This window comes from Ligilactobacillus saerimneri, from assembly GCF_036689625.1.
Classification (GTDB): domain Bacteria; phylum Bacillota; class Bacilli; order Lactobacillales; family Lactobacillaceae; genus Ligilactobacillus; species Ligilactobacillus saerimneri.
In genome coordinates this window covers 823,528-1,054,213 of record NZ_CP144759.1, presented here as the reverse complement: position 1 = coordinate 1,054,213, position 230,686 = coordinate 823,528, and the positions used below count along the sequence as shown (strand labels likewise).

The following is a 230,686-nucleotide window of genomic DNA, read 5'->3' as shown; positions in this document are numbered from 1 at the left end:
TCACTTTACTAGCCGGGACATTGAGCGCATGTTCAAGCGTATTCAGGATCCACACCATACAGACTTTATTGACAAGGAATTGAAATAAGGAAAGGATTGGAGTAAATGTACGAATACTTTATTGGAAAAATTACTGATGTTACCCCTTATTACATTGTGATCAACGTTGGTGGGGTGGGGTACCGCGTTTTAGTGGCCAATCCTTTTCGCTATATGGCAACTAATGACGACCAGAAAGTCTATATTTATCAAGCTGTGCGTGACAACGATATTAGCTTGTATGGATTTCAAACTTTTGATGAAAAACAGCTTTTTATTAAGCTATTGAGTGTTTCTGGAATAGGGCCTAAAAGTGCTTTGGCGATATTAGCCAATGAAGATCACAGTGGGTTGATCAATGCGATTAATACTAACAATGACAAATTCTTGACTAAGTTTCCAGGGATTGGTAAGAAGACAGCCCAGCAGATTATCTTGGATCTCAAGGGAAAAATGAAGGAAATTACCCCTGCCAACTTGGTGGGACAGCAGGCTTTAGATGTAACACCAACGGATGCTAGTCCGGCCTTACGGGAAAGCTTGGAGGCCCTAGCTTCTCTCGGTTATACTAAGACTGATATTAAAAAAGTTGGGAAACAATTACAGAATTTTGCAGGCAAGGATACAAACGAGTATCTGAGCCAGGCACTACACTTACTCAACAATAAATAAGTGAGGTGAGAAGATGACAGAGGATGAACGCTTAGTTTCTGGCACGAGCAGTGACCAGGCTGAACGGACGGACGAACTTTCCCTCCGCCCCCATTTACTGAGCGAATATATTGGACAGACTAAACTCAAAGATGAAATTGGGGTCTATGTTCAGGCTGCCAAACAACGGGAAGAAGCGCTCGACCACGTGCTCTTGTATGGACCACCGGGCTTGGGGAAGACCACTATGGCGAGTGTGATTGCAAATGAGATGGGGGTCAATATCAAAACCACTTCGGGGCCAGCGATTGAAAAGAACGGTGATTTGGTTGCCTTATTAAACGAGCTTAATCCGGGCGATGTCCTATTTATTGATGAAATTCACCGTTTACCCAAAGCAGTAGAAGAAGTATTATATTCTGCAATGGAAGATTTCTTTATTGATATTATCATTGGTCAAGGACCGACTGCCCATGCAGTCCACTTCCCCTTACCACCATTTACGTTGATTGGGGCGACTACCAAAGCTGGGATGCTGTCTGCACCGTTGCGGGAACGGTTTGGAATAGTGGGACACATGAAGTATTATTCGGTTACGGAGCTGACGGCCATTGTTGAGCGGTCAGCAGCCGTTTTTAATAGTCGGATTGCTAGCAGCGGGGCGGTCGAGATTGCCCGGCGGTCACGGGGGACCCCCCGGATTGCCAACCGGCTATTGAAGCGGGTGCGTGACTTTGCTGACGTGGCCCAAATGGATGAGATCAATGCAGAGATAGTTGACTATGCCCTGGCAATGTTGCGGGTCGACAAGAAAGGGTTGGATGAAACCGACCGCAAACTACTGACCACGATGATTGAACTTTATGATGGTGGTCCGGTCGGGGTTGCAACTTTAGCGGCCAATATTGGTGAAGAAACCGAGACAATCGCGGATATGGTTGAACCTTATCTCATGCAAATTGGTTTTATTAAGCGTACTCCACGGGGACGGGTAGCCACAGCAGCTGCTTATGCCCACCTGGGAATGAAGCAAACAAATAAATAAAAGAAGGTAAGAGAAATTGAGTACACCACATTACACAACTAGTGATTTTGATTATGATTTGCCAGAAGAATTGATTGCCCAAACACCACTAGAAAAAAGGGATCAATCACGGATGTTAGTGCTTGATGCACAAACTGGTGAATATCAAGACGATTATTTTTACAATGTTATTGACAAGTTAAACCCGGGTGATGCGTTGGTTATGAATGACTCGCGGGTGATGCCTGCCCGGATTTATGGGACTAAACCAGAAACGGGTGGCCACTTGGAAGTGCTGTTGTTGAACAACACCCATGGTGACGAGTGGGAAACTTTGGTCAAGCCAGCTAAAAGAGCAAAAGTGGGGACAACCATTAGTTTTGGTGATGGCGAATTGACCGCTACGGTTACCAAGGAATTGGAGCACGGTGGGCGGATGATCGAGTTCCATTATGATGGGATCTTCATGGAAATATTGGACCGCTTGGGGGAAATGCCGTTACCACCTTATATCAAAGAAAAGCTGGACAACCCAGAAATGTACCAAACAGTTTATTCACGGGAAGTCGGCTCAGCAGCAGCTCCTACGGCGGGGTTACACTTTACTAAAGAATTGCTACAAAAGATCGCTGATAAGGGTGTGAAGTTAGTTTATCTAACCCTCCATGTGGGGTTGGGAACTTTTAGACCAGTCTCAACTGATAATATTGAAGAACACAAGATGCACAGTGAGTTTTACCGGTTAACTCCTGAAGCAGCGGCTACGCTTAACGAAGTGCGGGCCAATGGGGGCAAGATCGTTGCAACCGGGACCACCTCAATTCGAACTTTGGAAACGATTGGTACTAAGTTCAATGGTGAAATCAAGGCTGACAGTGGTTGGACTGATATTTTCATCAAACCAGGCTATGAATGGAAGGTAGTCCAAGCTTTCATTACTAACTTCCACTTGCCAAAGTCAACGCTAGTAATGTTGGTAGCATCCTTTACGGGACGCGAAAACATCTTGAATGCATACAAGCATGCAGTTCAAGAAAAGTATCGCTTCTTTAGCTTTGGGGATGCAATGTTTATCAAATAACGGGGAGGAATATGAATGACGGAACCAGCTGTGAAGTATCACCTAAAAAAGAAGGAAAAGCATACTGGTGCCCGCCTGGGAACATTGGAAACCCCTCACGGGACATTCCCAACCCCAATGTTTATGCCAGTAGGAACTCAGGCCACAGTGAAAGCAATATCGCCGCGTGAGTTAAAGGAAATGGGCGCAGGAATTATTTTAAGTAATACCTACCACCTGTGGCTCCGGCCAGGAGAAGAGCTGGTAGCTGAAGCAGGAGGACTGCACCACTTTATGAACTGGGATCAGGGGATTTTGACTGATTCTGGGGGCTTCCAAGTTTTTTCACTGGCGCAAATGCGGGACATTACTGAAAAAGGAGTCCATTTCAAGAGCCATTTAGATGGGCGGAACTTATTCCTATCACCGGAAAAAGCGATCGCAGTGGAAAATGCTTTAGGAGCCGATATCATCATGAGTTTCGATGAATGCCCACCGTTCTTTGAATCATATGACTATATTAAAAAGTCAGTTGAACGGACATCACGTTGGGCAGAGCGGGGCCTTAAAGCACATAAACATCCTGATCGGCAAGCATTGTTTGGGATCGTCCAAGGGGGCGGTCACAAGGACCTCCGGGAACTAAGTGCTAAAGCGTTAGTATCACTGGACTTCCCGGGCTATTCTATCGGGGGCTTGTCTGTTGGGGAGTCAAAAGCTGAGATGAACCATGTGCTCGACTTTACAACCCCATTATTACCAGAAAATAAACCACGGTACTTGATGGGAGTAGGGTCACCTGATGCTTTAATTGACGGTGTGATTCGGGGCGTTGACATGTTTGATTGTGTTCTTCCCACTAGAATTGCCCGCAACGGAACTTGCATGACATCACACGGACGCGTGGTAATTAAGAATGCGGTCTATGCCCATGATTTCAATCCTTTAGATGATAATTGTGATTGCTATGTTTGCCAGAACTATACGCGGGCATATCTCCGCCACCTGTTCAAAGCGCAAGAAACATTGGGATTGCGTTTGGCATCGTATCATAATTTGTATTTCTTGTTACACCTGATGAAGCAAATCAGACAGGCGATTGCTGATGATAACTTGCTGGATTTCCGGGAACAGTTCTTTGAGGAATATGGCTACAATAAACAAAATAGCCGTAACTTCTAAAAATTTAACTATTAACTTGTGAAAAGTTTTGTTAAAGTATTTAATGAAATAGTTGAAGGAGTGAAAATAATGAACAGCGGTACAATGAGTTATGTATTACTATTTGCAGTTGTGATCATCATGTTATGGTTCACAATGCGGAGCCAATCCAAGCGGCAAAAGCAACACCAACAATTGGTGGATAGCTTGAAGCGGGGCGACGAAGTTGTGACAATCGGACGGTTGCACGGTGTGATTGATAGTATCAACACTGAAGATAAGACTGTTACTTTAGACTGTGACGGGGTATATTTGGTATTTGATAGCGTGGCAATTGCACGGGTAGTTAACCGGGCTAAGGACGCAACTCCAGTTGCATCTGCAGAAGCATCAACTGAAGAAAAAGCAGATAAGGACGCAGAATAATTATTCTGGAGTGGTTGAATAAAAGTCATCTGGTACTATTTGAGTGCACTGACTAATACCACAAATATTTAGGAGGAGAGGATGTTAAGTGATTAGCATTTTTTCCTCCTCTTTATTTCGCTCCATATTTTATAAATTCTAAATATTTGTGATTTATTGGGGATAAGTTTAAAATTGATTTAGTTAATCTTGAAAGTAGGAACGAACCATGAGAGAAGAAAAAGCGCTATTTATTATCTTTGGGGGGACAGGAGACCTGGCCCAAAGAAAGTTGTATCCGGCGTTATTTAATTTATACCGGCGGGGACATATTCAAAAGAGTTTCGCTGTTATTGGGACAGCCCGGCGGCCATGGACAGATGAGCACTATCGAGAAGTAGTCGCTGATTCTATTCGGGGAAGTGTCGACGCAGACTTTTATACCGAAGCGATGGTTGAAAATTTTGCCGACCATTTTTATTATCAATCACATAATGTAAATGATACGGAACACTACATGATCCTTAAAAAGTTGGCTCAACAGCTGGATGATGAGTATGAAATCGGGGGGAACCGGGTCTTTTATTTGGCAATGTCACCACGTTTCTTTGGGACAATTGCCGAACACTTAAAGACGCAAAAGTTAGTGACTGATCACGGCTATAACCGGGTCGTAGTGGAAAAGCCTTTTGGGCGGGATTTAGCCACTGCAGCTGAACTCAACCAATCAATTGAGAAGTATTTCCCGGCTGACTCGATTTTTCGGATTGACCATTATTTAGGTAAGGCGATGATTCAAAACATTACCGCCATTCGGTTTGGAAACAGTATTTTTCGGAATTTATGGAACAACCGCTACATCGACAATATTCAAATCACTTTGAGTGAGTCCTTGGGGGTTGAAGAACGGGCAGGTTATTATGAAACAGCGGGTGCTTTACGGGATATGGTTCAAAATCACATCCTGCAAATTGTGTCCCTGCTGACTATGAATGCCCCAGTTTCCTTCAATGATCAAGACCTGCGCCAAGAAAAGATCAGTGCGCTCAAGTCGCTGAAGGTATATACTCCGGACGAAGTGGCCCACAATTTTGTGCGGGGGCAGTATGGACCAGGCGAAGGAGTACATGCTTACCGGGATGAAGATAATATTGCTGATGATTCAGCAATCGAGACGTTTGTTGCGGGTAAGCTCGAAGTGGAAAATATGAATTTCGCGGGGGTACCGGTGTATATTCGCACAGGGAAGCGGTTGGCAACGAAGGCAACAAGAATTGATGTCATCTTCAAGAAAATGCCAACTAACATTTTCCCAGGTGTTGCTTTAACCAACAATGTTTTGTCAATTGATGTTGACCCTAATGAAGAAATTACGCTGTACATCAATGATAAAGATTATGATACAGGTTTCAAGATGAAGCAGTTGCCTTTGGCATACCGGAATCAAAATCGGGATTGCCCAGAAGCATATGAGAAGTTGTTACATGACTTGCTGCGGGGGGATGCAACAAACTTCACTCACTGGGAAGAAGTTAAGTATTCGTGGCAATTTGTGGACGCAATCCGCTCTGCTTGGGATATGGAAACACCAGCCTTCCCGAACTATGAATCAGGATCAATGGGCCCCCAAGCTGCAGATGAATTACTGGCCCGTGACGGCAAGCAATGGTTCTTTGATCCAACTAAAACAAATTAGGTGATGTTGCCCCCTAGGACTTATTTGGCCTAGGGGATTACTAAAATCAATAATCTTTTATCTAATCAACAATAGATAATAATTGTAGTAAGAAAAGATTATGTTTATTGTCAGTATATGGGTTTTCTAGTAGAATGAGTAAAGAAGATTGTGGAGGTGGATATTATGGGTTCGTTGGATAAAACTATGTATTTTAACTTTAATGACAAGCGACAAAAAGACGTTCATGACACCCTTTTGACGGTATATGCAGCTCTGGAGGAAAAGGGCTACAATCCAATTAATCAAATTGTGGGTTATCTATTGTCCGGGGATCCTGCTTACATCCCACGTTTGAACGATGCCCGCAATCTAATTAGAAAGTATGAACGCGATGAGATTATTGAAGAATTAGTACGGTCATACTTGGATAAAGATAGTGAGGCAAATTAAGTGGCACGATTAATGGGCTTAGATGTTGGTTCGCGGACAGTTGGGGTGGCGATCAGTGATGAGTTGGGCTGGACAGCCCAGGGGATTGAGATCGTCCCTATCAACGAAGATGAACAAGATTTTAACATTACACGAATTAAGGAATTAGTTGACCAGTATGGGGTTGTTGGCGTGGTTTTGGGCTTGCCCAAGAACATGAACAATACTTCAGGCCCCCGGGTTGATGCCAGCCGTGCTTATGGGGACTTGTTGGTGCAGCAATTAGGCTTGCCCATCGACTTCCAAGATGAACGGTTGACCACGGTTGAAGCCGAGCGGATGTTGGTTGAAGAAGCCGATACATCGCGCCGTAAGCGCAAGCAGGTGATTGACAAATTGGCAGCGGCATTAATCCTGCAAAATTATCTTGATCGGCATGGCGAATTAACTAAAGTATTTTAGAAAATGAGGGATATTAATGGCGGAAAAGCAAAATATGAATGATGATAGCTTGATCACCCTAGTAGATGATAAGGGGAATGAAACACTGTATCAGATCCTGTTTACTTTCCAACCAGATGAATCTGATAAGAGCTATGTCTTATTAGTTCCGGATGACGCACAACCGGGCGAACAAGTTGATGTAACGGCATTTGCTTACTATCCTGATGAAGATGGTTCAGCGACAGAAGCGGAATTTTTTGAAATTGAAGATGATGCTGAATGGGAAATGGTTGAAGGTGTGTTAGATACATTCCTTAACGATCCCAACATGCAATAACAAAAGCTAATAGGGCTGTCACACATGTGGGCAGTCCTATTCTTTTTCTATGGTTGCATCACGACCAGTGTGCAAGAAGAATTATGGTAAAATGGCGATAGAAAATTTTTGTGAGGGATTTTAGGTTTGGCAAATAAAAGACGATTTAAGATTGAAATTGATGGAAAAGATTATACAATCATTGGCGAGAGCTCGGCGGAACATATGCGGGCGGTAGTACATGTGATCCAGGAACAGTTGGCGGAGGTCAAGGAATTGATGCCAGGGATTTCAGATGAACGGGCCGCAATTTTACTGGCAATTAATGCAGTTTCAGATCAACTTAAACAACAAGAAAAGATTGACCAGTTGCAGCAACAATTGGGCAAGACCGACCAGGAGCAGCAATGATAGTTTCGGTAATAATCTTGGGGTTACTCGCGATCTCGTTTCGGATCGGAGTAAAAAAGGGGCTATTAGCGATGTTGATCAACCTTATCGGGTACGGTGTAGTTTTGGGCTTGGCCTTTTTCTTAGCGCGGTATCTGGGAGATGGTCTCGCCAACATCTTTGATTTAGCCCATTTAACGGCGGGCAGTCGCTTGTTTTGTCGCTTACTAGCTTTTTGGACGGTGATTTTAGTCGGGGGAATCATCTGGCGGATGATCGCTCATACCTTACGCACCGTGACGAAAATGCGTGGTTTGCGGCAACTGAATGCGCTAGCCGGTGGGTTATTGGGCATGATGGTTGCGTATATCATGATCTTCTTTGCGTTAGTTTTCTTGGTCAGTTGGCCAACAGCAACTTGGCAAAATCGGATTGAACAGTCCCAGGTTGCGCAGTTTATCCTTAATAACACACCAGATTTGACACAATATTTACAATAGGGGTGATAAATGTGAATGAAAAAGCCCTCCAGGTGCTTGAATATGATAAAATTCGGAAAAAACTTGTAGAGTATACGACAACGGAAATGGGGCAACGCCTAGCATTGCGGATGCACCCACTAGTAAAGCAAGTTCAGATCCAACATCATCTAGATCAGACAAAGGATGGGGCAGATATTTTACGCCTTAAGGGCGGAATTCCTCTCCCCCGCTTAGGCAATATTCGCCCATTTTTAAAACGTTTGGATATTGGGGCAAGTTTGAACGGGCAAGAACTAGCTGCGATTGGACTGGTTTTGCGGACAACCAATCAGCTTAAGGTCTTTTTCCGGGACTTGCTTGATGAAGAAGTCCAACTCCTTTCATTAGATCAATTGGTCGATGAGTTGGTGTCATTGCCCCAGGTCGGGCGGCGTTTGTTGACAGCTATTGATAATGATGGTTTTGTGACTGACGAGGCTTCGTCATTGTTACGCAGTTTACGGCGCCAAATTGCGACTACGGAAACACAAATTCGTGAGCAGTTGGGCCAGTTTACTCGGGGCAACAATGCTAAATATTTGAGTAATGCTATCGTAACTATTCGGAATGACCGGTATGTGGTCCCGGTTCGCCAGGAGTATCGGAACAAATTCGGGGGCGTTGTCCACGATCAAAGTGCTTCCGGGCAAACCGTATTTGTCGAGCCGAAAGCAATTGTTGAGTTAAACAACCGCCTAAAGCGACAACAAAGCGCCGAACGGGAAGAAGTCAAACGGATTCTGGCAGAGTTGTCAGCCTTGATTGCACCGTATACAGAAGAACTGCAAGCCAATGCGCGGATCATCGGGCAACTAGACTTTGTTAATGCTAAAGCCCGGTATGCCCATGCTATCAAAGCAACCGAACCAATAGTTGACACGGATAATAACGTCTACTTGCGGCAAGTGTGGCACCCATTGCTGGTCCCCCAAAAAGCCGTACGCAATGATATCATGCTGGGGAAAGATTACCAGGCGATTATCATTACCGGGCCGAACACAGGTGGGAAAACAATCACCCTCAAGACTTTAGGTTTAGTACAAATGATGGGACAGTCGGGCTTATTCATTCCGGCCTATGAGGAAAGCCGCATTGGGATCTTTACTGATATTTTCGCTGATATCGGGGATGAACAGTCAATTGAACAAAACCTCAGTACCTTTTCTTCCCATATGGTGAATATCGTTAATATCTTGCAGCATATCGATGCCCATTCCCTCGTCTTGTTTGATGAATTGGGAGCAGGGACTGACCCGCAAGAAGGGGCTTCTTTGGCGATTGCAATTTTAGATGCGGTCGGGGCGACGGGGGCCTACGTAGTGGCAACTACGCACTATCCAGAGTTGAAGGCCTATGGGTTTGAACGGCCAGGAACAATCAATGCCAGCATGGAGTTTGACGTTGAAACCCTGCAACCAACGTACCGGTTGTTGATCGGGATTCCCGGGCGGAGTAATGCCTTTAACATCTCCCGGCGCTTAGGTTTGGATGAGACAATTATTGCAGCTGCTCAGGAATTAACGACCCAAGACAGTCAAGACCTTAACGCTATGATTACCGATTTGGTAGCTAAGCGCCACCAAGCGGAAGAAGAAGCCATTGCTTTGCAAAAGCATTTGGAAGAAGCAGAGAAGTTGCACCATGATTTGGCACAAGCCTACGAAAAGTTGGTTGCAGAGCGAAGTCATCTCACTGAGCAAGCTAAGATGAAGGCCAATGATATTGTCCAAGAAGCCCAGAAGAAAGCCGATGCAATTATTAACGACTTGCGGGCCATGCGGCTTAACGGGGCAGCAACGGTCAAGGAAAATCAGCTGATCGATGCCCAAACCCAACTTAACTCCCTGCACCAAGATATTCGCTTGCAACATAATAAGGTGCTTCGGAAAGCAAAAGCAAAGCAAGCCCTGCACCCAAACGATGATGTGTTGGTCCGCTCATACGGTCAACAAGGTGTCTTGATCCAAAAATTGGGTGATAAACAATGGGAAGTCCAGTTGGGAATTCTCAAGATGAAGATTGATGAGGATGACCTGGAGAAGATCCATGTTCAAGAAAAGAAGCAACCGCGGGCAGGGGTTGTCTTGCGGTCAGCCCAAGCGAGCCATGTCAGTTCCAGTTTAGACTTGCGGGGCCAGCGCTATGAAGAAGCGCTGACCAATATTGATCGCTATATTGATGCGGCGCTTTTAGCAGGCTATAAACAGGTGACGATTGTTCACGGGAAAGGAACTGGGGCGCTGCGTTCCGGAATTACCAAGTATTTGGAAAATAACCGGTCAGTCAAGAAGTTCCAGTTTGCTCCGCCAAACGCCGGGGGTAATGGGGCAACGATTGTTTATTTCAAGTAGGATGGCAAGTGAGCAATTAAATTGCTTTCGGGATGGTTAATTGATATGATTACTTACGAAAAGAAAGTAGGAGGTTCACTATGGTTAAAGAACTAACTGATAAGACATTTAAGGAAGAAACAGCACACGGAGTTACATTTACAGACTTTTGGGCAACATGGTGTGGCCCTTGCCGGATGCAAGGTCCTGTGGTAGAAAAGTTGGCTGAAGAGATGGGCGATAAGGTTTCCTTTGGGAAAGTGGACGTTGATGCCAACCAACAAACGGCTGCTGAATTGGGGATCATGAGTATTCCAACGATGATCATCAAGAAGGATGGCGCAATCGTTGATACTATTATTGGTTACCACAGCAAGGAACAATTGGAAGCTAAGTTGAACCAATACGTCTAATAAATTGCTCTTGAATGCAGCATGAAAAAGCGGTGATAGCATGAGGCCTGGTGGCGTCATGTTATCACCGCTTTGTTGCATTATTTATTATTTATCTTCAGGATGAAGTAAGGCCGTGAAAGCAAGTGGGGTTGTATCAGGGGATAATTCATCACTGGTAGGAGTTTTAGGATCAGTTTGGATGAGAATGCTAATTTTGTTGTTCTTTTTAGTATCATTCTCGAGCACACCTTCAGTTACCAAGCCGGTTTGCTGCTCAATGGTTTGGGCTAAAAATCCGGTTTCTAATAGAAATTGAGGGGTGTGGCTGTTGTTTTGGTGGCGGAGGGCAATGATTGGACCAGTTAGAGTGAATTTTTGCTGGTGGGCATTGCTCTTTACCCGGGTTAGCTCACCCCAGTTAGCGGCAGCAAAAAAGCTGAAAATATCTTCGTCTGTTGCCAGGGCGATTTCGCGGGCTAGTTTCTTGCCGGCCCAATACATGAAATTGCTGTCTTCGCCCACGATACTAGGGAGAAGCATGTCCCGAATGAGTTCGTAGCCCAGAGTAGAACCCAGCTCTGGGTGTGCGAGTGCTTGTTCAATTAGTTCCTTGTGCATTAGAGGTACTCCTTCGTTTAATATCAGTGCTTATTATACAGGTTTTTTAACTGAATTGTTAAATTCTATCCCATAGTGTAGTATAAACTTAAAAATATGCTGGAGGTAGCTGCGATGGATAAGATTTTGATTGCAACAAAGAATGCCGGCAAAGCACGCGAGTTTGCCCGGCTCTTTGCGCCCAAACAGATAGAGGTAATGACGCTTTTGGATTTGGAAGATGTTCCGCCAATCGAAGAAAACGGACAAACATTTACAGAAAATGCCTTGATCAAGGCACAAACTATCAGTAACTACTTGCACATTCCAGTGTTAGCGGATGATTCGGGATTGGTCGTGGATGCGTTGGATGGGGAACCAGGTATTTACTCAGCCCGGTATGCTGGTGATCATGATGATGCGGCCAACAACCGTAAGTTGCTTAATAAACTGGCGGACGTAGCTCCAGCGGACCGGACGGCCCACTTCCATTGTTCAATCGTGGTGGTCCAAGAAGGCAAAGAACCATTAATTGCAACGGGGGACGCATATGGTCAAATTTTGACGGCACCACGGGGGAAGGATGGCTTCGGTTACGATCCGCTGTTCTACTATCCGGCAAAAGATAAGACCTTTGCTGAAATGACTGCTAGTGAAAAGAATGCGGTTAGTCACCGGGGTTTGGCATTGCAAAAACTGCTCCAGGACTTTGACCAATGGTGGCAATAAAAAGCTTGACAACTAGGCTTTTTGGTCTATACTTAGGAGAGTAATTGCCCGTTGGTCAAATTGGTTAAGACGTCGCCCTCTCAAGGCGGAGTTGCGGGTTCGATCCCCGTACGGGTGATTTGACTAAGTAAATTAGGAATGTCCTATTTGTTAGGACATTCTTCTTTTTTTATTATTAAAATATATGATAGTGTTTTATTCAATTAACTTTTTCTGTTAGAATATGGATAGTTATGGTTAATTGTAGCTGCTGAGGAAACTATCAAAGGGAGGTAAAACATGCTTAGAAAGACAAAGAACTTTTTAAAGTCACAAAATATAGCATATAGTAAAGAGCACGTTAATCCGTTGATGGTGCCTGAAAGAGTATATGTTCTAAAATTTGGGGAGGATCCCAATAATCTTAATAATCGGTTCATTGTAGAACATACCTACACATGGACGGGCCGGATCAAGATCACCAAGATTACTGTGCGTTTACACGGGCAAAAGAAGCCCCACGAGTTTGCTAATGAAACAGAGTTGTTACGGTACCTGAAGAAGAAGGCCTACCGTTACTCAGGAAAAGCAATGCGCGAACGGGAAGAACGCAAAAAGCTCAAGAAGATGCGACGGATGGAAAAGAAGCGTCTGAAAGAAGCTAAAGCAGCACAAAAATAATTAATATCCAGAGAAAGAGCACGCGGAGATGATCTGCGTGCTTTTTTGAGTGGTGGTCAAGACTGATCGCTTATGTAAAGTTTTAGATAAAGGGAAAATTGCTAATATGAAGTTAGTGAAAGTTAGAAAAATAGTGGAGATATTTTTTATATACTTGATAGCTTAGAGAATGGGGCGCAAATGTCAGTAAGAATTAATATTAGACGGTATGATTTGCTTGCTGTGGGTGAGATTATTAACGATAGAAGTTTAAAGGGAATAACAGAATAGGTGCTGAGATAACAACGCGTCCTCATCCCTCCGGATGGGGATTTTTTTACAGCTTTCAAACTTATCCGTCCAGAGATTTCATTTTAAAACTGATCGAAAAAGAATTAGGGCTTTTTCCAGAGTTACACGATAAATAGTAAAATATGTGCAGTCAATTTTTTAAAAAGCTTGATTTGGCAAGCTTTCTTACTAGCACATATATTTTTATATATCGTGTGAGGTTAGAAAAAGAGCACGGTGGCAAAATTTTGCTTTAAAAAAATTTTTTATTTTGAGTGTGCCATTACTGCCAAAGGCCACCACAAAAATTCTATAAAAATTGGTTGACAATAAAATACAAAAAGACTATCATGAAATAGTTGAATTTTTGGGTGTTAGCCAAACTGGTAAGGCAGTGGACTCTGAATCCATAATGTACTGGTTCGAATCCAGTACACCCAATAGTTATTAGACACTGGTGCTGATGAGGTGCCAGTGTTTTTTATTTATGAGAAACTACCCATTTGCTAGTCACTCTGTTATCATAAAAGTATGTTGACTCACAAGGGGGCTTTAGTATGATAAAAGTGGTCTTAGTAATGCACGACCGCCAACATGAAGATTATTACCGGATTAACAAAGCAGAATTTGCTGTTATGCCACAAAAAGGGCAATACATATATAATTCTGACGGTAAAACTTATGAAGTGGAGCAAATCGTCTCTTTTGCGGGATACGAAGCTCACAATGGCGCAGTAGCGATCATTATTGTTCATCCACTTAGTCAAGATGATCCTGCTAGTGGGATCTACGGCCTCAGTGAAGATGACCTATTAGATACGAAAAAATAAATTAACAAGAGCGGGTAACAACTCAACTTCTTAAAAAGGGACGGACGTAACAACGGGTCCCTCATAGGGGAGAGATGAGCCCGCTTTTTACTTACCAAGGGGTGATGGGTTTGTTCAATCCACAAACAACGCAATACCTACATGATTTTGTCACAGCCGGAGTAGTGCCCGGGATGTCATATGCGATGATTCAGGATGGAAAAATTCAAACAGCAGTCTGGGGCCAAGCCCAGCTCGTACCGCACACTGAACCATTACGGCCGGGTATGCTATATGATGTTGCCTCATTAACTAAAGTGATTGGCACAACTACCGTCATTTTAGAACTGATGGCTGCCGGCCAGGTTGACATTGATGCGCCGGTGCAAAAATATTTACCCCGGTTCCGTGACCGCCGGGTTACCCTCCGCCACCTGCTAACCCATACGTCCAACTTACAGGGCTATATTCCCCACCGCGACGAACTGACAGCCGACCAACTGATCACTGCTTTATATGATGAACTAAAAGTCGGGGATGGGTTTGGCCACCGAATGGTCTATGCTGATGTGGGCTTGATTCTGGCCGGCCAGGTGATCGAGCGGATATACTACATGCCAGTCCAGGAAGTGATCACCCAACGGGTACTAACCCCTTTGCAAATGACGCATAGTACGTTCACTCCCAACCCTGACCAATGTGTCCCGACCGAACTGAGCAAGAAACGGGGGCGCCTACTCCGGGGGGAAGTCCATGATCCTAAGGCCTACACCCTCAAGGAACATTGTGGGTCAGCGGGGTTGTTTGCCAACCTGGACGACATGATTACCTTTGCCCAATGGATGATGGATGATAGGGTCCCGCATCCTGTCTTGGCCCCGACTTTAATTGACAGCCTGTACCAGGACTGGACCCCCAACCATCGGCTGCACCGGTCGTTGGGCTGGGATTTGCGCTATACCCCAACGGGGCGGCCCGTTCTCTACCACACCGGGTATACGGGCACCGTGTTACTAGTGGACAAACCCAACCGTTCAGCCCTGATCGTGCTCACTAACCGGGTCCACCCGACGGCAGATAACCATGAATTTATCCGGCGGCGCGAGATCCTTGTCGGTAAGTATTTAAAAGAAGAAACCAGCAACTAAAAAGGCAGTTACCTAACAATGTAGCTTCATCAACTACGTGTTAGGCAACTGCCTTTATAATTATTAATAGGTAGGTTTGATAACTAATGCTTCTTGAGCACTGAGATCTGCCTGCGGATACTTGCGTTTTAATGCAGTCAGCAAAATCCGCTTAGCTAACTCACCATTCCGAGCCAAGATCGGACCATGGAAGTATGAGCAGTAAACGTTCTTGTAGATCGCTCCTTCAGTCTGATCGCTCCCATTGTTCCCATTTCCAGAGATAACCTTACCCAAAGGTCGTTCGCCATGACCGAGGTAAGTTATCCCGTTATGGTTTTCAAAACCGTGGTATTCTTGCCCAGTTTCTTCATTTTTAATGACAATATCGCCGATAAAACGGTGGTTGTCTTGGGATTCTGTCCGGTGGTCAAGGGCGTGGATCCCTTTGATCTTTTCACCGTGGGCCCCAATATAATAGGAACCTAACAACTGGTACCCGCCACAGATCGCCAGCATCGGACCGCCGTCTTCAATATAGGTAATCAGGTCATCCTTTTTATTTTGAATATCTTTTGAAACAATCACCTGTTCAAAATCTTGCCCCCCGCCAAAAAAGGCGATGTCATATTTTTTAGGGTCAAAGGGTTGATCAAGGCTGACCACTTCATCAGTTAGTTCAACCCCCATTTGTTGGGCATAATACTTCAAAACGAGGATATTCCCAATATCGCCATAGGTGTTCAACAGATCACCATACAGGTGGGCCAAATGTAATTGGTATTGCATTGTTAGTCCATGCCTCCTTCGATATAGCCTTCATTAGCTAGTTTTTCCCGTAATTGCAAGACCGCAGTATATGTAGCCAGGACATACACGTGGTCTGTTGGCATGTGCTTGATATATGCTAAGACATCGTCGAGGTCAGGTCGTTCGGCAAAGTGGTCCTCACTGACTCCCGCCACCCGGAGGCGGAAGGCGATGTCCTTGTAACGTTCACCACCAGCCAAGACCGCTGGGATCCGGGTAAAGGGAAGGTCTTCAAACCGGCCGTCCCAGATCCAACTAGTATCGATCCCATCAGCATAGTTAGCATTCAGTAAAACGGCCAATGAGAACGGCTCCTGATCGGTTTTAATCATCTGCAAGACTTGGTCGAGGCCGACAGGATTCTTAACTAGGATTAAGGTTACTTCTTTTTCACCGAGGCGAATGACTTCTTGCCGCCCAAAGACTTTCTCATCCTTATCGCTGAGCATCTGGGCACTAGCTTGTGGTTCAACCCCGAAGAAGGAAGCAACAGAAAAAGCGGCTAAAGCATTGTAGATGTTATAGGTTCCGCCAATATGCAAGGTAACTTCTTGGCCGTTGATCACAAATGTTGATGAAGCTGGTGTTTGATCCACGATCTGGGTCATTTGATAAGTCAATTCTGGCCGGGCAAAAGAGCAGTTCGGGCAGTAATATTTCCCTAAGTTGCTGTAACTCCGCTGTTTGTAATGCAAGATGTGTTGGCACTTAGGACACAGTAGTCCGTCGGTATTGGCCGGTGCCATTTGTTCCTGGTCGGGTTGATTATTAAACCCATAATAAATAGTAGGATTAGGTAGTTTCTTACTATTAAAGATCGGGGCATCCCCGTTAGCAATAATAGTCGCTTCAGGTGCCATCTTGATCCCGGCAATGATTTTATCGTATGTCGTATAAATTTCCCCGTAACGATCCATTTGGTCCCGGAAAATATTGGTTAAAACAAATGCTTTAGGGGTGACATACTGGCAAATGATCGGCACGTTGGCTTCATCAGTTTCCAAAACAGCTAATTTCTTGCCGTTAGCTCCCTTTTGGGCCGTTAGGAAAGCCCCAGTAATCCCTTGGATCATGTTGGAACCACTAGGATTAGTCAAAATCTGGGTGTACTTGGCTTTAAGTGCCTTAACCGTCAGGGCGGTGGTCAATGTTTTACCGTTAGTCCCCGTGATAACGACGATGTCGTAATCCTTGGCCAGGGTCCGTAAAACTTTAGGATCAAGCGCTAAAGCGAGCTTGCCTGGAAAGGACGTCCCACCATGACGAAATTTATGCAGGAACCAATAAGATGATTTTCCTGCTGTGATTGCAATTGAACTTCTTAATGACATAAAACTTATTCTCCTCTGCTTTTCAGCTGCTAAATAAGATCATCATGTATCATATCACAAAATGTGATTACCTACTATCTAGAAGTATGCGCGGGAATTTGTCAGAGAATAATGCAATTTATTTAGAAATCAGCTATACTAAAAACCGAGTGTAATTTGAAGAGTGGAGTGGTGAAGAGTGGCACAGCTCTTTTTTCGATATGGTGCAATGAATAGTGGGAAAACAATCGAGATTCTCAAGGTTGCCCATAATTACGAAGAACAGAATAAGCATGTTATCATTATGACGAGTGGTCTGGATAATCGGGAACAAGTAGGGATGGTTGCTAGCCGGATCGGGATGAAGCGGACAGCCCACCCGATTTTTGCGGAAACCAATATTGCCGATTTGGTGGCACAAATCAACCCCCAAGCGGCATGTGTGCTGATTGACGAAGCCCAGTTTTTATTAAAGCACCATGTCTTGGAATTAGCCCAGATTGTCGATGATATGAACATCCCGGTAATGGCATTTGGACTGAAGAACGATTTTCAAAATAACTTATTTGAAGGTTCCAAATACCTCTTGCTGTATGCTGACAAGATTGAAGAAATGAAAACGATTTGCTGGTTCTGCGCCAAAAAGGCCATCATGAACTTGCGGGTGCATAACGATCAGCCGGTATATGCGGGCGAGCAGATACTGATCGGGGGAAATGAGTCGTACTACCCAGTTTGTCGGCGGCATTACTTTACACCACCAATGACAGATGGAAAAATTAACCTGAGAAAGGAAGAATAAGATGGACGAGTTGTTCGATAGACTACAAGCGCTTGAAGATCGGTATGAAGAACTAGGCGGATTGCTTTCTGATCCGGATGTGATTTCTGATACCAAGCGTTTTACTAAACTCTCGAAGGAAATGGCTGACTTGCGGGAGACAGTAGAAAAATACAATGAATATAAAAAAGTTACTTCATTAGTAGATGAAGATTTAGAGATGTTAGATTCGGGCCTTGACGATGATATGTACGAGATGGTCAAAGAAGAACTGGCTGAGAGCAAGGAAAGAAAAGCCGAACTAGAAAAAGAAATCGAAATCCTCTTGCTACCTAAGGACCCTAACGATGACAAAAACATCATTATGGAAATCCGGGGTGCAGCTGGTGGGGATGAAGCTAGCTTGTTTGCTGCTGATCTTTTCGGGATGTACAGCAAGTATGCTGAACGTCAAGGTTGGAAGGTCGAAGTGCTGGACAAGAGCCTGACTGAAGTTGGGGGCTTCAAAGAAATTGCACTATTGATCAACGGTGACAAAGTATGGTCTAAACTGAAGTACGAGAGTGGAGCTCACCGGGTACAACGGGTCCCAGTTACTGAATCTGCTGGCCGAATCCATACTTCAACCGCGACCGTTGTTGTGATGCCGGAAGAAGAAGACGTTGAAATCGAAATTGACCCTAAGGACATCCGGGTTGATGTCTATCGTTCTTCTGGGGCCGGCGGACAGCACATTAACAAAACTTCTTCAGCGGTTCGGATGACGCACTTGCCAACCGGGATTGTCGTAGCAATGCAAGATGAGCGTTCGCAACAACAAAACCGGGCCAAGGCGATACAAATCTTAAAGGCGCGGGTATATGATTACTACGCATCCAAGGAACAAAAAGAGTACGCTGCCAATCGTAAGTCAGCTGTCGGAACCGGGGATCGTTCGGAACGAATTCGGACATACAATTATCCACAAAACCGCGTGACTGACCACCGCATTGGGTTGAGTTTAAACAAATTAGATCGCATTATGAATGGTGAGCTCGAAGATGTCATTGATGCTTTAGTTCTCTACGAACAAACTAAGGCAATGGAGAAATTAAAGAATAATGGATAAAATGACGTTCTTTAAAGCCCGACAATGGGCTTTTTCTTTTGCAAACACGCATAATAAGGAAACTAGTGGGGTAGAGCTCCTGTTATTGGGGCAGATGCACTGGTCTGCTACGCAACTATTAGTTCATTTCCATGATGTAATGCCCGACCAGGAGTGGCAAACCTTTCAAACCAACGTTCAACGGTATTGTTTGGAGGACTATCCACCACAATATTTGTTAGGGAAAGCTGATTTTTTTGGTTTGAAGTTGGCGGTGAGCCCAGCCACTTTAATTCCCCGTCTGGAGACAGAGGAATTGGTAGAGTGGATTTTAGCAGAGCATTCTAATAAACCCCATAAAGTGCTCGACTTGGGGACGGGAACCGGGGCGATTGGTTTAGCCCTGAAGCAGAATCGCCCCCAATGGGGGGTCACCCTGGCAGATATTTCATCTGCAGCCCTGACGGTGGCCCAAAAAAATGCTGCGGCCTTAGCATTACCAGTCACTTTGATCAACAGTGACTTGTTTGCTGATATTAGAGATGATGACTATGATATCATCGTTTCCAACCCGCCCTATATAAGTCCCGCTGAACGACCGTTGATGGACCAGAGTGTATTGCAATACGAACCGGCAGTGGCTTTATTTGCAGCCGATGATGGTTTGGCAGTCTACAAAAAGATTGCGCACCAAGTTCAGGCCCATCTGCAGCCTGCGGGTATGCTCTATTTGGAGATTGGGTTTAAACAAGGCCCAGCAGTGAAAGCACTGTTTGAGCAAGAAATCCCCACTAGTCAAGTAGTTGTGCGACAAGATATCAGTCAAAATGACCGGATGGTCCGAGTAAAAATGAGGTGAGAGAATGTTGATGACAAAAATTTATCAGCCTGATGAAGTAGACCAGGCTGCTCAGGAACTCCGGCTGGGAGAGTTGATTGCCTTTCCCACGGAAACAGTCTATGGGTTAGGGGCAGATGCCACTAATGAGCAAGCAGTTAAGCGGGTATATTTGGCTAAGGGACGGCCATCAGATAATCCGCTGATCGTGACTATCAGTTCTGTAGCCATGGCTGAACAGTATATAGCAGAAATACCACCTGCTGCCCGTAAGTTAATGGCCAAGTTTTGGCCGGGTTCATTGACAATGGTCTTTAAGATCAAACCAGGATCACTGTCCAAGACTGTGACGGGAGGTTTGAAGACAGCTGCCTTCAGAATGCCCCAAGAGCCGACAACGTTGCGCTTGATTGAAGCAGCTGGTGTACCATTAGTAGGTCCTTCTGCTAATACATCGGGCAAGCCTAGTCCAACAACTGCCCAACACGTATTCAACGACTTAGAAGGGCGGATCGCAGGGATCGTTGATGATGGTCCAACTAAAGTTGGGGTTGAATCAACGATTTTGGACATGAGCGTTCCCGTGCCAACTATTTTGCGGCCGGGAGCAGTGACTGTTGAAGAAATTGAAGCAGTATTGGGAATGGAAGTGGTAGCGGACCGCCACCACGTCGGACAAAAAGAAGTTCCCAAGGCACCGGGGATGAAATATAAGCATTACGCTCCAGCAGGTCAAGTAGTGATCGTGGCTCCTGACCAATGGGAGGCAGCCCTAAAGTGGGCCCAAGCTAAGGCTGAAAAGGTTGGAGTGATGGTTGACCAGAGCCTACTCGACCAGCAGACTATTCCAGCTAACGTGGAAGTCTTTGACTACGGTTCAGGGATAACCAACGCTACGCACAAATTATTTGCAGGGTTGCGGTATTTTGATGGACAAGCAAAAAAAGTTAACTGGATCTTAGTTGCAGGCTATCCTGAGGAAGGCCTTGGTGCAGCTTATATGAACCGCTTACGCAAGTCAGCGGGAAACGTTTTCTTTTCTGATTTAGAGGACTAGAAAAAAAATATTAAGTCTGCTAGAGTATTATGAGAAGAATTGAGAAAAATTCATTTTTATAAAGAAGGAGCGCATTTCACAATGGGAAAATTTGCAGTTTTAGATCATCCACTGATCCAACATAAATTAACACTTATTCGGGACAAAAAGGTTGGTACCAAAGCTTTCCGGGAAACCGTTAACGAAATCTCTGCTTTGATGGCATATGAAGTTTCACGCGATATGCCTTTGGAAGATGTTGAAGTAGAAACACCAATCACAACAACCACCCAAAAGCAGTTGAGTGGTAAGAAAGTTGCAATTGTGCCAATTTTACGGGCTGGCCTGGGCATGGTTGATGGGATGACTAGTTTAATTCCAGCTGCTAAAGTTGGTTTCATTGGGATGTACCGTGATGAAGAAACTTTGAAGCCACATGAATACTTTGTTAAGTTACCTGGTGATATTGCTGAACGGCAATTATTCGTTGTTGACCCAATGTTAGCCACTGGTGGTTCTGCAATCATGGCAATTGATGCTTTGAAGAAGCGCGGTTGCAGTGGTGAAAACATCAAGTTTGCATGCCTGGTAGCTGCTCCAGAAGGGGTTAAAGCATTACAAGAAGCACACCCAGATGTCGACATCTTCACGGCTGCTTTAGATGATCATTTGAACGAAAATGGTTACATTGTGCCAGGTCTCGGGGATGCTGGTGACCGTTTATTCGGTACAAAGTAACAATTTAAAAAACAAAGAGTGATCGATGAGGAATAATTCATAATGTTCTCATATTGACTAGCGCAATAGATCACAATGTTAAGCGTTTTCCATACTGTCAATTGTATAGTGTGAGAAACGCTTTTTTATTTATGTGAATTTAATAATATGGCTTTATCTTTCTTTTGGTTTGGTGGTATCATTTAATTTGTATCCAAGGAATCCTGGCCCTTGGGTCGCAGCTTATGGTTCAACCATGTTTGTTAGACCGTATCGACAAATTTTGAAAAGAGGTGAGACTTGGTGAATGAAGAAGCTCTAGTTGTGAAGCTTTTTGGCATTCCTTTTAACGTTGGAAATGTTCTTTCCGGATTAATTGCAGCTATTATTGTTTTTGCAGTGGTTTACTGGTTCTCGCGTGATGTGCAACTGAAACCAACGGGCAAACAGAATGCTCTAGAGTACCTGATCGACTTTACGAATGGCATTGTTAAGAATGCTCTTCCTGACAGCGAAGGGCGACAGTTTCGGCTGTTAGCCTTTACACTGTTTATGTTCATTTTCGTGTCCAACCAATTAGGGTTGATGATCGAATTTATCGTTGGTGACGTAACATACATTAAGAGTCCAACTTCATCTGTTATGACAACTTTGTCATTAGCATTTATGGTGCTGGTACTATCACACGCAATGGGGGTTAAAAGATTTGGTTTCTTTGGCTATCTGAAGAATTCATACATAAATCCTAACCCAATCATGTTACCAATCAATATTCTTGAACAGTTTACTAACTTCTTAACAGTAGCTCTTCGTTTGTACGGTAACATTTTCTCTGGGGAAGTTCTATTGACAACAATTGGAGCATTCGCCAAATCAAAAGGAATAATGACCGTTATTCCAGCCATACCATTAGAAATGATCTGGCAAGGGTTCTCTGTCTTTATTGGGGCAATCCAAGCCTACGTGTTCGTTACATTAATTATGGTTTATGTTTCTCAAAAGGTCGAAAAAGAATAATTTATTACGTTTAGGATAATTCTAAGGAGGAATTATATTATGACTACAAGTATCGTCGCTTTATTAGGTGCAGCAATTATCGCAGCCGCTGCTGCCATCGCAACTGCTATGGGTAACTCTCGTGTTATTTCAAAGACTATGGAAAGTATGGCTCGTCAACCAGAAATCCAAAACAGTTTACGGACTACAATGTTCATCGGTGTTGGTCTTATCGAAGCTGTTCCTATCATTGCCATCGTTATTGCATTCATGCTTTTGAACAAATAATTCCTTTAACGGTCAATATGCATATCAATATTGAAAATTAGAGGAGGTGTCAATTGGTGAATTCAACATTTTTATTAAGTGTAGCTGGCGGTCAAGTTGAATGGGGGGACTTTCTGTTCTACCTATTAACATTCGTTATCCTGGTAGCACTGGTTAAGCACTTTGCGTGGGACTCCATTGCTGGTATGATGGACAAACGTGCCGAAAAGATCGCTGATGACATTGATTCTGCGGCTAAGGACAGGAAAAAAGCTGCTGAGTTAGCTAAAAAACGCGAAGCTGCGCTTAAGGATTCCCGTGCTGAAGCTTCCGAAATCATCAATAATGCTAAGAAATCTGGGGAAGAGCAGAAATCTAACATTATTAATGGTGCTAATGAAGAAGCAACAGCAATGCGTGAACGCGCTGAAAAAGACATCGCTCAACAAAAAGAGGATGCACTTAAAGGCGTTAAAGCTCAGGTAGCCGAGTTATCTGTTGAAATTGCTTCAAAGGTCATTCAAAAAGAACTTGATCCAAGCGGACACAAAGCTTTGGTAGATTCTTATATCGAAGGGTTGGGGAAGCAAAATGAAACTAGATAACAAAATGGTAGCACATCGCTACGGAAAAGCCTTATTTGAAGTTGCTCAGGAACGTAACGAAACCCCAACAGTTCAAGCAGAACTGAGTGAGATCAAAAAGGTAGTCTTGGAAGAACCAGAATTGATGGTTTTCCTGAAGAGTGCACAGATTAGTAGACAGGCTAAGAGAGATGCACTTGCAACTTTAACCAATAACACAACTGAATTAACCCATAATCTGGTAACAATGTTATTTGACTATGGACGAATTACTAACTTAGTTGGTGTTGTTGATGAATTTAACAGATTAATAGATGAGTTCAACAAGACTGTTCGGGCTGAAGTTCGGACAGCTGTCGAATTAGATGAAGATCAGAAGCAAAAGCTCGCATCTTCATTTGCTAATGTTGTTGGTGCTGAAAGGGTTGTTTTTGAAACAGCTGTTGATCCCGAAATTATCGGTGGTGTTGTTATTACAGCCAACAACACTGTCTATGACGGCTCACTGAGAACAAAGCTAAACAGCATCAAACGTCTGTTACTTAAATAAATTTAAAGAGGTGAGACTTTTATGAGCATTAAAGCTGAGGAAATCAGTGCTCTGATTAAACAACAATTAGCAAATTATAAAGATGAGCTCTCAGTTGATGAAGTTGGTACTATCACCTACGTTGGTGACGGTGTTGCTCGTGCAAACGGGTTAGACAATGCTGTTGCAGGCGAATTACTAGAATTCGAAAATGGTACCTTTGGTCTTGCACAAAACTTGGAAACCGATGACGTTGGTATTGTTATTCTTGGTGACTACAAAGGCATTCGTGAAGGTGACAAAGTTAAGCGTACAGGACGGATCATGGAAGTCCCTGTTGGTGAAGGACTCATTGGACGGGTTGTTAACCCATTAGGTCAACCAATCGATGGCATGGGCGAAGTTAAGACTACTTCTACTCGGCCAATCGAACGGAAGGCTCCTGGGGTTATGGCACGGCAATCAGTTTCCCAACCATTACAAACAGGGATCAAGGCGATCGATGCCCTTGTTCCAATCGGACGGGGTCAGCGTGAGTTGATCATTGGGGACCGTAAGACTGGTAAGTCATCCTTGGCGATTGACACGATCATCAACCAAAAAGATCAAAACATGATTTGTATCTACGTTGCGATCGGGCAGAAAGACTCAACTGTGAGATCTCAGGTAGAAACTTTGCGTAAGTTTGGCGCAATGGACTACACAATTGTTGTTTCTGCTGGACCATCTTCACCAGCACCATTATTGTGGATTGCACCATATGCCGGGGCAGCAATGGGTGAAGAATTTATGTTCAATGGTAAAGACGTCTTGATCATTTATGATGATCTTTCCAAGCAAGCTGACGCTTACCGTGAACTTTCATTGATTTTGAGACGGCCTCCAGGACGTGAAGCTTACCCTGGTGACGTCTTCTACCTGCACTCTCGTTTATTGGAACGGGCTGCACGGTTAAACGAAGAATTAGGTGGCGGTTCAATGACTGCCATGCCAGTTATTGAAACTAAGGCCGGGGACGTTTCAGCATACATCCCAACTAACGTAATTTCAATCACTGACGGCCAGATCTTCTTGGATAGTAATCGTTTCTACTCTGGTGTCCGCCCAGCGATCGACGCCGGGACATCTGTTTCCCGTGTTGGTGGGGCTGCCCAAGTTAAAGCGATGAAGAAAGTTTCTGGTTCCTTACGTACTGACTTAGCTTCTTATGCAGAATTGGCAGCATTTGCCCAATTCGGTTCTGACCTGGATAAGGCCACTAAGGCTAAGTTAGACCGTGGTGAACGGACAGTTGAAGTCTTGAAGCAAGGCTTACACGAAACATTGTCTGTTCCAAAGCAAGTATTGATTCTCTTTGCTTTGCAACAAAAGTTCTTAGATTCTGTTGCAGTTGAAGAAATCGGTCGCTGGGAACATGAACTGTTTGATTACTTCGATGCAAACCACAAGGATATTCTTGATGGAATTGCAGAAACAGGACAGTTACCAGATAAGGATAAGTTTATTGCAGCAATTAAGGAATTTGCTGAAACATTCCAACCTGCAGATAAATAGAAAGGGGGGTGAATACAGATGGCTACTTCTTTGAAAGAAGTTAAAGAAAAAATCAATTCTACTAAAAAGACAGGCCAAATCACCGGTGCAATGCAGATGATTTCCACCGCAAAGTTAGGGCAAATTCAGAGCCATACGGTTAGCTATCAAAAGTATTCCACTAAAATTAAAAGTGTTATCACCCACCTTGCACAAGCACATTTTCTTTCTGCAGTAGCTCAAAAGAATGTAGTGGCAGAAGAGACTGAAGAGCAACCATTCATCGATCCTCAGGGAAAGCGCAATTATCTTGGTTTATTAGAACAAAGACCTGTTGAAAATGTCGGTATTATCGTGGTTACATCAGACCGTGGTTTAGTTGGCGGTTACAACAGTAACGTTCTTAAGCAAACAATGGAGCTGATTAACCAGCTTGATTTTTCCAAGGAAAACATTAAGATCATCGCGGTTGGGCGAACAGGTTTGAAATTCTTCAAGAAACAGGGCTACAACGTTATTCATGAATATACTGGGGTTAAGGATATTCCTGATTATAAGGAAACCAAGTCCTTGGCACGTAAGGTCATGGCAATGTATGAAAATCAAGAATTTGATCATTTATATGTTTGCTATAACCACTTCGTTAACATGTTAACGTCAGAATACCGCTCCGAATTACTCTTGCCGGTAACGGAAGAGAGTTTGGGCGTTAAGCAACCAAATGAATTTGAAGATAATGAAGTTCAAATCGAAATGGAATACGATATTGAACCTTCTGAAACAGAAATTTTAAATGTTGTTCTTCCTCAGTATGCTGAAGGTTTGGTCTATGGTGCGATTTTAGATGCCAAGACAGCCGAACATGCTTCGAGTGCCACTGCTATGAAATCTGCTACGGATAACGCTCAAGATATTATCTCAACTTTGCAGTTGCAGTATAACCGTGCTCGGCAAGCTGCTATCACAACAGAAATTACAGAAATTACTGGTGCCCAAGCAGCTATTGAATAGAAATAAACTTAGGAGGAATTAATTACATGAGTTCTGGTAAAGTTGTACAAATTATCGGACCTGTTGTCGACGTAGAATTTCCTCTGGATCAACCTCTTCCAAAGATTAACAACGCTTTGAAAGTAAAGCGTTCTGACGGCAGTGAACTTGTTGTGGAAGTTACTGTTGAACTTGGTGATGGTGTTATGCGGACTATCGCCATGGACTCAACTGATGGCTTACAACGTGGTGCAGTTGTAGAAGATACTGGTGCATCAATCAGTGTTCCTGTTGGTAAGGAAACTCTAGGACGGGTGTTCAATGTCTTAGGTGATCCAATCGACAATGGTCCTGAATTTGGCGAAGACGCACGCCGTGATCCAATTCACCGTGCAGCTCCTGCCTATGATGAATTAAGTAATGGTACTGAAATCCTTGAAACAGGGATTAAGGTTATCGACTTGTTGGAACCTTACGTTAAAGGTGGTAAGGTCGGGCTTTTCGGTGGTGCCGGAGTTGGTAAGACTGTTTTGATTCAGGAATTGATTCATAACATCGCCGAAGAACATAACGGGATTTCTGTGTTCACTGGTGTAGGTGAACGGACTCGTGAAGGTAACGACCTTTATTCTGAAATGAAAGAATCAGGTGTTTTATCCAAGACTGCCATGGTATATGGTCAGATGAACGAACCACCTGGAGCCCGGATGCGGGTTGCTTTGACTGGTTTGACAATTGCGGAACACTTCCGTGATGTTGAAGGCCAAGATGTGCTTCTTTTCATCGATAACATCTTCCGGTTTACTCAAGCTGGTTCAGAAGTTTCTGCCCTGTTAGGACGGATTCCTTCTGCCGTAGGTTACCAACCAACGTTAGCTACAGAAATGGGTCAGTTACAAGAACGGATCACTTCAACTAAGAAGGGTTCAGTTACATCAATTCAGGCCGTTTATGTGCCTGCCGATGACTATACCGACCCTGCTCCAGCTACTACTTTCGCCCACTTGGACGCAAGTACAAACTTGGAACGTGCCTTGACACAGATTGGGATTTATCCTGCCGTTGACCCATTGGAATCAACTTCCAGTGCGTTAACACCAGAAATTGTTGGTAAGGAACACTACGAAGTAGCAACCGAAGTCCAACACATCTTGCAACGTTATCGTGAATTGCAAGATATCATCTCAATCTTAGGGATGGATGAATTATCTGATGAAGAAAAATTAGTTGTTGCACGTGCACGGCGGGTACAATTCTTCCTGTCACAAAACTTACACGTTGCGGAACAATTTACTGGTCAACCAGGTTCTTATGTTCCAGTTAAGGAAACGGTCAAGGGCTTCAAGGCTATTCTTGAAGGTAAGTATGATGACATGCCTGAAGAAGCATTCCGGAGTGTTGGTACAATCGAAGAAGCAGTTGAAAAGGCCAAGACATTAACTGATTAGGGAGGGAGCGTCACATGAGTAAAAATGACGAACTGACGGTTAGCGTCGTTACTCCCGCAGGTAGTGTTTATGAAGGCACAACATCGCTTGCTATCTGTTCAACACCAGAAGGTAAGATCGGTATTATGCCTAACCGTTTACCATTATTGACTACCTTAGTAATTGATGAAGTTAAAATTCAACAACCTGATGGTAGTTTTGAAAATATTGCTATTAGTGGGGGATTTTTAGAATTCTCCAACAATGAGCTTTCAATCGTTGCTCCGGCTGCTGAACGGGCAGAAGACATTGATGTCGAACGGGCAATGAGTGCACGGGACCGTGCCCAAAAGCGGATTGCAGAAGCTAAGAGCAATAAGAAGAGCGTAAATGATTTGGAACGTGCCGAAATTGCTTTAAAGCGTGCTATCAATAGATTAAATATCTCCAAAGGCTAAAATTTGGAGAACTTCGCGGAGGAAGCTGACGTAGAGTCAGGCTAATTCCAGGAGCAACAAAACGAGGTTGGAAAAATTTCCAGCCTCGTTTTTTATATGTTAAGAATTTTCCTGGGCAATGACGTGGGTGCTAAAATATGCTATTATTACGATTAGAATACAATTACTAGAGAGGGTTAACGAGTATGAAAGCAGTAGGAGTTATGGCTCTACTGGGAATTATTAGCCACTTTGGCTTTATTATTCTTGCTTTTATGGGATTACAAACCTTGCGCCTAGATCGTTATTTTATGAAGGAGCAACAAGCAATGTTTAAACTTGTCCTAATCATGTTAGCGGTCGCAATTGGCTTTGGGTGTAGTTCCTTTTTCTTGAGTTTTATTGATAACGTACGCAATCTATCATTTTTATTCTAAAATTTTCGAATAGTCATTAGTGGAGGATATAAAAGTGGAAAAAATTATTGTCCGCGGGGGAAATCGTCTTGTTGGCACAGTGGAAATCGAAGGCGCTAAAAACGCCGTTTTGCCAATTTTGGCAGCGTGTATCATGCCAGATGAGGGACGAACTACTCTGTATAATGTACCGGTTTTATCAGATGTATATACGATGAATAACGTTATCCGTTTCTTAAACGTTGAAGTAGGGATGGATGAAGTAAATAAGACAATTATTTTGGATGCAACCAAACAGCTTTCGTATGAAGCACCTTTCAAATATGTGTCTAAGATGCGGGCTTCAATTGTTGTTTTGGGACCATTACTGGCACGTTTAGGCCGGGCTAAAGTAGCTATGCCTGGTGGATGTGCAATTGGTTCACGTCCAATTGATCTCCACCTCAAGGGAATGGAAGCCATGGGAGCAGTCATTGAACGTCACGACGGTTATATCGAAGCGTATGTTGATGGTCGGTTGCACGGAGCCAACATTTATCTTGATTTTCCTAGTGTGGGCGCTACGCAAAATATCATGATGGCAGCAACATTAGCTGAAGGGCAAACCGTCTTGGAAAATGTTGCCCGTGAGCCTGAAATTGTTGATCTGGCTAACATCTTGAATAAGATGGGGGCAGACATCAAGGGTGCTGGGACTGAGACCATCCGGATCAACGGGGTTGAACACTTGCACGGGGTAGAACATACTATCATCCAGGACCGGATTGAAGCCGGGACTTTTATGGTAGCAGCTGCCTTAACCCAGGGGAATGTCTTGGTAAAAAATGCTATTGCTGAACACAATAAGCCCCTGATTTCAAAGATGCGGCAAATGGGGGTTGAGGTCATTGAAGAAGACCAAGGCATTCGGGTCATTGGTCCAGAAAAGCTAAAACCGTGCACGGTAAAGACATTGCCTCACCCAGGTTTCCCCACGGATATGCAGCCCCAGATGACTATTTTACAATTGATGGCTGACGGGCCTAGCGTTCTTACCGAAACTGTTTTTGAAAATCGTTTCATGCACTTAGAAGAACTTCGGCGGATGAATGCTGATTATCGGATTGAAGGCAATTCGGTAGTCCTTTATGGACCAACTAAGTTTAATGGCGCCGAGGTAGCTGCAACTGACTTGCGGGCAGCTGCAGCGCTGATTTTAGCTGGTTTAGTAGCGGAAAATATCACGCAAGTAACGCACTTAGAATATTTGGACCGGGGTTACTATCATTTCCACCAGAAGTTGGCTAGTTTAGGAGCTGAAATTAAGCGGGTTAATGATATTACAGCTGATGAAACCTACGCATTCAATCCGCAAAGAGCATAACCATTAAAAAGTTAGGGCGATCATAGTAACGATCACGCTAACTTTTTTATGTAGTTTTATAAAAGCGCCAATTCGTGCTATAATAATATGCTGGATTAGTTACCTCTGTAATCGGGGTAGATATTTAAACTTAGAGGAGAAAAAATGGCTAAAGATATTGGGATCGATTTAGGGACAGCAAACGTATTGATTAATGTCCAAGATAAAGGAATCGTTTTGAATGAACCTTCAGTTGTCGCAATTGACACTAAAAGTGGCCGTGTTTTAGCGGTTGGTTCTGAAGCTTATAAGATGGTAGGGAGAACTCCAAGTAATATTCGGGCAATTCGTCCGCTTAAAGATGGGGTGATTGCAGATTTTGACATGACAGAACAAATGCTTTCTTATTTTATTAAAAAGCTAAATGTTAAGGGTTTTATGTCCAAGCCTAATATTTTGATCTGCTGCCCAACCAATACTACTGATATTGAACGCAAAGCTATCCGTCAAGCGGCTGAAAAATCAGGTGGCGGTCAGGTTTATCTTGAAGAAGAACCAAAAGTGGCAGCAATTGGGGCTGGTTTAGATATCTTCCATCCTCATGGTAGCATGGTTATTGATATTGGTGGGGGTACTAGCGATATTGCTGTTCTTTCACTGGGTGATATTGTGGCTAGCCGTTCTTTACGGGTTGCTGGTGACAAGTTAAATGCGGATATTGCTAACTATGTCAGAAAGAAACATGGTCTGCAGATCGGGGAACGGACAGCAGAGAAGGTTAAAATCGAAATCGGGACTGTGATTAAAGATGGCCGTGATCAAGAGATGGATGTTCGTGGACGCGACGTGGTTGATGGCTTGCCAAAAACAATTGTCTTGTCATCAGCAGAAGTCGAAGAAGCATTGCGCGACACCATGATGGCTATTATCACAGCAGCTAAGGACGTTTTGAGTGTTACACCACCAGAATTAGCATCTGATATTATCGACCGGGGCGTTGTGCTTACTGGTGGGGGTGCCCTCCTAGATGGTATTGCTCGGTTATTTGCTTCTGAACTGCAAGTGCCAGTGGAAATTTCAGAAACACCACTGGATGATGTTGCAGTTGGGGCAGGCAAACTACTCGGTCATCTGGAAAAAGGCGCAAAGAAGAGATAAGAATTGTTAACGCTAATTAATAATTTGATAAAGCAATGCTTGATCTTGCCGATCAGGTTTTATCAACGGTGGATTTCGCCACTTTTCCCACCGACTTGTCGGTATACCCCAACGTGCTCTAACTACATGTTACAAGCACTGCAAAAACATGGACCATTCAAGGGATTATTGATGGGGATAGCCCGCATTTTGCGGTGTCATCCCTTTGTCAGAGGTGGGATCGATCCTGTTCCGGACAAGTTCACTCTTTTGCGCAATGAGCAACCTTACAATAAAACTAATGATAGACATTAGCGGGAGGTCAATTTAGTGTCAAAAAAAGAAAAAAACATTGCAATTATTGAAAATGAACGCATGATTAAGGGGCAAGTTGTTCTTGATTTGTCAATTGATCATCGTTCCCTGGGGACAGTGACCCAGAGTGGTGACGAATTTGTAGCCAAGTTACCAAACGGTGAAGTTTTTCGGGCTAAGCAACAAGACGAAGCTGTTAGTTTCTTGATTAGAGAATATCATCTACACCAAGGGCGTTAAAAAAGGGTTAAGCGGTTTTTAACACCCTTTTTTTGTATGTCTTTTTGTGTATACTAAACTTATCAATAAAAAAGGAGACAAAAAATCGTGGTTAAAAAGACTTTACGTCAAATTAATCGTGAGGAAGAAGATGCCCGGATTGACTGGGGGATCATCTTTTGTGTTTTGGTGCTTGCAGTCATCGGACTGGCTTCGATCTATGTTGCTTTGCGCCATGATACTAGTACTGTCAGCATTGTCCGAACCATGTTATCACAGTTTGTGTGGTACGTGATCGGGACGGTGGCAGTAATATTCTTGATGCAATTTGATGCAGAACAGTTGTGGAAGATTGCACCAATCGCATATGGCTTGGGGATCTTCCTCCTCATTGCGGTCCTGATCTTTTATAGTCGGTCGTACTTCGTACAAACTGGGGCCAAGAGTTGGTTTGCAATCGGACCGTTCACTTTCCAGCCTTCTGAAGTTATGAAGCCCGCATATATCTTGATGATGGGGCGGATTATTTCGCAACACAATGCGGAATACTATGAACATACAACGCGTTCGGACTGGCACCTTTTAGGGAAGATGTTTTTATGGACATTACCGGTAGCAGTTTTGCTGAAGTTGCAAAATGACTTTGGGACAATGCTGGTGTTCTTCGCTATTTTAGCCGGGATGATCTTGGTTTCAGGGATCACTTGGAAGATTATTGTTCCTGTTGGGACAATCGGAGTTGTCCTAGGGAGCACGGCTATTTTTCTGGCCGTTTACGCGCGGGGAATCTTGGAAAAAATTGGTTTCCATACTTACCAGTTTGAACGGATTGATGCCTGGTTAAACCCTTCTGGTAGTACCGATAACAAGAGTTACCAACTTTACCGGAGTATCCAAGCGATTGGGTCCGGTAAGCTGTTTGGTAAAGGGTTCAATGTATCGAACGTTTATGTGCCCGTTCGGGAGTCAGATATGATTTTCTCTGTTATTGGGGAAAACTTTGGCTTCATTGGTTGCTGTGTCCTGATCTTTATTTACTTGTTATTGATCTTCCAGATGATTCAGGTAACTTTCGATACCAAAAACGAATTTTATGCTTATATTTCAACGGGAGTAATCATGATGATCCTGTTCCACGTATTTGAAAATATTGGGATGGGAATCGGCTTGCTACCACTGACAGGGATTCCATTGCCATTTGTCAGTCAGGGGGGATCTGCGCTGATCGGAAATATGATTGGGATCGGACTCCTAATGTCGATGCGCTATCATAATAAGAGCGACATGTTTAGTACCAACGAAAACTTCAGATAATAACAAAAGTGGACAATATGGCTTAATTGAGATTTGAAGTAAGCAAATAGTTAAATAGTTAAATTTTTAAGGCATGATTCTGGTAGTTATTCTACCGGGAACATGCCTTTTGCTTTTAAAGCGGGTAAATTGTACCAGAAAAAAACAGTTCTTCACCGAATAATTGAAGAACTGTTTTCTCAGTAGATGATTAATAATTGGAACGGTTTAGTTCGTTTAAAAACTCTTTGTATTTCTCGAGATAGACAGATACAGAGTATTCCTCACGAAATTCATTGTTGTGCCAGGATTTAGCAATATATGCAACAGCTAAGTCGTGAGCAATTTGTTCATTGGAAATTTTTTCGGCCATAATTTTGCCTTCTTTCATCAAGTAATAAGCTAAGTATAGCAAAGAATTTTTCAGAAAAGCAGAGTTACGTGATTAAAAAGCAAATTCACCGAATGGATAAAAGAACGTTTCGGGTGAATACCAGAACGGTAAGTAGCACCTTATATGAGCAAATAATGTTAAAATAAGTATAGCGAAGATGATCAAGCAGAACGGTAAGATCGACTTGAAAGGGAAATATCATGGAGCATGACGAAATTAGCTATTATGATGGCGTTACCTTTGAACAAGCAGAAAAGATTGCTAAAGAGTATGCTAAAAAAGAAGGATTGGTTATGGGAACCTATGAAGGCTCGGGGGTGAAAGCCCCTTGGGTGCTCGGAAGCAATTATTCCTGGGCAGCATGGTATCCCGAATACGAAGGGAAAATCATCGGCTTGCCGGGACACGTTGTTGTTGATGACAGTACAGGTTTACCGACATATGCAATGTTTATGTGATACAAAGAGTCGTAATTGCAAGATGGGGCTGCTTGAAGCTTTATTGGCGTTGTATGCCAGAGGTAATATACAGGAAAGGTGATACTATGGAACGAAAATTAAAAGATGAAGAAGTAGAACTAGATATCTTTCAAGATCCCGCTATTACCGCCGAAGAAGAGAGAAAAATCATTAGAGATTTTAGAAAAAAAAGAGAAAAATGGATAAAAGAAGATCCTGAGTATCGAGCTCTTTTGGAGGAACTTGATTTACTCTAAGCTTAAAGGATTGGTTAATGTTTATTTGCTTGATAAACGTGCCAATCTTTTTTTGCTGTGATTTTTAGCAGCAAATATCTGACCATAGCATGGCTTTGAAGATTAAAATGCCAGAGGATATCTCATAGTGCGTCATTTTCTTGTTTAGCCAGGATGTTTTTTTAATTTTAAGATTAAGCTATAATGAACAATAATATTAGTTGTTAATTAGGAGGAGTAAGAATGGCGGTACTCGAGATCAAGGATTTACATGTGGCAGTCGCAGGAAAAGAGATTTTACAGGGGGTCAATTTAACCCTTCGGACCGGGGAAATTCATGCAATCATGGGGCCTAACGGGACAGGGAAATCAACCCTTTCAGAGGCGATCATGGGCAATCCCAAATATGAAGTGACCCAGGGGGAAATTCTCCTTGACGGTCAGGACCTGTTACAAATGGCTGTTGACGAGCGGGCCCGGGCCGGTCTCTTCTTAGCCATGCAGTATCCGGCTGAGATCCCAGGAGTAACAAACGTTAACTTTATTCGGGATGCAGTCAATGCGCGGCGAGAAAAGCCGATGCCAATCAGAGAGTTCCTCCAAGAGTTTGACCAGGCCTTGGCAACACTGGATATGACAGAGAAAATGGCGGATCGCTATCTAAACCAAGGTTTTTCTGGCGGTGAAAAAAAGCGTAACGAAATTTTGCAAATGATGATGATTAAGCCTAAGTTTGCTATTTTGGATGAAATTGATTCGGGATTAGATATTGACGCCCTGAAGGTAGTCGCACGTGGAGTTAACCAGATGCGGACGCCAGCATTTGGAGCTTTGATTATTACCCACTACCAACGGTTATTAAACTATATTGTCCCTGATTATGTGCACGTAATGATGGGAGGCCGCATTGTTCAGCATGGTGGTCCCGAATTAGCCCAGAAGCTAGAGGCTGAAGGCTATGCAGGTTTGCGGGATGAATTAGGCTTGGACATCAAACTGGTCGATGAAAACTAGGGAGGGGGAAGTGTGATGAAAAAGCAAGCTAACGACTGCCTGCCTAACTCAACCACGGAGCCAACTTGGTTTAAATCTTACCGGCAACAAGCCCTCCAAGCGAGCGCCACGCTAGCGCAGCCTGTCTTTGAACGGATCGACTATCATCGCTGGCCAATAGCTTTACAGCAGTTTGACCAAGCAGCAAGTTCCCTTGAGCACACGGCAATTAGTTCTGATTTATACCAGGATAATACCTTTGTCTGGACGAACAAGCATACGCAATGGTGCCAGTTAGCCTCCAAGTGGCAGGCACAAGGGGTCATCATGTGCGATTGGCATACTGCGCTGACTAAGCATGCCGACCTCATTCAGAAATACTACGGAAAAACCGTTAAGTGGGATGAAAACCAACTTACGGCCCAACATGCAGCCTGGATGCAGGGGGGATTATTTATTTATGTACCCCGTAACGTCCAAGTGACTGAACCATTAGTAAGTTATTTGATCCAAGATGCCCGAACAACCGCTGATTTTGTCCCTCACGTATTGATTGTTGCCGCTGAAAATAGTTCACTGACTTACCTTGAGAATCTGCAAACTATTGGCTCAAAAGAAGCGACTGCAAACATCATCGTTGAAGTTGTTGCCCGTCCGGGAAGTCATGTCAATTTTGCCAGCAGCGATCGTTTGGGCTCAAATACCACAGCATATCTGAACCGCCGGGCTACGGTAGAACGGGATGCCCGGATTGACTGGAGTATGGGGATGATGAATGATGGCAATACCGTAGGCGACTTTGACTCCGATCTAGTTGGTAACGGAGCCCATGCTGAGGTAAAAATTGTAGCGATGACTAGCGCTAAGCAGGTACAAGGAATAGACTCTCGAGTAACCAATAAAGCCCCTAATACCATTGGTCATATCCTCCAACATGGGGTGATTTTAGGAAAATCACAACTAATCTTTAATGGAATTGGCCATATCTTGCACGGGGCCAAGGGAGCAGATGCCCAACAAGAAAGCCGGGTTTTGATGCTTTCTAAACAGGGGCGGGGCGATGCTAACCCGATATTATTGATTGATGATAATGATGTTACTGCGGGCCATGCCGCTAGTGTCGGGCGGATTGATGAGGAGCAGATGTATTATTTGATGAGCCGTGGCCTCTCCAAAGAACTGGCGGAAAGATTAGTAATTCGTGGTTTCTTAGGGCCAGTTTTAAATAAAATTCCTAATAAGCATACGTTGGTAACACTGGAGAAAGTATGCGAACAAAAACTGATTGAAGGGCAAAAAAATGCGTGATAATTTTGCAACGGATTTTCCGTTATTAAAGCAGATGGTTAACCATGAGCACCTCGTTTATCTGGATAGTGCCGCAACTAGTCAGATGCCTGAGCAAGTAATGGCAGCAATCACTGACTTTAAAAAGACCGATAATGCCAATGTTCACCGCGGGGTGTATACCTTGGCGCAACGGGCCACAGAGCGCTATGAAGGAGTACGCAAGCAAGTAGCAGCGTGGATTGGAGCGAGCGATGCCCGCGAAATTGTCTTTACCAAGGGGACGACTGAGGGATTAAATTGGCTGGCACGTTCTCTAAAAATTCACCAGGGTGACAAAATCGTCCTAACCATGATGGAGCACCATAGCAACATTGTTCCCTGGCAACAAGTTGCCCACCGGCTTGGAGCAAAACTTGAATACATTGGAATGACCCCTGATTTTCAATTAGATATGGCGGATGCCCAGCACAAGATTGATGGGCGGACAGCCGTTGTTGCCACAACGTTGGTTTCTAATGTTTTAGGAACGGTCACTCCAGTGCGTGAACTAGCGCGCTTAGCCCATCTCAATGGGGCGGTCATCGTGGGGGACGGCGCTCAGGCTGTTCCCCATATGCCCATTGATGTTAAGCAGTTGGAATTAGACTACCTAACTTTTTCTGGGCATAAGATGCTGGGTCCCAATGGGATTGGCGTCCTGTGGGGCAAAAAGGCCTTGCTAGACGACTTAGATCCGGTAGAATTTGGCGGGGAAATGATTAGTGAAGTTGGTTTGAATGAAACAACCTTCAAACCGACCCCGTGGAAGTTTGAAGCGGGCACCCAGAATATTACCGGGGTGATTGGTCTAGGAGCAGCTATTGATTACTTGCAGATGGTTGGTTGGGAGCAAATCCAACAAAATAATCAGCAATTGGTACAGCAAGCGTTGACCGCGCTGACTAAGATCCCGGGCTTAGAAATTTACGGCGAGCCAACTGATATGGTCCAGACGGGCATTATTTCTTTTAATTTAGCAGGAATCCATCCCCATGATGTAGCGACAGCACTAGATATGCAGGGAATTGCTGTCCGCGCGGGTCACCACTGTGCGCAACCGTTAATGAAAGCCTTAGGGGTTCCAGCCACATGTCGCGCTAGTTTTTACTTATACAATACGACCACTGATGTAACCCGGTTTGTGGATGCATTGGTTGCGACAAAGGAGTTTTTCACGAATGGGATTAGCTAGTTTGAACAATTTGTATCGCGAAATAGTTTTGGAACATGCACAGTATCCACAAAATAAGGGGAGTTTGCCTAAAGCAACTCATGAGCAAACCCTCCATAATCCTACTTGTGGGGATACAATCACTGTGCAGTTACAAATTCAGGACAATAAAGTTATTCAAGCATGTTTTTCTGGACAAGGATGTTCAATCTCGCAAGCTTCTGCCAGCATTTTGACAGAGGTGGTGCAAGGTCATAGTGTTGACGACTGTCGCCGCATGGTTACTGCTTTTTCAGACCTGGTGATTGGACAGGAGATTGAGCCTGCTGACGAACAGTTACTGGGGGACGCGGCTATTTTGGGAAGTGTGGCCCAGTTTCCAACGCGGATAAAATGTGCAACTTTAGCGTGGAAAGCTTTATACCAAGCCATCGGTGCTACTGAGGAGGAACGATAGATGATTGAACCAGATATTAAGGATATTGGTAAAGAATATAAGTACGGATTCAAAGATAATATTGAGCCGATATTAACCACTGGCGAAGGGCTAACAGCTGATATTGTACGGCAAATTTCAGCTGCCAAAAATGAGCCTGAGTGGATGTTGGACTTCCGCTTGCGGGCATATGAAATCTACCGTAAGTTACCTATGCCGTCTTTTGGGCCAGATCTAAGCAAGTTAGATTATGAACATATTAATTATTTCCGACGGAGTACGGATAAAGTAGCCCGTAGTTGGGATGATGTGCCCCAAGAAATGAAAGAAACCTTTGAACGGTTGGGGGTACCACAAGCGGAGCGTAAATACTTGGCGGGGTCATCTGCCCAGTATGAATCTGAAGTTGTGTACCACAACATGAAAAAGGAATTTGATAAATTAGGCATTATTTTCATGGATACAGATAGCGCGGTTCAGCAGTATCCAGAACTTGTGCGCAAGTATTTTGGCAAATTGATTCCCCCGGCAGATAATAAGTTTGCTGCCCTTAATTCCGCTGTTTGGTCAGGCGGGACGTTCATCTATGTTCCCAAGGGAGTCCGGGTCCCAATGCCAATTCAGAGTTATTTCCGGATCAATGCGGGGAACTCGGGCCAGTTTGAGCGGACGTTAATCATTGTTGACGAAGGGGCAAGCCTGAATTATGTGGAAGGGTGTACGGCGCCTAATTACTCGGCCGATAGTCTCCACGCAGCCGTTGTAGAGGTCAATGTTTTGCCGAATGCTTATTGTCGGTATACAACGATTCAAAATTGGTCCAATAATGTTTACAGTCTGGAAACCAAACGGGCCCGGGCTTTTGAGAATGCAACGATGGAATGGGTCGACGGCAACTTAGGTTCAAAAGTTACGATGAAGTATCCTAGTGTTTACCTTGACGGTCAAGGAGCAAAAGGGACGATGCTGTCAATTGCTTTTGCCGGTAAAAACATTGATTCCGATACGGGGGCGCGGATGATTCACAATGCGCCTAAAACAACTTCATCAATTATTTCCAAGTCACTCTGTAAAGATGGGGGGATCGCGGATTATCGCGGTTATGTCCGGTTTGGGCGCAAGAGTGACGGGTCCTTTGCCCACGTGGAATGCGATACAATCATTATGGACGAGCAGTCCAGTAGTGATACTATTCCATACAATGAAGTATTGAACGGCAATGTTTCTATGGAACATGAAGCTAAAGTTTCAAAGATATCAGAAGAACAGCTGTATTATTTGCAAAGTCGCGGAATTTCCGAGCAAAAAGCAACAGAGATGATTGTCATGGGCTTTGTTGAACCTTTTACCAAGGAACTACCGATGGAATATGCAGTGGAATTGAACCGTTTGATCGAATATCAAATGGATGGATCAGTTGGTTAAACAAAATAGGGAGGAAGCATACTGGTAAAACAGCATGTTTCCTCCCCTTTTTAGTAGTTAATTTTATTGCGGTAAAGTAAGGTTTTCGAGGTGGGCAAAAACGACCCCTTCCCGGAGCCCCGCATTGGAAAATGTCACCTCAGTAATGTGCAACGTCCGCAACAAGAGGTTGATCGGAATCAAACCACCGATGATAATATCTGCTCGGTTCTTGGCCAGGCCGGGGATATTGGCCCGTTCCTTTTTATCCATGGCTAAGAGCTTGCTAGTGAGGGCGAAGATAGCCTGGGCCGACATCTGGTAACCATGAACTGGAGGAAGCAAGTCTTTAGGGGTATTATGCTTACGCCGGTCAATTTTAGCAATGGATCGGTTGCTCCCACCTAAAACAATTAACGGGAGATTATGCGCCTTACGGAGCCATTTGATGCCAGTTAACTGCATTTCAGCAAAAGTTAACGCTTCAAAGAGGTTTGCAGCGGAGATAACATCTTCAAGCTGGAAGCGCTGGGTAAGGTTAACCGAGCCAAACGGCAAGCTAATAAGCCGTTGGGCCTGGCGGTCATGCACGAGAATAATTTCGGTGCTGGCTCCACCGGTATCTAAGATCAGGCAATCCTGGCGGGCAAAGGTCCGGGTTACTCCCAAATAATCCAAGAAAGCTTCTTGTTCACCGGTAACAACTTGAAAGTCAAAGCCATAGGTCTGTTTGACTTGGTGTAAGAATTCCTGTTGATTTTGTGCCTGGCGCACAGCCGCTGTGGCAATCCCAATCACCTGGTCACAGTTATGGGTTGCAATCAGGTGTTGAAACTTTTCTAAGGCAACCATAGTCCGCCGAATAGGTTCGGGTTGGAGTATTTTAGCTGTTCCCATGTTTTCCGAGAGGCGGACGTATTCTTTTTCGCGGACTAAGATTTGTGGAGCTTGTCCGGGGTCCACCACACTTATTTGCAGCCGAACTGAGTTTGAACCGAGGTCAATTACAGCAATTTTGGTCATGATACTCCTCCTTAATTTTGGTCGTTTAATAACGGAATGAAATGTGACGCTTTTTTGTTACGTCGTTTACTTTCTTTACGAATTTGCCGCTTCTTTCGTTTTGCTTCGCTGATAAAGAACTCCTGGGCATTAAACGATGTTATCCCGCGGCGATCGATCCGCTTGAATTGCGTGCCAACTAAGTTCCGTGCTTTGACATTATCCCGCCACAAGGTATCAAAAATAGCGATCCCCCGTTGCTGCAAGTCGTCTTCTAGTACAGGATACAGAATTTCGACCCGGCGGTCCAAGTTCCGCTTCATCATATCAGCACTGGCAAAGTATATTTCTTCTTTACCCCCGTTAGAGAAGTAGTAGATTCGACTATGTTCGAGTAAGCGACCGACGATAGAGTGTACGGTGATATTATTTTTGCATTCTGGAATATCATTGCGGAGGCAACAAATTCCCCGGACTATCAATTCGATTTTGACCCCGGCCGCTGCCGCTTCATAAAGTTTGGCAATAATATGCGGATCAGAAAGGGAATTCATCTTCATCCGAATCAATGCGGGATCGCCTGCTTGCGCATGGGCAATTTCATTGTCGATCTTGTGACCAATAAACTTGCGAATGTTTTTGGGTGAAAGATGGAGGCGGTGATAGTATGGCGGTTGTGAAAAGCCTGAGAGTGTATTAAATAAGTTAGTCGAATCAATCCCCATTTCGTTGTTGCAAGTAAAAAGACCAATATCAGTGTAGAAGTGAGCCGTGACGTCATTGTAGTTCCCTGTGCCAAAGTGCATATATCGCCGAATACCATCATGCTCTTTACGGATAATAAGGATGGTCTTGGAGTGGGTCTTTAACCCGACAAGACCATATATTACGTGACAGCCCATCTCTTCTAGCTTTTTGGCCCAACGAACATTATTCTTTTCATCGAACCGGGCTTTGACTTCCACCAAGACGGTTACTTGCTTACCTTGCTGTGCAGCTTGGCCTAGGTATTTGATAATTGGTGAATTTCCCGATACCCGGTAAAGAGTCATTTTGATGGCTAAAACTTGCGGGTCAAAGGCGGCTTGCTTGATAAAATTGATGACACTATTAAAGGAGTCATAAGGGTGCTGAACCAAGAAGTCGCGTCGTCTGATTTCAGCAAAAATATCATGGTGTTCATCTAGTTCTGGAACCTGATAAGGGGTAAACGGTGTGAAGCGCAAATCAGCGTGGCCGTTGACTTCCCGCCCTAACTTTTTCAAGAAAGTCAGGTCAATTGGACCATTGATGTAATAAATGGCCTGAGAACTAACTTTAAGATTAGTGATTAGGCGCCGCGCCAATGCGGAACTAGTTTGCTTTTCAATTTCCAGCCGGACCACACTGCCGTGTTCCCGCTCTTTGAGCTGTTCTTGCACCGCCAGCAACAAGTCCGAAGTATCCCGTTCGGCTACATCAAGGTCCATGTCCCGAATTACCCGGAAAGTTGTGGTTTCATCGATCGTATAGCCAGCAAAGAGGAGGGGGATAAATTCCTTAATGATATCCTCAATTAGAACAAAAGTATTAGGTTCATTGACTACCCGAATCAAGCGCTTGAACAGCTGGGGAATCCGAATGATCGCATATTTAGCCTCAGTACTGGTAGGGAGGTGGAGGCGGACCGCAATATTGAGCGAATTATTAGCGATGAAAGGGAAAGGCCGGGAAGAATCATCAGCCATTGGGGTTAATACTGGATAAACCTCATCGTTAAAATAACGCCGTAAGGCTTCATATTGACCGTCGTTTAAATCCCGAACAGAAACGATTTTAATTCCTTGTTTAGCTAGTAAGGGGATAAGCGAGCGGTTATAAGTGGTATAACGCCGCGCCACCATGTGGTGCTCCTTTTGGTTAATCGCTTCAATTTGCTCGGTAACAGTTAGGCCAGCAGCATCCTTTTTTTCGACATGGGCGGTTTTTAACTTGTTAAGGGAGGCAACCCGGACCATGAAAAATTCATCGACGTTGCTTTGGGTAATGCCAAGAAAGTTTGCCCGTTCGAGTAAGGGGTTTTCGGGGTCACGGGCTTCTTCGAGCACCCGGCCGTTGAAGTCGATCCAACTTAATTCGCGGTTAATAAAAAAATCAGGGTTTAAAAATTTATTTTTCACTTTCATTTGTTAACAATCATCCTTTGTTTGAGCTGGGGGCGTATCCCGAATACAGTAGTAAATAAATTAGCACTTCGGTTAAACGTCCATTTTTCTAGGGTCAAGTCATCAGTGGAATAAGCAGTAACAATGAGGGTGTTGGCTTTTAAAGAGATGCTAGTTTTAGTCACCTTTTGTTCAAAAGCTGCATCAAGTGCACCTGCTAAGCGTAAAATTGCCACTAATTTGGCAATGATTAAGCCGGTAGTTGGTGGGATCTGGGTTAACCGTTCATTGATCTGCTGGCGTGAGGTCTGGAGATTATACAGCCGGGCTACTTCAGCAATAATTTGGATTTGCGTTTGTGACAGGCCTAATAACTTGCTGGCCGTGATGATATAGGCTGAGTGATTAAAATGGTCAGTATGCCCAATAAAGTTGCCAATGTCACTCAAATAACCAGCTAACTCCAACAACAAGCGCTCATTGTGTCCGAGATGGTGAATCTTTTGCGTCTGATCAAAAAGGTGGAGAGCATTGTGGATAACATTATGACAATGATTAAGATCGACATCATAGCGGGCGGCTAAGTATTGGGCAGCACTAACAATCATCGAATCGTAGTTACGTTTGAGCAGGTGGGACTGAATTCCTTCGGCTAATGCCAAGCCCGTCATGGCTGAGATTGAAGTTAGATAAATCTTTTTGACTTTAGTCAGGGCAATGATGCGCTTGAGCAAAATAAGTCGTGCTACCAAGTTAGTTTGTTCGGACAAAGGGATGTGGTATTTTTCCTCTAAGTACTGGTTAGGGGAGTACAGAACCTTCTCATAAATATTGAGGAACTTTTTGCTGGAAAGCTTAGTAAATTTAACGCCTTTTTTGTCTAAGAAAATACGGTTAAGAAAGTTCGCATCTTGAACAATAAGAGTATGACCAGCATCCAGAAAAGGAAATTGATTACGGAAAGAAATCAAATCACTGCCAATGATGTCGTCCAGAATTTCAATCGCATTGGCGGTGGTGTTGGTCGATGAAGATATAACCTCATGGTTTAGTTGTTCGTCGAGCGTGAAGTTCCAATTGGTGTGGAAAGTTTGCTCAGCAAATTTTGAAATAGTAATCGAAGATGATCCGAAATTTAGTAAATAAAAGGACGGATCAGAAATGATTTGTTCATCAAGGCTTTCTAAAACACCAATTGCCTTGAGGTAGATCAGCTGGTTCTCATTGAGCCAGTGAATAGTAAAGCCGGCTTGGGTAAAAATCTGTTCCCCAAGGTAAGCTGCTGTCATGGGTTCAAGTAGTTGCCCGTTGGCCCACATTTTAAAAGATGTGACCCCGGTTTCCTTTAAAATCTGTTTGAAGCCATGTAAGCCCCGAATGATAGTATCTATTTCCTGGGTAAATACATGGTTTTTGGCGACAGTAGGGGGAATATCGGCCACGACGGTTTCCAGCGTAGTCATTTTTTTGAGGTCAATGATCTTTAATTTAAGCGAGCGGTATGATAAGTAAATTATTCCATAGTAGTTTGCCATAATATACTCCTATCCTTGTACATTCACTTTTTATTTTAGTGGATTGGAAACGGTTTTTAAAGGAGCATTAAGTTAATAACTTGCAAGCTAAGTGTGTTTTTTTTAAATGCAAAATAGCGGTGGGTAAATAATAGTTTTTCTTGAATAAAAATTATAGTTCCATAATTTTTATGATATATTAATTAGGATGAATTTGCTTGTAATGCCGCATATTGAGCGGGTCATGGGGGCATTTGTGGGATCTGGGTGTTACTTTAAGATGAGAGAGGACCCTGAAAATCTAACTGACAAATTTAGACTTCCATAGTATAATTGCGGTAGCACAAGTTGCCAACCGTATAATAAATAACCAATAAGAACGGAGAAAATGATGACAGATAAGAAATTACACATTGCATTGCTTTTTGGTGGTAATTCCTCTGAGCACGACGTTTCCAAACGTTCAGCTCATAATGTCTATGATGCCCTTGATAAGGAGAAATATCAGGTATCAGTATTTATGTTTACTAAGGATGGATTACTCTTAGGAAACAAAGATTCACTACGGATCTTTGATGGTGAAGATGAAGACCAAGTCGTAGCTGAAGCAACAGCTGATTTGGATTACTCAAACCCATTGGTCAATGTGCAAAATCTTTCCGAGGTTAAGGATATTGACCTCTTTATTCCAGTTATTCACGGTAACATGGGTGAAGACGGAACGGTTCAAGGTTTGTTCCGCCTCCTCAACAAGCCATGGATTGGTAGTGGGATTACTTCTTCGGCTATTTCCTACGACAAAGATTTGACAAAGCAACTATTAACATACCATGGGATTCGCAATACCCGGTATGTAACAGTTACTCCCGAAACTAGAGCTGAGTACCCATATGCAAAATGCGTAGCTGAATTAGGTGACGTTTTGTTTGTTAAGCCAGCGCGACAAGGTTCATCCGTAGGGATCCACAAAGTAACTTCTGCAGACGAGTTTGAAGCAGCTTTGGATGATGCTTTCTTATATGACTACAAGGTCTTGATTGAAGAAGGCATTAAGAACCCACGGGAAGTAGAATGCTCTGTGATCGGTAACCGGGAACCAGAGGCATCCAAGATTGGGGCGATCGTTGTCCCTAAGGGTGATGCATTCTATGATTACAACAACAAGTTCGTTGATGCATCCGGAGTGGTATTCGAATTACCTGCTAACATTACGGATGAATTGAGTAAGGAAGTTCAACAAATGTCACTGGATGCTTACAAGGTATTAGGCAACCGGGGTTTGGCACGGATGGACTTCTTGGTTGATGAAAATGACGTACCATACTTTAGTGAAGTAAATACATTACCAGGTTTCACTAATATTTCTCTTTACCCACAATTATGGGAAATTGATGGTATTACTTACAAGCAAACTTTGAACCGTTTGATCGACTTAGCATTTGAAGAATTCGAACACAATGCTAAACTCCACTACGACTTTGTTAAGTTGGGAACTGAAAAAGTGGGAACAAAGATTATGCGGCAAACTGAAAAAGATTAATAATTTGCTTAAGCATTAGCATGGGAGCTAGGATTTGCGTTGAATCCTGGCTCTTTTTTGCACTGCTTAATCTAAAGGTTAACAGCGTAGTTGATTATAGGAAGAAAAGGAGGGGGCGCTATGAAATGTGCATGGGCATATGATACAACACCTGCGATGCGCGCATATCATGATGATGAATGGGGGAATCCCCAGCATGATGACCAGCGCTTGTTTGAATTGTTGAGTTTGGAGATTTTTCAAGCAGGCTTGAGCTGGCAAACAATATTGCAAAAAAGACCGGCATTGCGGCAGGCTTTTGCTGCATTTAATATTGACCGAGTGGCGGCCTTTGGTCCGCTGGACGTGGACCGTTTGGTGGCCGATTCGGCTATTATTCGGAACCGGCGCAAGATTTTAGCGGTGATTAATAACGCCCAGGTCTGTCAGCAAATTCAACGGGAACAAAGCTTAGATGAGTATTTTTGGCGTATGGTAGGTGGTGAACCGATTATTAATCATTGGCACAGTCCGACGGAAGTCCCTGCCCAAACGGCCTTGGCCCAGACAATTAGCCAAGTAATGAAAAAACGGGGATTTAAATTTGTCGGTCCTAAAATTATTTATTCCTTTATGCAGGCGAGTGGGATGGTCAATGATCATTTAGACGGGTGTTCCCGCAAATTTCACCATGATTAGAGTTAAAAGTGAGTAAGAGGAAGATTTAGGATAAGCGCCTGGAGTGCAAGCTAAGACAAGGCATACAAAAAAGCCGGATGGTGAATTTTTGTTCATTATCCGGCTTATATTACTTAAGTGGTTAATTTGTGGGAAGTACTGCCCCGAAGACATGTAACTTACCATCAGTGTCTTGGTGATAATGCACTCCTTGAATCTCTGGCGTAAAGCCTGGGAAGCGTTCAATTGCGCCCAGGAGGGTCAAAAAGTATTGTTGACTTGTTGCTGCCCACCGTTCACCAGGTGCAACCACAAAGACACCAGGAGGATAAGGCAGGGCTCCTTCTAGGGCAATGCGACCTTGGATCTCTTCCAAAGGACACATCTCGCTGTCATTGCGCATGAAACGCTTGTCTGCTTGGTAAGGAGTTAACGGATAGTCATCAAGATGGGGGTTAGCAAACAATTCTTTTTGGAGTGTAAAAGTATCGTTAACGCGGTAGTAGTTGTGCATCTCATTACAAAGCTGTTGGATGGTATAGCCGTGGTAGCGGTGCTGATGAGTGCGATAGACTTGACCTAAGACTTGTTCCAAAGGTGCGTCGGCCAAATAGAGGCGTTCAAAGGTCATCAGGGCATCAAATAAAGCAGCGAACTCTTCTGGACCATCACCTGGTGATGGGAGGAACAGGAGTGAGTTAAGGTCTGCTTTTCCCGGAATGATGTCATGCTCTAGCAGGTAAGCTCGAACGATTGCACCAGGGATACCAGTAGATTCATACTGGTGGTGACGAAGGTCTACCCCAGGGAGAGCAAGCGTAATTTTAACGGGATCAACGATGGCTTCGTCGGTTGCGTTATTGGCAAACCCGTGCCAGTTATCTTGCGGGGCAATCTGCCAGTACTGGTCATTTGTACAGAGCTCGCTCGTGGGAATATCTACCCATTTTTTACCAGCGACAGTAGGGGGTACAAATGGGCGGAAGAGCTTAGATTCTTTGAGCAGCCGTTTCCTAAAGTTAATTGTATGGACTAATAATTCTTGCCACCATTTATAGTTAGCTTTTGCTTGAGCCAAAGCAGCATTGGTGACTAGCGAAGCATACAGAGGGTATGAATAACTAGAGGTAACAAACTTCAAGTAAGCGTTATTAAAATGAATATGATCGACGTACCGCTTTTGTCCCCGTAAGTGATGGTCCTTTTTCAGGATTTGCGAAACCTGGGTCATGCCTCCTTGCTGCTTGTGGATTGATTGGGTCACTAAGATCCCGGGGTCATCTGGCCCATATTCATGTTGTAAAGGTGAGAACCGTTGCAACAAGGGAAGGTACTGTTCATAGCCAGCCCAAGCACAATCAAAGAGGATATAGTCGCAGAGATGGCCGATCTTTTCAAGAATCCATTCAGGGTTAGTTAAGATACCATCGTATGTCTCTGCTTGAATAATCGCCATTCTGAAGGGACGCTTAGCATGGGCTTTTTCAGGATCAACCTGCGCGATACGGCGACGGAGGGCTTGTTCATCGAGTTCGTTACCGTCCATTGCGCCAATCAATCCTAGGGGATTACGGGCAGTATTGACGTAGATAGGACGTGCTCCCTGGATCATTAGGGCACTATTGTATAGCGATTTATGGTTATTTCGGTCAAACAAGACCAAATCGCCAGGATTGAGGACGGCACTAGCACAGACTGAATTAGAAGTTGTTGTCCCATTGGTAACGAAGTAGACTTTATCTGCCTGGTAAGCCTTAGCAGCGGCTTGCTCCGCAACGAGGGGGGACCCCGCATGGGTCATCATATCCCCAAGTTCAGGTACAGTATCTGAGGTATCAGCATAGAGCATGTTTTCGCCAAAGAAGCGATTAAATAAACTGCCAGCAGGATGTTTACTGTAATACAAGCCATTGTGATGGCCAGGCGTGGTAAAACTTAATGGACGACGATCAGCAAAGTTAACCAAGTCACGTAAAAAAGGTGGGATAACTTGCTCATAGTATGTCTGCGCCTGGCCTGCGATTTGCTGGCGGACGGTAGTCGGGTTTTCGGTTCCCAAAAGGCGGATAATAGGAAAATCTAAGCCAGACTGGTCACGAAGGGCGTAGGCTAGTTCATATTCATGGTCGCTATCAGCAGTGATGACAACTGCTAACAGCTCTGCTGGATCTAGGTGGTTAGACAAAGGTACGTGCTCCCATTTAGCGGGTAAAAAAGAAAAAAGGTGCTGGGGAGCGGCTATTTTGAAATATGTATTCATAGTATGACAACAGCGCAATGCTGTAACTCCTTTCGTAGATAAATCTTGACAAAATAAACCCCTGGAACTCACTGGAGTGCCAGGGGATAACTTTATTTATTCAAGTTTTGTTCTTTGCGTTTTTGAGCTGCTTTCTTTTGATTCTTGCTTAAAGCAAGCTTGTTATCTAAGTCTGTTCTTACAACTAAAACATCACAAGCAGCTGTCCGGGTAACATATTCAGTTACCGAACCAATTAAAAGACGTTCAACCGCATTGAGACCAGTGGCACCAATTAAAATCAGGTCAATGTGTTCTTTAGCCGGAATATCCTTGGCAATGAGAACCTTTGGTGCCCCATATTCAATTGCATAGCTGATGTTTTCAACACCATTTTGCTTGCCTTCAGCAACGTAGCCTTCCATTGTTTTGCGTGCAGTTTCGGTAACTTGTTCAACCATTTCTGTGTCAAAACTAGAGATGTTTTGGAAAGCCCGAGTATCAACTACATGAACGAGGTGGAGCTTTGTATCTGAGCCGTTTCTTTTTGCTACGGCTACCGCTTTTTTGAAAGCTAGTTCAGATTCATAAGAACCATCAACGGGTACGAGAATGTTTTTGTATTTTTGTAACATATGAATCATCCTTTCTTTACTCCTTACCTTTATTTTACTTGATAAAGTGAACGATTTCAATGGAATTAAAATGCATATAAAAAATGCGCCAATAGTGGTATTATAGCTATTTTTTGACTACTTGATTTTTAAATGTATTGAATGAGTTTACTAAAAAAGTATGCACACTTTTTTAGTTTAGAAGTCCACGTACTTGGCAAAGATTGTCGGAGCCTGTTTGCGCTGTCATAATATTTTCATCATTTAAATTGATCATGGTTTTATGCTTAAAAGCATGGGTAAGTTAAATACTATTGACTTACATAGATCACAGCATTTAGTGTTGCATGTAGCTTTTTCATTGCAATTATTCTTATATGTTTTATGATATAGGAAAGAGGGAGTTTATAACTTCCTACATTCCATATTTAGTTCCTAGGGCTTGATTCCTAACCAACTTAGAATTGATGTAATAGCTGCGGCTGCGGTGAGAATTGCCTCAACTATTTCCAAGTGGTTTTCCAAGTTTCTTTGGAACTTTTTTTGTTAGGAGATTTATTTGGCATCTTTATCACCTCCCCCAGCAACACGATAGAGAGTTGAAATCAGCAAATATTAGTAAGTTTTTTAGAAAGTTGAAATATATTTTGCTGGCTTAAACATTGATATAGCAGTGTTTTTACTGGCTGATAATTATAGAGTAGGGTGAATAGCTGAATGTCGGTGACTATTGCGATTTAGCAATAGTCATAAAAAAGAACAACTAAATGTTAGTTACTCTAAAATTCTAATTTCATTTGTTTAGATTGGAAAATTTTACCAACTAAAATATTATTATTTTTTTCATCGATTCTATAAAAAATAGCGTAACTTTTACCAATTACAATACGATAGGTTTTAACATCAAACCCATATTTAGCTGATACTTCTTCATACATTTCTGGGAATATAGCGGCAAGTTCTAAAGCTCTTTGAATGTTACTAACAAATTTATTGATAGTTTCTTGTGACAAAAATAGTTCATTTTCCCATGTATCAATTAAAGCACTTAAACTATCAGCAAAGCTTTTAGCATAGACTAAGTTATATTCTGTCATTATTGCCACCCATATTTTTTGAAGGTATCTTTCATCTGTGTTTCTGATACAACTAACTCTTTTTCAAAGTCAGCAAAGCTGTCCTCTATTAATTTTTTGTCATGCTCTTTAGCAGCATTAGAAATATCAAGAACAAACAAGTTGCCTTTTTTCTCAGCTTGAATAATGTCACCATTAACTAAACCTAGTTCTTTAGGTAGGATAATCCCAATACTGTTACCAATGTTTCTAACTTTAATTTGTCTCATAAGATCACCTCAAATTAATTATAACGAGTTATAATAAAGGGAACAATAAATTAACTAATAAAGTATATGATTATGAAACATTTATAAAAATCTGAAAGAAGGTGACAAATAGTGGTAGTAATGAAATTGATTAATGAGACAGATAAATACGTTGAATATGCACTGTATAATGGCAACAACGAATTTATTGAAAAAATACGTTTTTATAAAGATAGTAAATTCCTTGTAATTGAAGGAAAAAAGAAGATGACCAACCACTATGAAACAACCTCGTACAGATTACTGTTAGAATGTGTGGAAGACAACGTATATCCTAAAGAAATGTCAAAAGGATGGGGATAGCATGGACAACAAGGTTCCAGTACATGTAAAAGGTGTAGAATACGCTGCGAATGCAGAAGATTCTAAAATGCATGTAACACTCAATGTAGATATTTTTGCGAAGCCAGCATTTTATAACATGCACTTAGTAGAGAAGCTGGGACGTAAAGTGAATGAGATTAAATTATAATATTTCGACCTGAGCATGTCGTTAAACCGCTTATTTTTTATGCAGTCAAACCCGTGGCACGGACCACGAAAAATAAATGCGATAGGAGCGATTTTGCATGAAACGAGAGTTTTTGAAGGAACAGGGACTAAGCGACGAACAGATTAAAGCAGTTATGACGGAGCCACGCAATAGCAAGGCTGTAAGCGCCTTGTTGGACTTGGACAAGGTATCTTTAAGTGACAACGGGTTAGAAGGCTTAGATGACCAGTTAACGGCGCTTAAAGAGAGCGATAGTTACCTGTTTAACGTCAAGAACGAGCCACAACCAACTAAAAGCCCGGTAAATGTTGTTTCTGGCCAACCAAAGGCGAAGGAACACCAACGATTAACCTCGCAACCGCAACGTATCAAGAGATTAAGCAGTTCAAGGATAATCATCCGGACGAATACCGAGTACTAACTAAAGATTAGGAGGAAGTTTTTATGGCAAATTTACAAATACAATTAGCACAAATGATTGATCCGGAAGTTATGGCAACCATGTTGAATGCCCAACTCTCTAAACAAATTCGTTTTAGTTCCATTGCCCCTGTTGATCCTACTTTGCCAGGGCAAGCGACTATGGTTTAGCAGTTTTACCAGGTGCAATGCGGCGACTTTCGTCTAGACTTGTAGTTATTTTCCACGTTATCAGGTGTCATAGTGAATAAAAAAGAGGCTGATGAGAAAACAGAGTTTTCTCTCAGCCTCGCGGCTCCGATTGTGCCGTTAATCATCTTTGTAGTTGAACCCGCTCTCAAAGCAGGAAGGCCCACGTAGCCTGGTTTGTAGTTTCCTAACGATAATAATGGTTAGGCATACTAGCTGCCAGTCATTGTGAACAAAAAGTAAAAAGTGTTCGGTCAACCATACATTTATAAGATAACGCGTACACTTCAGATACCATCGTTATCCTAGCATAAATAGTATTAATTAGCAATTCAGTTGCTAGTATCTGATTGCTCTTGCGCGTGTTTAATTTTGGTATAGCGCTCTTTGAGGGCTGTTTCATACCGCCCAATTCCTTTAGGGCGGAAATAACTCTTGTGGACAAGGTTATCCGGGAGGTATTGTTGCTTGACCCAATCATTAGGATAATCATGCGGATATAGGTAGTTAACCCCGCGTCCTAGTTTGTGGGCACCTGTGTAGTGGGCGTCACGTAAATGGTCAGGAATAGGACCCGCAGCCCCATTATTAACGTCAGTCAAAGCTGCATCGATGGCACGAATAGCTGAATTTGACTTAGAAGAAAGACACAAGTCAATTACTGCAGTAGCCAGGGGAATCCGGGCTTCGGGAAAGCCAATTCTTTCGGCGGCTTGAACCGCTTGAACAGTGCGTGCCGCTGCTTGGGGATTAGCAAGTCCAATATCTTCATAGGCAATTGTGATTAGACGCCGAGCAATTGCTGGAAGGTCACCGGCAGCGATCAAGCGGGCTAAATAGTGAAGAGCGGCGTCAGTATCCGACCCCCGAATAGACTTTTGAAAAGCAGAGATCACATCATAATGCGCATCGCCGTCACTATCTGCCGTTAGGACCCTCTTTTGGAGGCATTCTTGGGCTACAGTTTGATCCACGTTAATCACGCCTGATTCGTCTGCGGGTGTGGATGTAACAGCCAACTCTAAAGCATTGAGGGCGCTGCGCAGGTCCCCGTTAGTAGCTTGCGCAAAGAAGTCCTTGGCAGATGCGGAGAGATTGACTTGATAATTGCCTAATCCGCGCTCTTTATCAGTCAGGGCCCGCTCAAGGCCAGTGACAATATCGTTAGGCGAAAGGGGCTTTACTTCAAAGATTTGGGTTCGGCTCCTAATGGCCGGATTGATTGCAATATAGGGATTTTCAGTGGTAGCACCAACGAGAATGATTTTTCCGTCTTCCAAGTGGGGGAGCAAGTAGTCCTGCTTGGGTTTGGTTAAGCGGTGGATTTCATCCAAAAGTAGTACAACTTTTCCCGTTAATTGGGCCTCTGCCACCACTTGCTCTAGTTTTTTCTTAGCATCAGTAGCGGCATTGACTTTGCGAAGGGCATAATTAGCCGACCCGGCAATAGCAGCTGCAATACTTGTTTTACCGGTCCCAGGTGGGCCATATAGAATCATTGACGATAGACGTTGAGCTTGTACCATGCGCCAAATAATCTTTCCCGGGGCAATCAAATGTTGCTGACCGATCACTTCAGAAAGATCCTTGGGACGCATGCGAAAGGCAAGGGGATAACTCATAGCAACTCCTCCTTAAAAAACTAAAAAAACAACCTCCACCTGGAGGTTGTTAAGATTAACAAACGGTAAATTATTACAGCTTGTTGTAGTATTCAACGATAAGAGCTTCTTCGATGTTTGCATCGAGTTCGTCACGTTCAGGTAAACGAACGAGAGAACCTTCCATCTTGTTATCGTCAAATGTTACGTATGCTGGACGACCAACAACTGCTTCTAAAGCATCCTTAACGATTTGTAAGTTCTTTGAACGTTCACGTAAAGAAATAACTTGACCAGGTTGTACTTCGTATGAAGGAATATCAACCCGCTTGCCGTCAACAGTAATGTGACCGTGGTTAACTAATTGCCGTGCTTGACGACGAGTAGTAGCTAAACCTAAACGGTAAACCACGTTGTCAAGACGTTGTTCAAGTAAGATCATGAAGTTATCACCGTGCTTACCAGTACGGATCTTGCCGGCCTTAACGAATAAGTTAGCGAATTGACGTTCAGTTAAACCGTAAATCATACGTAACTTTTGCTTTTCACGTAATTGCAAACCATATTCAGATAACTTACGACGAGCATTGCCGTGTTGACCTGGAGCATATGGGCGACGAGCTAATTCCTTACCTGTACCGGAAAGGGAGATACCCAAACGACGAGAAACTTTCCAACTTGGACCTGTATAACGAGACATAAAAAAATCCTCCAATAATTTATTTGGAGTAAAATAACGTTGTAACCTTAGTATTCGTGCAGTTTTTTTTGGATTTTCGCTCTTGCAGCCGAAGAGTTACTCACAGAACCGTTTATGGCAAAAAACTGTTGACGTTCTTACCGGTTACTGCTGCATTATTTTACACAAAGAGTAACATACCAGATTTAAGGGCAAAAGGCAAGGAAAATGGCACAGAAAGATAGGAGATATAATGGAAGTGCTTCCGTATTAGTGCTGTTTCTATGAGTTCGGTATGATATAATTGTTAATGTTTATATGTTATGTGTAAAGGACGGGATCAAGTTATGGTTGCTTTTTTCGTGGTAGTGGTGCTCGCTGCGGTGGGGATCTACTTAGGAATATTATATTTACAAAAAAAATATACGAAATTGGTGGCAGAAAAGCACGCTGCAGTGCTAGAGCTGACAGATACTGAATTGAGTGATGATTTTAATAATTTAAAGCGGCTCAATTTGACAGGGGACAGTCTGACACAATTCAACAAGATTGACAAATCATATCGGTACTTGATGAACCGCCAATTGCCGGAAATATCTGAAAATTTAAATACGGCTAGTCAACACATTGCAGCTTATCAATTAATCGCTGCGAAAAAGAATCTTGGTCAAGTTGACCAGAGTTTGGCTGATGCGGATGAACAGTTTGCTGCTATTAAAAAAGAACTTGTAGATATTCAAAAGAATACGGAAGATCAGCAACGTTTGATTTTAACCCTCAAGAAGAAGTATCAAGCAATCCGCAAACAGTTATTGGCGAAGAATTTCTCTTATGGTCCTGCAATTGATAAATTAGAAGAAAACTTGGCCAATCTAGAAGATGAATTCGAACAGTATTCCAAGCTAACGGCGAGTGGTGATTTCGTTAAATCGGAAAAACCAATGAAGCAATTGGAAAAGAATACCAGTGAAATGGAAGCTTGTTTGGAGAGCATTCCGCCTTTATATAACGATCTTAAGACTGTATTTCCACAGCAGTTGGATGAGTTAGCTGCTGGTTACCAAAAGATGACAGCTGAGCATTACGGTTTTACTTCTAATGTGGAACAGATGTTGGCTGATATCCAAAAAGATTGTAAAGAAAACATGACCAACTTGACCCAATTGCAGATTAAAGAAGCAGAGGCGACTGACAAGCGGATCGCAGACATGATTGACCGGCTGTATGAGCTGATGTCTAAAGAATACACTGCTCAAATTAAAGTTCAAAATCGGGCTGAGGAATTGCAACGGTTTATTACCCATGCAGAACAACATCAAAAAGATTTATTGGCTGATTTGGAACGGTTGCAACAAAATTACGAATTGAACAATAACGAATTAGAAAATGCCCACCGGTTGGGACGAGAAATTCGGCAAATTCAGCAGCAGTTTAGTGCATATCGGGATCGGGATGAAGAAGAAAACGTGGTCTATACTGAGGTTTTAGCCCAACATGAACAAATGTTTTCATCGCTAGAACGGATTGAGAGTGAACAAAAGAAAATTCAAACTAGCGTGGCAGGATTGTGGAAAGAAGAAAAAGAAGCCCAAGATGCAGTGGCCGAATTTGATGTTGAAATTCACAAGTTACGTCGTGCCATTGAACGCTTGAACCTGCCCGGAGTCTCAGCTGAGTATACGGACTATTTCCTGTATGTTAGTGACGAAATCGTTGCCCTGGATAACAGTCTCAACGAGCAGCGAATTAACATGGAAGAAATTACCAAAGCAATGCTAAATACCCAGTCAGATCTGGATGTTTTAAAGAGTAAAACAGAAGACATTATTGACAGTTCAGTTTTGGTCGAACGGTTAATGCAATACTCTAACCGGTATAAAAATAGGTATCCTGAAGTCGATGCGGCCTACCAAGAAGCATTGCGATTGTTCAATCAAGAATATGACTATGTTGGGGCCTTAGATGCAATTTCACATGCCGTTGATAAAGTAGAGCCAGGGGTATTCAAGCGCTTATCGGACGAATACCAACGTCAAGTTGCTGATCGGCGCTAGACAAAAATAGTAGGTTTATTAGTGGGGCTGGGAATTAACTATTAATTCTTGGTTCTCTAACAGTAAAATCCGGACTACTATTTTTGATCGATTCAAAAATCGTAGTCCGGATTTTAAATTATTTATAAAATTAGTCGCCAATCGACTAATTGATTGACCAAATTTCGTTAGATTTAATGCCATCAAGGCTAGCCCAATGTCATTTTCCACAGCCCGTTGTCCGCGTAGATGAGTTCGGCGTATGCCAAAATCCCTCTTCATGTGACCAAAGACTGGCTCAACGTCGAACTTTCGTCGACGATAAATTGCCTTGCCTTCGTCACTTGAGAGGGTTGCTTTTACTTTAGCCTTGTAATAATTCCACGTTAGGTTAACCTGCATATAGCGTTGCCGACCACTTGGTGTTTTTGCCAACTCATCCAATTGTTCTGACAGTTGGTGCTTATCCGCTCGATAGAGTTTGAAATCACGTTCGAAACCATATTTATCGGTTCGCCTACTATACCGATAAAAGCTAAAGCGAACTCCTAAATGATCGATGTAGTAATCATCTTCGGCATTATACTGCCAATTTTGTGATTTAGTTGGATCGTTTTTAAATTTATGTTTCTGTTCCTTTTGATAAGTTGTGTATGGAATAACAGGCTGCTTTTCAAACTGATCAAGAATCATTGTGTAATTGTACTCACTACCATAACCGGCATCGGCAACGATATGCTTAAAGAAATCTAAAGCATGAAACTGTGTAAGGAATGGCACTAAGGTCCTGGTGTCAGTTGGATTTGAAAAGAGCCCGTAATCAAGGACAAATTGCTTATGTGTAGCGATTTGCAGGTTATAGCCGGGCTTTAACTCCCGATTCATCATCGGATCTTCCTTCATACACATAAAAGTCGCATCATGATCAGTCTTGGAATAGCTATTACGACCTTGGAAGATATCTTCGGCACGTTCATACTTTTTGGCACGCGGAATTAGGTCGTTGCTTAATTGATGGCGAAGTTTTTTTAGAAAACGACGGCGCCGTTTTCTAACTGAACCACCTTTGATGATTTTTGGTTCTTGCTTAATCTCTTCATCTAACTTAGTGATTTTCTCCGCAAGTTCTTGTTCCATTACTTCCATGCCTTCGGCAGAAGTAACCAGCTCGGGTGCCATTTCTTGCACCACTTGTTTTTCTACTAGTTCCTCATAAAGCTTACTCGTCTTTTCTCTTAACTTAGCGTGATACTTTTCAACCGTCCGCCGCCAAGTAAATGAATATTTATTGGCATCGGCTTCCACCTTGGTCCCATCGATAAAAACTGCATCATTTTGAATTAGTCCGTGATCTTTCAAAGCCATGGTAAAGTAGACAAAGGCATGTTTAATTAGCTTACTAGCGTGCTGACTGCGTCGAAAGTTATTGATGGTATGGTAGCTATAAGTATAATCATGGGCTAACCAACGCATTGGCAAGTTCTCATCCAACATCATTTCAATCTTTCTTCCAGAATAAGTTTGACGTGAGTAGGCAAACAAGAGAATCTTAAGCATAATTGCTGGATGTGATGAAGGGCGACCAGTAGCCGCTCCCGAATCTTCTAATAGCACATCTTGTGGAATCGAGTCGACAAAATCACTAATTAATCGTGCAACATGATTCCGTGGTAAATCATAGTTATAGTTTAGTACGAATTCGGTTTGCCCTATGGTATAATTTTGATACATGAAAATCGCTCCCTTTGGTTGTTTTTAGGGGTAATTACATCATATCAGGAACGATTTCCTGTGTACATAAAAACCGGATGATGAATTGTTCAAAAAATTCATCATCCGGTTTTTATTTTGGACTAGGAGTTTTTTCCCAGCCTCTTTTTGGTACCTATTTATGAATAAGTAAAAATCCTTTCGTTAGCAAACCTTTAGACAAACTGAATTTGCTTGTTTCAGGGGGGTAAATAGTTGAGAATGGCTTAATAATGTAGTAAAGTGATGAAATGACTAATAACTAGATAAGAAGGATAAGATAATGATTTACTTTGACAACAGTGCTACAACCAAAGTCGCACCAGAAGTCTTAACGACATATACGAAGGTGAGTCAACAGATTTGGGGGAATCCTTCTTCCCTGCATAAGTTAGGGGAAGTAGCCTATGGCTTACTAGAACAATCACGTAAGCAGATTGCAACTTTACTGGGCGTTGCACCCCATGAGATTTTCTTCACGAGTGGTGGGACTGAAGGCGATAATTGGATTATTAAAGGAACTGCCCTAGAAAAACAATACTATGGCAAGCATATTATTACGACTAGTATTGAGCACCCAGCAGTGTTGAATTCGATGGCGCAGCTGGAAAAATTAGGCTTTGAAGTAACCTACCTTCCGGTTGATAAGAACGGGCGGATTGATCCGCAGGATGTTGCACGGGCAATCCGGCCGGATACGATTCTTGTATCAATGATGGCAGTCAACAACGAAGTAGGAACAGTTGAACCGATCAATGAAGTGGCGCGGATCTTACGGGATTATCCCCGGATTCATTTCCATTTGGATGCCGTCCAAGCAATCGGTAAGGGGATTGAAAACCTATTAACTAATGACCGCGTTGACATGTTGACTTTTTCAGGCCATAAGTTCCATGCTCCTCGGGGTATTGGTTTTATCTACAAAAAAACGGGGCGGACGTTAGCACCATTGATGAGTGGTGGCGGCCAAGAAAAAGGCATGCGGAGTGGGACGGAAAACTTACCTGCTATTGCAGGCATGGCGAAAGCTTTGCGCTTGCTTTTGACTGATGAGGAAGCTAAAGTTACCCAACAACGCGCTATCCGACAACGAATTTACGACCATGTTGTCCAAAAAGAAAAGGTGACGGTCTTCTCCCCAATGGATGAGAAGATTTCGGCGCCCCATATTCTTTGCTTTGCCATTAAAGGGGTCCGGGGCGAGACCATCGTTCATGCCTTTGAAGACCAGGATATTTTCATCTCTACGACGAGTGCATGTTCCTCCAAGAAGCACATGGTTTCAGGGACCTTGCACAACATGGGGATCGATGAAAAAATTGCTACTTCAGCTGTGCGTATTTCACTAGATGAACACAATACTATGGCCGAAGCAGAAGAGTTTATTAAAGTTTTTGATACACTGTACGAAAAATTTAAAGCAATTAACTCATAAAATTGTCCGAAAGGGGATCAGGAATGCAATATACTGAGATTATGGTTCGCTATGGCGAATTATCGACAAAAGGAAAGAACCGCCGTAGTTTTATCGACCGGTTGGGGACCAATGTACGCCATACTTTGCACGACTTTAAAAAATTAGATATCAAAGCTAACCGGGACCGGATGCACATCCAGTTAAACGGCGAAGATTCAGATAAAGTTATCAGTCGTTTGCGGGATGTCTTTGGTATTCAAAACTTCTCACCTTCAATCAAAGTAGAACGGGAACTAGATAAGGTTCAAGCTACCGCAGTGGCACTCATTAAAGAAATGTTCCATCCAGGAATGACTTTCAAGGTTAATACACGGCGGTCAGATCATGATTTTAAGTATGATACCAACGAGTTAAATGATTTGATCGGAAGTTATGTTTTGGAAAACATTCCTGGGATCAAGGTAAAGATGAAGGACCCGGATGTTACTTTGCGAGTTGAAGTTCGGACCAACGGGATTTTCTTGAGCCACGAAAAAATCAAGGGTGCTGGTGGTATGCCAGTTGGAACCGCTGGAAAAGGGATGATGATGCTTTCAGGGGGGATTGATTCACCGGTTGCTAGTTATTTAGCATTGAAGCGTGGGGTCGATATTGAAATGGTCCACTTCTTCAGTCCTCCATATACAAGTGAGCAGGCTTTGAATAAGGCCAAGGAATTGACAGCACGGCTAGCCAAGTATTCTGGTCGAATCAAATTTATCCAAGTGCCATTCACTGAAATCCAAGAAACAGTCAAACATGATGTACCATCCGGATACCTAATGACTGTACAACGCCGGTTCATGTTACGGTTGACGGCCGCTTTGGCGCAAAAGCGGGACGGACTGGCTATTTTCAACGGTGAAGCCTTGGGACAAGTAGCATCACAGACAATGGAGAGTATGGCTGCTATCAATGAAGTAACCACGATGCCAGTAATTCGACCAGTTGTTTCGATGGACAAAACAGAAATCATTGACATCGCGCAAAAGATTGATACTTTCGACCTTTCAATTATGCCATTTGAAGATTGCTGTACAATTTTTGCGCCGCCATCGCCAAAGACGAAGCCTCGGATTGATAAGGCTAAGGAATATGAGGAACGGCTTGACGTAGATGGACTCATGGAGCGGGCTTTAGCTGGAATTAAGATTACTGAAATCAAGGTAGGGGATGAATTCCTCAACCAAAACGAACAGGCTTTTGCAGAATTGCTATAAACACCTTGACGCTCTATGGGTAAAACGCTAAAATACCTCTATAAGCGCTGAGCAAGAGGACTAATAGTGGTGCTTTTTAGAGAGAAGCTGGTTGGTGTAAAGCTTCAAGAACGCTGTTAGTTGTAGCTTGTGAGCTGTCTACCTGAATGACGAGAGTAAGGCAGACCGGTTTACGTCCGTTAACTAGTATTTGAGAGGGGTTAAAAGCCCAAATTAGGTGGTACCACGGCACTGTCGTCCTATGCTTGGACGATGGTGCTTTTTTAGTGCCCGCTATTAAAGAAAGGAAGGATGCAGATGACACGAGAAATCGCAATGTCAACTAAATATGATCCCAAACAGGTTGAACCTGGTCGTTATGAAACGTGGGTAAAAAAGGGATTTTTCAAACCAAATAACAACAAGAAAGCTAAGCCATATTCAATTGTTATTCCACCACCAAATGTTACGGGGAAGTTACACTTAGGTCATGCATGGGACACAACCTTGCAAGATATGCTGATCCGGCAAAAGCGGATGCAAGGATACGATACTTTATGGTTACCAGGGATGGACCATGCTGGGATCGCCACACAAGCTAAAGTGGAAGCACGGTTAGCTGAACAAGGAATTTCCCGTTATGACTTAGGACGGGAGAAGTTTGTTGACAAGGTATGGGAATGGAAGGATGAATACGCTGATATTATCCACCAACAATGGGCCAAGCTTGGTTTGTCTTTGGACTATGACCGGGAACGCTTCACTTTGGACGAGGGTTTGAACAAAGCGGTACGGAAAGTCTTTGTTAGTTTATATGAAAAAGGCCTGATCTACCGGGGCGAATACATTATTAACTGGGATCCTAAAGCCCGTACAGCTTTATCCGACATTGAAGTTATTCACAAGGATGACAAAGGTGCATTCTACCACGTCAAATATCCATTTGCTGATGGGACAACCTTTGATGGCAAGGACTATATCGAAATTGCAACTACTCGTCCTGAAACAATGATGGGGGATGTGGCCGTTGCGGTTAATCCGAGTGATGAACGCTACAAGGATTTAGTTGGTAAAGAAGTAATCCTGCCTCTGCAAGGACGCCACATTCCAATCATCGCTGACCAATATGTTGATCCTGAATTTGGGACTGGGATGGTGAAGATTACTCCTGCCCACGACCCTAACGACTTCCAAGTTGGAAACCGCCACAACCTGGAACGGATCAACACGATGAATGAAGATGCAACTATGAATGCCAACGCGGGTAAGTATGAAGGCATGGACCGGTTTGAAGCCCGGAAGGCAATCGTTGCTGACTTAGAGGACCAAGGGTACATGTTGCGGGTAGAACCAATCGTGCACTCAGTGGGGCACTCCGAACGGACCGGGGTTCAAGTGGAAGCGCGACTATCAACGCAATGGTTTGTTAAGATGAAACCATTGGCAGAAATGGCATTAAAGAACCAAGAAACTGAAGATAAGGTCCACTTCCAACCAAGTCGCTTTGAGCACACATTTACCCAATGGATGGAAAATGTTCATGATTGGGTTATTTCACGGCAATTATGGTGGGGTCACCAAATTCCAGCCTGGTACCACAAGAAAACTGGGGAAGTCTATGTAGGTATGGAAGCCCCAGCTGACAGTGAAAATTGGGAACAAGAAACAGATGTCCTCGATACATGGTTCTCCAGTGCTTTATGGCCATTCTCCACGATGGGCTGGCCTGATACTGACGCAGAAGATTTTAAGCGTTACTTCCCAACCAATACGCTGGTAACAGGCTATGATATTATCTTCTTCTGGGTTTCCCGGATGATTTTCCAAAGTCTGGAATTTACTGGTAAGCGTCCGTTCAAAGATGTTCTGTTGCACGGTTTGATTCGGGACGAACAAGGACGTAAAATGAGTAAATCCTTGGGGAACGGGATTGACCCAATGGATGTTATCGACAAGTATGGAGCCGATGCATTGCGGTGGTTCTTGACTAACGGTTCAACTCCAGGCCAAGACATTCGCTTCTCATATACTAAGATGGATGCAGCTTGGAACTTCATCAACAAGATCTGGAATGCTAGTCGGTTTGTTATCATGAATCTTGATGACGATACTCAGCCTGTTTTACCACCACAAGCAGAATGGAAACTGGCTGATAAGTGGATCATTTCTCGTTTGAATGACACGATCAAGGATGTTAACTACTTCTTTGACAAGTTCGAATTTGGGGAAACTGACCGAGCACTGTACAACTTCATTTGGAATGACTTCTGTGATTGGTACATTGAAATGGCCAAGGAAGACTTAAACGGTGATGATGCCCAGGCTAAGAAGAACACCCAACAAATTTTGTGCTATGTCTTGGACAAGATCTTACGCCTGCTTCACCCAATCATGCCATTTGTAACCGAAAAGATTTGGTTAACAATGCCTCACGAAGGGGAAACCCTTGTGACAGCAACTTATCCAACTGTTGACGAAGCAGTAATCGACCGCGATGCTGAAGAACAAATGGAAAACTTGATCGAATTAATCAAAGCGGTCCGGAACAACCGGGCAGAAGTTAATGCGCCAATGTCATCAGCTATTGATATTTTAATTAAGACGACTGCACCAGCCACTAAGGAAATTTTGGAAAGTAACCAAGAATACATCCAACGTTTCTGCCATCCAAAGAAGCTGGTCATCAGTCCAGAAGTGACAGCACCAACTTTGGCTATGACATCAGTGATTACCGGGGCAGAATTATATCTGCCATTAGCTGACCTAATTGACTTAGACGAAGAAATTGCCCGGTTGCAAAAGGAAGTTACTAAGTTAGAGAGCGAAGTCGCCCGGGGCACTAAGAAGTTAGGCAATGAAAAATTTGTTGCTAACGCGCCTGAAGCAATTGTAGCTAAAGAAAAAGAAAAATTAGCCGGCTACCAAGAAAAATTAGCTGTTACTACCAAGCGGATTGCAGAATTACAAGCAGCCAAGTAGTGAGATAGCGTTTAAAATTTATTAACTAAGGCTTAATAAGAGCAGGAAGTGTTGCAACATTTCCTGCTCTTTTTTTTACAATGAATGGTAATTAGGTATATAAGGTGATTTATATGGGGAATTATATTTTGGGGATGCTTTCGACGTTACTGATCGAAGTACTTGTTTTGGCTTATGTTAGCAAGATCAGGTTTGACCTCGTACATATAATGGGTTTTATCCTCTTGATGATAATCTGTATCCCGCTTAAATTAAGCAACTTGGTGATGATTATCGGGGGCGTGTTAATTACCCACCACCAGGATAGGGGGAGGAAAAACTGGCTGACGTATATACTTTTTGTGATGTACGCATTTACTACAACTTGGATCTTACAGGATAGTCAAGCTAATATCAAAATGGTTCACTGAATGAAGCCTTTATTGCGATTACAGGAAAGGAGTTGTGCTAATGCGATTTTTATGGTGGCGGAATATTAAACTATACTTTGCAAATGCCGTTAGTGTGATTATGTCATGCCTCGGGGCGTTGATCGCCTTTTTTATCTTTATTGGTTTCTTGCAGCGTAATTTAGCGGCCACTTGGTCTGGTACACCTAGTATTATGACAATCCTGGACCTGTGGATGATGGCGGGCATCATCACTGTTGCGGGGATTACGACTTCATTTCAGGTTCTAGGACAATTGGTCCGTGATCGGGCCAGCCAAGCGACAATTGATCTTTGGTTAACAGATATTACTAGGATTAGGATGTACGGAGCTTATATTTTAGCCGCAACTGCGATAAGTTTTGTCATGCAGGTGGTTACCGGGCTTGCGATGGGGATTTATTTTACCATCGTTGATAAAGTCACCATTCCTAGCAGTGCCTACCTGCCAGCAGTAGGCTACCTGTTACTCGGGGCGGTGGTGGCTACTTTGGTTAATGCCCTGATTATCTTGCCGATCCGGTCAGAAGTAACTTACAGTCGAGTTGAGGCTATCATTGGGGCCGGAGCTGGTTTTATTGTTGCAACCTATATGCCTTTAGGAGCCTTGTCGTCACATATTCAGGCTTTAGTCAAAATCTTTCCTAGCAGCTATGAGGCCGCAGCTTTGCGGGAATTATTTTTGCAAGCAACTTTTGATGATCATTTGCGTTCCGCAGCTCGCAACCACTTGCAAACTTATCTGGGAATGCATTTTGTTATTCATGGGCATACCCTAAGCGGGATAGGACTGGTAATTACCATGGTAGGGATGATCAGTGTGGCTGTAATACTAGTTGTGGTATCATCTTATATAGTCGGTAAAAGAGACCTAAGACGTTAAGGGCTCTTTTAACCAAAAGATGGCGGAAGGTGAAATCATGAATTATCAGGAAGCGCTGGCTTTTATCCATGGCCGTCCCCGGCTCAAAAAGACACCCATTTTGGCCCGGATGAGAGAATTGATGGCGCGTTTGGGCGATCCCCAGAAGACATTGAAAATTATCCATATTACTGGGACCAATGGTAAGGGGTCGACAAGTGCTTATGTTGCGCGGATGCTTCAAGCCTGTGGGTATAAGGTTGGTTTGTTTACCTCACCGTACATTGTGCGGTACAATGATCGTTTTACAATTAATCAAGCACCGATTTTGGATGTTGATTTAGCGGCTATTACAGGGAAAGTTGCTGCGCAAGTAAAAGTGATGGACCAACTGGGAAAGAGTCCAACTGAATTTGAAATTACCACTGCCATCATGTTTATTTATTTTGCGCAACAAAATGTAGACTATGCTGTTGTTGAAGTGGGAATCGGGGGGACCTATGATTCAACTAATATTATTGACCAGCCTGTAATGGCGGTGATTACAACGGTTGCCCTGGATCACATGCGGATCCTCGGTAACACATTAGAAGCAATCGCTGAGCAAAAAGCGGGAATTATTAAGGCCCAATGTCCCGTAGTGGTTGGGCACCTGCCAGCTACAGCTTTGGCAGTGGTGACCAAGCGAGCCCAGCAACTAGAAGCACCATTGTCCATTTATGGGCGTGATTTTAGTGCCCAGGTAACCACACCACTGCATACTTGGGGAGAGCGATTTACCCTTAACCCAAACTTAGGGGATGTCGCTACTTGGAATATCCAGTTGGCAGGAGCATACCAGGTGACTAATGCGGCTATTGCCTTACAGGTAATGCGTATTTTGAGGCAAAGCGAGGTGGCCTGGAGTGGGCAGGATTTATATACTGGTTTGCAAGCAACAACCTGGCCGGGACGGTTTGAAAAAGTTCACGACCAGCCCGTAGTTGTTTTGGATGGGGCTCACAACCAAGCGGCAATGCACGAAATAAAAAAGCTTCTGGTGACCAAATTTCCTGGGCGAAAGGTGCATGTCTTGGTAGCGATTTTAGCTGATAAGCAACCACTTAAAGTGCTGGAAGAATTGTTAGCCATTCCTGATATTGAGATCACAGTTACGAGTTTTGCTGGGCCACGTCCTTTGGCCAACTTGCAGGTAATCAAAGACCACATTCCGCAAGTTCATGTTGAACCTGTTTGGCAGACGGCGTTACAGTCTTTGCTTGCACGGTTAAGGGGAAATGATATCCTGTTAGTGACGGGATCTTTGTATTTTATTGCGGATGTACGGAAAAAATTCATACATGGAGAGAGTAATGGAGACTAAGTTAGTAATTTTTGATATGGATGGAGTCGTGATTGATTCCGAAAACTTGTATTATACAGCCCTAGTTGAGCAGGCCCAAGCAATGGGTGTGCCTGGGATTACGCGGGAATACTACCGGCAGTTCATCGGTGGCGGAAACGAACGGATGGTAAAAATCATCGCCCATGACTACCACAGCGACCAGTTGGCCCATGACCTTGTCTGGGGGTCGATTGATCGGGTAGGTGATTTAGTTGACCAAGGGCACCTGGAACTCAAGCCGGGTTTTTTGACTTTGACTGACTACCTAATGGAACATAACATCCCCTTTGTATTGGGATCAAGTAGTGAACTGAGTAACGTCAAACGCATGCTGGGTAAGCTGGGAGTTTATGAGCGGTTTGATGCCTTTATTACGGCTGATGATGTCCAGCAAGCCAAACCAGCGCCCGATATCTTTTTGAAAGCCTGGGAAATTGGCGGGCAGCCAGACCGGCAACAGACACTGATTATTGAAGACTCTGTGAATGGCATCAAGGCAGCTAATGCAGCGCAAATTCCTGTCATCATGGTGCCAGACGTTCTGCCCCCAACGCCAGCAACGCAGAAAGCAACTGTCGCAGTCCTGGATGACTTAGTTGCTGTGCGTGATTTTATCGCTAATTAGATCAAAAATCCTTCCTTTAACGTAGATAGTTAGGGGAGGGATTTTTTTGGCAATTACAGATCAGATTAATCGGGGCTATCTTCAAAGAAAAGTAAAAACACTGGGAATTGAATCATTGTCAGATCAAGAATTGTTAGTGCTGTTGCTTTTGCCTAAGCAAGATGTTAAACGGGCTAATCAAAGCGCCACAGCAATTATGACGGATGTTTGTTCCTTACGTGGGTTGGAAACATGTACACTGCACGAGTTACGCAACTGGTTACAGGAAGATTACTTACAGCTTGCTGCACCATTAGAGTTAAAGCGACGCTTATTAACAACACGAAAACTAACGTTAGGGCAAATGTGTTCTAGTAAGACGGCCGGACAATACCTGCTACCAAAGATGCAGAGCTTACAGCAGGAAGTTTTATTAGGATTGTATCTCAATACTAAAAACGAAATTATCGCAGAAAAAGAGATTTCACGCGGCACTATCAATTCTGCCAACGGGCATCCGCGCGAGATCATGCATTTGGCAGTAAAGTATGCAGCGGCCGGCTTCATTATCGCCCACAATCATCCCAGTGGAGATCCCACCCCATCACAAAGCGATATTCAGATGTCACAACGTTTGGCACAGTGTGGGCAACTGTTAGGGATCAACCTGATTGATCACCTGATTATTGGGGATGGAAAGTATCTTAGTTTACGGGAATATAATGTTCTGCCAGCTTTGAAGTATGCTGACTAGCAGGAGAGTATCGATTTGGCATAGGAGCAAATGATGACACCTAGCATTGATTTTGGTACTAGCTGATAAACTTGGTACCCAACGTCTTTTCCAAGCAAGTAAAAACACAGGATAAGTGGGTTTAAAAGATAGATTATATGAATGTTCGGGATCAACGGTAAAAACAACTGCAAATTAGATAAAACGCTACCAAAAAGTTGATATACCAACGTAAAAAAGGGTGTGTTATAATTTGTTAGTAAAACATTATTTAAGGAGACGGCTATGTTAACAGGAACAGTTCACTTTTTTGATAGCGCTAAGGGCTATGGTTATATCACACCTGATTTACGGGGAGATGATATTTTTGTGCACTTTACTGGGATTAAAACCCCGGGCTTGCGGACGCTACAAGTGGGCGCTAAGGTCTCCTACGTGACAGTTGAGGGACGCCGTGGCAAACCGCAAGCTGTCAACGTTGTGGTCGAAGAATACTCCTAAATTATTTGTTAAGATTTACACTAAATTTGTTTTTATAAGCCAAAAACGCGTATTCTAATACCTAATTATGACTTTAGGTAATAATATTCGTAAAAAAGCAATTGCTAATATGAAGGGATGAAAGATAGTGTTTGGAATTAGAAGTAATAACATCGGGATTGACTTAGGAACAGCCAATACGATTGTTTATGCTGAAGGTAAGGGTATTGTTTTACGGGAACCATCAGTTGTTGCCAAAAATACTAAGACAGGTGAAATCGTATCAGTTGGGTCTGAAGCCCGTGATATGATCGGTCGGACACCAGCTAGCATCGTAGCTATCCGTCCTATGAAGGACGGGGTTATTGCCGACTACGATACAACAGTGGCAATGATGAAGTACTACATTGAAAAAGCAATGGGTAAGCGGTCTAACAAGCCATATGTGATGGTTTGTGTCCCAAGTGGGGTTACCGAAGTTGAAAAGCGGGCCGTTATCGATGCGACTCGAGTGGCAGGAGCTCGTGATGCATATGTTATCGAAGAACCATTTGCAGCTGCTATCGGGGCTGGTTTGCCAGTTATGGATCCAACTGGGAGCATGGTTGTTGATATTGGTGGTGGGACCACTGATGTTGCTACTATTTCCTTAGGGGGGATTGTATCAAGCCGTTCCATTCGTTTGGCAGGGGACAAGCTGGATGATGCAATCATCTATTATGTACGTCAAAAGTACAACCTCTTGATTGGGGAAAGAACAGCAGAACAGCTCAAGATGGATATTGCTTCTGCATCTGTTGAAGCTGCTAAAGACCTGGATGATCAAACAATTCGGGGTCGGGACTTAGTTACTGGCTTGCCAAAGACGATCGAAATTCCAGCCGTTGATGTAGCGGAAGCTATCCAAGAAGTTATCCAGGAAATCATCACTGCTATCAAGGAAACACTTGAAGAAACATCTCCTGAAATTGCGGCCGATGTTATCGATCACGGGATTGTCTTGACTGGTGGGGGTGCACAGTTACGCCACTTACCAGAAGTTATTTCTGACGCTACTAAAGTGCCGGTGTTTGTTGCATCTGAACCACTGGACTGTGTAGCTATCGGGACTGGTGAATCACTCAAGAGCATTGACGTTATGAAAAAGAAATAAATTTTGACTAACAAAGTCGTATCAGATGGGGTGGAGGATGGTCAGACTGCCCAATAAGCAACTGGTACGGCTTTGTTATTTATTGGAGGATAAAAATGCAAAAGTATTTCTTGAATAAGAAGCTCGTGATCACCCTGGTGGGGTTAATCGTTAGTTTTTTACTGATTGCCTTCTCAATTATGGTGCGGAATAACCGCAATACCCCGACTTTCATTCAGAATTTTGGCAATGATGCTGCTGGATTGGTCGATCGGGTGGTAGGCTATCCGGTCAAGGCAGTTAGGAGCGCCGGAGCAAGTACTGCGGACTTGTTGAACACATATCATGAGAATCAACAGCTCAAAAAGCAAGTGGATAGTGTGGCGGCAGAAAAGGCAACCAATGCAACTTTGCGTCAGGAAAATGCCGACCTCAAGAAACAACTGAAGTTAAATAAGAGTTTGACAGAATTTAGTAAGATTAATGCTTATACAATTTCACGGGCACCTTCAACTTGGCAAAACCAAATTGTCATCAGTAAGGGGTCTTTGGCTGGCGTGGTCAAAGGTTCTGCTGTACTCTCTGATCGAGGCTTAATTGGACGGGTGACTGAGGTCAATAAGTCCAACAGTAAGGTAGAGTTGCTTTCCACTAAGAACGACTCATCCAACCGTTTCCCAGTCCAGGTAGCTGCTAAGTCGGGAACTATTATCAATGGGTTGATCACAGATTTTGATGATGATACCAACCAATTAATCATGGGGCAAATCACTTCCAAAGATAAAGTGAAGAAAGGTACTAAAGTAGTAACTTCTGGACTAGGTGGAACAACACCTAAGGGCTTATTAGTTGGTACAGTAGCTAAGGTGAAAAATGGGGATGCCGGTTTACCAACAAAAATTTATATTGATCCAGCGGCAGATTTCTCTGATTTAAGTATGGTTACTGTGACATTGAGAAAGGATTGATCGGGGATATGCATAGTTCACGGATAAAGTACCTCTTTCCGCTCGGCTTGTTCATCGCCCTTTTTCTTGATGGAACAATCACCCAAGCATTTGCACCAGAGATGTTTACGCCAGCAGTTGCGATTGAAAGTCGCTTACTGCTTTTGTGGCTCATCATGGCAGTATGTTACAGTCAAGCAGAACACATTCTCTTGTGGGCAGGGATCGCCGGCTTTTTCTTTGACCTCTATTACACAGGGATCTTAGGAATCTTTGTAATCCTGTTGCCCTTGGTGGTTTATTTGACCCAAAAGACATATCAATTTTTCACAGGCTCTTTTATTGTGGTACTATTAATTTATCTAATTGATGTAACGTTATTGACTTTGCTTTTCTACCTTGTTAATTCTTTGATTGGATTTACAGATGCTGGTCTAACAACGTTCATTGCACGAACATTGGGGCCAACCTTGGCATATAACCTAGCAATGTTTGTTATCTTATTTATTCCACTTAAAAGTCTTTTCGAAAAAATGTGATAAGGAAGTGCCAGGATGCAAGCCGTAACATTAAAAGGTCATAAAGAAGGATTCGAAATTATTTTAGATTCACGGGTAAGTTTTGCTGAAATTACCAGTGAATTGGAGAAGTTATTAAAAGAACTCCGGATGAATAATGCTAATCAAAAACAGACTGCGTTTGACATTACGACAGGGATGCGTCTTTTAACGGCAGAAGAAAAGAAAGAGATTGAGAAAATTGTTAGTCGGTTCGAAGGATTTTCCATTCACCGGATTACTGCGGATGTAATTCGGACCGATGTTGCTTTAGACTTGATGAACCAGCGTAGTACCCACCGTGTTGGGCGGGTGGTTCGCAATGGTCAGGTGGTCACGATCAAAGGCGATGTCTTGTTCTTTGGGAGTGTTCACCAGGGGGGCATCTTACAGGCGACAGGTAATATTTATGTTCTAGGTGAAGTACAAGGAATTGTTCATGCTGGTTATGAAGATAACACACGAGCAGTAATCGTCGGTGATTTGAATACTGCCCAACAAGTCCGGATCGGGGATGTAGTCACGATCGTGGCTGACCGCCCGGCGGACGAACCACTGGATAAAGTTGTTTATGTCAGTGATTTGCACAATCTTGAGTCAACCGATGTCCATACCTTGATGACTTTACGTCCTAAATTATTTGTGAAAGCAGGAGGTTTCTAAAGATGGGAAAAGCGATTGTTATTACTTCTGGGAAAGGTGGCGTTGGTAAAACAACGACCACAGCAAATCTTGGGACGGCCCTAGCCCTGTTAGGGAAAAAAGTTTGTTTAGTTGACTTAGATATTGGTTTGCGTAACCTAGATGTGATTTTGGGGTTAGATAACCGTATTATTTACAATATTGTTGACGTTGCTGAAGGGCGGGCCCGGTTACAACAGGCCTTGATCAAGGATAAACGGTTCAACGATAAGTTGTTTTTAATTGCGGCAGCTCAAAATACAGACAAGAGTTCTCTCCGTCCTGATCAGGCTAAAGCGATCGTTGACCAACTCAAAGAGGAATTTGACTACGTCTTATTAGATTGCCCAGCAGGGATTGAACAGGGCTTTATGAATGCAGTAGCTGGGGCCGATGAGGCGATTGTGGTTACTAACCCAGAAATTGCTTCGGTCCGGGATGCCGATCGGGTAGTTGGTCTTTTGGAACAACAAGATCTTGACCGGGCTCCGATGTTAGTGATCAACCGTATTAGAAGACATATGGTTAACGATGGACAAATGATGGATGTTGACGAAGTGACACGGCAATTATCTATTCAACTGATCGGAATTATTTTTGACGATGATCAGGTCATTTCCTCATCAAATGAAGGGCAACCAATTGTTTTAGATGAAAACAATATTGCTGGTAAAGGCTATCGGAACATTGCACGCCGTTTAGAAGGTGAAACGGTTCCGCTTTTGAACATAAAAGTTGAAGAAAACCAGGGATTCTTTAGTAAAATGTTCTCATGGTTTAAACGTTCTTAAAGGAGTAAAGAGGCTGGGAGAAAACAATATTGTTTTCTCACCAGCCTCAGTCTTTATTTACTAATGTTTCTCAGATAACGTGGAAAAATAACTACAAGTCTAGTAGTTGCGGACGGATGATTGTGCTAATCATCGTCCTAGTTTAGCTTAATGGCTTGCTATAAAGGCTATTTTCCACTCGCTTTTTGTTGAGAAGGTAGGGAAAAACGATGCATAGTATGATAGGCTATATTCTCCTAGCGTTGCTTGTTATCAACACGGGCGGGGCAGTCGTAACTGTTTTTTGGGAGAAAAAAGATATTGCAGTAATCTGGGCGTGGTTGCTGGTCTTAATTTTGCTACCTGGTGTAGGGTTCATCTTGTATTTGCTTGTTGGTAAAGGAATCAACAGTAGTAAAATTTTTGATTTAAAAGAACAAGAACGCTTAGGGATTAACCAGCTAGCAGAGATCCAAAAGGAACAATGGGAAAAAAACCGGCTGATCTTTGCTGGAGAAAAAATATCTGCGGGTAATATGGAATTACCCCGCCTTTTTTTAGATATTGACCAAGCGATCCTGACAGAACACAACTATGTCGAAATCTTAACGGATGGGACAGAAAAATTTAAGGTCCTCTTAGACGATATTCGCCATGCGCAAAACCATGTCCACATTGAGTATTACACATTTTATAATGATCAAATTGGCAATCAGGTCCGCGCTGCCCTAGAAGAAGTGGCACGGCGCGGAGTAGAAGTCCGGGTGATATATGACAGTTTTGGATCACGGGGGACTACGCACCAATTTTTTAAGCGCCTGGAAGCACTAGGCGGACGGGCTGAACCGTTTTTTGGAACTAAGAAAGCCCCAATACATAGTCCCCGGCTCAACTACCGGGACCACAGAAAAATTGTGGTAATTGACGGGCGGATTGGTTATATCGGTGGGTTTAACATTGGTGATCAATATCTAGGGCGCAAGCCTAAATTTGGTTATTGGCGGGATACACACCTGCGGGTACAGGGAAATGCAGTCATTGCGTTACAGTCACGGTTTTTGATGGACTGGAATGCAACGGTAAAAAATACCCGCCATAACCAGCAAGTTAGTTATCAGGACCAATATTTCCCTCTGATCAGCAACGTTGGACACACCAGCATGCAGATTGTTTCTTCAGGTCCAGATAGTGAGAAAGAAGCGATTAAGCTTGGTTATTTCAAGATGATTAACAATGCCCGTAAATATATTTACATTCAAACGCCATATTTGATTCCCGATGATGCGATTATTGAAGCGTTGATGGTGGCTCAAATGTCAGGCGTTGAGGTGCGAATTATGATTCCGGCTTTTCCGGATCATCCGTTTGTTTACCGAGCAACTGAATATTATGCTAAGCACCTAACAGATTTAGGGATCAAAGTGTACAAGTATCACCACGGTTTTTTGCATGCAAAAACAGTGGTAGTAGACGACCAGGTGGCATCAGTGGGGTCGGCAAACTTGGACTTCCGGAGTTTTAAGCTGAACTTCGAAGCTAACGCCTTTTTATATGGGGAACAGTTTGCCCACCAATTGAAAACAATCTTTGAAAAAGATCAGGAACAAGCGGTGCTTTTAACCCCCGAATATTTTGCTAAACAGTCGCGGTGGCGCAAATTTAAGCAGGAATTCTCGCGGTTGCTATCACCGATCTTATAAACGCAGGATGTGAAAGAGATTATGATGAAAAACAAGCACAAACATAAACTAGTTTGGATAGGAACGTTCATTTTAGTTGTTGGGGGCCTAGCAGGGGCGGCTAATTACCTTGTGGACTATGGGTTTGGGCGTGGCGAACCAGCGACTACGATGGCCAAGAAGAAAGTGCGACGCTTAACAGCTGACCAGCGCTGGCTCCGCCGGGTGCACAAGGAAACTTGGCACCAACAAGCAGTGGGAAAGGCGGTGCCTTTGGTAGCGACTTACGTTCCCGCGGTACATAAAACTAATAAGACAGTCATCGTTGCCCATGGTTACCACGAAAATGCAAGTAGGATGGCAAGCTACATCCGGATGTTTCACGAAGCAGGCTACAACGTTTTAGCTCCAGATGATCGGGGATCCGGACGCAGTGGTGGTCATTATGTTACTTTCGGTTGGTTAGATCGCTTGGATTATGTTAAGTGGTGTCACCGGATTGTTCGGCACCAGGGGACTAAAGCAAGGATTGCGCTTTTTGGTGTCAGCATGGGGGCGGCCACGGTAATGATGACGAGTGGGGAAAAACTTCCCGCCCAAGTCAAGGCAGTGGTTGCTGACTGTGGCTATGCCAGTGTCCACGATGAATTGGCAACCCAACTTAAAGATCAATTCCACGTGCCCCAGGAGCCATTATTGACGCTTGCTCGGGGTGTTGCGCGGATTAAGGCTGGGTTTGACTTTAATGATGCCAGTGTTACCAAGCAACTGCACAAGAATCATTTGCCAATTTTTATTATCCATGGGGAAAACGACCATTTTGTTCCCACTAAAATGGGGTATGAAAATTATGCTGCAGCCAATGCACCTAAGCAACTTTGGATTGTCAAAAATGCAGGGCATGCAATGGCATACTATGAACAGCCCCGGGAATACCGTAAACGGGTTTTAACTTTCCTTGAAAAATGGGTATAATAATATTTGTTCATGATAAAAGTGAATATCAAGCAAACACAGGGGGAGCGTTATGCTGAGAGTGAAGAAATTCTGACCCTTTGAACCTGATTCGTTAAGACGAGCGTAGGGATGTGGTGATGGACATTGCGGAATGTCTTTCTTTGTGTTGCTTAGGATTCATAAGCAAATAGCAAAGGAGGCATTATCATGACAGAAAAAACGAAAATTTTAGTTGAAGGCGCCCTATTTGCCGCGTTGGCAACCTTATTGTCGGTTGTTATTCCCAACGTGGAATGGGGCGACTTGTCTTTAGGCCTAATTCCTTTGGTCTTATATAGTGTGCGGCGGGGAGTGCGCATGGGACTCTTAGCTGGTTTGTTATGGGGACTACTGATAATTGTTAGTGGGCATGCCTATATTCTCAATATCTGGCAAGGATTATTAGAATATCCGGTAGCCAACTTACTAGTTGGGTTGGCTGGACTCTATACGCCTGCCGTGCAACGCGCAATCCAGGCAGGCGAACGGAAAAAAGAACGAATATTGTTGCTAGCCGCAGTAGTAACAGCAGTTTTTCTTAAATACTTTGTCCACTTTATTGCTGGAATTATTTTCTGGGGTTCGTACGTTCAATGGGGCTTAGGACCAATTCTTTATTCGCTGGTTGTTAACGGCGGAAGTTTCATTTTGAATATTGTTGTGACTGGTGGCCTTCTCTTGGCAATGACTGCTAGAGATACAAGGTTGCTTCTGCCACAGAATAAATAACAAATAAAGAGCGGGGATAGTAGTGTTATTAGAAAACACGATCATCTCCGCTCTTTTTATAATTATAAGAATGGCTGGATTGCTACAACGACGACGCCCAAGATAGTAAAAATCAGCATCATCCAGACAGCAAACAGCGTGATTTTTTGGAATTTAGTTCTTTTCTTCTTTTTTGCCACTAGTTTCACCTTAAATTAGTTATTTACAATAACTATAGCTCAAAGCAGGGGGATTTTCAATTTTTCCCAGTGGCTACCATTTAATCGCGCGATTTTATTTTTAAATTTCACCGTCAATTCCCTTTTTGCAAGTTAGACCCGACATATTGGAATATATGGTGCAAAAGTGTGATTTTGCAACTTAAAATGCGCATATTTTACGATAGGTCGGGTGGTAGCTTACAAAAGCGAGTGGTGCCGAGAAAATTATTTTGATTGTGTGCCAGTAAAAAAGATGATCGTGGTCAAAAAATTGCCCTATGGGATGAAGAAGTAGTCATTGTTATTGCGGAGCTTTGACTGCTTCAAGTATGATGAAAATAAAAAGAGTTGATATCCATGTATGATGGGAGGGACGAGTTATGAACCTAGAGAAATATTGGGGTAAGACTGTGAGAATAGTTGATATTGATGGTGAGGTATGGGAAGGAAGGGTCACCGGAATTGATTACGCTTTTAATTATGATGATATTGAATATGATGAACTCGAATTAAGAATCAATGGTACATTATTTGTTTTTCCAGAAAATCATATCAAGTCAATCGAGCTTATTAATCAGGGAGCAAAAAAGAACCAGGGTCCCCAAAAGAACCATTATTACATGTTGCATGATCTTCCTCACCGCGCCATGATTATCAAGGTAAATGAGTGGGGAAAAGAATTTTATTTCGATATTCTCAGCAAAAAGTGGCAACCCATCAAGATCATGATTAACTACCTTTGGCCATACTCGGACACTTTCAACATGTACGATGAGATGGAAGAAGCTGAAGCTCTGAAAATAGTGCAGTCGTTTATCAATGTGCTTTGAAGTTTTGAAGAAACAGATAAAGGACAAAAGAGTCAAGGATACTCGCAAGTGATCTTAAAAATGCTTGCAGATGGCGTTAATGGAAATGTTGAAAGTTACTATAATTATTTCTTGGATCTAACGGCCAAGCTAGGTGAAGAAGAATTTGCAGAAGGCTGGTTGCAAGAAAACGAAGAGTTATACGATTTGATAAATGACGAAGATATGTATTATTTCTATGTCGAAGAAGATACCAGAGATAGAAAAAAATGTCAGGATTTCTTGAAACCATATTATGAGGAAGCAAAGAAAATTATGGAAAAACATAATTAATCGGCGGTCACTAACAATGACCGCTATTTTTATACCCTAATTTAAGGAGGTGATGTGATTGATTCACTAATCTTTTAAAAGATTGAAAGGAGCAAAGTATGGCTAATCAAAAAATACCAGGAAAACGCCACCAAAAATAAAGGAAGTACAGGTGATAAATGTTACTTGTAAAATTGTTTAAACCAGTTTAATATCCTCCTAGAGAGTTTGAATTTTAGCAAACAAACTCGTATACTTTAACAAGTATCATAAAATTAATATTTAATTAGGGAGCGTTATTATTATGTGTGGAATTGCCGGTTTTGTAACTGACATCGAAATGGGTGCAGGCGATCAATACAAACAGCAAGTAATGCAAATGGAAAAATGCTATGTGCACCGTGGACCAGATGATAACGGTGAATTTATCGACACCAATGTTGCGATGGGCTTTAGACGCTTGAGCATCATTGACTTGGAAGGTGGTCACCAACCACTATCATATGATAACCAACGGTATTGGATTACTTTTAACGGAGAAATTTATAACTATATCGAATTACGGGAAATGTTAGCCAAGCAAGGCTATGAATTCCAGACAGACTCGGACACAGAAGTCCTCTTGGCAATGTATGTCCGGTATGGTGAAGAAGCAGTTAAGCATTTGCGCGGGATGTTTGACTTTGTGATCTGGGATACCCAAGAAAAAGTTCTGTTCGGGGCGCGGGATCACTTTGGGATCAAACCACTGTACTATGCGCAGGTAGGTGATAAGTTCTACTATGCTTCAGAAAACAAGGCCATTTATAGCCAATTACAAAAGGACCAACGGACCTTTGACAAAGACGCATTGCAGGATTATATGACATTTCAGTTTGTGCCTGAGCCAGAAACTTTGACCAAAGAAATTCGGATGTTGCAACCAGGACACTACTTTATCAAGCGGCCGGGAGAAGACATCCAGATTAAACGGTATTTTTATGCGCAATTTAAGCCAGTCGATCGCCCAGAAGACGAATACGTCAAGAAAGTGCGTGATGTGCTGATTGACTCTGTTAAAGCACACATGCGGGCAGACGTTCCAGTTGGGTCTTTCCTTTCCGGAGGGATCGATTCGTCGATCGTAGTGGCGATTGCTAAGGACTTAAACCCTAACTTGGAAACTATCTCTGTTGGATTTGAACGCGAAGGTTACAGTGAGTTAGATGTGGCCCAAGAAACAGCTGATAAGTTGGGAGTTAAGAACTTCAGTAGCGTGATCACTCCAGAAGAGTTTATGAAGACCTTCCCTCACTTTGTGTGGAGCATGGATGATCCATTGGCTGATCCAGCCGCTGTGCCACAGTACTTCTTGGCTAAAGAAGCTCGGAAGCGGGTAAAAGTAGCGTTGACTGGTGAAGGGGCCGACGAACTTTTCGGTGGCTACAAGATTTACCACGAACCAGAATCCTTGAAGTGCTTCAACTACACCAAGCCAATCAATGGTTTGTTGCATAAGATTGCTGAAATTGCTCCGGAAGGAATGAAGGGGAAGAGCTTCTTGATGCGGGGCACTACACCACTGGAAAAGCGGTATGTTGGGAATGCCTTCATCTTTGATGAAGAGGAAAAGAAACAATTCATCAAGGACTACAATGCAGATCATTCTTTCGACAAGATTACCGCGCCACTGTACCGTGATTCAAAGGATTACGATCCAATTACCCGGATGCAGTTTATCGATATGCACCAGTGGCTAAACGGGGACCTCTTGCGGAATGCTGACCGGACCACTATGGCGCACTCGTTAGAATTACGGACACCGTTCCTCGATGTCAATGTATTCAAAGTTGCGAGTGAGATTCCAGCTAAATACCGGATCGCGCATGGCACTACTAAGTATATCTTGCGGCAAGCAGCCGAAGGCATTGTTCCTGCCCACGTCTTACACCGGCCAAAACTGGGCTTCCCGGTTCCAATTCGCTTCTGGTTGAAAAACGAAATGTATGACTGGGCCCGTCAGATTATCAATGACTCCCAGACAGACTACTTATTCAACAAACAATACTTCTTACAATTATTAGAAGATCATCGGCAGGATAAACGTGATAACTCACGGAAACTATGGACTGTTTTGACATTCATGATGTGGCACAAGCTCTATGTGGAAGAACCTCATTTGATGACGTCAAAAGAGGCAGCTGCAACCTTATAAAAATTAAAGGGGAGATTTGATTATGAAGATTATCGTGCAAAAGTTTGGTGGAACTTCCGTTAAGGATGAAGAAGCGCGTAGTCAAGCAATGAAGCACATTCGCTACGCCGTCGACCAAGGATTTAAAGTGGCAGTAGTTGTTTCTGCGATCGGGCGTAAAGGGGCACCTTATGCTACTGATTCCTTGCTTGATCTTGTGGGTGGTGAAGATACTAAACTTTCCGCACGGGAACTTGATATGATTGTCTCTGTGGGTGAAGTGATCTCTACTGCTGTCATGACTGAGCTTTTACGGACTAACGGTTTTGCAGCCACCGGGATGACTGGACCAGATGCGGGCTTTAGAACAAACAATGACTTCCAAAATGCCAAGGTGCTGGATGTTGATACAGACAATATCATGGAAGCCTTCCAAACTAATGATGTAGTTGTGGTTGCCGGCTTCCAAGGTTTATCACGGTCCCATCATGTAACCACGCTGGGGCGTGGGGGCTCTGATACGAGTGCTGCTTTGTTAGGGGCGGCTTTAGGTGCAGAATGGGTTGACATCTTCACGGATGTATCAGGGATGATGACGGGGGACCCACGCATTGTCAAGCAGGCCCAGTTCTTAGAAGCAGTGAGTTACGAAGAAGTAGCCAATATGGCCAACGAAGGGGCCAAGGTTATTCATCCGCGGGCCGTGGAAGTAGCCCAGCAAGCACATCTGCCAATGCACATTCGGTCCACTTGGGATGATGTCGATCAATCAGGAACCCTAGTTACTGATCGCAACTTACAAATTGAACATTATCGGACCGTTGTGGGTGTTACCCAACAAACAGATTTGACCCAGTTTGTGGTTAAGACCAAGGCGATGGCAACAGCTGACGTGTTGAACTTGTTAGCTAACAACGGTATCAGTGTTGACTTTATCAATATTTCACCTGAAAAGATTATCTTTAATCTCAACCGGAGTGAAGCTAAGCAGGCCTGCAACTTACTAACCCAAGCTAATGCTGATTTTGAAACTATTGCAGGTTGTGTCAAGATCGCAGTAATTGGGTCAGGGATGGCTGGTACTCCCGGGATTACTGCCAAGATTGTTTCCACTTTGGCTGCTAAAAATATTACTATTTTACAGACGACTGATAGTCATACAACGATTTGGGTATTAGTCAATGGCAAAGATATGGAAGTAGCAGTTAACGCATTGCACGATGCTTTCTTACTCAACCAGGATTAAGAGAAAGGCTTGACTTATGCTGGAATGGTGGGAGCAATTAATAATATTAGCCGTAGTCTGGTTGATATTGTCGTTGATCCGCAAAAAATGGCCTGGCTTTTGGCGTCGGCTACATGTTAAACGGTTAGATATAGTGGTGATCCCCTTATTTATTGGCGTCTGTGATCTCTCAACGCAGGTGTTCAAATTGTCACTGTTTCCGTATATTGTTTTTTTACTGGCTGTGATGGGGATCTTGATCATCGTGGGAATAGTGAGCCAAAACGGAGATTTGATTTATCGAACCTTCTTTCTGTATTTTTGGCGGTTAACCGATATCTTGATACTGGTGATCTACATCGTTTTATTGGGGTTACGACTCTTCAAATATTTATAAAAGTTAATGTTAATTTAGAAAGATTGAAATCGGTTGTGGTTTCAATCTTTTTTTATTTGTCAGAAAAGTGGGGAGAGTGGGATATTATGTGGTTGAAAGTGGGGAATTGTGGTAATATTTATTTTGTATAGGAAGGTGGTGTGACCAAATGTTCATGGGCGAGTTCCAACATACGATTGATAGTAAGGGGCGGCTAATTGTTCCGGCAAAGTTTCGTAAGCAATTAGTCCCCAATTTTGTTGTGACGCGCGGCATGGATGGATGTTTATTTGGTTACCCCATGGACCAATGGAAAATCCTCGAAGAAAAAATTCAAAAATTACCAGTGACGAAGCATAGTGCGCGGACATTCACGCGGTTCTTTTATTCAGCAGCGACGGAATGCGAGTTTGATAAACAAGGCAGAATCAATCTTCCAGCATCACTGCGCAAGCATGCAGCATTGGAAAAACAATGCGTGGTCGTTGGTGTTTCGAACCGGATTGAAATTTGGTCAGCAGAACGTTGGGAAGCATTCTCCACTGAAGCGGAGGAGAACTTCGATGATATTGCTGAAGACATGATTGACTTTGACTTATAGGAGTAGGGCGATGGCGGATTTTAATCACATAACAGTACTGCTCAATGAAGCAGTAGATGCGCTGATCACCACCCCTGATGGAACCTATGTGGACTGCACGTTAGGTGGGGGTGGTCACACTAAAAATATTTTGAACCACTTGAGTGCGACAGGACATTTGTATAGTTTTGACCAGGATGACACTGCGATTACCTATAACCGAAAACAATTAGCACCGGCGATTGCAGCGGGCCATTTGACCCTAGTTGAAAGTAACTTTCGTAACCTAAAAGAAGCATTAACTCACCATGGTGTGCAGCGGGTAACAGGGGTTTTATATGACCTGGGCGTTTCTTCCCCCCAGTTTGATGATGCAGAGCGGGGGTTCAGTTATCGTTATGACGCGCCATTAGACATGCGGATGGATCAGCGACAAGCCCTAACCGCCCAAACAGTGGTTAATGAATGGGAATATGGGCAACTAGTGAAGATTTTTCACCGTTATGGGGATGAAAAGTTTGCTAAACAAATTGCCCGGCGGATTGAAAAAGTACGCCAGGATCACCCGATCGTGACAACCGGGGAGTTGGTAGATATTATCAAGACCGCAATTCCTGCGCGGGCCCGCCGTACTGGTGGTCATCCCGCTAAAAAAGTTTTTCAGGCAATTCGCATTGCTGTTAACGATGAAATGGGGGCGTTGGAAGCTTCCCTCCACCAAGCATTAGATCTGCTTGCAGTTGGTGGTCGGGTTGCTGTTATTACGTTCCAACCCTTAGAAGATCGGATTGTTAAGGATATTTTTCGGGAGCATTCTCAGGTGCGAGATGTACCCCAAGGCTTACCAGTAATTCCGCCTGAATTACAACCTGATTTTAAGTTAGTCACGCGGAAACCGATCGTCCCATCAGCAACAGAGTTAGCAAACAACCGGCGCGCTCATTCAGCGCGGTTACGGGTAATCGAGAGAATTAAATAGGCAGGTGCATTCAAATGCAAAGTACAGCGCGAAACATTAGCCCGGCCAGACAACCTCAAAGCTTACACCACAGCAGTACATATGTCCGGCCTCAAACAAACCTTAATACATATCATAAAGTTGAAGTTGTAGCAGTTTTCATTGCTATCGCTTGGTGTTTATTGTTGGCAACCTTTGTCGTTGCATCAAGCGTTAGTGCGTCAGTTGCCCAGAACCAATTACAGGCTGCCACTGAAAAGGTGACCAAGTTAAAGACAAAAAATAGCAATGCCAAACAAGAAATCAGTGAATTATCTTCCCGTTCACGCTTGGAAAGCATCGCTAAAGATTCTGGTTTGACTATGAACTCCAAAAACGTAAGGAATGTTACTAAGTAAATGAGAATCAATAAGAAGCGACAGGTAGAAGCTCGCATTAGACAGTACAGTAGGAATCATTTTGGAAGGTATCTCTTTTTTATTGTGCTCGGTCTTTTTGTGATCTTTATCGGGCGCTTTTTTTATGTAAGCGTTTTTCATCGCGCTAATGGGAAGAACCTGACCGCAATGGTCCAGAAATTATACGCTAAAGAAACTATGATTCCAGCTAAGCGGGGGACGATCTATGACGCGGAGGATCAACCGATTGCCGAAGATACCACCACATATTCTGTGTACATCGTTTTATCTAAAGAAGCGGTTAATTATGGTAAGAAAGAATATTTACCAAGCTCGCAAAAAGAGAAGGCTGCTCAGGTTTTAAGCAAGAACTTATCCATGAGTTATACCAAGGTTTTACGGGCGATCAATATGGGGTTGAACCAACACCTGTACCAAGTAGAACTAGGGACGGCAGGGAAAAATATTTCCCTGGAAACCAAGAAACGTATTCAAGCGGCCAAAGTACCAGGGATTAAGTTTACAGCCCAACAAAACCGTCTTTATCCTAATGGAATCTTTGCGTCACACTTAATCGGGATTACCAAGAGTAAGGATGGTGATTTAACCGGGATTACAGGACTAGAAAAGCAGTATAATCGCTTGTTAAAGGGTGAGAACGGAGTGAAAAAATCTTCGGCTGCCGGACAAGGCTTGCAGGGATTAAAAACTGCCCAAAAAGAAAAGCCGGCTAAAAACGGTGATAATATCTATACGACAATCAATCCCCAGTTACAGACATATTTGGAAACGTTGATGTCTAAGGCTGATGAGACATACCATCCTGAAAACATCAATGCTGTTTTGATGGATGCTAAAACCGGTGCAATCAAAGCTGCCTCACAGCGACCGACGTATAATGCACAGACGCGTGAAGGAATGGACAAGATGTGGCGGAATACATTGCTGGAAGACGCATATGAACCTGGGTCTACCATGAAGGCCTTTACGGTAGCAGCTGCGATTGATTCAGGCCATTTTAACCCTAACGAGTACTATCGTTCAGGGACGTACAGCATTGACGGGTCCAAGATAACCGACTGGAACCCAAGTGGTTGGGGCTATATTTCGTATGCTGAAGCCTTCTTCCGGTCCTCGAACGTGGTGATGGCTCATTTAGAAGAGAAGATGGGCTCGAAGACATGGCTCCAATATATTAAGAAGTTTGGCTTCTTGAAATCGACAAATTCTGGGTTGGGTGATGAAGCTCAGGGCTCGATTCAATACCAATACCCAATTGACAGTGCTAATACTTCCTATGGTCAGGGGATCAACGTGACTGTTTTACAGATGCTTCAAGCCTATACGGCAATTGCTAACAATGGTAAGATGATAAAGCCACGTTTGATTGATAAAATCGTTGATCCTAATACAGGGAAAACGGTCTATCAGTCGCATACGACAACCGTCGGTAAGCCAATTAAGGCAAGCACGGCCGCTAAGGTGCGTGAACTGATGGAAGGCGTAGTTTACGAAAAGAACGGGACGGGGAAGTCTTATCAAATTGATGGTTACAAAGTTGCCGTTAAAACAGGGACTGCGCAGATTGCCAGCACTGATGGTGGTTACCAACGTGGGGAAACTAATAATATTTTCTCAGTAGCAGGGATAGCCCCAGCTGACAATCCGCGGTATATTCTATATGTAACTGTTAAGAAGCCAAAGACCTTTGCTGGTCAAAACGAAGGACAAATGGTAGCTTCGATTTTCAATCCACTGATGAAGCAAGCACTGGACGAAGATACAAGTGGTTATCAAGCTACAAGTATTGCAATGCCTGATGTCAAAGGCAAAAAAGTTGCCCAAGCACAAAAGCAATTACTCGAAAAAGGCCTGCAGGTGACAGTGGTGGGCAACGGCACGAAAATCAAAGCCCAGTCGGTTCCAGCAAAAAGTAGCTTGATCAGTGGCGCACGAGTTGTATTATTAACTGCGGGCACCAAACAAATGCCGAATATTACGGGCTGGTCGCGGAGTGACGTGGTTGCACTCCAGGATATTTTAGGAATCACGATCAAGACCTCCGGTTCAGGCTATGTTGCCAAGCAAAGTGTCAAGGCGGGGACTAACCTCGCAAAGGTAAAACAAATTGAAGTAAAATTAAAATAAATTGGTGAGGAAAATGTTAGCAAGTCAACTGATTAATACATTACGATTTAAAACACGGCCGGTGCCGGATTTTGCAGACTTTACGGTTAATCTGGTTACCCAAGATACCCGGGAGATTGAGCCGGGAAGTATTTTTGTGGCTATCAAGGGGTTTAGCGTCGATGGACATAAATTTGTGCCAGCGGCTGTTGCCAACGGGGCTCAGCTGATTGTGGCCCAAGAGCCAGTAACAACGACGGTACCAGTGATTTATGTCAACGATACCCGGCGGGCCCTAGCCGAGTTAGGGGATGCCTTTTATGGACGCCCAAGTCACCAAATGCAGATTGTTGGGGTCACTGGGACAAATGGGAAAACAACGGTAACTCATATGATTGATGCAATTTTCAGGCACCATGGCGAGCAAACCGGGTTAATCGGAACCATGTATCGGCGTATTGGTCAGAAAAAATTTCCGACTGCCAATACCACTCCGGATGTTTTGACCCTCCAAAAAACACTCAAGCAGATGGTTGATAGCCAGGTAACGACAGTTGCAATGGAAGTATCTTCGATTGCCCTGATTCAGGGACGTGTCTGGGGGGTTGATTTTGATACCGCAGTGTTCACTAACTTTACCCAGGACCACCTAGACTATCACAAAACCATGGCAGAGTATGCCCATGCTAAGAGTTTGCTGTTTGCGCAGTTAGGTAATACCTATGGAAGCAACGGGCGGCCTAAAGTGGCGGTGATGAATATTGATGATCCTATGGGAGAAAAATTCCAAGCTGATACCGCTGCTGAAGTTTTGACTTATGGGATTAAAAACCACCGCGCAATGGTGCGGGCCCAGAATGTTAAAATCCATGAACGGGGAACCGACTTTGACCTCATTGTTTTTGGTGAAAAGCATCATTTAACGGTTAAAACTGTCGGTTTATTCAATGTTTATAACTTGCTAGCTGCCTTTGGTGCAGGCTATGTCGCTGGGATCAGCACGGCAGAATTAATTGCTACCTTAGAGGCATTTCCAGGTGTGAAGGGGCGGTTGCAATTAATCACTTCAGCTTCTGGGGTGAGTGCAATTGTTGATTATTCCCATACGCCGGATGGACTATTAAACGCCCTTACTACTATCAATGATTTCGCACCCCGGGATGTTTACTGTGTCATTGGCTGTGGTGGTGATCGTGATCGGAGCAAGCGTCCGAAGATGGCTAAGATTGCCGTTGAAAATAGTGATCACGTGTTCTTTACTTCGGATAACCCACGAACAGAAGATCCAGAGGCAATCTTAGATGAAGTAGTTGCTGGTGTACCAGCCGGGTATCATTATGATCGTATCACTGACCGCCGGGCAGCAATTCAGACAGCAATTCACCAAGCTCAAGCCGGAGATATTGTTTTGATTGCCGGCAAAGGGCATGAAGATTATCAAATAATTGGTACAACAAAGCATCATTTTGACGATGTTGAAGAAGCCACCAAGGCATTAGAGATAAAGGAGAAGAAGTAAGAAAATGACTAATCTTGAATTGGTAATACCGTTATTATCAAGTTTTATTTTGACCTTGATTTTCACACCGGTATTAATTAAGTATGCACATCAAAAACACATGGGACAGATGATCCGCGAAGAAGGGCCACAATGGCACCAGAAAAAAGCCGGCACGCCAACTATGGGGGGCTTTGTTTTCAACTTTGCAATTTTGATCACATGTTTATGGACACCATTGGTATTGCACCAAATGACACCACAGATTCTGGTTTTAGACTTCATTTTGATGCTCTATGGCTTTTTAGGTTTCTGGGATGATTCCATCAAGTTGCTCAAGAAGCAAAATGAAGGGTTGACGGCCCGGCAAAAATTATTCGGACAAATTATCGGTGCAGTAGTTTTCTTGGTTGTTTACTGGTACTGCGGATTACCATTTTCATTGAACTTTTTCGGATATGAACTTAACTTAGGGATTATTTATGTTTTATTTGTAGCTTTTTGGTTAGTTGGTTTTTCCAATGCGGTCAACTTAACAGACGGGATTGATGGCTTGGTTACAGGCCAGGCTATCATCGCCTTTGGCGCTTATGGAGTCATCGCGTATGTCGAAAACCATACAGATATTTTGTTGTTCTGTATTGCTGTTATTGGTGCCTTGTTAGCATTCATGTTTTACAATCACAAACCAGCTAAGATCTTCATGGGGGACATGGGGTCACTTGCTTTGGGTGGGGCTTTAGCAGCCACTTCCATCTTGTTACACCATGAATTGTCATTGCTGGCAATTGGGATTATCTTTGTGGCAGAAACCTTGAGTGTAATCCTTCAGGTGGCATCATTTAAGTTAACTGGCAAGCGCATCTTCCTCATGAGTCCAATTCACCACCATTTTGAAAAGTTAGGGTGGAGCGAATGGCGGATCGACATCACTTTTTGGCTAGTGGGGTTAGTCTTTGCGATCGTCACGGTAATGATCATTATTAACTAAGGTAAGGAAGTATCAACGATGAAGAACGTAACTAAATATCAAAATAAGCACGTTTTGGTGCTAGGTCTCGGTACAAGTGGGGTTAATGCTGCCAACTTATTACTTAAATTAGGGGCTAAAGTGACTGTCAACGATAAGCAAACACCGGCTGATTTAACTGTGGTTACAAAACTACAAGCAGCTGGAATTACAGTGGTAACTGGGAGTCACCCCTTGGAACTGTTGGACGGGGTTGACTTGATGGTTAAAAATCCCGGTATCCCGTACACTAACGTTTTAGTGGCAGCCGCGGTTGACCGGGGAATTCCGGTCATTACTGAACCTGAGCTGGCATACGAAGTCAGTGAAGCACCGATGTACTGTGTAACGGGTTCAAATGGTAAAACCACTACCACAACTATGATTACATTGATGTTAAATCAAGGACGAAAGAACGGGCGTGCTGTTGCTGTCGGTAACATTGGAGTTTCTGCCAGCAAGGTTGCTCAGGAAGTCACACCAGCTGATACTTTAGTTACTGAAATATCGAGTTTTCAATTGATGGGAATTACCGACCTCCATCCGCACATTGCAGTCCTAACTAACATCTACCAGGCTCATACTGATTGGCATCAAACACACGCTAACTACATTAAGGCTAAGATGCGGGTCACGATGAACCAGACAGCGGATGATTACTTTGTGGTCAACTGGGATGTTCCTGAAGCCAGAGAAGTGGCTAACCATACCCAAGCACAAGTGATACCTTTCTCCCGCCAAGCACTGACAACTAATGGTGCTTATGAAGAAGATGGGGTTTTGTATTATCAAGACGAAGCAATTATGCCAGCTGCAGAAATCAAAGTTCCGGGGACCCACAATGTTGAGAATGCCTTAGCTGCGATTGCAGTTGCTAAGCTTTGTGGAAAGAGTAATCACGATATTATCGAGGTGCTCAAAACTTTCTCCGGGGTGCGGCACCGGACGCAGTTCGTAACAACGGTCAACGAACGTAAAGTTTACAATGATTCTAAAGCAACTGATATTGAAGCTACGCAGAAGGCACTGGACGGGTTCACTGCGCCAGTTGTTCTTCTAGCTGGTGGTTTGGACCGTGGTTTTACCTTTGACCGGTTAGTGCCTGATTTGCAAAAGCACGTGCGGGCGATGGTTGTCTTTGGTGAAACAGCTGATTTGATGGCCGATGCTGGGCAAAAGGCTGGTATCAAAGAGATTATTCATTCGCAAAATGCGGTAACCGCAGTTCCCGAAGCATATCGTTTGAGCCAGCCGGGCGATATTATTTTGCTCTCACCAGCATGTGCTAGTTGGGATCAATGGCCAACGTTTGAAGTACGGGGGGACCGGTTCATCGAAGCAGTTGAACAGTTGAAAGCACAAGTGGAGGTAGCAAAATGAGAATTATTGTATCTGGTGGTGGAACTGGGGGCCACATCTACCCAGCATTAGCACTGATTGAAGCGATCAAGCAAAAAGATCCCCAGGCGGAAGTCCTGTACGTCGGAACGCACCGTGGTTTAGAGAGTAGAATTGTTCCTGACGCCGGCATTCCTTTCAAGACAATTGAAATTCAGGGATTTAAGCGGTCGTTATCGTTAGATAATTTCAAGACCATCTACCTCTTTTTAAAGAGTGTTCATGATTCTAAACGGATCATCAAAGACTTTAAACCCGATGTGGTGATTGGAACCGGGGGCTATGTCTGTGGTGCCGTGGTTTATGCAGCTGCAAGATTAAAGATTCCAACGATGATTCATGAGCAAAACAGTGTGGCGGGAGTTACTAATAAATTCTTAGCCCGGTTTGTTGACAAGATCGGTATTTGCTTTGAAGATGCCCGAAATGATTTTCCAGCGCGGAAGGTAGTCTTTACTGGGAATCCACGGGCCCAACAAGTCGCTAATATGCAACCGACAGGACGGTTAACTGAGTATGGACTTGACCCTAAAAAGCCAACCGTGATGATCTTTGGTGGGTCACGGGGAGCACGGCCTATCAACGAAGCAAGTATCGCTACTTTGCCCATGTTTAAGGGGGCTGCCTACCAAGTCCTATTTGTAACAGGACAAGCCCACTATGAAAAAACCAAAATCGCCTTGCGGGATGTTGCTGTTCCTGACAATGTTAAGGTAGTACCATACATTCCGGATATGCCCCAGATTTTGCCAGAAATTGATTGCATTGTGGGGCGGGCTGGGGCTACTAGTTTAGCTGAAATTACTGCTTTGGGGATTCCAACTATTCTAATTCCTAGTCCTTATGTAACTAATGACCACCAAACAAAGAATGCACTGAGTCTGGTAAAACAAGACGCAGCTTTGATGATCAAGGAAGAAGATCTTAATCAAAAAACGTTATTTGCTAACGTTCAACAAGTTATGCAAGATGAACAAGAACGGCAGCAAATGGGGCAAAATGCCCGGCAGGCAGGTGTACCTGATGCTGCTAACAAAGTAATCGCTGTCCTACAAGAAATTATGCACTAATTACAGGGTGTACTTGAGCTGAAGGGAGGGAGCATATGAAACTAGGGCGTTATCCAAAAACTTTTCGTGCCCAGGGACCATTAACACCTTGGGAAAAAGCGCAAAAGCAGCGGGCCAAAAAGGTGCGCAAACAAAGAGAGATACCACTATTCAAAAAATTGCGACGGAAAATGCCCAAGACAAACAATGTGCGCAAACGACGCCTCCACAAAAACGCCACTATTTTAGTGACGTTTTTTATGGTAATTGCGTTGCTGGCATTTTATTTTTGTCTTCCAATCAGCCGGGCCAACAAGATTCAAGTTCGGCATGCTAACTCATATGTTCAAGCTAAAATTATTCGGGCTAGTGGAATCACTTCTGGGGAGTCTTTCTTTTTGGTTCGCCTCCACCAGCGTGCTATTGAGCAAAAAATCAAGACTGATGTCCGGGCTGTGCAGCATGTATCTTTGAACTACCAGGCTGGCAAGGTGGTGTTGGATGTTAAAAATCATCCACCAGTGGGCTATCAAAGTGATGGGAATACATACCGAGTGATTGCCGATAACGGGAGTATCCTGTCGCAACCATTAACTGATACTAAGGATAATATCCCAGTGTTCTTTAATTTTAAGCAAGCAACACAATTGCAAGCGACAGCACAGCAGATAGCCAAGTTACCACCACGGATCCGCAATGCTATTTCTGAGATTCATTATGCACCAACTAAAACCAGTACAACGCGGCTTCATTTGTATATGAACGATGGAAATCAAGTTTTGATTTTGATCCCTGATGTTAGTCAGAAAATGAAATACTATCCAGGAATAGCAAGTAAACTTAAAGGAAAAAGTATGATTGATCTGCAAGTAGGGGCGTATTCGTATGCGTTAAAATAAAAAAATTTAAAACGAAGTTACAATCCCTTGATATACCTAGTACAACAGGTATTTCTTGTGGTAATATTAAGTTATTAAAATATGCATAAATTGTTTTTAATCTGAATAATTAAAAAGGAGGTCTGTAAGGTGGATAGTTCTGGAATATACGTAGGATTGGACATCGGTACGACTTCGATAAAAATAATCATCGCAGAATATGTAAAAAAGCAACTAAATATTATTGGTTATGGGAATACGCGTTCAGCAGGTTTGAACCGGGGTGTGATCGTTGATATTGACCAAACAGTCGGCGCCATTCGGGATGCTATTAAGCAGGCTGAACAGCGGGCTAACTTTGAAATTCGTGACGTAGTAGTAGGGATCCCTGCTAACTTGTTAGAAATCGAAAAGTGTCATGGTATGATCGCGGTTTCACAAGCTGATGGCAAGTCCAAAGAGATCACTGATGAGGATGTTTACGAAGTCACACAAGCAGCTTTAGTACAAAGTCTTCCTCCTGAAAGGGACGTAATTGATATCATTCCAGATGAATTTGTTGTAAATGGTCTTGATGGTATCAAAGATCCACGCGGAATGGAAGGAGTCCGTTTAGAGATGCGGGCTGTCATGTACACTGGACCAAAGACTATCTTACACAATATCAAAAAGTGTATCGAAAAAGCGGGACTCCATATTAGAGAAACGGTAGTTGCACCATTAGCAAGCGCTCATTTGGCCTTAAATGAAGGTGAACAGGACTTTGGATCAATCGTGATTGATATGGGTGGCGGTCAGACCACAGCTGCGGTTATTCACGACCACAAACTAAAATATACATATGTTGATCAAGAAGGTGGCGATTTCGTCACTCGGGATATTTCGGTTGTTTTGAATACATCAGTTGAAAATGCAGAACAATTAAAGGTTACGTATGGTTACGCTTTGAGTAGTTTAGCTGACAAGGACAATAAATTCCCTGTTCAAGTTGTTGGACAGCAGGATCCGGAAGAAGTCAGTGAAAATTATTTAGCCCAAATCATCGAAGCACGGTTGCAACAAATTTTCACTAAACTAGCTACTGCTTTAGATAAAGTTAATGCCTTGAGTCTTCCTGGTGGAATTATCCTAACAGGCGGTATGACCGCTATTCCTGGGATCGAGGAATTAGCCGAAGACATCTTTGGGGTGCACGTCAAGAAGTTTGTTCCTCAAGAAATGAATCTCCGTAGCCCGGCATTTACTCAAGTGATTGGCTTGGTTGACTACGTGACAAGCGAAAATGAAATCGAACGGGTAGTTAAGAGTTCATTAGGGACAGCTGATTTTGAACAAGCTACTACTTATGACGAAGATGATAGCTATGAGGATGAACCTGATATGGTTCAACTCCCACCACAACCTAAGAAACCTAAGAAAAAGAAGAATAAAAACAAGCGTCCTGGGGGTCTTCGGAGCTTGTTTAGCAATTTCTTTGATTAAATCGTAATGGAGGAACGACTATGAGCAATGTAGATTTTCAAATTGACGACCAACAATTAGGAACCAAAATCAAAGTTATCGGTGTCGGGGGCGGTGGCGGAAATGCCATCAACCGGATGATCCAAGATAACGTTAAGGGGGTTGAATTCATTGCAGCCAATACTGATATTCAAGCCCTTAAGAAATCAGCAGCTGAAACCAAAATCCAATTAGGACCTAAATTGACTCGTGGTTTAGGGGCAGGAGCTAACCCTGATATTGGGGCTAAAGCAGCACAAGAAAGTGAAGAAGCTATCAGCCAAGCACTTGAAGGGGCAGACATGATCTTCGTTACTGCAGGTATGGGCGGTGGTACCGGGACCGGTGCTGCACCTGAAATTGCCAAGATTGCTAAGTCCCAAAATGCTTTGACAGTTGGGGTGGTTACTCGTCCGTTTAGTTTTGAAGGACCAAAACGTTCCCGTTCAGCAGCTGATGGGATGGACAAGTTGCGTGAAAATGTTGATACACTGGTTATTATCTCTAACAACCGCTTACTAGAAATTGTTGACAAGAAGACTTCTATCATGGATGCTTTCCAAGAAGCCGACAATGTTTTACGCCAAGGGGTTCAAGGAATTTCTGATTTGATTACTTCACCAGGTTACATTAACTTGGACTTCTCTGATGTGAAGACCATCATGCAAAACCAAGGTGCTGCTTTGATGGGAATCGGGACTGCAAACGGCGAAAACCGGGTTGCTGAAGCAACGAAACAAGCAATTTCATCCCCACTATTAGAAGTATCTATCGAAGGGGCAGAACAAGTTCTGTTGAACATTACTGGTGCTAACGACTTGGCCTTACAAGAAGCTCAAGAAGCAGCTAACATTGTTGCGCAAGCAGCTTCAAGTGATGTGGATATTATCTTTGGTACTTCCGTCAATGAAGATCTAGAAGGTTCAGTGGTTATCACTGTAATCGCCACTGGCATTGACAAAAATAAGAAAAAAAAAGCTCCCGCTCGGCGAGTAGCCAGCGCTACTGATTCTACAAGCAGTAACAGTGATCAACGCAATGATGACGATCGTTTTAACAACTGGAATCTGAACCGAGAAATTAACAACGATCGGCAGGTTAACCGGCGCAACGATGTAGAAGAATTTGCTAATGTTGAAAAGAAAGATTTCGATGTTTTTCAAGCTGACTCTGATACTGATGATCATAACGATGATCTGAACATGCCACCTTTCTTACGGCATCGGCGCTAGTTTGAGATATAAAGGAGGTTCTTAGATGTCATTTAGTGATCGGATTAACAATTGGTTTGGCAGTAATGAAACGTATGAAGATTATGACGTCCCTCCTGAAAGTGAAAATGATACTAAAGTAATGTCTTTAGTATCAGCCCGTAAAGAAATGGAAGCACAAAAAGAACATAAAATTATCTTGTTTGAACCGCGTGTCTTTTCAGACGTAAAGGTGATTGGAAACCATTTGTTAAACGGTGAACCAGCGATCATCAATTTTCAAAGAATGGAAGAGGACCAGGCTTTACGTATTGTTGATTTTCTTTCAGGAATTGTTTTCGCCCAAAATGGAGATATTAAGCGGATTGGGGAACAAATTTTCTTGTGCACACCGGAACAGTACCGGGTCGAAGGTGACCTGACTGATTCGTTAGCACGTAAATATAGGAGAGAATAACGTACATGTTGTTTGTATTAATCAATTATTTGTTCTACGGATACTCATTAGCGATAATAGTCTACGTCTTAATGTCGTGGTTTCCGGGTGCATATCAGAGTACTCTGGGGCGGTGGTTGCGGCAGATATGTGAGCCGTACTTGCAGCTATTTAATTTTATTCCGCCGATTATGGGATTAAGTTTTGCGCCATGGGTGGCGCTGATTGCGCTTCGATTTATCCATTTAGGATTACTATTTGTGCTGGAAATGCTTTTGCGGATAGTGATGTAGTGAAGTTTTATTGGGATAGTATAGGTGACTTAAGTGAAGGACGACGTTTATCAACATTTCAAACGGGAAGAAGTACCGGTAATTGATGCTTTTTTCGACCGCATTAATCAGGTGCAAAATGAGTACCGACCGATCCTAACGGAGTTTCTTGATCCACGGATGCAATATATTGCCCAATCTTTAGTGGGCCAACGAGATGATGTCCGAGTAAGATTTTTTGGTGGTTATGCAAATGCTGAACGAAAGCGCGCCTTGTTTTATCCTGAATATTTCACGCCTACTGAAGCTGACTTCAAGGTTGTACCGTTGGAGATAGGTTATCCGCAAAAGTTTAGCCAATTGGCTCATGGACAAATTTTGGGAACTTTTGCTAATGCGGGCTTAGACCGTAATGTTCTAGGTGATATTATTACCGATGGACAACGTTGGCAGATTTTGGTTAACCAAGATTTAGCCGCATACCTGGTTGGGCAAATTGACCGGGTTGGGAAAATAAAAGTGCGTTTACAGCAATTATCCTTGGCAGATTTACTTATTCCGCAAGCGGATGAAGCTGAAGTAATGGTCTTAAATTTAAATTCTTCCCGACTTGATAGTGTTATTGCTGGTGCATACAACATTTCACGTAAGAGTGCTAAGGATCTAATCAAAGAAAAACGGGTCCACCTGAATTGGATGATGGTTGAAAAACCTGACCTAGAAATTGGCGAGCACGATATCCTTTCAGTGCGACGCTATGGTCGCATCAAGGTAGGGCCAGTATTAGGGATAACGAGAAAAGACAAGATTCGACTAGAAGTTAGTGTGGTTAGGAAAAAGAAACGATAACTTGGAGGTGGAAGGGATGGCATTAACCCCTTTAGATATTCATAATAAAGAATTTCATGTTAGATTACGTGGTTACGACCAAGACGAAGTAAACGACTTTTTAGATCAAATCATTAAGGACTATGAAATTGCACTTAAGCAAAATGAAAAGTTGCAAAGTGAACTTGATCAAAGTTTAGAAAAGTTGAAATACTTCAATGATTTGAAAGACTCCCTGAATCAATCAATTATTGTTGCGCAGGAAGCCGCTGACAAGGTTAAGGCAAACTCTCAAAAAGAAGCAGAAATCATCAACAAGGAAGCACAAAAACAAGGGCAAGATATCATTGAACAAGCTAATGATAAGGCCAAAAATATTGTTGAAGAAGCTTCTGCTAAAGCTAAACGCCTGGCAGTTGAGACGGACGACTTGCGGAAACAAGCTCGAATTTTCCGCCAAAAGCTCCAAGTGATGATGGAATCACAACTTGAAGTGGTTAAGGGCTCGGAATGGGATGACATCTTAAAGCGGGGCGATACTAGCAATTATAGCGCCATTCAAGATGCAATTCGTCGCGATGAGACCCTTGACAATGATTCCGCAAAAGAAGTAAAATCTATTGCAAACGAAGAAAGTGTTGCTCCAGAAACTAAGGCAGACGAAGAACAAGCTGATCCACAATCAGTGGAAACAGTTGTTGTCTTTCCAAGTAATGATGGCGAACACTTTGCTAAATAAATAAGCGAAGAATACGATCATGGTTGATACCATAAGCGAGTTAACGGTTGGTGAGAGGTTAGCAGGTCCCTTAGTCATGGTTATCATCTTCATATTTGAACCTCTGAACAGTGTGAGTAAGAGGTTTCGGTTCATGACCGTTATTGAATGACTAAGTGAGGTTGGATTAGTTATAATCTCAACCTAATTTGGGTGGTACCACGAAGTCTCGTCCCATTGCGGATGGGACTTTTTTATTTTAAAAAAGGAGATGGAGAGATGAAGATCAAAGATACCCTTAACATTGGGCGCACCAAATTTCCAATGCGTGGTAACCTGCCAGTAAAAGAAGCTGAGCGGGAAAATATTTGGGAAGAAAATAAGGTTTACGAACAACGGCAAAAGTTAAACGAAGGTAAACCAACATTTATTTTGCATGATGGCCCTCCATATGCTAATGGGAACATTCACATGGGACACGCCATGAATAAGATTTCTAAGGACTTTATCGTGCGTTCCAAGTCAATGAGTGGGTTTAGCTCCCCATATGTACCGGGATGGGATACTCACGGGTTACCAATTGAACAACAATTGAAAAAAGCAGGTGTTGATCGCAAGACCCTGTCTGTGGCAGAATTCCGGGAAAAATGTCGTGAATATGCCTTGAAGCAAGTTAGCATGCAAAGAAAAGATTTCAAGCGGTTGGGTGTTTCAGCTGATTGGGATCATCCATATGTAACTTTGGATCCACAATATGAAGCCCAACAAATTCGGGTTTTCGGTAAGATGGCAGAAAAGGGCTTGATCTACAAAGGGAAGAAGCCTGTTTTCTGGTCATGGTCATCAGAATCAGCCCTGGCCGAAGCAGAAGTAGAATATCATGATGTAACTTCTCCATCCGCATTCTTTGCTGAAAAGGTAATTGATGGCAAAGGCGTTTTGGACAATGATACATACTTAGTAGTATGGACTACGACACCATGGACTATTCCTGGTTCAGAAGGGGTAACTATCGATGCCAAGTTCAACTACTCAGTTGTTAAGCCAGCTAATGATGACCGCAAGTTTGTGATTGCAACGGAACTGGTTGCTAAAGACGCAGAATTGTTTGGCTGGGAAGATTATGAAACCGTTAAGGTTGTTAAGGGTGAAGAATTAGAATTAGTTAAGACTCAGCACCCATTCTATCCTGAAAAAGAACTCATCGTAATGCTTGGCGACTTCGTTACGCTTGAAGCCGGGACCGGTTTGGTTCACACCGCACCTGGTTTTGGTGAAGACGACTTTAATGTTGGTAAGCAATACGGGTTGCCAATCTTTGTGCCAGTCAATGACCAAGGATATTTGACTGATGAAGCTGGGGCTGACTTTGCCGGGGTCTTTTATGAAGATGCCAACGATATCGCCTTAGATAAGTTAAGTAAGGCCGGCTTATTAATTAAGCAAATGGAATACAACCACAGCTATCCATTTGACTGGCGGACTAAAAAGCCAATCATTTTCCGGGCTACACCACAATGGTTTGCTTCGGTCGACAAGATTAGACAAGACATCCTTGATGCTATCTCTGAAGTTAAGTTCCACCCAGAATGGGGTCAAAAACGTTTGTACAATATGATCCGCGACCGGGGTGACTGGGTAATTTCCCGGCAACGGGTTTGGGGTGTTCCATTGCCAATCTTCTATGCTGAAGATGGGACTCCAATCATGACCAAGGAAACAATTGACCATGTAGCTGACTTGGTAGAACAATACGGATCTAACGTTTGGTTCGAACGGGAAGCAAAAGATCTCTTGCCAGAAGGCTTTACCAGTGAACACTCACCAAATGGTGTCTTTACCAAGGAAACTGACATCATGGACGTTTGGTTTGACTCTGGTTCTTCACACCAAGGTGTTTTGGCCACTCGTGATGGTTTGACATATCCTTCTGATTTGTACTTAGAAGGTTCTGACCAATACCGGGGCTGGTTCAACTCCAGTTTGATTACCAGTGTTGCTTATTCTGGTCAAGCTCCTTACCGGGAAATCTTATCCCAAGGCTTCACACTGGATAAGCAAGGGCGGAAGATGAGTAAGTCTTTGGGCAACACTATTGTGCCCGAAAAAGTTATTAAGCAAATGGGGGCAGAAATCATCCGCCTCTGGGTATTAAGTGTTGATACTTCCGCTGACGTACGGGTATCAATGGGAAGCTTCCAACAAATTTCCGAATCATACCGAAAGGTACGGAATACGTTGCGGTTCTTGCTGGCTAACACAGCTGACTTTGACCCTCAAGCTGACCGGGTAGCGTTTGCTGACTTGGAAAGTATCGATAAGTATATGTTGGTTAAGGCTAACCATTTCACTAAAGAAATCTTAGATGATTATGCAAATTATGCCTTCATGGATATTTACAAGAAGACGATGAACTTCATCATTTCAGACTTGTCTGCTTTCTACATGAATGTGGCTAAGGACGTAGTCTACATTGAAGCAGCTGACAGTGCTAAGCGGCGTTCTATGCAAACTGTTTTATATGACATTGCTGTGCGGCTGACTAAGCTGTTGACTCCAGTGTTGCCACATACAACGGAAGAAGTATGGGAATATTTGAAGGAAGCTGAAGAATATGCCTACCTTTCCGAAATGCCAGCGGTAGAACATTATGATGGGGAACAGGCCATTTTGGAAAACTGGGCCCGCTTCATGAATGTTCGTTCCGATGTATACAAGGCCTTAGAAGATGCGCGGAACGACAAAGTGATCGGAAAGTCCTTCGAAGCTGCAGTTAAGTTGTATGTTGCTCCTGGTGTCCAAAAGGACTTAGAAAGTCTTGATGCTGATGTGCGGCAAGCATTGATTGTATCTCAGTTGAAAGTCTTACCACTAGATCAAGCTGACGATACTGCAACTCGGTTTGGCGATGACGTGGCAGTAACTGTCGCTCATGCTGCTGGTGAAGTTTGCGACCGGTGCCGGCGGATTACCCAGGATGTTGGATCTGATGAAGTATATCCAACTCTGTGTGCTAACTGTGCCCACATTGTTCGGGAAAACTTCCCTGAAACAGTGACAACTGGTTTAGAATAAACAATTCATTAAAAAGCATGTACAGAAATGTGCATGCTTTTTTCTTTTTGTTGAAATATCAAGATAATGAAGATATTATTATAGGAATTGGGTTAGGTTATGGTGATCAAGAAGCGGTAGTCAATATAATTAAATCAACGCGTATGCCTTTGGAAGATATTTTGACGATTAATTAAAATATTTGTAGGTCAATGTGCTTCACAACTGTTAGACAAAGTTCTAACGATTGTGGAGCACGCTTTTTATGCATAACCTTAGAGTAATAATTATTGCTCGTTGCAGTTACTTCAGTGATCCAAGGCTTAAACTGTATCTTTTAGTGAATTTTTGCTAAGATGGTAACACGAATGTTACTTTTAACAAAAGGTGAGGCGGCAAAAGATGCAATTACTCAAAGTTCATGGGTCTGAAAATGACTTTTTTATTTTAGATGAAGAAAGCTTAGAACAAACAATTACGGACCAAGAGTTACGGGAATTGGCGCGTAAGTTGTGTGATCGTAGGAACGGTCTTCATGGTGGGGCTGATGGTGTGCTCTATGTCACCCGTGGGCACGAAGGAACCAACGGTCGGATGCGGGTGATTAATGCTGATGGTAGTGAAGCCAGCATGTGTGGGAACGGTATCCGGACAGTGGCGCGGTACCTCAGTGAAAAGACTGGTCGGGATGATTTCAAGATTCAGACAATGTATGCTGATTTAGAGGTTAAGCGGACAGAACCATTTGCAGCCGGAGTGCCAGCGTTTGCAGCTGAAATCTCCCCGGTTTCGTTTGTAGCTCCAGATTTGGGGATGCACATTGGTAAAGAACAATTATTGAATGACTACATTCCTGAACTATCAACGACAATTAAATTTTCAGCAGTTGCGGTTCCTAATCCGCATTTGATTGCTTTTGTTGACCATGAAACTATCAGTGGTGACAAGCTCGGGGAGATTGGGCGTTACTTAAATGATGGTCAGAACCCGCTTTTCCCGGATGGGGTCAACGTTAGTTTCATTGAGATCCTGGGACCAAACAAATTATTTGTGCGTACCTTTGAACGTGGTGTAGGTTATACCAATGCCTGTGGGACAGGAATGTCGGCTTCCAGCCTGATTTACTACCTTGTGCATGGGGAACAGACGGGACTTGAACAGACGATCCAAGTTATCAACCCTGGGGGCATGGTTAAGACAATTATCCACCAAAAGCCTGACCAATCTTACTGGATCTCCTTAATTGGGAATGCAACAGAAACTGCTACGGTAGAACTTCCGGTAACAGAAGCTTTAGCTGGAAACTTTACCCACGTTGTATGGGCGGATACCGGTGAACAAACTGCTTATAAGCAATTTGTGACTGCTTTGAAAGAGGGCAAGTAGATGGATTTACAAGAAAAAAAGCTCAGTAGTGAAGAAATCTATAACGGAAAAATCATCCGGGTAGAACGGGAAACAGTCCTAACCCCAGATGGACAGCAGGCTTTTCGTGAGATTGTTCGCCACCAGGGGGCAGTTTGTGTTTTGGTAGTAGATGATCAAAACCGAATGTTATTAGTTCGTCAGTGGCGGGAACCGTTACGACAAGTGACGGCTGAGGTTCCGGCTGGAAAAATCGAACGGGGTGAAGATCCCCAAAAAACTGCGGTGCGGGAATTGAATGAAGAAGTCCGCTTACAAGCCCAAAAAATTGAGTTAGTGAACACGTATTACACATCTCCCGGTTTTGCGGATGAAAAGATGTATTTTTATGTTGCACATCAACTCAGTCCGGTTGCTGACGCCCGTCCCCAAGATCCCGGGGAATTTTTGCGGTTGCAGTGGGTGACTTTGCCAGAAGCAGAGCAGTTGATTGTCCAGGGCGAGGTTTGTGATGCAAAAACCATCAACGCCATCTGGTATTGGAAATTACAGCAGCACGAGGAAAATAAGTAATGAAGTTTAAATGGAAAAAGCGTGGGGGACGCCACTTTGACGAAGATACGCCAGACCAGGCGGATCCAGCCCCAACTACGTTCGATTCAACGGATGACGCCGGTCCACTGGATACTGAGTGGAGTCGGTCGTCCCAGATCGAACAAGAAAAACAGCTGAGCACAGAAGAAAAGACCCTGCGGTTAAAAAGAAAACTAAATAAGGCGATCATCATTTTGATCGTTTTAATAATTTTAGTCTTTTTGTTTATGCGATTTATTAATTTTTAAGGTGGAATATTGAGAATGAAGTACGGAATTATCTGTGCAATGGAAGAAGAAATTCGCATGTTACGTGATAACTTGCAAAATCTTCAAGAGCAAGAGTACGGAAAAATTGTTTTTTATAGTGGACAAATTAATGACAATGAGGTCGTTTTGGTTAGGTCAGGAATTGGGAAAGTTCAGGCCGGTGTTGTGACAGCCTTACTAGCAGTTAATTACCATGTTGACTGTGTAATTAATAGTGGTTCTGCTGGAGGAATCGGGGCTGGCTTGCACGTCGGGGACTTGGTCTTGTCAACGATGGCCGCCTACCATGATGCTGATGCCACAGCATTTGGCTATGAACCAGGCCAACTACCACAACAGCCCCAACGGTTTGCAGCGGATCCGGCTTTGCGGGCCACAATTAGCCAGGCAGCTCAAGCAACCGGTTGGCATGTCCAAGAAGGCTTGATTGTATCCGGAGATCAGTTTGTATCATCACAGGCTCAGATCCAAGCGATCAAAGCCATCTATCCAGAAGCTTTGTGCTGTGAGATGGAAGGAGCAGCTATTGCCCAGGTGGCTCATCAATTCCAGTTACCGTTCGTCATTGTTCGCGCAATGTCAGATGTCGGAGATGAAGACGCCGGGCAAAGCTTTGATGAATTTATCCTTGAAGCTGGCAAGCGGTCAGCACAAATGATTCTGCAAATGTTAGCAGTAAAGAAAGGTGAGTAAAGTGGAGCATATTTATTTAGACAATGCGGGGACCACTCCTATGGCTCCTGAGGTTATCGCCCGCATGACCGATGTCATGACCAATGTTTTTGGTAATGCATCGAGTATTAATTATCATGGGCGGGCAGCGCGCAATATTTTAGATCAAAGTCGCCATGTTATTGCACAATCAATCAATGCGCGGTTGGATGATGAAATTCAGTTCACCAGCGGGGGGACAGAGAGTGACAATACCGCGATCATTCAGACGGCAATGGCGCGGAAAAGCGTAGGACGTCACATTATTACAACCGCAATTGAGCACGAAGCCGTGTTGAAATCAATGGCTTATTTGGAAGAACAAGGCTTTGAAGTCACATATCTACCGGTTGATGAAACGGGGCACCTTGACTTAGTTGATCTCAAGGCAGCTTTGCGTCCCGATACAATTTTAGTTTCAATTATGATGGGGAACAATGAGGTTGGGAGTCAGATGCCAATTCATGAGATCGGTGAGTTGGTTGCCCCAACTAACGCTTGGTTCCATACTGACGCCGTGCAAGCTTATGGGCTAGTCGATATTGATGTTCAGGCTGATCATATTGATCTTTTGTCAACTTCAGCGCACAAGTTAAATGGCCCTAAGTTTCTCGGTTTCTTGTACCGTCGTGATGGTTTGTTGTTCCCATCATTGATTAAAGGTGGGGACCAGGAATTGAAACGTCGGGCCGGAACAGAGAATATCCCAGCGATTGCTGGGTTCGCCAAGGCAGTTGAATTAGCTACTTCTGAGCAGAAACATGCCCGGCGAGAACAGTTCAACAAGTTTAAAGAGCAGCTATTACAAGGCCTACAAGCTAACGATATTGATTTTGAGGTCAACGGGGGCTATGGTGCAGGCTACCTGCCTCACGTTTTAAATATTTGGTTTAAAGGACACCAAAGTGATGCTCTATTGGTCAACCTTGATTTAGGTGGGGTATCTGCCTCTGCCGGTTCAGCATGTACGGCGGGTAGTTTGGAACCATCCCATGTCCTGACTGCAATGTATGGGAGTACTTCTCCCCGGGTCAGTGAATCCGTGCGGTTTAGTTTTGGCACGTACAATACTGAAGCAGATATTGCCCAGACGGTTGCAACGTTGGTTAAGATCTTAAAGAGGTAAGAAAATGGCATATACAACAGAAGCACAAATCAAAGGAGATAGTCAGGTTTACGGGCTTTCTCCGCAAATTAAACGGTATTCTTTATTAGATGTTGGTTTTTTAGAACTGAAGAATGGCAAGTTTCAATTAGAACGGCCCCTTAACCCAGATGCGGGCAAGGCAGCTTTTTATTTGAAAATGACAGTTAATAAAGATCTCAAGAAGTTCAAATTAATGACAACCACGGCTAGCGGTTTGCAACAAGTCGATATTTTTAAGCGGGACGATCCAGCCATGTTGGAACAGTTACAATACATTCTGGCTGAATTATTAGAGCGCGATATCCTCATCAAGAAGTAAAGATGGTTGGTTTAGCTGGTAGTTAATGATATAATGACAAATACTGAATTTACGACCTTCAAATCGTGAAGATTCAGAATCTTAATGAAATGATGGTGAGTTTTTGTGAAAGACAACAGTAATATTCGGGTTGTTGTCGGCATGAGTGGGGGAGTTGACTCCTCTGTTGCTGCCTATCTCTTAAAACAACAAGGTTATGATGTTGTTGGCGTCTTTATGAAGAACTGGGATGATACCAAGGATAGTGGTGTTTGTACAGTTACTGAAGATTATGAAGATGTTGCCAAAGTTGCTAATAAAATCGGGATCCCTTATTACTCGGTAAACTTTGAAAAAGAGTATTGGGACCGTGTTTTTACGTACTTCTTGGACGAATATCGGCGCGGGCGGACGCCTAATCCTGATATCATGTGCAACAAAGAAGTAAAGTTCAAAGCATTTTTAGACTATGCAATGAAGCTGGATGCGGATTATATTGCCATGGGTCACTATGCGCAGGTGCGGCGCGATGCTGATGGAACAGTGCATATGTTACGGGGTGGTGATCCTAACAAAGATCAGACTTACTTCCTGAGCCAGTTAAGTCAAGACCAATTGCAACGGGTGATGTTCCCAATTGGTGGCATGCATAAGGATGAAGTGCGCCGGATCGCTGAAGAAGCTGGCTTAGCTACGGCTAAAAAGAAGGATTCAACTGGAATTTGCTTTATCGGTGAGCGGAATTTCAACAAGTTCTTGGGGGAATTTTTACCAGCTCAGCCCGGAAAAATGAAAACCCTGGATGGAGAAATCAAGGGTGATCACTTCGGTTTGATGAACTATACAATTGGTCAACGCCGGGGCTTAGGCATCGGAGGCAATGGTCAGAGCAACGAACCATGGTTTGTAGTTGGTAAGGACCTAAAGACTAATACTTTACTGGTTGGACAAGGTTATGAAAATGATTACCTCTATGCCAACTATTTGGAAGCCTCGAATCTGAGTTTTGTAGCGCCAATTGCAGACCGGGGCCAAGAGTTCCACTGTACTGCTAAATTCCGTTACCGGCAAAAAGACGTGGGGGTTACTGTGCGTTTCAACGATGATCGGACCCAGATGACAGTTTACTTTGATGAACCAGCTCGGGCTATTACTCCAGGACAGGAAGTTGTTCTTTATGATGGCGATGAATGTCTAGGCAGTGGGACTATTGACCACGCTTATAAGTTGGTGGATGATCAAGCACAGTTATTACAATATGTATAAATGATACGCGGTCTAGCTTTACTCAGGTAAGGCTAGGCTTTTTTAATTCCTGGGAAAGTTTTAGCGTTGATGTTAGTTGAGGTTTTTCTAATCAATCAGTGAAGATCTCCTCCATAATGATATAATGGAAAGCGACATTAATTAACGAAGCGAAGGGGACTAAGATGACAAAATTTTACTTTGTCCGTCATGGCAAGACGGAATGGAATCTTGAAGGGCGTTACCAAGGGGCAAAGGGTGATTCTCCCTTACTACCCCAAAGCTACCAGGAAATTGCGCAATTAGGAAAGTATTTGGCCCAGATCAAATTTGATGGTATTTATTGCAGTCCCATTAAACGGGCGCGGACTACAGCCAAGGAGATTGCACGTAACATCCAGTATCAGGGGCAGGTGATTCCTGTGGATGCCTTCCGTGAATTTAACCTAGGCAAGATGGAAGGAATGAAGTTCACTGCTGTCGCTGAGAAATACCCAGCTGAATTAGATGGTTTTCGTCATCATCCAGACAAGTATGATCCCGCAACCATTGGCGGAGAAACCTTCCAAGAAGTTTTTGCGCGGTTTGTGCCGGAAGTAAAGAAAATAGCCCAGGAATATCCTGATGGTAATATTTTGATTGTCAGTCATGGGGCAGTTTTGTGTGCGGCGATCCGTAACATGCTCGGAGTGCCATTGGCAGAAATTCGGGCGCGGGGTGGTTTAGCCAATACCAGTACGACTATTTTGGAAACCAAGGACCAGGGGGCAAGTTTTAAGTGTCTTGCTTGGAACAAAACCAGTTACCTACGCCGCAAGATTGATCCGACCGATATTGTCTAAGATAAAAGGAGTTTTTGTATTTTATGAAAGAACGCGAGTTACAAAAGCAACAAGCCCAGGAAAATATCAAACGTTTGATTGCTGAGGTGGATGCTAATCCATATGATGAACATGCTTATTACAATTTGGGGGCATATTTAACCAAGTTAAAGAGTTATCCGCAGGCTGAGGAGCTGTTCAAGCGGGCATTGAATGTTTTTGAAAAGCAGCCACAACGCCAGGATATTTTGCATTATGGGTTAGGCAACGTTTATTATGCCAGTGAGTTGTATGCTGAAGCAATTCAGGAGTTCCAGATGGTCAAAGATGACCAGCTCAAGGGGGATGCGTTCTTGATGATGGCCCAGGCATATTATGCACAAAGTGATTATCAAAAGGCACTAGCTTTTGCCATGACCGCCTCTGACCAACTCACTGATCAAACGCCAGCTGCTACATTAATGGGCAATATTTTCGTTGCTTTGGGTGATTTTACCCATGCCCAGGAATACTTCTTACAGGTTGTTAACCAACATGAAGACGATCTCGAAGCTTTATTTGGATTAGGCTTAGTGGACTTGGCTCAAGGCAAGGATGATAACCAGTACTTTATCAAGGTTAAACAGCTCGACCCAGCTTTCTATCAGAAAAAAGAAGCTAAATTAGCAGACATTGAACGTTTCCTGCAGATGCAAGCTCAAAAAGATCAGACAAAGTAAACATGATTAAGAAAAAGTAGCTAGGGGGAGGAGTTATGGCAGATACAGAACTTACTTTATTTGGCGAACAGGGGGATACCCCAACGCATGGATCAGTCACAGGTGAAGTAGATAGTATCTTCTTTCGGGCCCCAGACAGTTTTTTCAAGATTATTCGGGTCCACATCAAAGAAACTGATTTGACTTGGGATGATGATTATATAACGATAACTGGTGATTTTGGGGACTTAAAAGAAGGTAACACCTATTGCTTTAAAGGAATGTTAGTCAAGCATGCCAAGTACGGGATGCAATTTAAAGCTGTCAGTTATCAAAACGTAGCCACTTCAAGCCGCGAAGGGTTGATTACATATCTCTCTAGTGATGAATTCCCGGGAATCGGTAAGAAGACAGCGACGCAAATTGTTACGGTACTGGGAGACAATACTATTGAAAAACTTTTGGAAAATCCTCCGTCCAGGGATGAATTAGGCATTAGCAAAAAGCAATACACAGTTTTATTGGATCAAGTTCGAGCTAATAACGGGGTGGAGCAAGCTATTGTCCGCCTCAATAGCTATGGCTTCTCTAGTAGTATGGCTGCTAAGATCTATAATCAATATAAAGAACGTGTTTTTGAAGTTTTGGAAGACAACCCGTACCAATTAGCAATTGATATTCCGGGCTTAGGCTTTGGGCGGGCCGACCAACTGGCAGCACAATTGGGGATTGCGGCGGATGCCCCCAAGCGGATCCAAGCAGCAGTAGTCCATGCGTTACAACTTTTGTGCTTTGAAGATGGAAGTACATATACGACGGCTGAGCCCCTGATAGCATTAACGCTCGATCTTTTGGAAAAAGGACGCAACATTGCAATTGATCCCGAACAGGTGGCAGATGAGATGGTTGCGTTAGCTCACGACAAGAAACTAGTTCCTGACGCAGACCGGATTTACCCTCCAATTCTGTATTACAACGAAAAAGATATAGCGACGGAAGTTTACCGACTGATCAACGATGAACCTGCCACGCCGTATGATCAGGCTCAGTTAGACAAACAGCTGACAAAGTTAGAAGCCCAACTAGGAATAACCTTCGGCAACGAACAGCGGCAGGCAATCATGGCAGCAGTCCAAAATAAGTTCCTCCTGTTAACCGGCGGGCCAGGAACAGGGAAAACTACCATCATCAACGGAATTGTGGCCTTATTTGCGGCAATCAATGATTTTTCGTTGGATATTGGTGAGTATGAGCGAAAGGACCAACCCTTCCCAATTATTTTGGCAGCACCAACTGGACGGGCAGCTAAGCGGATCACTGAAACTACCGGCTTGCCAGCGTCAACGATTCACCATTTACTGGGGATCAACAAGCTAGACGACCAGCCTTTAGAAGAAAAGACATTGGACGGGCAGGTCTTGATTATTGATGAAACATCGATGGTAGACACAACGCTAATGAAATATTTGCTCCAAAGTGTACCGGCAACCATGCACGTTATTTTGGTGGGTGATAAAGACCAGCTGCCATCAGTAGGACCGGGTCAGGTCTTTTCGGATCTTATTGCTAGTCAAGTCCTACCAACAGTTAAGTTAAAGCACATTTACCGCCAAGATGAGCAGTCAACTATTTCAATTTTGGCGCAAAATATTAAGAATGGTCAGCTCCCAGCTGACTTTGCCCAGCCTAAGGCTGACCGCTCATTTATTGAATGTAATGCTAATCAGATTGCCAACGCTGTAACGCGGATCATTGAGATAGCGCACCGAAAGGGCAATAATTATGATGATATTCAGGTATTAGCACCAATGTACCGTGGGGTAGCGGGAATAGATAACTTGAACCGGTTGCTTCAGGACCTCATGAATCCAGCTACACCCCAAACTAAACAGGTCTTGCTCAATAACCAGCACCTGCGAATTGGGGACCGGGTATTACATCTTGTTAACACACCGGAGAAAAACATTTTCAATGGCGACTTAGGAAAAGTGGTTGGAATAACACCAACCAACAAGGACAAAGCAGAGCAGGTGGCGGGGAAAGTTATTGTTGACTTTGATGGCAACGAAGTGGAATTTGTCGGTCCCGAACTCAAAAACCTAACTTTGGCATATTGCATGTCGATCCATAAGAGTCAAGGGAGTGAGTTCCCGATTGTGATTATTCCGATGGTTATGCAGTATGCACGGATGTTTGCTCGTAACTTGCTATATACGGGGATAACCCGGGCTCAGCAAAAGCTGATCCTCTTGGGAGAAAAACAAGCTTACTTGCAAAGTTTAGCGCGAAACACATCGAGCCGGCAGACGACGCTCACACAATGGGTTTTAGCACTGTTTAAGCCAGATGAAGTTTCTATCACTGCACAACAGGCGAGTTCTAATACAGATGATCTAAATACGGAGATGGTTCAAGAGCCGGATGGTCAAGAATATCTCCTTACCGCAGATGTGGTTACTAAAGAAGAGGTTGACCCCATGATTGGGATGGACGGAATTACCCCGTATGATTTGCTAGATAAATAAAATTAAAAAAGCACTAGAAACTACGTTACTGAAAACGTTGATTTCTGGTGCTTTTTGTTGCTATTGCTATCGTTTCATCTAAAAAATTGGTTTTCCCAGCCTTGGTCTTTATTCACTAACACGCGCAATTTAGATGCATTATTTTTCTTCTCGTTCTTTAACCGGAATACTGCTAGGGTTGATCCAGAAAGGATAACGGACAGATTTGAAGAGAACGTCAAAATATTTATTTCCTTTTTCTTCACCATCAACCTGGTTAAACTCAAGCGAATTGACGCTGACATGAATAGCATCTTTTTTATAGTAGTGAACAGAAGGCAGTTTCAACTGTTTGCGGAAATAGATCATGATTCCTAATAAGATGAAATTGAAAATGTTCATGTTCTCGAAAATAATCAGGTCTAACTGGTGGTCACTGGCATTTGCTTGGGGAGTTAACTGGAGATTGCGCCCATTATAAAATGGGTGATTAGCAATGTTTACCAAGTAGGCGTGCTTATAAAAATCATATTGGTTATCTACTCGAACCCGAACGTTGAAAGGCTCCTGGTTGGTATGCGCTTCAAAAATATTGATGAGGTAGGGAATAAATCCCAAATGGAGTTTTTGAAGTAACCGGTGTTTCTTCATTTGGTTTTGGAGACTGACGATGTAAGCGTCGATTCCAATCCCAAAGTCATTCAAGAAATAGCCCGTTTCCCCGTGAAGGGTATCACTGTATGAACCGATATCATAATAAGTTGGTTCGGTAGCATTGAGGACTTGCTCCAGCGCCTTTTGTGGTGAAGCAGCGATCCCGATCCCAGCAGCAAAGCTGTTGTTATTGCCGGAAGGAATGAAAGCAACAGGGACATCTTGTTTACCACTGGCTTTGATACCATTGATAGTATCGTTCAAGGTGCCATCACCGCCAACTACGAGGATGACATAGTTCTCCAAGGCTAGGGACGGAGTAGTAGCGACAAAATCGTGCGCTAATTGATAGGCATCACCAGGCTGCGTTGTAAAATTTTTGTCATACTGAATGTTTTTGTGCTGCAGCACTTCTTCAGTCATGCTCCAATTCTGGGCGGCGATCCCATTATTAGCATGTTTATTAATAATAACAAAGAATTTGCGCATGAAAAGTGAAACCTCCTAAAACTCACCGTAAATTAAATACTGTTCAATTATACTCAGGAAAAATCAGTTAGTCCATATCGTCCCGGGTATTTTCCCTAAAGAATTTCGATAATTATCCTTTTATATTTAATAGTAGCTTGCAAAGCAGAAGGACGTCAAGGAAGGGAAGGAATGGTTTTGACTATAAAATAGGAATAGTGACTAAGATTGAAGAAATTTACCAGTACCTAACTAAATAAATCTGGTTACGTATTTGAGCCAATAAAAAACGCCCCATTCACTCCCCGTAAGGAGAGAAGATGGAGCGCCTTTACATATATTGAAATTATACAGTAATCAGCATTGGCAAAATCATTGGGTGGCGTTCTGTTTGGTCAAACAGGAACGATTGTAAGTCAGCAATGATATTTTCTCTGATCTTAGCTTCAGTTACCTTGTCACCTTTGAGTGACCGGGTAATCGACCGGAAGAGTTGCTTCCGGGCTTGGTTGATCAGTTCACCAGATTCACGCATATAGATGAAGCCTCGTGACAATAAGTCTGGACCAGCTAAAATGCGGCGTTTCTTCATGTCGATGGTTGCAACAACTACCACCAAACCTTCTTCGGATAAGATCCGCCGGTCCTTGAGGACGATGTTACCGATATCACCAACACCTGAGCCATCAACATAGACATCATCGGCATTGAAATGACCAGCATAGCGGGCACTATCCTTAGTGAGGGCGAGGACATCACCGTTTTTCAGGATGAAGGAGTTTTCCTCAGGGACCCCACATTGTTCAGCCAATTCGGTATGGATCTTGAGCATCCGGTATTCACCGTGGATTGGCATGAAGTATTTAGGTTTGATCAACCGTAACATTAACCGTTGTTCTTCTTGACCACCGTGACCAGAAGCGTGGATGTTGTTGATCCGCCCATGGATAACATTAGCCCCGGCTTCTTCTAGTTCATTGATTACCTTGTTAACACTTAAAGTATTACCAGGAATAGGAAGACTAGAGAAGACGACCGTATCTCCGGGGTGAATGGAAACTTGCCGGTGAGTACCGTTGGCAATCCGACTAAGGGCGGCCATTGGTTCACCTTGGGACCCCGTACATAAAATCATCACCTTATTGGCAGGGAGGCTATTGAGTTCCTTGGCAGAAATCAAAGCTTTATCAGGAATGTCCAAGTAACCTAAACGGCGCCCGTTTTCGATGGCGGCTTCCATGCTCCGACCAAAGACGGCAATCTTGCGTCCCTTGCCTAGGGCAGCAGAAACAGCTTGTTGGACCCGGGAGATATTAGAAGCGAATGTTGCAAAAATAATTCTTCCGTCAACTTTTTCAAAAATTCGGTGGATTGACTTACCCACCCATTGTTCTGACTTAGTGAAGTTAGGTACTTCAGCATTGGTACTGTCAGAGAGGAGACACAAAACACCTTCTTCACCTAAGCGCGCCATCTTTTGGAAGTTTGGTGCTTGGTGGGTGATCGGTGTCAGGTCGAACTTGAAGTCCCCTGTTTCAACAATCGTCCCAGAAGGAGTCTTAACAGCTACCCCTAAGGTATCGGGGATTGAGTGTGTTGTTCTGAAGAAAGAAACACTCGTTTTGCGGAACTTCAAAACAGTATCTTCATCAATTTCGTGTAATTTAGTTGATCTGAGCAATCCATGTTCTTCTAATTTGCTCTTGATAAGAGCTAATGCAAGCGGACCAGCATAAATAGGAACGTTAACTTGTTGAAGGAGGTAGGGAATACCACCAATGTGGTCTTCGTGCCCGTGGGTGATAACCAGCGCCTTGATCTTGTCACGGTTAGCCACTAAATATTGGTAATCAGGAATGACATAGTCGATCCCAAGCAGGTCATCTTCAGGGAACTTGATCCCAGCATCAATCAGGATGATTTCATCTTGGAACTGAACACCATAGGTATTCTTCCCGATTTCACCTAACCCCCCAACAGCAAACACGGCGGTTTCGTTATTCTTAACCTTTAACTTCTTCATTCCGCATTAAACTCCGTAACTTTGAAGTCAGGACTTTCTTGTTCATAAGCAAGTGCCTTTTCATCGAGCTGTTCGATGTATTCAATATTGTAGGTTGTGTTTTCTTCCACTAAACGCCGTGCACTAACTTCAGAATCGGCATCCAAATATAACGACCGGGTGTTTTCCCGCCGTGGGTTAATTTTCATGGATGGTTGATAATAAACTTTAAAAATCATAGTTGTTTAAATCTCCTTTTTTATTTAAGATTGCGATAAATCGCGCATATCCGAACATAGATTGCTTTCGCATTAGTTAATGCAATTCTATCATAGTAGTGCTGATAGTGCTAGTACCACCCCGTGCAACAATGCTCATGTACGGTAAAGAAGCAAGCAACCGAAAACAATAGATAGACCGCCAGCACTACACTATTCCGAACCAAAGACCAAAAGATAAGCATTTTGAGAAAATCTAAACTTTTGGATTTTCCTACAATGCCGACTACGGCGGAATCCCTCCCACTCCTTATATATTTCTTTCTGTATACATTGAATTTGTATTTAGTAAAATGCAGACAACACCACGGATCGGCTTTTGGCTGGACAATTCCAACCAAACACCGCAGCAGACAGTAGAAACCATTCTGAACGTTAGGAAGCCGGTATGATTGTTACATATAAGGGGAAGAAAAATTTCTTTTAGATACTTGTTTTCCTAAAACTGATGTGATATAATAATTCAATTCCAGAAAAGGAGTAAAAAATATGCGGCAAGGTATTATTAAATAAAACTATAATCAAATAGTGGGAACAAAGGATTATGATAGTCCCTTTTGTAGGGGCTTAGTTTTTTGTACCCAATTTAAGAATACTTTTGCCTTATCAATTTTGACATATCCCCATATACAGCACTCACAAACAGGTGTATGCTGTATATGTGTATGTCCGCAAATTATCATCCCCAGTGGTAAAAGTATTTTACTGCTGGGGATTTTTATGCCCTTCGGGGCAGTAAAGGGAGGACAATCACATGAAAATAATCAATATTGGAATTCTTGCCCATGTAGACGCTGGAAAGACGACCTTGACGGAGAGCCTGCTATATGCCAGCGGAGCCATTTCAGAACCGGGGAGCATCGAAAAAGGGACAACGAGGACGGACACCATGTTTTTGGAGCGGCAGCGTGGGATTACCATTCAAGCGGCAGTCACTTCCTTCCAGTGGCACAGATGTAAAGTCAACATTGTGGATACGCCCGGCCACATGGATTTTTTGGCGGAGGTGTACCGCTCTTTGGCTGTTTTAGATGGGGCCATCTTGGTGATCTCCGCTAAAGATGGCGTGCAGGCCCAGACCCGTATTCTGTTCCATGCCCTGCGGAAAATGAACATTCCCACCGTTATCTTTATCAACAAGATCGACCAGGCTGGCGTTGATTTGCAGAGCGTGGTTCAGTCTGTTCAGGATAAGCTCTCCGCCGATATTATCATCAAGCAGACGGTGTCGCTGTCCCCGGAAATAGTCCTGGAGGAAAATACCGACATAGAAGCATGGGATGCGGTCATCGAAAATAACGATAAATTATTGGAAAAGTATATCGCAGGAGAACCAATCAGCCGGGAAAAACTTGTGCGGGAGGAACAGCGGCGGGTTCAAGACGCCTCCCTGTTCCCGGTCTATTATGGCAGCGCCAAAAAGGGCCTTGGCATTCAACCGTTGATGGATGCGGTGACAGGGCTGTTCCAACCGATTGGGGAACAGGGGAGCGCCGCCCTATGCGGCAGCGTTTTCAAGGTGGAGTATACAGATTGCGGCCAGCGGCGTGTCTATCTACGGCTATACAGCGGAACGCTGCGCCTGCGGGATACGGTGGCCCTGGCCGGGAGAGAAAAGCTGAAAATCACAGAGATGCGTATTCCATCCAAAGGGGAAATTGTTCGGACAGACACCGCTTATCCGGGTGAAATTGTTATCCTTCCCAGCGACAGCGTGAGGTTAAACGATGTATTAGGGGACCCAACCCGGCTCCCTCGTAAAAGGTGGCGTGAGGACCCCCTCCCCATGCTGCGGACGTCGATTGCGCCGAAAACGGCAGCGCAAAGAGAACGGCTGCTGGACGCTCTTACGCAACTTGCGGATACTGACCCGCTTTTGCGCTACGAGGTGGATTCCATCACCCATGAGATCATTCTTTCTTTTTTGGGCCGGGTGCAGTTGGAGGTTGTTTCCGCTTTGCTGTCGGAAAAATACAAGCTTGAAACAGTGGTAAAGGAACCCACCGTCATTTATATGGAGCGGCCGCTCAAAGCAGCCAGCCACACCATCCATATCGAGGTGCCGCCCAACCCGTTTTGGGCATCCATCGGACTGTCTGTTACACCACTCCCGCTTGGCTCCGGTGTACAATACGAGAGCCGGGTTTCGCTGGGATACTTGAACCAGAGTTTTCAAAACGCTGTCAGGGATGGTATCCGTTACGGGCTGGAGCAGGGCTTGTTCGGCTGGAACGTAACGGACTGTAAGATTTGCTTTGAATACGGGCTTTATTACAGTCCGGTCAGCACGCCGGCGGACTTCCGCTCATTGGCCCCGATTGTATTGGAACAGGCATTGAAGGAATCAGGGACGCAACTGCTGGAACCTTATCTCTCCTTCACCCTCTATGCGCCCCGGGAATATCTTTCCAGGGCTTATCATGATGCACCGAAATACTGTGCCACCATCGAAACGGTCCAGGTAAAAAAGGATGAAGTTGTCTTTACTGGCGAGATTCCCGCCCGCTGTATACAGGCATACCGTACTGATCTGGCCTTTTACACCAACGGGCAGAGCGTATGCCTTACAGAACTGAAAGGGTATCAGGCCGCTGTCGGCAAGCCAGTCATCCAGCCCCGCCGTCCAAACAGCCGCCTGGACAAGGTGCGCTATATGTTTCAGAAGATAATGTAACGTCTTGCGCAATGCAAGCGTTCATTTTTGTCGGCAAGATAGACTTGCCGGAAGCCTAACGCCTGACCTATCCGACACAGCCCTAAGTGCCGGATAGGAACGGCAAAATTTTTTACACTTCTATTACTTCTTTATCGCACATTAGCAAAGTTGCCAGGGATGAAGTAGCCAGGTGAAGATACCTAGTCTATAATTAAATTGAAAGGGTGAAAGCAATGAAAGTAATATTGGTAGTTGCAGTGCTTATGCTGGTCGTTTTGCTGATTCTTTTGCAAAAACGCCGGCGGGTTAAGGCGCTAAAAGTCTTACAGAGTGCGAGTCTTAAACAAGTCAATCAAGCCCTAAGTACGTGTTTGCCCCAGGTGCAAACGGAAAATTTTGATGGCAAAAAGTACCATATAGATAATAATGCGGAACTTTTGGCCGATGTTTGGGGCAAGGGGGTCATGGCCTTTGAGTATTCTTTGCCCGGAGTTCAACTCAGTGTGCAGGATTTACCAGCTATCCGCCAGGCATTGGGAGCGTTGTTGACCCAGTACGCCCACGACCAACGAATAGTTGGCTACCAGGAGGAACCGCCCTTTGTAGTTTCTGATATTTGGGTGTTAGCTGATGTTTTACATCTGGATATCTCATACGTAGTTAACCGTGCAACCAGTGAATATCTACATGATATTGCCGCTCCGGAGCATGAAAATAATTAAAGATCACGCACAGATACTAAAAGTCCGCAACGATCATTGGGTCGTTACGGACTTTTTTGGTGCAATATTAGCCGAGAATAACAGCATCATCGGGAGCAGCAAATGGATCTTTCTTGTTAATGTGGTCATAGAAGAGAATGCCGTTCAAGTGATCAATCTCGTGTTGGCATACGATGGCTGGATAGTCACGGAGACGTTCAACGTGTTCATTACCCTCTAAGTCGAACCAGCGTAATTTGATTCTTTGGTGCCGCAAAACATAGCCAGGAATATCCCGGTCAACTGACAGGCAACCTTCACCTTCAGCCAAACCCGCTAAGCGAACGGATTCAGAGATGATAGTCGGGTTGACCAAAACATGTTTGAAGATGATTTCATCGTCTGGTCCGGGAATGAGGACTGCTGTCATCCGCTTGGAAACATTAACCTGCGGAGCGGCGAGACCAACCCCAGCGCGTAAACGGTATTTCTTAGCAATTTCAGGATCTTGGCTATTTTCAAGGAATTCCATCATTTGGTGGGCTAATTCCTTTTCTTCATCACTTAACGGGAAAGTAAGTTCTTGAGCCCGTGCCCGTAAAGTGGGATTACCATCACGAATAATATCATGCATTGTAATCAAGGTTATCTTCCTCCTTAATTGGTATCTAACTTATCATATCACATTTAATGATGGCTGACGTGTGTTTTGCGTGTTCACTTGTGGCTGGAATGCAGAAAAAGACCCCAGTTAAAAAGTTTCATGCCAAACACGGGATAATTATACTGGGGTGGTAACCGCGAGGGGAGGTAAACTATTTCGAATAATTCTTTCCTATTATCTATGGCAAGTAATAATGCTGTTAAAACGATGACCCAAGTAGCAGGCTAATGCTTGTTAAAAAATATGAAATAGTCCATAATTTGAGTAAGAACTTTAGCAGTATCAGAGGAGAAACGGCAATGAAAGAGAATTACGCATACCCGTTATTCGATGATTGGACTACGGACGAAATTATCATCATGGTTGATTTTTTTGCGACAGTGGAAAAAGTTTACACAACTGGAATTAAACCGTCAGAATTTGCCCGCCATTTAGACGCATACCGCCAGGTGGAACCATCCAAGATGCGACAAAAACAACTCGATCGTCAATTCCAAGCTGCCAGTGGGTTAAGCATTTATCAGGCAGTCAAAGCCTACGAAGAACAGCAAAATAATAAACTCGTAAGAATCGCTTCGGGGAGGATGTAATTATGGTAGAAGCGTTACAGATCAAACAACAGGTGCGGCAGTGGATGGACACAGCTCGGCAAATGATGCTGGACGGCTTAAATGAAGGAATCGATGTCACCACCAAGACAGGTCCCCATGACTTAGTAACCAACATTGACCGCCAGGTTGAGCAGTATTATATTACCCAAATCAAGCAAGCTTATCCTGAGGCTCACTTTTTTGGTGAAGAAAGCATCCATAATTATACCCAAGAAGGAATGATGTGGATCATTGATCCGGTAGATGGAACGATGAATTTTGTTAAGCAACAGGATAACTTTGCCAGTATGGTAGCTGTCTATCAGGATGGCAATCCAGTGGTCGGATTTATTTTGGATGTAGTCAATAATGACCTTTATTGGGGTGGGCCAGAAGTGGGTGCTTATCGCAATGAGCAGCCATTATTGCCCCCGGCGGATCTGAGCCTTGAGCAGGGACTGTTGGGAGTTGGTAGTCGGATGATCCTATCGAACAATTATCATTCCCAAGAACTCGGTCAAAGAGCATTCGGCATTCGGGTTAACGGTAGTGCCGGAATGGAATTTATCAGTGTTTTAACAGGCAAAACCACGGGTTACTTGTCCTACCTCCATCCGTGGGATTTCGCCGCGGGGAGAATTATTGCTGAAAGTCTGGGATTAACTGTGAAAAAAATTGACGGTAGCGCGCTAGATATGCTATCATCAACAACTGTATTAGTAGCAACTAAGCGCACTGCAGCTGAAGTAATTCGTGTTGCTAATTCATAGGTAGCCAAACGGCTGTGACGGATGTCACAGTTTTTTTATAGCAGTGAGTTATTGAAAAATGCTTTCCAGCGCTTACATTATTTAATATGAAAATTTACACCGAAGGGAAGAGAAAAAGTTGAAATTACGGGAAGACATTCGTAATGTTGCAATCATCGCTCACGTTGACCACGGTAAAACTACTTTGGTTAACGAAATGTTGAAGCAATCAGATACTTTGGATGAACATACTGAAATCGCTGATCGGGCGATGGACTCCAACGCAATTGAAAAGGAACGGGGTATCACTATCCTGTCCAAGAATACAGCCGTTAAGTATAAAGGTAAGCAAATTAACATCCTTGATACACCAGGGCACGCTGACTTCGGGGGCGAAGTAGAACGGATCATGAAGATGGTTGATGGCGTTCTCTTGATTGTCGACGCTTTTGAAGGAACGATGCCACAAACACGTTTCGTGTTGATGAAGGCGTTAGAACAACACTTGACACCAATCGTAGTTATCAACAAGGTTGACCGTGAAGGTGCTCGTCCAGAAGAAGTGGTAGACGAAGTGTTAGACCTCTTTATCGAATTAGGGGCTGATGAAGATCAATTAGACTTCCCAGTGATTTATGCATCTGCTGTTAACGGGACTAGTTCTTTAGATTCTGACTTAGCTACCCAAGAACATACTATGGATCCAATCTTTGATACCATTCTGGATACAATCCCGGCACCAGTGGACAACTCAGATGAACCATTACAATTCCAAGTTGCAATGCTGGACTACAATGACTTCGTTGGTCGGATTGGGATCGGACGTGTTTTCCGGGGTAAGATCAAGGTCGGAGACCAAGTTACTGTTATGAAGTTAGATGGTTCCCAAAAGAACTTCCGGGTTACTAAGTTGTTTGGTTTCTTTGGTTTGAAGCGGTTAGAAATCAAAGAAGCTAAAGCAGGTGACTTGATTGCTGTTTCTGGTATGGAAGATATCAACGTTGGGGAAACTATCACACCAGTTGATCACCCAGAAGCTTTGCCTATTTTGCGGATCGACCCACCTACTTTGCAAATGACTTTCATGCAAAGTGACTCACCATTTGTTGGTCAAGACGGTGAACACGTAACTGCACGGAAGTTGGAAGACCGTTTGAAACGGCAATTGCACACTGACGTTTCATTGCGGGTTGAAGATACTGATTCTCCAGATGCATGGATTGTATCCGGTCGTGGGGAACTTCACTTGTCAATCTTGATTGAAACATTACGGCGTGAAGGCTTTGAATTATCTGTTTCTCGGCCAAAAGTTATTTACCGTGATATTGATGGTCAATTATCTGAACCATTTGAAAATGTTGTGATTGATACACCAGATGAATATTCTGGTTCAATCATTGACTCCTTGGCTCAACGTAAGGGTGAAATGACCAACATGGAACCAAACGGTAACGGGACTACCCGGTTAACCTTCTCAGTTCCAACTCGTGGTTTGATTGGTTACGATTCACACTTCCTTTCCATGACACGGGGTTACGGTATTTTGAACCACACTTTCTCAGAATACAAGCCAGTTATCAAGAACTGGAACCCAGGACGGCGGAACGGTGCTTTGGTTTCAATCAACCAAGGCAAGGCCACTACTTATGCAATCATGGGGATTGAAGGCCGGGGAACAATCTTTACTGATCCCGGAACTGATGTTTACGAAGGAATGATCGTTGGTCAATCTTCTCGTGAACGTGATATTTCCGTTAACATTACTAAAGGTAAGAACTTGACTAACGTTCGGGCAGCTGCCAAGGACGAAACAGCCAAGATCAAGAAGCCAACTCATCTGACTTTAGAAGAATCAATGGAATTCTTGAACGAAGATGAATTGTTGGAAGTAACACCAAATCACTTGCGGCTACGGAAGCGGATCCTCAACACGAGTGAACGTGAAAAGGCTGCTAAGCGGGCAATGAAGGCTGCTAACAACGACTAATTGAAATACAATTGCAAATATTCCTCATCCATTTTGGATGGGGATTTTTTTATTGTCGTGAATTTTTAAAAAAGAAACGTTATTTTAAAAAGTAATCGCACCAAGAATTCATTTTGGTCATGGGACACAGGGGATATAGTAAAATATGTGCCTAATTAAGCAAAAGCCTGATTTTAAAGCTGGGGAAACCAATGCGCCAATTTTTCTATATGTCGTGGGGAGGAGGAAAACTAAAGCGAGGAGAGAATTTTAATTTTATTTGAGAGTTTTTTATTATAACTAGCAGTTCTTGTCTTGCCAAACCGTAAACGATATAATTTATTCAAGCATATTTTAAATAGAAGTAAGAAAAATGATAAAAAACATACGACAAAAAATTAAGTATCTAGATTTATATTTATTTATTCCCTACGTTATTCTCTGTATGATCGGGGTAGTAATGGTTTATTCGGCCAGTTCAATTAATTTATCCTATACCGATATGGCAGCGAACAGTTACTTGAACAAGCAACTGGTATTTGCATTTTTAGGAATTTTTTGCACTTTAGTAGCAACGCATATTAATCCCTCGATGTTAGTTAGCAATAAATTGATGGGGATTGGTTATGGTGTGGTCCTTCTTGGACTGGTTTGGGCACGGATGTCTGGCGCAGTTAACGGGGCTGCTGGTTGGATTAATATGGGGCCGATTAGCATTCAGCCTTCGGAATTTTGCAAACTTTTTCTAAGCTTGTATTGTGCTCGCTTGCTAGCCCAAAGGGAACAACGAATTTATCTCCGACTACCGGACCCGGCTCCTGTTTGGGGAAAATTGACTGCCGAGCATATCAGATATATTGCGATAGCAGGGTTGTTATTGTTGATCTTGATCGAACCGGACTTAGGAGGGTTCATGATCAACAGTTGCATTGTTTTAATTCTATGGTTGGCGAGCCGGCGTGATTACCGGTGGTCAGTTAAAGTGTTAGGGGGCTTAGCCCTGGGAGTGATTTTACTCTCACAGTTAATGCGCTTTTTCAATCCATTTTCTGGTAGACTAGAGTATATGTATCGGCGATTTACAGCATATTTCAATCCGTTCCAGTATTCAAATGCTGAAGGGAAGCAGTTGGTTAACTCATACTATGCGATTAGCAACGGTGGGTTTATCGGTCGCGGGTTGGGTAATAGTATTCAAAAACGTGGTTACCTACCTGAACCATATACTGATTTTATTCTCTCAGTAATAGCCGAAGAAATCGGTTTTATTGGGACCTTAGTTGTACTGAGCCTGTTAGCATGGATCATTTGCCGGATTATTTTGATCGGGATTCGCTCCAAAAATACATATAATAGCTTGGTTTGTTACGGAATTGGAACATTTATGATGGCCGAAGCGTTGTTTAATATTGGTGGTGTAAGTGGTTTGATTCCAATCACGGGGGTTACCTTGCCGTTTGTTTCCTACGGGGGGTCAAGTATGATTGTTTTATCGCTATCTTTAGGGATAGTGATGAATATCTCTGCTAACCAGCGGCGCAACCGTGAAATTGATTTGATTTCTGCTACTAAAGACATTTAGGGAGATGAAACGATTACTATGGAAATTAAGAAGGTTTTAATTGCTAACCGTGGCGAAATTGCCATTCGGATTATTCGTGCATGTCATGAATTGGGAATTGCAACCGTTGCAGTGTATGCACACGAAGATGAATATGGGGTTCACCGTTTTAAAGCGGATGAAGCCTATGAGATCGGTCAGGGTAAGAAACCAATTGAGGCTTATCTGGATATGGACGCTATCATTGAAGTGGCTAAAAAAACACATGTTGATGCGATCCACCCCGGCTATGGTTTCTTATCTGAAAATGAAGAATTTGCCCAAAAATGTCACGACAACGGAATTATCTTTATTGGGCCTAAAGTTGAACATTTGGAAATCTTTGGGGATAAGATCAAGGCTAAGCAAGTAGCCGAACAAGCTGGTCTGAAAACCATCCCTGGGACGAAAGATCCGATCGCAACGGTGGCCGAAGCCAAGGAATTTGGGGCTACCCATGGCTATCCGATCATGCTTAAAGCTGCGATGGGTGGCGGTGGCCGTGGGATGCGGATCGTCCACAATGAAGCTGAGCTCCAAGAAGCCTATGATCGCTCACAAAGTGAAGCCCAACAATCATTTGGGGAAAGTGACATGTATGTTGAAAAATACTTGGAACACCCTAAGCATATTGAAGTGCAGATTCTAGCTGACCAACATGGTCATGTCTTGCACCTCTTTGAACGTGATTGTTCTATTCAACGACGGAACCAAAAAGTAATCGAATTTGCTCCTAGTTTGTCACTGACCCCAGAACGGCGGGCAGAAATCTGCCAGGCGGCCGTGCATTTGATGGAATCAGTCCACTATCAAAATGCGGGGACGGTTGAATTCTTAGTAACCAATGATGATTTTTACTTCATCGAAGTTAACCCCCGGGTACAGGTAGAACACACTGTCAGTGAAATGATTACTGAAATTGATATTGTGCAAGCCCAAATCAAGATTGCGGCCGGGCAAGACTTATTTGCTGATATTGGTTTACCTAGCCAAGCTGATCTCCAGTATCGGGGTTATGCTATTCAATGCCGGGTAACCACTGAAGACCCAGAAAATAACTTTATGCCTGATACTGGTAAGCTTGAAACTTATCGGTCTCCTGGTGGTAATGGCGTCCGCTTAGATGGGGGAAATGTCTATGCAGGAGCTGTGATCTCACCATTCTTTGATTCCCTGCTGGTTAAGGCATGTGTGCAGGGACGGACATTTGCTGAAACAGCGGCGAAGATGCTCCGGGTATTGGATGAATTTAACATCACGGGGGTCAAGACTAATATTGATTTCATGAAACGGGTTATTGCCCACCCAGTCTTTTTAGCTGGTCAAGGCTACACCACTTTTATTGACGAAACACCCGAATTATTTGAAAATAATCACCGGCCTAACCATGACATCCAATTATTACGTTACATCGGGGATGTTACTGTCAATGGTTTCCCCGGTGTTACCCGGCATGAAAAAGTCTTTGTTCCAGACGTTCACTTGGAAGATGGGCCTGCTGCTCAACCAGCCCACTTGGTTACTCCTAAGGACTTATTAACTCAGTCAGGGGCGACAGCAGTGATGGACTGGGTCAAGCAACAATCACGGGTATTATTGACAGATACAACGATGCGAGATGCGCACCAAAGTTTGTTTGCGACCCGGATGCGGACTAAAGACATGTTGCCGGTAATTGAACAGTACGAAAAGCTGATGCCGAATGTCTTTTCAGCTGAAGTTTGGGGCGGAGCAACCTTCGATGTGGCGTACCGCTTCTTAAATGAAGATCCATGGGAACGGCTCAAGAAGATGAGAAAAGCGATGCCTCATACATTGCTCCAAATGTTAACACGGGGGTCCAATGCCGTTGGCTATCAAAACTATCCTGACAATGCCATCAAAGAATTCTTACATAAGAGTGCTGCTAATGGTATTGACGTCTTTAGAATTTTTGACAGTTTAAACTGGGTTGCCCAAATGGAAAAGAGTATTCAATTTGTGCGTGATACCGGGAAAATTGCCGAAGGGACCATGTGTTACACAGGGGATATTTTGAATCCAGATGAAAATAAGTACACCCTTGACTACTACCTGCACTTAGCGCAACAGTTAGTTGACGCTGGGGCTAACATGATCGGGATCAAAGATATGGCCGGACTCCTAAAGCCTAAGGCTGCTTACGAATTGATCGGTGAGCTCAAGAGTCGGTTGGATGTACCAGTTCACCTCCACACCCATGATACGACAGGTAATGGTGTGGCAACTTATGTTCAAGCTACTCGGGCTGGGGTTGACATCGTTGATGTGGCAGCTAGTGCTTTAGCGGGGACTACTAGTCAGCCAAGTATGACGAGTTTCTATTACTCCCTTGCAGATGATGACCGGCAACCACAGTTAGATATCGAGCAAGCAGAACGGATGAACCGCTACTGGGCTGGGGTCAAGCCATTCTATAAGGACTTTATGAATGGGATCACTGCACCACAGACGGACATTTATCAAACTGAAATGCCTGGTGGACAGTATTCCAACTTGCAACAACAGGCTAAAGCCTTGGGGATCAAAGACTTTGAACAGGTCAAGGAAGCATATCGAACAGTTAACCAAATGTTAGGTGATATTGTTAAAGTTACGCCAAGTTCTAAAGTTGTTGGTGACTTTGCCATCTTCATGATCCAAAACAACCTGACTCCTGAGATGATTCTCAGTGGCGAACGCAACTTGGACTTCCCTGACTCAGTGGTTGCCTTCTTTGAAGGTGACTTAGGGCAACCAGTTGGAGGCTTCCCAAAGAAGTTGCAAGAAATCGTCCTGCAGGGTCGGCCTGCGATCACGGTGCGGCCAGGGAGTTTGGCTAAACCAGTTGATTTTGCGGAAGTAAATGCCGAGTTGAAAACTAAGTTAGGGCGCACACCGAGTGAAGAAGAAGTTATCAGCTACATCCTATATCCAAAAGTATTTATGGATTACCGTAACAATATTGAACGCTTTGGGGAAATGGCAGCTTTGGATACGACTACCTTCTATCAAGGGATGCGTCCCGGCGAAACTGTGCACATTAACTATGGTCCAGGGAAGACTTCGATTGTTAAATTAAATTCCATTTCTAAACCAGATGAAAAGGGCGATCGGACATTATTCTATTCCTTGAACGGGCAAACCATCCAAATTACAATTCATGATAAGGATAGCCATAGCGCAGTAGTCACAATTCCTAAGGCTGAACCAACTAATCCTAACCATATCGGGGCAACTTTGAGTGGGTCAGTATTACAAGTGTTAGTTGAAACAGGACAGACGGTCGCTAAGGGTGAATCACTTATTGTAACTGAAGCAATGAAGATGGAAACAACAATTAAAGCACCGTTTACCGGAATTATTAAGCACATTTACGTGAAAAACGGTGATGTGTTACAGCCACAAGATCTCTTGATTGAGATGGAACCAAGCAAGTAAAAAAATTGATTAACAGAGCTACGTCAATGTTGCTCTGTTTTTTGGATATAAGTAGAGAGAGGGGGAGTAGTGTGGCCGACTTTGAGATGAAAAAGCGCCAAAGTGTGAGTGTCTTTATTAGCCATCTTCGTCAGAGTAAACAACTGCGTCGCTTTGGAGATATCATATATGTTTCGCGGCGGATGAAGTATGTGGTGATTTACATGGATCAGGATCAAGTTACTAGCAATGTACAACGGCTCAAGCAACTTGGCTTTGTGAAAAAAGTAGTCGTTTCACCGCGGAATCAAATTAATATGAATTTTGATGAAACGCTGAGTAAATATCGACTGACAGAAGAAGACCAAGAAAAAATTAAGGATCAGAGTGAAGAGAAATGAGAATTATTTCAGGTGAATACCGTGGTCGCCGGCTCAAGGCGGTGCCGGGGATGAAGACGCGTCCCACAACTGACAAAGTGAAAGAAGCAATGTTCAATATTATTGGCCCATATTTTGCGGGTGGTGTGGCATTGGACTTGTTTGCAGGTAGTGGTGGGCTGAGTATTGAAGGAGTTTCTCGGGGGATGACTGCCGCCTACCAAGTCGACCGGCAATATCAGGCAATAAAAGTAATCAAGGATAACAACGCGGTCACAAAGAATCCCGATAAATTTAAAGTCCTGAAAATGGATGCGTGGCGGGCACTAGAATATTTTGTAAAAAAAGGGATTACGTTTGATTATGTATTCCTAGATCCGCCGTATAAAAAACAGCAGATTATTGCGATGCTAGACGAAATGGTAACTAAAAAACTATTAAATCCAGGTGCGGTTATCGTGTGTGAAACAGATCTTGAGGCTGATTTGCCCCAAGATTTGCCACAATTTGCGGGCTTACGGCAAGCAAAGTATGGTATTACTTTAGTGACCGTTTATCAGTACAAAGGGGCTGAATAGTATGACCAATGTAGCAATTCCTGGAAGTTTCGATCCCATTACTCAAGGACATTTGAATATTATTCAACGTTGTGCCAACTTGTTTGACCAGGTGCATGTTTTGGTAATGACCAACACTAGTAAAAAAAGTCTGTTTACCCTGGACGAACGGGTAGACTTGGTTGCTGGTGAAGTGGCGCCACTAAAGAATGTCACGGTTCATGGTTTTGCTGACCAGTTGACAGTTAATGCTTTGCACCAGTTGGATATCCAGCTGATGGTTCGGGGGATCCGCAGTGCTAGCGATGCAGAATTTGAGCGTCAAATTGCGGGGTTGAACCACCAACTTGATCCGCAGATTGAAACTTTGTTTATGCCTGCTGAGCCAGAGTTCAGTGTTATTGCGTCAAGTATGGTAAAAGAAATCGTTCACTTCGGGGGCGATGCTTCGGGGATGCTTTCTTCCCGAGTATTACAGGCGGTGAGAGCAAAATATGCGCAAAAATAATAAGAAGAAAATATTTGGTGGCATTTTAGCTGCAATAGTCATATTGCTATTTATGTTATTGCCGTTGCCATATTATATTGAATCACCTGGTGGTGCTGAAAACATCAGTCACTTCATCAAAGTGGATGGGCATCGTTTGAAAAAGCGGGGGCAATACCAATTAGTGTATGTCCAAATGCAACGGGCAACCCCATTTACGTATGTAATACACTTTTTTAAGCCCCATACGGATGTTTTGTCTGCTAGTGAAGTTATGGGAACAGACACCAATTACCAAGAATATTCCCGAATTCAAAAGTACTATATGGATAGTGCCGTTGCCAACGCCAAGTATGTTGCACTGCAAAAGAGTCACTATCCAGCGCGTTTGGTATATCAAGGAATTTATGTTATGCAAGTACAAAAGAATTCTTCGTTTAAAGGGCGCCTAGCTGTGGGTGACGTGGTTGAGAAGGTTGACGGGAAGCAATATACCACAGCGGCTGGTTACCAAAAAGCTGTCAACCGGGGCCGCCATGGACGAAAGTTAACACTAACGGTGTTGCACCAAGGAAAAGAAAAACAACTGACCGGACACACGGTTAAATTAGGCGACAGTAAACGGTACGGAATCGGGATCATTATGAGTGACCGTCTAAAAGTTAAGACGCCGGTCAAAATTACCGCTAATATGGAAGCGATTGGTGGACCTTCTGCGGGTTTGATGATGACCCTGCAGATGTACGAACAGCTAGGTAAACACAATCTGTTGCAGGGAAGAAAGGTTGGCGGAACCGGAACCATTGCGCCGGATGGTAGCGTGGGTGAAATCGGTGGCGTTGACAAAAAGGTTGTTTCCTGTGCTCGTTCTGGTTGTCAAATTTTCTTTGCACCCCAAGAGCATTATCCTGGCGAAGAATCCAACTATGAGGTGGCCCAAAAAACAGCTAAAGAGATTCATACTAAGATGAAAATAGTGCCAGTTAAATCAGTAGATGATGCGATTGCTTACTTGAAAAAAACTGCATAATTTTCCTGAAAGTCTGCTAGTATTAGCAGGCTTTTTTCGTATTTAGTTTATTAGGAAGGAGGAAAAATATGCAGTGGCAATATGTAACAGAATGGATTAAGGAGCACAAGCAGCAGTTCTTGCTTTATGGAGGGATTGTTTTTTTATTAGTTACTATCGGTATCATTTTTAGTTGGCGGTGGGGGACATTTAGCCACAAAGCACCAGTTACGCCCCGGGTGGCCTCTTTGTCGACTAGAGTTGCTACATCAACATTGCCAGAAGCCAAGCGTTCTTCCCCAACTAAAGAAGTAGCGCTTTATGTTGACATCAAAGGTGCAATTAAACATCCCGGTGTATATAAGATAGCTAGCAATGAACGGGTTAGCACGGTTATTCAACGAGCGGGAGGATTATTGGAACAAGCGGATATTCAGCGAGTTAACTTAGCCCAGAAATTAGCTGATCAGGCAGTGATTTATATTCCCCGGGTTGGTGAGGAAACAGTGGGCGAGTGCGTAACTTTTATTGAACAACCATCCGCGACAACAACGACAGCACCGACGTCAGGCGCTACTAGTACATCCACTGCGGAAGGAAAAGTTAATTTGAATACAGCCAGCAAGGATGACCTAACTAAATTAACGGGAATTGGTCCGAAAAAAGCTGAACAAATTCTGGCATACCGGCAAGAGCACGGAGCATTCAAAAGCATTGATGAGATCAAACAGGTCTCAGGCATAGGAGAAAAAACCTTTACAAGTATTAAGGATCAACTGACGATATAAGAATGACAATGTTATACTTTATACAAATGAATCTGAGGTGAAGTTAGCGATGAAAAAGGATAAGCGGATTCCATGGAATCAATATTTTATGTTACAAGCAATTCTATTATCGATGCGGAGCACCTGCGAACGCTTGTCAGTCGGGGCGATCATTGTACGGGACAACCGAATTATTGCTGGTGGGTATAACGGGGCTGTTTCAGGTGACGACCACTGTATCGATGTTGGTTGCTACATTCGGGATGGTCACTGTATGCGGACAATTCATGCTGAAATGAATGCGGTCCTCCAATGTGCAAAGTTTGGTATTCCCACAGCAGATGCCGAGATCTATGTGACTGATTTTCCATGCTTGCAGTGTACCAAGTCCTTACTGCAGGCAGGAATCAAGAAGATCCATTATTTGCGCAACTACAACAACGATGAGTATGCAATCCGACTGCTGGAACGGAAACACGTTGCCGTTGAACAAGTGTCAGTTGATCCAAGCTACTTGAATAGCGTTATTAAGGATAAGTTTTAGATATTGCGTCAACAGCTAGTATTTTATCTAGCTCTTGCTACGGTTTGTCTTAGCCTACTGGTAACTAGTAGCCACAAGCTATTATTTGCCTTAGTATGGGTGCTATTAACACTACGGATCATTTGGGCCCAACAAAAGTCCTGGCTAATAGTGTGGCTCATCTGGAATATAACTGCTACTGCATGGTTAAATTGGCGGAGCCACGACCTGAACTTGCCCCCAGGTAATGTCACTCAGGCTCAGCTTCAAGTTTATGCTGATGATGTCGAAGTTGACGGTGATCGGGTCGCATTGGTCGGGACTTTAGTGGGGCAAAAAAAGCTACCTAAGGTTCGGGTCCAAGCTTACTACTATTGTCACGATCAGCGTGAGCAAGCCTTTTATTGTCAAAATAAGCACAACCTGGTATTGACTATTGCTGGGCAAGTGCGCCCAGTTAGCGGGCCTACCAATGAAAACCAGTTTGATTACCGCCATTATCTAGCTAGCAAAAGACTGGCGGGGGTTTTGACTATTAAGCAAATTCGGCGAGTTGCTGTTGCCCGTGGGACGCCAGTAGGGATGGTGCATCATTGGCGCCAGCAATGGCGGTTATATCTGGAAAAACTACCGTATTACTTGAAATGGTACAGTAAGGCGTTGCTTTTGGGAATAAACGAGACAGCTGAGCCCCTCTATACAGATATTCAGCGTTTGGGTTTGATATATCTTTTTTGCTTGTCAGGCATGCACGTTTTTTACTTGGTTACCCTCGTTCAAAAGTGTGGTCAGTATCTTCATATTAGTCGGGAAACGAGCAACTGGATATTACTAGGGATCTTGCCAGTTTTTTTAATTATAGCAGGCCAGAGTCCTAGTTTGATACGGGCTGTTTTAATGGTCGAATTAACGATCTTTTTGCGAGATATTTTACATTATCCTGTGCATAGCTTGACCATATGGGCAGTAGTGCTATCAGGTAACCTATTGTGGAGTCCGTTTCAGGTGCAGATGCTGGGATTTGAGTTAAGTTATTTGTTGACGATGGTCTTGTTATTGAGTCAAGAAATATCAAGTTTACGGCTAGGTGTCCGGCTAAATCTGGTTAGTTTTCCGCTCTTGGTGTGGCATACTTTTCAGTGGAATTGGCTCACCATTCCCTTATCACTAGTGGTCATGCCCGTGTTTCAGGTACTTATTTTACCTAGTACAATTGCTGGTAGCATTTGGCCTGGCGAATTTAACGGGTGTGAGGAGATTTTGAAAGGCATATCTGCCGTATGGGAAAGCATGGCTAAGTGGCCAACTACGATTACATATGGGAAACCTGCCTTAATTACTGTTATTGGTATGATAAGTATGCTCCTCTATCATCAGGTAGCAGTCCGCAAAAAGATAGTAAAGATACTGTTAATGAGCATGCTGTTGCTTAATTATGGGATCATTCATTTTCCTTTAAGTGATGAAGTAGTATATTTTGATATTGGACAAGGAGATGCGACTCTGTTGCGTCAGCGTTTTAATCGGCAAGTAGTTCTGATCGATACTGGTGGACAGGTGTCGTTTAACCGTGAACAGTGGCGCCAACGTGCGTCAGGAAGGACGAATGGGGAAACGATAATTGTAAACTATCTGTTGAGTCAGGGAATTGACCATCTGGATGGATTATTATTGACACACCAAGATACAGACCATACAGGGAATATGCCAAGTATAATGCGGCGTATTACTGTTCGAGAAATTTATGTCCCATGGGGGATGGAACATAATCAACACTTTTGTAATAAGATCCAAGAACCTACTACTATTCACCCAGTGGTTGCAGGGAGCAAACTTCCATTTCGGGGCATGACGGTGTTACATCCGGCTCAAGAAGGAATGGGGAAAAACGAAGATTCAATGGTTCTAGTATATAATTGGCAACAACGTTGGTTCTTTTTCTCTGGTGATTTAGACCAGGTAGGAGAAAAAGTGATCCTGCATCAGAATCCTGATCTTAAAGTCGACTACCTTAAACTGGGTCACCATGGGAGTAAAACGGCGACTAGTGATGAGTTATTATGCCAAGTTGAGCCACAATTAGCAATAATATCAGCCGGAAGGAATAATCGTTACCATCATCCCAGTGAAGAAACAGTTACCAAACTCAACGAAAGAAAAATCCCATTTATGAATACTGCAGAGGTCGGGATGATCAAAATTAAAAAAGGCTGGCATGAGGAGATTATGACGTTTTCCCCCAATGAGCAGGCTGAATGCAAGTAAAGAATAGGTGATGAGATGGCAATTAACAAAGGAACTATTACGATTAACAAGTTATTTGAACAACTAAAACATGGAGAAGTAGCACCTGTTTACGTGGTGTTGGGGGAGGAAAGTTATTTTCTCAACCCGATTAAAGAGGCGTTCATGGGATTAATCGCTAGTGAGCAAGCTAGTTTTAATATTGGCCAATACGATATGAAAACTACCCCCTTGGCCCAAGCAACTGACGATGCTATGTCAATTCCATTTTTTGGTGAGCGCCGGTTGGTAATAATCAAGAATCCGGTATTTTTAACAGGCGAAAAGACTAAAGGTAAGATTGAACATGATACAGCTAGTTTTGCTGATTATCTCCAAAAACCACTTTCTTCAACCGTTTTGGTGATCTTTGCGCCATACAAAAAGCTCGATGAACGCAAGAAAATTGTTAAGCAACTCAAGAAGAGTGCAGTCATTGTTGACAACAGTGTAATGAACGAATTTGCAGTGCGCAATTACTTTGCTAACAAAGTGACTGAGGCAGGATTAACGATTGATCGGGCAGCATTAGACCTAATTTTAGAGCGAACAGATGCGAGTTTGCAGTTAATGATGAATGAGTTGCCCAAGCTCAAAGTAGCAGTTGGCGAACAAAAAAAGATAACAGAAAAAATCATTGATGCAGTAGTGACCCAGACATTGGAGCAGAATATTTTTCGCTTAGTTGATATTGTTCTCGCTAAAAATGTTCCAGCTGCCCTCCGCGTATATCATGATTTATTGACGCAAAAGATTGAACCCCTGAGTATCAATTCGATCTTGATTAGTCAGTTCCGCTTATTGTTGCAGACGCAAATTTTACGGAAGCATGGGTATGCGCAGGGAAATATTGCCGCCGTCCTCAAAACCCACCCATACCGGGTAAAGCTAGCTATGCAAAAGGCTAACCACTTTTCACGGCAAGATTTGAAAGAAGCATACTTGGGGTTGGCTGAAATTGAAGAGAAACTAAAATCCAGCCGTCAGGATCCTGAATTAATGTTCCAATTGTTCATGTTAGAATTTAGCAGACGAAAAAATGTCAGCTAAAAAAAGCGAGTAGGAATTATCCTACTCGCTTTTCTTAAAAGGTAATTATTCAATTACTTGTTAGCATTTAAACGTGCAGCTAAACGTGCTTTATCACGGGAAGCCTTGTTAGCCTTGATTAAGCCCTTAGCTTGTGCCTTATCGATGGCAGCAACTGCTTTGTTAAACAAAGCTTCAACGTTATCAGAACCAGCTGTCACAGCCTTTTCAAAAGTCTTAACAGCAGTCCGCATTGCGCTCATTTGGCTTGCGTTCTTAGAACGAGCTTGTTCGTTAGTCTTAACGCGCTTGATTGCAGATTTGATGATTGGCATGAAATTCACCTCCGCCTACTTATATGATTCCGTATCGGTCATCATTAATTTTTAACATTAACCATTATACAAGAGCACTATCAACAATGCAATAAAAAAATCATTAACTGTCAAGATTATTTCCTTGACAGAACTCTTCAAAGAGGTAGTTGCATTTTGTGGTGACTTCTAGTATATTAAGTGATGTTGTAAAACGACCTCTTACTTAGTACACCCGCTTCACCGGCGGTCAACTCGGTTTGAGGTGACTTTAAAATGAAAGGTGGAAATAGACAATGGCTATTTCAAAAGAAGAAAAGAACAGAATTATTGCTGAATACGCAACTCACGAAGGCGACACTGGTTCCGCCCAAGTACAAATCGCAGTTTTAACTGCTGATATTAACGAATTAAACGAACACATCAAGCAACACAAGAAGGACTTCGCTTCTCAACGTGGTTTGATGAAGAAGATTGGTCACCGTCGTAACCTTTTGGCTTACTTACGGAACAATGACTTGCAAGCATATCGTGAATTGATCAAGCGTTTAGGCTTACGTCGTTAATATTTTTTTCCAGCAAGGTGTTATCGCCTTGCTGTTTTTTTATGCAATAAACTTTTACCAAGTGAATGTGTGCTATAATATATACTCAAGATAGGATTTACGGTTTGACAGCAAAGGAAGCTTGATTTGCTGTTTCTTTTAATGAAGAGAGGTAACAGAAATGAATTTTGATAACGCAAGAATTATTACTGCGATGGTTACTCCATTCAATCAAGCAGGCCACATTGATCGTGACTTGCTAGCTAACTTGATTAACCATTTATTAGACCATGGTTCTGAAGCTTTATTATTGTTGGGGACGACTGGTGAAGCACCAACATTGACCCATGATGAAAAGATTCAGCTGGTTCAGTGGGCCACAGAAATCATTGCTGGGCGAGTACCATTGATTGTGGGAACAGGTTCTAACAATACGGCACAGACAATTGCCTTTACCAACGAAGTGGGGCAGATTGCTGGGGTTGACGCAGCCTTAGTGGTGGTTCCGTACTACAATAAGCCTGACCAAGCAGGAATGATTGCTCACTTTACTACTGTGGCAGACAACGTTAATTTGCCGATCTTTATGTACAACATTCCTGGGAGAACTGGGGTTCAAATGAATTTAGCAACGGCAGTCCAGTTAGCTCAACATGAAAACATCATTGGGATCAAGGATTGCCTAGGGAACGAAAACTTGGCCCAATTGGCTGAATTAACACCAGATGACTTCTATGTTTACAGTGGTGAAGATGCTGATGCTTTAGATGCACGGATGTTTGGAGCACAAGGGATCATCTCCGTTGCCAGTCATATTTATGGTGATCAAATGAAAGAAATGTATGATGCGTTTGATGCTCATGATACAGCTAAAGCAGCTGCTATTATGCGGCGGTTAATGCCAGCAATGGGAGCATTGTTCTCCCACCCATCACCAAGCCCAGCCAAGGCCGCTTTGAATCATCTCGACGTTGCCGTAGGTGGTTGCCGGCTTCCTATCCTGACGCTTAATGCGGAACAAGAACAAGAATTATTTAAGAAATTAAAAATCTAACTATAAAGTGAGGTAAGATAATGAGTTCAGTTAAGATTATTCCTTTCGGCGGGGTACGTGAAAATGCGAAAAACATGTACGCTGTTGAAATTAATGATGAAATCTTCATCTTAGACTGTGGACTCAAGTATCCAGAAAACGAATTACTTGGTATTGATATTGTGATTCCAGATTTTGAATATCTGCGGACACGCAAAAAAGATATTGCGGGGGTCTTTTTAACCCACGGCCATGCTGATGCAATTGGGGCTTTGCCATATTTTGTCAGCGAATTTGATGTGCCGGTTTTTGGATCGGAACTAACCATCGAATTAGCCAAGATTGCTTGTGAAAGTGAAAGCAAGGCTAAGAAATTCAACGATTTCCATGTGGTGACGGAGAAGACAGAGATCGATTTTAAGCATGCAACGGTGTCATTCTTCAAGACGACCCACTCAATTCCTGAATCATTAGGGATTGTCTTGGGCACGGATGAAGGAAGCATTGTATATACTGGTGATTTTAAGTTTGATCAAACGGCAGCTGCCGGATATCAAACAGATTTCGCTCGCTTGGCCCAAATTGGGCAAAGTGGGGTGTTGGCTTTGATGTCAGATTCAGCCAACGCAGAAAATACTGACAACCGGCAACAAGTTGCTGATGAATATGAAATTGCTGACCTGATCAGTTCTAACTTCGAATACCAGGCTGGACGGATTATTGTAGCATGCAAAGCTTCTAATATCTTGCGGGTTCAGCAGGTTTTGAATGCGGCAGCGGAAAATGAACGGAAGGTCTTTTTGACCGGACGAGACCTCGAAAAGATTGTTCAAACAGCCATCAGATTGGACAAACTCCACTTGCCAGAAGATGATTTGCTAGTACCAATTTCCGAAATTGGTAACTACAAAGATGACCAAATTGTGGTTCTCGAAGCGGGACGGTCAGGCGAACCATTAAAGTCACTACAAAAAATGGCATTGCGGCGGCACAAAAATATCGAATTGCACAAGGGTGACTTGGTATACATCACGACGACCCCATCACATGCAATGGAAACAATGGTGGCTAAAACTCGGGATATGATCTATCGCGCTGGCGCAGAAGTCAAGGCAATTTCGGACGAAATCAACTCATCCGGGCATGCTAGTCGTAACGACTTGCAATTGTTAATGAACTTATTGCAACCACGGTATGTAGTCCCAGTTCAAGGTGAATACCGGCTATTGGCTGCTAATGCCGAATGGGCCAAAGAATTAGGAATTGCGCCGAAGGATATTTTCATTCTTAGCAAGGGTGATGTCTTAGAATATCAAAAGGGTAAGATGCTTGTGGCCGAAAAGATCACGGTTGGCAATACGATGATTGATGGTATTGGTGTGGGTGATATTGGTAATATCGTTCTACATGATCGGAAACTGTTGTCTGAGGATGGTATTTTCATCGCAGTGGTGACGATTGACCAGCGAAAGCGAAAAATTATTGATTCACCAAAGATCACTTCGCGCGGTTTCGTATACGTTAAGAACAGTCGTGACTTGATGAATGAAAGTGCTGAGATTGTCCGTAAGTCAGTCCAACAAAATCTTGATAATAAAGAATTTGACTGGAGCCAGTTGAAGCAAGATGTTAGAGATAAATTGAATCACTTCTTGTATGAGCAAACTGGACGCCATCCTGTTATCTTGCCGGTAATTATGGAAGTTAACCAATACAACCACCGGCGGAATAAAGGTCAGTCCAATAAGAAAGACAATGCTAATTCAGGCTCTACAAAAGGCAAGGGGACCAAGAAACGGCCTAAAAAGCGTGAAAACAACAATAAGGCTGATGGACCTAAGAAAAAACAAGCACATCGCGCTCGGCGGACACAACGGAAGAAGCCGGCTTCAGCAGGAGAAAATAAAAAGAACTAAGTAGTCAAAACGAAGGTCGGAGTTACCTTCGTTTTTTGGCTTATGGGGAGGAAAATATGGATGTTAACGTAACTGCAGGTGAGCAGTTTTTAGAGCAAAAAAATTATGCCGCTGCTTATGAAAAATTCTTGCAAGCATATGTCAGCAAAAAATCAATGCGGACGAACCATTTGCTGTTTACGGCTGCCTTTGCTGGCAAGCAGTATGCCGATGCCTACGCAATTGCTGCAGATTACTTAGCCGAGTACATTGCTGATGATGCACTATTTTCAAAGTATCTGAAAGCAGGTGTTATGGCAGGTAAAAATATTAACGTTGTCCAGCTATTAATCCTGCTAACACCGTACATGACATCTGCTGAAAAAGAAGCATGCCAACAGGTAGTTGCGACAACTCTTACTCGCTATCAGCAGGAACATCCTGAAATAAAGAAGAAGTGGCAATACTTAGGAGCGTATTCTGTGTTTGAACAGCGGGATTTGTTTGCTATGGTCCATGCTTTGCCGACTGCTGATTTTATTGCTTATAGTCGCCAATGGCTGGTTGATAGCAATGTGCACCCCATACTACGAGCAAGTATTGTCGATGACCTCCGGCAGTTGGGTGTGACAGAAGAAGTGGCATTAATCAATCTCAACCAGGAGCAAGTAACGGTTATTCCGGCCCAATTACCTGCGGTAAAACAGACTGAAATCGGGGAAAAAGTTTTAACCTCATTACAGACAACAGCTAATGAAGCCTTAGTAGGTGAGGTCAGACTACGCTTACAAATTATGTACCCCTTTGTCTTTAAAAAGCTCACGTCTGAACAAATCCAAATGATTGCTATGGCACCATTAAATACTACCGTTCCTAGTGAGAACAAGTTGCTACAACGCCTAGAAGCAGCGTTGCAAGAATGGGTAGTTTAACGGTATTCATGCTAAAATAAAGATGAGGTTTACTCAGTAAAGCAGGGGGTGATTTAGCTGACAAACATGGAGGAGCGCAAGATAATTCATGTTGATATGGATGCTTTTTATGCAGCCGTGGAAATGCGGGATCATCCCGAGTGGCGTAACCTCCCCTTGGTAGTGGGAAGAAATCCGCGCCAAACAGGGGGACGGGGTGTAGTGGCGACTGCTAACTACCATGCGCGGCGCTATGGAATTCATTCTGCGATGAGTACGCAAAAAGCATGGGAATTGTGTCCCCACGCGGTTTTTAAGCAACCTGACTTTGCTAAATACAAACAAGTTTCCCAGCAGATTCATACTATTTTTCATGAGTATACTGATATTGTAGAATATGTTGCTTTTGATGAGGCATATTTGGACGTCACACAAAACAAAAAGCAGCTTGAATCAGCAGTGGCGGTAGCGGCGGCCATTAGGAATGATATCAAGCAAGTAACGGGGTTAAATTGTTCGCTGGGAATATCCTATAATAAGTTCATGGCTAAATTAGCTTCAGATTACTGCAAGCCAGCGGGAAATACGGTGATTGACGCAACGGATGCGCTAGCCTTCTTGTTTCCCTTGCCAATTGCTGCCTTTCGGGGCGTGGGGAAAAAGACTTTGCCTAAAATGCTGGCACTTAATATTCAAAATGGTGCCGACTTGTACCAGTGGAAACAAGCAGATTTGATCAAAGAATTTGGCAAGTTCGGTTATGTCCTCTATGAACGCGCACGGGGAATAGATCGTCGTCCAGTTGCTGCAACGGCACAACGAAAGTCAGTTAGTAGCGAACGGACCTTTGACCAACCGCTAACGACGCGGATTGAAGTTACGACGGAATTAACCAAGTTGGCACAACGGGTAACCCGCGAGTTAGCTCGTCATCATCTACATGGCAAGACAATTGTTTTAAAAGTTAGGAATAGCGATTATGAGACATTTACGAAACGGATCACATTAGCAGATTACGGAGCAACAGAAGTTGGAGAATTGGTCGAAGAAGGCCAGAAGCTGTTTGATGCGATTCAAGCTACGGTGATTGATGTCCGTTTGCTGGGAATAGGGGTAACTACCCTAGAGTCAATTGATTATAAAGATATTAATCTTGATTTGAAACTTTAAGAATTATATTTAGGTATTGTATACTTAATTATTAATAGTGATGTGAGGAGAAAAATGACAGTAGAACAACAAATTATTGAAAAAATTAAGGAGTTTGACACGATTATTATTCATCGTCACCAGCGCCCTGATCCGGATGCTTTTGGCTCGCAGTGTGGCTTGGCGACAATTTTGCGGGCTTCGTTCCCCCAAAAGCAGATCTACCAGGTGGGTAAGAATGAACCTGGTTTGGCTTGGATTGGAAAAGAGCAAGAAATAGCAGACTCCGTTTATGCTAATGCTTTGGTAATTGTTACTGATACAGCTAATCGGCCCCGGGTCGATGATGACCGTTATCTTACGGGTAAGTTCTTGATTAAGATTGATCATCATCCGAATGACGACCCGTACGGGGACTTGATGTTGGTGCGGCCTGAGGCTTCCAGTTGTTCAGAGCTCATTGTAGATTTGGTCAACGCTGCTGCGGGAACTTTAGTATTGAATCAAGACGCGGCTGCTAAGTTATATGCCGGGATTGTTGGTGATACGGGACGTTTTATGTACGCTGGTACCACCGCGCATACGATGGAAGTAACGGCTCAACTGATGCACACAGGGATTGCGGCTGCGACGATTAACCGGAAATTGGATGAAATCAGCAAGCCTGAGGCCCGTTTGGCAGCCTATGTTTTGCAAAACATGCAATTTACCGCACATGATGCTGCATATATTGTCCTGACCAAGGATGTCTTAGCAGAACTAGATTTAGGCGATGCCGGTACATCTTCTGCGGTTCCATTGCTGGGCAAGATTGCACAAATTATTTGCTGGACTGTATTTGTTGAACAGCGTGACGGGTCATACCGGTTACGAATTCGGTCCAAGCGTCCTCATATCAATGAGTTGGCTAAGGAATACGGTGGTGGCGGCCACCCATTGGCAAGTGGCGCGATGATTAGCGATGCTACCCAGATTCCTGAGTTTGTTGCTAAGTTAGATCAGATCGCCGCTAAGGATACAGGAGATACAGAATAATTTATGAAATTTACAGATTTTGAATTTAAACCATTTATTAACGACGCACTAGCAGAGATTGGCTTTACAGAACCAACGGAAGTGCAGGAACGTTTGATTCCGATGATTCTAGATGGACGCAGTGTGGTTGGTCAGTCTCAGACTGGTAGTGGAAAAACCCATGCCTTCTTGCTACCTATCATGCAGAATGTGACCGCTGATGACTATGTGCAAGCTGTAATTACAACCCCTAGTCGGGAATTAGCTTATCAGATTTATAAAGCTGCTAAACAGATTGTTCAGCATGCGGATCAGACGATTCAGGTAGTTAACTATGTTGGGGGAACAGACAAGCACCGCCAAGTAGAAAAATTACAGCACCACCAACCACAAATTGTTATCGGAACGCCAGGGCGGATTCTTGATTTGATCAGGACTAATGCCCTTGATATTCATAAAGCACATTATTTTGTAGTTGATGAAGCTGATATGACGCTTGATATGGGCTTTTTAGCCCCCGTAGATGCGATTGCGTCCACAATGCCACAGGACTTACAGATGTTGGTCTTTTCAGCTACCATTCCGGTTAAATTACAGCCGTTTTTGCGTAAGTATATGAATAATCCAGTAGTGGAAGTAGTAGAAACCAAGACAGTAATTAGTCCTACTATTGAAAATATTTTGATTTCGACCCAGGGGAAAGATCGTAACCGGTTGATTTATCAACTGTTAACGATGGGAGAACCATTCTTGGCGTTGGTTTTTGCCAACACGATTAAGCGGGTTGATGAATTAACCGCGTATTTACGGGCACAAGGATTGAAAGTGGCTAAAATCCATGGGGACATTCAACCCCGGCAACGGAAACGAATCATGCGTGAAGTGCAGCAATTAGACTATCAGTTTGTCGTTGCAACGGACCTGGCAGCCCGGGGAATCGATATCGAAGGTGTTTCGCTGGTAATCAATGATGACATCCCAGAAGATTTGGAATTCTTTATCCACCGGGTTGGTCGGACAGGGCGCAATGGAATGGCCGGGACGGCAATTACTTTATATGGTCCGGGTGAAGACCAGATGATTGTTGAACTAGAAAAGATGGGGATCCACTTCAAGCCGCAGATGTTGCGGAACCATGAGTTGGTGGATTCATATGATCGTAACCGGCGGGATAAGCGTCGTGTAAGACAACAAAAACTAGATCCACGGCTGGTTGGAATGGTTAAAAAAGAAAAGAAAAAGCGCAAACCAGGCTATAAGCGCAAGATTAAACAAGCTATCCAAAAAGACCGCCAACAAAAGAAAAAGTTAGAAAAGCGGCAGGTACGGCGCCAACAACGGTGGCGGGGTTAATAATATTATTCAGAGAGAAGCTGAGAGAAATGCTATATTCTCACCAGCTTCTTTTTTGTTAATCTGACTCACAGATAGTATAGAAAACAAGCGCCAATCTAGTCGCTGAGGACAAACGAAGATCGTTACATCTGCGTTATTCCTCGTCTTGGTTTAGCCAAATGACTTGCTGTGTAGGTTATGTTCTGCTTTTTGTTATGAAAACATAATTTATTGATATTGATTTTTGTTGCTTTTATAATTAATGGGGCACATGCTGAGTTAGTTTAGGTGATAGGGGGATATTTGATGAAGAAATTATTCTTAAAAATTATGGTAGGATGCCTTGGTTTGTTTTTGGTTAGTGGGTCTGTCCAGGCTAAGAAGGTATCCAATAAGAAAATCAATAAAATTGTAAAGAAAATGACGTTGGATGAAAAAATAGGCCAAATGTATGTGAGCCCCAGTTCAGGCAATATTGATGCCATGATTTCCGATAGTAAAACCTATCATTTGGGGGGGATCGTTTTATTTGGAAGTGACTTTGCCAAGCAGGATGCACAAGCAATGAAAGCTAAAGACCAGGCACTGCAAAAAGCAAGTCGATACGGTGCCTTCATTGCGACGGATCAAGAAGGAGGGACTGTTTCGCGATTAAGTACATATCCAGGACTGACTAACAATAGGAAATTTCCTGCACCCCAGACGGTGTATAAGCAAAAAGGTATGGCGGGAGTGGTTACTGAGTATAGTGCTGTAGCCAAAATCATGCATGGCTTGGGGATTAACTGGAACTTTGCTCCGGTTGCTGATGTTACTACTGACCAGGGGAGCTTTATTTATCCGCGAACTTTAGGTGAAAATTATCAGATAACGGCTAACTACGTTAAACAGGTGGTGCCAGCGATTCAGAAGCAAAAGGTCGGCGCAACACTGAAGCATTTCCCTGGCTATGGGGCAGCAGCTGACACCCACGTCGGTTTTGCGAGTGATAATCGTAGTTTGGATGTCTTTCGTCAGAATGATTTTTTACCCTTTGTGGCCGGGATCAAGGCGGGAGCTGATTCGCTATTAGTAGGTCATGTGGTAATGAAAAGTGTTGATGGCAGCAAGCCAGCCTCTTTGTCCAGGCCGGTTCATGATTTGGTCCGTAAGGAACTCAAGTTTAAAGGAGTTATTGTCACTGACGATATGAACATGGGGGCAGTCACTAAGTTTGCCCAGGAAAAGAAGATTAATGCGGATGTTTTAGCTGTTATGGCGGGCAATGACATGCTTTTAAGCTCAGATTATAAGACTGGAATTCCGGCGATTAAAGCTGAGATTAAGCGGGGAAATATTTCTACTAAACAAATTAATCGGTCGGTAACGCGGATCTTAAAAATGAAGGCTAAATTAGGCATCCTTAAATATTAAATTTTTATGAAGATAAAATGGTATAATAAGTCTACTAATAAATACAAAAAGGGATGATTGAGATGAAATATTGTGCTAATTGTGGTGCAAAGCTAAAAGATGGGGCAAAGTTTTGTACAAGTTGTGGTCAAGCAATTGTTCAGAAAACTGAACCACAGCCCAAGGCGGTAGAGCAGGCTGAAGCAACGGCTCAACCACAACCTGCTCCAGCTGTCAAAACAGCTGTGGTAAATAATGAGAAAATGAAGCAGGTTGCTGGCAATTATTGGAGCTGGTTAGCTAGTGCCTGCAAGAAGCCTTTTACACCCCAAGAGGGACCGAAGTATGCGGGAGTAATAACTTTACTGATTGAAGGAATCCTCTTTGGGTTATCAATTATGCTCTTGATTAGAAAGATTGCTAGGGCAGTAATGAGCATTGCCGAAGCATTGATCGCTTTACTTTCTTCACCTATCCCAACGATTGAAAACCGGGTTGGATTTTACGTGGCCTTTGGTTTCTTTTTAATAACAGTGATCGTAGCATTTGTAATGATTGGGGTTAACTACTTGGTTGAGAAAAGTTTTTCAGAAGCTAAACACCCAAATTTTGTGACAATGATCAATAATATTGCACATAAATCAGTTTATCTATTGCCATTGAACTTGTTGTTCCTATTAAGTGTAATGATGATTTCTGACCAAAACTTGAGTGGGCTGAAATTCTCCCTGGTAGTTATTGGTTTGATGTTAGCTGTATGGACAATTGCTATTCTTGCCACAGGTTATGAAATCGTTAAGCCAAAGTTTGATAGATTTTATGCAACATTTGCGATCTATCTGGTTGATGCAATTATTTATTATATTGCATATTCCGTATTACACGATTCCTTTTACGTAGTATTTAAAGAAGTTATTGACCGTCTGTTGAATATCTAAAGACCAGCAAGGAGGAGTAAGCAATGGCAGCTAGCAAATTTTGTCCTAACTGTGGACATCCAGTCAGTGAAGATGAAAAGTTCTGCGCAAACTGTGGGCAGGTACTCCAGGAAGCTGAGCCTAGTCAACCTGCGGAATCTCAGGAAGTCCAAGCAGGACCAGTAACCCCTGAGCCACAGCCAGTGGCGGAACAACCGCAAGAACAAGAGATACAACAATATAGTCGGCAAAGTCCTGCTAACCAGTCCAAGAAAACGAATAAAGGAATCGTAGCGGCTGTAATTGTTTTAGTAGTGCTGCTGGGAGGCTACCTCTTTGGGCGCAACTACTATACTAGCGCTAAACAGATGGACCGCTTTTTGACAGAACTAGCCGACAGTAAAGGGGACGTATCACCATACCTGACTAGTAGTGATTCTTCGTTAGAGATTTCAAAGGATGAAGCCAATGCATTTCGGAAGATGTTTACTGGTGATCAAAAAACAATTGATAGCTTGAAGAGTGCCTTAACCGCGAATATGACCTATGGCAGGTGGACTTGGGTCAAGTCTGGTCACCGGTTACTAGTGTTCCCAGCTTATAAGCTCCAAGTTGAACCGGTATATGTGAGATTGTATACCAACCATAGTGGGGTTAAGGTATACCGGGATGATAAGAAATTAACAACGACAACCGCTGCTTCCCAGGTAGTTAAAGTTGGTCCAATCTTACCAGGGCGGTATACTTTCAAAGCTGCAGGTACTGTAAAGGGCAAGAAACTGAGTTCAGTCAAAACGGAATACATTACATACGGTAAGGATAACCAGGTAAAGTTGAACTTGAAGACAGCTACGTTTACTGTTCAAGGGCCAGAAAATAGTACGATTTATATCAATGGCGAAAAAGTTGGTAGCTTAGGTGATGATGGCAAGAAGAAATTCACTGATTATCCATTAACTGATGGGGGTAAATTGTACTTGCAAACTAAGTTCGATGGCAAGACGGTCAAATCTAAGACGGTTTCTATCGAAAAGGAACTTGATAAAGGTAACAATACGATCACCCCTGACTATGACGGGTTGGTTGATAAAGAAGCCGCTGAAGAACTGCTGGCGGATGCCTTTTCAGGCTTGAAATATGGCGAAGATAGCTCTGTGGCTGATGATGACTTTATTGATGGCGAAAATAATGATGGTTACAATGAGCTGGTTGCTTTCTTTAACAGTATTGAGGACAATCTGCAGGACGTTAAAGTTGTTAAGGTCAACAGTATTGCACCTTTGGAAAAGAACAAAGCACGGATCTCATACTCCGTTAAGTATCGTTTCAACAATGAAGATTCAGTGAAGATCCAACAGTTTACTTATAACAATGCTGAGATTGAAAAAGAGGATGGCTCATACAAGATCAAAGCAATTGGTAAAACCGGGACGGAACCTGATTGGGAACGGACACTGGAAGAATAATGGTGTTAAATCCACCACAATTTATTTATTAAATAGCAGACGGGATTTTTATTAGAATTCCGTCTTTTTTATTGGAAAAATTAGCATTTTACAAGCAAAATCTCACCTTATTTTAAATAAACTACCAAGTATAGTCCTACGGAAGGTGCACATTGGGAAAAAAGAAAAGGAGGCAGTAATGACCTGAAAAATAGCTAAAAAATAAGTACAAATGGTGGGACAAACACAGGAGAAAAGGCATTCTCTGGATTGATGAGTTTAATTTATTTAAGTATAATATACTTAAAGGATTATTAATTATTAAAATGGTATTAAATAGATGGAAGGGATATAGATGTTAGGGAAGAGATCTAGAAGAAATCTCAACTTTCCCCCACTATGGGAAAAACAAAACCGTTACGGAATCCGTAAGAAAACAATCGGGACAGTCTCAGTTTTACTGGGATCATTTTTCTTAGTGAATAGTGGCAGCTTCGTTAAGGCTGATAATATCAGCGATGCCACGAGCAATCAGGTAGTTAATAAGGAGACTAGTTCACCTGATGTGACTAGTAGACAAGATACTACTGTTGTTTTAGCTAATAAAGCGAACACAGCGAACACAGCAAATACTGATGCTACAAGTAGTAATTCACAGGCAACTGCTGGTAATGCAAATACTACTAATGAAACCACTACGACTACTAATAATCCTGGTCAAAGTGATACTACATCAGTTAATAATAAGACTGCTCAACCAACTACTACCCAAGTTGAACAGCCAACATCTACTAATACACCTGCTTCATCTACAGTTCGCGCTAAGCAGGCTGTAGCAAATCAAGCGGAAATTATCGATGAAAATGAAGCAAGTAGCAATGTGACCTTGAACCACGGGGATAGTGGGAACCGGGCCATTTCAGTTATTGTAGCAGCTAACCGGGACGATGAATTTACCGTTGAAGTTCCATATATCTTTACTGGTACAACTGACCGGAGTTTAGATGGGAAGTATGACGTTACATCATCAGTCACAAAGGTTACTGACCCTGGATTTGCAACAAATAAGAATTTCCAGGATACAACTTTTACATACCACATCAAGCAAAAGTCATCAACCACTTTCAATGTGACTTTGAATCCAACAATTAGTGATTGGGGCTTCTTTGCAGAGGGGACCAAGTTCTATGTTATCCTCAAAAAGAATGGGGTTGAAGTTGGACGCTTAACTTATACTATCGGGGAAAAAGCACAATTTACTAATGCAACACCACTTTTTGATGACAATCAAAAGAGTCCTTTATCAGTCAATGAAAAGTACCCAATTGCCATTGCTCTTAACAATAATGGTGTTAAGGACGGGAACCAGTTCTCAGGGACAATCAATCTTGATGTTCCGGCTGGTTTTGTGGTTGACGCAAATAACTTTGGCTTGGTTGCCGGACAAAACATTGGTGATGATAATAAGACCTTCTATACTTTGGTCAACAATCCAGAATATTTGAAGGTAGAACAAGCCGGTGCAGGCAGTCCAGTTACAATCACATTTAACAATCTTGATCAGTCCCTCTTGAATGGGAATGAAATTGTCTTATTTGGAAGTTATCAGAATAATTTAGCTGCTGAGAATAATAACTTCCAAGCAACTGTGACTTATCATGTGACTAACAAGAATAACGATCATAACGCAACCGATAAGGACCTAGTTTTCACTGGTGACGTTAAACATGTTGGACTAGCAGTTACTGGACAAAAAGCACCAGACCTTGAAGCTTCATATACCGTTGATGAAAAGAATAATATCTTTGTTGATAAGGTAAATAATGGCAAGCATGACACCGACAATCCTTACTTAGATTATCAGCAAGAACGGGCTATTCAAGTCTTCAATAAAGGTAATGAAGAGCAAACCAACGTCAAGGTTCATTTTATTGTTGAAGAAGGAACGGTCTTTGTTAAGCGCAATGGTCAATACGGGATTAATATCCAAACAAACCAAAAGAACCGGATTGCCAGCGTTATGGTAACTTTGGCTAATGGCCAGAAGGTGCAACTAGGTGTTAACCAGGGCGATACTAGTACCTTTGTTACTTTCCCAGCAGGATCAGGGATTAATGAAGATGGTAGCAATATCACGGCTATTGACTTCGTGTTTGATAACATCATTGCTGGGACCAAGGTGCTCGCAACTTATAACAGCAATGGTATTTTAAACAAAAAAGATGGCGACCACGCCGACTACCAATTGATGTTTAACTCAGACCAAGTTAGCGATACCGTTGATGTTAAGCAGGAATTAACTGTTAAGAATCCAGCTTCTAAGTCAATCTTCTTTACTGGTGGGGTCTTTGGCTTTAAAGATGGTGCTTACCAACCAACAGACACTGTTAATAATGGGAACAAAGCTGAAATTCGCTACGTTCTGCAAAATGCAACTGCACCAACTAATGATTCTAGTTCATATATAATTGTCATTCCTAAGGGCTTTGATATCGATAAAAATGATATTCATATTACGCAAGTTTCACAATGGGTTGGTGGCGCCCCTGATGACTTATTGAAGAATAAGTTAGCTACGTTAACTGACTTGGGTTATATCGGAAAGAATGGCGAACATGTCTTCCGCATTGATTTAACCTTTACCCCAAGTTATGGTCGTCCTGTTTGGGTTGGTGGTGCAACTCCACAATCGACAATGACGATTACAGCTAACAAGAACCAATTACCAGGTAGATATCAATATAAGAATCCTGGCGAAGTCAAGGGTAACGATGTAGTTGGCTATTGGGCAGACAGAAGCGAAGCCATCAAGAATAACCCTAAACTTAAGGACGAAAAGGGACAAGAACTCCTTTATAAGGTGGACGATGTAAACCATGCCAGTGACCAGGCAAAGGACTTCACTTTCAAGAATGGTGACCAGTACAAGCTTATCTCGATGATTTATGGTTTACCGGGCGCTAATAATGGGCTTAACTACATCCTAACTTCACCATCCACTTATGGTAAGGATAATCGGATTAAGGGTGACCTCAATGTTGATTACTCTAGTGAAGACCCAGAGGATACCCCGGCAACCAACAATTATGACACTGCTCATAAGAAGGATGGCTATACTGGTGACCTGGTATTAATCAATTACCTAAACGATAAGGGTACTTCCAAGTATTCATACAATGTGATTGACTTGCCTGATTTAGATAGTGGCGACTTAATTACGATGCACTTAACTGGTAAGGGTACCGATAAGGTTGAGATTGATAACAGTGGTAACGGGACTTTGAAGTTCTCAACTAAGCACTTCACAGGTAAGGTTGTTACTGTTGATGACCTGAAGGACTTCGTTACCGCTGATCAAGTAAAGGATTGGTCCCAGATCAAGGCGGTTATGTTGCAGTCAGATGTGATGAAGCCTTATGCTTTGGCTAAAGCAGAACTAGGCTACATCATCACTGGGATGCAAGATGGTGTATCACTGGCAAATCTTAAGATTCGGGAAGTATTTTCAGGTAATCTCACATCCTCAACAGGTATTTCCGAAATGCCATATAACGACAACGAAAGTAGCTTGAAGCTCTCTGTACAAAGATACGTTGATGTTACTACCAAGTGGGTTGATGATGACAATAACAGTAACCCATTAAAACAAGATAACGTTGACTTTATAAAATCTGGCGACCCATACCTCACTAATGCCTTAGATGCTAATGATGTTCCAGCACATATTCTCTTCAAGAATGTGGAAGGGGAACCAACAGGGATAACAGCAGGAAAAGACGTAACTGTTGTTTACCACTATGTACATGAGAAAAAAGAAATTGAAAGTCAAGATAAGCTCCATGTTACAAGAACAATTCATGTAACTTATCCAGGTACCCGGTTACAAGGTGGACAGAGTGAAGCAACAATCCAGCAAGATGTTCCATTTACTGTTTACTGGTTAACGGACTTATATACTGGGCAACAGTTGTCAGCTAGAATTGTGGCAGATGCACCAGTTGATACTGATCATCCAGGTACAGGATCCTGGGCTGAATACACACCCGTTCATATTCCAGGCTACACTATCAAGGTTGACGACAATGCTGGGACCAAGGTTCCTGGCGTCCAGGTCGGTCCTAATGACAAGGATGTAACTGTTGAAGTGACATATGTTCCTGTGCCACAACAGATTAAGTTCAATGTCTATGACGATACTACCAAGACCCAGCTTCTAACCGATGACGAAATCAAGGAACTGGAAAAGCAAGGAATACTTGTTACTATCCCGGGTGTCAGTGACCAAGTAGTCATCAAAGGCCAGGTAAGTGATAAGTTAGCTGCCTTGAAGAGTTACTACTTAGCTAAGGGGTACAAGTTCGTTAGTGATGATCTCGACCAACTGGCTGACAGATACGATAATACAGATAACGCTACAAACAATGTAGCCATTACTGATCCTAATGATGATCAAGTGCCACAAGTTGTAACGCTCCACATTGCTCATGATATAGCGTTAGACAAGCAGGTTAAGAGTGTCACTAGAACGATTAATTATTACGATGAAAATGAACACCAATTAATCAGTGATGTTCACCACCCAGGTATTACCATTACAGAACCAGGTACTAAGACTCAGACCGTTAACTTTAATCGGTATGCAGTCTATGACAAGGTAACTCATGAACTCTTGGGTTATGCTAGTTCGGACCAAGTTAATGGCAATGCATTAATCACTACCGACGGATACATCCATGATACTGATCCTAATTCAGTGGCTGGGTATGTAGCAGATGGTAACTTTGCAGAAGTAGATAACTATGACCTTTCTAAGTACGGGTATACCGGACCAACTGATGAACAGCACCAAAAGATGGCCCAAGTTGCTTCAGCAGCTGCCGATGTCAATAAGGCACAAACAATAGTTAATGTTTACTATCAACATGCAACTACAAATACTGAAAATGACAAGACCATCACAAGAACAATTAATGTTCATAAGCCAACAGGTCAAACTGAACAAGTTCTCCAAAATGCTGATTTCCATGTTGTATCTGTAATTGACAAGGTGACGGGGGCAACTGTAAGTACTACAGTCACAACTCCAGATGGCAAGACGGATACATGGGCTCAATACTCACCAATGACAATTCCAGGATACGGGATACAGGTTGAGGATACTACTGATCAAAACAATAAGTTCGCTTTGGACTCAATTAACCAAAAGACTGTTGCTATTACTGACCATAACGTAGTAATCGATGTCAATTACTTAGCCCAAGCGCAGAATGTAACTGTTAAGTATGTTGATGATGACGAAGGTGGCAAACAAGTGGGTACTACTACAACCCTCAATGGAGCTACTGATACCACAGATACTATCAGTGTCAAAGTGCCAGAAAACTATGTTTACAATAATCGAATCGATTTAGACGGTAAGCAAGTAGCTTCCAACATGGCATACACATATACATTCCAGCCAGGAACGCACGAGGTTGTCATTCACTTAGGCCACAAGATTGAAACTAGCCAAGAAACACAATCTATCAAGGCTAGTCAAACTGTAACTTACCAAGGTGCTGGTCAGCAAACACCAAAGCCCAATGTCACTAGCAAAGACATTGACTTTACACGCACGGTTAAAACGGACATGGTCACGAATGAAAAGACCTACTCTGCATGGACCGGTAATGATTACACCTTTAATAAGATAATCTCTCCAAATGTTCGGGGTTATCAACCTGATATGGGAGTAGTTGGTGGTGCTCAAGTTACATTAAGTGAATTGAACAGTGCTAGTCCAGAGCAGATGGCGGAATACCTGAAGAACGGGATTAACTTTGACTATGTAGTAACATATCATGCTAACCAACAGACGGTTAAGGTTGTTTACCTTGACGAAGATAACAATAATGAAATTGTGCGTTATGGCAACGATATCAATAGTAGTTTCGGCGAAAATGTAACGGTTGTTCCAAGCTTGATCGCTAATGAAGAAGGTAAATATTACCTGAAGTCAACTGATCCGATTAATCACGTGGTTAGTGATAAGGATGAGGATAATGTGATTACAATTTACCTCAAGCATAAGCATGTTCAGAATACAGAAACTTCTGCGCCAACAAGAACGATTAACGTTCACATGCCAGACGGAAAAGTTGAAACCACAGTACAACAGTTGAACTTTAGTAGATCAGTTGACACTGATTTGGTAACCAATGCTAAGACTTACAGCAATTGGACAATCACTGATGAGGAAACAAATGCCGACCAGGCTAATAGTAGTTGGAATGCCTTTACTGCACCAGAACTTACTGGTTATCAGGCCGATACAAAGGCAGTTCAAAGCAAGGTTATCGCTCATGATACACCAAATGAAATCGTAGATATTCATTACCAGGCTGAAGATCGGACGGTTAATGTCAAGTATGTTGATGATGACAAGTTAGATGCAGATGGTAACCCAACTGAATTACCAGAATTAACTGGAACATTGACGGGTAAGTATGATGAATACACTACAATTACGCCAACTATTCCAGAAAACTACCAATTCAAGAAGGTCGACAACAACCCTAACTTGACCCAAGCTGATCAAGGGTATAGTTATCACTTCCTGGTTGATGGAGACACAGTTGTTATCCACTTGGGACACGAGCACATGGATGTTGAACGGAGTCAAACCGCAACGCAGACCATTCACTATGTTGACCAAGATGGAAATACAATTCATCCAGATCAAAGTCAAACCCTTACGTTCAAGCAAAAGGGTGACAAAGACCTAGTTACGGGTGAAATTGTTTGGGATCCTGCATATCAAGAAACATTGAACTTTGATAAGGTAGCTAGCCCAGCTATTTCTGGTTACCAAAATCCAAACCCAGCACTGGTTCCAGGTTCAGGATTAACTTTGAATAATGATAACTTTACTGCAGATCATAATTCAGAAGTAACAGTTGTTTATGAAAAGGTTACTGAACCAGCAACTCAAACCCCTGGCGATAATCAGCCGGCAGAACCTAATAAGGACGGTAACTTAACTCCAGATGCACCAGCTGCTACGGGCAAGAATACTAATAATACTGCTCGTGAAACTGAAAACAAAGATCGTAAGTTACCGCAGACTGGTGACAATGAGGATGATTTTGCTTATGCTGGATTCTTCTCAATGATCTTAGGTTTGCTAGGATTAGGTTTCCTCAAAAAGCGCGACTAACTAAGCGGTATTAACTAGTAATTCTAAAGAGTAGATGAGTAGTTAGTTTAAATACTATCGTTTATTAACCTCGCGGTAGAATATTCAAATTGACAGATTGCTCAATGATTTATATACTAAATGTATTCAAGATATGCTGTAAGATAATTAACTATTTTCAGAGAAGACGGTTGTTGTGAAAGTCGATAGGATTACTTACAGTGCTCCTTGAGGGATTAATAATAACTGGATACAAGCTCATCTTGATTGGTGAGAATTTAAGAGGTTAACGATCAACATCGTTGCAAGTAAGGTGGTACCGCGTGTCATGCGTCCTTATTAGCAGCGGTGTTTTTTGTTTACTGATGAAAGGGTGGCAATGATGAAAAAACTAAGTAGTGCTGAAATTCGGCAGATGTATTTAGACTTTTTCAAGAGTAAAGGGCACGATGTTTTAAAAAGTGCGCCATTAGTTCCGCACGATGACCCAACATTGTTGTGGATTAACTCTGGGGTCGCAACGATGGAGAAGTATTTTGATGGGTCAGTTGTACCCAAGAACCGGCGTTTAACTAGTTCGCAAAAGTCAATTCGGACTAATGACATTGAAAACGTGGGACGGACAGCACGGCACCATACGATGTTTGAAATGTTGGGGAACTTCTCAGTGGGGGATTATTTCAAGAAGGAAGCGATCACTTGGGCCTGGGAATTATTGACGAGCCCAGAATGGTTTGCCTTTGAACCAGAAAAGCTCTACATCACCGTTTATCCTAAGGATACGGACGCCAAAAAGTTCTGGCAAGAAGTCGGGGTAGCCTCAGACCACATCTATGAAGCAGAAGATAATTTCTGGGATATTGGTGAAGGTCCTTCCGGTCCTGACTCTGAAATTTTCTATGATCGTGGTCAAGAAATGAATAACCTTCCTGCAGATGACCCAGAAAGTTATCCTGGCGGCGAAAACGAACGTTATTTAGAAATCTGGAACATTGTGTTCTCCCAGTTCAACCACAAGCCAGATGGTACGTATGAACCATTACCACATAAAAACATTGATACGGGGATGGGGTTGGAACGGATTACATCAATCTTCCAAAACGCACCAACAAACTTCGAAACAGACTTATTCTTGCCAATCATCCAAGCAACGGAAAAGATGGATAACAATAAAAAGTACGGCGAGGATCCAGAATTAGATGTTTCCTATAAGGTAATTGCGGACCACGCGCGGGCTGTAACCTTTGCCATTGGTGACGGCGCTCTTCCATCCAATGACGGACGGGGCTACGTTATTCGGCGGTTGATCCGGCGGGCAGTAATGCACGGGCAAAAGCTAGGCATTCAAGGGGCCTTTATGTACAAACTAGTTCCAGTTGTGGGTCAAATTATGCAAGCTGCTTACCCAGAAGTATTGGAACAAGCTGATTTCATTGCCAAGGTAATTCGTATGGAAGAAGATCGTTTCAATGAAACATTGAAGGACGGCTTGGACTTATTGAACAGTTTGATTGCGGAAGTTAAGCAACAAAACGGGACTGAACTACCTGGAGCCCCAGTCTTTAAACTGTATGACACTTACGGATTCCCACTGGAATTGACCAAGGAATATGCTGATGACGAAGGTCTGGGTGTTGATGAAAAAGGCTTCGCTGCTAAGATGAAAGAACAGCAAGAACGAGCACGGGCTGCCCGGTCCAATGCCAAGTCCATGGGCGTACAAAATGGTCTTTTAACGGAAATCAAGACCCCAAGTGAATATGTTGGTTACTCTGAATTAGAAACAACTGGTGTCTTGAAAGACATCATTGTTGACAATAAATTGGTAGCCGAAGTTACAGCTGGAACAGCCGATATGATCTTTGATCGGACCCCATTCTACGCTGAAATGGGTGGTCAGGTTGCTGACCAAGGACTGATCCAGGATGCAGCTGGTAATGTAGTTGCAAAAGTAACGGATGTCCAACATGCACCAAATGGTCAGAACATGCACACGGTTGAAGTAGTGGCTCCGATGAAGCAAGGCGCAGAATATACGCTGGTTGTTGACCGGATGTTCCATGAAAAAGTGCGGAAGAACCACACAGCTACCCACTTGTTAGACCAAGCATTACGGGATGTCTTGGGTGAGCATACCCACCAAGCAGGGTCGTTGGTTGAACCAACATACCTGCGGTTTGACTTCACTAACTTAGGTTCAGTGAGTCAAGAACAACTTCACCAAGTCGAAAACATTGTCAACGAAAAGATTTGGGCAAGTTTGCCGGTTGAAACAGTCGTAACAGATATTGAATCTGCCAAGAAGATGGGCGCCATCGCTTTATTCTCCGAAAAGTATGGGGATACTGTTCGGGTAGTTAAAGCTGGCGATTACTCAATGGAATTCTGTGGGGGGAACCACGTTGACAATACCATTGAGATTGGCTTGTTCAAGATTGTTTCTGAATCAGGTGTTGGTGCTGGGGTAAGAAGAATTGAAGCCGTAACTTCTAAGGAAGCCTTTGAATTCTTAGAGAAGCGGAACCAAGTATTGAACCAAGTTGCTGCTGATCTTAAGACAACTAAGATCGAAGATACACCGCGGAAAGTGGAACAATTACAAGAACAAATCAAGAAGCTGGAACAAGAAAAGCAGGCTCTAGAAGATAAGTTTGCTAGCCAACAGGCTTCTGATGTGTTCAAGAATGTTCAAACAGTTAATGGCAAGAAATTGATTGCAGCCCAGGTTAGCGTTTCAGGCATGGGTCAACTGCGTCAATTGGCCGACCAATGGAAGACACAAGAGCTTTCTGATGTTTTAGTTTTGGCCACTAAAGCTGATGGTGGTAAGGTAAACTTGATTGTTGCTGCTTCGCCAGCAGCGGTTAAGTCCGGAATCAAGGCCGGTGCTTTGATTAAGGATATTGCCCCACTTGTTGGTGGTGGCGGTGGCGGTCGTCCGGACCTGGCCCAAGCCGGTGGTAAGAAACCAGAAGGAATTGCTGCAGCATTGAAGGCAGCTGCCACATGGTTGGAAAATAATTAAATTTAAGAACAAAAAACCTCCAAGATTTTCTTGGAGGCTTTTTTGTAGTTTATTATTGTAAAGCTTGTGCCAAAGCAGTTTGAACAGCTGGTGCTTGGTCAGCAATCAGAGCTACCCGACCGGCAATCAGGTTGGTATCCATCTGGATTTCACGGGTCAAGATAGCTTCTTTTAACTTCGGTGTGAAGAATTCCTTGAATTCCTCAAGGCGTTCTTTGGTCTTGAAATACCGTGCAATTACTGTGACAAAAGTTGGGTATTCCATGTCACCGCCAACGGTATCTTCTAACCATTGCCAATTATTCCGAATCCAATCCCAGGCAAGTTGTTCACCATTTGGATTACCTAAAACTTGACCAAACCAAGCGCGAAGATCTTGGGGCTTAACCACGTCAGCATTTTGGAATTGAGCTACGATATGGTTCAATTCTGCGTCACCTTTAACTTGGGTAACGGCAGCATAGATGTCCTGCTTATAACTACTGTCAGCAGTCGTAACGTATTCGTTCAGTAAGTGCTTAACTAGGTTCATATTACCAAAGTGTTGGGCTTCATTGCGTAAGATGAGCATCCGAGTGGCAGCCGGAAGTTGGCTCAGGGTCTGACTATTTGCAGTATAAATCTGGTGCGCAGCGGCAATAGCTGCATCATTTTCGGCATAAAGAGCAGCGTTTAGAACGATTGGCCGCGTTAATTCATCATCAGCACTTTCCCCTGGAACAGGTTGCCAACCCAGGCGGGCTACCTGGTTAACACTCAAGTTATTAACGAATTCCTTCAGGTGTTTTTCAGCAGGTGAATCTGGCAGGACAAACCGCTTTAATTCAGCGATCACGGCAGATAGCGCAGTCATAACGATGTAAGAATGACTGTCAGCAAAGAGGTGTAAAGCAGGAATCAAGTCTGCAAAACTGATTACTTGTCCCTTGGCTAGTAACAACAAGTCTTGCAACAGTTGCATCTGGGCGATGTTATCAAGAGATGAAACGTTGTCCAAGATGTCTTGGAAGAGTTGTTGATCGTAGTGCACGATATAGTGGGCAGTGTTATCGAGATTTAAGCGGAATGGTTCGCCATTTTCAGCACGTAAGCTTGCATAATCACCTAAAACAAGTTCACGGTCTTTCATGATTTGTGGTACAGATTTGTAGTTGCTGTTAAGTGGCACTTGCCATACCCGTCCCTGGTCTTGACCTGCTCCGATGAAGAATTGTTTTTGGGTTAAGACGAGTTGTCCAGCAGCATTAACCTGAGCAGTAACGACTGGGTAGCCTGGTTGTTTGAGCCAGGAATTCATGATTACGCCAACATCAATCCCAGCTGCTTCACCGAGAGCTGTCCACAAGTCGTCACCAGTAGCGTTACCATACTTATGCTGGGCAAAGTAATTCTTTAAACCAGTCCGCAGGGCTTCATCACCAATTAAGGCGCGAACCATGACGAGCATTCGGGAGCCTTTGGCGTAGACAATTGCCGCGTCAAAGACAGTGTCAATTTCGGCAGGATCATTGATTGCGACATGAATTGGCTGTACGCCGTCGGTAGCATCCCGTTGAAGCGCCAGTGTTGGTTCACTGGTTTGGAATAATTCCCAGATGTTCCATTCTGGTCGAATAGCATCGACAGCGACGTACTCCATCATATTGGCGAAGCTTTCGTTTAACCAGAGTTCATCCCACCATTTCATGGTGACTAGATCCCCAAACCATTGGTGAGCAAGTTCGTGGGTGATGACTGTTGCTACTACTTGTTTAGTATCGAGAGCAGTGTTGTCGGGATCCAAGAGAAGATAGGCTTCCCGGTAGGTTACTAAGCCCCAGTTTTCCATAGCCCCGGCACTAAAATCAGGTAAGGCAAGCTGCCAGGAGTGTGGGAGTGGATATGGAGTATGATAGAACTCTTCGAAGAATTCAATGGCATTTTTGGCAATATCTAAAGCAAAGTCGAGTTCGTTTGCCTGGTGAGCCTTAGTGGCAAAAACACCAATTTGAACCCCGCTCTTAGTTTGGGTCAGCTTGCTTTGGAGCTCCCCAAAGGCGAAAGCTACTAAGTAAGTTGACATGCGAACTGTGGTTTCAAAGTAGTGAACACCGTTGATGACTTCTTTTTCAGGCATATTGCTGAGAATGGTTTCACCAGCGTGTTCATCAAATTTGATGGCTAAAGAGAAAGTGGCTTTAGCTTCAGGCTCATCGACGCATGGAAAAGCTTGACGGGCCGCGGTGGTTTCAAACTGGGTCCCGATGATCTCTTTTTTGACACCATCGACGGTATAGTATGATGGATAAATCCCCATCATCTTATCAGTTAATTTAGCAGAATATGTAACTGTCAATGTCACTGTTCCGGCATGAGGGAGATCAATATACAGTGCGGTATTGGCATCATCAGTAGTGAATGGTAGTGGACTATCATTCATTGTGACTGCTTCGATCGTCATATCTTCTTGATGGATGGCAATTTGTGGTGTAAGTGCCGTTCCAGTAATAGTGGTTTTACCGGAAAAGACCTTGTGACTGCGATCGATATCAAGATAGATATCGTAATGATCAGGTTGGAATTTAGTATAAAAACGACTAACTTCTGGCATATAATTCACCCTTTACTAATTTATTAATTAGATTATACACCAATTAAGAGAGATTAACGAATGATGAGAAAAAATCAATGATTAAGGGATAAAAAAAGCCCCCTAAACTAAGAAAGTATTTGTATACTTGCGGTAGTTAAGCGGAGGAAGGGAAAGGGGGAAATGACACATGTTAGGCGATTTTTATAAAGAAAAAGAAACAGATACAGTTTGGTGGGTGGATGACTTTAACTCAGTGGGAAAACATTTGTTTTCTTTTGATAAGAAGAAAATTTATAATCTCTTTGCTGATTATCCATACAATATGACTACCGAAGAAGTGGCAATTTTCAACAAAGAAAACCCATACTGGCGGGAATTTTTCCAGGATCGATTTACAGATAAAAATGGTGGTGACAAATAATGAAGGATGAAAGAAGTGAAGAGAAAATAGCGCGGTATCAGCGAAGTACAAGAATTGCACTTGTTTTAGGAGTTATTTTGATGTTAGTTAACAAACTGCTAGAAGCATGGGAGAAGAAAGAGGAAAGTAAAGATGAAAGAAAATGTTCTTAAAGAAATCAAGTTTAAGCACGGAAAAATATCTATTTTACGCAGTAGTAAAAAGGATAAGATCCGGGGAATTATTGGTTGGATATTATTTATAATGATAATGATTCTCATTCAGAAGGCGAGAAAGTGACAATTTTTGCTCAACCTACCTGGAAAAGGAGGGGGAGGGATGGAGCATATAAAGAATAAGTGGTTAGATTGGCTTGAGTTTGAATTGTTGGTAAAGGATGAACTAGAAATTGTTATTGACGGCAAAATATGCTATTTAGGTCCAGCCTTTAATAATAAGAGTTACAGAGATAAAGAAGGCTGGGTTCTTTATCCATATGACTTGAGTTATGAGATGTACATTCCGTATACGGATCCGAAAAAGATTTTATCTTTTAAAATTGGCAGTAAAACAATAGGGGAACATTTTATGTCTGAAAAGCATGATATGTGAAGAGGTAAAATTCATAAATTGAATTGATTTGATAACAAAAAAGCCCGCAGGTGCGAGCATAAAATCATTTCATTTTATCAGCAACATTATAATTTTTGACGCCAATAACATTGAATTCAGGATCTTCAAATGTTACGCGGACAGGTTTGTCATTATTAAGAGTGAATACCATTACAGCTTTAACGGTTTTCCCAGGCAAAAGCATATTATGTAATCCATCATCGTATTTTTGGATCGGATTATTACCATCGTTATCTAAAGAGACAGTACCTGGATCCAGCTGTACATCAGAAGTTTTTTAGATAAGGAGTAGTAATGTCATGATTAGACCACTTATTTTTAGAGAGAAAGATTTTAATTGGATCAAAGTCAAATATCCTGATTTTTTTGAATTGCTGAAGAAAAAGGCAATTTATAGAAACGATGAAATATACATTAATTTGGAAGATCAATCTGAGTACGATATTATTTTCGATGCAGTGGGTGATGTCTTGATGTGCGAAGTTTCTCAAGAAGGTGAGCTAACAAAGGATGGTTTTTGCTTTGAAGAAGCATGGGATTATGCAGATGCTGTACCGAACAAGGAGATTAGTAATGAGTGAAACAGGCTATATCTATTTTACAGTAGAAGAAATGGACTTTATAAAGAACACTTATCCTAAGTTATTTCGATATCTTAAGCAATTCATTTCTGATGAAAATGATACAGAGATCGAGTTAGAACTGACAGAAGAACAACTTCAGGACATTCATGTAAAAATGTTTGACATTGTTTCGGAAGATGCAGACGCGCATAAAGATGGCAATCCAAGCATGAATGCAATCAAATTGGAGAGAATATGGTGTGGTTAATATTGATATGACAAAAAGATTAGTAGTGTAAATGATGGAATTTTGGCATTCATAAAAGGCATTGAATACATCTGGAAAACTTGGGAGAGATGTGTTGAAAGTTGCCGTCATATTAGCTGATGTTAACTGCCGGGAAGACATCTCTTCTGATAAAGGTTAGTTGCTTGCTGTTTATAGTCAATGGTGCACTGGGACAGTTTCAGCCTGGCAGAAACAGTTAGTGCGATAGGTGTCTTATTGGGCGTAGGTTTAGAAGCAGGAAAAGCTTTGGTAAAACTGGTTAATTAGTGAGTAATAGCTTTAAACAAGTATTTTGTTAATTTGAGGAAGGACAAACTCCTTGAAAGTGATTTAAAGAAATGGAAAAAGCCAATGGAGGTGAGAGGATGAAGCTGTATAAGCCGAAAAAAGGTGATAGCAAGGAACTTATGCTTATTTTTATTTTTGCTATATTATTTGCCATTGTAATAGTATGGCCTCTTTCAAATATGGGGATCACTTCCATTGATGATTTGCTTATTCCTGCTTTTGTAATTGTTGGATTTATTTCATTTATCGGTGGAATATTTAGTAAATTATTGTGAACTCAATAGCTGAAAAAGCTAACGGAGGTGAAAGGATGAAATTGTATAAATGGAAAAAAGAAGACACACTCACATCAATTATTGCATTTGTAGTGATTATAATTAGCGGTACTATTGGAGTTGTGTGTGCTATGTATGATATAACGGTGTTCGATTTAATTATTAAATTATTTACTGTATTTAAAACCATTATATATATGTATATATTCGGGGGTATACTTCTCCTCTTTCTTCCTTTCATAATCATTGGTAAGTTTTTCTAGTGTTAAAATATTGAGTCCGCAAGGGCTCCTTTTTTATACCAACTTTCAAGGATGAAAAGATAGTCTGAACAATATGGAAACATATTGGGTACAGGTTCACTGGCTCCCAAAGGTGGCGGAAAGGGCTATAAAGTATTGGGCAGTAATGCGGGCTGAGCGGTAATAATATTGGAGTGTCTGGTTGCTGGGGGTTATTGTTTTGGTTACCGTGAACGATTGTTCGTTACTTAGAATATAATATCTCTTTTTAGCAGTTTCATATCCTTAGGGACGTTTTTGTGTTACTTTTTTTACCGAGAAGACACTTTAAAATAAGAAAACCGCCCTTAAAAAGGCGGTCTTTTAACACTAATCAACACCGGCGGAACGCTTAAAAAGGAGATGGCTTTTCTTCTAATTCGTAAGCCAAATATTCGTAAGCAAATTGATAACCTAATTTTTGTGCTAATCGTAAAGAAATTTTGGTGTGAGCATCCCAACTCGGATACCGTTTCTGGGCAAGACAAGTTGTGATTAATTGGGAACAGGCACTTGTTGCTAAGCCTTGTCCGCGAAAATCAGCATGAGTAATGACCTCAATCTCAATGCCTCCTTGATAAGCTGAAAACGAGCTCGCTCCTGCCACGATTTGTTGGTCTTTAACCACTACATAACCGAGGGCTAAGCGGTTGAACTCGTCATAAGTGTGGAAGTTACCTACCAAGTGGTTTGACCATTCCATTTGTAAGCATTGCGAATACAGGTTGGCATCAATGGGGCGGATTTGAAATTCTGGCGGCAATTGGCTAATCAATGTTTGAAGTTTGGCCTGGTCAAACTGTGTATCCTTACGGGTCGCATACCGGGTAAATTTTCTTACTCGATCGCCGCAATATTTCTCAATTAGCTGCGCCCATGCTGGAGTTTGGGGCACCATAATTAGATCAGGACAGGAATCAACAGCAGTAGCCACAAGCTGCATGTTAGGCCGTCCAGCAAAAAAGGCAAACGCCGAACTAATGCCTATTAAAGCTAGTGCTGCTTGGGGATCACGATCATCATCAACAATAATCTGCCCCATGGTTCCATCTAAACATGACCAAATCATTGTTTGATCCCATCCAGTAAATAGTGCGCTTGCTTTATGTCTAGCTTGTGCTTCCATCATTTTGCTATCCTTTCTATACTATGGAGATTTCGTAAAACGACTATGTTCTATGCCCGTAATTGGAACATTAAGATACCAGCGGCAATAGCCACATTCAGCGATTCAGCATAACCCTTGATGGGGATATAGAGATTATCGCTTGTTAAAGCCAAAAGATCTGCTTGCATGCCGTTGCCTTCATTTCCCATTACTAAAGCAAAGTCTTGATACTTGCCAACTTGGTCGTATTGCTTTGCTTCTTCGTTGAGCTCACTTCCGAAAACAGGTAATGCCCGCTTGCGGAAACTAGTGATCCAGTCCGTTAAATCGGCGTCAACTAGTTGTAAATGAAATTGACTCCCTTGCATTGCACGTAAGACTTTGGGTTGATGATAATCAGCTGTTCCGTTACCAAAGACTACTCCCGCGAACCCGGCCGCATCTGCAGTACGAACAAGGGTTCCAATATTTCCCGGATCTTGGACCTGGTCTAAAAACAACCATGCTCCCTGGACTTCATCAGGGTTGATAGCATTCGGTTCAGGTAATGCTACTGTGGCAAAAATTCCCTGAGGGCTGGGTGTAGTACTGAGCTTTTTGGCGATACTATCTGTTATTTGAAAATATGGAACATCTAAATTATCTGGTAAGTCAGTGTGGTGCTTGGATTCTGCTGTAAAAATGATTTCCAGTAGCGGTGCTTGCGCTGCTATGGCTTCTTTTACTAGGTGCCAACCATCCAATAAGTATTTGCCTTGTTTGCGCCGGCCACGTTTTGTTTGGAGTTTTGCCCAATCTTTAACGCGCTGGTTGGTTGCTGATGTGATCTCTTGTATCATGAAATTCTCCCATAATTAATATATTATGTTCTAAATTATAGCATATTTCTAATTCTTGTTTGTGGTTAAGAACAGCCTTAGAATTACTCAAAAAAGTCCTAGTTATTCGCGAAATATGATATTCTTATCATGATGAATAAACTATGTGCTGAGGTGTAATAATGCAATCTCTTATTAACTTTATTTTAGGCTTTGCAATCGTATCTTTCCCTATGTATTTCATTATCAGAAATATGAACAAAGATCACGAGGATTAATTTGCAATGGGGAATATTTGCTGGTACAATTATTCCTGTTATGGAGAGTTGGCAGAGTGGTAATGCACCGGACTCGAAATCCGGCGAACCGGTAATACCGGCGCGCAGGTTCAAATCCTGTACTCTCCTTTTTATATAGTTTTGCCGGTGTTGGTGAGTGCTAGAAAGCCCGTCATACCGGCGTTCTTATTTTTGGCTTAACACTAAAAAACACTGGTTTTTTGATAAACTGTTGCAAAAAATACAACCGGCTATCAATACGAATGTTTAAAAGTACCGTCTTAATAGGCGGTTTTTGTTATTTACGATATAGGCGTCACATCCCGATAAAGCAGTCAACGCCCTGGCATATTCGGCTGATGTGACTTCAACTTCATTCCAATCCTTAGGGGTGGGGATGTCCTATGTGTCATCAACAGCACACCAGGCTAAGTTTAGCTTGGCAGAAACAGCTAGTGCAATGGGTGTCCTATCAAACGCAGGTTTAGAAGCAGACAAGGCTTTGGTAAAACTGGCCGCTTAGCGAGTAATCGCTTTGAACAAGCATTTTGTTAATTCGGGGAAGGCTAAACCAGCAATGGCAAGTTGATCCCGAGCCAAGCCTCAAGGGAAACCTGAGGAAGGTGTAACGACTAGAAAGAGTAGGCTAAAAACATTGTTCATGCCGAAATTTCCACAAAGGCAAAACTCCTTGAAAGTGATATAATTAAATATAGAAAGAAACGGATAACACCAATGGAGGTGGAAGTAATGAAACTGTATAAGCCGAAAAAGGGTGATGGTAAGCAAGCAGTGCTTATTGTTTTTACTATGTTGCTTTTTTTAGTACTAGGTATGTATTTAGCGGCTGAGGGATTACCTTCACCAAGTGCTCTGATTATTACTTTCTTTTTGATAAGTGGCTTAATATCAATTATTGGTGGGGTATTTGGATGGATATTCAAATTTTAAGCAACGATGAGTCCGTGAGGACTCTTTTTTTATGTCAACTTTCAAGGATGAAGAGATAGTCTGAACACTATGGAAACACGGTGAAGTGCGGGATAAAGAGCCCGTACGGTAACATATTGGGTACAGGTCTGCGAAAAGTTATTAATTCGTTAGTTTCTGCGGTAAAAAATATTGATAGTAAGAACTCAGTCCTTGGCAAATTAGGGATTAAGAAGAATGAAATCGTAGATGCTAATGGGAATCTGAAGTCTTTAACGGATATCATGGGTGTGCTGAATAAGCATACACAAGATATGAACGGGGCAGAGAAAAACACCGTCTTTAATGCTCTGTTTGGGACAACTGGGCAACAAGCCGGGATGATCCTAGCCGAAAACTCGAAACGCTTAGGCGAGTTGACGGAAAAGACCCAGGCGGCCGCTGATAAGGGAAAGTACGTTCAAACATTAGCACAAAAGAACTCTGAAACAGCCCAAGCTAACACCCAAAAGTTCAAAAAAGCCTGGGAAGACCTAGAAATCAAGTTTGGGGCAGAATTACTACCTTACATGACGGAAGCCACGAAATCACTGAGTGATTTATTTAGCCAGAAAGATTTCCAAGAAGACGTGGAAGCGATGGCTTCAGGTGTGGGGAAATTTGCCGGCAGAGTGGCCAAACTAGCTGAAATTCTTCTTAAATATAATTATGTTGCGCTTGATGTCATTAAGCTAGGAGCAAGGCTATGGGTAATTGACAAAGTGGTTAATTTTACCTTGAAGATGCAAAAACTTGCGGAAATTTTTGGGGGTTTTAAGTCAAAAATAGTAACAGAGCAAACCGAAGTGGCTTCGTTAACTGCTGAATATCAAAAACTAGCGGAGGCTAAGATGGCCGCAAGTAATGCTTATACTGAAACGCCTGTGAAGAGTGCAAGTAAGACTGGCGAGGCTGTTGAAGAAGTAGCTACTAATATTCCTACGGCAGGTGGTAAGGCTAAGGGCGTTGGAACTAAGGTTGCCAAAGAAGTAGAGACGGAGATCGCGACATCTGGGTTAAGTATAAACCATTTTTGATGACAGTCATAAAATCACAGTAAGGGCAACGATCACATGGGCAAGTGAGGCGCGCTACGATAATCTTCTTTTACCACGAACAATTCAATATTTGGGTTTGTAATTCCGAGGAGTTTTAGCATTGAATAATTATCAAGGGATAAAAGCAGAACCGTCTTTCTGATATGTTGTGGTGATTTAATTGTATGACAAGGACCAGCTTTTGGTCCTTATTTTGTGCCCAAAAATCTGGCATTGACGTTCGCCAATACCAGAGTGTAGACCCGTTTTTATGAGGGGAATCAATGACGGTCATCTAAAGTCCTTAAATGATGGCACAGCAACCTACAAAGACGCCCACGCCTACGCTGTGGAGGTCGGAGAGATACTGTCTAAAGTGCTTAACGTCCACATCACAGCGGAAACTTTGCCTGATGGTAAGATGTACTTCAATATTGCTGACGGGGTGCTTAACGAAACACTGAAAAATAACTACTCTCTCGTCTCTGATTACACGGAGGGTGTGCAGACTAGGCTTAATCAGCAAGCGGGATTGAAACTGCGAGCCCAGCGTCCTGACTTTGACCAGGATCGAGTAAAGGGGTTTGTCAATAAACTGAGCAGTGCCGATGATTTTACGGACGTGCAATGGGTCCTAGGTGATCCGATGGTTAATTTCACACAATCAGTCGTGGATGAGGCCATTAAGAAAAATGCGAAGTTTCACAGTGACGCCGGCATGAAGGCGGTCATCAAGCGCCAGGTTAAAGGCAAAGCATGTAAGTGGTGCCGTGGCCTGGAAGGAACTTACGACTATCCAAAGGGAACGCCAAATGAAGTCTTTCATCGGCATGAAAACTGTCGGTGTGTGACCGATTATTTGCCAGGAGATGGTAAAAAGCAGAATGTTTGGAGTAAGAGCTGGAAAAAAGAGGCGATTACTCAACGCGAACGTGAAAAGCAAGCTTTGGAAGACATAAAGTCAAACAACGGCAGGACCAATGCACAAGAGTACCGCAAAATGGCCAAAGTTTTAGGGCCAGATAAGATGCCGCCGTCATTGCCTAAGTTTCAGGAATTGAAGTATAATAAAGGTAGTAAGTATGACGACTTGAGAAAAGAATATGATTTTTATTCTGAGTTGAAAGAAAAAAATTGGAATGAAGGATACAAAAACAAGGTGGCTGGCTACCATAACATTTTTAGAGATGAGGGGCAATCGTTGTCCGTGCATGCAGCGTCTCGATTGGATCGTATTGAGAAGAAGGGCTTTAAGATTATCACTATAAATGATGTGCTGGACTTATCAAAACGTGAACCTGATTTCAGACAAAATGATGTCAAAGTAGTTCATTTCGACGAAAGACTGCAACTTGCAATTATTCGTAATACTAACACGAATGATATCGTGTCTATTGTGCGGAGAAAGCATAAAAAGGATGGTTGGTATGAAATTTAATGAGATGATGAAAAAAATAGAAGCCTTTTTGCAGGAGACGCCAAAAGATATTTTTGATTTTTCTGGTGAAATTGAAGACGCTCTGGTTGATGATTATGATGAGATGTTTAGCGAACAACCAGACGCTGTCCGTTGCTTATCTGAAGAAGTGCCAGATATTTGTGCTAGTGCAGAACCTGGTATGTCACAATCTGAAATAGAAATTTTTAAGCGGAAATTGTCAGTTGAATATGAGAAAGCAAAAAAATTAGTTATCTAATATAGCGGTCACTAACAATGACCGCTATTTTTATACCCTAATTTAAGGAGGTGATGCGATTGATTCACTAATCTTTTAAAAGATTGAAAGGAGCAAAGTATGGCTAATCAAAAAAGAATTGGCAGACAAACTCCGACTCAATCGGTAATAATTCCATATCAGAAAACGCTGAGCGATGAAGCGGTGGCGTACTATGAACGGTCCGGGCTTTCCTGTTACGAATGGCAGAAAAACTTACTGGATCCGATCATGGCTGTGGATGATGACGGTTTGTGGGTACACCAAAAATTTGGCTACGCTATACCACGGCGGAACGGAAAAACCGAAGTTATCTACATGAAAGAGATTTGGGCGTTAGAGCAGGGCTTAAATGTCCTCCACACAGCGCACCTGATCTCGACGTCACACTCGTCCTTTGAAAAAGTGAAGCGCTACTTAGAAAAATCAGGCTACAAAAACGGCGATGATTTTAATTCGATCAAGGCGAAGGGTCAAGAACGGATTGAACTTTTTAAATCGGGTGGCGTTATCCAGTTTCGTACCCGGACATCATCTGGCGGGCTAGGGGAAGGCTTTGACCTGATGATTATCGACGAAGCGCAAGAGTACACCACCGACCAGGAAGCGGCCTTAAAGTATACCGTCACGGACTCAGACAATCCGCAAACCATCATGTGTGGGACACCACCCACACCAACCTCAAGCGGGACGGTCTTTACTGACTACCGTGATGATGTGCTGACTGAATTGCGCCTATTTTACGATATGTCCGGTGGTTATTTTCAAAAGGGCTTAGTACAAAAAATTACCGCTGAAAATAGCGAATAAAAAAACAGTTTTTTAGATGAAATTATGGCAGATAACAACAAAAAACACTAGAAATCAACGTTTCAGTAACGTGGTTTCTAGTGCTTTTTAAATTGCTAGACTTTTTACCGGCCGCAATCAGATGCTATACATTAAAAATATTATTTTAACGCAAAAGTAATATTCTTGGAGTTGTCGAGATAGCTAACACTCATCTTTAACTTCGGATTAGGGGCGCCAATTTTAATTTCACCAGCTAAGTTTCCGGTAACTGAACCACCTTTATCAAGGGTTCCAGCTTCAAGTAAGTTGTCAACAGCATCAGGGTAAGCATCTAAATCCGTATTATTGCCGTTAACATTTAACTTAAAATCGTAAGGATTATAGTCGTAACTCTTACGACTCTTATTTTTGATAGTGACATTAGCAACAATAAAGTGCTTGCCTTCGTCCACAGAATCATATTCTCCCGGTTCTACATATTGGAAGCTGTTAACTTTTAGAGATACTCCCTTATAAGTTGCGGTTTTGCCGACTTTAAAAGTCTTTTTTAAAACAGACTTAGCTTCGACGGGAGCAGGCTGAGTATGGTTGCTGATGACAGTAACGCCCCCAAAACTTAATGTTGCAAGTAATAAACTAGTATAAATGCCTTTTTTCATGATAGATATCCTCCTAGTAATAAATCTGTCTAGCTTTTTATGACCTCAAGACAATTGGTCGTAAGAAAAGAAATGCAGATCAACGATAAATCAGGGAATCTAGCAGCTTGCCCTGCTTGTTTTGTCCTTTGAAATTGCTCCAGCCTGGTTTTTTCAAGCTAGTTCGTGTTCCCCAAATTCCATCACGAGGATTGACTTCAGCTAAATGGAGATTGTTTTCTTGAGCAAAGAGTAGGGCCTGCTTGAAGAAAGGATCGCTAATGAACTTAGCTTGCATACCTACAAGCATGGCTGTTTCTGCCGCCGAACGCTTTGTTTTTGGATCGGGTTGTACCCATAGTTCATCACTATATCCTTGAACTTTGCGTCCAAGTTTTTTAAAAACGACGGGGTTAATGCTGGTTGTGGCTAAAATCTTTGTTGCACTACGATGATCACCGCATACAATTGCTTTATACCAAGCAAATAGTTGTTCAACACAATTGAAATGAAGCTCCTGGACAGTGGCACCATTGGTTTGTGTAGCTGTCAGTTCATGCGTGTTAGAATCATGGTACACCGTGAAATTTGTTTGGTAGAAATTACTAAACGGGCTATCCGGACAATTGCTGTGGAAGTAGCCTAGGTAATGACCTTCAATGCAACCGATTAGTTTATGGTTAATTATTGCTTTACGCATCAAATCTCCTCACTTTCAGTATCCTTATATAGAGTTAACGACTTTGATAAGTTAGATTGATATTCTTGATGTTATAAATATAAACGATTACAAGTAAATCAAGGGGTGTTTTTTGGGACTTAGAACTTCAACAAGTTGAAATACGATTATAGTATGGAAAAAACTAGTTATAAAATAGGAAGATTTGATGAAATTCTACTGGGTTAAAGACCAGTGTTTCGCCGGAATTAGAATATTAAGTAAAGAGAAAATGGAAATGACGTGAAATACTTGTAATAAAGGCAATAAAGACTAAAAAAAGTATTTACAAAACAAGAACAGGTCTATATAATAATTAAAGAATTCTTTCCCAGGGAGAGAAAGCGTAATTTGCTTTGCTTTCTTTGGAGGAAGTTGTATAATATTAAGCAAGAGATAATCGGCAAACCATTGGTATTGCGGGTTCTCTTTGCAAAATCACAGGAGGTTCGTATTAATGGCTAAAGAACATTACGAAAGAACAAAACCCCACGTTAACATTGGTACTATCGGCCACGTTGACCACGGTAAAACTACTTTGACTGCAGCTATCACTAAGGTTTTAGCTGAAAAAGGCTTGGCACAAGCTGAAGACTACGCATCAATCGATGCTGCTCCAGAAGAACGTGAACGTGGTATCACTATCAACACTGCTCACGTTGAATATGAAACTGAAAAGCGTCACTACGCACACATCGATGCGCCAGGGCACGCTGACTACGTTAAGAACATGATCACTGGTGCCGCACAAATGGATGGTGCTATCCTTGTTGTTGCTGCAACTGATGGTCCTATGCCACAAACTCGTGAACACATTCTTTTGGCACGTCAGGTTGGTGTTCAATACATCGTTGTCTTCTTGAACAAGACTGACCTTGTTGACGATGAAGAATTGCTTGACTTAGTTGAAATGGAAGTTCGTGACTTATTAAGCGAATACGACTTCCCTGGAGATGACATTCCTGTTGTTCGTGGTTCAGCTCTTAAGGCCCTTGAAGGCGATGCTGAAGCACAAAAGGCTATCCAAGAATTATTGGATGTTGTTGATGAATACATCCCAACTCCAGAACGTCCTACTGACAAGCCATTCTTGATGCCTGTCGAAGACGTATTCACTATCACTGGTCGTGGTACTGTTGCTTCTGGCCGTATCGACCGTGGTGTTGTTAAGGTCGGTGATGAAGTTGAAATCGTTGGTTTAACTGACGACGTTCTTAAGACTACTATCACTGGTGTGGAAATGTTCCACAAGACTCTTGATGAAGGTGAAGCTGGTGACAACATCGGTGCATTGCTCCGTGGTGTTGACCGTGACCAAGTTCAACGTGGTCAAGTGCTTGCTGCACCAGGCTCCATCCAAACTCACAAGAAGTTCAAGGGTGAAGTTTATGTCTTGACTAAGGAAGAAGGGGGCCGTCACACTCCATTCTTCTCAGACTACCGTCCACAATTCTACTTCCACACAACTGACGTTACTGGTATCATCGAATTACCAGAAGGTGTAGAAATGGTTATGCCTGGCGACAACGTTACATTCGACGTTGAATTAATCAAGCCAGTTGCTTTGGAAAAGGGTCTTAAGTTCACTATCCGTGAAGGTGGCCGTACTGTTGGTGCCGGTGTCGTTTCCGAAATCGAAGACTAATAGTTATTCCATTAGCTATATAATTATTGAAAGACCAGGGTTTCCTGGTCTTTTATTTTTACCATGATATTTACATTTAAAGGTATCTACGGTAAACTTATAAAGTATGCAATTTGTATTAAATAATTGCGCAAATTTTTCACGCGGAGGGAAAAATATGTCTGTAAAATGGGAAAAACAAGATGGTAACAAGGGTCAATTGACTTTCACCATCACTCCTGACAAAGTTAAGGAAGGTTTAGACGTTGCCTTCAACCGAGTAAAAAAATCTTTGAACGTCCCTGGATTCCGTAAGGGGAAAGTTCCTCGTCAAATCTTCAACAAGATGTACGGCGAAGAATCCTTATACCAAGATGCGTTGAACGCTATTTTACCAGAAGCTTATTCTGCAGCTGTTACTGAAGCAGCTATTAAGCCTGTTGGCCAACCAGAAGTTTCTGTTGAATCAATGGAAAAGGGTCAAGAATGGACTCTGACTGCAGTAGTTACTGTTGAACCAGAAGTTGAACTTGGTCAATACAAGGATCTTGAAGTAACTCCACACCCAACACGCGTTTTAAAAGCTGATATCGAAGGCGAATTAGAAAACATGCGTGAACAACAAGCTGAATTGGTTCTTAAAGAAGACCAACCAGCTGCCGAAGGCGATACTACAGTTATCGACTTTGTTGGTAAAGTTGATGGTGAAGAATTTGACGGTGGCAAGGGTACTAACTACTCCTTAGTTCTTGGTTCCCACACATTCATCCCTGGCTTTGAAGACCAATTAGTTGGTCACAAGAGTGGCGATGAAGTAGAAGTTAAGGTTACTTTCCCAGAAGACTACCAAGCAGAAGACTTACAAGGTAAGGATGCTGTCTTCGAAGTAACTATTCACGAAGTTAAGACCAAGGAATTACCTGAATTAGATGACGACTTTGCTAAAGATGTTGATGAAGAAGTTGATTCTTTAGAAGAATTAAAGGCAAAGGTTAAGGATCGTTTGAAGGAACAAAAGGTTGCTGCTGCTCGTGAAGCTATCCAAAACGAAGCATTAGACTTGGCAGTGGAAAATGCTAAGATCGGTGACATTCCTCAAGCAATGATCGATGATGATGTTCAACGTCAAATCGACCAATACATGGCTGGTATGCAACAACAAGGCATTTCCCCAGATATGTACTTCAAGTTGACTGGCACAAGTGAAGATGATTTACGTAAGCAATTCGCTGAAGGTTCTGAACGTCGTGTTAAGACTAACTTAGTACTTGAAGCTATCGTGGCTAAGGAAGAAATCGATCCTTCTGAAGAAGAAATTCAAGCAGAAATTAAGAAGCTTGCTGATCAATACAAAATGGATGAAAAGCAGGTTCGGGCTGCATTGACTGATACCATGTTGAAGCATGATATTGCAATCAGAAAAGTAGTTGATGAAATTACTGATTCTGCTAAGCAAACTCGGAAGTCAAACAAGGAAGACGAAAAGTAATCCTGATTGATGATGAAAAACCCCCTGGAAAGGGGGTTTTCTTTTTTCATCTGAACTGACATATAAGCGTGGAAAAAGTTTCTTATTAGTATTTGAATATAATCTCTGTTAGAATTATAACTAATAAAAAAACATAGGGTGATTAACTAATGTTCCAAGATCCAAATAAGCAAGGGCCGATCTCTTGTTCTTTCTGTGGTAAATCAGAAGATCAAGTCGAGAGCATGATCTCAGGCCCAGGCGTATATATTTGTAATGAATGTGTTGATTTAGCACAGTCAATTTTTGATCAACAGAAAAAAGCAGCCGCTGTTGAAGAAGTTAAGGATGTTCCAACGCCAAAAGAAATTGTGAATATTCTTGACCAGTATGTTATTGGGCAAGATGCTGCTAAGAAAACCTTGGCAGTAGCTGTTTATAACCACTATAAACGAATTAATTCTGCATTAAATGATGATGACGATGATGATACTGAACTGCAAAAGTCAAATATTTGTATCGTTGGGCCAACTGGGTCGGGGAAGACTTATTTAGCTCAGAGCTTGGCACGAATTCTCAATGTGCCATTTGCAATCGCAGATGCTACAACTTTGACAGAAGCGGGATATGTTGGTGAAGACGTCGAAAACATCCTCTTGAAATTAATTCAAAATGCTGACTATGATGTTGAGCGGGCCCAACGGGGGATCATTTATATCGATGAAATCGACAAGATTGCCAAGAAGTCCGAAAATGTTTCCATTACCCGGGATGTGTCAGGTGAAGGGGTGCAACAAGCCCTCCTTAAGATTTTAGAAGGAACAATTGCTAATGTTCCGCCTCAAGGAGGACGGAAACATCCGCAACAAGAGTTCATTCAAATCGACACTACCAACATTTTATTCATTGTTGGGGGTGCATTTGATGGGATCGAAGGCATCGTTAAGGAGCGTTTAGGTGAAAAGGTAATTGGCTTTGGAACCAACTCAACTAATAAGTTGCAAGATGATGTTTCTTTGATGCAGCAGATTATCCCAGAAGACTTACTCAAATTTGGTTTGATTCCTGAATTTATCGGACGTTTACCAATTTTAACAGCCTTGGAAAAATTAAAAGAGCAGGACTTAGTGCGGATTTTAACGGAACCGAAGAATGCATTAGTTAAGCAATACAAGAAGTTGCTTGCTTTGGATGGGGTAGAGCTGGACTTTACACCAGCAGCACTAGGAGCCATTGCTAAGATGGCGATTGCCCGTAATACTGGGGCGCGTGGTTTACGTTCAATTATTGAAGGCACAATCAACGATATTATGTTTGAAATTCCTGGCAACGATGACATTGCCAAGGTAATCGTTACTGAGGAAACTGTTAACGGGACAGCTGAACCAGAATTGGTTTATAAGGATAAAGAATAAGCCTTATCGATATCGATCACAATAATAATTGTGATAATATATAACTGAATTTTTTTAAAGGAGATATCAGGAATGGAAAAAGCACAAATCGGTGTTATCGGAATGGCCGTAATGGGCAAGAACCTGGCTTTGAACATTGAAAGCCGTGGTTACCGAGTAGCAATTTTTAACCGGACGGCGGCTAAGACTGAAAAAGTGATGGCTGACCATGCCGAAAAGAACTTAGTACCAAGTTATACCTTAGAAGACTTTGTTGCTTCTTTAGAAAAACCGCGCCGAATCATTATGATGGTTAAGGCTGGGAAGCCAACTGATATGTTTATTGAACGGCTGTTACCTCTGTTGGACAAGGGTGATGTTTTGATTGACGGGGGGAATACCTTCTTTGGCGATACTATGCGACGGAATGCCAAATTGGATGAATCCGGAATTAACTTCATCGGTATGGGGGTTTCCGGCGGTGAAAAAGGTGCCTTAGAAGGTCCATCCTTGATGCCTGGTGGTCAAAAAGAGGCCTATCAATTGGTAGAACCAATTCTCAAGCAGATTGCTGCTAAGGCGAAGGATGGCGAACCATGTGTAACTTATATCGGGCCTAATGGTGCCGGTCACTATGTTAAGATGGTGCACAACGGGATCGAGTATGGGGATATGGAATTGATTTCCGAAAGTTACTTCTTGATGCGGAATCTTTTAGGGATGTCCGTTGATGAAATTGCAGCGGTATTCGAAGAATGGCGCCACGGCGAATTGGATAGTTACTTAATTGATATCACGGCAGATATTTTGACGCGTAAGGATGACTTAGGCTCAGATAAGCCGATTGTGGATATGATTCTTGACCGGGCTGGTAACAAGGGGACTGGTAAATGGAGTTCACAAAGTGCCTTAGAACTTGGGGTTCCCCAATCACTGATTACTGAATCTGTCTATGCTCGCTATATTTCGGCAATGAAGGACGAACGGGTGGCAGCAAGCAAGGTTCTACCAGAAAAAGTCAATGCAGTGCAAATTTCAGCTGATCAAAAGCAAGAAATGATTGAAAAGATTCGGCAAGCACTGTACTTCAGTAAGGTTATGTCATATGCTCAAGGCTTTGAACAAATGCGGGTCGCTTCTGAAAAGTATGATTGGAATTTGAATTATGGTGAATTAGCTAAGATTTGGCGTGAAGGTTGCATTATTCGGGCCCAATTCTTACAAAAGATCACAGATGCTTTTGAAAGAGATCCTGAATTAAATAACTTATTGTTAGATCCATACTTCACTGATATTGTTGCTAAGTATCAAACTGCTGTACGGGAGATTGCTGCTTTGGCAATTCAAGCAGGGGTACCAAGTCCGGCATTCAATGCTGCGATCACATACTACGATCAATATCGGTCTGCTGTATTACCGGCAAACATGATTCAAGCACAACGTGATTACTTTGGGGCACATACGTACGAACGGACTGACCGTGACGGTATCTTCCATTATTCCTGGTATCACGAAGAATAATTTTTAAGATCATCAATTTATCGCTAAGTTTCGCAAGAAATTTAGCGATTTTTACTTAACTAAAAGTACTAAACAAGGGTTTTTTAGTATCAAGTAAATATGTTAAAATTAACTATGTAGGTCAAATATTCTCATTAACATAAAAAATTAATTCCAGGGGTGTTAAGAGTGAGTAAGATATTAATTGTTGAAGACGAAAAAAACCTTTCGCGCTTCGTTGAACTTGAATTACGTCACGAAGGGTATGAAGCACAGATTGCTAAGAATGGGCGTGAAGGCCTCGATTTGGCACTAGCAGAGGATTGGGATGCTATCCTCTTGGATTTAATGCTCCCTGAATTAAACGGGCTAGAAGTTTGCCGGCGGATTCGCCAAGTTAAGAATACACCAATTATCATGATGACAGCCCGTGACTCAGTTATTGATCGCGTTTCTGGTTTGGATCACGGTGCAGACGATTACATTGTCAAACCGTTTGCTATTGAAGAATTGCTAGCACGGTTGCGGGCTTTACTGCGGCGGGTAGATTTAGAAAGTAAGCAAAATTCTGCTAAACAAACCACAGTCACATATCGTGACCTGACGATCGAAAAAGAAAATCGGGTTGTACGTAGAGGTGACGAAATTATTGAGTTAACTAAGCGGGAATACGAACTGTTGTTGGCTTTGATGGAAAATGTTAACGTTGTTTTGGCCCGTGATGTTCTCTTGAAGAAAGTTTGGGGATACGAGTCACAGATTGAGACAAATGTCGTGGATGTCTACATCAGATATTTGCGGAACAAGATTGATCGTCCCGGCGAAGACAGTTATATTCAAACAGTTCGCGGAACGGGTTATGTAATGCGTTCCTAGCCCAAAATGCAAGAACAAGAAATTTTGACAGGAAGCAATAAACCACGTAAACCTGCGAAGCGATTTGTCTCAATCAGGTTTAAATGGTCAATCGGAACAGCAATTGGGGTACTAATCCTTTTTGCTGTTTTTGCCTTGCTCTTATATAACAGTTTTACTGGTTTATTACTCCAACAGGAACAACAGTATACCCAAGAAGCCCTAACCACGGCGGTTAGTCGTTTGACTAATGAAAATAAGGAATTAAACGCTAAGCAAGTTAACCGGATTTTTGATCAGGAATTGGTTAATGATGCGATTCAGCAATCCCGACCCTTGTATCATGACAATGTGTTGATTTCTTTATCGCGTAAGAATTTAGGGATATCTGTCTATGATCCGCAGGGTAAGATGGTATATTCGTCCCGTAATGTTCCTGTTTCTTTTAAAAAATCATATCTAAAGTCGAACAATAACAATAATCTGGACAATGTGCGCAAGTTTGATGGTGTGCCGGTTCTGATCATGAACAAACCAGTGCGATCCAAGAAAAGCCACCAAATTATTGGGTATGTGCAGGTGACTAACAGCCTGGTTGAATACTCGCAAACAGCCAAAAGCTTACTGACCATTTTCATTTTGTTTGGTATTATCGCAATTGTTGCTAGTATTCTTTTGGGATACATCCTTTCTGACTGGTTGTTGAGTCCTATTAGCGAGATCAATGAAACGATTGATAAGATAAGTTCAACCGAGCGCGACGATCCGTTTGCCAATGTGCGGGTGCCTGAGTTTGTACAAAACGATGAGCTTAGTCATTTAGCCGACTTGTTCAATGAGATGTTGGATCAAATGGAAGGCTATATTGAGCAACAACAACAGTTCGTAGAAGATGTTTCACATGAATTGCGGACTCCAGTTGCAATCATCCAAGGGCATCTTGGATTGCTCAATCGGTGGGGGAAAGATGATCCCGAAGTATTGGATGAGTCGATTCAAGCTTCGTTGCAAGAAATCAAGCGGATGAAATCGCTGGTACAAGAAATGTTGGACCTGTCCCGAGCTGAACAAGTTGAAATTAAATTCAAAAATGAAATTACCGACGCACATGAAGTAGGGCTCCAAGTATTTGATAACATTAAAATGATTCATCCTGATTTTACATTAGTCTTAGATGATAACTTACGGGGAAAGACCCCGGTTAAAATTTACCGTAATCATCTGGAACAGTTGTTGATCATTTTATTAGATAATGCCATCAAGTATTCTACTGACCGTAAAGAAGTCCATTTGACTTTGGATCATAGTAGTCGTGACGTAGAATTTGTGGTTCAAGACTTTGGGGAAGGAATATCCGAAGCAGATATTAAAAAGATCTTTAACCGTTTTTACCGGGTTGACAAGGCGCGGAGCAGGGATAAAGGTGGTAATGGACTGGGTTTAGCCATTGCCAAGCGTTTGATCGAAGGGTACAAAGGCTCGTTAAAGGTTGAAAGTGCCGTCGGTCAAGGTTCACTCTTCCGAGTTTCGCTCCCCTTGGCGTTGAATGACAGTTCAACTGCTAAACCGACTTTAACGGACGAAAAAGGACATGATCAAAATAAATAAGATGGGGCATGATAACCTAATAATGGTTGTTATGTGCGCAGATGATTGAGGCTGGGAGAAAACTGTTTTTCACCAGCCTCAGTCTTTATGTACTAATATTTTACAGATAACGTGGGAATAATTACAAGTCTAGTAGTTAAGCCCGAACGAAGGTTGACACTCTTTGCGCCAATTATCCGAGCTTAGCCCAACGACTTTATAAAGTTTTTACATAGTAGTTACCAGAATTAGGGGAGGAGTCTGCTTATGCTACGTGCAGTTAGAATAAATGTGAGTGGTCTTGTTCAAGGAGTAGGTTTTCGTTACTGTACGGTCCTTAGTGCCCAAAAATATCACATCAAAGGGTACGTCAAGAATGAACCAGATGGGTCCGTGACAGCAGTTGCCCAAGGTGAAGAAGACATGCTAGCTAAGTTTATTACGGAAGTCAAGCGTTCCCCTTCGCCAGTTGGACGGGTGAACCAGTATCACATTACGGATATTTCCCCAGATGAGTATACACGCTTTTCTGTGCGGTATTGATATTGAAATTGATGGGGCTTTCAAGTATAGTAAAGTGCGTATACTAGGAATTTTAGAAGGATGATTGAAAGGCATGAAGAGAAAAAACTTAATCAAGTTAACACCTGCTATGTTATTAGCAATTACAGTATTGAGCGGGTGTGTGCGCCGGACTAAGACAGGGCACCCCTACGGGTTTGTCTACGAAAAGATGGCTGTTCCAACGCAGCATCTGTTACATTGGATGGCGAATGTATTGGGAGGCTATGGCTGGGCTATCATTGTGATCACAATTGTTGTGCGGCTAATTTTGATGCCCCTGATGATCGAGCAGTCAAAGAAAATGACGATTCAACAAGAAAAGTTATCGTTTATTCGTCCCGAGCTCAATGCGATTCAAGAACGGCAGAAAAAGGCAACTACTCAGGAAGAACGAGCTGCAGTTAGTGCAGATATGATGAAGCTTTACCGTGAGAATGGTATTTCTATGGCTGGTGGGATTGGTTGTTTGCCATTGCTAATTCAGCTGCCAATCTTCTCTGCTTTGTATGCTGCTATCCAATATTCACCAGAGATTTCTAAGGCTTATTTCTTCGGGGTAAACTTGGGTCACAGAAGTTACTTGTACATTCTGCTGACTTTCGGGATCTATGTTTTACAGGGATGGCTATCTACTTTAGGCTTACCTGCTGATCAGCGGACCCAAATGAAGCAGATGATGCTAATGAGTCCAATTATGACAGCCTTCTTTACTTACATTGCTCCTGCTGGATTAGGGTTGTATTTCTTTGCTGGTGGGATTGTTGCTTGTCTACAAACATTAATTGTTAATGCTATGCGGCCACAAATTCGGGAACGAGTGCGAAAGCAGATTAAAGAACGGCGAGCTCAAAGAGCAACCGCAGTTTCGACTGAAAAAACGGCTACAACTGCTAAAAAGGTAGCAACTCCTGAAACTAATAAGGTTTCTCATACTAATGTGCATGCACACAACCGTAAGCGGAATGCTGGTAAGCAACGGCACCGTAAGTGATTGATAAACAAAGAAGTTCATTCTTTCCAACATGGAAGATGAACTTCTTTTTTATATAGTTCAGCAAGACCGGCAAACAATACGCACAGATCGGGATGGACGGCTGGGTAAAAGTATTGATTCACTGGGTATGATCATCCATAATAATAGGCAGAAAGATACTCTAAGCACATTGCAACATGAAACTTGAAATAGACGTTGTTTTTTGTGTGACAAATAATATACATTTCTTTTGAATTGTCAATTGGATATTTGAAAAAGATGAAGCTGGAAATATTAGTAACATCTTAGTAGCTTATCCGGATAAGTTTTTAAGGTATGAGGAAGTTAATGATTTGGTATTAATAAGCTAGTGGCAAAAGGCGTGAAGGTACGCTAAAGACCTAGCCAAATGGGACGGATAAGCAAAACATAGTGGAATGATAATTATCGAGTTGACGGTTGTAGTTTTTTAAAACTAATAACAACAGAAATGATTTTCAGAAATTAAATGTATGAGGAGATCGATGATGAAAATAGGTATTGATAAGTTGGGATTTTATACTTCCGAATTTTATATTGATATGGCGAAATTGGCGCAGGCGCGGGGGGAAGATCCTAATAAGTATTTGATTGGTTTAGGGCAAGAAAAAATGGCGGCTATTCCCCCAACACAGGATGCGGTGACTTTAGCTGCTAATGCTGCGGCAGCGGTGCTTGATGACAGCGACCGGGAACAAATTTCCTTTGTGATTTTAGCAACTGAATCAGGAATTGATAATTCTAAAGCTGGAGCTATCTATGTTGCAGACCTATTAGGCCTAAGAAAGAACATTCGTACTTTAGAGGTTAAGCAAGCATGTTACAGTGCGACAGCTGCGTTGCAATTAGCCCGGGGCTACATCAGTCTCCACCCAACAGAAAAAGTATTGGTTATCGCTTCAGACATTGCGCGTTATGGCCTCCAAACGAAAGGTGAGCCGACACAGGGTGGAGGAGCGGTAGCAATTCTAATGAGTGCTGAACCGCGGTTAGTGGCTTTTGACGCTGATAGTGCTTTTTATAGCGAAAACGTGATGGACTTTTGGCGTCCTTTGGGCAATGATACAGCTCTCGTTGATGGACACTATTCGACCAATATCTACCTCGATCTGCTGAATAAGACATTGCAGGATTATCAAGCTCAAAATGGATATCAGTTAGATGATTTTGCTGGTTTTGCCTTCCACCTTCCCTTTACCAAACAAGGAAAGAAGGGAATGCAAGCTTTACTAGCAGCACATGCCTCACCAAAGGCTGAATACTTTATGGAAATGTTTGAAGTGTCGCGGCAATATAACAAACAAGTGGGGAATTTATATACTGGTTCCCTGTATTTAAGCCTACTATCACTTCTGGAAAATAGTTCTCAGTTGCAGGCCGGCGATCGTTTAGGATTGTATAGTTATGGCTCAGGGGCCGTGGGAGAGTTTTATTCCGTGACAGTTCAACCTGGTTTTCGCAAGTGGTTACAGAAACAAGAGCACCAGCAATTATTAAACCACCGCCAAGAAGTGACCATCACAACTTATGAAAAAATGTTTACAGAAGCTGTAGTTGATGGAACAGATCGGAAACTGGATACCACTGCAGATCATGCCCGCTTTGTATTGGCAGGGGTTAAGGACCATAAACGTGTCTATCTTTCCCGCTAAAACAGTAACTAACGTTGAAAAGACACAGGATAACTAGTACCATAGAAGTGATAGATTGATGATTTTAGATAGAGAACAGAGGGGATCCACAATGGTTAATGCGAATCCAGAAAAAATAATGAGAACAGGTAACCATGAAGCAGCAACCAATGACCTATTGAGCTCATTAGCAGATAAGATGAGTTATTTGCAGACTTTGAGTGAAGCAATTCAACGGGGCGATGACCGCTTAGTTTTTCAGTTGATCGATAATGAGCGTTATGCCCAAAAGGTTTTGAAGGCAAAGCATAGTGAAAGCGACGACAGTAATGAAGCTTTAGTTACTGACGTTCATAATTGGATTGCAGAATTCTTGAGTAAACGTTTGATCGCTTATCTCAATCAAGTCTACCCATTCTTCTATTTTGAACAGACAGGTTTAGGCCAGTTTGATTTTTACTTTGGAAATTGGTGGGGAAGAAGACGTTTTGGAAGTTTAGACGTAATCAATGTTGTCTTCAACTTTGATGCCAGTGAGTATTCCAAATTAGAGCGAGCATTTGAACTAGAGAAACAGAATAAACGCTTGAATAGTGATGAGATTGATGCGCTCTCCCAAACCAATGATCATCTCCAAGATCTAATTGATGGTCAAGCTGAACGCGACCAGCGTAAAGCTGCTATTCGTCAGGAAATAAAGCAGTTAGCTGAAGAACGGGTTATGCCATGGGAAGTTGCTAAGCAAAAAGAGCACAAAGAAGAGCTGATGGCTGAACTTGCTCATTTGACTGATTTAGACGAACAGGCCAACCATTCTTATCAAACTATTAAGGATAATGAAAAGAAGATCCTCGCTTTGTCTAAAGAAGATACTTTGATTAGTTATGAAATGCAGAGTATTGTTGCTAAATTCGGAACTTTTGATGGTTTTGAAGAAAAGAACGATGCTTTGTATCGGGATTATATCACCAGTTTGATCGCCACAGGACAGGTAGGTGACTAATATGACTGAGAAATACGAAACACAGACTTTCTATCCTCATGCCCAAACAGAGGATGAGCAGCCGGCAGATGCTAAAAAAGCAGCTAGTTCATTGAGTACCACGGGTCGCTTGATGGCTTACAGTAAGCAGTTGAAGAACAGTCTCAACAAGGGGCTCGATTTTACCGCTGTTTTAGATACTTTGATTGCTACTAACGATAGTGAAGAATTATTGATGGCTACTTTGCGTTTGGCAGAGTTTGAATTAGATGATGCGTACTTGGTTTTCCCCCAACAGTATAGTCGGGCTGACTACTACTTACTCTTTTTAGAGCGTTTGCTAGAGTTACACCAAGAAAGTAGCATTATCTTGAATTCGAGCGACCATAATAAGGAACTTTACCATGAATATCCTGGCGTTAATACAGCGGGGTATTTCGTCTTTAAGGTGACCGAAGAAAATAAATACGGGGCATATTATACAGAAGTAAACACTGGTAATGTGTTGTTCTATTTGGACCTACGCCAACGAATCCTGCGTTTCAACAGTCATGATTTAACTAACTTGCTTGTCTTGGATTATGGGGAACGTTTCGATCGGAACGTTATTCAAATGTTCCAGGAACAGTTCTTAAATATTGGTTGGTACTTAAAGAAGGATTATGGGTTTGACGTTGACTTTAACCTGTTGGACCCAGTCAACAATGCTTTATATCCGATCAGTGACTCCGGTGTCCCCCAACAAGCCCTGGATCGCTTGTTTATCAAAGCTGCTACTGTTAACTATATGCTGGTATCCGGTCCCCATGGAGAAGCAATTTTGGACCTAGCAGATGATGTGCAGTTGTCGTTGTTTGCTCGTGATGGTCGGTGGGTAATCGCCGTAGCTGATCCCAACAACGAAGTTTCCTTTTTCGATGTTTTATTCAAGTACGATTTCTTACATGACTGGTATTTAGAGAACCGTAACAGTTTAGAAATTCGGGCTGATAATTTGTACTTTTAGGTGAGATAGATGAATTTTGTAAAAATGGCAAGTCACGCACGGCATAACCGCTTCCCGAGCTTCTTACCCGTACAACGGATGACTGAGAAAGAAAAAGCGGGGATTCTTTACGTAGGCATAACCGCTGCTCTAGGTGATTTAGCCAAGGCTTATCGGGGAACGCAAGCTGAAAAGCTCGATGCTTACTGTGCGGTCTTGCGCTACTTTTTAGAAATTGGGAGTGACCGGCAGTGGCTCTATAAGATGCTTTTGTCGGATAAAGAGTTACAGGCTATGCAAGAAAAGTGGCAAGCACCATCGATCAATACAGTTTTTTTGATTTTAGAACAGCAATTGCTAAATTGCTATTTTAAGCACCAAGAAGCAGCTTTTCTCCATGCTTGGCATATCCTAATTAAGTTTGGTTTAGTTGAATTAGGATTTACCCCAGCTGCGATTGAAGAGCGTTTCAAGGAGTTATATCCTCTGTAATGAGCTGGTCTATACTGGTTATGACTGCGGTATGATTAAATAATTTAAATGATTAAGGGAGGCGGAGCGCGAACAAATGAGTGAGTTCGTGGATCCGCTTTCTTTTGTGGTATAATTAAAATTATTGATTGAAGTGTTGAGCGTTGGGAGGTTATGTAATGGGTAAGGCGCGTAAAGGAGAACATCAGAAGCTAAAGATGCTGTATTTAATGCAGATTTTTATGCAAGATACTGATGACAGTCACGGACTAACGGTTGCTGAGATAATTACTAAACTGAGTGCAAAGGGAGTCAATGCTGATCGTAAGACTTTGTACCGCGATTTTGAAGAATTACGGGAATTTGGCTTAGATATTATCAAAGATAAACAAGGACGGAACTTTTACTACCACTTGGGGGAACGGGACTTTGAATTACCTGAATTAAAATTGTTGGTAGACTCGGTTCAAGCTGCCAAGTTTATCACTGACAAAAAGTCACAACGATTGATCAAAAAGCTGGAGAGTCTAGTTAGCAAGTATGAAGGTAAAAAACTGCAACGACAAGTGGTAATCGCTGGACGGGTAAAAACGATCAATGAAACAATTTATTATAATGTCGACAAAATTCATGAAGCGATTGGTGCTAATGAACAAATAAAATTTCACTATTTCCAATGGAATATCCAAAAAGAGATGGAATTGCGTCATGGTGGGGAATATTACTACGTTAGTCCTTGGGCGTTGGTATGGGATGATGAAAACTATTATTTAGTTGCATATGATGATATCGACCAAAAGATCAAACATTTCCGCGTGGATAAGATGTTGGACGTGGTTACTACTGGACAGGCACGGTCCGGTCGGAAGGCCTTTAACCAGTTTGACATGGCACAGTACACTAAGAGTTTATTTGGAATGTTTGGTGGGGAAACGACAACGGTGGGCCTGGTAGCTAGAAATGAATTTGCTGGGATTATCATTGATCGTTTTGGTAAAGATATTGTTATCACACCAGTTGACGAAGATCATTTCAAGACAACTGTTAAAGTTGTTATCAGTAATCAGTTTTTAGGCTGGATTATGGCCCTTGGTGATGGAGTTAAAATTGTCAGTCCTAAAAAGGTTGTTGCCCGCATGCAAACGGAAGTTATGCGGTTGGCAGCCCAATATAAATGTTAAGCTAACGGGCTCGGGTTTCCGAGTCCGTTTTTTAGTACAAGTGCTTCGCTATAATTTAGATGGAAAGTAAATGAAGGAGGAACAAACAATGAAAAAAGTTTATTTTACCGTCACTGGTACGCGGCACTATTATGGTCAAAGTTTTATTGAAGCAGGAATGACAGTTAGCTTAGTTAAAGACAAGGAAAATGAACACGACCGTGAGGCCATTCAGGTTGAGTTACCTGGTTTGGGAAAGATCGGTTATGTTGCTAACAGTCCGTATACTGTTCGGGGCGAGAGTTATAGTGCTGGGCGCTTGTATGATAAATTTAAAAAGAAGGCCCAGGGAACAGTTCGTTACGTTTTGGATGATGCGCTTTTATGCACGATCTGGATCAAAGGCTAATACTAGTTTTAAAATAGCGTCACTATTAGATGCCTTTTAGATAAGCTTGTAATACCTCGGTTTGTGAAATTCTTTAAAAAACATTAAATTGGTTTGGAAGCGGTAAAATTTCCAGCAAAACAATTGTTTTTTGCCAATAATAAAGTATGATTAGGTTAGCAAATTAAAGCGAGGTAAAAATATAAATGGGTTTAAAAGATTGGCGTAATGATACTGAGTATATGGGGTATGTGGCCGATTTGTTAGCAGCACCTGCAGTACAGAAGTTGGCAAATTATACCCAACATCATTTTTCAACGCGCTTAGAACACTGTATTACCGTTTCGTATGTTAGTTACAAACTCGCTAAAAAGATGAATCTTGATGCACGGGCGACAGCGCGAGCAGGTTTGTTGCATGATTTGTTTTATTATGATTGGCGAACAACCAAGTTTGACCGGGGCACACATGCCTGGATCCATCCTCGCATTGCAGTACGCAATGCCGAAAAGTTAACGCAGTTAACTCCTAAAGAAAAAGACATTATTATGAAGCACATGTTTGGGGCTACTTTGTGTCCACCAAAGTATAGTGAAGGCTACATTGTTTCATTGGTAGACAAGTATTCGGCTACCAGTGAATACTTAATGCATCTCAAGCAAAAAACTAGCAGCAAATTACATTACGCTTTTAACTTTGCAAAAGTAAGTAAATAGTGTAATATCTAATTAGGCTAGTTAATGGAAATCACAGACTTAACTGGTCTGTGATTTTTTTTATTTAAGTAATATAGATACGAAGGTGACGAGGTATGGAAACTACAACTAAGAAGCCATTCACATTGTGTCCTAAATTTGAAAAAACATTTAGCATTTTGGGCAAGAAATGGAATGGATTAATCATTGAAGATTTATTAGCTGAAGGACCACAACGTTTCAAGGATATTGCTGCAACAGTTGATCGTTGTAGTGACCGCGTATTGGTTGAACGGCTCAAAGAATTAGAAAATGAAGGTTTGGTTGAGCGAGTAGCTGAAGAAAATAGTTGTCGGCTCTTATATAAACTCACTGAACAAGGTGAAGACTTGAGTACCATTATGAAGGAAGTTCATAATTGGTCCAATAAGTGGTACACAGCGGAAGATTGCCAATAAAAGCTTGACTAAGGTAACGGTCACAGTTTAGACTTTAACTATAATAGTTGATGCTTAGACGGAAAAAAGTAGGTTAGCAGGTTGTACTCAGGGAGGGATCGGGACTGTAAAGATCCTTGCAACTGATAACTGAAGTTCATTTCTTGAGCACATGGCTGGGAGGGCATACCGAAAAGTCATGCGGCCGAATGGTCGTTATCACTTACTAAGAGTCGCCATGTTTATTTATGGTGAAATTAGGGTGGTACCGCGAAGTCTCGTCCCTTTATGGGGGATGAGGCTTTTTTGTTTAAGCAGGTAATAGTAGCAATGAAAGGATGAGGCAGATGGATTTGCAGGCTAAATTAGCAGAATTAAAACATAATGGTCTCAAAGAAATCAAAGCAGCGGAAGGAATGGACGCTGTCAAAAAGATCAAAGTTAGTTTATTGGGGAAAAAGGGTCCGATTACTAATGTTTTGCGGGGGATGAAGGACTTAGCTCCAGAAGAAAGACCCCAAGTCGGGAAAATGGCGAACATCCTTCGGGATGAGTTGACCAAGGCAATCGATGCCAAAACCAAGGAATTAGAAGCAGCTTTACTCCAGCAAAAACTGGCTAACGAAGCCATTGATGTGACTTTACCGGGGACCCAGGTAACAGAGGGCAATCCGCATATCATTACGCAAGTGATTACCCAGATTGAGGAATTATTCTTAGGGATGGGCTTCCAAGTAGTTGATGGTCCTGAAATCGAAGAAGACCATTATAACTTCGAAATGTTGAACTTACCTAAGGATCACCCTGCGCGGGATATGCAAGATACTTTCTACATCACACCTAACATCCTAATGCGGACCCAAACTTCACCTGTTCAAGCGCGGACGATGGAAAAGCATGACTTTACTAAAGGTCCATTAAAGATGATCTCTCCAGGGAAGGTATACCGGCGTGATAACGATGATGCAACCCACTCCCATCAATTCCACCAAGTGGAAGGGTTAGTGATTGACAAGCACATTACAATGGCTGACCTCAAGGGGACCCTCGCCCTTGTGGCCCAAACGGTCTTTGGGGCTGAACGCAAGATTCGTTTACGGCCTAGCTACTTCCCATTTACTGAACCTTCATGTGAAGTGGATGTTTCCTGCTTCAAGTGTGGGGGCGCAGGCTGCGCTGTTTGCAAGCAAACTGGGTGGATCGAAGTTCTAGGAGCTGGGATGGTCCATCCTAATGTTTTGAAGATGGCTGGTGTTGATCCTGAAGTCTATGGTGGCTTTGCCTTTGGCTTGGGGCCAGATCGGTTTGCTATGCTCAAGTACGGTGTTGACGATATTCGCCAATTCTATTTGAACGATGTTCGTTTCTTGAAACAATTTGCACAGAAAGGATAGGGAGAAAGAATGAAAGTATCTACCAAATGGCTCAACGAATATGTGCCAACAATTGCTGAAATTGAACCAACAGCACTGAGTAATAAGATCGAATTAACTGCGGTTGAGGTTGATAGTGTTGTGCGGCTCCAAGATGGCTTAAAGAAAATTGTAGTTGGCCATGTCTTAGCAATGGAAATGCACCCTGATTCAGACCACCTCCACGTCTGCAAAGTTGATGTTGGTGAATCTGAACCATTACAAATCGTTTGTGGGGCCCCTAATATTGCTGTGGGTCAAAAAGTTATTGTTGCGTTGAAGAACTCACGTATCGCAGGCAATATTAAGATTAAAAAAGGCAAGATGCGGGGAGTTGTTTCTGAAGGGATGATTTGCTCTCTCCAAGAAATTGGCTTTGCTGATAGTGTTGTTCCGCAAAAGTATGCTGATGGGATCTATGTTCTCCCAACTGATGCCGTACCAGGTGAACCTGTCTATGAATACTTAGGTATGGATGACACAGTGCTTGATTTGGATTTAACGCCGAACCGGGCTGACCTGATGAGTATGCGGGGCGTAGCACACGAAGTGGCTGCAATCTATGGCAAGGAAGTTAGTTTCCCAGCCGTTGATCTGCATGAAGACAAGGAAAAGGCAGCAGATATGATCACAGTTGCCAGTGAGGATGATTTAGCCCCTGCATATATGATGCGGATCATCAAGGATGTCAAAGTGCAAGAGAGTCCAATGTGGTTACAAAAACGCCTCTGGAACATGGGGATCAGACCGATCAATAATGTTGTTGACGTGACCAACTATATTCTAATGGACTATGGGCAACCGCTGCACGCCTTTGACTATGAACAATTAGGAAGTCAGCAAATACTGGTCCGGCGGGCCAACGAAGCAGAGAAGTTTACAACCCTGGATGGCAAGGAACGGACCCTGCATACTAATGATATTGTTGTGACTAACGGTACTAAGCCAATTGCCTTAGCTGGGGTAATGGGTGGCTTGGATAGTGAAGTGACAGCAACAACTGCAACGGTTGCTCTGGAAGCTGCTGTGTTCAATCCGCATATGATTCGCAAAACTTCGCGGCGAGAAGATTTGCACACGGATGCAGCCGTTCGGTTTGAACGGGGGATCAACGTTGAAGTAGTTGCCGCTGCCTTAGATGCAGCAGCAGCCATGATTGCTCAGTTAGGTCAAGGCCGTGTGCTGGCAGGAACTGTGGGTCAGGATCATACTGACAAACAACCAACAGATGTTGAAATTTCGCGGCAGCATATTAACGATGTTTTGGGAACAGAATTAAGTGATAGCGAAGTAGGAGCGATTTTTGAACGTTTAGGTTTCACATATCAGGTGACAGACGGAAACTTCACTGTTGCTGTGCCAAAACGGCGCTGGGACATCAGTATCGCTGCTGATCTAGTTGAAGAAGTAGCCCGCCTCTATGGCTATGACCAACTCCCTACAACCCTTCCGGTAAGTGAAGCAACTCCTGGGCACTACACTTACGAACAACGGATGATTCGTAATGCTAACGCTGTTTTAGAAGCTGCAGGTTTGACACAGGCTGTTTCGTACAGTTTAACTAGTGCAGAAAAGGCCCAACGCTTTACTTTTGACACTGGATTGACTACCCAAGTTCAATTGCCTCTGAATTCGGAACGGACAACGGCCCGGATGAACTTAGTGAGTGGTTTGTTAGATGACTTGGCATACAATGTGGCGCGGAAGAATAATGATGTTGCCTTGTATGAACAAGGCCGTGTTTTCTTTAGGGATGAAGGCCAGGACCGTCCGCGGGAAATTGAACACATTGCAGGAGCTATGACAGGACTCTTCCGGGCCAACAGCTGGCATGCTGCTAAACAACCAGTGGACTTCTATTTAGCTAAAGGCATTGTTGAACACCTGTTAGCTAAACTAGGAATTAAAGAAGATGTTGTTTACCAAGCTAGCCAAGCTTATCCAGAGATGCATCCCGGACGGACCGCTACGATCTCAGTCGCAGGTGAATTAGTTGGTTTCGTAGGTGAAGTTCATCCTAACATCACGAAAGAATACCGATTGAAGAAGACTTATGTCTTTGAACTGGATCTCGACAAGATCATTGCTGCACCAAAGAGTGCAGAAGTTTACCAACCAGTGCCTAAGTATCCAGCAGTTACGCGGGATATTGCACTGTTAGTGAGTGAAGAGGTAACTAATGCCATGATCATTGATACGATTAAACGTAATGGTGGTGCATATCTCGAAAGTGTCAACCTGTTTGATGTTTACCAAGGTGAAAATATTAAATTAGGCTTTAAGTCGATGGCATACCAATTGACTTACCGCAGTCAGACAAGTACCCTGGTTGAAGATGAAGTTAACCAAGCATTTGACAAGGTTGTCAACAGTCTGCAGACTGAGCTGAATGCGACAATTCGGTAGGTACGGTTAAATTAATAATATTTAGGAGGGATACCTTGCAAGGATTAGATCAAGGCCCTAAACCCAAGCGTTCGCGTCGCCTTTTAGGCGGTGTAATTGTGGTTGTTGTAGTTGTTGCTTTAGCAGTGGTAGGGAGTTTTCAGTATCTCAAGACAGCGATGAAACCTGTTAATACAAGTTCTCATACGCGGATTGAAGTCAAGATCCCTAACGGGAGTACCAGTAAGCAAATCGGTAAAATTTTGGCTTCCAAGAAAGTCATCCGTAGTGGTATGGCCTTCAATTACTATCTCCGGCGGAATAACAAGAGCAACCTGAAAGCGGGTTACTATGAATTTACTCCAGCAATGACACTTGACCAAATTACCCGAAAATTACAACAGGGTGGTGCTAACCACCCCCTGAATGGGAATAAAGTGTTGGTACGCGAAGGGGCTAACATTGATAGTATTGCGGAAGTTGTTGCTGCTAATACTAAGTTCACTCAAAAAGAGTTTATAGCCGCGGTAACCAATAAAGGGTTGATTGACCAGTTAGCCCAACAATACCCTGATTTGTTGGGATCAGCAGTCAAAGCCAAAGACGTACGGTATGTGTTAGAGGGGTATTTATATCCAGCAACCTATGCTGTTACTAAAAAAACAACGCTCAATGATTTGATTGCCCAAATGGTTGCTAAAACTAATGAAGTTTTAGCACCATACTATCAGCAAATCAAAGATAAGAAGCTCACGGTTCAAGAGTTACTATCATTAGCAGCCCTCGTTGAACGGGAAGGTGGAGCTGGTAAGCAAGATAATGAACGGGTTGCAGGGGTCTTTTTGAACCGGATTGACGCCGGTATGCCCCTCCAGTCAGACGTAGCAATCCAATATGCGCTAAAGACAACCAAAAAGAATATTACTTATAAGGATTTGAAGGTCAACTCACCATATAACTTATATACTAATAAGGGCTATGGTCCGGGACCAATTGACAATCCAAGTTTGCGGGCTGTCAAAGCTGTCCTTAACCCGGTTGATCGGGATAAGAAATATTTGTACTTTGTTGCTAATATGAAAACGGGAAAGGTTTATTTCTCCAAGACATATGCTGAGCATCAAAAGATCACAGAGAAACTAGCAGCAGCTAACAAGTAACGCTACGCTAAATCGTTTTGGGTATGCTACAATATAACAATGGATCCAGTGCTCGTTTTGAGCGGGGATAATTAAGTGATGAGGTGGAAAAATGGCAGACCAAAAAGAATTCCAAATGACAGCTGATGGGAAAAAGAAACTCGAAGCTGAATTAGAAGAATACAAAACAACCAAACGGGAAGAAGTTATCGAACGGATCAAGATTGCTCGGTCCTTCGGGGACTTATCCGAAAACTCTGAGTATGAATCAGCTAAGGATGAACAAGCCTTTGTTGAAGGCCATATCAAAGAGCTTGAAAATATGATTCGGCATGCGATCGTAATCGATAGTGAAAAGGTAGCCGCTGATGAAATTTCCTTAGGTAAGACGGTTACTTTCCAAGAATTGCCGGACGAAGAACCAGAAACATATACAATTGTTGGTGAAGCAGAAGCTGATCCATTTGAAGGTAAGATTTCAAATGAATCACCAATTGCTAAGGGCTTATTAGGCCGCAAACTAGGGGAAGAAGTTACTATTAGTACTCCTGGTGGCGACATGACGGTTAAGATTTTGGAAGTTAAATAAGTTGTTGAACTAGGCAACAGCAAAAAAGGGCGGGGAGAAAAAACTCCCGGCCCTTTTTTGCTAGTGAAATATTTATAGTTTGGAATAAATATAAAACAAAAGGAAGCTTCCGAAGACATTACCGCCTAAGAACAAGCTATTCTCCCATAGATAACCCCGCTTTTTAAAGATATTTGATAACGCCAGTAAGCTGATGAAAATAGTCGTGCCTATTCCAATTCGATAGAGCCACACAATGGGGGTTGTGAAGCACATCAAACTGACAGCTGTCAACAAGATCAAGTTCCGGACATTGCGATACCATAAAAGGTTACCGAACAATATTCGGCCAAAGGAGTATTGTTCATCTTGGTGCGCACAATATTTCAAGAGCAAAAGGATGAGCCATAAGGCGTACAATCCTAAACCAATATAGTTGAGCACGTTACTCCCCGCTTTCTTGTAGCAACTCATTCATATGCGCCATAAAAGTAGTAGTAAACCGGTCAACATCCACATTCACGCAGACAGCAGTGGTAGTTGGTTCTTTGAGCCGTTCTTCATTGCCGATGGTACGGCCCCGGAAGGCATCAGTGAGGTCAACCTTCATATCAAGAGCTATTGTTTGGGCTAGACTTGGGTCAGCGGCAATTCCAACTGCCAAAGGATCGTGAAGGGCACAACCGTGCAGGTGTGGACTGGTTTCGCCATATACATCGATATAGTAATCGACAATATCAGCATAAAGTCGGCCAGCGGTTGTTCCCAGGCTCCGCCAATGAGCGGTTTCTTTTTTGGTCAGGACAGTCCGTAAAGTGACATCCAAGCCGACCATGGTAATGTTAAAGCCACCACGTAGTACAATATTAGCAGCTTCAGGGTCCTGGGCAATGTTGGCTTCAGCAGCTGGGGAGACATTTCCTGGAACGGTCAGGGCGCCCCCCATGAAGACGACTTTTCCGATCAGGTGGCTGATTTGGGGGTCTTTTTGGAAAGCCTGGGCAAGGTTAGTAAGCGGACCGGTCGGGATCACGATTAAATGGTCTTGGTATTGGTGAGCGGCCGCAATGATAAAGTCGACGGCACTGGTAGCTGCTACCGTACGATCAGTTTCAGGAAGGGTAACTTCCCCAACTCCGTTAGTCCCATGAATGTGGGCACTAACAGGGAGAACGGTAAAGTTCGGCTGGTTAAGAGCATGTTCTGCTCCCTTATAGACGGGAACTTCAGGATGGTGGAGTAAGTCCAACAGTTTCAAACTGTTATTGGCACTTAAATCACTAACTACGTTACCATATGAACTTAGAACCCCGATCAGGTCACAGTTCGGTAAGGTTAATGAATATGCTAATGCCATTGCATCGTCAATTCCAGTATCTAGGTCAAGAATTACTTTGTATTTTGTCACCAAAACCACTCCTTAGATGTTTGATATATTAATTTTACCATGCTTTGCCTGCGCTAGCAGGCAGAGATATTATATAATAAATCTACTTGAGAAATTATCAGATTGGCGGGATAGATATGGATTGGAACGAATTAGTAATCGTAACTAGCAATGAAGCAATTGAAGCGGTTAGCAATATTCTAATGGAAGAAGGTGCTGGTGGGGTACAAATTGATGATCAAGATCCACAGGCGGTTCGCGTTATTACGTACTTTACGGCTGATTCACCACTAAATGAATTGCTTCCCAAGCTTAAAGAAAAAGTGCACGGCTTAAAAGAATATGGGATCAACCCCGAACCAGGGCAGGTGTTCTTGACTAACATTGGGACCGATACGTGGCGGGATAAATGGAAGGAATACTATCAGCCGATTCGGGTAACGCGCTATTTGACCATTGTGCCCCAGTGGATTGAATACGAACCCCAACATCCTGATGAACAGTTGATTGTTTTAGATCCGGGTCGTTCCTTTGGGACAGGTGATCACCCAACAACACGCCTGACATTGCATGCTTTGGAAGCAACAATGCTTGGAGGGGAAACAGTTATTGACGTCGGGACTGGGTCTGGAATTTTGAGTATCGCTGCGCGGTATTTAGGAGCACAACAAATTGTTGCCAGCGATGTGGCTGATGAAGCATTGGCAGCGGCTGCGACCAACTTTGCTTTGAATGATATGACGGATGATATTGTTTTAGAAAAACGTGACCTGGTGCATGGTCTAGATCTTCAGGCTGATATCGTTGTGGCAAATATCTTGCCTGAGTTCTTGTTGCCTTTGATTCCCCAAGTACACAAAAATCTACGTCCGACAGGTAAGTTAATTCTTTCAGGGATTATAATGGAAAAAGAGAATGAAATAGTGACGGCCCTAAACGCAGCTGGCTTTCAAGTTGAAGAAAAAATAACTGATGGCAAGTGGTTAGCACTGGTTGCTCATAACACACTTAATTAGTTAAGGCTAGTTACTTATAGAATGCCCCAAAGGACACATCAGGAGGAGAAGAATGCAACACTACTTTATTGATCAAGAATTAAATTTGGGAATGGAATTGACTTTGCCGGCTGAGCTTTACCAGCATGCGATTGTTGTTTTACGAAAACAAGTAGGGGATCAATTTGAGCTTGTTGATATCCACCAAACGGTGAGTATCGTAACAGTGACACAAATTGAGAAAAAGACAGCGCAGGTTAAGGTGGTTGAGCAATTAGACCAGAATGCTGAATTACCAGTAGCAATAACAATCGCCTGCGGTCTACCTAAAAACGACAAAAAGACGGAGCTTATCGTGGAAAAGGGAACGGAGATGGGGGCAACGAGCTTCATCTTTTTCCCTAGTCAGTATGCGATCGGCAAATGGAACAAACAAAAAGTTGCTAAAAAACTGGAACGCTTGCAAAAAAAGGCAACCAGTGCTGCTGAACAATCACATCGGAATGTGGTTCCAACAGTTGAGTACCGGGAAAATTTAGCAGCAGTGGCCGATGGTAATTATGATTACCGTTTGGTAGCGTATGAAGAAGCAGGAAAGACTGGTGAAAAAAGTGTTCTCGCACAAGCGCTAACGAGCCTAGTCACCAGTAATTCTGCGGCCCGTTTAATTGCCGTCTTTGGTCCTGAAGGGGGAATTGCGCCAGCAGAAATTGACCTTTTAAAAGCCCATGGTTTTGCGATTTGCGGGCTGGGGCCGCGGATCTTGCGGGCAGAAACTGCTCCCCTATATTTTCTGGGCGCATGTTCTTACCAACTTGAGTTGGCAAGCGTTGACTAAGCAAAAGTGACTACGGTAAAATTAGATTAATTAACTAGATTAAAGAGGCTTATTTTATGCAAATTAGACAGTTATTTTCATTAAAAACGGTATGGTATCTAGCATTTGCCCTATTTTTCTCAATGGTGTTGCCAATCATTGCAGTTACGCTTGATTGTGATGAAGTTACCAAGATTGGGTGGCTCTTGTTTGGGATTAATTCGGTATATGCAGTCCTATCAGGATTGATCGCCGGAAAAGCAGAGCACACGGTGTTCTTCTTGATCTTCTTTCCGGTTGTTTACATGCTGAGTTTCCGTTTGTTCTTTGAATCCTATGCTGTTTATTTTGTGATTCCCTATATTATCTTTTCATTATTAGCTTATGGGGTAACAAAGGATTAGTGCAACTTTTAAGGGGTGATTGATTATGGAGAAAGAGACAGTTTGGACCGCTGATGATGTTATCAATATGGTTGCAAAGTACATGAATCAAGAGCATGTTGCTCTAGTCAAGAAGGCCTATGATTTTGCCGCGTATGTCCATAAAGAACAGGTGCGTCAGTCCGGGGAGCCATATATCGTTCACCCGATTCAAGTTGCCGGAATCTTGGCAGAATTGAAAATGGACCCTGCAACGGTTTGTGCCGGTTTTTTGCACGATGTGGTTGAAGATACACCGATTGTATTGGGCGACGTTGAAGAACTATTTGGTCATGATGTTATGGTGATTGTTGACGGTGTTACCAAGATGGGGAAGATTCGCTACAAGTCACACCAAGAACAATTAGCTGAGAATCACCGGAAGTTACTATTGGCTATGGCCAAAGACTTGCGGGTCATCATTGTTAAGTTAGCCGACCGGGTGCATAATATGCGGACTTTATCCCATTTACGCCCTGACAAGCAGCGACGGATTGCTAATGAAACACTGGAAATTTATGCACCGTTAGCTGACCGGTTAGGGATTAGTACGATTAAGTGGGAGCTAGAGGATACTTCTTTGCGCTATCTTAATCCGCAACAATATTATCGAACCGCCCACTTGATGAATTCGAAGCGGGAAGAACGGGTGCAGTATATTAACGAAGCCATCGGCGAAATTGAAGCTGCGATCACAAGTTTGAAACTAAACTGTGAGATCTATGGGCGGCCAAAGCACATTTATTCTATTTACCGTAAGATGCGTGACCAGCACAAGCAGTTCAGTCAGATTTATGATCTCCTTGCTGTCCGGGTGATTGTGAAATCAATTAAGGACTGTTATGCAGTTTTGGGGGCTATCCATACGCGTTGGAAGCCGATGCCTGGCCGCTTTAAAGATTACATCGCAATGCCTAAGGCTAACATGTATCAATCATTGCATACAACGGTAATTGGTCCTAAAGGCAAGCCACTTGAAGTGCAAATTCGGACGGAAGAAATGCACCGGGTAGCGGAATACGGGATTGCTGCCCACTGGGCATACAAAGAAGGGCGCAAAGATGCGGTACCTCAAACGACCAGTGGCGACAAATTGAACTTATTCAAAGAAATCATCGAACTTCAAAAAGAATCAACCGATGCAGCTGACTTTATGGAAAGTGTTAAGGGGGACCTCTTTAGCGACCGTGTCTATGTCTTCACGCCTAAGGGGGATGTCTTTGAATTACCTAAAAACTCAGTTCCCCTTGACATGGCCTATGCCGTCCACACTGAAGTTGGGAACCATACGGTCGGCGCAAAAGTCAACGGGAAGATCGTGCCCCTTAATTATCAGATTAAGAATGGGGATATTGTTGAAATTTTGACGTCTGCTAACTCGACTGGTCCTAGTCGTGACTGGCCTAAGATTGTACGGACGACCCGGGCACGAAATAAGATTAAACAGTTCTTCCGGCACCGTGACCGGGTAGAAAACATTGAAAAAGGGAAAGAAGCCTTGAACAAAGAATTGTTAGAAAAAGGTTTTGCTCCTAAAAAGATCTTAAACAGTGAAAATATCGGGCGGGTGCTCAAGCGTTACCGCCTCAAAGATGTCGATGATCTCTATGCAGCAATTGGTTTTGGAGAGCATACTCCGATTACCATTGCCCACCTACTAACTGAAAATATTCGGCGGCAAGCAGAAAAAGAGCGGCAGTTGCAAGCAGAAAAGGATCTCTTGGCCAGTGACGAAGGAATTAGTCGTGAACCAAACAAGAACGACAAGGCCTCTAAACCAAACGATAATGTCTTAATTCAAGGGATCGACAATATGCTGGTCCGTTTAAGCCATTGTTGCAACCCTATTCCTGGCGATGAAATTGTCGGCTATATTACAAAGGGGCGGGGTGTTTCTGTCCACCGGGTTGATTGTCCTAATGTTAAGCGGGCTGCTGAAGAAGGAACACGGTTGATTGATGTTTCATGGAATATTGTCAAGGATACCAAGACATTTTATGATGCCGAAATCCAGGTTGAAGGTTATAACCGGCCGGGATTATTGAATGATGTTTTGCAGGCAATTAATAATGCCACTAAATACCTAAATTTTGTTAATGGTAAAATTGGGCAGTCAAAAGTAGCTATCATTGATGCTAAAATTGGGGTTAAGAACCATACGCAACTAGAACGAGTAATTGACAGTATCAAACGGGTACCTGATGTTTACGTAGTTCGGCGAACTATTAACTAAAGGAGGCAACACTATGCGGGTAGTAGTACAAAAAGTTAAGCGAGCACAAGTAACAGTCGATAATGAAGTAGTAGGTAAGATTGATCGGGGGTTTATGTTGCTAGTTGGTTTCACTGAAGGCGATGGCAGCCGTGAGATTGATTACCTAGTGCATAAAATTAGTAAAGTACGGATCTTTGAAGATGAAGCCGGGAAGATGAACCTTGATTTGGCCCAAGTTAACGGGCAAATATTATCTGTTTCACAGTTTACTTTGTATGCTGATATGAAGAAAGGAAATCGGCCGAGCTTTACCCAAGCCCAGGCTCCAGCTCAGGCGGAAGCTAACTACCAGGAGTTTAATCGTAAACTAGCTGACCAGGGCTTTACCGTTGCTACGGGAGTGTTTGGAGCTGAAATGGATGTTGAATTGGTGAATGATGGACCAACAACAATCATTTACGACACAGCGACGTTAATGTAAAAATTAAAAAGTAGTACTCCACTGGCCCCCAAAAAGGTGCTAGTGGAGTTTTTTAGTTGGAAAAATCGATTATTTATAAGAAATTGATTGTTACTTTAACTTGTATGCAAAAACCACAAGAATCAGGGTGGAAATTACTCCTATGCTATACTAAAAGAAGAATAGGAGGGAATATCATGCCAACTTTTTATTGTTATAACAGGTGTTCAACTTGCCGTAAGGCTGAAAAATGGCTCCGGGACCATGAGGTTACGTTTGAAAAAATTGATTTGGTAGCAACGCCTCCAGCGGCTGCAGACTTACAACGCTGGATACAAGCCAACCAAGAGCGGGGATTACGTTATTTCTTCAATACTTCAGGACAACGTTACCGTGAACTGCACCTCAAAGATCGGATCGCTGCGTTAACTATTCCTGAAGCTGCTCAACTATTAGCAAGTGATGGCAAACTCATCAAACGGCCGTTGATGGTTGAAGGAGACCATGTTACTTGTGGGTTTAAAGAAGATATTTATACCGAAAACTGGCTATAAGAAGGGCTGAGTATGCATCATATTGAAATTTACGTTGGCAACCTTGCACAGAGTCAGCGTTTCTATTCTTGGCTCTTACCTCAGCTGGGATTTGTCCTTTATCAAGCATGGACAAGGGGTTTTTCGTATCGCAAAGATTCGTTTTATATCGTGTTTGTACAGACAGATGATAGTAAGTTGCAATACGGTTTTAACCGGATTCATGTGGGAATCAACCATCTAGCATTTACTGCTAGTTATGCGCAGCAAGTTGATGAGATCCGGGAACAGTTGCGAGCCCGGCATATTCCTTTATTATATGATGATCGCTTTCCTTTTGCTGGAGGGCCCAACCATTATGCGGTGTTTGCCGAAGATCCTGACCGGATAAAGATTGAGGTGGTTGCTGCGCATAGTGCAAAGATGCAAGATTAAAAGTAGGACTTTTTTATTACACCGGCCACTGTTAATAGCAGTGGTATTTTTTTATTAAATAAAAATTGCAATTTTTTGCACTTTTAATTTAATTTTAATCAAATGGTATGGTATTATGGGAACATAACTTAATTAATGGGAAATAGAAAGAGGTGAGAAATGATGATGTTGATGATGAAAAAGCAATTAGATGTTGGTTCTTTATTGATAAATCATGTTCTTACCTCGACCCTCGTGATGAAACAGGCGCTTCAGGGTTATTTTGCTAGCAAACGATACTATCCCATCTTTATGGATGGGAAATAATTAGTATGCTCTGAATTGTTAAGCAGTTTAGGGTAAAAATAACGCAGAACAAAATAATTAAAAGTTTCACGGGGAGTGACAAATATGACAAAAGTTCGATTCAGTGAAGCAGTCACTATTTTATTGGTAATGATTGCTATTTTGGGGACCGCAGTTATTAAGTTTGGAGTTAGTCCAGAGATGCCGGTACTACTAGTGATCGCATTGGTAATCCTATGGGCCAAGTTACGGCGGGCAAGTTGGGACGATATTCATGCGGGCATTATTGATGGGATCAACACAGCAATTATTCCTATCTTTATTTTTATCTTGATTGGGATTTTGATTGCTGTTTGGATTCAGGCGGGAATTATTCCTGCCTTGATGGTAGTAGGCTTTAAGATGATTAGCATTAAGTTCTTTGTTCCATCGGTGTTTATTGTGTGTGCTTTAGTTGGGGTTTCAATTGGGAGTGCCTTTACGACTATTTCGACAGTAGGGATCGCCTTGTTTGGAATGGGATTGACAATGCAGATTAATCCTGCTCTCGTTGCCGGGGCAGTTGTATCGGGGGCAATCTTTGGGGATAAGACTTCTCCGCTATCTGATTCAACTAACTTGGCATCTGCAATCGCTGGGGCCGATTTATTTGAGCACATCAAGAATTTAATGTGGACGACTATCCCCGCCTTTGTCATTTCATTGGTATTATTTTTCCTATTAGGCCAGGCACATCATCGTCCTGATTTTTCACGGATTCAAACGACGACCGCAATATTATCCCACCATTTCAGTATTACCTGGTGGGCAGCTTTACCGGTAGTGTTAATGTTCTTGTGTGCTTGGATTAAGATGCCTGCAATTCCAACTTTATTTACGAATATCTTTGTGACAATCGTGATGATTTTTGTTCAAAAGCCAACAACGTCATTGTCTGACCTGGCAGCTTTAATCCAGGATGGTTTTGTTGCTCATACCCACAATGCAGCTGTGGATGCACTGCTGACCCGTGGAGGAATTGCTAGCATGATGGGAACTGTATCCTTAATCATCACAACCTTAGCCTTGGGCGGACTGTTGATGCAGTTTGATGTCATTCAAATTGCCATGGAGCCCTTAATTGCGCGTTTAAAGACACCGGGAAGTCTTATCACTTGTACCATTTTAGCTGGTATCGGGGTAAACCTCTTTGTAGGGGAACAATACTTATCCGTAATTTTACCCGGGAAAGCTTTCAAATTAGCCTTTGACCGGATCGGGTTGTCACCATTGGCATTGGGACGTGCGCTCGAAGACGGAGGTAGTGTAATCAACTACTTAGTACCTTGGGGAGTAGCTGCTTCCTTTGCGGCTTCAACCCTCAATGTTTCGGTATTACATTTCTTGCCGTTTACCTTCTTTAGCCTTTTGTCACCAGTCTTTTCAATCCTATCAGGCTGGACTAAGATCGGACTGAAGTGGCAAGACACTAAAAAAACTGTATAATGATCGCGCCTCATGTTGGGACATCATGTTCTAACATGGGGTTTTATTTTGAAAATAAGATTCTTGCTGGCATTGGTAAACGACTATGCCAGTTTTTTAATGCTCAAAATAAGACGTGTAAATTATTAATTTTAAGCCTACACACGAAATTTACACAAAATTTACATAAGCACCGCATTTTAACCACAATCACTTTTTATACTTTAGTTGTTGAATAAAGATGGAATCAGGTGAGAAAATGCGGGGAAAATTAAAATTTATTATCGGTATCCTCTTAGCTATTACTGTGCTGACAGGGTGTGGCCGAAAAACCGATAAAGTGACGATTGTTGGTTCGTCTGCAATGCAGTTGTTGGCGGAACAGGCAGGAAATGATTATCGTTTGCAGCACAAAGAGGTCAATATTACCGTTCAAGGTGGGGGCTCCGGGACGGGGTTAAGCCAGGTGCAAGAACGGGCCGTAGCCATTGGCACTTCCGATATTTTTGCAGAGCAAAAGAAAGGGATCAACGCAGCGCAACTCCAGGATCATAAGATTGCGGTGATTGGAATTACCCCTATCGCCAACAAGGAGGTAGGCGTGAAAAACATTACCCGAACTAATTTACAAAAGATCTTTACGGGGAAAATCACGAATTGGAAGCAAGTCGGCGGGCATAATCTTCCGATTACGGTAATCAACCGGAGTAAAGGAAGCGGAACTCGGACAAGCTTTGAAAATGTGATTTTACCAGGTTTAGTGCCCATCAAGGCACAAGAACAAGATTCTAACGGTGCGGTGAAAAAGATTGTTGCTTCAACACCTGGGGCAATCAGCTACATTGCTTTTCCGTATGCGGAAGGTAATGCGGTCCAAGAATTAGCCATTGACGGAATCGCACCAACGAATACCAATGTTAAACAAAACAAATGGAAGTTATGGTCTTATGAACATATGTACACCCAAAAACATCCACAAGCGCGGACCCAAGCTTTCATCAATTATATGCAAGGAACCCATGTTCAACGCGATTTGATTCCTAAATTAGGCTATATCAGTGTGCATGATATGGAATACGAACGCGATGCCCAGGGAAACGACAAGCTAGTACGGAAGGGAGGAAAGCAAGATGTCGGATAAGAAGCATACGCACACACACCAACTGCAACAAGCATCGCGAGAAACACGGCACGAATGGTATGGCAAGACCATCACTTTAGCTAGCGTAGTTGGTATCATCATTTTAGTGGTAGCAATTATTTATTTTATCGGGCAACGGGGCTTAGCTGCCTTTACGACTGACCATGTTAAAGTGACAGATTTTTTATTTTCGGCTGACTGGAATCCCTTAGATGGGAAGCAATACGTTGGGGCAGCGGCGATGATTGTGACTTCTTTTTTGGTAATGATCTTAGCCACCCTTTTAGCTGTACCATTTGCGCTAGCATTAGGGATTTTTATGACAGAATTTGCGAAAAACCGACTAACTAAATACCTGCAAATAATGATTGAACTCTTAGCCGGAATTCCCTCAGTTGTTTATGGTTTCTTAGGGGTTACGATTATTGTACCGGCAATCCGAACGGTATTTGGCGGAGCAGGGTTTGGGATCTTAGCGGGGATCTTGGTTCTCTTTGTGATGGTTTTACCAACCATCACTTCACTAACAATTGATGCCCTCAAGGGGGTCCCCGCACAGTACCGGCAGGCATCGTTAGCCCTAGGAGCTACCTGGTGGCAAACGACATCTAAGGTCATCCTCAGGGCGGCCACTCCAGGAATTTTGACCGCAATCATTTTTGGGATGGCGCGCGCCTTTGGGGAGGCGCTAGCAGTCCAAATGGTGATTGGAAACGCAGTCTTAATGCCACATAACTTGATCAGTCCAGCGGCTACTTTAACCAGTCAGTTAACTAGTCAGTTGGGGAATACAGTTAATGGGACGTTAGCCAACAATGCTTTGTGGTCCTTAGCACTATTCTTATTACTGATGTCCCTGGCATTTAACCTAGTGGTTAGAATAATTGGAAAACGGAAGGGATGAAGCAAAAGTGAAGCGTAAAAACAATGCTAAACTACAAAATAAAATAGCTATGATTACTATTTATTGCCTGGTTGGGACTGTTTGTCTTATCCTATTAGGAATTTTGGGCTATATTCTAGGCACTGGTTTACCGCACGTATCATGGCATTTTCTGACGAGTGAGTCATCGTCTTTCCAAGCCCATGGGGGGGTTAGGGATCAATTATTTAATTCGCTCTATCTTTTAGTATTGACGCTCATCATTTCAGTGCCAATTGCACTGGGGGCAGCGATCTATTTGACAGAGTATGCCCGGGATAACTGGCTAACCAACTTATTACGGACGATGATTGAGGTCTTGTCCTCACTTCCGTCAATCGTTGTTGGTTTATTCGGTTACTCATTGTTTGTAATTAAATTCGAGCTGAGTTTCTCAATTTTGGCAGGCGCTTTAACCCTGACTTTTTTCAACCTACCGTTGTTAACGCGCAACATTGAAGAAGCGTTGCGAACGGTTCCTGCAACGCAACGGGAAGCAGGACTGGCCCTCGGTTTGTCTTATTGGAAAACGGTTTACGGTGTCGTTCTTCCCTCGGCCTTACCAGGTATTATTACAGGAATTGTGTTAAGTGCAGGTAGGATATTTGGGGAAGCAGCCGCATTGATCTATACAGCGGGGCAAAGCAATGCGACCGTTAGCTATACCGACTGGAATCCCTTTAGTCCAACGAGCTTTTTGAACGTGATGCGGCCCGCAGAAACTCTGGCCGTGCATATTTGGAAAGTTAATAGTGAAGGGTTAATCCCTGATGCGACGCTTGTCGCTAGTGCGACGGCAGCCATTTTAGTGATTGTTGTCCTGATTTTCAATGTTTCAGCGCGGGCATTAGGCAATTTTATCTATAAAAAGATCACTTCAGCGAGGTAAAACATGGAACAATATCTTACACAAATTGCGCCGGAACAGCGCAGTTTAGAAACTAAAAATTTAAATGTTTATTATGGAGAAACCATCCATAAGCTCCATGATGTGAGCTTGCAGATCCCACAAAATGCGATTACGGCCTTAATCGGGGCGTCAGGTTCAAGTAAATCAACTTTTTTACGCAGCTTGAACCGGATGAACGATAAGGTAGCAAAGGTAACTGGTCAAATAATCTATGCTGGGATTGACATCAACCACAAAGATATCAATGTCTACCAGCTGCGCAAACAGATCGGGATGGTGTTTCAGCGGCCTAATCCCTTTGCCAAGTCGATCTATGACAACATTACCTATGCATTAAAAGCTAACGGGGTTAAAGACTCCGCGGTTTTGGACCAGGCCGTTGAAGACAGTTTGCGGGCCGCTGCTTTGTGGGATGAAGTCAAAGATTCATTGCATAAAAGTGCCTTAGCATTGTCAGGGGGGCAGCAACAACGGCTATGCATTGCCCGAGCTTTAGCGATGAAACCAGATATTTTGTTGCTGGATGAACCGGCTAGTGCCTTAGACCCGGTATCAACTGCTAAGCTGGAGGAGACGTTGAAACAGTTGCGGGATCAGTACACGATGGTAATGGTAACCCATAATATGCAGCAGGCTTCACGGATCAGTGATTATACCGCCTTTTTCCATATGGGAAATATTGTCGAATATGATAGGACCGAAAAAATTTTTACGACCCCACGGGTGACACTGACAGAACAGTACATTAACGGTAGTTTTGGCTAGACAGGAGGGAGGCACAGGGATGAGCGAAGCAATTATTGATGTTAAAGATTTAAAGGTTGCCTACGGAAAAAATGAAGTGCTCCACGGGGTTTCATTAGCCTTTCCTGCTGGTGACTTGGTCGCTCTGGTAGGGCCGTCCGGGTGCGGAAAGTCAACCTTTTTACGGAGTCTTAACCGCATGAACGATGAGGTGGGCAATGTGAATATCCAAGGAACAATTAAGTTTAAGGGTCAAGATATTTATGCTGATGGCAGTGACTTGGTAGCCTTACGCGGTGCAATTGGGATGGTGTTTCAGCAACCAGTTCCTTTTCCATTTTCTATTTATGACAATGTCGCATACGGACTGCGGGTCGCTGGTTACACTGAACGGGAATATCTTGACCAGCGCGTTGAGGAAAGTCTGCGGCAAGCAGCAATCTGGGACGAAGTCAAAGACGACCTCAAAAAGAGTGCACTGGCACTTTCCGGGGGGCAACAACAACGGGTATGTATTGCCCGCCAGTTAGCGGTTCGGCCCCAGGTCATTTTGTTGGATGAACCTACCAGTGCGCTGGACCCAATTTCAAGTAGTGAAATCGAAGAAACTTTACTGACATTAAAGCGCGACTATACTTTGATTATGGTGACCCACAATCTCCAACAGGCAAGTAGAATTTCAGACAGGACAGCTTTTTTTCTTAACGGAAATCTAGTAGAATATGGCAGAACAGAGGAAATGTTTTTACGTCCGCAGCAAGAAGTAACGAGTGAATATTTGAACGGACGGTTTGGATAGGTAAAGGGGTGGCAGAATGCACGCAATTTTTTTAGAAGAGCTTGAAAAGTTGAATAAACGTTTCATTGATCTGGGGTTGCAGGTGAGTGAGCAAATTTATTTAGCAACCAAGAGTTTTATTGATCATGACCGTGATTTAGCTAAACAAGTTATTGAAACGGATCAAAAGATTAATGACCGGCAGATAGCAATCGTTGAAGAATCGTTGAAACTGATTGCACTCCAGCAGCCAGTAGCGACTGATTTTCGTAAAATTATTGCCATTTCTAATGCTAGTACGGACTTGGAACGCTTGAGTGATCACGCTGAAAGTATCGCCCGAGAAACTATCCGGGTAAAGGGTGAACAGCGCATTATTCAGATTGAAACAGAAATCGAAGCGATGGCATTACAAGTCCGCCGGATGTTAGAGCAAGTTTTGGAAGCATACCTACGGGGGGACCAGGACCTGGCACGAGATATTGCCCGCTTGGATACTGAGGTCGACCGGCGTCACCATCAGCTGTACAATTTGATTGTGGGAGCGATGAAGCGCGATGCTAAGACTGTGACGGCGGATACGTCTTATTTAACGGTTATTCGTTTGTTAGAACGGATTGGAGATCACATCATTAATGTAGCTGAATGGGTTATTTATCGCGAAACAGGAAAGATTACAGAATTAGCCTTTAAAGAGGATAGCAAATAAGTGAGCGAGAAATAGCCTTTTTGGCCAAGTTATCTGTGTGCCGTTCATGAATAATAATAAGGCTGGTGAGGAGGCAGAATCTTCTCACCAGCCTTGTTTATTTATAAAGTAGATAACGGGGAAATCAACCACGAGGCTAGCAGCTAAGGCAACTTTGTCCTAGCTTAGCTCAGCGTCTGGTTGCAGAGCCTATTTCCCCGTATTATTAAAGCTTCTTGAGGGGGCCTTCAAAGGAGTAGCCAAAGCCACGGACGGTTTTGATCCAGCGCGGGTGGTCTGGATCAACTTCAATTTTGTCGCGAAGATGGGAGATGTGCATATCGACAATCCGCGAGCTGCCGAGCGTATCATAGCCCCAAACTCCTTGTAGAAGTTGCTCCCGGCTCAAAACCTGATTGTGGTGCTTGATTAAATACCACAAAAGGCGGAATTCTTTAGGGGTTAACCCAATATCAGTTCCATTATGGGTGACCCGGTAATGATCCCGATCAATCAATAAGTGTTCCAAATAATACCCCCGTTTAGGGGTAGTTTCTGCGGTCAGATTCGCAGTGACTAGTTTATCACCTGCAAACCAGAGTTGCTGGAGAAGTTGAGCAAAAATGACGCGGTAGTCTAGGGGTTTGCAAAAATAGCCATTGATCAAGGCTTGTGTGTAAAGTTCATAAGCATGTTCAGGATCGGTTTTCGTTGTAAGGGCAAAGATGGGACGGCGAAAATCTTGGCGTACCTGCTTGATCAAAGCAATATCTTGTTGATAATCCTGCAAAACATCCATATCCCAAAAGATTGCAGTGATTTTTTTCTCTTTTAAAACGGTTGGCACTTCAGCAGGACCCATAACGTTTTGAATAATCCATCCTTCTTCATTGAAAAAAGTATTGAACTCAATGAAGATTTCAAGATTTTTAGTTAGCAAAAGAATCCGGTTGGACATCCTTATCCCTCCTCAGCCAAATTACATATATATTTTAGCAAACCAAATAGATCTTCACCAAGTTCAAAGCGCTTCCTAAATAAACAAATTTATCGGCAACAATAATGCGAAAAAGTCCCTGAACATACTGGCAATTAAGTACATAATCGTATATCGTAAATAGTGAGAAAAGTAGGAAAGAAGGATGCTTATGGACAAAATTTCATTGGAGCCAGCTGTTAGGACATTGTGCAGTGATGAGCGCCGACGCTTTATTCCCACAACAATTGGCATCCGTGCGCTACGTAAACGCCTGCAGATGCAGCAAGAAGGGCCGGTCTACCAGCATCCTGCTTCTTTTACAACTAAAAAGGTAGTGGTGCCAGGAAGAACGGAACCCCTAAATATTCATTTTGTTTATCCTCGGCAGCCTGCAACGGCTCAACTCCCGGTATTATTTTATATCCATGGGGGACAGTTCATCACAGGTGACCTCCAAGTTTACAATAAGTTCATTCGGGAACTGGCAGTAAGAGCACAAGTAATGGTAGTTTTTCCCGAATACAGTTTAGCTCCTGAAGCACAGGCCCCTGATCAGATTAAGCAACTGCAACACGCCTTAGCTGCTTTACCCCAATTCGGGGAGGAATTTAACCTTGATTTAGAGCGGGTGATTATTGGGGCAGATGATGTGGGAGCTAAATTTGCTGCCCAATTAATTGCTGATCCGGGTATAAAGGAAGTTGCGATATACAAAATGGCGTGGCTTTGCCCGGTAACCAATTATAATTTTGACACAGCATCTTATTATGAATTTGCTGGTGGATATGATCTAACCAGGGAACAGATGAAATTTGCCTGGCGCCAATATCTAGGGAAGTTAACGGAGCAGCCACCATTGCGGGAAATGCCACTGCGCTATTCTTCTGAACTCTTAGCGACCTTTCCAGAAACATTGATTATTACCGCTGAAGCTGACGTTGTCCGGGATGAAGGGGAAGCAATGGCCCGCAAGATGCGGGATGCAGGAGTTTCGGTAGCCCAAATCAGGATGCAAGGAACTATTCATAATTTTGTAATATACAATGAACTTGATATTACCAGTTCTTGCCGCTTGGCGATGAATGTTTTGGTTGATTGGATTAAAAAGAGAGGGTGAAAGAACGGATGCAATATCGTGATTATTTCTGGGACTTTGATGGGAATTTGTATAATACATATCCTGTGATGACAACAGCCCTCCACCAAACTTTGGCTACTTGGGGGTTAGATGTTGCAGAGGCTGAATTATACCATGCGATGCGGCGGACATCAGTGGGGCAAACAATCAGATCGTATGCCCAGCAAGTACCAGTAACGGCAACCACAATTAGGCAAAAATATGCCACCATTGAAGCACCACAAATTGGGCAAGCCCGACCATTTCCCTATGTTAGGGAGGTATGCCAAGCGGTAGTCCAGGCTGGTGGTCGTAACTTTTTGTTGACCCACCGTAATCAAGTCGCTAAGCAACTGTTAACCCGGGATCACTTGGTACAGTATTTTACAGACTTTGTAACAGGTGATGATGATTTCCCGCGTAAGCCAGACCCGGCTTCGTTGAATTACTTATGTACTAAGCACAATGTGGACCGCCATGCAGCGGTAATGGTGGGGGATCGGACATTAGATATTGAAGCAGGTCACAATGCTGGTTTAGCAGGAATCTTGTTTGATTTTGATGACCTTATTGCAGACCATACAACTGCAGACCAGGTTATCCACTGCTTCCGGGAATTGTTGGTGAATTAAAAAAGTAAATATTCATGCCATTATAGGGCAAAAAAGCCGGGTTAAATCCTTTGATTTAGCCCGGCTTTCATATTATTTTCTCTTAGCTAGTGTGCTCGCTTGCTTAATATTTTTCGGGTTGGCTGCAACAGTTGAATAGGGACCGGCAGCAATCAGGCGACCGTGGTCGTGCGTCAAAGCAAAGACATAGGTCTTATTAACGAGTGGAAATTGGTCGTTATGATAAAGATAGACACTCCCAGTTTGGGGATTGCGACCACCTTTTTTAGCAATAGTTAAGCTCTGTGGTAGTTTAGTGGCAGTGAGGTTTTGCTTAACCCGTAAGCGAAAAACAGTGGTTGGAATGCCTTTGGAGGTGGTGGTTTTAACTTGTTGTTTGACCTGGGCGACTAGCAAAACATCAGCGTGCTGAAACTTGCTTTGCTGATTTATTTTAGGACTACTTAGGTACTTGGTTTGCGGACGGCTACGCGTATAGATTGTCATCCCAGTGATCACTACCAGCAAAACTAATGCACCGATTAAACCATATAAGAAATAGCGTTGCTTTTTACGTGTATCCATTATTCCTACTCCTGTTCAAAAAATTTGGCGATTCCAGTGGTCATTTCTGTTGTAACTTGGTCTTGGTAGGTAGTTGACCTGATTTTTTTGAAATCTTTTTTAGTATTGATATAACCCAATTCATTGAGAACGGCAGGGACGGTATTGTCCCGAATTACTAGGTAGTCTCCAAATTCAACCCCTTTATTATCTAACCCGTGGGGGTTGAGACTACTATTAATATCTTTGGCTAAACGATAAGAAGCTCCTTGGTGATAATAATAAGTAGTAAAACCTGATCCTTGGTTTTCGTCTGGCGAAGAATCAAAGTGGAAGCTGATGAAGGCATCGGCATGGACTTGTTCAGCTAAAGCAGGGCGGGCGGCCAAGCCAACAAAAGAGTCATTCTTACGGGTCATATAAACCTTGGCTCCCTGGGCTTCGAGTTTATCAGCCAGTTTTTGCGCAAAAATCAGAGTATATTTTTTTTCTTGCTTACCACTGATCGAGAGGGCCCCTGAATCGCTACCACCGTGCCCAGCGTCGATTACAATAGTGGCTTGAGAAAGCTTAGTGACGGGGTTAGGGTGTGAAAAATACCAATCAGCAATCCAGCCTGTTTTATGGTCAGGTGTTCGGACCTGTTTCCAGTGATATTTGCTCCGGATAACCGCTACCCGGGCGTTAGGTTGGAGGGAAGTGATTTTTTTGTATTCAATCCCTGGACCAGAGCGCACATTAACTGCCTGGGTTACTACTTGCTTATGGGTATAAAGATATGTTCTTCCCCCTACAACCACGAGGAGGATTACGATGATTCCCCAAAGAACTTTGAGATGGTTGGGGATAGCCTTATCAAAATGACGCGCGTGTTTCATTATCAATCAGCCTCTAAAATCAAATTCTAATAAATATTGTAACAAAGTTAAGCCGGCAAACTCTAGCTATTATTATACGCGGTCTTAAATGCTATATAAAAAACAATTAAAACGGACGGCACACTTTTTAGGGTTCAAGAAGAGCTTGCCGGTTACCAGGTAAGTCAGTGCGAATGAACTCAAAACTTTTGCGGAAATTCATAGGTGTGGCTTGACTTTGCAATATGAGCAAAGTATTCTTAAATAAAGAATATTGAACCGGAAATGAGAGATGAGTAGGTGACTGAAAGCCTTTAGCGAGTGAACGTTGGTGGGAGGTTCATGGTGGTAGGTCATTGAAGACACTTTCTAGGTGCATACTTGTTGAAAGTATGCCGTCAGCGACGTTACCCTGAAGAAAAAAGTTAAGGTGGTACCGTGCAGTTTGCGCCCTTGCTGGTCGTTTTGAGACTAGTGAGGGCTTTTTTATTCCGGCGTTAAAGCATAAGGAGGAACTGGTTATTATGAAGAGATATCAACGACCTAAGGGAACAGCCGACATTGTCCCTGGGGAATCCGAAAAATGGCAATATGTTGAAGCCAAAGCCCGGGAGGTGTTTGCCCACTACCGTTATCATGAAATTCGCACACCTATTTTTGAAAATTATGACGTGTTTGCGCGGACATCTGGGGATACATCTGACATTGTTACCAAGGAAATGTATGATTTCCACGATAAAGGTGACCGCCACGTTGCCCTGCGTCCGGAAGGAACTGCCGGTGTTGTTCGGGCTTTCATCGAAAATAAATTCTTTGGTCCAGAAGTACCGAAGCCATTCAAGGTGTTTTACATGGGACCAATGTTTCGCTATGAACGGCCCCAGTCCGGCCGGATGCGCCAATTTCATCAAATTGGGGTTGAAGCATTTGGGTCTGATGCCCCAGCTTTGGATGTTGAAGTTATTGCAATGGCAGTTGATTACCTCAAACAGTTAGGTTTAACTGACCTCAAAGTGACGATCAACAGTTTGGGTGATGCTGAATCGCGGGCAGCTTACCGGCAAGCTTTGTTAGATTATTTAGAACCATTAGCTGAACAATTAAGTCCAGATTCACAGACGCGGTTACACAAAAACCCCTTGCGGATTTTGGATAGCAAGGATGATCAAGACCAAGACATCATTGCCCATGCCCCGTCAATTCTTGACTACCTCACACCGGCTGCAACTGAACACTTGACAGTTGTTAAGCAGTTATTGGACCAACTGGGAATCGAATATGTAGTTGATTCTGAGATGGTCCGGGGGTTGGACTACTACAACCACACTATTTTTGAAATCATGAGTAACTCGCAAGCCTTTGGTGGCAAGTGGACAACTGTTTGTGCCGGGGGTCGTTACAGTGGCTTAGTAGCGGAACTAGGCGGTCCTGATATTGCTGGAGTTGGCTTCGGTTTAGGGGTTGAACGGTTGTTATTGGTATTAGAAGCAGAAGACAAGCAGTTAACTGCGCCAGATCCATTAGATGCTTATGTTGTTGGTATTGGCAACAGCACTGAAGTCAACACTGCGTCATTGGTTGTAGTGCAAGCACTACGGCAGCAAGGATACAATGCTGAACGGGATTATTTGAACAAAAAGCCTAAGGCCCAGTTTAAAACCGCTAATAAACTAGGGGCCCGTTATACTGTAACTATTGGCGAAGCCGAATTAGCTAACCACCAGGTGAACGTTAAAGATATGGTTGCCAACCAAGAAATCACTGTGCCATTGGCTACCATCACAAACGATTTTAAGAGTATTAGTGCCAAGTTTTAGTTGAAGAAGGAGAAGTGTTATGAAACGAACAACATACTGTGGCTTAGTCGATGAGTCATATATTGGTCAAGAAGTAACCCTCAAGGGTTGGGTGCAAAAACGACGGAGCTTGGGGAACCTGATTTTCGTTGACTTGCGGGACATTGATGGAATTGTCCAACTAGTATTTAGCCAGGAATTTGGGCCTGATGCACTTGCAGTTGCTGAAAAATTGCGGAGTGAATATGTGATTGAAGCCCACGGTCGGGTAGTAGCCCGAGCTGAAGGGGCGATCAACCCGGATATGAAGACAGGGAAGGTTGAAGTTGAAGTTACTGCTGTCACTGTATTGAATGAAGCTAAGGTAACACCATTTAACATTCAAGATGATATTGATGCTTCTGATGACCTGCGGTTGAAATACCGTTACTTAGATTTACGGCGGCCAGAAATGCAAAGGGGATTATTGATTCGGAACCGGATCACCCAGGCGGTTCACAGTTACTTGGATGAAAATCACTTTATTGATATTGAAACCCCGAACTTGACCCGGTCTACGCCAGAAGGGGCGCGGGATTATTTGGTGCCATCGCGGGTATATCCAGGAACATTCTATGCCTTACCTCAATCACCACAGTTGTTTAAGCAACTGCTGATGGGAGCAGGGTTTGACCGGTATTATCAAATTGCTCGTTGTTTCCGGGATGAAGACTTGCGGGGGGACCGGCAACCAGAATTCACTCAGATCGATATGGAAACTTCCTTCATGGACCAAGATGAAATTATGGAAATGACGGAAGGTTTATTGAAGCGGGTCATGAAAGAAGCAGTTGACTATGATTTAGCTGATCCAATTCCGCGGATTACTTGGGATGAAGCTATGGACCGCTTTGGTTCAGATAAACCAGATATCCGGTTTGGCATGGAGCTCAAGGATGTTGCAGCTGCCGTTCAAGGTGCTGGTTTCCGAGTCTTTGATGCCACATTAGATAATGGTGGTCAGGTCAAAGCGATTGCGGTTCCTGGTGGTGCTGACCACTACTCCCGTAAGAAGATTGAAGAAAAGCAAGAATACATCAAGCGGTTTGGGGCTAAGGGCCTAGCCTGGATGAAAGTTACTGCCGACGGTTTCTCCGGTCCAATCGCTAAGTTCTTTGCTGATGACCGGGTAGCTGTAATCAAAGAGGCTACTGGTGCCCAAGTTGGTGACTTGTTATTATTTGTTGCTGACAGTCGCAAAGTGGTTGCGGATGCACTGGGGTATTTGCGGACAAGCATTGCCAAGGAATTGGGCATGATTGATGAATCAAAGTTTGCTTTTGTTTGGGTAGTAGATTGGCCATTGTTTGAATACAGTGAAGACTTCCAACGTTATATTGCTGCCCACCACCCATTCACTATGCCAAATGAAGAAGATATCCCACTGTTGGCTACGGATCCGCACAAGTGCCATGCCCAAAGTTACGATATCGTATTGAATGGGTATGAACTGGGAGGCGGTTCAATCCGTATCCATAAGCGTGAGATCCAAGAAGCAATGTTCAAGGCTTTAGGTTTCACTAAGGAAAAAGCTGCTGACCGCTTTGGTTGGTTTATGGACGCATTGGACTATGGCTTCCCTCCGCATGGTGGTTTGGCTATCGGCTTGGATCGGTTTGCGATGCTGTTGTCCCATAAGGAAAATATTCGGGAAGTAATTGCCTTCCCTAAGAATTCCAAGGCAACTGAACCATTGACCCATGCGCCAAGTGAAGTTGATCCTAAGCAATTAGACGAATTGCACATCGCTACAGTTGAACAAGACTAAAAGATAAAAGTCGGCTGCGAGCCGGCTTTTTCTATATCATTATGGGGATAGTTGCTAGCAAATTAGCACCATATTATAATAGAGAATAGAATTTATGAGAAAGTAGGAATTCTGGATGGATTTAAAAGAAATGCAGGATCGCCAGCAACATACACGTAATTTTTCGATAGTGGCACACATTGATCACGGTAAATCAACGCTTGCCGATCGAATTTTGGAACTAACTGATACTGTTTCAAAACGGGAAATGAAAAACCAATTATTGGATTCGATGGACCTGGAACGGGAACGGGGAATCACGATCAAGCTCAACGCCGTGGAACTGCACTATCAAGCCAAAGATGGAGAAACGTATATTTTCCACTTGATTGATACTCCCGGTCACGTCGATTTCACGTATGAAGTATCCCGGTCACTAGCAGCGTGTGAAGGGGCTGTATTGGTAGTTGATGCTGCGCAAGGGGTTGAAGCTCAAACTTTGGCCAATGTGTACTTGGCATTGGATGATGATTTGGAAATCTTACCGGTTATCAACAAGATTGACCTGCCTTCAGCCCAACCAGAGGTCGTCAAGCAAGAAATCGAAGACGTGATTGGCCTCGATGGGGATGACGCTGTTTGCACCAGTGCGAAGACAGGAATGGGGGTCGATGAATTACTTGAAAAAATCGTCCAAGAAGTCCCAGCTCCAAGTGGGGACCTTGAAGCGCCCCTAAAAGCGTTGATCTTTGATTCGATCTATGATGATTACCGCGGTGTGGTTCTCAGTGTCCGGGTCGTTGATGGGACAGTTAAGGCCGGCGATCGGATTAAGTTGATGAACAGTGGGGCAGAATACGAAGTAACTGAAGTTGGGGTGAACTCACCTAAGCCACTGAAACGGGACATCTTGATTGCAGGGGATGTTGGTTATATCACTGCTAGTATCAAGGATATCCAAGATACCCGGGTGGGGGATACGGTTACTAATGCGGACCACCCAACAGATAAGCCGTTAGCTGGCTACCGCGAAATGAACCCTATGGTATATGCTGGGCTGTACCCAACTGACAACGCTAAATACAATGATTTACGGGAAGCATTGGAGAAATTACAGTTAAACGATGCGGCCTTAGAATTTGAACCGGAAACTTCTCAGGCCCTAGGCTTTGGGTTCCGGTGCGGATTCTTGGGGTTGTTGCATATGGATGTGATCCAGGAACGTTTGGAAAGAGAATTCAACATGGATTTGATTACCACTGCTCCTTCGGTAACCTACGATGTTGAACTAACCAACGGTGAGCATAAACAAGTATCGAATCCATCAGAAATGCCTGAAGTTTCCGCTATTAGGGAGATTAATGAACCGGTTGTGAAGGCAACTATTATGGTGCCGAACGATTATGTAGGGCCAGTTATGGAACTGTGCCAGCGTAAGCGGGGTGTTTTCGATACGATGGAATATTTAGATGACTCCCGGGTCAATGTGATCTATCATATTCCATTGTCAGAAATTATTTTTGATTTCTTTGATAAGTTGAAGTCTGGAACCCGGGGATATGCTTCGCTGGACTACGAATTGGATGGCTATCGGCCAAGCGATCTGGTCAAGATCGACATTCTGCTCAATTCCGACAAAGTGGATGCTTTGAGTTTTATTTCTCACCGGCAATTTGCCCAGGAACGGGCTCGGGTGATCACACGGAAGCTCAAGGATATTATTCCGCGGCAAAACTTTGAAATTCCAATCCAAGCAGCGATTGGAGCCAAGATTATTTCACGAACTAATATCAAGGCTTACCGGAAGGATGTTACTGCACGGATCCATACTGGGGATCCTGACCGGCGGGCCAAGCTTTTAGATAAGCAAAAACGGGGGAAGAAGCGGATGAAGGCTGTAGGGACTGTTGAAGTGCCACAGGCGGCCTTTATGGCGGTTCTCAAGACAGACGAAGAAATTGAAGGCCGTTAGTTTGTGATGAACTAACGGAAAGTAAGTGGAAAATAATTTGTAGCCAGCCGTTGCACTAAGCACGGATGATAGTTGCGCAAAATGCGACGGTCTTTGCTCGTATTTAGACTAGATTTTTAGTTATTTTCCCTGTTATCTGTGAAACATTATTAGTCAATAAAGATCGAAGCTGGTGCAAAGACGCTGTTTTTTCACCGGCTTTTTGTATAGCTTCGGACCATAATAGAACTTGAAGCTGGGGCTAAATTAGCAATTCGATTAGAAAAAAATTTAGATTTAAAGTGAACGGGGAATTGCACTTTTATAATTGTTGGTTCCATGTTAGAATAACGGAATTAAAAGGAATTATCGGTTTAAGGAGATATACAAATGGATGAACTCCAGAAGATTTGGAAAAGACACCAGCTGGTTGCACGCGCTTCGACAGCCTTTATTTATGGGATTTTAGTGGCAATTGCCATGAACTTTTTTTGGGATCCAGGGAAGATTTATTCTTCAGGGATCACAGGGTTGGCGCAGCTGATTGCAACATTAACCGCCCATACCCCGATTCACCTCTCAGCAGCCCTGATGTTGTTTGTATTGAATGTTCCTCTTTTTGTCCTATCATGGCGGGCAATTGGCCACCGGTTTACGTTCTTTACTATTTTGGCAGTTGTGTTCTCAAGTATTATGATCAAAACGATTCATCCGGTTACCCTGACCAATGACCCGATCATTTGTGCGATCTTTGGTGGGGCGGTAAACGGCTTTGGGACCGGGACTTGTCTCAAGAATGGGATCTCGACTGGGGGATTGGATATTTTAGGTTTGACCCTACGGAAGCGAACGGGAAAAAGTATTGGGACCATTAATATCATTTTTAATGCTTTCATCGTTTTATCAGCTGGGGCAATGTACGGCTGGCCGCACGCCTTTTATTCGGCTATTGGTTTGATCGTCAACGCCAAGGTAATTGACATGGTTTATACCCAGCAACAAAAGATGCAGGTAATGATTGTCACGACACGGCCCAACAGTGTGATTGACTGTATTCAAAACCATATTCGGCGTGGAATTACCATTGTTCATGGTGCTGAAGGGGCATACCGGCATGACAAGAAGACAATCCTGTTTACGGTTGTTTCACGGTATGAACAATATGAATTAAAAAAGGCAATGCAAGAGTCTGATCCGCATGCCTTTGTAAGTATTGCTGAAAATGTCCATATTATGGGACATTTCTATGAACCGGAACCATAGGAGTACATAGTTTTTGCCTCCCGGTATTTTAGGCTCAGCAATAAAAGCCCAGTACGATAATTTATAAAAAATTAGCAAGGAAGTGTCCTACAAATATTAGTTAGGCTAATGTTTGTAGGGCATTTTTTGTGTGGTGAAAATATTCGGATTAAAGGCATGGCCTGCATGTGGTGCCGTGGTCTGGAAGGTACCGACCATATGCTGGATGATATAATTGGGATAGAAAAATTAAAAAGAAAATAGCTGATAATAATATTATTTAAACTACCAGATAAATGTTTCATATCGTATAATCTCAACGATTATAAACTGATTCAATGCACCCCTAAATAGGAGGAAAACCATGTTTGGCTTGACTAATGATGAATTAGAATTTTTAAAAAATGCAGTAATAATATAAAAACACTAATAGATAACAAAAATCTTGACGAGTTACAAACTGAGATAGCCTGGTACTTAACAAGCGAAGACTGCATGTATTATGATGAAGATGGAGAAAACTGGTACACTAAAAAAGGTAAATATGTTCAAGATCTATATGATAAAATAATTGATTGGAAATATGATATAAAAAATTAATTACAACAATGTTTTGGCATTCAATCAAAGTTAATTTGGTTGAATGCTATTTTTATACTCCATCAATACGGTCGGAAAATTTCACTTTGGGCAACAAACACACGGTAAATAGTAAAATATGTGTTTGTTTCAAAGGATGAACATTGATTTAACAAGGTTTTGTCTTTGCACCAATATATAAATATGTCGTGTGCGGGCGGAAAAACGAGCATCGCATAAAATTTACAAAGCCAATTTTTGAAAGAAAAAACCACGCAAAGATGCGTGGCAACAATTCTCCTCCCCAAATAGTATTAGTTATCGCCTTCACCGAGCGATTCTAAAATGAGGGTAGCAGTTTCTTCGATTGATTTTTGAGCAGTATTGATCACTAAGCAGCCCAGTTTACGATAAAGCTGGTTAGCATTATTAAGTTCATCACGGACCTGTGCCATGCTGGAGTAGTTGGAGTCTGGATCCAAACCGTAAGCAATCATCCGTTCGCGCCGGTATTTGTTGAGCACTTCAGGGGTGGTGGTTAAACCAATAATTTTGGCTGGATCAACCCGGTAAATTTCATCAGGAATGCGGGTTTTAGGTACCAGGGGTAAGTTAGCGACCTTATAGCCAAGGTTAGCCAGGTACAAAGATAACGGGGTCTTGGAAGTCCGTGACACCCCCAGCAAGACGATATCGGCTTTGAGGAAACCAGATGGGTCCTTACCGTCATCGTATTCGACAGCGAACTCCATTGCTTTGATCTTGTCGAAATACTTACTGTTCATGTTGTGGTTGATCCCTGCTTCTTCGATTGGCTCATGCTTAGTCACTTCGGAAAGAGTATTGATCAGGTTAACCATGGCATCGATGTGGGGCATATTGTGGTCTTCACAGAACTTTTGGGCAAACTCGGCCAATTGGGAGTTGGCAAAAGTATAAACAATAACGGCTTGTTCCCGTTCACCTTTTTTCAAGATCCCTTGGAGCAATGACTCTGTACGTGTCAGTGGGTAGCGTTCGATTTTGAACTCATCATTTGGAAATTGCACAACAGCAGCCTGCACCAATCCGTTACCAGTTACCCCGAGTGAGTCGGAGATAATATAAATTTTCATAGCGGATTCCCCCTAGAAATATATTGATGGATAATCCAACTAACCCTGCTAGGTTATATGGATTGAGCGTTTTATATCAGTTATGATATGAAAACGATTTTACAATTTAATAATACCATTCGCACCCTAAAAAGAAAAAAGGTAAATTATTGGTGATGACACCTGTGCGTTCCTGCTGTACAATATGACCAATAATTTGGTGCGAGGTGAGATAAATGCGGAGCATAGGTATTCTTTGGCGGTGGAGTTGTTATTGGATGACGGGGACTTGGGCCTTGGTAATTATTTTCCTGTATCAAGGATGGTTACGGCTAGATCCATGGCAGTATGTGTTTACTCCGGTTCAGTTTTACCTGGGAGTTAACTGGCTCTTGTTACCATTTTTCCGTTACCGCCATCCAGGGTGGTTTATTGCCCCTGCGGATGATTTCAAATCCAATAAGACCCGGGCCCTGGAGAATTATCACCGTGACTTAGCACAGCATGCGACCCATAAAAAGTGGTCCGTCAACGGAACCAACATCAACCCGTATGAGTACACTTCGCCGTATACGATGGCATATGACAATTCGCTAGCTTGGACATATAGTCTAGCTAAAGCTTTAGTGGTGAGTGGTTTCTTTCTTGTCCTAAGCCCCGTGTTTTATCTACGGGGATATTTAAAAAAGTAAATAAAAAATCGAGGCTGGTGAGAAAGCAGAGCTTTCTTCCAGCCTCATTTGGTATTAAGGTAGAAAAACGATTTGGGCAGGCGCAAAGTAAGTCATGAACTGCTGCTGATCAGCTGGGCCAAGCTGCTGGGGTTGGATCGCCAGTTGGTTTAAGATGTTGGGGCTTGTTTGCTGGCGAAAGTCCCAGTCGGGCTGGGTAGCTACCTGGACTAGATTAGCAGTTGGTTCAGCGGTGTTCGCAGGTGCAACAAAAGAGTGGGCCTGGTAGTAAGCAATAACCGGTGCGAGTTGGGGCTGCCAGGTAACATTAAAGTGATGTTGCTGAGCGGTTTTGGCTAGTTGCAGGAGTTGGTCAATCTTCCAGGGATTGATCGCAAAGGTTGTGGTGGTTGTAGTGGCTGCTAACAGTTTGGTAAGGTGCTTTTGCCAGCCCCGATAGGTCATCAGGGGTGTTGGCTCATTACTAAACATGGATTGCCCTAGGAGCAGGTAACTGATGTTGCTGGCTTTTAACCATTTCTTCCATTTTTTGATGCGCTTATTATGGATTCCTCCCTGATCAAAACGGAAACAATAGCCAATTTTTTGCTGGTCAGGTCCGGTTAATAAGAGCACAAGGGCCCCGTAGAGTCCGTCTTCATTGGCCTTGGCTGTGATGGCCCACCCATCATGATAGAGAGGATAGGTGTAGGGGATGATTTTTAGGTGGTGCTTGAGTGGGGGCAGGAGGTCGGTGGCGGCTAGTTTTTGGAGGAGGGTAAACAACTCTTGGGAAACATACAGGGGACAAGGCAAGGGTTGGGGATCAAAGAGCACACTATCAATTGTTAAACTAGTGATGATGATCAACTTGGCTTGGGAACAGTCATCGCCTCGTTGGGGATCAAGAATGATTTGCCCAGTCGGAGTGGTGATGGTGGTCCCTTGCGGGGTGGAAAAAATATCAGGAGTGATTGTTTGTTTCATAAGTAAAACCTCGAAAAAATAATTTACTTCTAGTCTACCAAAAATAATTAGGATCGACCTGGAAAAACTAGTAACTACTATGACGATACTGAAAGTGGTGGTCAAGGTAATGCTACGCTGTTAACTGTTTCTTTTTAATGGAACACATGCTGACGAAATCCGCCAGAACGCTAAGGACGTCAAAGACGCCCAAGGTAAGGTTGATTCCTGAGAGCAAACGATATGGATACTTTGCTTCTATGCAACTGACATATTTATTTATAATGATTCTTATTCCATTTGTGGGTGTGTTGTTTACTATCTACAAATGAAAATGGAAAGACTCAATCTTAGTGAGGCGATAGAGGCTAGTGCAATGATGAGATTAGCAAAAGACAGATACAAGTATTTGTTAATGGGTGGAGCGCTACCAACAATCGTAGTTACTGTGGTGACAGTATTTTACACTCAATACTAACAAGAGAAATATTGGTTTTACGGGTTAATAAGAATGAATTAGGCATTACGCCTTTCAACTTATTAGCCATGTTAAATAGTAAAGCTGTAAGAAAACAGTTAAATAATCTGATTCTAATGGATACAACACTACCAAATATTGGTGATAGATGGAAAGATATTAACCTTGATATATCGGATCCATTAAAATTGCAATACTTAGATGAACAAGTGAAAAATATGTACCAAAAAAGAAAAATGTTTTGGTCTGAGTATGCTAATATTTTTGGAATAAACGGGTAATCGGTTGCAAAAAAAGAAAACTGTGACTACACAACCGTTACCGAGGTGCCACCTGGTCGACACGAGAAAGATCAAATCTCAGAAATGAGGGGTCTGTTTTTTATTGCTTTGATTCTCATAATTAAGACTTCATTTGCGTTCTTATATGTTATAATATAACTATAATATTTAGGAGGGATTAAAATGGCACTGGCAACCAAATCAACTACTATTCGCTTTGATAGAAGTGTTCTGGAACTCATTCATAAACAAGCAAAATTAGATGGGGTAACTTCAACAGACTTTATGCGTCAAGCTGTATTGGAAAAGCTTGAAGATAGTTTAGATTATCAAGATGCGGTTAAAAATATCCGTAATTCTGGTGGGAAAACAATATCTCGTGATGAGATTAAGCGCCAGTTAGGATTATCAAAATGAAATATACATGGTCTTTTGATTCAAAAGCCTTAAAAGAGTTCAAAAAGAACCTTGATAAGCCTGTACAGGTAAAAATTATTAAATGGCTTGATTCGCATATTGAGGGGTCAAATAATCCTCGGGTATGGGGTAAAGCCTTGGAAGGTGAATTAGGAACACTTTGGCGTTATCGTGTGGGTAGTTATCGCATAATTGCTGATATTCAAGATGATATTTTTACAGTTGTTGTTGTAAAAGCAGGTAAAAGAAATGATGTTTATAAGCGACGGTAAGTTAGCCGTAAAAGCTGGAAAGATATAAAAATCTTATACAAAAACGGCCTTGAGTCCTTGTGAAGATAGTATATAGTTTGGAGGATAGATTAATGGTACAGCACAGCACAGCACAGCACAGCACAGCACAGCACAGCACAGCACAGCACAGCACAGCACAGCACAGCACAGCACAGCACAGCACAGCACAGCACAGCACAGCACAGCACACTTTGATTATTTAGGTCAAAGTGTATTTGTCAAGTCTTTTTTGAGGAATCTACTACCAAAAAGGGATAGTGGATTCCTTTTTTATGTCATCAGAAGGGTGGTGGCATAAATGGCAGTGGAAGCAAAGATTATTGACCATATTCGTACCGTTTTAGAAGCATTTGGTACCACGTATCTCACCGAAAACGGGGAGCTAAAGAAAAATAAGCTGACTAATGATTTAGATAAATACAATAAAGAGCTAATGATGGCTTTGTTGGCTGATGAATTTATCCGTAAAACCTATACTGAAAAAATTGCTGACGTAGAGGTCTTTAAGGTTAATCAGTTTGTGGAAATGTTGGAATATAAGTCTTATTGGGAAGATAGCTATACCAAGTATTCCAATAAGATTGGCTTAACAGCAGGAGGGAAGTTCATTGATGAAGCCACGGACGTGGTTTTGGACTTTCCATATAAAGACACAGTATTAAAAGCTGGTATGACCAAGGAAGATTTAGATAAGACGGACGATGCAGACGAACCGTTTCTAAATGAAATCTTAGCCAAAGCCGAAATTGATGAACTCTTAGAACCTAAAGTCTTGGTCAATGCTAAGCGGTATGACGTAAATGGAGTGGCTGATGCCACTAGCATTAATGATACGGACAACTTAATTATCAAGGGGAATAACCTACTAGCCTTACATAGCTTAAAGGAGCGGTATGCAGGGAAAGTGAAGTTGATTTATTTAGATCCGCCATATAATACTGGATCAGATTCATTTGAATATAACGACAGATTCAACCATGCCACGTGGTTATCATTTATGAAAAGTAGATTAGAGATTGCAAGATATTTGTTAGCTGACGATGGATTGATTTTTATTCATTTAGACTATAATGAAGATGCGTATGCAAAAATATTGTTGGATAATATTTTTAGTAGGGAATCTTATGTAAGTACGATTTCTGTTAAATCAAATTCTTTATCCGGTAATAAAACACAACATAAAAATAGAACAATTTTAAAAAATAAGGATTCAATAATTGTATTTGGCAGATTGTAAAATTTAAGTTGAACATTTTAGTGGACAGAAAAACCCATAAAGGTCTTTAATGGTGTCGTTACAACATTCCATTAGAAAGAAGGACCTTTATGGGCACCACTATCTTATCATTTTCAGACCGCATTGTCATCGAAACGCTTCGTCATGAAAAGCGATCTCTTCGATATATCGCTGATTACCTGGGCTTTAGTAAGACTACTATCTTTAATGAAATTCACCGGTTAAAGGGTGAATACCATGCGACTAGTGCGCAAGCCGACCACGAAACTAAACTTAGTTATCGTGGTCGTAAATGCTCATTAACGGCTAACCTCAAGCGACTAATCGAAGACAAGATCAAGATTCAGAAATGGTCAATTGAACAAGTAGCCCATGTGGTTAGGATCGCCTACAAGACTATCTATAACTGGGTCGATCAAGGACTTCTAGATATTCGGATGACTGATTTACCTGACCATGGTATTCGTCGTAAGCGTGCTAAAGAAACCCGTGGGACTTTCAGTCATGGTCGTTCGATTGAAGATCGTCCAGCTGAAGCTTCTGATCGTAATATTGCAGGCCATTTTGAAGCTGATACAGTTTTATCTGGCAAGCGCAAAGGTCAAGCAGTAGCCACGTTTGTCGAACGCAAGAGTCGCCTTACTATCGTTAAACGGCTTGGTGGACGAGATAGCACTTCAATGACTAAGGCTATCCTTGAGTTAGCTAATCAATTAGGAACTAATCTCAAGACACTGACGGTTGATCACGGGAAAGAGTTCGCCAACTACCAATCAATTGAGAAAAATACCGGCGTGCCGTTGTACTTTGCCCATGCTTATTCTCCGCATGAACGTGGTAGTAATGAGAATCGTAATCGAGTGTTACGGCGATTTATTCCTAAGGGTCAGCCAATTGAAGAGATTAGTGATGATGAATTGATTCAGATTAACTGGTATCTGAATTCACGGCCACTCAAATGTTTGAACTGGCGAACTCCAATTGAGATCTTTTTGCTTAATCTGCGTCATTAAATTTGTTCAAGTTATTTATTGCAATCTACCAAAGTATAATTCGCCAAAGTATTTATTCAATGATCCAGTCACTATTGATGGACGGCGAATTACAGTGCAGGCGGTCAATCGTTTCCCAACTATGCCCGAAAAGGATAGCATTTATCTGAAACTAACAACCATTCAAGCTTTAGCGAATGAGCTGGGGAGTTTACGGGAAAATGGGTTAACGTATACGGAACTGGAAAAAGACAAGTTGGTAATTTTAGCCGATGAAGCTCATCATTTCAATGCTTCAACTAAGTCGCAAAAAGTGGAAGAAAAATCATGGGAAATCTTACTGAATAAAATTCGTTCTGCTAATCCGGATAACCGCCAGTTTGAGTTTACGGCAACTATTGATATTGACAAAGAATTAGTATATGAAAAATACAAGGATAAGATTGTCTACAAATATGATTTAAATCGCTTCATGAGTGATGGATATTCTAAAAATGTTTACCGATTAGAGGCGCAAAACGAAGACAGCGTTAAAATGTTGAACGCTGTTTTGCTCAGTCAGTATCGAAAACGAATGGCACAGCGAGTAGGGATTGAGGATTTCAAGCCTGTGATTTTGTTCAAGTCTAATCGAGTGAATAGCTCTAATCAGGCTAAAGAGGATTTTCTTACTTTGATTGATAGCCTTGATGTCGATAAATTAAGTGAGTTTCTAGGGAAACAAAGCAGAGTAAACCATAGTGTGACTCTGAAAAGAATATATGCTTACTGGGAAAAACAAGATTTAGCGCAGACGATTGTGGAGTTAAAGCGTGATTTTAATGCTATGACCACCATTAACGTCAATGACACCACTAAAGAAGGAATTTTAGGGGACGAAAAGGGGTACAATATTCTCAATACCCTTGAAAATATTAACAATCCTTTACGGACAATCTTTGCAGTGGCAAAGTTAACGGAAGGCTGGGACGTCTTGAACCTATATGACATCGTTCGCATTGGAGAACAACCAACAACCATTAAACAAACAAATAGTGAAGCACAATTAATTGGGCGTGGAGCACGGTACAATCCGTTTAAGTATCAAGGCAAAAGAAAATATACCAGACGGTTTGATCATGATGATCCGGACATGAAATTATTGGAGTCCCTTTATTACCATACGATTAATGACGTGAAGTATATTAACAACTTGGTAAAGTCATTTAATAAGATGAACCTGGTGTCCGAAAGTGATAACGAAAATGATTTTAGTGTTTATACGGCTACGGTCAAACCAAGCTTCAAGAAGTCAAAAGCGTATCAGGTAGGAAAGCTGTATCACAATGAACTAGAAGATGTCCCATTAGGTGAATATGATAGCTTGAAGAGTTACGGGATTGATAATCATATTATAAAAATTAACATGAACGATAGCATTGTTGAACACCGTAATGATGAAGGCGGATCGGGGCAAGATCAAGCCAGTCGGGAAGTTATTGTAGCAGATTTCACTAAGCAGACTGATTTACGGTTGCTGAAAAAAGCGATGGCAAGAGAACCATTCTTTAGATTTGCTAACTTGTCCCAGTGGGTGCCGACTTTAAAATCACTCGAACAATTCCGTACTGATGAAAAGTGGTTAGGTAGTACTCGCATTGTTGCGGTGGTGCCATATTATCAGCAGGTAGATGAACAACAAAGTCCTCTTTTTAGATTGAGAGTAGTAGATCAAGCTCTTCAGAAGATTAAAAAGGCACTCAAGAATAATTTTGCTCGTAAACGGGGAACTAATCGTTTTGTGGGCATTCCTTTAAAAGATGTGATTGTTGACTATCAAAAACGGGTTTCTAATAACCTTACGGGTTTGCAGGCAATTGTTCGTCCTGAAGCAATGGCTAATGATGATTGGTTTGTCTATGACCAGGCGATTGTTGATCGGTTGGAGAAGAGTTTAATTGATATGTTGTGCAATGTGATTGACGAACTAAAAGCCAAATACCATGAAGTGTTTTTATTGCGCAATGAAGAAACAATGAGTTTGTTTAAACTTTATGATTTCAACACCACACTAGCGCATTACGAAGCCTTTATGCCTGATTTTGTACTCTACTTAGATGGAGGGGAAGTGATTTATCAGCTTTTTATTGAGCCAAAGGGTGAGCAATTGCTTGCAAGAGATGCCTGGAAGGAGAAGTTACTGGAAAAAATCACTCCAGAAAATATTGAATTAATGGGCGAAAACCAAGATGTTCGTTTGTACGGAATCAAGTTTTTCAAAGACGGCAAGGGTTACGAGGTTGAAAACGAAATTAGAAATAAATTGTTAGATTAGATAAAAAAGAAACACCACTCAGGAATGGGTGGTGTTTTTTGTGGCGAAAAATTGTCGAAAGAGCACCTCAAGTTATGGTTAAGAAAATAATGAAGCTCGAGGTGTTCTTAATGATAGATGATGGTTTACTAAATCCCGAAAAAATCATGGGTGTTTTGAAAAAGGAATTAAAGGCTCAGCAAGACATGTCTTTACAAGAAATTCTAGTTAATTCATTGACATAGTGGGCGAGATACCAGTGGTTTTAACCACTGGAGGGATAGCCCTCACTTATAAGCTCTAACGAGCTTACTTTTTCACCCTTTCTTTCCCCTTTTTTAGTATATTTCACTAAATATTTATGTTATAATAGTTAGTGAAGAAAGTGAGGTGAACCTAATGGAAATGCAAGTTACAATCAAGACTAAACTAAAGATTTCTAACTCTGAAATAGCTTTGAGTTTTTCTAAAACAATGGAGCAATACCGTCAAGCATGTAATTATGTATCTGAATACATTTTTAATCATGATTTTGATATGAAACAAAGTAGATTAAATAAAGAACTATATACTAAGTTGCGTAATCTATTTAGTCTTAAATCGCAAATGGCTCAATCTGTAATTAGAACTGTTATTGCACGCTATAAAACTGTCAAAACTCAAATGGCACGTAGATCTTATAAATATCAAGACCAAAATACTGGTGAGTGGTACCGTGAAGTACGTGATTTGACTTGGTTACATAAACCAATTTATTTTAATCGCCCACAAGTTGATCTTCAACGTAATCGTGATTGGTCTTATTTAAGTAGCGGTCAATTATCAATTAACACCCTTGATGGTCGTGTTAAAGTCGATCCTATTTGTCACGGATTCAGTCAGTACCTTGACGGTACTTGGAAATTTGGCTTAGCTAAATTACTTAAATCCAGTGGCAAATGGTATTTGCATATTTCAGCTACTAAAGAAGTCACTGATTTTGATAAACAAACCGTAAAACACGTTGTCGGTCTTGATCGTGGTTTACGCTTTTTAGCTACCAGCTATGACGAACAAGGTAAAACTGCCTTTTTTGACGGTCAAGCAATTATGCGTAAACGTGCTAAATATCAAAAACTTCGTGCCACCTTGCAAGCTAAAGGAACTAAGTCAGCTAAAAGACGTTTAAAGAAATTATCTGGACGAGAGAACCGTTGGATAAGTGATGTTAATCATTGCTTGTCTAAGACACTTGTTCAAAAATATGGTGCTAATACTTTGTTTGTATTAGAAAACCTTAATGGTGTTTCTTTTGAACGTATTGACTTACCTAAAGCTTTGCGTAATCAAAATAAATCATGGGCTTTTTATCAACTAGAACAATTTTTAACTTATAAAGCACATTTGAACAATAGTGAAGTGGTTGAAGTTTCTGCTAAATATACATCTCAACGTTGTCCTAAGTGTGGAGTTATCAAAAAAGATAATCGTAATCATGGAAAACATGAATATCACTGTACTAATTGTGGTTATCGTTCCAATGATGACCGTATTGGTGCTATGAATATCCAATTACTTGGAACTCAGTATATTAGCGGACAAGAACAACCTAAATTTGAATTAATAGCTAATGCGTAAACGTGTTAGTTAAGTGGGTGCTGTCAACCACCCAATGATGTAGCCACGTATAGTGTGGGAGCAACGAAGTTGCGTTATTACCACTGACCGTAAGGTCGTGAGTTACAAGCCTCAGTCTTTAGACTGGGGCAGTTGACTTGGGCAAAAGAATTATATCCCTGACGAAATTAGGGCTGCGAAAGCGTTGAAACGGTTTAGTTTTCCGCTAAAAGATAGCTTTGATAACTCTTATTCATATTGCTTTGAAGAACTGGGAGCAATGGAATATGTGCTGAATAAAGGAGTGACTAATGTAGAGACTGATCCTGTGAAGTTGGCTAGTAGTGTAGCTTACAGCATAGCTGCTGAAGCACTTGGTACGGTTAAAGGCATGCAACTCCAAGATAAAGTTACCGCTGCTAATGTGCAGAAAATTATTGATGAACTAGACAAACAAGCTACATGGCATAGAAAACATAGGCATTTTCCTAATGAAAAAGTCCCACACAATTTAGATGATTTGACTGAGCCCAAATTAGCCGACTTATTGATTAAAGAATTGAAGTGGAAACTAATCCAAATAAGCATAGATCGAGATTCTCAAAATATGACACTTAGTGATGCGTGGCAACAAGGATTAGCTAGGTATGAAGTTGCATACGGTTCAAGAGTAGGAAAAGGGTGTCTTGAGAACTTCAAGCACGGCAATTATTACGGTACTTTAGGGGCAGTTGCTTATTTGGCCAAGAGAAAAAAGGTATCGGCTACAACAATTTTAAATTTATATTGCAAGGGTTTGGACGGTAGAGTTAGCGTAGTAAACTTGGCGAACAAGGTGGGTCAAGAACGAACCTTAGAACTACTAAGCAATGGATTAAAGAAAGCAGGGCTTAACCCCAATGATCTATTAACTTCAGCAAATATTGAAAAGATTGCTAATACCTTACCAAAAACAATTCAACCCACACCAAATGTTTTAAAGTTGGTCAAGAAGAATCGGCGCAGCCGCTAAAAAAAGACAAAATAAAAACCCACCAATATGTTACTTGGTGAGTCTATGGATAATGGTTTTGTTGAAGCTGACGCACTTGCTATGATGCAGTTCCCAACTCAACAGCTCACGGGTAGGCAATTTTTTGTTCTTCGAATGCCCGTCAAAGCGGGTTGTTCTAGGGATGCTTGACTACCATTATACCTCCCTGCCTTAACTATATTATACCAGATTTGGAGGAATTTACAAAAAAGTAGGGGGCAGGGAAAACAACTATCCAAAAGACAGCGTAGACGCTAAAAGTGCAAAATAAATAGCCCACCAATCAAAAGATTGATGGGCAGTGGGTAACGATTTTGTTGAAGCTGACGTACTTGCTATGATGCAGTTTCCGTAATTAACAGCTCACGGGTAGGCATTTTTTTGTTCTTCGAATACCGCAGAGCGGAAATCCTAGGGAGTCCCTGACTACCATCAAACCTCCCTCTCTTAATTAGTATTATATCATTTTTTTGGAGGAATGACAATGACAAACTATCCAGCAGTAATTCGTTTTGCGGATATTTCTTTTGACGAACAGGAAAATTTGATGATTGATAGAAAAAAGATCAGAGAAGCTATGCGTAAAAAGAATAGACCTTATGCTAAAGTGAAAGGCGCTTTGATTTTTGATAGGGATAATACTTATTTTGTTCCTTTTAGAAGCCATTTAAATAAGCAAAATTATATTAAAAACCCTGAAACTTATGTTGTTTTGGAAGAAGACACATTCTCAGATGGAACTATTAAAAATTTAAAGAGATTAGAGTTAGACAAAACTATTGTAGTGAGCGATGAATTAAACTTTAAGGTTTCACGCAGTTCCATTGATAGAAAAACATATCAAAATCTAGTTAAGAAACAAGAAGAACTACACAATAAATTATATCAGTTCATTCAAAACTACAAACGCTATGTTATTGAAGGCAAAGTTGATGAACAGTTTAAATACACTACATTAAAGTATTTTCACAAAGAACTAGGTTTACCACCGATTAAAAAAACTAAGCAGAATACTAAGAGGAAAGATGTTGCTAATCTCAAAGGAGACTCAAAGCGCTTGGACAAAAAGTTTGTTGACAAAGTGATTAATGATTATCGCCAGGAAAAACGGAAGGAAAACTCAAAAAGTAGGGGGCAAGGAAAACAACTATCCAAAAGACAGCGTAGACGCTAAAAGTGCAAAATAAATAGCCCACCAATCAAAAGATTGATGGGCAGTGGATAATGGTTTTGTTTAAGCTGACGCACTTGCTATGATGCAGTTCCCAACTCAACAGCTCACGAACAGACATTTTTTTGTTCTTCGGATACCACAAAGCGGAAATCCTAGGGATTTTTGACTGTTATTAAAACTCCCTTTCTTATCTACTATTATATCAAATTTGGAGGAATTTATAAAAAGTAGGGAACGGGGAAACAATTGTCCAAAAGACAATGCAGACGCTAAAAAAGCAAAATAAATAGCCCACCAATCAAAAGATTGATGGACAGTGGTTAACGATTTTGTTGAAGCTGACGTACTTGCTATGATGCAGTTTCCGTAATTAACAGCTCACGGGTAGGCGTTTTTTTGTTCTTCGAATGCCCGTCAAAGCAGGTTGTTCTAGGGATTCCCTGCCTACCACCAAACCTCCCTTTCTTAATCATTATTATATCATTTTTTTGGAGGAATAACAATGACGAACTATCCAGCAGTAATTCGTTTTGCCGATGTTTCTTTTGACGAATAAGTCAAACATGGAAAAAGTTTCGCAAACGAAAATGGCACAAACTGGTCGGGATTCATTCTGGGATCGTTTAGTTAGTTGGTTTGGTAACTTATTTTAATAGCAATTAAGCGTAGAGAATCGGTTGAAGTCCTAATTTAGATAGGTGATTCTATGTCAAAAATTGTTGCAACTATGATGAAGCTTACCAAGAATATCGATCGTAAGGAAACCGAGCTTAAAAGAGAGCAATCTGATTAAGTATGTGTAGATGGGAGATTTGACTATGGCAAGTATTGAACAACTGAAAGCAAAGCGCAAAAAAGAGGCGGCTAAAGCAGTGGCTCATAAAAAAACGCTGAACTGTTAGAGAGGAAAATTCGCACAATTCCGGATAAAAAGGCGCAAAAGCGTACGCTCGAAAAAGGGCGAATTGTGGCTCAACTCCAAGCGGCATACGATCCAGTTGATCCGTTACCAATTGTTAGTCCAGCCCCTAGAGTAACAAAAAAAGCTGACCCTGAAGGATACGCAAAGTATAAGGCCTATTTGGAATATCAAGAAGCTCTTGCGGAAAAATCTGCTAAAGTTTCTCCTGAGGAAACCAAGAAATGGCTATTAGAACAGGTTGAGACAGAAATGGTGCTAAATGCTTTGAAAAAAGCTTTGCGTGTTCGTGATGATGGCAAACTGGAATTTGATTATTCAAGTGAATACTATAATATCATTGTTAACTGGTATGAAGAGAAGGTAAAAGAATATAATGTTATTATTGCTAGCTTTAATGCCTATGAAGAACGGCAACCGCAAAAGTATAGGCTGTTGCTTCGAAAGCTTAAAGCTGACCCTGTTTTATTAGACAAAATCTGACTACTCTGGGAATTAAGTTTAGAGAACCGTTTGGAATTGAATTTCCAAACGGTTCTTTTTTATCAAGTTAACCAAAAAGGTTATAATATATGTAAATAATTAGGTTAAAACATTAATGAGGAGACCGTTATGGCAACAGCTTTAGGCAAATATTTAAGAAAACTACGGATTGATCGAGATGAAAAATTATATGATATGAGCAAGAAATTGGGTGTTAGTGCACCTTTTCTCTCTGGAGTAGAAAATGGGCATAAAAAAGCTTCTCAATCCCTTCTAAATAAGATAATTGGCATATACAATTTAAGCGAAGAACAGCAAGAAGAATTACAGTATGCTCAAAGCATGAGTCTTAAACGAATTGACTTGACTTTGATACCAACAAAATATCGAGAATTAGTCATATTGTTTGCACAAAAAATAAATCAACTAACGCCTGAACAAATTCAACAAGTTAAAGATCTGTTAAAAGTAGTTGAGAAATAAGGAAATCATGACTGTTGCATAAAATGCAATAGTCGGAAGAGAATGGTACGCTAGTAGAAAGAAACGGTTAGAAAGGAAGTGGAATAATGAATTATGTTGATAAATTAAATTTGACGCAAGATCAAAATCGGCGTTTTGCAAAGATGAATTTGACTCGTTTAGTTTTTACTAACTCTCGTTTTGAAGGGTTGACGACTACTTTGCCACAGACGCAAACAATCATTGACGGCTTAGGAGTTGATGGTGTTTCAATTGATGACATTAATGTTATTGTGCAACTCAAACGAGGGTGGGAATTTGTTACTAATAGTGATGAGCCAATTGATTTGACGACTGCTAAGAAGATTAATCAGATTGTAGCTCGTGACCAGTTGTTAGCTCCAGGTGAATTACGTACGGGGCAAAGGCTTGTTATGACAACTAAAGGGGATTTTGTGCCACCTTCAGTTGATGAAGCCAAGGAGATAGCTTACCTTAAAGATCTTGAGGCAGACACTAATCGGTCAGCGACAGAACGTTCAATCGAATTAATGTACCATTTAATGCGTAATCAAGTCTTTTGGGACGGAAATAAAAGGACGGCAACCTTGTTGGCTAATAAGATGATGATTGATCACGGCAAAGGTTTGATTAATATTCCTGTAGATAAATGGTCAACGTGGAATCAACTGATTGCTGATTACTATCATAGTGGGAATATGAATAAACTAAAGCAGTGGACATATAATAATGGCGTTCAAGGAATCAGCCAACAGCCAGAAAGAAAAAAGGCACATAATAGGATCGTGGCGCCTGAACGTAACTTAAAGCGTTAATCATGCTGAAATGACTTTTTAAAGAGGTGGTTATTAGACTACCTCTTTTTAATATTGGTTTAGTTTCTTTAATAGAGAAAAAACTTATAAGGTAAGTAATAGCTATATTAAATGAATAGAAAAGAGGAAATATAGTATGAATATTAATGATTATCGGGAGAAGATAAAAATAATTCAATACGTGTTTAAGACATTTTATCCTGACGAAGAGAAGTATCATTTAATTGAAGCAGAAGGAATTAAGAGGGTAACTGAAGAGTTTATCTGGTATCGAAGTGTTCCGAAAGAAGAAAAATAGTTAGTATATAAAAGAAGTTTGATTAAAAGTCAAACTTCTTTTTTGTTTAGAAAAAATACAAATAACTCCCAAAAAAGCGTCAATTTAAATTTGATTTACGTAAATCATATTCAAGCCCTTTAAAAGCTCTTAGATTGCTTCTATTTGCGTTTAACGAAATGCGTGATTTTTTAGGGGATAATTTTTTCTAAAAGTGCAACTTTTGATATACAATGTATATACAATGTACACAAAGGGAGAAAATGCAAAATGAATTACCAAGATCAATTATCTGAGTTAACGCAGCTTAAAAAAATTATGGATTCTTTTCGACCGTTAGATCCTACTCAAGTTCAAATGCTTGAACAAAAAGCCAAGCTAGAACATGTTTGGTCTTCCAATGCGATTGAAGGTAATACTTTAAACAAAAGTGAAACCGAGTCAATTCTCTCTACGGGATTAACAGTTCATAAAAAACCGTTAAAAGATGCAATGGAAGTTCTTGATCTTGCAAATGCTTATGATTATGTGTTTGAGTTGATTAATACACAAACACCAGTTAGCGAACGTATGGTGCGAGATATTAATCGGTTAACAATGATGAAAACAACAAACGGGGGAACGGCTGCTGGTGAGTACCGAGTATTAGATGCATGGCCAAACGGTCAAGAAGATCACCCATATACTGCTCCGTTTGATATTCGTGCTGAGATGCAAGAATTTGTAGGTTGGGCAAATACGACTGTTAATAATCTACACCCAGTACAGTATGCAGCTGATCTACATCAGAAGTTGGTTGCTATTCATCCGTTTATTGATGGTAATGGACGAACTTCTCGCTTAATGATGAACTTTGCACTGACTGAATTTGGGTATCCAATTATTAATATT

The 230,686-nt window shown here is 42.6% G+C and carries 225 protein-coding genes, 3 tRNA genes, 1 other RNA gene, 2 pseudogenes, 1 riboswitch and 3 other annotated features (2 of these 235 running past the window's edge); of the genes and pseudogenes, 197 read left to right on the top strand and 34 right to left on the bottom strand.

The features are described from left to right. The 14 genes from mutL to trxA all read left to right on the top strand — a co-directional run. Positions 1 to 88 carry the 3' portion of a DNA mismatch repair endonuclease MutL gene (gene mutL / locus V3C97_RS05135; protein ID WP_338433922.1) on the top strand. It extends 1,880 nt beyond the left edge of the window, so 88 of the gene's 1,968 nt are visible here — the last part of the coding sequence; the start codon falls outside the window, past its left edge; its stop codon occupies positions 86 to 88. A gap of 17 nt (positions 89 to 105) precedes the next feature. Next, positions 106 to 711, top strand: coding sequence for a Holliday junction branch migration protein RuvA (gene ruvA, locus V3C97_RS05130; RefSeq protein WP_338433921.1), 606 nt, complete (start codon positions 106 to 108; stop codon positions 709 to 711). A gap of 13 nt (positions 712 to 724) precedes the next feature. Beyond that, complete coding sequence (gene ruvB, locus V3C97_RS05125; RefSeq protein ID WP_009553833.1) at positions 725 to 1,735, top strand: Holliday junction branch migration DNA helicase RuvB; 1,011 nt, start codon at positions 725 to 727, stop codon at positions 1,733 to 1,735. 16 nt (positions 1,736 to 1,751) lie between these two features. After that, complete coding sequence (queA, locus tag V3C97_RS05120) at positions 1,752 to 2,795, top strand: tRNA preQ1(34) S-adenosylmethionine ribosyltransferase-isomerase QueA (protein ID WP_338433920.1); 1,044 nt, start codon at positions 1,752 to 1,754, stop codon at positions 2,793 to 2,795. Positions 2,796 to 2,810: 15 nt separating this feature from the next. Beyond that, on the top strand, positions 2,811 to 3,956 hold the full coding sequence (gene tgt, locus V3C97_RS05115) for a tRNA guanosine(34) transglycosylase Tgt (RefSeq protein ID WP_009553831.1): 1,146 nt from the start codon (positions 2,811 to 2,813) through the stop codon (positions 3,954 to 3,956). Positions 3,957 to 4,025: 69 nt separating this feature from the next. Further along, entirely contained in the window at positions 4,026 to 4,361 is a 336-nt protein-coding gene (gene yajC / locus V3C97_RS05110; protein ID WP_338433919.1) for a preprotein translocase subunit YajC, read from the top strand. 208 nt (positions 4,362 to 4,569) lie between these two features. Then, on the top strand, positions 4,570 to 6,036 hold the full coding sequence (gene zwf, locus V3C97_RS05105) for a glucose-6-phosphate dehydrogenase (protein ID WP_338433918.1): 1,467 nt from the start codon (positions 4,570 to 4,572) through the stop codon (positions 6,034 to 6,036). 165 nt (positions 6,037 to 6,201) lie between these two features. Then, on the top strand, positions 6,202 to 6,468 hold the full coding sequence (locus V3C97_RS05100; protein WP_009553828.1) for an IreB family regulatory phosphoprotein: 267 nt from the start codon (positions 6,202 to 6,204) through the stop codon (positions 6,466 to 6,468). After that, positions 6,469 to 6,909 carry a Holliday junction resolvase RuvX gene (ruvX, locus tag V3C97_RS05095; RefSeq protein ID WP_317294485.1) on the top strand — a complete coding sequence of 147 codons (441 nt, stop codon included), beginning with the start codon at positions 6,469 to 6,471 and terminating at the stop codon, positions 6,907 to 6,909. Between the two features lie 16 nt (positions 6,910 to 6,925). Beyond that, the gene (locus tag V3C97_RS05090; protein ID WP_338433917.1) at positions 6,926 to 7,228 is read left to right on the top strand and encodes a DUF1292 domain-containing protein; all 303 of its coding nucleotides are present in this window, start codon (positions 6,926 to 6,928) and stop codon (positions 7,226 to 7,228) included. 126 nt (positions 7,229 to 7,354) lie between these two features. Next, positions 7,355 to 7,618: a cell division protein ZapA gene (zapA, locus tag V3C97_RS05085; RefSeq protein ID WP_009553825.1), complete on the top strand. Its 264-nt coding sequence runs from the start codon at positions 7,355 to 7,357 to the stop codon at positions 7,616 to 7,618. Continuing rightward, positions 7,615 to 8,097 (top strand): CvpA family protein, encoded by a 483-nt coding sequence (locus V3C97_RS05080; protein WP_278838715.1) that lies wholly within the window; start codon positions 7,615 to 7,617, stop codon positions 8,095 to 8,097. The genes zapA and V3C97_RS05080 overlap by 4 nt, the downstream gene beginning before the upstream one ends. A gap of 11 nt (positions 8,098 to 8,108) precedes the next feature. Beyond that, entirely contained in the window at positions 8,109 to 10,469 is a 2,361-nt protein-coding gene (locus V3C97_RS05075) for an endonuclease MutS2 (RefSeq protein ID WP_338433916.1), read from the top strand. An 80-nt stretch (positions 10,470 to 10,549) separates the two neighbouring features. Then, a complete protein-coding gene (gene trxA, locus V3C97_RS05070) occupies positions 10,550 to 10,861 on the top strand; it encodes a thioredoxin (RefSeq protein WP_009553822.1) in 312 nt (103 codons plus the stop codon). 87 nt (positions 10,862 to 10,948) lie between these two features. Here trxA and V3C97_RS05065 read toward each other — a convergent pair whose 3' ends face one another. Further along, the gene (locus V3C97_RS05065; RefSeq protein WP_027826651.1) at positions 10,949 to 11,461 is read right to left on the bottom strand and encodes a YslB family protein; all 513 of its coding nucleotides are present in this window, start codon (positions 11,459 to 11,461) and stop codon (positions 10,949 to 10,951) included. Between the two features lie 114 nt (positions 11,462 to 11,575). On the opposite strand from V3C97_RS05065, the gene V3C97_RS05060 reads away from it, so the two are divergent. The 6 genes from V3C97_RS05060 (at position 11,576) to V3C97_RS05035 (ending at position 15,056) form a co-directional block, all read left to right on the top strand. Further along, entirely contained in the window at positions 11,576 to 12,169 is a 594-nt protein-coding gene (locus V3C97_RS05060) for an XTP/dITP diphosphatase (RefSeq protein WP_338433914.1), read from the top strand. 45 nt (positions 12,170 to 12,214) lie between these two features. Continuing rightward, positions 12,215 to 12,287: transfer RNA gene (locus V3C97_RS05055), tRNA-Glu, on the top strand. A gap of 161 nt (positions 12,288 to 12,448) precedes the next feature. Further along, on the top strand, positions 12,449 to 12,829 hold the full coding sequence (locus V3C97_RS05050; RefSeq protein WP_338433913.1) for a hypothetical protein: 381 nt from the start codon (positions 12,449 to 12,451) through the stop codon (positions 12,827 to 12,829). Between the two features lie 638 nt (positions 12,830 to 13,467). Further along, positions 13,468 to 13,540, top strand: a tRNA-Gln gene (locus V3C97_RS05045). 116 nt (positions 13,541 to 13,656) lie between these two features. After that, positions 13,657 to 13,929, top strand: coding sequence for a hypothetical protein (locus tag V3C97_RS05040; protein WP_009553807.1), 273 nt, complete (start codon positions 13,657 to 13,659; stop codon positions 13,927 to 13,929). A 104-nt stretch (positions 13,930 to 14,033) separates the two neighbouring features. Beyond that, complete coding sequence (locus tag V3C97_RS05035) at positions 14,034 to 15,056, top strand: serine hydrolase domain-containing protein (protein WP_338433912.1); 1,023 nt, start codon at positions 14,034 to 14,036, stop codon at positions 15,054 to 15,056. A 63-nt stretch (positions 15,057 to 15,119) separates the two neighbouring features. Here V3C97_RS05035 and V3C97_RS05030 read toward each other — a convergent pair whose 3' ends face one another. Together V3C97_RS05030 and V3C97_RS05025 are read right to left on the bottom strand one after the other, a co-directional pair. Continuing rightward, positions 15,120 to 15,824 (bottom strand): type 1 glutamine amidotransferase, encoded by a 705-nt coding sequence (locus V3C97_RS05030; protein ID WP_009553803.1) that lies wholly within the window; start codon positions 15,822 to 15,824, stop codon positions 15,120 to 15,122. 2 nt (positions 15,825 to 15,826) lie between these two features. After that, a complete protein-coding gene (locus V3C97_RS05025) occupies positions 15,827 to 17,176 on the bottom strand; it encodes a Mur ligase family protein (RefSeq protein ID WP_338433911.1) in 1,350 nt (449 codons plus the stop codon). Between the two features lie 178 nt (positions 17,177 to 17,354). Here V3C97_RS05025 and V3C97_RS05020 point away from each other — a divergent pair, with 178 nt between their 5' ends. From V3C97_RS05020 to V3C97_RS04930, 19 genes are all read left to right on the top strand, one after another. Then, a complete protein-coding gene (locus tag V3C97_RS05020) occupies positions 17,355 to 17,957 on the top strand; it encodes a thymidine kinase (protein WP_009553798.1) in 603 nt (200 codons plus the stop codon). 1 nt (position 17,958) lies between these two features. Beyond that, entirely contained in the window at positions 17,959 to 19,044 is a 1,086-nt protein-coding gene (gene prfA / locus V3C97_RS05015; RefSeq protein ID WP_338433910.1) for a peptide chain release factor 1, read from the top strand. Then, the gene (gene prmC, locus V3C97_RS05010; RefSeq protein WP_338433909.1) at positions 19,037 to 19,882 is read left to right on the top strand and encodes a peptide chain release factor N(5)-glutamine methyltransferase; all 846 of its coding nucleotides are present in this window, start codon (positions 19,037 to 19,039) and stop codon (positions 19,880 to 19,882) included. The genes prfA and prmC overlap by 8 nt, the downstream gene beginning before the upstream one ends. Before the next feature lie 4 nt (positions 19,883 to 19,886). Further along, positions 19,887 to 20,918 (top strand): L-threonylcarbamoyladenylate synthase, encoded by a 1,032-nt coding sequence (locus V3C97_RS05005; RefSeq protein ID WP_338433908.1) that lies wholly within the window; start codon positions 19,887 to 19,889, stop codon positions 20,916 to 20,918. An 81-nt stretch (positions 20,919 to 20,999) separates the two neighbouring features. Next, positions 21,000 to 21,635 carry a uracil phosphoribosyltransferase gene (gene upp / locus V3C97_RS05000; RefSeq protein ID WP_009553790.1) on the top strand — a complete coding sequence of 212 codons (636 nt, stop codon included), beginning with the start codon at positions 21,000 to 21,002 and terminating at the stop codon, positions 21,633 to 21,635. A gap of 282 nt (positions 21,636 to 21,917) precedes the next feature. After that, on the top strand, positions 21,918 to 22,631 hold the full coding sequence (gene atpB / locus V3C97_RS04995; RefSeq protein WP_317294613.1) for a F0F1 ATP synthase subunit A: 714 nt from the start codon (positions 21,918 to 21,920) through the stop codon (positions 22,629 to 22,631). 39 nt (positions 22,632 to 22,670) lie between these two features. Beyond that, positions 22,671 to 22,898, top strand: coding sequence for a F0F1 ATP synthase subunit C (gene atpE, locus V3C97_RS04990; RefSeq protein WP_338433907.1), 228 nt, complete (start codon positions 22,671 to 22,673; stop codon positions 22,896 to 22,898). A gap of 56 nt (positions 22,899 to 22,954) precedes the next feature. Next, complete coding sequence (gene atpF / locus V3C97_RS04985) at positions 22,955 to 23,482, top strand: F0F1 ATP synthase subunit B (RefSeq protein ID WP_009553785.1); 528 nt, start codon at positions 22,955 to 22,957, stop codon at positions 23,480 to 23,482. Further along, positions 23,469 to 24,011, top strand: coding sequence for an ATP synthase F1 subunit delta (atpH, locus tag V3C97_RS04980; protein WP_027826640.1), 543 nt, complete (start codon positions 23,469 to 23,471; stop codon positions 24,009 to 24,011). The genes atpF and atpH overlap by 14 nt, the downstream gene beginning before the upstream one ends. Before the next feature lie 21 nt (positions 24,012 to 24,032). Continuing rightward, a complete protein-coding gene (gene atpA / locus V3C97_RS04975; RefSeq protein ID WP_009553780.1) occupies positions 24,033 to 25,544 on the top strand; it encodes a F0F1 ATP synthase subunit alpha in 1,512 nt (503 codons plus the stop codon). 18 nt (positions 25,545 to 25,562) lie between these two features. Continuing rightward, the gene (locus V3C97_RS04970; RefSeq protein ID WP_338433906.1) at positions 25,563 to 26,534 is read left to right on the top strand and encodes a F0F1 ATP synthase subunit gamma; all 972 of its coding nucleotides are present in this window, start codon (positions 25,563 to 25,565) and stop codon (positions 26,532 to 26,534) included. A 26-nt stretch (positions 26,535 to 26,560) separates the two neighbouring features. Continuing rightward, positions 26,561 to 27,961 carry a F0F1 ATP synthase subunit beta gene (gene atpD, locus V3C97_RS04965; RefSeq protein WP_009553774.1) on the top strand — a complete coding sequence of 467 codons (1,401 nt, stop codon included), beginning with the start codon at positions 26,561 to 26,563 and terminating at the stop codon, positions 27,959 to 27,961. A 14-nt stretch (positions 27,962 to 27,975) separates the two neighbouring features. Then, positions 27,976 to 28,398: a F0F1 ATP synthase subunit epsilon gene (locus V3C97_RS04960; RefSeq protein WP_009553772.1), complete on the top strand. Its 423-nt coding sequence runs from the start codon at positions 27,976 to 27,978 to the stop codon at positions 28,396 to 28,398. Between the two features lie 185 nt (positions 28,399 to 28,583). Then, on the top strand, positions 28,584 to 28,814 hold the full coding sequence (locus V3C97_RS04955; protein WP_009553771.1) for a DUF1146 family protein: 231 nt from the start codon (positions 28,584 to 28,586) through the stop codon (positions 28,812 to 28,814). 34 nt (positions 28,815 to 28,848) lie between these two features. Then, positions 28,849 to 30,156 carry a UDP-N-acetylglucosamine 1-carboxyvinyltransferase gene (gene murA, locus V3C97_RS04950; RefSeq protein WP_338433905.1) on the top strand — a complete coding sequence of 436 codons (1,308 nt, stop codon included), beginning with the start codon at positions 28,849 to 28,851 and terminating at the stop codon, positions 30,154 to 30,156. A 144-nt stretch (positions 30,157 to 30,300) separates the two neighbouring features. Further along, complete coding sequence (locus tag V3C97_RS04945) at positions 30,301 to 31,293, top strand: rod shape-determining protein (RefSeq protein WP_009553767.1); 993 nt, start codon at positions 30,301 to 30,303, stop codon at positions 31,291 to 31,293. Positions 31,294 to 31,317: 24 nt separating this feature from the next. After that, the gene (gene yidD / locus V3C97_RS04940; protein ID WP_394806771.1) at positions 31,318 to 31,587 is read left to right on the top strand and encodes a membrane protein insertion efficiency factor YidD; all 270 of its coding nucleotides are present in this window, start codon (positions 31,318 to 31,320) and stop codon (positions 31,585 to 31,587) included. Between the two features lie 15 nt (positions 31,588 to 31,602). Then, on the top strand, positions 31,603 to 31,827 hold the full coding sequence (locus V3C97_RS04935; RefSeq protein ID WP_338433904.1) for a DUF2969 domain-containing protein: 225 nt from the start codon (positions 31,603 to 31,605) through the stop codon (positions 31,825 to 31,827). A gap of 87 nt (positions 31,828 to 31,914) precedes the next feature. Further along, a complete protein-coding gene (locus V3C97_RS04930) occupies positions 31,915 to 33,120 on the top strand; it encodes an FtsW/RodA/SpoVE family cell cycle protein (RefSeq protein WP_283590567.1) in 1,206 nt (401 codons plus the stop codon). 190 nt (positions 33,121 to 33,310) lie between these two features. Here V3C97_RS04930 and V3C97_RS04925 read toward each other — a convergent pair whose 3' ends face one another. Then, positions 33,311 to 33,472, bottom strand: coding sequence for a hypothetical protein (locus V3C97_RS04925; protein ID WP_338433903.1), 162 nt, complete (start codon positions 33,470 to 33,472; stop codon positions 33,311 to 33,313). Positions 33,473 to 33,693: 221 nt separating this feature from the next. Between V3C97_RS04925 and V3C97_RS04920 the strand changes: the two genes are divergently transcribed. The 7 genes from V3C97_RS04920 to sufB all read left to right on the top strand — a co-directional run bounded on the left by V3C97_RS04920 (position 33,694) and on the right by sufB (position 39,541). Further along, a complete protein-coding gene (locus V3C97_RS04920; RefSeq protein ID WP_317294620.1) occupies positions 33,694 to 33,951 on the top strand; it encodes a hypothetical protein in 258 nt (85 codons plus the stop codon). An 86-nt stretch (positions 33,952 to 34,037) separates the two neighbouring features. Further along, entirely contained in the window at positions 34,038 to 34,208 is a 171-nt protein-coding gene (locus V3C97_RS04915; protein WP_338433902.1) for a hypothetical protein, read from the top strand. Positions 34,209 to 34,430: 222 nt separating this feature from the next. After that, positions 34,431 to 35,201, top strand: coding sequence for a Fe-S cluster assembly ATPase SufC (sufC, locus tag V3C97_RS04910; protein ID WP_027827027.1), 771 nt, complete (start codon positions 34,431 to 34,433; stop codon positions 35,199 to 35,201). 15 nt (positions 35,202 to 35,216) lie between these two features. Next, entirely contained in the window at positions 35,217 to 36,488 is a 1,272-nt protein-coding gene (gene sufD / locus V3C97_RS04905; protein WP_338434547.1) for a Fe-S cluster assembly protein SufD, read from the top strand. Beyond that, entirely contained in the window at positions 36,481 to 37,701 is a 1,221-nt protein-coding gene (locus V3C97_RS04900; protein WP_338433901.1) for a SufS family cysteine desulfurase, read from the top strand. Before sufD ends, V3C97_RS04900 begins: the two co-directional genes overlap by 8 nt. Beyond that, complete coding sequence (gene sufU / locus V3C97_RS04895; RefSeq protein WP_338433900.1) at positions 37,688 to 38,137, top strand: Fe-S cluster assembly sulfur transfer protein SufU; 450 nt, start codon at positions 37,688 to 37,690, stop codon at positions 38,135 to 38,137. Before V3C97_RS04900 ends, sufU begins: the two co-directional genes overlap by 14 nt. After that, the gene (gene sufB, locus V3C97_RS04890) at positions 38,138 to 39,541 is read left to right on the top strand and encodes a Fe-S cluster assembly protein SufB (protein ID WP_338433899.1); all 1,404 of its coding nucleotides are present in this window, start codon (positions 38,138 to 38,140) and stop codon (positions 39,539 to 39,541) included. Between the two features lie 63 nt (positions 39,542 to 39,604). On the opposite strand, the gene V3C97_RS04885 is transcribed toward sufB, so the two are convergent. Genes V3C97_RS04885 through V3C97_RS04875 form a run of 3 tightly spaced genes read right to left on the bottom strand, consistent with a single transcriptional unit; the run spans position 39,605 to position 44,201 of the window. After that, complete coding sequence (locus V3C97_RS04885) at positions 39,605 to 40,543, bottom strand: Ppx/GppA family phosphatase (RefSeq protein ID WP_338433898.1); 939 nt, start codon at positions 40,541 to 40,543, stop codon at positions 39,605 to 39,607. Between the two features lie 11 nt (positions 40,544 to 40,554). Further along, positions 40,555 to 42,687, bottom strand: coding sequence for an RNA degradosome polyphosphate kinase (locus V3C97_RS04880; RefSeq protein ID WP_338433897.1), 2,133 nt, complete (start codon positions 42,685 to 42,687; stop codon positions 40,555 to 40,557). Then, positions 42,684 to 44,201, bottom strand: a complete 1,518-nt coding sequence (locus tag V3C97_RS04875) for a hypothetical protein (RefSeq protein ID WP_338433896.1) — start codon at positions 44,199 to 44,201, stop codon at positions 42,684 to 42,686. Before V3C97_RS04875 ends, V3C97_RS04880 begins: the two co-directional genes overlap by 4 nt. A 370-nt stretch (positions 44,202 to 44,571) precedes the next feature. Between V3C97_RS04875 and V3C97_RS04870 the strand changes: the two genes are divergently transcribed. Both V3C97_RS04870 and V3C97_RS04865 read left to right on the top strand, forming a co-directional pair. Further along, the gene (locus V3C97_RS04870) at positions 44,572 to 45,720 is read left to right on the top strand and encodes a D-alanine--D-alanine ligase family protein (protein WP_317294628.1); all 1,149 of its coding nucleotides are present in this window, start codon (positions 44,572 to 44,574) and stop codon (positions 45,718 to 45,720) included. Positions 45,721 to 45,840: 120 nt separating this feature from the next. Next, entirely contained in the window at positions 45,841 to 46,398 is a 558-nt protein-coding gene (locus V3C97_RS04865) for a DNA-3-methyladenine glycosylase I (protein ID WP_338433895.1), read from the top strand. A gap of 121 nt (positions 46,399 to 46,519) precedes the next feature. On the opposite strand, the gene V3C97_RS04860 is transcribed toward V3C97_RS04865, so the two are convergent. The 4 genes from V3C97_RS04860 to V3C97_RS04845 all read right to left on the bottom strand — a co-directional run bounded on the left by V3C97_RS04860 (position 46,520) and on the right by V3C97_RS04845 (position 50,575). Beyond that, positions 46,520 to 48,637 (bottom strand): putative ornithine decarboxylase, encoded by a 2,118-nt coding sequence (locus V3C97_RS04860; protein ID WP_338434546.1) that lies wholly within the window; start codon positions 48,635 to 48,637, stop codon positions 46,520 to 46,522. A 92-nt stretch (positions 48,638 to 48,729) separates the two neighbouring features. After that, entirely contained in the window at positions 48,730 to 49,251 is a 522-nt protein-coding gene (locus V3C97_RS04855) for a universal stress protein (RefSeq protein WP_027827017.1), read from the bottom strand. Between the two features lie 758 nt (positions 49,252 to 50,009). Continuing rightward, on the bottom strand, positions 50,010 to 50,327 hold the full coding sequence (locus V3C97_RS04850) for a type II toxin-antitoxin system RelE/ParE family toxin (protein ID WP_009553732.1): 318 nt from the start codon (positions 50,325 to 50,327) through the stop codon (positions 50,010 to 50,012). Continuing rightward, positions 50,327 to 50,575: a toxin-antitoxin system protein gene (locus V3C97_RS04845; protein WP_009553730.1), complete on the bottom strand. Its 249-nt coding sequence runs from the start codon at positions 50,573 to 50,575 to the stop codon at positions 50,327 to 50,329. Before V3C97_RS04845 ends, V3C97_RS04850 begins: the two co-directional genes overlap by 1 nt. Positions 50,576 to 50,686: 111 nt before the next feature. On the opposite strand from V3C97_RS04845, the gene V3C97_RS04840 reads away from it, so the two are divergent. The 4 genes from V3C97_RS04840 (at position 50,687) to V3C97_RS04825 (ending at position 51,698) form a co-directional block, all read left to right on the top strand. After that, entirely contained in the window at positions 50,687 to 50,917 is a 231-nt protein-coding gene (locus V3C97_RS04840) for a hypothetical protein (RefSeq protein WP_283146771.1), read from the top strand. A 1-nt stretch (position 50,918) separates the two neighbouring features. After that, complete coding sequence (locus V3C97_RS04835) at positions 50,919 to 51,086, top strand: hypothetical protein (protein WP_009553726.1); 168 nt, start codon at positions 50,919 to 50,921, stop codon at positions 51,084 to 51,086. A gap of 97 nt (positions 51,087 to 51,183) precedes the next feature. After that, positions 51,184 to 51,528: a phage scaffolding protein gene (locus tag V3C97_RS04830; RefSeq protein WP_338433894.1), complete on the top strand. Its 345-nt coding sequence runs from the start codon at positions 51,184 to 51,186 to the stop codon at positions 51,526 to 51,528. A 23-nt stretch (positions 51,529 to 51,551) separates the two neighbouring features. After that, a complete protein-coding gene (locus V3C97_RS04825) occupies positions 51,552 to 51,698 on the top strand; it encodes a hypothetical protein (protein WP_338433893.1) in 147 nt (48 codons plus the stop codon). A 119-nt stretch (positions 51,699 to 51,817) separates the two neighbouring features. On the opposite strand, the gene ssrS is transcribed toward V3C97_RS04825, so the two are convergent. From ssrS to rpsD, 3 genes are all read right to left on the bottom strand, one after another. Then, positions 51,818 to 52,013, bottom strand: a non-coding RNA gene (gene ssrS / locus V3C97_RS04820) — 6S RNA. Positions 52,014 to 52,048: 35 nt separating this feature from the next. Beyond that, on the bottom strand, positions 52,049 to 53,338 hold the full coding sequence (locus V3C97_RS04815; protein WP_009553720.1) for a replication-associated recombination protein A: 1,290 nt from the start codon (positions 53,336 to 53,338) through the stop codon (positions 52,049 to 52,051). A 73-nt stretch (positions 53,339 to 53,411) separates the two neighbouring features. Continuing rightward, positions 53,412 to 54,017 carry a 30S ribosomal protein S4 gene (gene rpsD / locus V3C97_RS04810; protein WP_009553719.1) on the bottom strand — a complete coding sequence of 202 codons (606 nt, stop codon included), beginning with the start codon at positions 54,015 to 54,017 and terminating at the stop codon, positions 53,412 to 53,414. Between the two features lie 326 nt (positions 54,018 to 54,343). On the opposite strand from rpsD, the gene ezrA reads away from it, so the two are divergent. Beyond that, positions 54,344 to 56,050 (top strand): septation ring formation regulator EzrA, encoded by a 1,707-nt coding sequence (ezrA, locus tag V3C97_RS04805; protein WP_338433892.1) that lies wholly within the window; start codon positions 54,344 to 54,346, stop codon positions 56,048 to 56,050. An 18-nt stretch (positions 56,051 to 56,068) separates the two neighbouring features. Here ezrA and V3C97_RS04800 read toward each other — a convergent pair whose 3' ends face one another. Further along, complete coding sequence (locus tag V3C97_RS04800; RefSeq protein WP_231794510.1) at positions 56,069 to 57,760, bottom strand: IS1182 family transposase; 1,692 nt, start codon at positions 57,758 to 57,760, stop codon at positions 56,069 to 56,071. Between the two features lie 301 nt (positions 57,761 to 58,061). On the opposite strand from V3C97_RS04800, the gene V3C97_RS04795 reads away from it, so the two are divergent. The 17 genes from V3C97_RS04795 to thiT all read left to right on the top strand — a co-directional run bounded on the left by V3C97_RS04795 (position 58,062) and on the right by thiT (position 75,394). Further along, positions 58,062 to 59,213 (top strand): cysteine desulfurase family protein, encoded by a 1,152-nt coding sequence (locus V3C97_RS04795; protein ID WP_009553715.1) that lies wholly within the window; start codon positions 58,062 to 58,064, stop codon positions 59,211 to 59,213. 23 nt (positions 59,214 to 59,236) lie between these two features. Beyond that, positions 59,237 to 60,454: a tRNA uracil 4-sulfurtransferase ThiI gene (gene thiI, locus V3C97_RS04790; RefSeq protein WP_009553713.1), complete on the top strand. Its 1,218-nt coding sequence runs from the start codon at positions 59,237 to 59,239 to the stop codon at positions 60,452 to 60,454. Positions 60,455 to 60,492: 38 nt separating this feature from the next. Next, positions 60,493 to 60,699 (top strand) — a binding site (T-box leader). 52 nt (positions 60,700 to 60,751) lie between these two features. Then, positions 60,752 to 63,412, top strand: coding sequence for a valine--tRNA ligase (locus V3C97_RS04785; RefSeq protein ID WP_338433891.1), 2,661 nt, complete (start codon positions 60,752 to 60,754; stop codon positions 63,410 to 63,412). 113 nt (positions 63,413 to 63,525) lie between these two features. Further along, entirely contained in the window at positions 63,526 to 63,822 is a 297-nt protein-coding gene (locus V3C97_RS04780; RefSeq protein ID WP_338433890.1) for a hypothetical protein, read from the top strand. Positions 63,823 to 63,862: 40 nt separating this feature from the next. After that, a complete protein-coding gene (locus V3C97_RS04775) occupies positions 63,863 to 64,723 on the top strand; it encodes an ABC transporter permease (RefSeq protein ID WP_338433889.1) in 861 nt (286 codons plus the stop codon). Positions 64,724 to 64,760: 37 nt separating this feature from the next. Continuing rightward, complete coding sequence (locus V3C97_RS04770) at positions 64,761 to 66,065, top strand: folylpolyglutamate synthase/dihydrofolate synthase family protein (RefSeq protein WP_338433888.1); 1,305 nt, start codon at positions 64,761 to 64,763, stop codon at positions 66,063 to 66,065. Then, positions 66,055 to 66,711: an HAD family hydrolase gene (locus V3C97_RS04765; protein ID WP_009553697.1), complete on the top strand. Its 657-nt coding sequence runs from the start codon at positions 66,055 to 66,057 to the stop codon at positions 66,709 to 66,711. Before V3C97_RS04770 ends, V3C97_RS04765 begins: the two co-directional genes overlap by 11 nt. A gap of 46 nt (positions 66,712 to 66,757) precedes the next feature. Continuing rightward, positions 66,758 to 67,444, top strand: coding sequence for a RadC family protein (radC, locus tag V3C97_RS04760; protein ID WP_338433887.1), 687 nt, complete (start codon positions 66,758 to 66,760; stop codon positions 67,442 to 67,444). A 264-nt stretch (positions 67,445 to 67,708) separates the two neighbouring features. Then, positions 67,709 to 67,924 carry a cold shock domain-containing protein gene (locus V3C97_RS04755; protein WP_338433886.1) on the top strand — a complete coding sequence of 72 codons (216 nt, stop codon included), beginning with the start codon at positions 67,709 to 67,711 and terminating at the stop codon, positions 67,922 to 67,924. 127 nt (positions 67,925 to 68,051) lie between these two features. Then, on the top strand, positions 68,052 to 69,056 hold the full coding sequence (locus tag V3C97_RS04750) for a rod shape-determining protein (protein ID WP_009553691.1): 1,005 nt from the start codon (positions 68,052 to 68,054) through the stop codon (positions 69,054 to 69,056). A gap of 95 nt (positions 69,057 to 69,151) precedes the next feature. Next, positions 69,152 to 70,003 (top strand): rod shape-determining protein MreC, encoded by an 852-nt coding sequence (gene mreC, locus V3C97_RS04745; RefSeq protein WP_278838405.1) that lies wholly within the window; start codon positions 69,152 to 69,154, stop codon positions 70,001 to 70,003. Between the two features lie 8 nt (positions 70,004 to 70,011). Then, positions 70,012 to 70,521 (top strand): rod shape-determining protein MreD, encoded by a 510-nt coding sequence (mreD, locus tag V3C97_RS04740; protein WP_027826408.1) that lies wholly within the window; start codon positions 70,012 to 70,014, stop codon positions 70,519 to 70,521. A gap of 15 nt (positions 70,522 to 70,536) precedes the next feature. Continuing rightward, positions 70,537 to 71,202, top strand: a complete 666-nt coding sequence (locus V3C97_RS04735) for a septum site-determining protein MinC (protein ID WP_009553684.1) — start codon at positions 70,537 to 70,539, stop codon at positions 71,200 to 71,202. A gap of 2 nt (positions 71,203 to 71,204) precedes the next feature. Continuing rightward, positions 71,205 to 72,011 carry a septum site-determining protein MinD gene (gene minD, locus V3C97_RS04730; RefSeq protein WP_009553682.1) on the top strand — a complete coding sequence of 269 codons (807 nt, stop codon included), beginning with the start codon at positions 71,205 to 71,207 and terminating at the stop codon, positions 72,009 to 72,011. Positions 72,012 to 72,220: 209 nt separating this feature from the next. Continuing rightward, complete coding sequence (cls, locus tag V3C97_RS04725; protein ID WP_009553680.1) at positions 72,221 to 73,690, top strand: cardiolipin synthase; 1,470 nt, start codon at positions 72,221 to 72,223, stop codon at positions 73,688 to 73,690. Positions 73,691 to 73,711: 21 nt separating this feature from the next. After that, positions 73,712 to 74,644, top strand: a complete 933-nt coding sequence (locus V3C97_RS04720) for an alpha/beta hydrolase (RefSeq protein WP_338433885.1) — start codon at positions 73,712 to 73,714, stop codon at positions 74,642 to 74,644. A gap of 31 nt (positions 74,645 to 74,675) precedes the next feature. Next, positions 74,676 to 74,773, top strand: a riboswitch (TPP riboswitch). A 60-nt stretch (positions 74,774 to 74,833) separates the two neighbouring features. Next, on the top strand, positions 74,834 to 75,394 hold the full coding sequence (gene thiT, locus V3C97_RS04715) for an energy-coupled thiamine transporter ThiT (RefSeq protein ID WP_278838552.1): 561 nt from the start codon (positions 74,834 to 74,836) through the stop codon (positions 75,392 to 75,394). Between the two features lie 62 nt (positions 75,395 to 75,456). Here thiT and V3C97_RS04710 read toward each other — a convergent pair whose 3' ends face one another. Next, positions 75,457 to 75,573, bottom strand: a complete 117-nt coding sequence (locus V3C97_RS04710; protein ID WP_100222919.1) for a DUF4044 domain-containing protein — start codon at positions 75,571 to 75,573, stop codon at positions 75,457 to 75,459. A 401-nt stretch (positions 75,574 to 75,974) separates the two neighbouring features. On the opposite strand from V3C97_RS04710, the gene V3C97_RS04705 reads away from it, so the two are divergent. The 31 genes from V3C97_RS04705 to V3C97_RS04555 all read left to right on the top strand — a co-directional run bounded on the left by V3C97_RS04705 (position 75,975) and on the right by V3C97_RS04555 (position 108,076). After that, positions 75,975 to 76,424: a hypothetical protein gene (locus V3C97_RS04705; RefSeq protein ID WP_268889540.1), complete on the top strand. Its 450-nt coding sequence runs from the start codon at positions 75,975 to 75,977 to the stop codon at positions 76,422 to 76,424. Positions 76,425 to 76,484: 60 nt separating this feature from the next. Next, on the top strand, positions 76,485 to 76,736 hold the full coding sequence (locus V3C97_RS04700) for a hypothetical protein (RefSeq protein WP_338433884.1): 252 nt from the start codon (positions 76,485 to 76,487) through the stop codon (positions 76,734 to 76,736). 283 nt (positions 76,737 to 77,019) lie between these two features. Then, entirely contained in the window at positions 77,020 to 78,909 is a 1,890-nt protein-coding gene (asnB, locus tag V3C97_RS04695; RefSeq protein ID WP_268889538.1) for an asparagine synthase (glutamine-hydrolyzing), read from the top strand. A 22-nt stretch (positions 78,910 to 78,931) separates the two neighbouring features. Further along, on the top strand, positions 78,932 to 80,134 hold the full coding sequence (gene dapG, locus V3C97_RS04690; RefSeq protein WP_317294290.1) for an aspartate kinase: 1,203 nt from the start codon (positions 78,932 to 78,934) through the stop codon (positions 80,132 to 80,134). 16 nt (positions 80,135 to 80,150) lie between these two features. After that, a complete protein-coding gene (locus V3C97_RS04685; RefSeq protein WP_338433883.1) occupies positions 80,151 to 80,510 on the top strand; it encodes a DUF3397 family protein in 360 nt (119 codons plus the stop codon). Positions 80,511 to 80,658: 148 nt separating this feature from the next. Then, positions 80,659 to 81,090, top strand: coding sequence for a division/cell wall cluster transcriptional repressor MraZ (gene mraZ, locus V3C97_RS04680; RefSeq protein ID WP_009553665.1), 432 nt, complete (start codon positions 80,659 to 80,661; stop codon positions 81,088 to 81,090). A gap of 10 nt (positions 81,091 to 81,100) precedes the next feature. Further along, positions 81,101 to 82,048 (top strand): 16S rRNA (cytosine(1402)-N(4))-methyltransferase RsmH, encoded by a 948-nt coding sequence (gene rsmH / locus V3C97_RS04675; RefSeq protein ID WP_216542689.1) that lies wholly within the window; start codon positions 81,101 to 81,103, stop codon positions 82,046 to 82,048. A gap of 14 nt (positions 82,049 to 82,062) precedes the next feature. Then, complete coding sequence (gene ftsL / locus V3C97_RS04670; protein ID WP_283590320.1) at positions 82,063 to 82,425, top strand: cell division protein FtsL; 363 nt, start codon at positions 82,063 to 82,065, stop codon at positions 82,423 to 82,425. Continuing rightward, positions 82,426 to 84,573 carry a penicillin-binding transpeptidase domain-containing protein gene (locus tag V3C97_RS04665; protein WP_338433882.1) on the top strand — a complete coding sequence of 716 codons (2,148 nt, stop codon included), beginning with the start codon at positions 82,426 to 82,428 and terminating at the stop codon, positions 84,571 to 84,573. It begins immediately after the preceding gene. A gap of 13 nt (positions 84,574 to 84,586) precedes the next feature. Then, complete coding sequence (locus tag V3C97_RS04660; RefSeq protein WP_268889535.1) at positions 84,587 to 86,071, top strand: UDP-N-acetylmuramoyl-L-alanyl-D-glutamate--2,6-diaminopimelate ligase; 1,485 nt, start codon at positions 84,587 to 84,589, stop codon at positions 86,069 to 86,071. A gap of 4 nt (positions 86,072 to 86,075) precedes the next feature. Beyond that, positions 86,076 to 87,041 carry a phospho-N-acetylmuramoyl-pentapeptide-transferase gene (gene mraY, locus V3C97_RS04655; RefSeq protein WP_338433881.1) on the top strand — a complete coding sequence of 322 codons (966 nt, stop codon included), beginning with the start codon at positions 86,076 to 86,078 and terminating at the stop codon, positions 87,039 to 87,041. 18 nt (positions 87,042 to 87,059) lie between these two features. After that, a complete protein-coding gene (gene murD / locus V3C97_RS04650; protein ID WP_338433880.1) occupies positions 87,060 to 88,439 on the top strand; it encodes a UDP-N-acetylmuramoyl-L-alanine--D-glutamate ligase in 1,380 nt (459 codons plus the stop codon). Further along, a complete protein-coding gene (gene murG, locus V3C97_RS04645; RefSeq protein WP_338433879.1) occupies positions 88,436 to 89,527 on the top strand; it encodes an undecaprenyldiphospho-muramoylpentapeptide beta-N-acetylglucosaminyltransferase in 1,092 nt (363 codons plus the stop codon). The genes murD and murG overlap by 4 nt, the downstream gene beginning before the upstream one ends. Positions 89,528 to 89,562: 35 nt before the next feature. Continuing rightward, complete coding sequence (locus tag V3C97_RS04640; protein WP_338433878.1) at positions 89,563 to 90,405, top strand: cell division protein FtsQ/DivIB; 843 nt, start codon at positions 89,563 to 89,565, stop codon at positions 90,403 to 90,405. 129 nt (positions 90,406 to 90,534) lie between these two features. Further along, complete coding sequence (gene ftsA / locus V3C97_RS04635) at positions 90,535 to 91,866, top strand: cell division protein FtsA (protein ID WP_180848396.1); 1,332 nt, start codon at positions 90,535 to 90,537, stop codon at positions 91,864 to 91,866. A gap of 20 nt (positions 91,867 to 91,886) precedes the next feature. Beyond that, on the top strand, positions 91,887 to 93,116 hold the full coding sequence (gene ftsZ, locus V3C97_RS04630; RefSeq protein ID WP_338433877.1) for a cell division protein FtsZ: 1,230 nt from the start codon (positions 91,887 to 91,889) through the stop codon (positions 93,114 to 93,116). Between the two features lie 25 nt (positions 93,117 to 93,141). Further along, positions 93,142 to 93,552 carry a cell division protein SepF gene (locus V3C97_RS04625; RefSeq protein ID WP_338433876.1) on the top strand — a complete coding sequence of 137 codons (411 nt, stop codon included), beginning with the start codon at positions 93,142 to 93,144 and terminating at the stop codon, positions 93,550 to 93,552. A gap of 5 nt (positions 93,553 to 93,557) precedes the next feature. Further along, a complete protein-coding gene (locus V3C97_RS04620) occupies positions 93,558 to 93,824 on the top strand; it encodes a YggT family protein (protein WP_338433875.1) in 267 nt (88 codons plus the stop codon). 33 nt (positions 93,825 to 93,857) lie between these two features. After that, the gene (locus tag V3C97_RS04615) at positions 93,858 to 94,652 is read left to right on the top strand and encodes an RNA-binding protein (RefSeq protein ID WP_338433874.1); all 795 of its coding nucleotides are present in this window, start codon (positions 93,858 to 93,860) and stop codon (positions 94,650 to 94,652) included. Positions 94,653 to 94,668: 16 nt separating this feature from the next. Continuing rightward, the gene (locus tag V3C97_RS04610) at positions 94,669 to 95,370 is read left to right on the top strand and encodes a DivIVA domain-containing protein (RefSeq protein ID WP_009553636.1); all 702 of its coding nucleotides are present in this window, start codon (positions 94,669 to 94,671) and stop codon (positions 95,368 to 95,370) included. Continuing rightward, positions 95,363 to 95,589 (top strand) — a binding site (T-box leader). Its footprint overlaps the gene before it by 8 nt. Positions 95,590 to 95,628: 39 nt before the next feature. After that, entirely contained in the window at positions 95,629 to 98,424 is a 2,796-nt protein-coding gene (ileS, locus tag V3C97_RS04605) for an isoleucine--tRNA ligase (protein ID WP_338433873.1), read from the top strand. 381 nt (positions 98,425 to 98,805) lie between these two features. After that, positions 98,806 to 99,789, top strand: coding sequence for a diaminopimelate epimerase (gene dapF, locus V3C97_RS04600; protein WP_338433872.1), 984 nt, complete (start codon positions 98,806 to 98,808; stop codon positions 99,787 to 99,789). Beyond that, complete coding sequence (locus V3C97_RS04595; RefSeq protein WP_338433871.1) at positions 99,790 to 100,341, top strand: NUDIX hydrolase; 552 nt, start codon at positions 99,790 to 99,792, stop codon at positions 100,339 to 100,341. Beyond that, positions 100,341 to 100,610 (top strand): hypothetical protein, encoded by a 270-nt coding sequence (locus tag V3C97_RS04590; protein WP_338433870.1) that lies wholly within the window; start codon positions 100,341 to 100,343, stop codon positions 100,608 to 100,610. Before V3C97_RS04595 ends, V3C97_RS04590 begins: the two co-directional genes overlap by 1 nt. A 15-nt stretch (positions 100,611 to 100,625) precedes the next feature. After that, positions 100,626 to 101,324 (top strand): 5'-methylthioadenosine/adenosylhomocysteine nucleosidase, encoded by a 699-nt coding sequence (locus V3C97_RS04585; protein WP_338433869.1) that lies wholly within the window; start codon positions 100,626 to 100,628, stop codon positions 101,322 to 101,324. 1 nt (position 101,325) lies between these two features. After that, positions 101,326 to 102,468 carry a cysteine desulfurase family protein gene (locus V3C97_RS04580; protein WP_338433868.1) on the top strand — a complete coding sequence of 381 codons (1,143 nt, stop codon included), beginning with the start codon at positions 101,326 to 101,328 and terminating at the stop codon, positions 102,466 to 102,468. Between the two features lie 4 nt (positions 102,469 to 102,472). Continuing rightward, positions 102,473 to 102,808 (top strand): cysteine desulfurase, encoded by a 336-nt coding sequence (locus V3C97_RS04575; RefSeq protein WP_338433867.1) that lies wholly within the window; start codon positions 102,473 to 102,475, stop codon positions 102,806 to 102,808. A 105-nt stretch (positions 102,809 to 102,913) separates the two neighbouring features. Further along, positions 102,914 to 104,053: a tRNA 2-thiouridine(34) synthase MnmA gene (gene mnmA, locus V3C97_RS04570; protein ID WP_009551863.1), complete on the top strand. Its 1,140-nt coding sequence runs from the start codon at positions 102,914 to 102,916 to the stop codon at positions 104,051 to 104,053. A gap of 164 nt (positions 104,054 to 104,217) precedes the next feature. Then, positions 104,218 to 104,874, top strand: coding sequence for a histidine phosphatase family protein (locus V3C97_RS04565; protein WP_338433866.1), 657 nt, complete (start codon positions 104,218 to 104,220; stop codon positions 104,872 to 104,874). Positions 104,875 to 104,897: 23 nt separating this feature from the next. Beyond that, complete coding sequence (locus tag V3C97_RS04560; RefSeq protein ID WP_338433865.1) at positions 104,898 to 105,572, top strand: tetratricopeptide repeat protein; 675 nt, start codon at positions 104,898 to 104,900, stop codon at positions 105,570 to 105,572. 35 nt (positions 105,573 to 105,607) lie between these two features. Next, positions 105,608 to 108,076, top strand: a complete 2,469-nt coding sequence (locus V3C97_RS04555; RefSeq protein WP_338433864.1) for an ATP-dependent RecD-like DNA helicase — start codon at positions 105,608 to 105,610, stop codon at positions 108,074 to 108,076. A gap of 138 nt (positions 108,077 to 108,214) precedes the next feature. Here V3C97_RS04555 and V3C97_RS04550 read toward each other — a convergent pair whose 3' ends face one another. From V3C97_RS04550 to V3C97_RS04540, 3 genes are all read right to left on the bottom strand, one after another. Continuing rightward, positions 108,215 to 109,198: a diacylglycerol/lipid kinase family protein gene (locus V3C97_RS04550; protein WP_338433863.1), complete on the bottom strand. Its 984-nt coding sequence runs from the start codon at positions 109,196 to 109,198 to the stop codon at positions 108,215 to 108,217. A gap of 325 nt (positions 109,199 to 109,523) precedes the next feature. Further along, complete coding sequence (gene rnjA / locus V3C97_RS04545; protein ID WP_009551846.1) at positions 109,524 to 111,200, bottom strand: ribonuclease J1; 1,677 nt, start codon at positions 111,198 to 111,200, stop codon at positions 109,524 to 109,526. After that, complete coding sequence (locus V3C97_RS04540) at positions 111,197 to 111,418, bottom strand: DNA-directed RNA polymerase subunit epsilon (RefSeq protein WP_338433862.1); 222 nt, start codon at positions 111,416 to 111,418, stop codon at positions 111,197 to 111,199. The genes rnjA and V3C97_RS04540 overlap by 4 nt, the downstream gene beginning before the upstream one ends. A 793-nt stretch (positions 111,419 to 112,211) precedes the next feature. Between V3C97_RS04540 and tet(W) the strand changes: the two genes are divergently transcribed. Beyond that, positions 112,212 to 114,131, top strand: a complete 1,920-nt coding sequence (gene tet(W), locus V3C97_RS04535) for a tetracycline resistance ribosomal protection protein Tet(W) (protein WP_338433861.1) — start codon at positions 112,212 to 112,214, stop codon at positions 114,129 to 114,131. Between the two features lie 215 nt (positions 114,132 to 114,346). Beyond that, entirely contained in the window at positions 114,347 to 114,835 is a 489-nt protein-coding gene (locus tag V3C97_RS04530; RefSeq protein ID WP_027826802.1) for a hypothetical protein, read from the top strand. A 67-nt stretch (positions 114,836 to 114,902) separates the two neighbouring features. Here the strand turns inward: V3C97_RS04530 and def are convergent, their stop codons facing one another. After that, on the bottom strand, positions 114,903 to 115,457 hold the full coding sequence (gene def / locus V3C97_RS04525) for a peptide deformylase (protein ID WP_009551840.1): 555 nt from the start codon (positions 115,455 to 115,457) through the stop codon (positions 114,903 to 114,905). Positions 115,458 to 115,777: 320 nt separating this feature from the next. Between def and V3C97_RS04520 the strand changes: the two genes are divergently transcribed. From V3C97_RS04520 to holA, 13 genes are all read left to right on the top strand, one after another. Next, entirely contained in the window at positions 115,778 to 116,068 is a 291-nt protein-coding gene (locus tag V3C97_RS04520) for a UPF0223 family protein (protein ID WP_009551838.1), read from the top strand. Between the two features lie 2 nt (positions 116,069 to 116,070). Next, positions 116,071 to 116,838: an inositol monophosphatase family protein gene (locus tag V3C97_RS04515; protein ID WP_027826801.1), complete on the top strand. Its 768-nt coding sequence runs from the start codon at positions 116,071 to 116,073 to the stop codon at positions 116,836 to 116,838. A 118-nt stretch (positions 116,839 to 116,956) separates the two neighbouring features. Next, positions 116,957 to 118,804: a translational GTPase TypA gene (gene typA / locus V3C97_RS04510; protein ID WP_009551834.1), complete on the top strand. Its 1,848-nt coding sequence runs from the start codon at positions 116,957 to 116,959 to the stop codon at positions 118,802 to 118,804. Between the two features lie 352 nt (positions 118,805 to 119,156). After that, positions 119,157 to 120,365, top strand: coding sequence for an FtsW/RodA/SpoVE family cell cycle protein (locus V3C97_RS04505; protein WP_338433860.1), 1,209 nt, complete (start codon positions 119,157 to 119,159; stop codon positions 120,363 to 120,365). A 24-nt stretch (positions 120,366 to 120,389) separates the two neighbouring features. Further along, positions 120,390 to 123,821, top strand: coding sequence for a pyruvate carboxylase (locus tag V3C97_RS04500; protein WP_338434545.1), 3,432 nt, complete (start codon positions 120,390 to 120,392; stop codon positions 123,819 to 123,821). A 71-nt stretch (positions 123,822 to 123,892) separates the two neighbouring features. Further along, on the top strand, positions 123,893 to 124,201 hold the full coding sequence (locus tag V3C97_RS04495; protein WP_009551828.1) for a YlbG family protein: 309 nt from the start codon (positions 123,893 to 123,895) through the stop codon (positions 124,199 to 124,201). After that, positions 124,198 to 124,758 (top strand): 16S rRNA (guanine(966)-N(2))-methyltransferase RsmD, encoded by a 561-nt coding sequence (gene rsmD / locus V3C97_RS04490; RefSeq protein ID WP_283146802.1) that lies wholly within the window; start codon positions 124,198 to 124,200, stop codon positions 124,756 to 124,758. The genes V3C97_RS04495 and rsmD overlap by 4 nt, the downstream gene beginning before the upstream one ends. Before the next feature lies 1 nt (position 124,759). Beyond that, positions 124,760 to 125,245: a pantetheine-phosphate adenylyltransferase gene (gene coaD / locus V3C97_RS04485; protein ID WP_338433859.1), complete on the top strand. Its 486-nt coding sequence runs from the start codon at positions 124,760 to 124,762 to the stop codon at positions 125,243 to 125,245. Then, on the top strand, positions 125,232 to 126,254 hold the full coding sequence (locus V3C97_RS04480) for a SepM family pheromone-processing serine protease (RefSeq protein ID WP_338433858.1): 1,023 nt from the start codon (positions 125,232 to 125,234) through the stop codon (positions 126,252 to 126,254). The genes coaD and V3C97_RS04480 overlap by 14 nt, the downstream gene beginning before the upstream one ends. Before the next feature lie 68 nt (positions 126,255 to 126,322). Next, positions 126,323 to 127,021: a helix-hairpin-helix domain-containing protein gene (locus V3C97_RS04475; protein WP_338433857.1), complete on the top strand. Its 699-nt coding sequence runs from the start codon at positions 126,323 to 126,325 to the stop codon at positions 127,019 to 127,021. 49 nt (positions 127,022 to 127,070) lie between these two features. Further along, positions 127,071 to 127,544 (top strand): ComE operon protein 2, encoded by a 474-nt coding sequence (locus V3C97_RS04470; RefSeq protein WP_009551819.1) that lies wholly within the window; start codon positions 127,071 to 127,073, stop codon positions 127,542 to 127,544. A gap of 3 nt (positions 127,545 to 127,547) precedes the next feature. Further along, complete coding sequence (locus V3C97_RS04465; protein WP_338433856.1) at positions 127,548 to 129,788, top strand: DNA internalization-related competence protein ComEC/Rec2; 2,241 nt, start codon at positions 127,548 to 127,550, stop codon at positions 129,786 to 129,788. A gap of 15 nt (positions 129,789 to 129,803) precedes the next feature. Beyond that, entirely contained in the window at positions 129,804 to 130,856 is a 1,053-nt protein-coding gene (holA, locus tag V3C97_RS04460) for a DNA polymerase III subunit delta (RefSeq protein WP_338433855.1), read from the top strand. 53 nt (positions 130,857 to 130,909) lie between these two features. Here the strand turns inward: holA and rpsT are convergent, their stop codons facing one another. Further along, positions 130,910 to 131,170 carry a 30S ribosomal protein S20 gene (gene rpsT / locus V3C97_RS04455; protein WP_009551813.1) on the bottom strand — a complete coding sequence of 87 codons (261 nt, stop codon included), beginning with the start codon at positions 131,168 to 131,170 and terminating at the stop codon, positions 130,910 to 130,912. 275 nt (positions 131,171 to 131,445) lie between these two features. Here rpsT and rpsO point away from each other — a divergent pair, with 275 nt between their 5' ends. The 12 genes from rpsO to alaS all read left to right on the top strand — a co-directional run bounded on the left by rpsO (position 131,446) and on the right by alaS (position 152,984). Continuing rightward, positions 131,446 to 131,715, top strand: coding sequence for a 30S ribosomal protein S15 (gene rpsO, locus V3C97_RS04450; RefSeq protein ID WP_009551811.1), 270 nt, complete (start codon positions 131,446 to 131,448; stop codon positions 131,713 to 131,715). A 160-nt stretch (positions 131,716 to 131,875) separates the two neighbouring features. After that, positions 131,876 to 132,748, top strand: a complete 873-nt coding sequence (dapA, locus tag V3C97_RS04445; RefSeq protein WP_027826792.1) for a 4-hydroxy-tetrahydrodipicolinate synthase — start codon at positions 131,876 to 131,878, stop codon at positions 132,746 to 132,748. Positions 132,749 to 132,768: 20 nt separating this feature from the next. Further along, positions 132,769 to 134,643 carry a ribonuclease J gene (locus tag V3C97_RS04440; protein ID WP_338433854.1) on the top strand — a complete coding sequence of 625 codons (1,875 nt, stop codon included), beginning with the start codon at positions 132,769 to 132,771 and terminating at the stop codon, positions 134,641 to 134,643. A 56-nt stretch (positions 134,644 to 134,699) separates the two neighbouring features. Then, on the top strand, positions 134,700 to 135,554 hold the full coding sequence (locus tag V3C97_RS04435) for a hypothetical protein (protein ID WP_338433853.1): 855 nt from the start codon (positions 134,700 to 134,702) through the stop codon (positions 135,552 to 135,554). Positions 135,555 to 135,620: 66 nt separating this feature from the next. Next, positions 135,621 to 136,703: a DNA polymerase IV gene (gene dinB, locus V3C97_RS04430; RefSeq protein WP_180848370.1), complete on the top strand. Its 1,083-nt coding sequence runs from the start codon at positions 135,621 to 135,623 to the stop codon at positions 136,701 to 136,703. Between the two features lie 54 nt (positions 136,704 to 136,757). Next, positions 136,758 to 137,717, top strand: coding sequence for a bifunctional oligoribonuclease/PAP phosphatase NrnA (locus V3C97_RS04425; RefSeq protein ID WP_338433852.1), 960 nt, complete (start codon positions 136,758 to 136,760; stop codon positions 137,715 to 137,717). A gap of 3 nt (positions 137,718 to 137,720) precedes the next feature. Then, complete coding sequence (locus V3C97_RS04420) at positions 137,721 to 139,049, top strand: DEAD/DEAH box helicase (protein ID WP_338433851.1); 1,329 nt, start codon at positions 137,721 to 137,723, stop codon at positions 139,047 to 139,049. Between the two features lie 288 nt (positions 139,050 to 139,337). After that, the gene (locus V3C97_RS04415) at positions 139,338 to 140,444 is read left to right on the top strand and encodes a glycoside hydrolase family 3 protein (protein WP_338433850.1); all 1,107 of its coding nucleotides are present in this window, start codon (positions 139,338 to 139,340) and stop codon (positions 140,442 to 140,444) included. Between the two features lie 62 nt (positions 140,445 to 140,506). Continuing rightward, positions 140,507 to 141,361 (top strand): DUF6574 domain-containing protein, encoded by an 855-nt coding sequence (locus V3C97_RS04410; RefSeq protein ID WP_338433849.1) that lies wholly within the window; start codon positions 140,507 to 140,509, stop codon positions 141,359 to 141,361. 23 nt (positions 141,362 to 141,384) lie between these two features. Next, the gene (locus V3C97_RS04405; protein WP_338433848.1) at positions 141,385 to 142,806 is read left to right on the top strand and encodes a zinc ribbon domain-containing protein; all 1,422 of its coding nucleotides are present in this window, start codon (positions 141,385 to 141,387) and stop codon (positions 142,804 to 142,806) included. Between the two features lie 334 nt (positions 142,807 to 143,140). Next, positions 143,141 to 149,980, top strand: coding sequence for a mucin-binding protein (locus V3C97_RS04400; RefSeq protein ID WP_338433847.1), 6,840 nt, complete (start codon positions 143,141 to 143,143; stop codon positions 149,978 to 149,980). Positions 149,981 to 150,341: 361 nt separating this feature from the next. Further along, complete coding sequence (alaS, locus tag V3C97_RS04395; protein WP_338434544.1) at positions 150,342 to 152,984, top strand: alanine--tRNA ligase; 2,643 nt, start codon at positions 150,342 to 150,344, stop codon at positions 152,982 to 152,984. Positions 152,985 to 153,036: 52 nt separating this feature from the next. On the opposite strand, the gene V3C97_RS04390 is transcribed toward alaS, so the two are convergent. Next, positions 153,037 to 155,574 carry a M1 family metallopeptidase gene (locus V3C97_RS04390; protein ID WP_338433846.1) on the bottom strand — a complete coding sequence of 846 codons (2,538 nt, stop codon included), beginning with the start codon at positions 155,572 to 155,574 and terminating at the stop codon, positions 153,037 to 153,039. A gap of 169 nt (positions 155,575 to 155,743) precedes the next feature. Here V3C97_RS04390 and V3C97_RS04385 point away from each other — a divergent pair, with 169 nt between their 5' ends. From V3C97_RS04385 to V3C97_RS04375, 3 genes are all read left to right on the top strand, one after another. Next, positions 155,744 to 155,977 (top strand): DUF7675 family protein, encoded by a 234-nt coding sequence (locus tag V3C97_RS04385; protein WP_317294644.1) that lies wholly within the window; start codon positions 155,744 to 155,746, stop codon positions 155,975 to 155,977. Then, positions 155,977 to 156,129 (top strand): hypothetical protein, encoded by a 153-nt coding sequence (locus V3C97_RS04380; protein ID WP_278838849.1) that lies wholly within the window; start codon positions 155,977 to 155,979, stop codon positions 156,127 to 156,129. Before V3C97_RS04385 ends, V3C97_RS04380 begins: the two co-directional genes overlap by 1 nt. 166 nt (positions 156,130 to 156,295) lie before the next feature. Continuing rightward, the gene (locus tag V3C97_RS04375; RefSeq protein ID WP_338433845.1) at positions 156,296 to 156,568 is read left to right on the top strand and encodes a hypothetical protein; all 273 of its coding nucleotides are present in this window, start codon (positions 156,296 to 156,298) and stop codon (positions 156,566 to 156,568) included. A gap of 64 nt (positions 156,569 to 156,632) precedes the next feature. Here the strand turns inward: V3C97_RS04375 and V3C97_RS04370 are convergent, their stop codons facing one another. After that, entirely contained in the window at positions 156,633 to 156,848 is a 216-nt protein-coding gene (locus tag V3C97_RS04370) for a hypothetical protein (RefSeq protein WP_338434543.1), read from the bottom strand. 40 nt (positions 156,849 to 156,888) lie between these two features. Here V3C97_RS04370 and V3C97_RS04365 point away from each other — a divergent pair, with 40 nt between their 5' ends. From V3C97_RS04365 to V3C97_RS04355, 3 genes are all read left to right on the top strand, one after another. Continuing rightward, the gene (locus V3C97_RS04365; RefSeq protein ID WP_317294647.1) at positions 156,889 to 157,170 is read left to right on the top strand and encodes a hypothetical protein; all 282 of its coding nucleotides are present in this window, start codon (positions 156,889 to 156,891) and stop codon (positions 157,168 to 157,170) included. Continuing rightward, positions 157,163 to 157,420: a hypothetical protein gene (locus tag V3C97_RS04360; RefSeq protein ID WP_338433844.1), complete on the top strand. Its 258-nt coding sequence runs from the start codon at positions 157,163 to 157,165 to the stop codon at positions 157,418 to 157,420. The genes V3C97_RS04365 and V3C97_RS04360 overlap by 8 nt, the downstream gene beginning before the upstream one ends. Positions 157,421 to 157,806: 386 nt before the next feature. Then, on the top strand, positions 157,807 to 158,004 hold the full coding sequence (locus V3C97_RS04355) for a hypothetical protein (protein ID WP_317294649.1): 198 nt from the start codon (positions 157,807 to 157,809) through the stop codon (positions 158,002 to 158,004). Between the two features lie 633 nt (positions 158,005 to 158,637). On the opposite strand, the gene V3C97_RS04350 is transcribed toward V3C97_RS04355, so the two are convergent. Together V3C97_RS04350 and V3C97_RS04345 are read right to left on the bottom strand one after the other, a co-directional pair. Continuing rightward, positions 158,638 to 159,411, bottom strand: coding sequence for a GNAT family N-acetyltransferase (locus V3C97_RS04350; RefSeq protein ID WP_338434542.1), 774 nt, complete (start codon positions 159,409 to 159,411; stop codon positions 158,638 to 158,640). 50 nt (positions 159,412 to 159,461) lie between these two features. Beyond that, a complete protein-coding gene (locus V3C97_RS04345) occupies positions 159,462 to 160,232 on the bottom strand; it encodes an RNA methyltransferase (RefSeq protein ID WP_338433843.1) in 771 nt (256 codons plus the stop codon). Between the two features lie 299 nt (positions 160,233 to 160,531). Between V3C97_RS04345 and V3C97_RS04340 the strand changes: the two genes are divergently transcribed. The 7 genes and pseudogenes from V3C97_RS04340 to V3C97_RS04310 form a co-directional block, all read left to right on the top strand. After that, positions 160,532 to 160,618 (top strand) — tRNA-Ser (locus V3C97_RS04340). 199 nt (positions 160,619 to 160,817) lie between these two features. Further along, a pseudogene (locus tag V3C97_RS04335) lies at positions 160,818 to 160,991 on the top strand (phage tail tape measure protein); the annotation flags it as partial. A gap of 248 nt (positions 160,992 to 161,239) precedes the next feature. Then, positions 161,240 to 161,440 carry a hypothetical protein gene (locus V3C97_RS04330; RefSeq protein ID WP_009551744.1) on the top strand — a complete coding sequence of 67 codons (201 nt, stop codon included), beginning with the start codon at positions 161,240 to 161,242 and terminating at the stop codon, positions 161,438 to 161,440. Positions 161,441 to 161,556: 116 nt separating this feature from the next. Next, positions 161,557 to 162,495 carry a phage tail tape measure protein gene (locus V3C97_RS04325; RefSeq protein ID WP_009551742.1) on the top strand — a complete coding sequence of 313 codons (939 nt, stop codon included), beginning with the start codon at positions 161,557 to 161,559 and terminating at the stop codon, positions 162,493 to 162,495. 376 nt (positions 162,496 to 162,871) lie between these two features. Then, the gene (locus V3C97_RS04320; protein WP_338433842.1) at positions 162,872 to 163,933 is read left to right on the top strand and encodes a hypothetical protein; all 1,062 of its coding nucleotides are present in this window, start codon (positions 162,872 to 162,874) and stop codon (positions 163,931 to 163,933) included. Next, a complete protein-coding gene (locus tag V3C97_RS04315; RefSeq protein ID WP_216542519.1) occupies positions 163,923 to 164,192 on the top strand; it encodes a hypothetical protein in 270 nt (89 codons plus the stop codon). Before V3C97_RS04320 ends, V3C97_RS04315 begins: the two co-directional genes overlap by 11 nt. 99 nt (positions 164,193 to 164,291) lie before the next feature. After that, positions 164,292 to 164,933, top strand: a pseudogene (locus V3C97_RS04310) (terminase); the annotation flags it as partial. A 227-nt stretch (positions 164,934 to 165,160) separates the two neighbouring features. Here V3C97_RS04310 and V3C97_RS04305 read toward each other — a convergent pair. Further along, complete coding sequence (locus tag V3C97_RS04305; RefSeq protein WP_283146738.1) at positions 165,161 to 165,661, bottom strand: DUF4352 domain-containing protein; 501 nt, start codon at positions 165,659 to 165,661, stop codon at positions 165,161 to 165,163. Positions 165,662 to 165,740: 79 nt separating this feature from the next. Next, a complete protein-coding gene (locus V3C97_RS04300; RefSeq protein WP_338433841.1) occupies positions 165,741 to 166,340 on the bottom strand; it encodes an NADAR family protein in 600 nt (199 codons plus the stop codon). Positions 166,341 to 166,815: 475 nt separating this feature from the next. Between V3C97_RS04300 and tuf the strand changes: the two genes are divergently transcribed. From tuf to greA, 20 genes are all read left to right on the top strand, one after another. Next, the gene (tuf, locus tag V3C97_RS04295) at positions 166,816 to 168,003 is read left to right on the top strand and encodes an elongation factor Tu (RefSeq protein ID WP_027826984.1); all 1,188 of its coding nucleotides are present in this window, start codon (positions 166,816 to 166,818) and stop codon (positions 168,001 to 168,003) included. Positions 168,004 to 168,160: 157 nt separating this feature from the next. Continuing rightward, positions 168,161 to 169,471 carry a trigger factor gene (gene tig, locus V3C97_RS04290; RefSeq protein ID WP_283146736.1) on the top strand — a complete coding sequence of 437 codons (1,311 nt, stop codon included), beginning with the start codon at positions 168,161 to 168,163 and terminating at the stop codon, positions 169,469 to 169,471. A gap of 149 nt (positions 169,472 to 169,620) precedes the next feature. After that, entirely contained in the window at positions 169,621 to 170,865 is a 1,245-nt protein-coding gene (gene clpX / locus V3C97_RS04285; protein WP_338433840.1) for an ATP-dependent Clp protease ATP-binding subunit ClpX, read from the top strand. A 72-nt stretch (positions 170,866 to 170,937) separates the two neighbouring features. After that, entirely contained in the window at positions 170,938 to 172,365 is a 1,428-nt protein-coding gene (gndA, locus tag V3C97_RS04280) for an NADP-dependent phosphogluconate dehydrogenase (RefSeq protein ID WP_338433839.1), read from the top strand. A 168-nt stretch (positions 172,366 to 172,533) separates the two neighbouring features. Then, positions 172,534 to 173,220, top strand: coding sequence for a response regulator transcription factor (locus tag V3C97_RS04275; protein WP_009554254.1), 687 nt, complete (start codon positions 172,534 to 172,536; stop codon positions 173,218 to 173,220). A 6-nt stretch (positions 173,221 to 173,226) separates the two neighbouring features. Beyond that, entirely contained in the window at positions 173,227 to 174,807 is a 1,581-nt protein-coding gene (locus V3C97_RS04270) for a HAMP domain-containing histidine kinase (RefSeq protein ID WP_338433838.1), read from the top strand. A 246-nt stretch (positions 174,808 to 175,053) separates the two neighbouring features. After that, positions 175,054 to 175,329, top strand: a complete 276-nt coding sequence (locus V3C97_RS04265; protein WP_338433837.1) for an acylphosphatase — start codon at positions 175,054 to 175,056, stop codon at positions 175,327 to 175,329. Positions 175,330 to 175,402: 73 nt separating this feature from the next. Continuing rightward, positions 175,403 to 176,341 carry a membrane protein insertase YidC gene (yidC, locus tag V3C97_RS04260; protein ID WP_338433836.1) on the top strand — a complete coding sequence of 313 codons (939 nt, stop codon included), beginning with the start codon at positions 175,403 to 175,405 and terminating at the stop codon, positions 176,339 to 176,341. 509 nt (positions 176,342 to 176,850) lie between these two features. Next, positions 176,851 to 178,014 (top strand): hydroxymethylglutaryl-CoA synthase, encoded by a 1,164-nt coding sequence (locus tag V3C97_RS04255; protein WP_338434541.1) that lies wholly within the window; start codon positions 176,851 to 176,853, stop codon positions 178,012 to 178,014. A gap of 91 nt (positions 178,015 to 178,105) precedes the next feature. Beyond that, positions 178,106 to 178,996 (top strand): exonuclease SbcC, encoded by an 891-nt coding sequence (locus V3C97_RS04250; RefSeq protein WP_338433835.1) that lies wholly within the window; start codon positions 178,106 to 178,108, stop codon positions 178,994 to 178,996. A 1-nt stretch (position 178,997) separates the two neighbouring features. Then, positions 178,998 to 179,981 carry a hypothetical protein gene (locus V3C97_RS04245; RefSeq protein ID WP_338433834.1) on the top strand — a complete coding sequence of 328 codons (984 nt, stop codon included), beginning with the start codon at positions 178,998 to 179,000 and terminating at the stop codon, positions 179,979 to 179,981. A gap of 9 nt (positions 179,982 to 179,990) precedes the next feature. Beyond that, the gene (locus V3C97_RS04240; protein WP_317294500.1) at positions 179,991 to 180,452 is read left to right on the top strand and encodes a hypothetical protein; all 462 of its coding nucleotides are present in this window, start codon (positions 179,991 to 179,993) and stop codon (positions 180,450 to 180,452) included. A 158-nt stretch (positions 180,453 to 180,610) separates the two neighbouring features. Next, a complete protein-coding gene (locus V3C97_RS04235; RefSeq protein WP_009554271.1) occupies positions 180,611 to 181,612 on the top strand; it encodes a helix-turn-helix transcriptional regulator in 1,002 nt (333 codons plus the stop codon). Positions 181,613 to 181,700: 88 nt separating this feature from the next. Next, positions 181,701 to 182,000, top strand: a complete 300-nt coding sequence (locus tag V3C97_RS04230; protein ID WP_009554272.1) for an HIRAN domain-containing protein — start codon at positions 181,701 to 181,703, stop codon at positions 181,998 to 182,000. A 185-nt stretch (positions 182,001 to 182,185) separates the two neighbouring features. Further along, on the top strand, positions 182,186 to 182,695 hold the full coding sequence (locus tag V3C97_RS04225) for an HD domain-containing protein (protein ID WP_009554274.1): 510 nt from the start codon (positions 182,186 to 182,188) through the stop codon (positions 182,693 to 182,695). Between the two features lie 95 nt (positions 182,696 to 182,790). Beyond that, positions 182,791 to 183,132 (top strand): winged helix-turn-helix transcriptional regulator, encoded by a 342-nt coding sequence (locus tag V3C97_RS04220; RefSeq protein ID WP_009554275.1) that lies wholly within the window; start codon positions 182,791 to 182,793, stop codon positions 183,130 to 183,132. A 46-nt stretch (positions 183,133 to 183,178) separates the two neighbouring features. Then, positions 183,179 to 183,400, top strand: a binding site (T-box leader). Positions 183,401 to 183,458: 58 nt separating this feature from the next. Further along, a complete protein-coding gene (gene pheS, locus V3C97_RS04215; protein ID WP_027827001.1) occupies positions 183,459 to 184,505 on the top strand; it encodes a phenylalanine--tRNA ligase subunit alpha in 1,047 nt (348 codons plus the stop codon). A 9-nt stretch (positions 184,506 to 184,514) separates the two neighbouring features. Further along, positions 184,515 to 186,929, top strand: coding sequence for a phenylalanine--tRNA ligase subunit beta (gene pheT, locus V3C97_RS04210; RefSeq protein ID WP_338433833.1), 2,415 nt, complete (start codon positions 184,515 to 184,517; stop codon positions 186,927 to 186,929). 35 nt (positions 186,930 to 186,964) lie between these two features. Further along, positions 186,965 to 188,068: an endolytic transglycosylase MltG gene (mltG, locus tag V3C97_RS04205; protein ID WP_278838272.1), complete on the top strand. Its 1,104-nt coding sequence runs from the start codon at positions 186,965 to 186,967 to the stop codon at positions 188,066 to 188,068. 91 nt (positions 188,069 to 188,159) lie between these two features. Continuing rightward, positions 188,160 to 188,636 (top strand): transcription elongation factor GreA, encoded by a 477-nt coding sequence (gene greA / locus V3C97_RS04200; RefSeq protein ID WP_278838273.1) that lies wholly within the window; start codon positions 188,160 to 188,162, stop codon positions 188,634 to 188,636. A gap of 72 nt (positions 188,637 to 188,708) precedes the next feature. On the opposite strand, the gene V3C97_RS04195 is transcribed toward greA, so the two are convergent. Together V3C97_RS04195 and V3C97_RS04190 are read right to left on the bottom strand one after the other, a co-directional pair. After that, entirely contained in the window at positions 188,709 to 189,089 is a 381-nt protein-coding gene (locus V3C97_RS04195; protein ID WP_338433832.1) for a hypothetical protein, read from the bottom strand. Further along, positions 189,061 to 190,023 carry a nucleoside hydrolase gene (locus tag V3C97_RS04190; RefSeq protein WP_278838275.1) on the bottom strand — a complete coding sequence of 321 codons (963 nt, stop codon included), beginning with the start codon at positions 190,021 to 190,023 and terminating at the stop codon, positions 189,061 to 189,063. The genes V3C97_RS04195 and V3C97_RS04190 overlap by 29 nt, the downstream gene beginning before the upstream one ends. Positions 190,024 to 190,139: 116 nt before the next feature. Here V3C97_RS04190 and prmA point away from each other — a divergent pair, with 116 nt between their 5' ends. From prmA to phoU, 15 genes are all read left to right on the top strand, one after another. Beyond that, positions 190,140 to 191,018 (top strand): 50S ribosomal protein L11 methyltransferase, encoded by an 879-nt coding sequence (prmA, locus tag V3C97_RS04185; protein WP_338433831.1) that lies wholly within the window; start codon positions 190,140 to 190,142, stop codon positions 191,016 to 191,018. Between the two features lie 52 nt (positions 191,019 to 191,070). Further along, positions 191,071 to 191,835 (top strand): 16S rRNA (uracil(1498)-N(3))-methyltransferase, encoded by a 765-nt coding sequence (locus V3C97_RS04180; protein ID WP_338433830.1) that lies wholly within the window; start codon positions 191,071 to 191,073, stop codon positions 191,833 to 191,835. 56 nt (positions 191,836 to 191,891) lie between these two features. Beyond that, on the top strand, positions 191,892 to 192,218 hold the full coding sequence (locus tag V3C97_RS04175) for a hypothetical protein (protein WP_009554291.1): 327 nt from the start codon (positions 191,892 to 191,894) through the stop codon (positions 192,216 to 192,218). A 25-nt stretch (positions 192,219 to 192,243) separates the two neighbouring features. Next, positions 192,244 to 194,469 carry a bifunctional (p)ppGpp synthetase/guanosine-3',5'-bis(diphosphate) 3'-pyrophosphohydrolase gene (locus tag V3C97_RS04170; protein ID WP_338433829.1) on the top strand — a complete coding sequence of 742 codons (2,226 nt, stop codon included), beginning with the start codon at positions 192,244 to 192,246 and terminating at the stop codon, positions 194,467 to 194,469. 13 nt (positions 194,470 to 194,482) lie between these two features. Continuing rightward, positions 194,483 to 194,932 (top strand): D-aminoacyl-tRNA deacylase, encoded by a 450-nt coding sequence (dtd, locus tag V3C97_RS04165; RefSeq protein WP_180848338.1) that lies wholly within the window; start codon positions 194,483 to 194,485, stop codon positions 194,930 to 194,932. Between the two features lie 176 nt (positions 194,933 to 195,108). Then, entirely contained in the window at positions 195,109 to 195,465 is a 357-nt protein-coding gene (locus V3C97_RS04160; RefSeq protein ID WP_278838035.1) for an arsenate reductase family protein, read from the top strand. 12 nt (positions 195,466 to 195,477) lie between these two features. Beyond that, positions 195,478 to 195,879, top strand: coding sequence for a VOC family protein (locus tag V3C97_RS04155; protein ID WP_278838032.1), 402 nt, complete (start codon positions 195,478 to 195,480; stop codon positions 195,877 to 195,879). A 159-nt stretch (positions 195,880 to 196,038) separates the two neighbouring features. After that, on the top strand, positions 196,039 to 196,185 hold the full coding sequence (locus V3C97_RS04150) for a hypothetical protein (RefSeq protein WP_278838030.1): 147 nt from the start codon (positions 196,039 to 196,041) through the stop codon (positions 196,183 to 196,185). An 84-nt stretch (positions 196,186 to 196,269) separates the two neighbouring features. Next, a complete protein-coding gene (gene nhaC / locus V3C97_RS04145; protein WP_278838026.1) occupies positions 196,270 to 197,649 on the top strand; it encodes a Na+/H+ antiporter NhaC in 1,380 nt (459 codons plus the stop codon). 238 nt (positions 197,650 to 197,887) lie between these two features. After that, entirely contained in the window at positions 197,888 to 198,769 is an 882-nt protein-coding gene (locus tag V3C97_RS04140) for a phosphate ABC transporter substrate-binding protein (RefSeq protein WP_338433828.1), read from the top strand. Then, the gene (pstC, locus tag V3C97_RS04135; protein WP_009554307.1) at positions 198,759 to 199,673 is read left to right on the top strand and encodes a phosphate ABC transporter permease subunit PstC; all 915 of its coding nucleotides are present in this window, start codon (positions 198,759 to 198,761) and stop codon (positions 199,671 to 199,673) included. The genes V3C97_RS04140 and pstC overlap by 11 nt, the downstream gene beginning before the upstream one ends. Before the next feature lie 49 nt (positions 199,674 to 199,722). Beyond that, positions 199,723 to 200,580, top strand: a complete 858-nt coding sequence (gene pstA, locus V3C97_RS04130; RefSeq protein WP_035162865.1) for a phosphate ABC transporter permease PstA — start codon at positions 199,723 to 199,725, stop codon at positions 200,578 to 200,580. Positions 200,581 to 200,583: 3 nt separating this feature from the next. After that, positions 200,584 to 201,366, top strand: coding sequence for a phosphate ABC transporter ATP-binding protein PstB (gene pstB / locus V3C97_RS04125; RefSeq protein ID WP_338433827.1), 783 nt, complete (start codon positions 200,584 to 200,586; stop codon positions 201,364 to 201,366). 19 nt (positions 201,367 to 201,385) lie between these two features. Further along, positions 201,386 to 202,144, top strand: coding sequence for a phosphate ABC transporter ATP-binding protein PstB (gene pstB / locus V3C97_RS04120; protein WP_338433826.1), 759 nt, complete (start codon positions 201,386 to 201,388; stop codon positions 202,142 to 202,144). Between the two features lie 16 nt (positions 202,145 to 202,160). Then, positions 202,161 to 202,832, top strand: a complete 672-nt coding sequence (gene phoU / locus V3C97_RS04115) for a phosphate signaling complex protein PhoU (RefSeq protein ID WP_027826512.1) — start codon at positions 202,161 to 202,163, stop codon at positions 202,830 to 202,832. A gap of 205 nt (positions 202,833 to 203,037) precedes the next feature. Here phoU and V3C97_RS04110 read toward each other — a convergent pair whose 3' ends face one another. Beyond that, positions 203,038 to 203,769, bottom strand: coding sequence for a winged helix-turn-helix transcriptional regulator (locus tag V3C97_RS04110; RefSeq protein WP_283146715.1), 732 nt, complete (start codon positions 203,767 to 203,769; stop codon positions 203,038 to 203,040). Between the two features lie 190 nt (positions 203,770 to 203,959). Between V3C97_RS04110 and V3C97_RS04105 the strand changes: the two genes are divergently transcribed. Together V3C97_RS04105 and V3C97_RS04100 are read left to right on the top strand one after the other, a co-directional pair. Further along, the gene (locus V3C97_RS04105; RefSeq protein WP_338433825.1) at positions 203,960 to 204,907 is read left to right on the top strand and encodes an alpha/beta hydrolase; all 948 of its coding nucleotides are present in this window, start codon (positions 203,960 to 203,962) and stop codon (positions 204,905 to 204,907) included. A gap of 8 nt (positions 204,908 to 204,915) precedes the next feature. Continuing rightward, positions 204,916 to 205,539 (top strand): HAD-IA family hydrolase, encoded by a 624-nt coding sequence (locus V3C97_RS04100; RefSeq protein ID WP_180848332.1) that lies wholly within the window; start codon positions 204,916 to 204,918, stop codon positions 205,537 to 205,539. Between the two features lie 72 nt (positions 205,540 to 205,611). Here the strand turns inward: V3C97_RS04100 and V3C97_RS04095 are convergent, their stop codons facing one another. Both V3C97_RS04095 and V3C97_RS04090 read right to left on the bottom strand, forming a co-directional pair. Then, on the bottom strand, positions 205,612 to 206,103 hold the full coding sequence (locus V3C97_RS04095) for a hypothetical protein (protein ID WP_338433824.1): 492 nt from the start codon (positions 206,101 to 206,103) through the stop codon (positions 205,612 to 205,614). A gap of 5 nt (positions 206,104 to 206,108) precedes the next feature. Further along, a complete protein-coding gene (locus V3C97_RS04090) occupies positions 206,109 to 206,960 on the bottom strand; it encodes an N-acetylmuramoyl-L-alanine amidase (protein WP_278838218.1) in 852 nt (283 codons plus the stop codon). 503 nt (positions 206,961 to 207,463) lie between these two features. Between V3C97_RS04090 and hisS the strand changes: the two genes are divergently transcribed. The 4 genes from hisS to V3C97_RS04070 all read left to right on the top strand — a co-directional run bounded on the left by hisS (position 207,464) and on the right by V3C97_RS04070 (position 213,735). After that, on the top strand, positions 207,464 to 208,756 hold the full coding sequence (gene hisS / locus V3C97_RS04085; RefSeq protein ID WP_338433823.1) for a histidine--tRNA ligase: 1,293 nt from the start codon (positions 207,464 to 207,466) through the stop codon (positions 208,754 to 208,756). A 19-nt stretch (positions 208,757 to 208,775) separates the two neighbouring features. After that, complete coding sequence (gene aspS / locus V3C97_RS04080; RefSeq protein WP_338433822.1) at positions 208,776 to 210,542, top strand: aspartate--tRNA ligase; 1,767 nt, start codon at positions 208,776 to 208,778, stop codon at positions 210,540 to 210,542. 115 nt (positions 210,543 to 210,657) lie between these two features. After that, the gene (gene lepA / locus V3C97_RS04075) at positions 210,658 to 212,493 is read left to right on the top strand and encodes a translation elongation factor 4 (RefSeq protein ID WP_009554332.1); all 1,836 of its coding nucleotides are present in this window, start codon (positions 210,658 to 210,660) and stop codon (positions 212,491 to 212,493) included. 369 nt (positions 212,494 to 212,862) lie between these two features. Further along, positions 212,863 to 213,735, top strand: coding sequence for a YitT family protein (locus V3C97_RS04070; RefSeq protein ID WP_180848326.1), 873 nt, complete (start codon positions 212,863 to 212,865; stop codon positions 213,733 to 213,735). Positions 213,736 to 214,607: 872 nt separating this feature from the next. Here V3C97_RS04070 and V3C97_RS04065 read toward each other — a convergent pair. Continuing rightward, entirely contained in the window at positions 214,608 to 215,408 is an 801-nt protein-coding gene (locus tag V3C97_RS04065) for a pyruvate, water dikinase regulatory protein (RefSeq protein WP_338433821.1), read from the bottom strand. A gap of 257 nt (positions 215,409 to 215,665) precedes the next feature. Here V3C97_RS04065 and V3C97_RS04060 point away from each other — a divergent pair, with 257 nt between their 5' ends. After that, positions 215,666 to 216,079 carry a hypothetical protein gene (locus tag V3C97_RS04060; protein WP_338433820.1) on the top strand — a complete coding sequence of 138 codons (414 nt, stop codon included), beginning with the start codon at positions 215,666 to 215,668 and terminating at the stop codon, positions 216,077 to 216,079. Between the two features lie 54 nt (positions 216,080 to 216,133). Here the strand turns inward: V3C97_RS04060 and V3C97_RS04055 are convergent, their stop codons facing one another. After that, positions 216,134 to 217,045, bottom strand: coding sequence for a hypothetical protein (locus V3C97_RS04055; RefSeq protein WP_338433819.1), 912 nt, complete (start codon positions 217,043 to 217,045; stop codon positions 216,134 to 216,136). Between the two features lie 468 nt (positions 217,046 to 217,513). Here V3C97_RS04055 and V3C97_RS04050 point away from each other — a divergent pair, with 468 nt between their 5' ends. From V3C97_RS04050 to V3C97_RS03985, 14 genes are all read left to right on the top strand, one after another. Then, on the top strand, positions 217,514 to 217,783 hold the full coding sequence (locus tag V3C97_RS04050; protein WP_338433818.1) for a hypothetical protein: 270 nt from the start codon (positions 217,514 to 217,516) through the stop codon (positions 217,781 to 217,783). A gap of 183 nt (positions 217,784 to 217,966) precedes the next feature. Beyond that, a complete protein-coding gene (gene relB, locus V3C97_RS04045; RefSeq protein WP_338433817.1) occupies positions 217,967 to 218,200 on the top strand; it encodes a type II toxin-antitoxin system RelB family antitoxin in 234 nt (77 codons plus the stop codon). Further along, entirely contained in the window at positions 218,197 to 218,472 is a 276-nt protein-coding gene (locus tag V3C97_RS04040) for a type II toxin-antitoxin system RelE/ParE family toxin (protein WP_338433816.1), read from the top strand. Before relB ends, V3C97_RS04040 begins: the two co-directional genes overlap by 4 nt. A 319-nt stretch (positions 218,473 to 218,791) precedes the next feature. After that, positions 218,792 to 219,730 carry a site-specific DNA-methyltransferase gene (locus V3C97_RS04035; RefSeq protein ID WP_338433815.1) on the top strand — a complete coding sequence of 313 codons (939 nt, stop codon included), beginning with the start codon at positions 218,792 to 218,794 and terminating at the stop codon, positions 219,728 to 219,730. An 89-nt stretch (positions 219,731 to 219,819) separates the two neighbouring features. Next, positions 219,820 to 220,743, top strand: a complete 924-nt coding sequence (locus V3C97_RS04030) for an IS30 family transposase (protein ID WP_003709292.1) — start codon at positions 219,820 to 219,822, stop codon at positions 220,741 to 220,743. Next, positions 220,712 to 223,036, top strand: a complete 2,325-nt coding sequence (locus V3C97_RS04025; protein ID WP_338433814.1) for a DEAD/DEAH box helicase family protein — start codon at positions 220,712 to 220,714, stop codon at positions 223,034 to 223,036. The genes V3C97_RS04030 and V3C97_RS04025 overlap by 32 nt, the downstream gene beginning before the upstream one ends. A gap of 378 nt (positions 223,037 to 223,414) precedes the next feature. Then, positions 223,415 to 224,632: a transposase gene (locus V3C97_RS04020; RefSeq protein ID WP_338433813.1), complete on the top strand. Its 1,218-nt coding sequence runs from the start codon at positions 223,415 to 223,417 to the stop codon at positions 224,630 to 224,632. A gap of 184 nt (positions 224,633 to 224,816) precedes the next feature. Continuing rightward, a complete protein-coding gene (locus V3C97_RS04015; protein ID WP_338433812.1) occupies positions 224,817 to 225,623 on the top strand; it encodes a hypothetical protein in 807 nt (268 codons plus the stop codon). Positions 225,624 to 226,128: 505 nt separating this feature from the next. Next, positions 226,129 to 226,818 (top strand): hypothetical protein, encoded by a 690-nt coding sequence (locus V3C97_RS04010; RefSeq protein WP_338433811.1) that lies wholly within the window; start codon positions 226,129 to 226,131, stop codon positions 226,816 to 226,818. 967 nt (positions 226,819 to 227,785) lie between these two features. Continuing rightward, on the top strand, positions 227,786 to 228,220 hold the full coding sequence (locus V3C97_RS04005) for a hypothetical protein (RefSeq protein WP_338433810.1): 435 nt from the start codon (positions 227,786 to 227,788) through the stop codon (positions 228,218 to 228,220). 129 nt (positions 228,221 to 228,349) lie between these two features. Next, complete coding sequence (locus V3C97_RS04000) at positions 228,350 to 228,703, top strand: helix-turn-helix transcriptional regulator (protein ID WP_338433809.1); 354 nt, start codon at positions 228,350 to 228,352, stop codon at positions 228,701 to 228,703. A gap of 86 nt (positions 228,704 to 228,789) precedes the next feature. Next, positions 228,790 to 229,518 (top strand): Fic family protein, encoded by a 729-nt coding sequence (locus tag V3C97_RS03995; protein WP_338433808.1) that lies wholly within the window; start codon positions 228,790 to 228,792, stop codon positions 229,516 to 229,518. Between the two features lie 136 nt (positions 229,519 to 229,654). Beyond that, positions 229,655 to 229,816 (top strand): hypothetical protein, encoded by a 162-nt coding sequence (locus tag V3C97_RS03990; RefSeq protein ID WP_338433807.1) that lies wholly within the window; start codon positions 229,655 to 229,657, stop codon positions 229,814 to 229,816. Between the two features lie 249 nt (positions 229,817 to 230,065). Continuing rightward, a protein-coding gene (locus V3C97_RS03985) for a Fic family protein (RefSeq protein WP_338433806.1) crosses the window boundary here: on the top strand, positions 230,066 to 230,686 show its 5' portion. It continues 222 nt past the right edge of the window; the window shows 621 of its 843 coding nt (coding positions 1-621); its start codon is at positions 230,066 to 230,068; its stop codon lies beyond the right edge, outside the window.

Coding starts and splice junctions, on each gene's coding strand:
- ruvA (WP_338433921.1), top strand. CDS start 106: ATGTACGAATACTTTATTGGAAAAATTACTGATGTTACCCCTTATTAC.
- ruvB (WP_009553833.1), top strand. CDS start 725: ATGACAGAGGATGAACGCTTAGTTTCTGGCACGAGCAGTGACCAGGCT.
- tgt (WP_009553831.1), top strand. CDS start 2,811: ATGACGGAACCAGCTGTGAAGTATCACCTAAAAAAGAAGGAAAAGCAT.
- yajC (WP_338433919.1), top strand. CDS start 4,026: ATGAACAGCGGTACAATGAGTTATGTATTACTATTTGCAGTTGTGATC.
- zwf (WP_338433918.1), top strand. CDS start 4,570: ATGAGAGAAGAAAAAGCGCTATTTATTATCTTTGGGGGGACAGGAGAC.
- V3C97_RS05100 (WP_009553828.1), top strand. CDS start 6,202: ATGGGTTCGTTGGATAAAACTATGTATTTTAACTTTAATGACAAGCGA.
- V3C97_RS05090 (WP_338433917.1), top strand. CDS start 6,926: ATGGCGGAAAAGCAAAATATGAATGATGATAGCTTGATCACCCTAGTA.
- V3C97_RS05080 (WP_278838715.1), top strand. CDS start 7,615: ATGATAGTTTCGGTAATAATCTTGGGGTTACTCGCGATCTCGTTTCGG.
- trxA (WP_009553822.1), top strand. CDS start 10,550: ATGGTTAAAGAACTAACTGATAAGACATTTAAGGAAGAAACAGCACAC.
- V3C97_RS05065 (WP_027826651.1), bottom strand. CDS start 11,461: ATGCACAAGGAACTAATTGAACAAGCACTCGCACACCCAGAGCTGGGT.
- V3C97_RS05060 (WP_338433914.1), top strand. CDS start 11,576: ATGGATAAGATTTTGATTGCAACAAAGAATGCCGGCAAAGCACGCGAG.
- V3C97_RS05050 (WP_338433913.1), top strand. CDS start 12,449: ATGCTTAGAAAGACAAAGAACTTTTTAAAGTCACAAAATATAGCATAT.
- V3C97_RS05040 (WP_009553807.1), top strand. CDS start 13,657: ATGATAAAAGTGGTCTTAGTAATGCACGACCGCCAACATGAAGATTAT.
- V3C97_RS05035 (WP_338433912.1), top strand. CDS start 14,034: ATGGGTTTGTTCAATCCACAAACAACGCAATACCTACATGATTTTGTC.
- V3C97_RS05030 (WP_009553803.1), bottom strand. CDS start 15,824: ATGCAATACCAATTACATTTGGCCCACCTGTATGGTGATCTGTTGAAC.
- V3C97_RS05025 (WP_338433911.1), bottom strand. CDS start 17,176: ATGTCATTAAGAAGTTCAATTGCAATCACAGCAGGAAAATCATCTTAT.
- prfA (WP_338433910.1), top strand. CDS start 17,959: ATGGACGAGTTGTTCGATAGACTACAAGCGCTTGAAGATCGGTATGAA.
- prmC (WP_338433909.1), top strand. CDS start 19,037: ATGGATAAAATGACGTTCTTTAAAGCCCGACAATGGGCTTTTTCTTTT.
- V3C97_RS05005 (WP_338433908.1), top strand. CDS start 19,887: ATGTTGATGACAAAAATTTATCAGCCTGATGAAGTAGACCAGGCTGCT.
- upp (WP_009553790.1), top strand. CDS start 21,000: ATGGGAAAATTTGCAGTTTTAGATCATCCACTGATCCAACATAAATTA.
- atpE (WP_338433907.1), top strand. CDS start 22,671: ATGACTACAAGTATCGTCGCTTTATTAGGTGCAGCAATTATCGCAGCC.
- atpH (WP_027826640.1), top strand. CDS start 23,469: ATGAAACTAGATAACAAAATGGTAGCACATCGCTACGGAAAAGCCTTA.
- atpA (WP_009553780.1), top strand. CDS start 24,033: ATGAGCATTAAAGCTGAGGAAATCAGTGCTCTGATTAAACAACAATTA.
- V3C97_RS04970 (WP_338433906.1), top strand. CDS start 25,563: ATGGCTACTTCTTTGAAAGAAGTTAAAGAAAAAATCAATTCTACTAAA.
- atpD (WP_009553774.1), top strand. CDS start 26,561: ATGAGTTCTGGTAAAGTTGTACAAATTATCGGACCTGTTGTCGACGTA.
- V3C97_RS04960 (WP_009553772.1), top strand. CDS start 27,976: ATGAGTAAAAATGACGAACTGACGGTTAGCGTCGTTACTCCCGCAGGT.
- V3C97_RS04955 (WP_009553771.1), top strand. CDS start 28,584: ATGAAAGCAGTAGGAGTTATGGCTCTACTGGGAATTATTAGCCACTTT.
- V3C97_RS04945 (WP_009553767.1), top strand. CDS start 30,301: ATGGCTAAAGATATTGGGATCGATTTAGGGACAGCAAACGTATTGATT.
- V3C97_RS04925 (WP_338433903.1), bottom strand. CDS start 33,472: ATGGCCGAAAAAATTTCCAATGAACAAATTGCTCACGACTTAGCTGTT.
- V3C97_RS04920 (WP_317294620.1), top strand. CDS start 33,694: ATGGAGCATGACGAAATTAGCTATTATGATGGCGTTACCTTTGAACAA.
- V3C97_RS04915 (WP_338433902.1), top strand. CDS start 34,038: ATGGAACGAAAATTAAAAGATGAAGAAGTAGAACTAGATATCTTTCAA.
- sufC (WP_027827027.1), top strand. CDS start 34,431: ATGGCGGTACTCGAGATCAAGGATTTACATGTGGCAGTCGCAGGAAAA.
- sufD (WP_338434547.1), top strand. CDS start 35,217: ATGAAAAAGCAAGCTAACGACTGCCTGCCTAACTCAACCACGGAGCCA.
- V3C97_RS04900 (WP_338433901.1), top strand. CDS start 36,481: ATGCGTGATAATTTTGCAACGGATTTTCCGTTATTAAAGCAGATGGTT.
- sufU (WP_338433900.1), top strand. CDS start 37,688: ATGGGATTAGCTAGTTTGAACAATTTGTATCGCGAAATAGTTTTGGAA.
- sufB (WP_338433899.1), top strand. CDS start 38,138: ATGATTGAACCAGATATTAAGGATATTGGTAAAGAATATAAGTACGGA.
- V3C97_RS04885 (WP_338433898.1), bottom strand. CDS start 40,543: ATGACCAAAATTGCTGTAATTGACCTCGGTTCAAACTCAGTTCGGCTG.
- V3C97_RS04880 (WP_338433897.1), bottom strand. CDS start 42,687: ATGAAAGTGAAAAATAAATTTTTAAACCCTGATTTTTTTATTAACCGC.
- V3C97_RS04875 (WP_338433896.1), bottom strand. CDS start 44,201: ATGGCAAACTACTATGGAATAATTTACTTATCATACCGCTCGCTTAAA.
- V3C97_RS04870 (WP_317294628.1), top strand. CDS start 44,572: ATGACAGATAAGAAATTACACATTGCATTGCTTTTTGGTGGTAATTCC.
- V3C97_RS04865 (WP_338433895.1), top strand. CDS start 45,841: ATGAAATGTGCATGGGCATATGATACAACACCTGCGATGCGCGCATAT.
- V3C97_RS04860 (WP_338434546.1), bottom strand. CDS start 48,637: ATGAATACATATTTCAAAATAGCCGCTCCCCAGCACCTTTTTTCTTTT.
- V3C97_RS04855 (WP_027827017.1), bottom strand. CDS start 49,251: ATGTTACAAAAATACAAAAACATTCTCGTACCCGTTGATGGTTCTTAT.
- V3C97_RS04850 (WP_009553732.1), bottom strand. CDS start 50,327: ATGACAGAATATAACTTAGTCTATGCTAAAAGCTTTGCTGATAGTTTA.
- V3C97_RS04845 (WP_009553730.1), bottom strand. CDS start 50,575: ATGAGACAAATTAAAGTTAGAAACATTGGTAACAGTATTGGGATTATC.
- V3C97_RS04835 (WP_009553726.1), top strand. CDS start 50,919: ATGGACAACAAGGTTCCAGTACATGTAAAAGGTGTAGAATACGCTGCG.
- V3C97_RS04830 (WP_338433894.1), top strand. CDS start 51,184: ATGAAACGAGAGTTTTTGAAGGAACAGGGACTAAGCGACGAACAGATT.
- V3C97_RS04825 (WP_338433893.1), top strand. CDS start 51,552: ATGGCAAATTTACAAATACAATTAGCACAAATGATTGATCCGGAAGTT.
- V3C97_RS04815 (WP_009553720.1), bottom strand. CDS start 53,338: ATGAGTTATCCCCTTGCCTTTCGCATGCGTCCCAAGGATCTTTCTGAA.
- rpsD (WP_009553719.1), bottom strand. CDS start 54,017: ATGTCTCGTTATACAGGTCCAAGTTGGAAAGTTTCTCGTCGTTTGGGT.
- ezrA (WP_338433892.1), top strand. CDS start 54,344: ATGGTTGCTTTTTTCGTGGTAGTGGTGCTCGCTGCGGTGGGGATCTAC.
- V3C97_RS04800 (WP_231794510.1), bottom strand. CDS start 57,760: ATGTATCAAAATTATACCATAGGGCAAACCGAATTCGTACTAAACTAT.
- V3C97_RS04795 (WP_009553715.1), top strand. CDS start 58,062: ATGATTTACTTTGACAACAGTGCTACAACCAAAGTCGCACCAGAAGTC.
- thiI (WP_009553713.1), top strand. CDS start 59,237: ATGCAATATACTGAGATTATGGTTCGCTATGGCGAATTATCGACAAAA.
- V3C97_RS04785 (WP_338433891.1), top strand. CDS start 60,752: ATGACACGAGAAATCGCAATGTCAACTAAATATGATCCCAAACAGGTT.
- V3C97_RS04780 (WP_338433890.1), top strand. CDS start 63,526: ATGGGGAATTATATTTTGGGGATGCTTTCGACGTTACTGATCGAAGTA.
- V3C97_RS04775 (WP_338433889.1), top strand. CDS start 63,863: ATGCGATTTTTATGGTGGCGGAATATTAAACTATACTTTGCAAATGCC.
- V3C97_RS04770 (WP_338433888.1), top strand. CDS start 64,761: ATGAATTATCAGGAAGCGCTGGCTTTTATCCATGGCCGTCCCCGGCTC.
- V3C97_RS04765 (WP_009553697.1), top strand. CDS start 66,055: ATGGAGACTAAGTTAGTAATTTTTGATATGGATGGAGTCGTGATTGAT.
- V3C97_RS04755 (WP_338433886.1), top strand. CDS start 67,709: ATGTTAACAGGAACAGTTCACTTTTTTGATAGCGCTAAGGGCTATGGT.
- mreC (WP_278838405.1), top strand. CDS start 69,152: ATGCAAAAGTATTTCTTGAATAAGAAGCTCGTGATCACCCTGGTGGGG.
- mreD (WP_027826408.1), top strand. CDS start 70,012: ATGCATAGTTCACGGATAAAGTACCTCTTTCCGCTCGGCTTGTTCATC.
- V3C97_RS04735 (WP_009553684.1), top strand. CDS start 70,537: ATGCAAGCCGTAACATTAAAAGGTCATAAAGAAGGATTCGAAATTATT.
- minD (WP_009553682.1), top strand. CDS start 71,205: ATGGGAAAAGCGATTGTTATTACTTCTGGGAAAGGTGGCGTTGGTAAA.
- cls (WP_009553680.1), top strand. CDS start 72,221: ATGCATAGTATGATAGGCTATATTCTCCTAGCGTTGCTTGTTATCAAC.
- V3C97_RS04720 (WP_338433885.1), top strand. CDS start 73,712: ATGATGAAAAACAAGCACAAACATAAACTAGTTTGGATAGGAACGTTC.
- thiT (WP_278838552.1), top strand. CDS start 74,834: ATGACAGAAAAAACGAAAATTTTAGTTGAAGGCGCCCTATTTGCCGCG.
- V3C97_RS04705 (WP_268889540.1), top strand. CDS start 75,975: ATGAACCTAGAGAAATATTGGGGTAAGACTGTGAGAATAGTTGATATT.
- V3C97_RS04700 (WP_338433884.1), top strand. CDS start 76,485: ATGCTTGCAGATGGCGTTAATGGAAATGTTGAAAGTTACTATAATTAT.
- asnB (WP_268889538.1), top strand. CDS start 77,020: ATGTGTGGAATTGCCGGTTTTGTAACTGACATCGAAATGGGTGCAGGC.
- dapG (WP_317294290.1), top strand. CDS start 78,932: ATGAAGATTATCGTGCAAAAGTTTGGTGGAACTTCCGTTAAGGATGAA.
- V3C97_RS04685 (WP_338433883.1), top strand. CDS start 80,151: ATGCTGGAATGGTGGGAGCAATTAATAATATTAGCCGTAGTCTGGTTG.
- mraZ (WP_009553665.1), top strand. CDS start 80,659: ATGTTCATGGGCGAGTTCCAACATACGATTGATAGTAAGGGGCGGCTA.
- rsmH (WP_216542689.1), top strand. CDS start 81,101: ATGGCGGATTTTAATCACATAACAGTACTGCTCAATGAAGCAGTAGAT.
- ftsL (WP_283590320.1), top strand. CDS start 82,063: ATGCAAAGTACAGCGCGAAACATTAGCCCGGCCAGACAACCTCAAAGC.
- V3C97_RS04665 (WP_338433882.1), top strand. CDS start 82,426: ATGAGAATCAATAAGAAGCGACAGGTAGAAGCTCGCATTAGACAGTAC.
- V3C97_RS04660 (WP_268889535.1), top strand. CDS start 84,587: ATGTTAGCAAGTCAACTGATTAATACATTACGATTTAAAACACGGCCG.
- mraY (WP_338433881.1), top strand. CDS start 86,076: ATGACTAATCTTGAATTGGTAATACCGTTATTATCAAGTTTTATTTTG.
- murD (WP_338433880.1), top strand. CDS start 87,060: ATGAAGAACGTAACTAAATATCAAAATAAGCACGTTTTGGTGCTAGGT.
- murG (WP_338433879.1), top strand. CDS start 88,436: ATGAGAATTATTGTATCTGGTGGTGGAACTGGGGGCCACATCTACCCA.
- V3C97_RS04640 (WP_338433878.1), top strand. CDS start 89,563: ATGAAACTAGGGCGTTATCCAAAAACTTTTCGTGCCCAGGGACCATTA.
- ftsZ (WP_338433877.1), top strand. CDS start 91,887: ATGAGCAATGTAGATTTTCAAATTGACGACCAACAATTAGGAACCAAA.
- V3C97_RS04625 (WP_338433876.1), top strand. CDS start 93,142: ATGTCATTTAGTGATCGGATTAACAATTGGTTTGGCAGTAATGAAACG.
- V3C97_RS04620 (WP_338433875.1), top strand. CDS start 93,558: ATGTTGTTTGTATTAATCAATTATTTGTTCTACGGATACTCATTAGCG.
- V3C97_RS04610 (WP_009553636.1), top strand. CDS start 94,669: ATGGCATTAACCCCTTTAGATATTCATAATAAAGAATTTCATGTTAGA.
- ileS (WP_338433873.1), top strand. CDS start 95,629: ATGAAGATCAAAGATACCCTTAACATTGGGCGCACCAAATTTCCAATG.
- dapF (WP_338433872.1), top strand. CDS start 98,806: ATGCAATTACTCAAAGTTCATGGGTCTGAAAATGACTTTTTTATTTTA.
- V3C97_RS04595 (WP_338433871.1), top strand. CDS start 99,790: ATGGATTTACAAGAAAAAAAGCTCAGTAGTGAAGAAATCTATAACGGA.
- V3C97_RS04590 (WP_338433870.1), top strand. CDS start 100,341: ATGAAGTTTAAATGGAAAAAGCGTGGGGGACGCCACTTTGACGAAGAT.
- V3C97_RS04585 (WP_338433869.1), top strand. CDS start 100,626: ATGAAGTACGGAATTATCTGTGCAATGGAAGAAGAAATTCGCATGTTA.
- V3C97_RS04575 (WP_338433867.1), top strand. CDS start 102,473: ATGGCATATACAACAGAAGCACAAATCAAAGGAGATAGTCAGGTTTAC.
- V3C97_RS04565 (WP_338433866.1), top strand. CDS start 104,218: ATGACAAAATTTTACTTTGTCCGTCATGGCAAGACGGAATGGAATCTT.
- V3C97_RS04560 (WP_338433865.1), top strand. CDS start 104,898: ATGAAAGAACGCGAGTTACAAAAGCAACAAGCCCAGGAAAATATCAAA.
- V3C97_RS04555 (WP_338433864.1), top strand. CDS start 105,608: ATGGCAGATACAGAACTTACTTTATTTGGCGAACAGGGGGATACCCCA.
- V3C97_RS04550 (WP_338433863.1), bottom strand. CDS start 109,198: ATGCGCAAATTCTTTGTTATTATTAATAAACATGCTAATAATGGGATC.
- rnjA (WP_009551846.1), bottom strand. CDS start 111,200: ATGAAGAAGTTAAAGGTTAAGAATAACGAAACCGCCGTGTTTGCTGTT.
- V3C97_RS04540 (WP_338433862.1), bottom strand. CDS start 111,418: ATGATTTTTAAAGTTTATTATCAACCATCCATGAAAATTAACCCACGG.
- V3C97_RS04530 (WP_027826802.1), top strand. CDS start 114,347: ATGAAAGTAATATTGGTAGTTGCAGTGCTTATGCTGGTCGTTTTGCTG.
- V3C97_RS04520 (WP_009551838.1), top strand. CDS start 115,778: ATGAAAGAGAATTACGCATACCCGTTATTCGATGATTGGACTACGGAC.
- V3C97_RS04515 (WP_027826801.1), top strand. CDS start 116,071: ATGGTAGAAGCGTTACAGATCAAACAACAGGTGCGGCAGTGGATGGAC.
- V3C97_RS04505 (WP_338433860.1), top strand. CDS start 119,157: ATGATAAAAAACATACGACAAAAAATTAAGTATCTAGATTTATATTTA.
- rsmD (WP_283146802.1), top strand. CDS start 124,198: ATGAGAATTATTTCAGGTGAATACCGTGGTCGCCGGCTCAAGGCGGTG.
- coaD (WP_338433859.1), top strand. CDS start 124,760: ATGACCAATGTAGCAATTCCTGGAAGTTTCGATCCCATTACTCAAGGA.
- V3C97_RS04480 (WP_338433858.1), top strand. CDS start 125,232: ATGCGCAAAAATAATAAGAAGAAAATATTTGGTGGCATTTTAGCTGCA.
- V3C97_RS04475 (WP_338433857.1), top strand. CDS start 126,323: ATGCAGTGGCAATATGTAACAGAATGGATTAAGGAGCACAAGCAGCAG.
- V3C97_RS04470 (WP_009551819.1), top strand. CDS start 127,071: ATGAAAAAGGATAAGCGGATTCCATGGAATCAATATTTTATGTTACAA.
- holA (WP_338433855.1), top strand. CDS start 129,804: ATGGCAATTAACAAAGGAACTATTACGATTAACAAGTTATTTGAACAA.
- rpsT (WP_009551813.1), bottom strand. CDS start 131,170: ATGCCAATCATCAAATCTGCAATCAAGCGCGTTAAGACTAACGAACAA.
- rpsO (WP_009551811.1), top strand. CDS start 131,446: ATGGCTATTTCAAAAGAAGAAAAGAACAGAATTATTGCTGAATACGCA.
- dapA (WP_027826792.1), top strand. CDS start 131,876: ATGAATTTTGATAACGCAAGAATTATTACTGCGATGGTTACTCCATTC.
- V3C97_RS04440 (WP_338433854.1), top strand. CDS start 132,769: ATGAGTTCAGTTAAGATTATTCCTTTCGGCGGGGTACGTGAAAATGCG.
- V3C97_RS04435 (WP_338433853.1), top strand. CDS start 134,700: ATGGATGTTAACGTAACTGCAGGTGAGCAGTTTTTAGAGCAAAAAAAT.
- dinB (WP_180848370.1), top strand. CDS start 135,621: ATGGAGGAGCGCAAGATAATTCATGTTGATATGGATGCTTTTTATGCA.
- V3C97_RS04425 (WP_338433852.1), top strand. CDS start 136,758: ATGACAGTAGAACAACAAATTATTGAAAAAATTAAGGAGTTTGACACG.
- V3C97_RS04420 (WP_338433851.1), top strand. CDS start 137,721: ATGAAATTTACAGATTTTGAATTTAAACCATTTATTAACGACGCACTA.
- V3C97_RS04415 (WP_338433850.1), top strand. CDS start 139,338: ATGAAGAAATTATTCTTAAAAATTATGGTAGGATGCCTTGGTTTGTTT.
- V3C97_RS04410 (WP_338433849.1), top strand. CDS start 140,507: ATGAAATATTGTGCTAATTGTGGTGCAAAGCTAAAAGATGGGGCAAAG.
- V3C97_RS04405 (WP_338433848.1), top strand. CDS start 141,385: ATGGCAGCTAGCAAATTTTGTCCTAACTGTGGACATCCAGTCAGTGAA.
- V3C97_RS04400 (WP_338433847.1), top strand. CDS start 143,141: ATGTTAGGGAAGAGATCTAGAAGAAATCTCAACTTTCCCCCACTATGG.
- alaS (WP_338434544.1), top strand. CDS start 150,342: ATGAAAAAACTAAGTAGTGCTGAAATTCGGCAGATGTATTTAGACTTT.
- V3C97_RS04390 (WP_338433846.1), bottom strand. CDS start 155,574: ATGCCAGAAGTTAGTCGTTTTTATACTAAATTCCAACCTGATCATTAC.
- V3C97_RS04385 (WP_317294644.1), top strand. CDS start 155,744: ATGTTAGGCGATTTTTATAAAGAAAAAGAAACAGATACAGTTTGGTGG.
- V3C97_RS04380 (WP_278838849.1), top strand. CDS start 155,977: ATGAAGGATGAAAGAAGTGAAGAGAAAATAGCGCGGTATCAGCGAAGT.
- V3C97_RS04375 (WP_338433845.1), top strand. CDS start 156,296: ATGGAGCATATAAAGAATAAGTGGTTAGATTGGCTTGAGTTTGAATTG.
- V3C97_RS04365 (WP_317294647.1), top strand. CDS start 156,889: ATGATTAGACCACTTATTTTTAGAGAGAAAGATTTTAATTGGATCAAA.
- V3C97_RS04360 (WP_338433844.1), top strand. CDS start 157,163: ATGAGTGAAACAGGCTATATCTATTTTACAGTAGAAGAAATGGACTTT.
- V3C97_RS04355 (WP_317294649.1), top strand. CDS start 157,807: ATGAAGCTGTATAAGCCGAAAAAAGGTGATAGCAAGGAACTTATGCTT.
- V3C97_RS04350 (WP_338434542.1), bottom strand. CDS start 159,411: ATGGAAGCACAAGCTAGACATAAAGCAAGCGCACTATTTACTGGATGG.
- V3C97_RS04345 (WP_338433843.1), bottom strand. CDS start 160,232: ATGATACAAGAGATCACATCAGCAACCAACCAGCGCGTTAAAGATTGG.
- V3C97_RS04330 (WP_009551744.1), top strand. CDS start 161,240: ATGAAACTGTATAAGCCGAAAAAGGGTGATGGTAAGCAAGCAGTGCTT.
- V3C97_RS04315 (WP_216542519.1), top strand. CDS start 163,923: ATGAAATTTAATGAGATGATGAAAAAAATAGAAGCCTTTTTGCAGGAG.
- V3C97_RS04305 (WP_283146738.1), bottom strand. CDS start 165,661: ATGAAAAAAGGCATTTATACTAGTTTATTACTTGCAACATTAAGTTTT.
- V3C97_RS04300 (WP_338433841.1), bottom strand. CDS start 166,340: ATGCGTAAAGCAATAATTAACCATAAACTAATCGGTTGCATTGAAGGT.
- tuf (WP_027826984.1), top strand. CDS start 166,816: ATGGCTAAAGAACATTACGAAAGAACAAAACCCCACGTTAACATTGGT.
- tig (WP_283146736.1), top strand. CDS start 168,161: ATGTCTGTAAAATGGGAAAAACAAGATGGTAACAAGGGTCAATTGACT.
- clpX (WP_338433840.1), top strand. CDS start 169,621: ATGTTCCAAGATCCAAATAAGCAAGGGCCGATCTCTTGTTCTTTCTGT.
- gndA (WP_338433839.1), top strand. CDS start 170,938: ATGGAAAAAGCACAAATCGGTGTTATCGGAATGGCCGTAATGGGCAAG.
- V3C97_RS04270 (WP_338433838.1), top strand. CDS start 173,227: ATGCAAGAACAAGAAATTTTGACAGGAAGCAATAAACCACGTAAACCT.
- V3C97_RS04265 (WP_338433837.1), top strand. CDS start 175,054: ATGCTACGTGCAGTTAGAATAAATGTGAGTGGTCTTGTTCAAGGAGTA.
- yidC (WP_338433836.1), top strand. CDS start 175,403: ATGAAGAGAAAAAACTTAATCAAGTTAACACCTGCTATGTTATTAGCA.
- V3C97_RS04255 (WP_338434541.1), top strand. CDS start 176,851: ATGAAAATAGGTATTGATAAGTTGGGATTTTATACTTCCGAATTTTAT.
- V3C97_RS04250 (WP_338433835.1), top strand. CDS start 178,106: ATGGTTAATGCGAATCCAGAAAAAATAATGAGAACAGGTAACCATGAA.
- V3C97_RS04245 (WP_338433834.1), top strand. CDS start 178,998: ATGACTGAGAAATACGAAACACAGACTTTCTATCCTCATGCCCAAACA.
- V3C97_RS04240 (WP_317294500.1), top strand. CDS start 179,991: ATGAATTTTGTAAAAATGGCAAGTCACGCACGGCATAACCGCTTCCCG.
- V3C97_RS04235 (WP_009554271.1), top strand. CDS start 180,611: ATGGGTAAGGCGCGTAAAGGAGAACATCAGAAGCTAAAGATGCTGTAT.
- V3C97_RS04230 (WP_009554272.1), top strand. CDS start 181,701: ATGAAAAAAGTTTATTTTACCGTCACTGGTACGCGGCACTATTATGGT.
- V3C97_RS04225 (WP_009554274.1), top strand. CDS start 182,186: ATGGGTTTAAAAGATTGGCGTAATGATACTGAGTATATGGGGTATGTG.
- V3C97_RS04220 (WP_009554275.1), top strand. CDS start 182,791: ATGGAAACTACAACTAAGAAGCCATTCACATTGTGTCCTAAATTTGAA.
- pheS (WP_027827001.1), top strand. CDS start 183,459: ATGGATTTGCAGGCTAAATTAGCAGAATTAAAACATAATGGTCTCAAA.
- pheT (WP_338433833.1), top strand. CDS start 184,515: ATGAAAGTATCTACCAAATGGCTCAACGAATATGTGCCAACAATTGCT.
- greA (WP_278838273.1), top strand. CDS start 188,160: ATGGCAGACCAAAAAGAATTCCAAATGACAGCTGATGGGAAAAAGAAA.
- V3C97_RS04195 (WP_338433832.1), bottom strand. CDS start 189,089: ATGAGTTGCTACAAGAAAGCGGGGAGTAACGTGCTCAACTATATTGGT.
- prmA (WP_338433831.1), top strand. CDS start 190,140: ATGGATTGGAACGAATTAGTAATCGTAACTAGCAATGAAGCAATTGAA.
- V3C97_RS04180 (WP_338433830.1), top strand. CDS start 191,071: ATGCAACACTACTTTATTGATCAAGAATTAAATTTGGGAATGGAATTG.
- V3C97_RS04175 (WP_009554291.1), top strand. CDS start 191,892: ATGCAAATTAGACAGTTATTTTCATTAAAAACGGTATGGTATCTAGCA.
- V3C97_RS04170 (WP_338433829.1), top strand. CDS start 192,244: ATGGAGAAAGAGACAGTTTGGACCGCTGATGATGTTATCAATATGGTT.
- dtd (WP_180848338.1), top strand. CDS start 194,483: ATGCGGGTAGTAGTACAAAAAGTTAAGCGAGCACAAGTAACAGTCGAT.
- V3C97_RS04160 (WP_278838035.1), top strand. CDS start 195,109: ATGCCAACTTTTTATTGTTATAACAGGTGTTCAACTTGCCGTAAGGCT.
- V3C97_RS04155 (WP_278838032.1), top strand. CDS start 195,478: ATGCATCATATTGAAATTTACGTTGGCAACCTTGCACAGAGTCAGCGT.
- V3C97_RS04150 (WP_278838030.1), top strand. CDS start 196,039: ATGATGATGTTGATGATGAAAAAGCAATTAGATGTTGGTTCTTTATTG.
- nhaC (WP_278838026.1), top strand. CDS start 196,270: ATGACAAAAGTTCGATTCAGTGAAGCAGTCACTATTTTATTGGTAATG.
- V3C97_RS04140 (WP_338433828.1), top strand. CDS start 197,888: ATGCGGGGAAAATTAAAATTTATTATCGGTATCCTCTTAGCTATTACT.
- pstC (WP_009554307.1), top strand. CDS start 198,759: ATGTCGGATAAGAAGCATACGCACACACACCAACTGCAACAAGCATCG.
- pstA (WP_035162865.1), top strand. CDS start 199,723: ATGATTACTATTTATTGCCTGGTTGGGACTGTTTGTCTTATCCTATTA.
- pstB (WP_338433827.1), top strand. CDS start 200,584: ATGGAACAATATCTTACACAAATTGCGCCGGAACAGCGCAGTTTAGAA.
- pstB (WP_338433826.1), top strand. CDS start 201,386: ATGAGCGAAGCAATTATTGATGTTAAAGATTTAAAGGTTGCCTACGGA.
- phoU (WP_027826512.1), top strand. CDS start 202,161: ATGCACGCAATTTTTTTAGAAGAGCTTGAAAAGTTGAATAAACGTTTC.
- V3C97_RS04110 (WP_283146715.1), bottom strand. CDS start 203,769: ATGTCCAACCGGATTCTTTTGCTAACTAAAAATCTTGAAATCTTCATT.
- V3C97_RS04105 (WP_338433825.1), top strand. CDS start 203,960: ATGGACAAAATTTCATTGGAGCCAGCTGTTAGGACATTGTGCAGTGAT.
- V3C97_RS04100 (WP_180848332.1), top strand. CDS start 204,916: ATGCAATATCGTGATTATTTCTGGGACTTTGATGGGAATTTGTATAAT.
- V3C97_RS04095 (WP_338433824.1), bottom strand. CDS start 206,103: ATGGATACACGTAAAAAGCAACGCTATTTCTTATATGGTTTAATCGGT.
- V3C97_RS04090 (WP_278838218.1), bottom strand. CDS start 206,960: ATGAAACACGCGCGTCATTTTGATAAGGCTATCCCCAACCATCTCAAA.
- hisS (WP_338433823.1), top strand. CDS start 207,464: ATGAAGAGATATCAACGACCTAAGGGAACAGCCGACATTGTCCCTGGG.
- aspS (WP_338433822.1), top strand. CDS start 208,776: ATGAAACGAACAACATACTGTGGCTTAGTCGATGAGTCATATATTGGT.
- lepA (WP_009554332.1), top strand. CDS start 210,658: ATGGATTTAAAAGAAATGCAGGATCGCCAGCAACATACACGTAATTTT.
- V3C97_RS04070 (WP_180848326.1), top strand. CDS start 212,863: ATGGATGAACTCCAGAAGATTTGGAAAAGACACCAGCTGGTTGCACGC.
- V3C97_RS04065 (WP_338433821.1), bottom strand. CDS start 215,408: ATGAAAATTTATATTATCTCCGACTCACTCGGGGTAACTGGTAACGGA.
- V3C97_RS04060 (WP_338433820.1), top strand. CDS start 215,666: ATGACGGGGACTTGGGCCTTGGTAATTATTTTCCTGTATCAAGGATGG.
- V3C97_RS04055 (WP_338433819.1), bottom strand. CDS start 217,045: ATGAAACAAACAATCACTCCTGATATTTTTTCCACCCCGCAAGGGACC.
- relB (WP_338433817.1), top strand. CDS start 217,967: ATGGCACTGGCAACCAAATCAACTACTATTCGCTTTGATAGAAGTGTT.
- V3C97_RS04040 (WP_338433816.1), top strand. CDS start 218,197: ATGAAATATACATGGTCTTTTGATTCAAAAGCCTTAAAAGAGTTCAAA.
- V3C97_RS04035 (WP_338433815.1), top strand. CDS start 218,792: ATGGCAGTGGAAGCAAAGATTATTGACCATATTCGTACCGTTTTAGAA.
- V3C97_RS04030 (WP_003709292.1), top strand. CDS start 219,820: ATGGGCACCACTATCTTATCATTTTCAGACCGCATTGTCATCGAAACG.
- V3C97_RS04020 (WP_338433813.1), top strand. CDS start 223,415: ATGGAAATGCAAGTTACAATCAAGACTAAACTAAAGATTTCTAACTCT.
- V3C97_RS04010 (WP_338433811.1), top strand. CDS start 226,129: ATGACAAACTATCCAGCAGTAATTCGTTTTGCGGATATTTCTTTTGAC.
- V3C97_RS04000 (WP_338433809.1), top strand. CDS start 228,350: ATGGCAACAGCTTTAGGCAAATATTTAAGAAAACTACGGATTGATCGA.
- V3C97_RS03995 (WP_338433808.1), top strand. CDS start 228,790: ATGAATTATGTTGATAAATTAAATTTGACGCAAGATCAAAATCGGCGT.
- V3C97_RS03990 (WP_338433807.1), top strand. CDS start 229,655: ATGAATATTAATGATTATCGGGAGAAGATAAAAATAATTCAATACGTG.